The organism is uncultured Parabacteroides sp. (assembly GCF_947855115.1).
In the GTDB taxonomy this organism is placed as follows: domain Bacteria; phylum Bacteroidota; class Bacteroidia; order Bacteroidales; family Tannerellaceae; genus Parabacteroides.
Window position 1 is genome coordinate 1 of the sequence record NZ_CANTZW010000005.1, and the last position, 163,951, is coordinate 163,951.

Annotated in this window: 119 protein-coding genes and 2 pseudogenes; 34 read left to right on the plus strand and 87 right to left on the minus strand. The window is 46.8% G+C overall.

Annotated features, from left to right (window positions below):
* Positions 1 to 147: 147 nt before the first annotated feature.
* The gene (locus tag Q0110_RS05220; RefSeq protein ID WP_297903657.1) at positions 148 to 1,254 is read left to right on the plus strand and encodes a DUF5009 domain-containing protein; all 1,107 of its coding nucleotides are present in this window, start codon (positions 148 to 150) and stop codon (positions 1,252 to 1,254) included.
* A 144-nt stretch (positions 1,255 to 1,398) separates the two neighbouring features.
* On the opposite strand, the gene Q0110_RS05225 is transcribed toward Q0110_RS05220, so the two are convergent.
* The 4 genes from Q0110_RS05225 to Q0110_RS05240 are packed head-to-tail and all read right to left on the minus strand — an operon-like array spanning position 1,399 to position 8,751.
* Positions 1,399 to 5,013, minus strand: a complete 3,615-nt coding sequence (locus Q0110_RS05225) for a sugar-binding domain-containing protein (protein WP_297903660.1) — start codon at positions 5,011 to 5,013, stop codon at positions 1,399 to 1,401.
* Positions 5,014 to 5,045: 32 nt separating this feature from the next.
* Positions 5,046 to 5,825: a radical SAM protein gene (locus Q0110_RS05230; RefSeq protein ID WP_297903663.1), complete on the minus strand. Its 780-nt coding sequence runs from the start codon at positions 5,823 to 5,825 to the stop codon at positions 5,046 to 5,048.
* Positions 5,826 to 5,858: 33 nt separating this feature from the next.
* Positions 5,859 to 7,922 carry a helix-hairpin-helix domain-containing protein gene (locus tag Q0110_RS05235; protein WP_297903666.1) on the minus strand — a complete coding sequence of 688 codons (2,064 nt, stop codon included), beginning with the start codon at positions 7,920 to 7,922 and terminating at the stop codon, positions 5,859 to 5,861.
* Between the two features lie 19 nt (positions 7,923 to 7,941).
* Positions 7,942 to 8,751, minus strand: a complete 810-nt coding sequence (locus tag Q0110_RS05240; RefSeq protein ID WP_297903669.1) for a hypothetical protein — start codon at positions 8,749 to 8,751, stop codon at positions 7,942 to 7,944.
* Positions 8,752 to 9,129: 378 nt separating this feature from the next.
* On the opposite strand from Q0110_RS05240, the gene Q0110_RS05245 reads away from it, so the two are divergent.
* Positions 9,130 to 9,735: a DUF4294 domain-containing protein gene (locus tag Q0110_RS05245; protein WP_297903672.1), complete on the plus strand. Its 606-nt coding sequence runs from the start codon at positions 9,130 to 9,132 to the stop codon at positions 9,733 to 9,735.
* Here the strand turns inward: Q0110_RS05245 and Q0110_RS05250 are convergent.
* Positions 9,727 to 10,257 (minus strand): RNA methyltransferase, encoded by a 531-nt coding sequence (locus tag Q0110_RS05250; RefSeq protein ID WP_297903674.1) that lies wholly within the window; start codon positions 10,255 to 10,257, stop codon positions 9,727 to 9,729. The two genes, Q0110_RS05245 and Q0110_RS05250, sit on opposite strands and share 9 nt — an antisense overlap.
* A gap of 752 nt (positions 10,258 to 11,009) precedes the next feature.
* On the opposite strand from Q0110_RS05250, the gene nadA reads away from it, so the two are divergent.
* On the plus strand, positions 11,010 to 11,996 hold the full coding sequence (gene nadA, locus Q0110_RS05255; protein ID WP_297903677.1) for a quinolinate synthase NadA: 987 nt from the start codon (positions 11,010 to 11,012) through the stop codon (positions 11,994 to 11,996).
* A 223-nt stretch (positions 11,997 to 12,219) separates the two neighbouring features.
* On the plus strand, positions 12,220 to 14,640 hold the full coding sequence (locus Q0110_RS05260; RefSeq protein ID WP_297903679.1) for a TonB-dependent receptor: 2,421 nt from the start codon (positions 12,220 to 12,222) through the stop codon (positions 14,638 to 14,640).
* A 152-nt stretch (positions 14,641 to 14,792) separates the two neighbouring features.
* Here Q0110_RS05260 and Q0110_RS05265 read toward each other — a convergent pair whose 3' ends face one another.
* Both Q0110_RS05265 and Q0110_RS05270 read right to left on the minus strand, forming a co-directional pair.
* Complete coding sequence (locus Q0110_RS05265) at positions 14,793 to 17,117, minus strand: two-component regulator propeller domain-containing protein (RefSeq protein WP_297903682.1); 2,325 nt, start codon at positions 17,115 to 17,117, stop codon at positions 14,793 to 14,795.
* Between the two features lie 5 nt (positions 17,118 to 17,122).
* Positions 17,123 to 17,707 carry a non-canonical purine NTP diphosphatase gene (locus tag Q0110_RS05270; RefSeq protein WP_297903685.1) on the minus strand — a complete coding sequence of 195 codons (585 nt, stop codon included), beginning with the start codon at positions 17,705 to 17,707 and terminating at the stop codon, positions 17,123 to 17,125.
* 59 nt (positions 17,708 to 17,766) lie between these two features.
* On the opposite strand from Q0110_RS05270, the gene Q0110_RS05275 reads away from it, so the two are divergent.
* Both Q0110_RS05275 and Q0110_RS05280 read left to right on the plus strand, forming a co-directional pair.
* Positions 17,767 to 18,882, plus strand: coding sequence for a hypothetical protein (locus Q0110_RS05275; protein WP_297903688.1), 1,116 nt, complete (start codon positions 17,767 to 17,769; stop codon positions 18,880 to 18,882).
* Entirely contained in the window at positions 18,879 to 19,619 is a 741-nt protein-coding gene (locus Q0110_RS05280; protein ID WP_297903690.1) for a glycosyltransferase family 2 protein, read from the plus strand. The genes Q0110_RS05275 and Q0110_RS05280 overlap by 4 nt, the downstream gene beginning before the upstream one ends.
* A gap of 74 nt (positions 19,620 to 19,693) precedes the next feature.
* On the opposite strand, the gene Q0110_RS05285 is transcribed toward Q0110_RS05280, so the two are convergent.
* The 4 genes from Q0110_RS05285 to Q0110_RS05300 form a co-directional block, all read right to left on the minus strand.
* Complete coding sequence (locus Q0110_RS05285; RefSeq protein ID WP_297903693.1) at positions 19,694 to 20,572, minus strand: YitT family protein; 879 nt, start codon at positions 20,570 to 20,572, stop codon at positions 19,694 to 19,696.
* On the minus strand, positions 20,569 to 23,409 hold the full coding sequence (leuS, locus tag Q0110_RS05290) for a leucine--tRNA ligase (RefSeq protein ID WP_297903696.1): 2,841 nt from the start codon (positions 23,407 to 23,409) through the stop codon (positions 20,569 to 20,571). Before leuS ends, Q0110_RS05285 begins: the two co-directional genes overlap by 4 nt.
* A gap of 89 nt (positions 23,410 to 23,498) precedes the next feature.
* Positions 23,499 to 24,056, minus strand: a complete 558-nt coding sequence (locus Q0110_RS05295; protein WP_297903700.1) for an ORF6N domain-containing protein — start codon at positions 24,054 to 24,056, stop codon at positions 23,499 to 23,501.
* A gap of 24 nt (positions 24,057 to 24,080) precedes the next feature.
* The gene (locus tag Q0110_RS05300) at positions 24,081 to 24,644 is read right to left on the minus strand and encodes an ORF6N domain-containing protein (RefSeq protein ID WP_297903703.1); all 564 of its coding nucleotides are present in this window, start codon (positions 24,642 to 24,644) and stop codon (positions 24,081 to 24,083) included.
* Positions 24,645 to 25,345: 701 nt separating this feature from the next.
* On the opposite strand from Q0110_RS05300, the gene Q0110_RS05305 reads away from it, so the two are divergent.
* From Q0110_RS05305 to mutS, 8 genes are all read left to right on the plus strand, one after another.
* Positions 25,346 to 25,660 (plus strand): hypothetical protein, encoded by a 315-nt coding sequence (locus tag Q0110_RS05305; protein WP_297903706.1) that lies wholly within the window; start codon positions 25,346 to 25,348, stop codon positions 25,658 to 25,660.
* Positions 25,660 to 26,337, plus strand: coding sequence for a hypothetical protein (locus Q0110_RS05310; RefSeq protein ID WP_297903708.1), 678 nt, complete (start codon positions 25,660 to 25,662; stop codon positions 26,335 to 26,337). Before Q0110_RS05305 ends, Q0110_RS05310 begins: the two co-directional genes overlap by 1 nt.
* 546 nt (positions 26,338 to 26,883) lie before the next feature.
* Entirely contained in the window at positions 26,884 to 28,593 is a 1,710-nt protein-coding gene (locus Q0110_RS05315; RefSeq protein WP_297903711.1) for a hypothetical protein, read from the plus strand.
* Between the two features lie 182 nt (positions 28,594 to 28,775).
* Positions 28,776 to 29,402 (plus strand): hypothetical protein, encoded by a 627-nt coding sequence (locus tag Q0110_RS05320; protein WP_297903714.1) that lies wholly within the window; start codon positions 28,776 to 28,778, stop codon positions 29,400 to 29,402.
* Positions 29,403 to 29,580: 178 nt separating this feature from the next.
* On the plus strand, positions 29,581 to 30,594 hold the full coding sequence (locus tag Q0110_RS05325) for a PD-(D/E)XK nuclease family transposase (protein ID WP_297904042.1): 1,014 nt from the start codon (positions 29,581 to 29,583) through the stop codon (positions 30,592 to 30,594).
* A gap of 53 nt (positions 30,595 to 30,647) precedes the next feature.
* Positions 30,648 to 31,925 carry a DNA (cytosine-5-)-methyltransferase gene (gene dcm, locus Q0110_RS05330; protein WP_297903716.1) on the plus strand — a complete coding sequence of 426 codons (1,278 nt, stop codon included), beginning with the start codon at positions 30,648 to 30,650 and terminating at the stop codon, positions 31,923 to 31,925.
* A gap of 357 nt (positions 31,926 to 32,282) precedes the next feature.
* A complete protein-coding gene (locus Q0110_RS05335) occupies positions 32,283 to 32,456 on the plus strand; it encodes a hypothetical protein (RefSeq protein WP_297903718.1) in 174 nt (57 codons plus the stop codon).
* A gap of 108 nt (positions 32,457 to 32,564) precedes the next feature.
* A complete protein-coding gene (mutS, locus tag Q0110_RS05340; RefSeq protein WP_297903722.1) occupies positions 32,565 to 35,177 on the plus strand; it encodes a DNA mismatch repair protein MutS in 2,613 nt (870 codons plus the stop codon).
* A gap of 515 nt (positions 35,178 to 35,692) precedes the next feature.
* Here mutS and Q0110_RS05345 read toward each other — a convergent pair.
* Positions 35,693 to 36,637 carry a fimbrillin family protein gene (locus Q0110_RS05345; protein ID WP_297903724.1) on the minus strand — a complete coding sequence of 315 codons (945 nt, stop codon included), beginning with the start codon at positions 36,635 to 36,637 and terminating at the stop codon, positions 35,693 to 35,695.
* Positions 36,638 to 36,842: 205 nt separating this feature from the next.
* Between Q0110_RS05345 and Q0110_RS05350 the strand changes: the two genes are divergently transcribed.
* Complete coding sequence (locus Q0110_RS05350) at positions 36,843 to 37,988, plus strand: helix-turn-helix domain-containing protein (protein ID WP_297903727.1); 1,146 nt, start codon at positions 36,843 to 36,845, stop codon at positions 37,986 to 37,988.
* Here Q0110_RS05350 and Q0110_RS05355 read toward each other — a convergent pair.
* The 10 genes from Q0110_RS05355 to polA all read right to left on the minus strand — a co-directional run bounded on the left by Q0110_RS05355 (position 37,980) and on the right by polA (position 54,904).
* Positions 37,980 to 38,894, minus strand: coding sequence for a transporter (locus Q0110_RS05355; protein WP_297903732.1), 915 nt, complete (start codon positions 38,892 to 38,894; stop codon positions 37,980 to 37,982). The two genes, Q0110_RS05350 and Q0110_RS05355, sit on opposite strands and share 9 nt — an antisense overlap.
* 112 nt (positions 38,895 to 39,006) lie before the next feature.
* The gene (gene ychF / locus Q0110_RS05360; protein ID WP_297903742.1) at positions 39,007 to 40,110 is read right to left on the minus strand and encodes a redox-regulated ATPase YchF; all 1,104 of its coding nucleotides are present in this window, start codon (positions 40,108 to 40,110) and stop codon (positions 39,007 to 39,009) included.
* Positions 40,111 to 40,251: 141 nt separating this feature from the next.
* Positions 40,252 to 41,292: an acyltransferase gene (locus Q0110_RS05365; RefSeq protein WP_297903745.1), complete on the minus strand. Its 1,041-nt coding sequence runs from the start codon at positions 41,290 to 41,292 to the stop codon at positions 40,252 to 40,254.
* Positions 41,293 to 41,595: 303 nt separating this feature from the next.
* Positions 41,596 to 43,980, minus strand: a complete 2,385-nt coding sequence (locus Q0110_RS05370; RefSeq protein WP_297903749.1) for a hypothetical protein — start codon at positions 43,978 to 43,980, stop codon at positions 41,596 to 41,598.
* 40 nt (positions 43,981 to 44,020) lie between these two features.
* Positions 44,021 to 45,544, minus strand: coding sequence for a RagB/SusD family nutrient uptake outer membrane protein (locus Q0110_RS05375; RefSeq protein ID WP_297903752.1), 1,524 nt, complete (start codon positions 45,542 to 45,544; stop codon positions 44,021 to 44,023).
* Between the two features lie 21 nt (positions 45,545 to 45,565).
* Entirely contained in the window at positions 45,566 to 48,859 is a 3,294-nt protein-coding gene (locus Q0110_RS05380; RefSeq protein ID WP_297903755.1) for a TonB-dependent receptor, read from the minus strand.
* A 163-nt stretch (positions 48,860 to 49,022) separates the two neighbouring features.
* Entirely contained in the window at positions 49,023 to 50,003 is a 981-nt protein-coding gene (locus Q0110_RS05385) for a FecR domain-containing protein (protein WP_297903757.1), read from the minus strand.
* A 73-nt stretch (positions 50,004 to 50,076) separates the two neighbouring features.
* Complete coding sequence (locus tag Q0110_RS05390; RefSeq protein WP_297903760.1) at positions 50,077 to 50,625, minus strand: RNA polymerase sigma-70 factor; 549 nt, start codon at positions 50,623 to 50,625, stop codon at positions 50,077 to 50,079.
* Positions 50,626 to 50,779: 154 nt separating this feature from the next.
* Positions 50,780 to 51,928, minus strand: coding sequence for an MFS transporter AraJ (gene araJ, locus Q0110_RS05395; protein ID WP_297903763.1), 1,149 nt, complete (start codon positions 51,926 to 51,928; stop codon positions 50,780 to 50,782).
* 210 nt (positions 51,929 to 52,138) lie between these two features.
* The gene (gene polA / locus Q0110_RS05400) at positions 52,139 to 54,904 is read right to left on the minus strand and encodes a DNA polymerase I (RefSeq protein WP_297903766.1); all 2,766 of its coding nucleotides are present in this window, start codon (positions 54,902 to 54,904) and stop codon (positions 52,139 to 52,141) included.
* A gap of 101 nt (positions 54,905 to 55,005) precedes the next feature.
* Between polA and Q0110_RS05405 the strand changes: the two genes are divergently transcribed.
* The gene (locus Q0110_RS05405; RefSeq protein WP_297903770.1) at positions 55,006 to 55,980 is read left to right on the plus strand and encodes a polyprenyl synthetase family protein; all 975 of its coding nucleotides are present in this window, start codon (positions 55,006 to 55,008) and stop codon (positions 55,978 to 55,980) included.
* Between the two features lie 71 nt (positions 55,981 to 56,051).
* Here Q0110_RS05405 and deoC read toward each other — a convergent pair whose 3' ends face one another.
* The 6 genes from deoC to mnmG all read right to left on the minus strand — a co-directional run bounded on the left by deoC (position 56,052) and on the right by mnmG (position 63,235).
* Positions 56,052 to 56,990 carry a deoxyribose-phosphate aldolase gene (gene deoC, locus Q0110_RS05410; protein ID WP_297903773.1) on the minus strand — a complete coding sequence of 313 codons (939 nt, stop codon included), beginning with the start codon at positions 56,988 to 56,990 and terminating at the stop codon, positions 56,052 to 56,054.
* Between the two features lie 4 nt (positions 56,991 to 56,994).
* The gene (locus tag Q0110_RS05415; RefSeq protein WP_005860438.1) at positions 56,995 to 57,327 is read right to left on the minus strand and encodes a nucleotide pyrophosphohydrolase; all 333 of its coding nucleotides are present in this window, start codon (positions 57,325 to 57,327) and stop codon (positions 56,995 to 56,997) included.
* Between the two features lie 2 nt (positions 57,328 to 57,329).
* On the minus strand, positions 57,330 to 57,782 hold the full coding sequence (gene dtd, locus Q0110_RS05420; protein WP_297903784.1) for a D-aminoacyl-tRNA deacylase: 453 nt from the start codon (positions 57,780 to 57,782) through the stop codon (positions 57,330 to 57,332).
* A 67-nt stretch (positions 57,783 to 57,849) separates the two neighbouring features.
* Positions 57,850 to 59,679 (minus strand): excinuclease ABC subunit UvrC, encoded by a 1,830-nt coding sequence (gene uvrC / locus Q0110_RS05425; RefSeq protein WP_297903787.1) that lies wholly within the window; start codon positions 59,677 to 59,679, stop codon positions 57,850 to 57,852.
* The gene (gene ade, locus Q0110_RS05430) at positions 59,676 to 61,313 is read right to left on the minus strand and encodes an adenine deaminase (protein ID WP_297903790.1); all 1,638 of its coding nucleotides are present in this window, start codon (positions 61,311 to 61,313) and stop codon (positions 59,676 to 59,678) included. Before ade ends, uvrC begins: the two co-directional genes overlap by 4 nt.
* A gap of 44 nt (positions 61,314 to 61,357) precedes the next feature.
* Positions 61,358 to 63,235, minus strand: a complete 1,878-nt coding sequence (gene mnmG / locus Q0110_RS05435; RefSeq protein ID WP_297903792.1) for a tRNA uridine-5-carboxymethylaminomethyl(34) synthesis enzyme MnmG — start codon at positions 63,233 to 63,235, stop codon at positions 61,358 to 61,360.
* A gap of 87 nt (positions 63,236 to 63,322) precedes the next feature.
* Between mnmG and Q0110_RS05440 the strand changes: the two genes are divergently transcribed.
* Positions 63,323 to 64,594: a serpin family protein gene (locus Q0110_RS05440; protein WP_297903795.1), complete on the plus strand. Its 1,272-nt coding sequence runs from the start codon at positions 63,323 to 63,325 to the stop codon at positions 64,592 to 64,594.
* Between the two features lie 219 nt (positions 64,595 to 64,813).
* Complete coding sequence (locus tag Q0110_RS05445) at positions 64,814 to 66,022, plus strand: 6-bladed beta-propeller (protein WP_297903798.1); 1,209 nt, start codon at positions 64,814 to 64,816, stop codon at positions 66,020 to 66,022.
* Between the two features lie 44 nt (positions 66,023 to 66,066).
* Here Q0110_RS05445 and ybeY read toward each other — a convergent pair whose 3' ends face one another.
* From ybeY to Q0110_RS05460, 3 genes are all read right to left on the minus strand, one after another.
* On the minus strand, positions 66,067 to 66,495 hold the full coding sequence (gene ybeY / locus Q0110_RS05450; RefSeq protein WP_297903801.1) for an rRNA maturation RNase YbeY: 429 nt from the start codon (positions 66,493 to 66,495) through the stop codon (positions 66,067 to 66,069).
* A 123-nt stretch (positions 66,496 to 66,618) separates the two neighbouring features.
* Positions 66,619 to 67,848 carry a nucleoside recognition domain-containing protein gene (locus Q0110_RS05455; RefSeq protein WP_297903803.1) on the minus strand — a complete coding sequence of 410 codons (1,230 nt, stop codon included), beginning with the start codon at positions 67,846 to 67,848 and terminating at the stop codon, positions 66,619 to 66,621.
* A gap of 66 nt (positions 67,849 to 67,914) precedes the next feature.
* A complete protein-coding gene (locus Q0110_RS05460) occupies positions 67,915 to 68,382 on the minus strand; it encodes a nucleotidyltransferase substrate binding protein (protein WP_297903806.1) in 468 nt (155 codons plus the stop codon).
* 94 nt (positions 68,383 to 68,476) lie between these two features.
* Between Q0110_RS05460 and Q0110_RS05465 the strand changes: the two genes are divergently transcribed.
* Genes Q0110_RS05465 through Q0110_RS05480 form a run of 4 tightly spaced genes read left to right on the plus strand, consistent with a single transcriptional unit; the run spans position 68,477 to position 71,498 of the window.
* On the plus strand, positions 68,477 to 69,436 hold the full coding sequence (locus Q0110_RS05465) for a 2-hydroxyacid dehydrogenase family protein (protein WP_297903809.1): 960 nt from the start codon (positions 68,477 to 68,479) through the stop codon (positions 69,434 to 69,436).
* On the plus strand, positions 69,433 to 70,140 hold the full coding sequence (locus tag Q0110_RS05470; RefSeq protein ID WP_297903813.1) for a DNA alkylation repair protein: 708 nt from the start codon (positions 69,433 to 69,435) through the stop codon (positions 70,138 to 70,140). The genes Q0110_RS05465 and Q0110_RS05470 overlap by 4 nt, the downstream gene beginning before the upstream one ends.
* A gap of 2 nt (positions 70,141 to 70,142) precedes the next feature.
* Complete coding sequence (locus tag Q0110_RS05475; protein WP_297903815.1) at positions 70,143 to 70,889, plus strand: TIGR02757 family protein; 747 nt, start codon at positions 70,143 to 70,145, stop codon at positions 70,887 to 70,889.
* Between the two features lie 6 nt (positions 70,890 to 70,895).
* A complete protein-coding gene (locus Q0110_RS05480; RefSeq protein WP_297903818.1) occupies positions 70,896 to 71,498 on the plus strand; it encodes a TIGR00730 family Rossman fold protein in 603 nt (200 codons plus the stop codon).
* Between the two features lie 543 nt (positions 71,499 to 72,041).
* Here the strand turns inward: Q0110_RS05480 and Q0110_RS05485 are convergent.
* From Q0110_RS05485 to Q0110_RS05555, 15 genes are all read right to left on the minus strand, one after another.
* Positions 72,042 to 73,232, minus strand: coding sequence for a cyclically-permuted mutarotase family protein (locus Q0110_RS05485; RefSeq protein ID WP_297903821.1), 1,191 nt, complete (start codon positions 73,230 to 73,232; stop codon positions 72,042 to 72,044).
* Between the two features lie 3 nt (positions 73,233 to 73,235).
* Entirely contained in the window at positions 73,236 to 75,311 is a 2,076-nt protein-coding gene (locus Q0110_RS05490; RefSeq protein ID WP_297903824.1) for a GDSL-type esterase/lipase family protein, read from the minus strand.
* Positions 75,312 to 75,332: 21 nt separating this feature from the next.
* On the minus strand, positions 75,333 to 77,351 hold the full coding sequence (locus Q0110_RS05495; RefSeq protein ID WP_297903827.1) for a family 20 glycosylhydrolase: 2,019 nt from the start codon (positions 77,349 to 77,351) through the stop codon (positions 75,333 to 75,335).
* Positions 77,348 to 78,985 (minus strand): sialidase family protein, encoded by a 1,638-nt coding sequence (locus tag Q0110_RS05500; RefSeq protein ID WP_297903830.1) that lies wholly within the window; start codon positions 78,983 to 78,985, stop codon positions 77,348 to 77,350. The genes Q0110_RS05495 and Q0110_RS05500 overlap by 4 nt, the downstream gene beginning before the upstream one ends.
* Before the next feature lie 136 nt (positions 78,986 to 79,121).
* Positions 79,122 to 80,696: a SusD family outer membrane lipoprotein NanU gene (gene nanU, locus Q0110_RS05505; RefSeq protein ID WP_297903833.1), complete on the minus strand. Its 1,575-nt coding sequence runs from the start codon at positions 80,694 to 80,696 to the stop codon at positions 79,122 to 79,124.
* A gap of 25 nt (positions 80,697 to 80,721) precedes the next feature.
* Positions 80,722 to 84,003: a TonB-dependent receptor gene (locus tag Q0110_RS05510; RefSeq protein ID WP_297903836.1), complete on the minus strand. Its 3,282-nt coding sequence runs from the start codon at positions 84,001 to 84,003 to the stop codon at positions 80,722 to 80,724.
* Between the two features lie 40 nt (positions 84,004 to 84,043).
* Positions 84,044 to 85,291 carry an MFS transporter gene (locus Q0110_RS05515; RefSeq protein WP_297903838.1) on the minus strand — a complete coding sequence of 416 codons (1,248 nt, stop codon included), beginning with the start codon at positions 85,289 to 85,291 and terminating at the stop codon, positions 84,044 to 84,046.
* A 101-nt stretch (positions 85,292 to 85,392) separates the two neighbouring features.
* Positions 85,393 to 86,595, minus strand: coding sequence for an AGE family epimerase/isomerase (locus Q0110_RS05520; RefSeq protein ID WP_297903841.1), 1,203 nt, complete (start codon positions 86,593 to 86,595; stop codon positions 85,393 to 85,395).
* 3 nt (positions 86,596 to 86,598) lie between these two features.
* On the minus strand, positions 86,599 to 87,516 hold the full coding sequence (locus Q0110_RS05525) for a dihydrodipicolinate synthase family protein (protein WP_297903852.1): 918 nt from the start codon (positions 87,514 to 87,516) through the stop codon (positions 86,599 to 86,601).
* Between the two features lie 141 nt (positions 87,517 to 87,657).
* On the minus strand, positions 87,658 to 88,866 hold the full coding sequence (locus Q0110_RS05530; RefSeq protein WP_297903856.1) for an ROK family transcriptional regulator: 1,209 nt from the start codon (positions 88,864 to 88,866) through the stop codon (positions 87,658 to 87,660).
* Positions 88,867 to 89,349: 483 nt separating this feature from the next.
* Entirely contained in the window at positions 89,350 to 90,525 is a 1,176-nt protein-coding gene (locus tag Q0110_RS05535; protein ID WP_297903859.1) for a 6-bladed beta-propeller, read from the minus strand.
* 160 nt (positions 90,526 to 90,685) lie between these two features.
* A complete protein-coding gene (locus Q0110_RS05540) occupies positions 90,686 to 91,054 on the minus strand; it encodes a hypothetical protein (RefSeq protein ID WP_297903862.1) in 369 nt (122 codons plus the stop codon).
* Between the two features lie 104 nt (positions 91,055 to 91,158).
* On the minus strand, positions 91,159 to 92,334 hold the full coding sequence (locus tag Q0110_RS05545) for a 6-bladed beta-propeller (RefSeq protein WP_297903865.1): 1,176 nt from the start codon (positions 92,332 to 92,334) through the stop codon (positions 91,159 to 91,161).
* Between the two features lie 19 nt (positions 92,335 to 92,353).
* Positions 92,354 to 92,545 carry a DUF3244 domain-containing protein gene (locus Q0110_RS05550; protein WP_297903868.1) on the minus strand — a complete coding sequence of 64 codons (192 nt, stop codon included), beginning with the start codon at positions 92,543 to 92,545 and terminating at the stop codon, positions 92,354 to 92,356.
* A 163-nt stretch (positions 92,546 to 92,708) separates the two neighbouring features.
* Positions 92,709 to 94,277: an ATP-binding protein gene (locus Q0110_RS05555; protein ID WP_297903871.1), complete on the minus strand. Its 1,569-nt coding sequence runs from the start codon at positions 94,275 to 94,277 to the stop codon at positions 92,709 to 92,711.
* A gap of 353 nt (positions 94,278 to 94,630) precedes the next feature.
* On the opposite strand from Q0110_RS05555, the gene Q0110_RS05560 reads away from it, so the two are divergent.
* Positions 94,631 to 97,459: a TIM-barrel domain-containing protein gene (locus Q0110_RS05560; RefSeq protein WP_297903874.1), complete on the plus strand. Its 2,829-nt coding sequence runs from the start codon at positions 94,631 to 94,633 to the stop codon at positions 97,457 to 97,459.
* A 74-nt stretch (positions 97,460 to 97,533) separates the two neighbouring features.
* On the opposite strand, the gene Q0110_RS05565 is transcribed toward Q0110_RS05560, so the two are convergent.
* Together Q0110_RS05565 and Q0110_RS05570 are read right to left on the minus strand one after the other, a co-directional pair.
* A complete protein-coding gene (locus Q0110_RS05565; protein WP_297903876.1) occupies positions 97,534 to 99,213 on the minus strand; it encodes a hypothetical protein in 1,680 nt (559 codons plus the stop codon).
* Positions 99,214 to 99,302: 89 nt separating this feature from the next.
* Entirely contained in the window at positions 99,303 to 103,331 is a 4,029-nt protein-coding gene (locus Q0110_RS05570; protein WP_297903879.1) for a hybrid sensor histidine kinase/response regulator transcription factor, read from the minus strand.
* A gap of 429 nt (positions 103,332 to 103,760) precedes the next feature.
* Here Q0110_RS05570 and Q0110_RS05575 point away from each other — a divergent pair, with 429 nt between their 5' ends.
* The 6 genes from Q0110_RS05575 (at position 103,761) to Q0110_RS05600 (ending at position 113,361) form a co-directional block, all read left to right on the plus strand.
* Complete coding sequence (locus Q0110_RS05575; protein WP_297904045.1) at positions 103,761 to 106,883, plus strand: TonB-dependent receptor; 3,123 nt, start codon at positions 103,761 to 103,763, stop codon at positions 106,881 to 106,883.
* Positions 106,884 to 106,899: 16 nt separating this feature from the next.
* On the plus strand, positions 106,900 to 108,624 hold the full coding sequence (locus Q0110_RS05580; protein WP_297903882.1) for a RagB/SusD family nutrient uptake outer membrane protein: 1,725 nt from the start codon (positions 106,900 to 106,902) through the stop codon (positions 108,622 to 108,624).
* A gap of 33 nt (positions 108,625 to 108,657) precedes the next feature.
* Positions 108,658 to 109,509: a hypothetical protein gene (locus tag Q0110_RS05585; protein ID WP_297903885.1), complete on the plus strand. Its 852-nt coding sequence runs from the start codon at positions 108,658 to 108,660 to the stop codon at positions 109,507 to 109,509.
* Positions 109,510 to 109,522: 13 nt separating this feature from the next.
* Positions 109,523 to 110,695: a glycosyl hydrolase gene (locus tag Q0110_RS05590; RefSeq protein WP_297903888.1), complete on the plus strand. Its 1,173-nt coding sequence runs from the start codon at positions 109,523 to 109,525 to the stop codon at positions 110,693 to 110,695.
* Positions 110,696 to 110,827: 132 nt separating this feature from the next.
* Complete coding sequence (ruvB, locus tag Q0110_RS05595) at positions 110,828 to 111,853, plus strand: Holliday junction branch migration DNA helicase RuvB (protein ID WP_297903891.1); 1,026 nt, start codon at positions 110,828 to 110,830, stop codon at positions 111,851 to 111,853.
* A gap of 11 nt (positions 111,854 to 111,864) precedes the next feature.
* A complete protein-coding gene (locus tag Q0110_RS05600; protein ID WP_297903894.1) occupies positions 111,865 to 113,361 on the plus strand; it encodes a lipopolysaccharide biosynthesis protein in 1,497 nt (498 codons plus the stop codon).
* Here the strand turns inward: Q0110_RS05600 and Q0110_RS05605 are convergent.
* Positions 113,358 to 115,445, minus strand: a complete 2,088-nt coding sequence (locus tag Q0110_RS05605; RefSeq protein ID WP_297903906.1) for a HAMP domain-containing sensor histidine kinase — start codon at positions 115,443 to 115,445, stop codon at positions 113,358 to 113,360. The genes Q0110_RS05600 and Q0110_RS05605 overlap by 4 nt on opposite strands.
* 138 nt (positions 115,446 to 115,583) lie before the next feature.
* Here Q0110_RS05605 and Q0110_RS05610 point away from each other — a divergent pair, with 138 nt between their 5' ends.
* Positions 115,584 to 116,942 (plus strand): TIGR00341 family protein, encoded by a 1,359-nt coding sequence (locus Q0110_RS05610; protein ID WP_297903909.1) that lies wholly within the window; start codon positions 115,584 to 115,586, stop codon positions 116,940 to 116,942.
* A 29-nt stretch (positions 116,943 to 116,971) separates the two neighbouring features.
* Entirely contained in the window at positions 116,972 to 119,104 is a 2,133-nt protein-coding gene (locus Q0110_RS05615; protein WP_366139650.1) for a S46 family peptidase, read from the plus strand.
* A 181-nt stretch (positions 119,105 to 119,285) separates the two neighbouring features.
* On the opposite strand, the gene Q0110_RS05620 is transcribed toward Q0110_RS05615, so the two are convergent.
* From Q0110_RS05620 to Q0110_RS05690, 15 genes and pseudogenes are all read right to left on the minus strand, one after another.
* Entirely contained in the window at positions 119,286 to 120,455 is a 1,170-nt protein-coding gene (locus Q0110_RS05620) for a C1 family peptidase (protein WP_297903916.1), read from the minus strand.
* A gap of 138 nt (positions 120,456 to 120,593) precedes the next feature.
* Positions 120,594 to 122,204 carry a C69 family dipeptidase gene (locus Q0110_RS05625; protein WP_297903919.1) on the minus strand — a complete coding sequence of 537 codons (1,611 nt, stop codon included), beginning with the start codon at positions 122,202 to 122,204 and terminating at the stop codon, positions 120,594 to 120,596.
* Between the two features lie 27 nt (positions 122,205 to 122,231).
* A complete protein-coding gene (locus Q0110_RS05630) occupies positions 122,232 to 123,299 on the minus strand; it encodes a prolyl oligopeptidase family serine peptidase (RefSeq protein WP_297903922.1) in 1,068 nt (355 codons plus the stop codon).
* Between the two features lie 209 nt (positions 123,300 to 123,508).
* A complete protein-coding gene (locus tag Q0110_RS05635; protein ID WP_297903925.1) occupies positions 123,509 to 124,876 on the minus strand; it encodes an efflux transporter outer membrane subunit in 1,368 nt (455 codons plus the stop codon).
* A 35-nt stretch (positions 124,877 to 124,911) separates the two neighbouring features.
* Positions 124,912 to 128,094 (minus strand): efflux RND transporter permease subunit, encoded by a 3,183-nt coding sequence (locus Q0110_RS05640; RefSeq protein ID WP_297903929.1) that lies wholly within the window; start codon positions 128,092 to 128,094, stop codon positions 124,912 to 124,914.
* Positions 128,095 to 128,110: 16 nt separating this feature from the next.
* A complete protein-coding gene (locus Q0110_RS05645; RefSeq protein ID WP_297903932.1) occupies positions 128,111 to 129,211 on the minus strand; it encodes an efflux RND transporter periplasmic adaptor subunit in 1,101 nt (366 codons plus the stop codon).
* A gap of 137 nt (positions 129,212 to 129,348) precedes the next feature.
* Entirely contained in the window at positions 129,349 to 130,248 is a 900-nt protein-coding gene (locus Q0110_RS05650) for a helix-turn-helix domain-containing protein (RefSeq protein ID WP_297903935.1), read from the minus strand.
* 254 nt (positions 130,249 to 130,502) lie between these two features.
* Entirely contained in the window at positions 130,503 to 132,245 is a 1,743-nt protein-coding gene (locus Q0110_RS05655; protein ID WP_297904048.1) for a DEAD/DEAH box helicase, read from the minus strand.
* 296 nt (positions 132,246 to 132,541) lie between these two features.
* Positions 132,542 to 133,597 (minus strand): tyrosine-protein phosphatase, encoded by a 1,056-nt coding sequence (locus Q0110_RS05660; protein ID WP_297903944.1) that lies wholly within the window; start codon positions 133,595 to 133,597, stop codon positions 132,542 to 132,544.
* A gap of 73 nt (positions 133,598 to 133,670) precedes the next feature.
* On the minus strand, positions 133,671 to 134,600 hold the full coding sequence (locus Q0110_RS05665) for a carbohydrate kinase (protein ID WP_297903947.1): 930 nt from the start codon (positions 134,598 to 134,600) through the stop codon (positions 133,671 to 133,673).
* A gap of 23 nt (positions 134,601 to 134,623) precedes the next feature.
* A complete protein-coding gene (locus Q0110_RS05670; RefSeq protein ID WP_297903950.1) occupies positions 134,624 to 135,235 on the minus strand; it encodes an SIS domain-containing protein in 612 nt (203 codons plus the stop codon).
* A 201-nt stretch (positions 135,236 to 135,436) separates the two neighbouring features.
* A complete protein-coding gene (locus Q0110_RS05675; protein WP_297903953.1) occupies positions 135,437 to 137,074 on the minus strand; it encodes a M20/M25/M40 family metallo-hydrolase in 1,638 nt (545 codons plus the stop codon).
* 15 nt (positions 137,075 to 137,089) lie between these two features.
* Positions 137,090 to 138,655 carry an ATP-binding protein gene (locus Q0110_RS05680; RefSeq protein WP_297903957.1) on the minus strand — a complete coding sequence of 522 codons (1,566 nt, stop codon included), beginning with the start codon at positions 138,653 to 138,655 and terminating at the stop codon, positions 137,090 to 137,092.
* A 116-nt stretch (positions 138,656 to 138,771) separates the two neighbouring features.
* Positions 138,772 to 139,524, minus strand: coding sequence for a class I SAM-dependent methyltransferase (locus tag Q0110_RS05685; protein ID WP_297903960.1), 753 nt, complete (start codon positions 139,522 to 139,524; stop codon positions 138,772 to 138,774).
* Between the two features lie 179 nt (positions 139,525 to 139,703).
* A pseudogene (locus Q0110_RS05690) lies at positions 139,704 to 140,159 on the minus strand (AAA family ATPase); the annotation flags it as partial.
* Between the two features lie 173 nt (positions 140,160 to 140,332).
* Between Q0110_RS05690 and Q0110_RS05695 the strand changes: the two are divergent.
* The gene (locus tag Q0110_RS05695; RefSeq protein ID WP_297903963.1) at positions 140,333 to 141,553 is read left to right on the plus strand and encodes a pitrilysin family protein; all 1,221 of its coding nucleotides are present in this window, start codon (positions 140,333 to 140,335) and stop codon (positions 141,551 to 141,553) included.
* Positions 141,554 to 141,555: 2 nt separating this feature from the next.
* On the opposite strand, the gene Q0110_RS05700 is transcribed toward Q0110_RS05695, so the two are convergent.
* The 3 genes from Q0110_RS05700 to Q0110_RS05710 form a co-directional block, all read right to left on the minus strand.
* Complete coding sequence (locus Q0110_RS05700) at positions 141,556 to 142,695, minus strand: ATP-binding protein (protein ID WP_297903965.1); 1,140 nt, start codon at positions 142,693 to 142,695, stop codon at positions 141,556 to 141,558.
* 324 nt (positions 142,696 to 143,019) lie between these two features.
* On the minus strand, positions 143,020 to 144,231 hold the full coding sequence (locus Q0110_RS05705; protein WP_297903968.1) for an acyloxyacyl hydrolase: 1,212 nt from the start codon (positions 144,229 to 144,231) through the stop codon (positions 143,020 to 143,022).
* Positions 144,232 to 144,252: 21 nt separating this feature from the next.
* Positions 144,253 to 145,653, minus strand: coding sequence for an alanine/glycine:cation symporter family protein (locus Q0110_RS05710; RefSeq protein ID WP_297903971.1), 1,401 nt, complete (start codon positions 145,651 to 145,653; stop codon positions 144,253 to 144,255).
* Between the two features lie 174 nt (positions 145,654 to 145,827).
* Here Q0110_RS05710 and Q0110_RS05715 point away from each other — a divergent pair, with 174 nt between their 5' ends.
* Together Q0110_RS05715 and Q0110_RS05720 are read left to right on the plus strand one after the other, a co-directional pair.
* Positions 145,828 to 148,155, plus strand: coding sequence for a TonB-dependent receptor (locus tag Q0110_RS05715; RefSeq protein WP_297903975.1), 2,328 nt, complete (start codon positions 145,828 to 145,830; stop codon positions 148,153 to 148,155).
* Positions 148,156 to 148,194: 39 nt separating this feature from the next.
* Positions 148,195 to 148,701: a flavin reductase family protein gene (locus Q0110_RS05720; protein WP_297903978.1), complete on the plus strand. Its 507-nt coding sequence runs from the start codon at positions 148,195 to 148,197 to the stop codon at positions 148,699 to 148,701.
* A gap of 130 nt (positions 148,702 to 148,831) precedes the next feature.
* On the opposite strand, the gene Q0110_RS05725 is transcribed toward Q0110_RS05720, so the two are convergent.
* The 20 genes and pseudogenes from Q0110_RS05725 to Q0110_RS05820 all read right to left on the minus strand — a co-directional run bounded on the left by Q0110_RS05725 (position 148,832) and on the right by Q0110_RS05820 (position 163,664).
* Complete coding sequence (locus Q0110_RS05725; protein WP_297903983.1) at positions 148,832 to 149,560, minus strand: helix-hairpin-helix domain-containing protein; 729 nt, start codon at positions 149,558 to 149,560, stop codon at positions 148,832 to 148,834.
* 77 nt (positions 149,561 to 149,637) lie between these two features.
* Entirely contained in the window at positions 149,638 to 151,002 is a 1,365-nt protein-coding gene (locus Q0110_RS05730) for a sodium-dependent transporter (protein WP_297903986.1), read from the minus strand.
* A 45-nt stretch (positions 151,003 to 151,047) separates the two neighbouring features.
* The gene (locus tag Q0110_RS05735) at positions 151,048 to 151,701 is read right to left on the minus strand and encodes an ABC transporter ATP-binding protein (protein WP_297903990.1); all 654 of its coding nucleotides are present in this window, start codon (positions 151,699 to 151,701) and stop codon (positions 151,048 to 151,050) included.
* Entirely contained in the window at positions 151,698 to 152,414 is a 717-nt protein-coding gene (locus tag Q0110_RS05740) for a tRNA threonylcarbamoyladenosine dehydratase (protein ID WP_297903993.1), read from the minus strand. The genes Q0110_RS05735 and Q0110_RS05740 overlap by 4 nt, the downstream gene beginning before the upstream one ends.
* 58 nt (positions 152,415 to 152,472) lie before the next feature.
* Positions 152,473 to 152,673 carry a hypothetical protein gene (locus tag Q0110_RS05745; RefSeq protein ID WP_297903995.1) on the minus strand — a complete coding sequence of 67 codons (201 nt, stop codon included), beginning with the start codon at positions 152,671 to 152,673 and terminating at the stop codon, positions 152,473 to 152,475.
* A 59-nt stretch (positions 152,674 to 152,732) separates the two neighbouring features.
* Entirely contained in the window at positions 152,733 to 152,990 is a 258-nt protein-coding gene (locus tag Q0110_RS05750; RefSeq protein ID WP_297903998.1) for a hypothetical protein, read from the minus strand.
* A 46-nt stretch (positions 152,991 to 153,036) separates the two neighbouring features.
* On the minus strand, positions 153,037 to 153,267 hold the full coding sequence (locus Q0110_RS05755) for a hypothetical protein (RefSeq protein WP_297904001.1): 231 nt from the start codon (positions 153,265 to 153,267) through the stop codon (positions 153,037 to 153,039).
* A complete protein-coding gene (locus tag Q0110_RS05760; protein WP_297904007.1) occupies positions 153,248 to 153,718 on the minus strand; it encodes an N-acetylmuramoyl-L-alanine amidase in 471 nt (156 codons plus the stop codon). The genes Q0110_RS05755 and Q0110_RS05760 overlap by 20 nt, the downstream gene beginning before the upstream one ends.
* Positions 153,715 to 154,149 carry an HU family DNA-binding protein gene (locus Q0110_RS05765; RefSeq protein ID WP_297904009.1) on the minus strand — a complete coding sequence of 145 codons (435 nt, stop codon included), beginning with the start codon at positions 154,147 to 154,149 and terminating at the stop codon, positions 153,715 to 153,717. The genes Q0110_RS05760 and Q0110_RS05765 overlap by 4 nt, the downstream gene beginning before the upstream one ends.
* A gap of 116 nt (positions 154,150 to 154,265) precedes the next feature.
* Positions 154,266 to 154,466, minus strand: coding sequence for a hypothetical protein (locus Q0110_RS05770; protein WP_297904012.1), 201 nt, complete (start codon positions 154,464 to 154,466; stop codon positions 154,266 to 154,268).
* Positions 154,465 to 154,812: pseudogene (locus Q0110_RS05775) on the minus strand (cysteine peptidase family C39 domain-containing protein); the annotation flags it as partial. The pseudogene Q0110_RS05775 and the gene Q0110_RS05770, both read right to left, overlap by 2 nt.
* 17 nt (positions 154,813 to 154,829) lie before the next feature.
* Positions 154,830 to 155,993, minus strand: a complete 1,164-nt coding sequence (locus Q0110_RS05780) for a 6-bladed beta-propeller (RefSeq protein WP_297904015.1) — start codon at positions 155,991 to 155,993, stop codon at positions 154,830 to 154,832.
* 363 nt (positions 155,994 to 156,356) lie between these two features.
* Positions 156,357 to 156,740, minus strand: coding sequence for a hypothetical protein (locus Q0110_RS05785; protein ID WP_297904018.1), 384 nt, complete (start codon positions 156,738 to 156,740; stop codon positions 156,357 to 156,359).
* 183 nt (positions 156,741 to 156,923) lie between these two features.
* Positions 156,924 to 157,598, minus strand: coding sequence for a PepSY-associated TM helix domain-containing protein (locus tag Q0110_RS05790; protein ID WP_297904022.1), 675 nt, complete (start codon positions 157,596 to 157,598; stop codon positions 156,924 to 156,926).
* A complete protein-coding gene (locus tag Q0110_RS05795) occupies positions 157,598 to 159,025 on the minus strand; it encodes a DUF4374 domain-containing protein (protein WP_297904025.1) in 1,428 nt (475 codons plus the stop codon). The genes Q0110_RS05790 and Q0110_RS05795 overlap by 1 nt, the downstream gene beginning before the upstream one ends.
* Positions 159,026 to 159,054: 29 nt before the next feature.
* Positions 159,055 to 161,448, minus strand: coding sequence for a TonB-dependent receptor (locus Q0110_RS05800; RefSeq protein WP_297904028.1), 2,394 nt, complete (start codon positions 161,446 to 161,448; stop codon positions 159,055 to 159,057).
* Between the two features lie 103 nt (positions 161,449 to 161,551).
* Positions 161,552 to 162,034 carry a hypothetical protein gene (locus Q0110_RS05805; RefSeq protein WP_297904030.1) on the minus strand — a complete coding sequence of 161 codons (483 nt, stop codon included), beginning with the start codon at positions 162,032 to 162,034 and terminating at the stop codon, positions 161,552 to 161,554.
* Between the two features lie 275 nt (positions 162,035 to 162,309).
* A complete protein-coding gene (locus Q0110_RS05810; RefSeq protein ID WP_297904033.1) occupies positions 162,310 to 162,537 on the minus strand; it encodes a DUF4248 domain-containing protein in 228 nt (75 codons plus the stop codon).
* Positions 162,524 to 163,048 (minus strand): DUF6633 family protein, encoded by a 525-nt coding sequence (locus tag Q0110_RS05815; protein ID WP_297904036.1) that lies wholly within the window; start codon positions 163,046 to 163,048, stop codon positions 162,524 to 162,526. The genes Q0110_RS05810 and Q0110_RS05815 overlap by 14 nt, the downstream gene beginning before the upstream one ends.
* Positions 163,041 to 163,664 (minus strand): DUF4373 domain-containing protein, encoded by a 624-nt coding sequence (locus Q0110_RS05820; protein WP_297904039.1) that lies wholly within the window; start codon positions 163,662 to 163,664, stop codon positions 163,041 to 163,043. Before Q0110_RS05820 ends, Q0110_RS05815 begins: the two co-directional genes overlap by 8 nt.
* Between the last annotated feature and the right edge of the window lie 287 nt (positions 163,665 to 163,951).

The window sequence follows — 163,951 nt, forward strand, 5'->3', positions numbered from 1 at the left end:
GGTAATTCTCTCAAAGTCCTTTGTATAAGGAACTAACAAAGGTATTCCAAAGTTATATAAACAAATTGGATATACAAGTTTGTTTGTTAAACGTCTATTTCCATTATCTTTGAACTTTCGTTGGTAACTTTTTAATCTACTATCAATATGGCACAACAATCCGGAAGATTGCTATCCCTCGACGTGATGAGGGGAATTACGATCGCGGGGATGATTTTGGTAAACAACCCCGGGTCATGGAAGTACGTTTATACACCTTTAGAACACGCGCGTTGGAACGGCCTTACTCCCACCGATCTGGTATTTCCGTTCTTTATGTTCATCATGGGGGTCTCCATGTTTTTCTCGCTTCGGAAATATAACTTCAAGCTGTCGAAAGAAAGCGTGACGAAAGTATTGAGACGAACGGTATTGATATTCCTCGTGGGATTGGGGCTGAACCTGTTCGGACATGTTTGCTACAATGGATGTGCCGATTTCCAGAACTTGCGTATCCTCGGAGTCATGCAAAGGTTGGCGTTGGCATACGGTTTCGGGTCCTTGATAGGATTAGCGATCAATCATAAGCATATTTTGCAGGTTGCGGCGGGTATATTGATATTTTACTGGGCATTACTAGGTTTTACACATAGTATGGAAATGTCGGAAGATAATATTATAGCGGTCGTGGACAGGGCTTTATTCGGTACCTCGCATATGTATCACGATAATATGGAGGATGGCACACGGATCGCCTTCGATCCGGAAGGACTCTTGAGCTGCATCGGTAGCATAGCGCATGTATTACTCGGTTTCTATGTGGGAAAGGTGATACTGGATTGCAAGAAGAATAATGAGTCGATTATCCGTAATATCTTCATTTTCGGTACGATTATTCTTTTTGCCGGTTTCTTGTTGAGTTACGGCTGCCCGATCAATAAGAAGATATGGAGTAGTACGTTCGTATTGGTTACTTGCGGATTCGCCTCCTTATTCCTCGCTTTATTAATCTGGATCATCGATATAAACGGGAAGAAGAAATGGACGTTATTCTTTGAGTCGTTCGGTATCAACCCGTTGTATCTGTATGTACAAGGGGATCTGTTCGCCGTATTGCTGGGGATGAGCGGTATCTCCGCCTTTATGTACATGGATATATTCAAGCCGATATTCGGCGATTTCGGAGGATCGCTGGCTTGGGCTATCTTCTTCGTGGTGTTAAACTGGATACCGGGATATTTCTTGTATAAGAAGAAGATTTATATCAAGCTATAATTAAAATGCCCTGTATACGGGAACACGGTAATGCTACCGTAACCTTTTTAGTTATCCTGCATTCATAAATAAAATAAAAAGGCGATATGTCAATTTGCATCGTTAATTGACATATCGCCTTTTTGCAGGTATCAATCTAGCCTACTAGTTCACGTTATAGCCGGAGATAACCACCCTCGGGGTCTCGCCTCTCGTATCGACATCTTTCCAATGGATGTTGATCTCTTTCTTCTCGCCCGGAAGCAAGGAGAAATAGTTGTCGCTATAGAACATAGGAAGGAATTGCTCGCCATCCTTCTCGCCCACAACATTCACGCGGATCATCAAGGCCGGAGTGGATGAAGCGTTCTCCAAGGTAGCGGTAGCGGTCCAAGTACCGTCATTACCCTTGTCAGTCGTCACGTTGGATCGCAAGGTTACCTTTGGCATCTCACGCAAAGCTTGATAGTTGCCTTCCTCTACGCCACGCAGATAGAAGTTATCCGATACGATCTGGCCCTTCTCGGTCAACGTCAGTTTAATGAAATGAGCGCTAGATACACTAGCGGGGAAATCCAATTTCATACATTTATGGGTCGTATCTTCCTTGCTATCTACAGAAACCTCGTTCTCCCATGCGACAGAACCGTCCATATTGACAATTTGGGCTTTCGCCGTCAGGCCGTTACGTACGCCGGCGCTATAGTTCACTACCTCGACCTCGTCCGTAACCGGGTTCCATTGGATATGCAGAGGCTCGGAAGCCTTCTTGCAACCGAAATAAGCGGCGGTAGGCTCGAAATAATAATCATAGGTCTGCCATACCATGGAAGGCCAGGCAGGATGCGTCATCCATAGCAACAATCCCTTCCGGTGCAAGCTTCTCGACTCGAACAAGCCCCGGTAACCATCGTAGTTCACCCACTGGGCCAGATCAGCGAATTCCCTGGCATCAGCCGGCTTACCGAAACCTTTCTCTATGATCGCGTTGAAAGAAGCGCAAGACTGGGCGCCTTCCATCGTATAATCGTGCTGGCCCCATTGAGCGTTTTGCGGCCAAAGGGCGTCCGGAGAGAAGGTACGGACCAAACTCTCGTAATTCATCACGTTCGGCATGCCGCGCTCGCTATGGAACTTGTCGCTACCGTTCTTCAAGCTGAAATATTCCTTGACAGGAAGCGCACGATACGGGCCGTGGCCACTTACTACCTCATCTGCCGAGCTGGAGATATAATGCAAGCCCGGATGATCCTCTTTTACGATACGGCGCAGGGCCTTGTCGATCTGCTCAGGCGGGAAGCCCTCGTTACGCCCGCAATAAATACCGATAGACGGATGGTTGCGGAAACGCTTCACGTAATCCTCGGCGTTGGCGATGAACATCTCCGGATTATAAGGATCTGGTCCGTCGGAAGGGTTCGCCAACCAGAAATCTTGCCAGATCATGATGCCATGACGGTCGCAAGCCTCATACAGCTCCTTGTCGCCGATCTGCCCGACCCAGTTGCGCATCATCGTAAAGTTCATGTCGGCATGGTAAGCTACGGCGATATCGTATTCACGTCCGCGGTAATTCAAGTTAGACTCGCCGAATCCCCAGTTACCGCCGCGGCCTATAAAACGACGACCGTTGACAAAGAGACTCAACACGCTGTTATCCTCGTTGAAAGTCATCTGACGGATACCGACCTTGAAATCTTCCGAGTCGGATACCTTATCACCTACCTTAAACGTGAAATTAGCGTCGTATAAATAAGGAGAACCATATCCTTTAGGCCACCACAGGCGTGGATTCTGGACCTTTAATTGGCTAAAAGCATTCGGATCGAAAGTAACGGTCTTCTCCTCATTAGCGGCCAATTCCACCGATTGCTCAAAAGTGATATCACCGATCTTTCCTGTCAATATACCCTTTACAGGAGCGATGTCATGGTTCTTCACGATCACCTCCGGAGTCAAGGTAGCGGAGGTCGTATCCGGCAATGGCAATACGGCCTGTACGAACGGATCTTGAATCGTCACCTTGCCCGTAGAGGTCAAGTACACGTCGTTCCAGATACCGATATTACGCCCGCGGATCGTCGAGATCCAGTCCCACCCGATCGTAGCGTGGAAAGTCGGATTATCAGCGCCCAAGATACCACCGTTGAAATCCGTATTCTTCTCACATTTCTCCTTGACAGCGCCAATATGCTCATTCTTGATTATCTCTACCGCGACAACGTTCTTACCCGGTACGACAGCATCCGTCACATCGAACACGCCCCGGATAAACGCTCCCTCGATACGACCGATCTTATTACCGTTCAAATATACATTGGCTTTCCAGTTGATACCATCGAAATTCAAGAACAAACGATCTTGCTTGAATCCTTCGGGTACCTCGAACTCATCCCTATACCAGAAATTAGAGTTGAAGAACGACTCGGATATTTGCATCAGGTTATCTGCGTAATTCGGGTTCGGGATAGCGCCGATATTCTTATAACTACTCAGCACCGTACCCGGTACAGTGGCCACGATCCAATTATCCGCGGAGAAAGAAGGTTTCGATATCTCCTCTCCGGAAGCGGTTACCTCGGAAGCCCGTTGCACCCTCCAGTTTCCGCCCGACAAACGGATTTCATCCTTCGTGGAAACCGGCGAGGCTGCCGGTTGAGCAAGCAAACCACCTTTACCCATAACCTCCATCTCGCTTAAGATATAACGGCTGTCATTGGCCGGCCGCTCCATCCATACCCGCACGTAACGGCCTTTTCCTTTTACATCGATCTCGTCCAGATTGGCTTCTCCACCCGGAAGGCTCGCTATGTCGGTCCATTGTCTTGCGTCGTCGGAAACCTGGATCTTGCCTTCGATCGCTTTATTGATCCAGTGTAATTTCACCTTGTCGAACTCAGATTGGCAACCCAAATCTACATAGACCCACTCCTCTCCTGTCGCGGCGCTCATCCAAGCGCTATTGAAGAATTTGGAAGGAAGCAGATCTACCAATTTATCCTGGTTGTAGAAATTCATCTCGAAGAACGCCCAATAAGCGGCACCTTCCATCTTCAACCGCATCCGATAATAGGCGTATTCGCCGGGGCGATCGAACGTCAAGGTCTCATTTAACATGCGGGTAGGCAACGTACCCGGATCCCAACTATTCTTATTCGGGTCTGAGTGGGCTTTATACCTGCTAGCCTTACCCGGCATGCCTTTGCCTTTCAAGGCTGCCAATTCCGTCCAAGTATTGCCATCGTTCGATCCCTCGCAAATGATCTCGTACCCGTCTTTGACTTTATCCTCGTCGTAAGCTACGCTTCCGCGGAACTGTACCTTATCGGCTTTCTCTTTCCAATTATTCAACGTAAACAGGAAATAAGCGTCCTCGCCGGTAACAGCGTTGCGGGAATAAGGGCCTTGATCGATCATCCACTCGCGCTCACGGCGAGGTATATCGCCATTTTGCGTGGAAAGGCCGAGATACTGAGGCTGCTTGTCGCTCACGATACCATCCGTCAGCAATTGAGCTGTCAAATTGTAATCATAACTGGAGGAATTGTAAGCGCTACGCAAAAGAGCTATGTTCCGGTACGTAGAATGATCCGGACGTAGCGAAGGAGAGAAATCCTCTCCCGGATACGAACCGATACCCCTAGTGTAATAATCCGACCGGTCGAAAGATTCCGCCGGAACACCACTCTGCCCACATCCCCCTAATAAGGCGGAGACCGCTACCGCTCCACAGAGCGTCAATAGCCGAGGCAGTTTTTTCTTTTTACTGACTGTTCTCATAATATTTATCATATTTCTCTAAATTAATTCGTTTAATAAGATACCGTTACGTCAAAACCCTCTTTCCGGGCCCGTTCAGCGATTCCGTCTAACTCTTCTTTTGTCGCTTTTCTCAAGGCTTTAATCGGGGTCTCCCGGTCTATCGTATAAATCATGACTTGTTTCGGACGGATTTGCTTTAAAGCGGAAATCCAGCCCTCTATCTCCTCTTCTGTCATGTTATCGACCGATTCTCCGTTTAATTCCCCTTTCAAGAACATGGTCTGTATAATCAGGTTCCCGTTGAAACGGCATAATTGTCTCAATAAAGACTCGAAATTAAATGTCGGGGAATTGGGCTTGTCTATCTGTTGTATCCGGCTGTCCGACACAGAATCCAGCTTCAATATGTTATCCTCTATTTTATTCAAGGCTTGAAAGACCTCCTCTTTATGGAGCATCGTAGAATTAGAAAGCACGGCTATCTTGGCGTCGGGGAAAAAACGGTTCCGGGTAGCGATCGTATCATCGATGATACCGCCGAATTCCGGATGTATCGTAGGCTCTCCGTTCCCGGCGAACGTAATTACATCCGGGGCTATCCCCTCTCCTTTCATAGCGGTTAGTTTTTGTACCAGGGCTTCCCTCACTTCCGCACGAGTCGGGAGTTTACTATGGGTCCTGCGGTCTTCGTTCAATCCACACTCGCAATAAATACAATTGAAAGAACATAATTTTCCGTCTGTAGGAAGCAAATTCATCCCTAAAGAGATACCTAAGCGCCGACTGTGTATCGGGCCGAACACTATTTTATCAAAAAGAATCGTAGACATATCGCTGTTTGTTTTTACTCACGCAAATCTACTCTAAAATTTCCAGCGAAGCAAAGCATAAAGATCTGTTTTATCGGAACCGCTTATCTCCTCCGTATCAGTGCCTATCAAATCCCTATCCAGATAATGGGTATGGGCCAATTTAGCGGATAAGGATAAACTTTTCCATATATCCAGACGGAAAGTAAAGGCAAAACGCATTCCGTTACCATAGAAGGAAGGCATATTAAAAGCGTATAATATATTTTTCTCGTACGAACCGATCCGGCTGCCGTAATCGTCCGTGTGGAACCATGCCAAATAACCATCCATTTGAAGGGGCAGGGCAGTAGTAGACCTCCAACCTATGCTTTGGGATATCATAATTCCCTTGCTAAGTTCCTTTACAGGCTCATCGAATAGAATACCCTCCAAAGTAGTCTTGAAAACAAAAGGAGAAGAAAAGTTATAAACTTGTTGAAAACGAAGACGGTGTTGTTTATAGAAATTGATTTTCAACAAATTATCGTTTTCATAGGTTTCATTTTTTTCTTTTTGTCGATATTTATAACGAAGATAAGTCGAGAAGTTTTTACTAGGGGTATAGTCTATTTGAGCCATGTATTCTTGCCCTCCGGAAGGAGCGTCTGTTCCGTATTTCAACCAAGGAAAACGGAATAAGTCCGCGTAAACGGACAATTTCCAGCGGGCGACCGGAGTCAACTGAAATCCCATATAAACTCCTTGCTCATTCTGTACGGTAGAACCTTGTGAGAACGCGTTTCCAAACAAAGCTTGGTAACGGCGGTCATAATAACGATACAATACCAAAAAAGATATATAAGAAGCAGGTATTAACTGCAAGGCGTTCAAGGTAGAAACAGCCCCGTTTTTCGAAAGGGCGGTCTCACCGTAAAACTTGATCCGGTTACTTTTCAACATGTAATCAACACTCATGTTAAGATTATTGGAACCTCTGAAATAGAATAGGTTATAAGGTTTCGGATCGGGATCCATCTTGAATTTACCGAATGAATAGGAAAGGGCTGTCAAGCCTACATGAAAATGAGGAGTGGCATAGCGGATATTTCCTCCATATACCTGCGTAGTAATTGTCTTCCTCTTTTCCCAATCCCGTTGCAAACGATGAAGCCCATCCGTTTTCAATGCGGTGAATGTCAAGTTATCCACCGCCGCATCCATTTTCCGGTACGAATAGAAAACACTTATATCCAAGTTTTTAATAGCGATCGTACTAGCTACTCCTCGAAAGAAATCCTGTTCATTGGTTGAGAAATGCCTACGAAAGCCGTTCGTCCTTCGTTCTGCCTGAGCGACTACAGCCGTACGGCTAGGGGAGAAGTCGTTGCTAATTACCAAACCTTGCCCGAAAGACATTTTATAATCTCCTATAGCCAAGCTTTTTAACCAGTTGATATTTTTTAAGAACAGATGAGCGGAATAGAAATCGTATCCTTTATGATACTGATTCCAAAAAGGTTCTCCCGCATCTTTCTCCGCAACGAAGCCTGCTTGCAGACGATCATCGAAATTATAAGAATAGCGCAGTGAGTGATAGAATGGCTCTCCCCAGTACTTACGATTCGGATATCGCTGAAGTATACTGTCTGGTTGTTCACCATATCCCTTTTTCTGTTGAAAACATTGATCATATCTGATTTGTAAATCATTACGACCGTATTTCAACAGGTTCTTAACTGTAAATAATCGTTTTTCAACAATAACATCACTTATATAAATAAAAGGAAGGAGAAGAGATATCGTCTGAAAATCCATTTCCTCAATATTCTTCAATTCGTAGATACTAGTCATTTTCCCGTATCGCTTTTGATAGGAGAGAAGCTGTTCGATTTGTCGGTCGGATAAGAAAGGCAGGCGCTTCAATTGCTCTTCCGTTACGGAATTCAACTCAAAAGGATGTTCGGTAAGATAAGATAAATCGGCATACAGGCTTTCAATACGTTCCGTATCCTCGGTTTCCAACGCTAATTCCTCTACGTATTCCATCCATTTATCAACAGAATATTCTACTTGAGAATTAGCGTAATAACTATTTATCAACAAGATTATTGACAGAATTATAAACAATCGTCTCATAGTTAAGTATCGTTTATGTTTAAAAAGAAAATGATAAACCAAGGCCAGTACTTATCCCTAAAACAGGATGATAAACGGAAGCTACGTCTATCGTAAAACAGGAAAAGTTATAACCGATTCCTAAAGAGGGCAGGAGAGGGGTGGTTTGTATTCCGGCCCGGATAAAAAAGGAATCGAAAGCGGCATACTCGATACCGAGATTTCCAAGAAGCGTTTGTTTGTCTTCCGTTCCCAGACTTCCCGTAATCAACAGGTCGTTTATAATTTCCCATTGAAAACTTATTTGAATCAAATAATAATTAAAATCTTCTATTTCAAGATCTTTATTTCCTATAGAAACAGAAGGTAGATTCATAATCAACATTCCAATCAACAACTTATCAATAGGAAAGAAACTGATCCCGATATCTGTAGACAGCCTGGATCTTGTGTTCTCCAATAGCTCGGTTTGCAGGAAGCTATAATGAAACGCAAGCCCTAACGCCCATTTATCTCCCAAACGTTTTCCCCCTAAGATACGAACCATCATCTCTCGATATATATCGGAACCGAATACTGAGATATCAACACCTGTGGATAATAACCGGTTCGGATAATAAAAACTGCCGGACATCGTACTCAGCTCTTTCAGCATATACCGATTAAAATAGTCTAAATGAACGGATTTTTTCTCTTTACCGACAATAAGGGCGGGATTGAATAAAACAGATTGCGTACCGACGTTTCCTCCCATCCCTACGCTGCGAATGTCCGGCAAACGTAAGTTGTCAACACCGTATGCGCACAATGAAAATATTCCCGTAAACAGGAATAAAAATAGGTATTTCATAAGTCAAGATTTTGTATTGTTGGTTTTATATATATGAAGGTCTTTTTATAATCCTCATCGGGAATAACCGCGAATCTTTCATTATCAAGAATTCGCTTTTGTACTTTACCGTTTTCACCTTTATTTTATTGATAAAGTCATTCCATTTAATATATACCAAAAGTTGTAAATCTCTGGTATTCCGGCATTCAATACCTTTCGTCTTATACGAGATAGATTGGATTTTTCCGAATAGAGCGGTAATTTCTTCTTTTTTCATAGTTAATATATTCTTAAGTTGTTGTCAACTACGCAAATGTAATGTTTTATATTCATTTAGCAAGTTATTAACAGATAAATGACACTGAGAATCACGTAGTATTTATATTTTTGCGACATATGATACGAAAAGGGATATATTATGTTTTGGCTCTACTTGTTTTCTGTAGCTTTAAGGGATTGGCACAGGCGGTAAAGACAAATATTGTTCCGGAAGGTTATCAGAAAGCTCAACTGTATAAAGGTGATACAATGGCTGTCGTCAATCTCCGGGAAGTCTTCATATATCCTCAAGTTAAGTTTAAGAATAAGCGTGAGCAAGCGAAGTACAATAAATTGGTACGAGATGTAAAACGCACTCTTCCATATGCCAAAATGGTGTACGATACACTGATAGAGACCTACGAGTATATGGAAACCCTACCGGACGACAAAGCCCGCCAAGCCCATTTAAAACGAATGGAGAAAGAATTGTTCGCTCAATATAAACCGGAGTTGAAAAAACTGTCTTTCTCGCAAGGCAAGCTACTTATTAAGCTGATAGACAGGGAATGCAACCAATCTAGTTATAATTTACTGAAAGCCTATCTGGGAAGTTTCCGTGCGGGCTTTTGGAATTTCTTCGCCGGAATGTTCGGAGCTAGCTTAAAGTCGGAATACGACCCGAAAGGCAAGGATGCCATGACCGAACGGGTCGTCGTATTGGTTGAGAACGGCCTAATCTGATAATTGCTTGAAGAAATCCCAGATCACAATACCGGTAGTGACCGATACGTTCAGGGAATGTTTCGTCCCGTACTGAGGTATCTCAATACACATATCACAGTTATCAACAACATTTTGTTGAACGCCTTTTACCTCGTTTCCCATGACGATAGCATATTTTTTATCCTTGTCTAACTGTAGGTTATCCAACATGACACTACCTTCCGCTTGTTCTACGGCACATATCGTATATCCCTCCTGACGCAGTTTATCAACAGCCTCCGGGGTATCCTTGAAATATTCCCAATCCACGGTTTCTTCTGCCCCTAAAGCGGTCTTATGGATCTCGGCATTCGGAGGACAGGCCGTAATGCCACAAAGGTAAATAGCCTCTACCCGGAAAGCATCGGAAGTACGGAACACGGATCCAACATTGTTAAGACTTCTAATATGATCTAACACAACGATCAAAGGAATCTTCTTACTTTCCTTGAAAGCCTCTGGGGTCAGGCGGTTTAACTCGGTTACTTTTAATTTTCGCATAACAAAATCTCTTTGACCGCAAAAGTAGCGAATATCCATGGATATGCCGTTGAAAAGCTATTAATAAGTCGTGTACACAAAATGAAAAATATTTCTTGCATTATTCAAATACTTATCCATACACCCCTCTTTTTTAAATTAGCAAACAGATTCATTATTTATTTATTACACACTATCAACAGCCCTTATACACCAATCGACAGCTATTCGGGAGGATCTATTTTTTCACAATCAAGGTTGTCAACATAAATGACTAAATATTCATAAAGTCTATAACTCTAAGAATTACAGTCTGTAAATGCATATATATACTATTAATATCTTTTTGATAACCTGTTTACAGACCTTAATAAGTCAATAACCAAAGATCAAGGTAAAAATGTATTAACCATTTCAACAGCCTATCATATTCATCATATTTATTTTTAAAATTAAAGATTAATAAGAATATAATATAACAGCTGTGGATAACTTCCGATGATACCGGAAGGGGGATCAAGGATGGAGGAGGGCGATCTCGTTTTGGAGAATCCCGGAATGCCGGTAGCTCATTGACTGGTAGCAAAGATAAGAATCTTTCTTGTTATTTCCATTAATGAAGAAAGTTTATACCTTTGTGCTTCGTGAACAATAGGTTGATAAACTAGATAAGATAAAGATTATCAGTGGTACTTTCTGTGGATAATATTGTTTATATATAGTGAAAACCCTATTGGAGCAATGGAAATAGGAATCATATAATATATAAGGCTATGTTGACAAACCAATCAATCGGGTACATGGATGCGCCCGTTCCTAAGGATTTAAACCTAAAGGAAGCGATCGACAAGTTACGTAAAGAGAAGAATGCGGTCATTTTGGCCCACTACTATCAAACAGGCGATATACAAGATATAGCGGATTATGTAGGAGATAGTTTGGCCTTGGCGCAATGGGCGGCCAAGACAAAGGCAGATATCATCGTGCTCTGCGGGGTTCACTTCATGGGAGAGACAGCGAAGATACTTTGTCCGGACAAGAAGGTGCTGGTACCAGACTTGAACGCCGGCTGTTCCTTGGCGGATAGTTGTCCGGCTCCGGAGTTTGCCGAGTTTGTTCGGCAGCATCCCGGCCATACGGTAATCTCTTATGTGAATACGACCGCCGCCGTGAAAGCCGTGACAGACGTGGTGGTCACTTCCACGAACGCCCGCCAGATCGTGGAAAGTTTTCCGGAAGATACACCTATGATTTTCGGTCCGGATCGTAACTTGGGTAATTACATCAATAGCATCACAGGACGTAAGATGTTGCTTTGGGATGGCGCTTGCCATGTGCATGAGCAATTCTCTTTGGAAAAGATCTTATCTTTGAAGAAATTGTATCCCGATGCGGAGGTGATTACCCATCCGGAATGCAAACAACCGATTGTACAGGTCTCAGACTTCGTAGGATCTACCGCGGCCCTGTTGAAACATACCATTAAGTCTGATGCGAGACAATTCATCGTAGCGACAGAAAGTGGCGTTATTCACGAGATGCGCAAGCAAAGCCCGGACAAGGAGTTTATCCCGGCTCCTCCGAACGACAGTACTTGCGCTTGCAATGAATGTAATTTTATGCGCCTGAATACGATGGAGAAATTATATAATTGCTTGAAATTCGAGATGCCTGAGATATTCGTGGACGAGGAAGTACAGAAGAAGGCGATCAAGCCGATCAGGAAGATGCTGGAGATCTCGGAGAAACTAGGACTTTGATCTACACGCAGGCATACGACATACCCCATTCGATAATCCGGGCTTGGATGCTATAAAATCCGGGCCTGGATTATTCATATAAGAACAGACATTACTATGTTACCGCAATGCCACGAATTAGGAAAAGAACCTGTTCATAAGCGATAAAGTACGTGAAAAGCGATGATCGGATACAGATAAATCGTTATTTTTGCGTGGAAATCTAATTATAATTCTCAATATCATGAAAAAGATAGGACTGATGTTGGCCTTATTGTGGGTGATTTGCGTTCTCTCACTAGCCTCCTCTCCGGGTACTTACATTAAAGGGCAATTAATCGATGCCTCTACGAATCAAGTAATTAATTATGCGGATATCTTTCTGTTTGCTACGGGAAGCGAGAAGCCCTTGCAACAAACCTTTCCAGATGATCAAGGACGTTTCTCGTTTAATAAGATAGTTCCGGGCGATTATGTGGTCATGGTTCGCTTGATGGGATATGACGTGTTGACAAGAAATGATATTACTTTGAACGCCTCGGTTTCAGTGGATTTAGGGAAGTTGATGATGAGGCCTTTGGAGGTTGGCCTTGCCGAAGTAGAGGTAGTGGCCGAGAAACGCCAACTGGTTTATAAACTAGATAAGAAGATAGTAGAGGCTTCCTCCAACATAATGGGAGGGGGAGGTTCTGCCGTAGATATATTAGAGAACACGCCTTCCATACGGGTAGACGCTGAAGGTGATGTCACTTTTCGCGGTAGCAGTGGTTTCTTGGTTTATATAGACGGTAAGCCGAGTGTCTTCTCGGGTACGCAAGCTTTGGAGCAGGTCCCGGCGGGGCATATAGAGAATATAGAGATTATCACGACACCTTCTGCCAAGCACGATACGGAAGGGGATGTAGGTATCATCAATATCATCACGAAAAAACATTCCCAACGGGGATTGAGCGGGATGGTAAATCTTTCCGGGAGTACGTGGCTTTCCCGCCATGTCGATTTCTTGTTGGCCCAGCAACGTCAGCGCTCTCGTTGGTATATCGGCGGACAATGGACCGACCGTATGCGTAAGAGTGACTTCGACCAAGAGAAAATGACAATCGTAGGTGACCAAACAACCACATCCCATTCCATCGGGCCTCGTACGGGAGACAGTTATCATTATACGTTGAAAGGCGGTTGGAGCCTGAACCTTCCCAAGACAACGATCACATTGGATCTGGAAGGTGGTTACGGCGGGAATAAACGCAAGGGAGAGATGAGCTATAAAGAGACCCGTTCGATAGCAGGCGGCTCTCCAGTGACGGAAAATTACCGGAGCATAGACGATTATGATAACGATGAGAATATTGGTTTGGGAAGCCTGGCGGTGCAACATCGGTTCAACGATAAAGGACACGAGCTTTCCGGTAGCGCTTATTACAAATATGGCGGTCATGCCTTGGAATATTTCTTTAATGACTTGATGTCTTTGGAAGGGCAACGCCAACAAGGACACCGCGCTTACGAAGCAGAGCACCGCGAGACGATGCGTATCAATCTGGATTATGCCTTACCCTTCGGAAAAGGAAGTAAGCTAGAGGCCGGCTATCAATATTATTCTTATCTGGAAGACGGCGATTACAGCATGGAATGGTGGGACCCTGAAGGACAAACATTTTTTTGGCGTGATGATATCTACAATACGTTTTATTTCCAAGAAGGAGTAAATTCTATCTATACAATCCTTTCGCACACATGGAATCATTTAGAGGCACAGGCAGGCGTGAGGGGAGAACACACCCACACGGTCTTGAGAAGCTCCGTGAAGGGAGCGGATCGTACGAAGAACCGCTTTGAGTTTTTTCCGTCAGTACATCTAGGTTATACGTTTCCGGGCGAGCATCGCCTATTGGCTTCTTATTCCCGCCGTACCACACGTCCGCAACTTTTCTACATGGAGCCTTATATCACGTATCGCGACTTCTATACAGCCGAGATCGGTAACCCGGACATACGCCCGGAGTACATCAACTCCTTCGAGTTGAACTACCGGAAGAATTTCGGGGAGAACACGGTGTCCGCTACCGCTTTCCATCGCTACCGGAAAGACAAGATCGAGCGATTGCGCGTGCCATACTCGGCCGGTGTTACTTTGGATTCGATGGCGAACGTGGGGCACGATTACTCGACTGGTATCGAGCTAAGTGTCAGCTTACGTCCGGTACGTTGGTGGAATACTACGCTGAACGGAAACATTTATCATTATAAGGTGAAGAATGAACAAGCCGCCGGTGGAAATACGACCTCAAGCACCAATTATGATATTTTGTGGAACAACTTGTTTAATCTGGGAAAATATACCCGCGTCCAGTTGGATGGTAGTTTTGTAGGCCCTTCCGTGACAACACAGGGACGTACGGATGCTTACTGGTATGCGAACCTGGCCATCCGTCAGCAATTATGTAACCGGAAATTAACCGCTACATTAGCTTTCCGAGACATTTTCCGCTCCGCTAAATACATCAGTGATATCCAAACGGCCGACCTGCGTTCCTTAACACGTATCAAGCCTAAATATCCGCAGATCACGCTTACGTTGAGTTGGACATTTAATAGTTTCAAGGCTAAATCCACTCAGGCGAAAGAAGACCGTTCGGAAATGTTCGAAGGAATAAAGCATTGATTTCGATTTGAGGAGAAAGATATAGGATACTTATATTTACCGGATGCGAACTATGCGGGCGAATACGGATTTATCAATGATCCATATTCGCCCGCATAATTTGTATCGTCTGTACCCCGGTTTATCGGATACGATGCCTTTTATCCAATCTTTTACCTAATGACCATAATCTTAGTAACCACGCTTTCTTTCGCCTCCGGCGTGGAAGAGAGCACCAGATAAACGCCGCTGGCCACACGACCGCCATTTACGCTCCGGCAATTCCATGTAAGTTGTCCACCGGAAGACTTGGCTTGAAAGATAATATTACCGTTCAGGTCTGTTATTTTCACGTTAGAATCCGTCATTAATCCCGTGATCGTAACTTGGTCCGCATATTCCGGTCGTACAGGATTCGGATAGGCATACACCTCGGAATAATCTTCTTTGCCCTCGCTGGCATCCGACATATAGGATATGATCCCGTTTTCCGTCCCAAAGAAGACCTCACCGGTTTGATCATCGATAGCGATACTGTTTATTTTATCCGAAAGGAGAGGAGAGTTTTCTGTCGTAAAATTCTCGATGGTCTCGCTTCCATCCTCATTTACCAAAAACACTCCGTTCCCTTCCGTTCCTATCCATTTGCGATTTCCTCCGTCTACGGCTATCGCTGTCACTTTTGCGTTATCCAGGAAATATGCGGGGATATCATCTTGGATGGAACGGATGATCCGGGTACAATACACGTTTTCCGGATCGTTCACCGCTTTATCCGGTACCGGGCAGATAATAGGGCCCCTGTTGGTTCCTATCCATATATCGCCGTTCTTATCCTCGGCCATGCAGAAATAACCACTCACGGAGATCGCCTCTCCTGTCGGCTTATTAAGGTTGAAGCTCGCAAATTTGTTTACCACATCGTCGGAAGTATCGTCGATGGTACCTTTATCATCGAAAACGATTATTCCTACATTCTCGCGAGGAATATTTATCCATTTATGTCCTTTAGACGTGATCAGTATTTTATCGATCAAAGGAATATTATCAAGAACCGTGTATTTGCCGGATCGTAGCGCAGACCAGGTTCCATCGTTTTTTAAAACGCATATACGGCTGTTCACCGCCGTATTGGTCATCCACAGGTTATTGTCTTTATCATAACACAGCCCCTCCACACGGACATAACCTCTGGGTTGATTTTCCACGGCTGTCCCCAACGAACTGTTGGTCGTATTATAGAGTTTTACGAACTCGTTATCTTTAAACTCGAAGACGCCCTCTCCCCAAGTAGACGCGAAATAATGAGATTTGTCGGTGGGATCTACGGCTATAGTCGTAACATCCATGAATACGCTGTTACTCTCTTTTCGTATTTTATCCTCATCGAAGTTAGTCCATTTCTCGTCCTCACGAATCATCATCGTCCCGATAATACTATCTCTATTTGTCCACCGTCCACCTCCGGCTACCAACAGTTTACCTTGTTGAAAAGTCATGAAATCGCAATAATTACGTTTGGGGCTGTCTTCTAAAGAGAGCAACTTAGAGGCGAATACCTCCATCTGGCTCCCTTTCAACTTCATGCCCACTAAACCATCCGGCCCGGATGCCACCCAATAGGTATTAGATGTGTTCTGGGCAGATATATCGTTTGTCGTTCCTGTGGCCACTTGTGTTTTCTGCGACAAGGAAGAGCATATGTACGTACTCGTATTCGTATATGCGAGCAGTTTATCCCTCTGGATCGTTATATCGTTGATATTACTATCTATGCATAAGTTTTGAATCGCATTATCCGAGTCGAGGTAATAAACCCCTTGTTTCTTGATGAAAAGGCAAAGCGTATTTTGGAATAAACCGATATTTGAAATATTATTCTCCTCAAATTTATCCGTATTAAGCGAGAATTTCTTCCAGTTATTCACGTCTAATAAATTATCTTTGACGGAGGCATACGATAAACCTTCCGACGTAGCCGCATAGATGGAATTATTCTTTATACATACTGATTTCACGATTCTGTTAAGCCTATAAGTATCGGTAATCTCATTTTTACGCATATTGACGACCACAACGCCAAAGTTCATGGATAGATAAGCGTACTCCTTGTAAAAATAGATCGAATTAACTGTTTTATCTTGTATATTCGTGCTAGTTTGTATATAGGGTATATTGTAGATACCATTGTCGCTCAATAAGTCTATATTGCCGTTACTATAAACGATTAATAAAGTATTCGTCTCTTGATTATAGCCTATGTTAGCGATATCATTGTCGCTTAATCCGTTTTGCCTGGAGTAAAATTTTAGACTCTGGTCTTCTTTGCCATAACTATATAGGGAACCATTCGCTACGGCGAAAACGATATTGCCGGCTTCCGCCACGTCCGTCGTGTTGTAATAAGATAAATACGGGGTCCAGGTTCCGACGCCTTGTGCCTGGATTAGCTGCGTCAAGGCACACAGCAGTATGTATATGGATAAGATGCGTTTCATATTTATCAAGATAAGGTAGATAAGAATTCGGCCAGTTTACGCACGGCCAAGGCACGATGGCTGATCGTATTTTTTATATCATCGCCCAGTTCGGCGAATGTCCGCGTATAATTATCCGGCATGAAGATAGGATCGTATCCAAAGCCCGACTCGCCCTTCTTCTCGTTCGTGATAACCCCATTGATAATCCCATCGAATAAATATTCCTTACCATCCATGACCAGCGCTATCACGGTACGGAAACGAGCCTTGCGATTCTCCATCCCTTCCATCTCGCGGAGTAATTTCCGCATATTAGCCCGCGCGTCGTGTCCCGGTCCGGCATAGCGTGCGGAATATACACCCGGAGCGTTATTTAGCGCCTCTACCTCAAGTCCGGTATCATCGGCGAAGCAGTCGAATCCGTAATGCTCTTTTACGTACCGGGCCTTAAGCAAGGCGTTGCCTTCCAATGTATCGGCCGTTTCGGGGATATCCTCATGGCAGTCTATATCACGTAGGTTAACCAATTCAAGGTGATCTCCGATGATCTTCGAGACCTCTTGCAGTTTATGTAAGTTGTTTGTAGCGAAAACAAGTTTCTTTTTCATCTTCTGCTTATTTTGTTAAAAGTGAGTATCTTTGTGACATACAAAGTAAATAAAAATCTATGAACTCTCGTATTACTATCCAGCGGTTTGTAGCCGGTAGCCTATTTATAACGATAAATGCCCTGTTTTATTTTAAATACCTGTATCGAGTATCTTTACCTATGGGTTTAGTGGTAACGGGAGGATATATAGCGTTTATATATTTATTATTTTCCTTGTATAAGAGGCAGAAACTGGGTTTTCCGGTGTGGGTATGGGCCGGAGTTATGGGATTGCTCACCATCGGTAGCGGCCTTATCTTGCATTTTATCCCGAAAGAGAGCTTGAACGTGGATCGGTGGGAGATGATCCAATTGTTCTGGGATTCGGTTTCCGATGGGATTTATCCCTATGGAGTCCACAGCCCGGAAGGGAATTATCCGGGACCTATGCCTTTTTATTTTATAGTGGCCTATCCTTTTTATAAGGTGGGGGAGATCGGTTGGATGACCGTCGGTAGCTTATGGTTGACATTGTGGTATTTCCAGAAAAGGATTGATCGTAACAGCCTTGGATTCTTGATGCTATTACTTTTATCTTCCTTGGCTATCTATTGGGAGATATTCGCCCGCAGTACGATCTTTATCAACTCCTTGTTGTTTGCCTTGTATTTGTTTGGCCTGAAAGATTTGCCGAAGCGTTCCGGCTTAGGTTTTTACGGATGGGCATTTATAGGCGGGATATTGTTTTCCATGCGCACTGTGTTTGTGTTGCCCCTTATCATATGGGGGATGTATGTTTGCTTACGAAAAGAAATCCGTATGATACGCATATTCAAATGGGGGCTTTGCTTCATCGCGGCGTTCGCGTTGACGTTTCTTCCTTTTTATTGTATGTCTCCGCATACTTTTATGCGATTGAATCCGTTCGTGACACAGGGAGACGTATTATTGCCGTTCTCGTATGTAGTTTGCTTTTTAGGGTTGGCTTTTGTCGTACCCTTCTTCTGCAGAAAGTATGCGGACGTATGTTTTTACGGTGGCGTATTATTGTTCGCTACTATCTCGGGACATGTAGTATACGGATTATACGATAATGGAATAGAGTCTTTTTTGACAAACGGAGCTGATATATCTTATTATCTGTTTTGTTTTCCTTTTTTATTAGAAACTATTGTAAATAAAGACGAAGAATGATTAAGGATAAAGTGGTTACTGTCGTAATGCCTGCCTATAACGCCGAGAAGACGTTGGAACAGACCTATCAAGAAATCCCTTTTGATATCGTGGATCACGTGATTTTGGTGGATGATAAGAGCGGTGACAAGACAGTCGGGAAAGCGCGTGAACTAGGTATCAAGCACATTATTTCCCATGAGGTGAACAAGGGGTACGGAGGGAACCAGAAGACTTGCTATGATAAGGCGCTCGAGTTGAGATCGGACATTGTTATCATGCTTCACCCGGATTATCAATATACCCCCAAATTGATACACGCCATGGCCTACGTGATCGCGGACGATGTCTATCAAGTGGTCTTTGGCTCGCGTATTCTAGGGAAGGGCGCTTTAAAGGGGGGGATGCCCGTTTACAAGTATATAAGTAACCGTATACTTACGTTGATACAAAATATACTGATGAATAATAAGTTATCCGAGTACCATACGGGCTACAGGGCTTTTTCCGCCGAGGTTTTAAGATCCATCGATTATAAGAAATGTTCGGACAATTTCGTTTTCGACAATCAGGTAATCGCCCAGATATGCGACAAAGGCTATGAGATAGCCGAGGTTACCTGTCCTACCAAATATTTTCCGGAAGCCTCTTCCATTAAGTTATACAATAGCGTGGTGTATGGGCTGGGAGTGTTGGGAGTGGCTTTCCGGTACTTTTTGCACAAGGCGGGAATTAAAGAATACAAGATATTGAGATAGTGCCCGTGCGTGAAAAAAGGGCGGCCTTAATTAAAAGACCACCCTTTTTATGAAAAGTCAAAACTATGAAAATATTAAGTCTTTATTTGATCGAATCCCTCGCCATATACTCCCCGGACGATGCTTTGGGAGATAAACGCCTGATGGTCTATACGTTTCACGATCCTGAAGATAGAGACAGACTCGGACTTCTTGGCGAGTAATACGACTACCTTGACAGGCTTGCGGGAGTAGCCGCCCACTCCGTCCAGTATCGTGCAGCCGCGGCCTAGCTCGTGAATGATACGATCCGCTATCTCGTCGTACTTCTGGGAGAAGATGAGGAATTGAACGGATTGGCGGTTACCGTTCAATACCATGTCGAGGACATAGTTGCTTATGAACATCTCCACGAAACCGAAAACGATCTTATCTACGTTATGGAACAGGAAGAAAGAGGAGCTGATGATGAAGAAATCGCAAAACAAAAGAATACGTCCGATCGATATATTCTTATATTTATTGATTACCGCCCCGATAATATCCGTTCCTCCGGTACTACCGTTCGCCGAGAACACCAATCCCAAACCGGCACCACACAGGAATGCGCCGATTATGATTCCCATAAACGGCTGGTCATGCAGTATAGGCTGTCCTTTCAGCAACCATTCGAAGAAAGATAGGGAAGCGGAGAGCGAGAAAACCCCGAAAATGGTTTTTATCAAGAATTTCAGACCCAAGATCTTTAAGGCTACCACCAACAAGGCTACGTTGATGACAAAATAAGATACGGATACCGGGATCAATCCATTAGAGGCAAAGAATATCAACGCGCAGATACCGCTTACCCCACCGGTCACGATCTCGTTGGAGAGGATAAAGGCGTTGAACCCGAATCCGTACAATAAAGTTCCGCACAGGATCATCAAGTAATCCTGCACGGAGAAATAGATTTTTGTGAGTTTTAAGTTCATCCCACTACGATATTAACGATTTTGCCGGGCACGACAATTACCTTCTTAACGGTCTTGCCTTCCATCCACTTCGCTGAGTTCTCATGACTCAAGGCGACCTTTTCGGCGTCTTCGCGGGAGATATCAGCCGGAAGCTCAAGGTTGAAGCGGGCTTTACCGTTGAATGAGATGACGTAGGTAACTGATTTTTCTACCAGATACTCTTCGTTATGTTCCGGCCACCGGGCATCGCAAATGGTCGTTTCATGTCCTAGTTGATGCCACAGCTCTTCCGCCACGTGAGGAGCGAACGGGGCCAGTAAGATGATAAGCGGCTCCAAGATGGCTCGTTTGCCGCATTTTAGGCTCGTTAGCTCGTTTACGCAGATCATGAAAGCGCTAATAGAGGTGTTGTATGAGAAGTGCTCGATGTCGAACGTTACCTTCTTGATCAACTTATGCAAGGATTTCAACTCGTCGGCCGTAGGCTCGGCGTCAGTAACCCGCAAGGTATCCGTGTTGCCGAAAAACAAGCCCCAAAGCTTCTTTAAGAAACGATGCACGCCATCGATACCGTTCGTATCCCAAGGCTTGGATTGCTCCAACGGACCAAGGAACATCTCGTACAAGCGTAACGTATCGGCGCCGTATTTCTCGATGATCATATCCGGGTTCACTACGTTGAACATGGATTTAGACATCTTCTCGACAGCCCATCCGCAGATGTATTTGCCATCTTCCAATACAAACTCAGCGTCGTTGTACTCCGGGCGCCAGTTCTTGAAAGCCTCGATGTCCAATACATCGTTGGATACGATGTTTACGTCTACATGGATAGGAGTGACCTCGTATTGGTCTTTCAGGTTCAAGGAAACGAATTTGTTGGTCCCGTTGATACGGTATACGAAATTCGAGCGTCCTTGGATCATACCTTGGTTGATCAGTTTCTTGAATGGCTCTTCCTCGCAAACGATACCCAAGTCGAACAAGAATTTATTCCAGAAGCGGCTGTAGATCAAGTGGCCGGTAGCGTGTTCCGTACCGCCGATATATAAATCCACGTTTCTCCAATATTCGTCCACATCTTTGGCTACCAAGGCTTTATCATTACGCGGGTCCATATAGCGTAAATAGTAAGCGGAAGAACCGGCGAAGCCCGGCATCGTGCAAAGCTCCAGCGGGAAGATCGTCTGGTTGTCGATCTTTGATACCTCGGTGATTTTCTTGTTTACCGTGTCCCAAGCCCATTTAACGGCATGTCCCAATGGAGGCTCGCCCGTCTCGGTAGGCAAGAATTTATCTACTTCCGGCAGCAGCAGAGGCAGGCATTCTTCCGGCAACATCCGGGGCATGCCATCGGCATCGTAATATACCGGGAACGGCTCGCCCCAATAACGCTGGCGGCTGAAGATAGCGTCGCGTAAGCGGTAGTTTACCTTCACGCGTCCCAGATTGTGCTCTTTTACGTATTTCTTGGTAGCGGCTATCGCCTCCTTGATCGTCAGCCCGTTCAAGGAAAGATCGCAATAAGGGGTAACGCCGGCTCTCGGAGAGTTGCATACGATACCTTCCTTGGCATCGAAACTTTCCTCGCTTACGTCGCAACCCTCGACCAACGGACGGATTTCCAGCCCGAAATGTTTCGCGAAAGCGTAGTCGCGGCTATCGTGCGCCGGAACCGCCATGATCGCTCCCGTACCGTAGCCGGCCAATACATAATCGCTGATCCAGATAGGAACTGCCTCGCCCGTAAACGGGTTGATGGCATACGATCCGCTGAACACGCCGGTTACCTGGCGGTCGGCGATCCGCTCGCGCTCGGTACGTTTCTTGGTACGATCCAGATAAACGTCTACTTCCGCTTTCTGATCTGCGGTTGTTAATTGGGACACTAATTCGCTTTCCGGCGCTAATACCATGAAAGTAACGCCAAACATCGTATCGGCACGCGTGGTAAAGATCGTGAATTCCTTGTCGCTGTCTTTTACCTTGAAACGCACCTCGGCACCCTCGCTACGGCCGATCCAGTTCTTTTGGGTCTCTTTCAAGGAATCCGTCCAGTCGATCGTATCCAACCCGTCCAGCAGGCGTTGTGCGTAAGCGGATACACGTAAGCACCATTGGCGCATTATTTTTTGCTCTACCGGGTAACCGCCGCGCTCGGAAACTCCGTTCACTACCTCGTCGTTCGCCAACACGGTACCCAAGGCGGCGCACCAGTTTACCATGGTCTCGCCACGGTAAGCGATCCGGTAATTCAGTAATATCTCTTGTTTTTCTTTCTCGCTCTTGGCCTTCCATTCCTCGGCGGTGAAGGAGAGTTCCTTTCCGCAGGCAACGTTCAAGCCTTCCGTACCGTTTGTCTCGAAAGCCTGTACCAGCTCGCTGATCGGGCGGGCTTGCTTCTTGTCGTTACAATAGTAGCTATTGAACATCTGGATGAAAGCCCATTGTGTCCATTTATAATATTCGGGGTCGCAGGTACGGATCTCGCGGCTCCAATCGTAGCAGAAACCGATCTTTTCCAATTGCTCCCGATAACGGGCGATATTGTTTTTTGTCGTGATTTCCGGATGTTGTCCGGTCTGTATGGCGTATTGCTCGGCGGGCAGTCCGTAAGCGTCGTACCCCATCGGGTGCAATACGTTAAAACCTTGTAAACGTTTGAAACGCGAATAAATATCAGAAGCTATATAACCGAGCGGGTGGCCAACGTGTAATCCCGCACCGGAAGGATAAGGAAACATGTCCAATACGTAGTATTTAGGTTTATTCGTGTCCTTTTCGACTTTATAAACCTTTTCGGCAATCCAGTAGTCGTGCCACTTCTTCTCAATCTCTCTGAAATTGTACTCCATGATAGTTTATCGTTTTTGTATCGTTTTCTATTTAAGGCTACAAAGTTAGTGAATTTATTTATTTTATATGAGTTATTTACATTATCTGTTTATTTGATGTAACCCGTCCGGGGGCGAGATTGATTCCCGATTCTTTTCGCTTGTAGCTCAGCGAGTGACAGATTGATTAGCTCAAGCTGCGTGCGGGTATCTTCGTTGATATCGTTGTAATCGGCGAATGCTTCTTCTATATACTCTTTGAGTTCCTTTACTTCCTGTTGGAGTTTGTTGAATTCGTTTTGAGGTAGGTTTGTTGTTAATTGTCGTATGGCAACGAAAGCTCGCATAATACTAATATTGATTTGTATAGCTATTTTAGTGTTTAAGATACTGCTGAGCATCGCTACTCCTAATTCTGTAAACACATAAGGATTACGTCTTAGTCCCATTTTTATAGAATTGGAAATCACAATTTGTGATTTCCAATTATCTACTTCCTCATTTGTTAGTTGAAACATGAAATCATCGGGAAATCTTTCAATATTCCTTTTTATGGATTGATTTAATGTACGTGTTTCTACTCCATATATTTCCGCTAAATCTCTATCTAGCATAACCTTCATACCTCTGATCTCATAAATCTTGTTTTGTATCGCTTGTAATTCCATAGTATAAGAACTTATTAGTTTACTTTATTTGATATAACCAATTTTAGGCCTTTTAGCATTGTTCTTTTTCTTTGTAGCCAGTTCAGAAAGAGCTATGTAAATATCATCCAAAGACTTTTGGGTATCTTCACTGAGATCATTGATAGCGCAAAGCGTTTCCTCATTAGCCGTTTCAAGAGATTTGATACGTTCTTGTAGCTCTTTAATTTCGATAGAACTAGTGGTAGCTTGTAAGGCATAATTCCGGATAGCGACAAAGGCTCTCATAATGTTTCTGTTGATTTCGATCGCAATGTCTGAGTTCAACACACTACTTAGCATTGCGACTCCTAGTTCCGTGAAAGCGAATGGCATATATTTAAAGTTATTACCTCTACCTTTATTCAAGGTCACAAATTGTGATCTTGAAAGTTCCTCCTTGGTCAATTCGAACATAAAATCATTTCCCTCGAATCGTTTAGAATTACGCCTGACTGCTTGTTTAAGTACCCTTGTCTCAATTCCATACATTTCCGCCAGATCAAAATCCAGCATGACTTTTTGCCCTCTGATCTCGTGAATCTTATATTGTATCGTTTGTAACTCCATAGTAAAGATTTTGGTTTAAAATTATACGGTTACAAAGGTTTGTAAAATAATTGAGATAAGCAATAAGCTAGTTGGACATTTATGAGTTTGTAAGTTGTACAATGAATTATTGCTGATTCGGCTTATTGTCTATTTTTTATGTGTTCTTATTTTCCTTATAAAATTTCTGCCAAAACACGTACGTGATTTATGAAAAACACGTACGACTTTTTGGAAAAACATGTACGTGTTTTTCCGAAAACATAATGATGTTTTTATATGGTTGATTTTCATGTATTTATAAATATTATTTTTTTGATGGGCTTATTGTGTACTTCTTGTATTCTTATTCTTGGATACTTTATACTTACTTAATCATATAGTCTTTATCTATTGTAAAAGTTGTAATATTTTATGTATTTTGACTATGAAAAATAAAAATAAAATTATATGCATTATGTAGTGTAAAAATGAAAAATTATGTTTTCCTTTGCAAAGTTAAATATTGGCGTTGATGTTAATGGATATGTAGCAATTTAATATTATATATAATCCAAAACCATAAAATGGTATTTCCCATACATTAAATCCAGATTAGGCAGAATTGGTTTGTTGTATTATTTATTTAAATTAAAAAATCATGAAAAATTATTTTTTTGTGTCGGTAGTTGGCCTTATACTAGGCACAAGTTTGTCATCTTGCTCTGATAAAGATGTTGTATATGAGGAAATTAAAATGGGTATACCGAGTAAAAAAGCTATTTTTTCAATCTGTCTCAAGTTATGCTAGTATTTATACTAAATTTGGATATGGTATTGGAACTGAGATATCTAATGCTGGAATTTTATTTAATTCTGGATTAGGGTATAAAATTAATTTTCTAAAACATTTTGGGATTAATTTTATGTTAGGATATCATTTGCAGTCCATTCGATATGAAATAATAACTTTTTATGAACCAGAAATAATTTCTGATACAAAGATTGGTCATAATAACAGACATTCCTTATCTTTTGGAATAGGATTTATATTTTAATGAAAAATAGATATTTTAGAGGATTAATTGTAGCATTAACTTTTATACTACCTATAATATGTTATGCTCAACGAGAAAATAAAATTTTGAGGCATGAGCTTCAAATCACATTAGGTTTGAATTCTTATTTTGCATTTGAATTTGATCCTTCCTATTCTTATATGTTTCATAAAAATGTAGGGATTGTTTTAGGAATGAGATTTGTCAAAGAAGTAGTAGATAATCTTCATTATGATTTAGTTAGTAATACTAATTATCAATGGCATGTAAATGAAAGAAAGGAAGTATCCAATTTGCTTTTTCGTTCCGCTATACGATTTCAATTTTTTATATTAGATGGGATCTTATTTGTAACTGAACCAGGTGTTTTACTCAATATTATACCTAATGAAAAATTAGAATTTTCCTATGTTAATGTAAAAAACTTTGAACCTATTCCTAGCAAATATAAAATTGTAAAAAATAGAAATGGATCAATTCTGTTTTACAATTGTAAATCATATATATCAGTAAATATAGATAATATAGCGTTATTATTTGGTTATAATATTTCTACATTTGATATTTATAGTGGGAGGAGAAATATAATTATTGAAAGTGATGCTTTTAACAAACATCTTCCTTGTAAAAAGAGATTGTTACATACAGGATTTATTGGAGTAAGTTATTTTTTTTAATTTGGAACCTGTTTAAATTTTATTCAATAACATTTTAATGGATACCAGTTTTACCATTTCTTCTGTCAAATCGAATGTGAATTCATAGTTTCGGCAGGGTCTTCTATAGTTGTCAAACTATGAAAATGTCCTTTCTACAATCTATCTTATCTACTACTACATGACGTTTAACTCCTTTTATTTTCTTATTCCTATCAATACCGTTGAGAGTCCCCAAAACATACACTTCGACTATCCATAGTAGTAAACCAACTCCCCAGGAGCAAAATTCAAAAAAGCATACGCTACTGACATCCTGTTTTCTCTAGATAGAAGGTTGCGTTCCATATTTTGCGCAAATCATATTTTCGTCTTCTTTCTTGCAGGTTCAAAGTTTTCTTAATAACTTGCCACTGTATTTCTTCTAAATCCATACAATACAATTATTTGAAGCTTGTTAACTAAAAATAATCATTTTGGCAGCAAGAAGAAGTACTTTTTTCATTCCAAAATACAAAATTTAAATAGGCTCTTAAAAATATTAATTTTGCTTATTTATAATAAAGAATGAAGTTATTTATATATATACTATTAACTTCCTTGACTTTCCTTATGGTAGAATGCCAAAATGAATCTGAGGAAACCTGTTTGATCAATCGAGCGGAACACCTGTTTGATGCTTATCCGGATAGCGCAATCACCACATTGGATTCCATTCCGCTTCCGGAAGAGTTGAGTCCCCATCTGATAGCCCGTTGGTGTATGTTGTACGCACGTGCCGCCGATAAAATAGAGGATGAAATGCCTTATACGAACCAGCTTGAGATTGCCTTGAAATACTATCAAAAGAAAAAGATGCGGAAAGAAGAGGTTGAAATCGGCCTTTATCTGGGGCGTTCGTATGTGGAGGATAAGGAGTACGAGAAGGCAATGAAGGCTTACTCCGATGCGCTTGAGGTAGCGTTGGCGATTAAGGATTATAATCGTGCCGGGTATATTTGTAGTTATATGGGGGATTTGTATGAGGTGGATCTTCGTTATATATTAGCCGCGGAAAAATATAAGGAGAGCAGGAAGTATTTCCATTTAGCAAATAATATCGTGAGCTATGTACGTACGTTCGTGAATGAGGCCCATAGTTACTCAATAGCAGATTCGTCTTATCTAGCCCTTGCTTCATTGAAACAAGCCGAAATGATTATGGATTCATTAAATGTTGAAGAGGTAAGGTCTTATGTATATAACGGTTTAGGTAATATATATAATGATTTGGGAGATTATGATTTAGCGGAATATTATATTTTACGATGTATAGAACCAAATCTAAAAGAGGTAGCTTCAGATTATTTGGTGTTGGTTGATATCGAGGAAAAACGTGGTAACTTGAAGAAGGCTGAGCAGTATTTGAGAAAGGCCAGTGAGGTGTCTGCTGATAATGAGTTGGTTCCGATTACTATAACTTATTATAATTATGTAATAAATAAGAAACAAGATAATTTGAAAAATGCTTTAAACTTTTATGAAAAATATGTAGCAACAGAAGATTCCCTTATGAATGTAAGTAAATCCGTCGATATATATGATACTGAACAAAAGTATGAACATTTAAAATTGCATAATGAAAATATAAGATTACTATTAAAGGGGCAAAGGAATTATATTTTTATATTGATATTGTTATTTCTATGTGCTTTACTTATTATTATCTATTTAGCTACAATAAGAAGGAAAAATCGTTCACTTTTAAAACAACAAGAAAAAATTAATACTTTGAATCAAAGCATATATCAATTATATGCGGAACTTCGGGGAAAGAGTGATGAATTGATCCAACTACAAAATGCTCAGTATTCTTCGGTAAAAATGCAAGTGGAATATAAAAATGTGAAGAAAGAGGTAGATAGTTTGAGATCTCGATTATTCGAATTAAGAGAATCTAAAATTCTCAATAGTAATTTAGCTAAAAAAATAAAGAAAATATCCCAAACTGTACAGCCTAATAATTCTGAAGTACCCGTTTCCGAAAAAATGTGGATTGATATTGAGGTTTTGATGATGGAAGTTTATCCTAGTGTTATAAAGGTACTTAGGGATGCTAGCTTGTCAGCATCGGAAATGCATCTTTGTTTCCTTACATTATTTAAGCTTGATTCAACAGCTATATCTATCCTTTTAAATATTATTCCTACTTCCGTTGATCGTACACGCTTGCGAGTACGGAAGAAATTAAACTGGGAAGGCAAACAAGGACTGTATGAATCTCTTGTTAATATTTAGTATGTAATAAACCTTCATTTAAGGGGCTCTACGATTGTTTGTCTATGTATTTGTTTTTATAGTCCTTGATTATCATGTGTTTACGGTTTTACTTTGTCTATGTGGATTACATAATTTAATCCCTTTATGTCATATATAGTCTCTAGATTTGCAACCGTAAACATAACGAAAAAAGAGAGATTATGAAAAATGTTTTATTTTTACTGTTATTGGTTTCTACTTCTACTTTCGCCCAAATTGAGCATGGTGTATTAGTTGGTATCGGTGCCGGATTCCCTTTGCAAGATAGTTGGAAACAAACTACTTGGGGTGACGAGTCAAATTGGTCTTATCGGCACGATTATAAGCTGAATAGTATGATCGGTTATCGTTTCCGATTCCTTCCGGAACAGAAATTCTTCTATGACTTGGATATGACGATGGGATTTCAAAAGATGGAAACGACGAAGCATTTTCCTTATTATGAAAGTATAGAGGATGGCATATATTTTTCTAAGAAAACAGATGTTTTCGATGAGTTTGTGATGCCAATTTCCATAGCTGCCAGTTGGAATTGGCGTTTTACCAAGAAATTCCATTTGGGTGTAGGTATCGCTCCTACGCTTTATGTACAGTCACAGGCCGTGTTTGATTTGTCCGTGGTGGCGAAGGTAGGGTATCGTTTGAGCAAGCGTTGCGAGTTCGGCCTTTCTTATCAATATGGCTGTTTCGACACCTTGAAGCATTTCAATGACGGACCGGCTAATGGCCGTCGTGGACATCTTTCGGATTTGATGCTATCCGTATATATTCCTTTTGTCACCAAGTAGAGGAGTACATAAAAAAGCTATACGTAGAGACGGATTTCTATGTATGGCTTTTTTTCTTGAGTTTTTTATTAGTGGGGCCGTTTCTTTCGTGATTAAGACCTATCTTTGACAAGCTATCCAATAGTGGATACCGAATCAGGATCAATTGACTATGAAAACAAAAAAAGAACAGGAGTTTATGAAAGAGATGCAAGACAGATATATCCGTTTCGATTGGGCTATTAAACGTTTGCTTCGTCAGAAAGCAAATTTCGATGTGCTCGAGGGATTTCTCACCGTTTTCCTCGGGGAGAAAATCACGATCGTGGAGCTATTGGAGAGTGAGGGAAACCAATTGTCGGTTGATGATAAATTCAACCGGGTGGACATCAAGGCTTTGAATAGCAAAGGCGAGATTATTATCATAGAGATACAGAATACCCGCGAGCTTTATTACCTCGAACGTATCCTCTACGGCGTGGCGAAGGCGATCACCGAGCATATCCATTTGGGGGACGCTTACTACAAGGTGAAGAAAATTTATTCGATCAGTATCCTTTATTTCGATATCGGTATCGGTCAGGATTATCTGTATCATGGCCAAAACCAGTTCATAGGCGTACACTCGAAAGACCGGTTGCTGGTGAATACCAAGGAACGGGACGCTATCGTCTGTCGTTTGCCCTCCGAGATCTTCCCTGAATATATCCTGATCCGTGTGAACGAGTTCAATAAAGCGGCCGTTACACCCTTGGAGGAATGGATGGATTACCTCAAGGATGGTCGTATCCGTCCCGACAGCACGGCTCCCGGACTGGGTGAGGCACGCGAGAAATTGAAATACTATTCCATGCCCCCTTCCGAGCGCCACGCTTACGATGAGCACTTAAACGCTATCATGATCCAAAACGACGTGCTTGATTCCGCGAAACTTGAGGGACGTATTGAGGGATTGGCCGAAGGTAAGGAGGAAGGAAGGATAGAAGGTAGAATGGAAGGAAGAGTGGAAGGTAGAATGGAGGGGAAGATAGAAGGGAAAAAGGAAGGCTTGGAGGAGGGCCGTAAAGAAGGTAGAGCTAAAGGTAAAGAAGAGGGCCTGGAAAAGGGTCGGGAGGAGAATAATAAAGCGAATGCCCGAAAAATGAGAGCTTTAGGTATAGACTCCGAAATTATCCGGCAAGTCACTGGTCTTGAACCGGGAGGATATGACTGAATTTCTTCGTAAATTTGTGATTCTTTAAGCATATCTTATAGTAAGGATCGAATATGAAAATGACTGAAAAGGAGGTTGGTGCACCGAACGAACTACGGGTTTTGTCCCTGTTCTCCGGATGTGGGGGCATGGATTTAGGGTTTGAGGGGGATTTTATATGTCATCGTAAATCTATATCTCCTCAGAGTTCGTGGATTCAAGAGGTTATCGATGAGCGTTGGGTCCGTTTACGGAGGAATCGTTTTCGAACGGTCTTTGCGAATGATATATTGAAAGAGGCACAAACCGCTTGGCTTCAATATATGGATCGATTCGGATATGATAAAAACGTTTATAATACAAGGAGTATCGTAGACTTGGTGAAGGAACATCGAGCGGGGAAAAAAGTCTTTCCTCGAAATATAGATGTCGTCACGGGAGGTTTTCCTTGTCAGGATTTCAGTGTCTCCGGTAAGCGTTTGGGATTTGAGTCGAATAAGGATCATACCGGTAAATTGCGTGAGGACGATGAGGCCTCGGAAGAGACGAGGGGTAAACTTTACTATTGGATGAAGCAGGTGATAGACATTACGAGGCCCAAGATATTTATCGCCGAGAACGTGAAGGGACTGGTGAATCTGGGAGACGTGAAAAATATTATCCAGAGAGATTTCTCTCATGCGGCCGGGGATGGATATATTGTTTTAGATCCTCAAGTTTTACATGCGGGCAATTATGGGGTTCCAGAGTCTAGGGAACGTGTGATTTTTATCGGGATACGTAAGTCCGTTTTAAAAGTTAAGGCATTGAAGGCACTTCAAGAAGAGAAAGTTCCCGAAGCTTACAACCCATATCCAAGCCCGACACATGCCTGTACCATAGAAGATAAGAAACTGTTGCCGCCGGTCGTTTGCCGGGATGTGTTTGTCGGATTGGAGGAACCGGATACGACAGACGATCCATCCCAGAGATATTATTCGCAGGCGAAATATATGGGAGCTCATTGTCAAGGTCAAAAGGAGATCGCGTTGGATAATATTGGCCCGACGATTCGTTCCGAGCATCATGGAAACGTGGAATACCGTCGTTTATCCCAAGAACATGGGGGGATTATTGCGGAAGAATTAGAAGCGGGTTTACAAGAACGCCGCTTAACCCCTCGGGAATGTGCTTTGATACAGACGTTCCCGCCGGATTATACGTTTGTCTCCTTTAAAAAGAACAGCACACGTTTTGAGCTGAGTGCCTCAGGCGCTTATAAGGTGATCGGTAACGCGGTTCCTCCGGTATTAGCGTATCATATAGCGAACCGTATACAGGCTTTATGGCCGTTGTATTTTAAAAAAAGATAGTTTCTCAATAGTGATTATCTAGACTTGGGTATATCAGGGTTCTGCCCGGAACTTATGTTGCCCGACCGGTATGAGGTCTGGCTTAATGATATTTGAAAACGTGTTCATCAATTAAGACCTTATTTGTAAAATATCTTTTCTTCTCGATCGTCTCCCTAAATAGAAGGACATGTCTGACTCGAGAATGAAGTTTTATAATTAAAAGAGAAGAAAAGATGTTTTGGCATAAAAGGAAAGAGATACTCTCTTTGGAGATAGCCTCATACGATTGTAAGGGATGTGGGAGTTGCGTTGATAAATGCAGACGCAATGTGTTGAGGATGATTGATAACGGACACTGCCTACTGGTTTCCAGATATGTCCTATAAGCAAGGGGAAGATTCGGAAGGAAGGTTTATAAAGGAAATCTCCGAGGCGACGGATGTTCCCGTGAATACGCTTCTGTCTAGAAAAAGATACGCTGTACCGCATTTCCGCAAGCGGCTTAACGACTTGTATACCGAATTAGTGGGCGATAGAGGAGATGGTTGATTGTTCGTCTTTAAGTAAAGGCTTGGTGGGATTCTCCCGTTAACAGATCGAAAAAAAATAGTACCTTTGTGCGGATAATATTGTAAATGCATTTAAAAGAGTACTATCGTGGCAAAAGTTGTGGAAACCCCTTTGATGAAGCAGTATTTCGATATAAAAGCGAAGCATCCGGACGCTATCCTTTTATTCCGGGTGGGAGACTTTTACGAGATGTATGGAGAAGACGCCGTGGTTGGCGCGGAAATATTGGGTATCGTACAGACCAAACGTGCGAATGGCGTAGGTCAGCATGTCGAGATGGCGGGATTTCCACATCATGCGTTAGATTCTTATTTGCCGAAACTGGTGCGGGCCGGTAAGCGCGTGGCCATTTGCGACCAGTTGGAAGATCCCAAGCTGACCAAGAAGCTGGTGAAGCGGGGGATTACGGAATTAGTGACTCCCGGTGTTTCCATCAACGACAATATACTGAATCATAAGGAGAACAACTTCTTGGCGTCTATCCATTTCGCCAAGGAGGTATGCGGTATCTCTTTATTGGATATCTCTACCGGCGAGTTTATGACGGCAGAGGGTTCTATCGATTATATCGACAAATTGCTCAATAACTTTTCCCCGAAGGAGGTCTTGATCGAACGGGGGAACAAGAAGCGTTTCGAGGAAGCCTTCGGGCCTCGTTTCTTTATCTTTGAGTTGGATGACTGGATCTTTACGACCTCGGCTGCCGAGGATCGTCTGTTGAAGCATTTCGAGACGAAGAACCTGAAAGGTTTCGGTGTGCAACACCTGAAGTTGGGTATTATCGCCTCCGGGGCTATCTTGTATTATCTGGATCAAACCCAGCATACGCATATTTCCCATATCACCGCTTTATCCCGTATAGAGGAAGACCGGTACGTTCGCTTGGATAAGTTTACGGTACGTAGCCTGGAATTGGTCAATACGATGAACGAGGAGGGTACCAGCTTGCTGGATGTGATTGATAAGACGATCTCTCCGATGGGGTCCCGTATGCTTCGCCGGTGGGTATTGTTCCCGCTAAAGGATGTGAAACCGATCCAGGAACGCCAGGAAGCCGTGGATTACTTTTTCCGCGAGCCGGAGACGAAAGAGTTGCTGGATATGCACTTGGAGCAGATCGGTGACTTGGAGCGTATCATTTCCAAGGTAGCAGTCGGTCGCGTATCTCCTCGCGAGGTAGTTCAGCTAAAGGTTGCGCTTCGTGCGATCGAGCCGATCAAGGAGGCTTGTATGGCGAGCGAGGAGCCTAGCTTGTGCCGGATAGGGGAACAACTGAATACCTGTGCCTTGATCCGCGACCGGATCGAGAAGGAGATTAATAACGATCCTCCTTCTCTGGTGAATAAGGGAGGGATTATCGCGAAGGGTGTCAATGAGGAATTAGACGATTTGCGTGCCATTGCCTATTCCGGCAAGGATTATCTATTGAAGGTACAGCAACGTGAGATTGAGCAGACAGGTATCCCAAGCTTGAAGATCGCTTTCAACAATGTTTTCGGCTATTATATAGAGGTGCGTAATACCCATAAGGATAAGGTTCCGGCGAATTGGATCCGTAAGCAGACTTTGGTGAATGCCGAGCGTTATATTACCGAGGAGTTGAAGGAATACGAGGAGAAGATATTGGGGGCGGAAGAAAAGATCCTTGCCTTGGAGACTCGTCTTTTCAATGAGTTGGTATTGGCCTTGACGGAATATATCCCGCCTATCCAGATGAACGCGAACCTGATCGGGCGTATCGATTGCCTTTTGTCTTTCGCCAAGGCCGCGGAGGCGAATAAATACATCCGTCCGATAGTCAGCGATTCCGATGTGATCGATATAAAAGGAGGTCGCCATCCGGTGATCGAGAAGCAATTGCCCTTGGGCGAATCTTATATCGCCAACGATGTCTATCTGGATGACGAGAAGCAGCAGATCATCATTATCACAGGCCCGAATATGGCCGGTAAATCCGCTTTGTTGCGCCAGACGGCCTTGATTACGCTGATGGCGCAAATCGGTTGCTTCGTTCCGGCCGAGAGTGCTCATATCGGTATCGTGGATAAGATATTTACCCGCGTGGGTGCCTCGGATAATATCTCGGTGGGCGAGTCTACCTTCATGGTGGAGATGAACGAGGCTTCCGATATATTGAATAATATGACTTCACGGAGTTTGGTGCTTTTCGACGAGTTGGGCCGGGGTACCAGTACGTACGATGGCATATCTATCGCCTGGGCGATCGTGGAATATATCCATGAGCACCCTAACGCGAAGGCAAAGACGCTGTTTGCCACCCATTATCATGAGTTGAATGAGATGGAACGTTCTTTCAAGCGGATCAAGAATTATAACGTATCGGTCAAGGAGGTAGGGAATAAGGTGATATTCCTGAGAAAGCTGGTGCCGGGAGGGAGCGAGCATAGCTTTGGTATCCATGTGGCGAAAATGGCCGGTATGCCTAAGAGTATCGTGAAACGTTCGAACGAGATCTTGAAACAACTGGAATCCGAGAATCGTCAGGAAGGTATTACGGGTAAACCTGTAAAAACGATAGCCTCTGCCGCTGAGGGGTATCAACTGAGCTTTTTCCAGTTGGATGACCCGGTATTGAGCCAGGTGCGAGATGAGATCAAGAACTTGGACGTGAATAATCTTACCCCCTTGGAAGCTTTGAACAAACTGAGTGAGATCAAGCGGATTATTACTGGAAAATAGTGTGTGGTACAACGGATGGTGTCGTGTTTCTATGATACCTATTCTAAGTTCGCTATAATGCTCGTCGTAAGTATCTTATAATGCCTGTCATAAGGTGCTTACGATGGGCATTGTTATTATTCGTTGGTCTCGCTTGTGATTTCCTGTGTGCCGTGAGACCTGATCTCTTTGTATTTCCAAGGAATATAAGGTTGTAATTTAAACGGGTCTCGTCCTGGTGATAGTCAAATAGAAGAATGTTCTTGGCGTTAAGTCGGGAGGGAATGGCCATCCCGGACGTGAAAGATATTTGGACGAGACCCGTTGTTTCTCTTGTTGCAAGAGAATATATAGAGTCGGCTGAATGGTAGGCACATCATACGGGTAGTGGCGTATGATGGCCGGATTCGCCGGAATGATAAAAGTTATCGGTACTCTCGGTGTAGTGGCCGGTGGCAAGCGGGCTGAGGCTTGCCACGGCGTTACACCTTGATAGCCATGATGTGAGAACTTACATGGCTTTGCCAATCAATCCATTATCCGTTACCTGGCGACCAGTCTGTGACGGAGACTTCTCGCAATTGTAACGACCTTCCGTTAAAGCTTAGCTTATATAAATATTTCTTGCCTTTTTCCCATTGGATGTTGGCGGGGATGTTGAATTTATAGGTTTCTCCGTTGATCGTGAATAGAGCCTCTACTTCGCCGGTCTTGATCTTTCCGGAGGTAGGGATTACCATGAGTTGCATGGGATCACAGTATTTCTTGTTGATGAGGATGACCGGATTCGTCAAGGATAACGCCGTGAATGCAAAGGTACCGCGGGAGACAGTGCCGGTGATGTCGCCGGTCGTGATATCCAGTGTACCCTCGCTGGCTAAGGTTGTTCCTCCGGGCTTGTTTCCTACTTGAACAGCGCTTAATATAAAGGCTCCTGCCTTGTTTTTATCCAAGCTCAACTGGAAAGATATCAGTGATAGGGCATGATTCATGCGGAGTAATACGAGTGGCGAGGTGCTGTTGACCGCCCTTTGCCCGATCGCATGGGTTCCATACATATAATCATAGGTCTCCTGTGCGTTTGGCGCTAGCTTGACAGGTATCTGCCTGACGTTAAGATTCCTGTCTTCTTGATAAGGATAATATGCGTATATCGTAGCTTCCTCGGAGCCGAGCATCACTTCCGGGTTTTGTTGCCACTGGATTTTTCCGTTTACCTTATAGGCTTTTGCGCTTACGTTTCGGTAACCGGATACATCATTGTATAAATCGCCGGTCGTACCAGACGTGATTTGCAGTCCGAGCATAGAGCCTTCTTTGAATTCTTGTATAAAATTCGTGGATTTTGTAGTTAAGATACGAGTCGTTATTTGGAGTGGTTTCTCATTCCAACCGATATTCTCAAGACTTCCGAAGTCTTTGTCGCCGGAGCAACTCCAAAAGCTTAAAATCATACAGGTAAAGAGTACAGACTTTCTCATTATTTTATCTTATTTTTGTGTGAAACTTCTGGATGCAAATTTCAGGCGATTAAGGAGAAAAGGAGGAGCATACGGTCTAAAACATCGGTGAAATCGTACAAAATTAGATCGTTCAAATTATCTATGGTGTTCATATTGTTAACTGAGGAATCAAAAAGAACATTTGGGGGGGCGTATTGTTTAATAGATAGGAGGTAGTGTTATTATGTTGGATAAGATTCAGTTTTTGTTGAGCTTACAGATATTGGGCTTTTGTGTTTTTGGCGGTGTTACCCTGTTGCTACGTGCCCGTGAAAATAGGGCAAAACAAATTTTAGGATGGAGTATGCTATTATGGGCGTTTTTAGCGGCGGTGCGAGTATCGGTTAACCTGTATGTAGAGAATTCGAAAGAGATATTCCATCCGGATGTGTTGATCATGGGATGTATCGTAGTAGCGACATTGGCTTGTTACGTGATAGAAGTGTTGCGCCCCTGTTATATGACCGCCCGTCGTTTTTTTATCTTTACCAGTCCGATATGGGTATTGGGGTTTTCATTTTTGATTTACCGGTTATCGGGTGGGGATATTCATCGTTATAACTTTCTGGGCGAGGTATTCGCTAGCGTGAATCTGGATGTGGCTATACGGCTTTTAATCTTGTTTTCCACGCTTCTGTACATGGCCGTGCCTATTTATCTGGTATTGCGTTATAGCGAGGAGTTTAAGCTGTATTTAAGGGAGAATGTATCAGATCCGGAAGCTTATGATCTAGACTGGTTGAGAAAGATTATGATGATCCTTTCTTCCATGTATGTTTTTTATTTGGTATTGTTGTTTACGGATCGTGCTGTCTTGTACGTGATCGACAAGGCGTTCTTATTGGTCTTGTGGTACTTTTTCTTTTATAAGGCCTTGTTCCTGAAAGTAATCCATTTGGATCATACTTTCGAGAGCGGTTGGGAATTGCCCGATCTGGAGGAGGATGCGGACGATGACCAAGGTAGCGAGGAACAGAAAGGTATCATACGGCAAAGATACGTAGAGGAGGTACAAGCCTGGTTCGAACGCGAGAAGCCTTACCTACGGGAAGACTTACGCCTGACCGACTTACAGCGAATATTCCCGATGAGCCGCTCTTATCTTTCCCAATTGTTTAATAAAGAGCTAGGCTGTTCTTTCTCGGACTACGTAAATCGTTTCAGGGTAGAGGAGAGCAAACGTTTATTGGAAGCCGAACCCTTGGCCAGTATACAAGAGATAGCCGAACGCTCGGGCTTCCATTCTATCAGTACCTTCCGTCGGGCGTTTATTAAGCAAACGGGAATTATCCCTTCCGAGTATAGACGGGAAGGATATGGATCAATCTAGCCGATAACTGACGAAAGCAAATCGCTTGCTATCGGGTGCCCAAGAGTTTACGTTTATCGTTCCTTGCCCGCCGAATAGTTTGACTAAGGTCTTGGGCTCTCCGCCTGTGGCCGGCATAAGGCGTAATTCTACGTTTTTATTGGCGAGATGTTGCCCGGGTTCCAGGTCTCCTTTTGTATAGGTGATGAAAACTACCTGTTTTCCATCCGGGGAGATATGGGGGAACCAAGAGTTACGGGTCTCATCGAATGTCATTTGGGTTTGCTCGGAACCATCCGTTTTCATGCGCCAGATTTGCATAAGCCCGGTACGTACGGAGTTGAACCAAATATATTGTCCGCAAGGTGAATATTCAGGGCCATCATCTAGGCCATCGGCTGTCGTGAGGCGTTTTTCTTCTCCACCTAGGGCAGGAATGACATAGACATCGAAATTACCGTTTCTCTCGGCGCAGTAAGCGAGTTGTTTCCCGTCGGGGCTCCATCCGTGCAAATAGCTGGGACCGAGCGGGGTAATCAACCGAGGGATACCGCCTTCGAAAGGTAAGGTATAGATGCGCGATTTGCCATCCTCTTTCGTTCCGTTGCTAATCGCTATCTGTTTGCCGTCGGCAGAGATCACATGGTCGTTGTTGCAATGGGTCGCATAGTCGCTATTGATTAGTTGCGGCTCGCCTGGAGATTCCGGAGAGAGCTTATATAATTTTCCCCCGCTGTTATATACGAGCCAATTACCGTCGGGAGTCCAGTTTGGGGCTTCTATCAAAAAAGGAAACTCCTTGATCACGGAACGTTGTCCGGTCGTGATGTCCATTACCTCTAAGATACTAGTGACGTTCTTTTGCTGGGCGTGGGTACAAAAAACGGTGATACACATACAGAGTACAGAATTGAGAAAATGCTTCATACACATATAGATTTACATACATATATAGATTTAAAGGATACAAGAAACCGGATAAACTAACATAAAGTTAATGTTATCCGGTCTCAAAGATATGATTTATTTCGATTACTCCTTATACGTTAAAGCGGAAATGCATGATGTCTCCATCCTGTACGACATATTCCTTTCCTTCGACGCTCATCTTTCCGGCCTCTTTTACAGCCGCCTCGGAGCCGTAAGCGATATAGTCTTCATACTTGATTACCTCGGCACGGATAAATCCTTTTTCGAAATCCGTATGGATAACACCGGCGCATTGGGGAGCTTTCCAGCCTTTATGGAATGTCCACGCACGGCATTCGTCCGGTCCGGCGGTCAAGAAAGTTTGCAGATTCAGTAGTTTATAAGCCGATTTGATCAAACGGTTTACACCAGACTCTTCCAGCCCGATCTCTTGCAAGAACATCTGGCGTTCCTCATAGGTATCGAACTCGGCGATCTCGCTCTCGATCTTGGCGGCGACCACTAGTATCTGGGCATCCTCGTCTTTTACCGCCTCACGTACGGCATCCACGTATTTATTACCGTTTACGGCGCTAGCCTCATCCACGTTGCAAACATACATGACAGGCTTGTTTGTGAGCAAGAACAAGTCGTGCGCGATGCGTTCCTCATCTTTCGTGTCGAAGGAGACGGTACGTGCGCTTTTTCCCTGCTCCAAAGCCTCTTTGTATTTACAAAGCACCTCGTAGGCGACTTTTGCTTGCTTGTCTCCTCCGGTTTGCGCTTGCTTCTGTACTTTGGCGATACGGCTGTCTATCGTTTCCAGGTCCTTGATCTGGAGCTCGTAGTCAATGATCTCCTTATCACGGACCGGGTCTACACGTCCATCCACGTGCACGATATTATCATCGTCGAAGCAGCGTAATACGTGCAATATAGCGTCTGTCTCGCGGATATTGGCTAAGAACTTATTGCCTAATCCTTCCCCTTTGCTGGCTCCTTTCACCAATCCGGCGATATCCACGATCTCCACGGTGGTAGGGATCACCCGTTGCGGATGTTCGATTTCCGCCAGTTTATTCAATCGTTCGTCCGGTACGGTGATCACGCCTACATTCGGCTCGATCGTACAGAACGGGAAGTTCGCAGATTGTGCCTTTGCGTTCGATAAGCAATTGAAAAGGGTAGACTTTCCTACGTTCGGAAGTCCTACGATGCCACATTGTAATGCCATAATATTATAGTATTTTTTATTATCAATCAGTTATATACTTACTTCAAGTATCTTGTTTTGAGTTCGCAAAGATAATCAATTTTAGGCTGATACGGTTATTTTCTGCGCTTTCTCTTCGTGCTTAATCGGTCGATCCATCGATTATTTGTTTAATAATCTTTTGACGAGTTTGTTCATCGGTTTCTCGAAAGAATAATAAGAGAGCAGGCTCAACAAGGTTATGATACAAAATAGAAGTGGGATCGAGACGTACCAATCTATATGGAAATCGCTTTCTTTTTGCCATTTAGCGTAAGAAAGCAACACGAAAAGATGAATCAGGTAAAAACTGTAACTGATCTCTCCGCCAATCACTAAGAAACGGTTAGATAATAATCTCGAGACCATACCCTTTTGCAAGGAAAAACTAATCAGGATACATGCGATGGGAAGCCAGTAATAACAGGAGTACCGGTATACTTTGGGGATTTCAGCGGCATAGAGGTAAAGGCCCAAAAATAATGCCATCGATACGATCTCGATGATACTTCCTTGGCAGAAGGTAATGTTTTTGCTCTTCAGGCGGTCGTATAATTGAAATAATAGCATGCCGGCTATAAAATCCGGGAGGCGGGTGATCGGGTTAACATACCAATATCCTTTTATGCTTTCCACAGGAGTGAAATACATACCGGCGACACATACTATCGCGCAGATCAGGAAAACGAGCAGTAATCTCCTGTAGTCTTTCGTGAGCGGTATGAGGAACGGGAAGCAAATATAGAAAAGCTGTTCGCAGCATAAACTCCACGAAGGGCTGTTGAATGAGAAAAAATAATGGTCTTTAGGTATATAGGCGTTTGTCAAAGTGAGTGAGGCGAGGAAATGCTTACACCAGTCTATGGCTCCCGACGCTATTACGTAATTTCCTAAAGCGGCGGCTACCAGCAAGGTCAGCCAGTGCAAGGGATAAATGCGGGCGACGCGCGCTACCCAAAAGCTGCGTTTGCTTATCTTATTCTCGGTGAGTCTTTTCTGGTAATTGTACGCTATAATAAAACCACTCAACATGAAGAAGAAACTGACTCCGACAAACCCTTCTTTGAAGAAATGGATATCGAAGAAGTTATCTATAACATAACAGTGTGCCCCGAAGACCATCATGGCGAATATGAATCGCAAAGATGTTAAAGTGTTAATCATAATTTCGTTACATTAGGTCTGTAAATGTAGGAAATTAATATCGAAATATATACGAAAGTACCAGAAACAATCTTTGGCTATTGTTCTTTGTAATTGTGGGTGTACCAAAACAAAAATGATCTCTCCGAAAAGTTACGGATTATAATAACTACAAGACCTGAAAAGAGCCGTATCATTACTCAAAACAGAGTTTGATACGACTCTTCTTTTTGCCTTTAAGGATGTTCAAGTTTCAAATCAAAAGCCTATCCGGGCTAAAATTAAGTTTTGACACACCCGTAATTAACAACTACCTTGATCGAGCTACATGAGTTCGATCGTATTCTTGGTACCGGTTAAGTCGATAAACCCGGAAGAAGCGGATATCTCCTTTCCGTTCACCTTGACAGACTTGCTGTTGGACGGTACGGTAAAGCGAAGCTTCCATCCGTTTTCGGTACAAGAGATGACAAATGATTTTTGTTGTCCGGATTTTTGGTAATCGATGCTTAACCGGTTATCGCCTACCAATAAATTATCAAGTTTGGCATATCCCCAATCCTCCGGGATATCGGTCTTGATATTTATCTCTTTCTCATGAGCCATCGGGCTTACTCCGAATACGTAATGTATTAATGGGATATTATAGCCGCAGACGTTCCAGGCTTGCACGAACATGCCGTAATCCGGAGAAACCTCATAAGTTGTTCCGGGGGTAGCGAAACTGAAATTATTCAGGATTTGCCGGATGTATTTCCGGGCACTCTCAAACCCCCTGTATTGGCACTCCGCTATCGCCAGGTTGGATGTCGCCCCTTGCATGATCGCCTCGTTGTAGTTGAAATCACCGTTGAGGCGGTCGGCTACGGAGCATTCCTCCAAGGTGATATCATCCGGGCGTGCGATACCCGCCACGTAGATACCGAACTTATTCGTGAAGAAAGGTACCTCGTCCAGCATTTGGAGCGCCTTATCCCGGTCGGCTATGCCCTCCTTGACGGGGAGTAGGCAGGAGGCGTTATAGAATACCGTATAGCCTTTTTCCTTATGTTCTCCTTTCGATATCCGCTCTTTCAAGGCTGTTAGTTTCTTCCGTGCCCATTCATTCCGGTTGGCGATCACTCGTTCCTCAAGGGCCATGTCGATCAATTGGACGGCTTTTCGCTTATCCGAGATAAAATCGGCGAAACGTTTCTCGGAAGGGCTCCACCAATCCTCGTTGATCTGCTGTTTCAACCGATCCGCTTTAGAGGCGAAATCTTTCGATAAATCCGGTTCGTTTAACACCGCTGCCGCCCGCGACATGACATCCAGGAATATCTGGGTATGGACGGCAACGTCTAGCATCTCGTCGTTCAGCCCTTTGATCTCCACGCCTCCTGGACCTTCCACGTATAAGTTATGGTTGGTATCGTGCTCCTGCAAGAACTCCCATACCTTTTTCCCATGCTCGTAATAGGTTCTTAGGAAATCCATGTTCCCCGTCCATTTGAATATTTCCCAGGTGGCGATGATAAACTCTTGGGATTCTTCCATACGCCCTTTATCATAGACCGCCCCGTTGGTAGAGAACTCGTGGACGATACGCCCCGTATTATCATTGAACTTATCTGATACCTCCTTGATCATTCTCATGGAATTGTAGAATAAGCCCGGATCGCGGGTCCCGACCAAGGCCTTGAACGTGATGGACTGGTCGTTGCTGAAGAACCAAGGATAATCCGGAAGCCCTGCACTCATGGCGTTTCCCAAACCGGGGACATCGCGAACCAGCCAGTCGCTATTGTATTTACCCCATTGATAAGCGGTCATAAGCAACGTGTCCGGTATGGTTATAGCGGCGGTACGGTCGATCTCCTCATACCGTAGTTTCTTTTGGTTATACAGGTCTTTCAGGTTCTCTCGCGCTACCCGTAGGTTCTCTTGTATCTCGGTCTCGTTTTTCATGGAGCCGGAGATAAAGAAGCGGATATTCCTTACCTCGTTGGGCGCGAGATTTAAACGGGGTGTATTAAGCCTGACAGAAATCCCTTGGCCTTGTACCGGGCTATTTCCCAGGTGATCGGCAGATAAGCTATCTTGATCGGAGGTAATACCCACGAGCCAGTTATTTAAGCTGTCTTTCGCGAAGGCGGTATTATGGGCCAGACCGGTATATTGATCCCTGGTATCTGTCATTCCGCTACGTTCGCCCAGCCATACCGGAGACAGGTCGGTATCGGCGGTAAATGATAAGAGGATTTCTTTCGGCTTGTTCGTCTTGTTGCGGACTTGGTACTCTACGGCCAAGACCGGAAGGCTGTCTGGCACGAAATCCGTGCGTACGATATCCAAGCCGGCATCCCCTTCGTATTTGAACTGGGTGGCTAGCGGGTACGTGATGAAAGAATCGCATTTATCCAGCGTGATAGACTTCTCCCCGTCTTGTATGGATAGGGTAAAACCGTCCAGCAACTTGACCGGATGTTGCCATATGCCGCTCATCTCGCCGGGTACGTGGAAACCTGCCGGCGGGAAATTCCCGTACTGGTTGCCGATGGAATACAGGTTGTTTCCGGCGGTCACATACAAATAGTTCCCGTTCCCTTCTTTACCTTGGATATTCGGCAATTGACCGACCTCTTGCCCCAAGCTGAACGCTTGGGGGGCCTTAGGCGCGTTGCAACTAAGGAAAAGAGGTATACTCGCTAATAATATACATAATCTCATGATCGAAGAATTAGAGTTATTTAATTCGGTTCCCTGTGGTTTAATATCCCGGGTTCTGTTTCAACAGCGGGTTTAAAAGTAACGCGTTTGTCGGTATCGGTTGTAATATCCGGTCGTTATTATTTTTCCACGGCATATCTTTGCCGAAATAATAGCGATATTTCTCGTTTACTTTCTCCAATAACCTACCGTGTCTCACCAAATCCTCGCGGCGATAACCCTCGTGATACAATTCCCAGCCCCTCTCGTCGAGAATGGCGTCGCGCATGGATGCCATGTCTAGGTTCGCGGGGAGATTCTCCAGGCCCGCACGGTTACGGATTTTATCGACATAGGTTCTCGCTTCCTCCAGATGGCCTAATTCGTTCTCGGCTTCCGCGTAAGTTAGCATAACCTCGCCAAGGCGCAACGTAGGGACATTCAGGGAGGCATCCTCGCCCAATGGAATGTTCGTTTGTACCTCCCATTTGAACGTAAGCACACGGCTCAGTTGCTCCTCTACGCTTTTGGGCTCCTCGGGAGTACCGTAAACCGGCGTTCCATCGCTTTTATAAACGATTCCGGATACGGCTATACCTTTACCGGTAGCAGGATTATAAGGTGCGATACGTTTGTCGTCCGGATCGAAAGTACGGAAGAAAGGTACGGCCATGCCATATCCGTTGGAAGCGGATACGCCGGTAATGCCAAGAGCGTCGCGAATGGAGGCCTCCAATACCAAGGCCACGTATTTGTTTCCATGGTTCGCCTCCGCTATATGATTGATAGCCAATATGACCTCATCGTTCTGGTTCTTGGAGAATATATCTTGGTAATCAACCAGGCTGAAACCGCCCTTATCTATAATCTCTTTTGCGTAAGCGGAGGCTTTCTGCCAATCTTTCTTATTCAAGTAATAGCGGGCTAACGTGGCCTTGACCGCCCATGAGGTAGGGCGGCCATAGTCCGTAGAGGAGTAAGTTTCCGGTAATACCTTCTCTACGTCGGCCAGTTCCGTCTCGATGAAAGATTCCATTTCCTCTCGCGAAGCCCGTGCGATACCGTTCTTGATATCCTGGCTGCCGGTAACCAAGGGAACCGTACCGAATAAATGATACAATTTGTCGTACGAGAAAGCCCTCCAGAAACGAGCTTCCGCTACGTATCGGATTATTTCCGGTTCCGTGGATTCTCTATATTTGGTGATCACCTCGTTGCATTGCGTGATGAGGCTGTAGACGCTATTCCAGTTCGTTTCCGACATGGCGTGGCCGGCATCCATATTGAGGAAGTTCTGCGCGCCTCCCCATCCGGTCTCCGGCGTGCCGCCCCAGTTACAGAAAAACTCGTCGGAATAGGAGCTGACGTTCATCAGCCAGTTGTTTCCCCCGAAGTAACTGAAATATTGTACATATCCGTAAATCCCATTGGTCAATAAACGGGCGCCTTCGATATCGGAAAGGTTGCCGTCTCCGATCTGGCTGAACAGTTTTTCCTCTACCATGGTGTCGGAGCAGGAAGTAAAAGCGAGATTGCCGGCCAACAGGGCAAGCGCGATATATTTGATAGAATGTTTGCGTATCATATTGAATGTATGTTTTTGATGTTAGAAACTAAAGTTAAGACCTACCGTGAATGTCCGTGCCGGGGGATATGCGTTCATGTCTACGCTGCCGGGAAGGAACGCGGGAAGGTTCTCGGAAGAGGCCATATAAGCGTTGTTCGCTAGTTCCGGGTCCAGGCCGGAGTAGGGGGTGATCAGGAACAGGTTTTGCGCCTGCACATATATCTTGGCCGTCGGGAATATCTTGCGAAACGAGGGGATAGAGGCCAAGTTGTAAGACAAGGTCACGTTTTGCAGACGGATGAACCAGGCATCCTCGATCCAGCGGGAGTTATACAGGGCGTTACCGTTGCCGTTCGTGCGATTGGCCGCTATATCCGATCCCGGATTGGATTCGGACCAATAATTCATGGCATCTGTCATATAGTTGGAAGTCTCGAAAGTATTCGGTAGCGTAAAGTTCATTGCGGAGTAGTTATACATCTTATTGCCGAAGTTGGCGTTAAAGAAGATATCCAGCGCGAAGTTCTTGTACTTGAACGTGTTGCCGAAGCCTAGGATTACCCGGGGGTCCGGAGTCCCGAGGATCGCTTTGTCCTTTACCGTGATAGAGCCGTCTCCGTCCAGATCCTTGAAACGATACGAGCCGCTGGAAGGATCGATGCCATCGACGACATACGTATAATATGAGTTCGTACGTTCCCCCTTGATAACACCGATCGTGTTCAACGCCGCCACCGTGCTTTCGTCGGTTACGTTGTAATCCGTGATCTTGTTGTCTGTCCAGGAGAAACTCAACTGCGTGTCCCATTCGAAATCGCGGGTCTGTATGTTGGTCGAGCTCAAGCTATACTCAAGGCCCCATACCCGCATGGAGGCGGCGTTCTGCCATTGATATTTATGGCCGGTCATAGGAGATTGCGAGACCTGCACCAACATATCCTTCGTGTTCTTCACGAAGAAATCCAGATTACCCGATAAACGGCCGAAGAAACCGTAATCGATACCCAGGTTGACCTGCGAGGTAGTCTCCCATTTCAAGTCCGGGTTCTCCATATAATTCGTTAGCGTGGCTCCGGATACCTTGTTTTGTCCGAGGATGCCATTCGTTGTCATATCATACTTGGAAAGAGATTGATAAGGATCGATACCCGAGTTGCCGGATTGCCCGTAGCCTAGACGGAGTTTCAATATATCGACCTTATCCGCTGCCGCGGCCATAAAATCTTCCTTGTCTATTTTCCAGCCCACCGAGACACCCGGGAAATAGGCATATTTATTATTGCCGCCGAATACGGAAGAACCGTCGCGCCTTAGCGTTACCGTGGCGAGGTATTTATCGTCGAAAGAATAATCTATACGTCCGAAACCGGAGATATCCTTACGGCGGTCTTTGGAGGAATCCATCTTGGGAGCGTTGCCGCCGCCCAAATTGTTCTCGTGCGTGGCATCCGTACCGAAACCGGAGTTCTCGGCCCGGAAATAATTGTTATCCCGCTGGTAATACTCGTATCCTAACAATCCGGTTACGTGATGTTTCTTATTGAATACGGCATCATAATGCAGTAAGCCGTCGAAGGAGATACCGGTACTTCTCATGGAGCTTTGGCTGGCGGTTCCCCCGTGCGTGAAGTTACCGTTGTAAGCGGTTGTCGAGGGTACGTAAAAGCTGCGGTGGGCGTTTTGCACGTCGTAGGTAAGCTTGATCTCCGGTTTCAATCCGGGCAATATCTCGTAGGAAGCGCCTGCGCTGAAGTTGAGTTTATCCGTATAGATCTTGTCGTTTATATCCAATAGAGAAACCGGGTTGGCGATGAAATCGTTGTTCGGGTCTTTATTGTACGCCCCGTCTTGATCCCGTACGGTTACGTTGGGGGCGAAAGCGATGGAGGAGGAGATGACGGAATTGCGGGTACCACCTTCCGTAGGCTGGTTGGTATCCAGGATATGAGTGGCGAAAATATTGGAGCTGAAAGTGAATTTGTCTTTCTTATACTCGATGTTGCTTCTTCCGGTATAGCGATCCATGCCGGTATTTCTCACGATACCGTCCATTCCGTAATATCCGAGGGAGAAATAATATTTGAGAGACTCGGAACCTCCGGATAGATTTACGTTATGGCTCTGCAAGAAGCCGTTTCGGGTTACTTGGTCAAACCAATCCGTGGTTTGCGCCGCGTTGATCTCCTGCTCGGTGAAGCTGGTCAGGTTGAAGGCGTTGTTGTATCGCATATATTGTCGCGCGTCCATCACGTCGTACTTTTTAGCGGTGGTCTGCACGCCGGCGTATCCGTCATAAGAGACACGGATCTTGCCTTGTTTACCCCTTTTGGTCGTGATGATGAATACGCCGTTAGAACCTTGGGCGCCGTAGATGGCGGTAGCGGCGGCATCTTTCAGTACCGCTATGCTCTCGATATCGTTCGGGTTGATGGAGTTCAGCGGGTCGCGGTCCGGGGCGTTGAACGCCATTCCGCTACTGGGGGCGCTGGGCGTGTTCACGACGAAACCGTCTACTACATATAAAGGGTCCGTATTTAAGAAAAGAGAGTTACGCCCGCGGATGATCGTCTTGCCCCCGCCGCCGGGCTGAGAGGTATTTTGCTTGAACTGTACGCCGGATATACGGCCGGAGAGCATTTGATCCACGGAAGTAGAGGCTCCGCCGATATTCGTCTTGTCCGCGCGGATATTGGAAACGGCCCCGGTGATATCCTCCACCTTGCGGCTGGCGTAACCAACGACTACTACCTCGTCCAGATTCAAGGAGTTTTCTTTCAATACGATATTGAAATCATTCTTGTTCGCTACCGGGATAATTTGTTTTCCATAGCCGACATACGAGATCTCTATCGAGCTGTTTTCCGGCAATTCCAAGGAGAAACGCCCGTCCAGGTCCGTGATCGTCCCGTTCGTGGTATTGCGTTGAACGATGCTGACCCCGATGACCGGCTCGTTATTCTCGTCTCTTACCACGCCGGATATCTTCTTGGTCTTTTGCGGCACGCCGTTCTTTCCCTTGATGATAAGGGCGATCTGGCGGTTATCGATCTCGTAGGTGAGGTTCGTGGTTCTCAACATGGCGTCGAGTACTTCCTCTATGCTTTGGCCATTCGCGTCGGCAGATACTTTCTGGGAAAGATCCGTCCTCTTGTCGTCATAGAAAAAGGTATATTTACTAGCGGACTCGATTTTCTTCAAAGCCTCTTCCAGAGAGACATTGGAGAAAGAAATACGAAGCTTTTCTTGCGCGTGGATTACTCCCGCGTGAAGAAGCATCGCCATAAATAATGATAAAGTGCAAAATGAATGTTTAAGGATAGAATAATTTTTCATACTTTTGTATTAATAAAAGATTAAGAATCTGTGAGCTACGGAAAGCGCCAACTTTTGTCATAACTCACGTTTTTTTTCGTTTATGAGGGCATGCGACGCCCCCGAAAGGCATAATTTGATTATGCCTTTTGTCTTTTTGTCATATACTCATAGGCAAAATGATTTAAGGTTCTACACTACTTATCGTTACACGGTCGTTATCATCGAATGTATATTTTATCGGATTAATCTTGGACAAGGTCCGTAATATCGTTTCCAGGGAATCATCTTTCACCGTGAACGTATAGAATTGGCTCTCGGCTATCTTCGGATCGACATTGATTTTCACGTTGTACCATCTTTCCAGATATTTGCAGATATAGCCGAGCGATTTGCTCTTGAAGAATACCGATTCTTTTGCCCAGAATGTCTCTAGCTCCACGTCCGATCGCTCGATCTTCAATGTTTGCCCTTTCTTATCGATCCTCGCGATCTCTCCCGGGCTTAGAAAGGCTTCCTTTCCGTCTTTTAGCGATACGGATACCGATCCGCTGCGCAGGGCGATTTTCGCGTTGTTGTCGTTCGGGTAGGAATACACGTTGAACTTGGTTCCGTATACCTTTACCTTCAGGTCGCCGCTACGGACGACAAACGGATGCCTTTTGTCTTTCGTGACCTCGAAGGAGGCTTCTCCCTCCAGTATTAATTGCCGTTTGTGGATGAACGAGGAGGCATATTGCAGCGTAGAGCCGGTGTTCAGCCAGACAACCGAGCTGTCTGGCAGTATTATTCTGGATTTCCCGTTCAAGGCGGAATAATATTGAGTGGTGTTGTATTGCCGTACAAGCTGGTAGCTGTAACCGATGCCTAGCAGCAGTAAGATACTGGCCGCGATGGAGATGACCGAGTATTTGATCCGGCGTAGGCTCCTTTGCTTGTGTCGGCCCGCGTGGATACGGGTTCGCATCTTTTCCCAAGAGACAGCCAGATCCGGTCTCGCTCCCGATACCTCTTCCTGTATCTTGTTCCAGAGCAAGGTGATATCGGCGAATAACTCGGCGTTATCCGCTTCTTTTATCCATGCGTCGAACAGCGCGTCTTGTTCCGGGGTGGATTCGTGTCTTAATCGGGCTATAAGCAGCCCCCATGGTATGATCTTTTCCATTACATCGAGATTATCCTTTTATAATAGAGACACGGTTTCGGAGAGGAACCCTAACACCTCGAACGAAATTTTCTCAGAAAAGATAATGATAGCTTTCCCCCAGATGGGCTTTGATGTGTTTGAGCGCTTTGGTTATCTGGGCTTCTACGGTCTTTACCGTGATATTCATGTCTGTGGCGATTTCTTTGTTAGAGCGGTTCTCCATACGGCTTTTAACAAATACTTCCCTGCATTTGTCCGGCAGGGCATAGATGGCCTCGTTGATCAGTTGCTCCAGTTCTTTCATCTCAAGGGGATATTCCTCGATAGCGGATTCGAAAAGGGATATGTTTTCCGTGCGGAGTTCTTGCTCGTGGTCTCGTAGATAGTTTAAGGTCCGGTTACGGGCAGAGGTAAGGAGATAAGCTTTTATGGATAATTTGATCTTTACACTCTTTCGTTTCTCCCAAAGAGCCGTGAATACGTCTAACGCTATCTCCTCCGATACCGTATCTTTCTTTATATAGAAAAAGGAAAGCCGATACACGGCGGTGAAATAGGTATCGAAGAGATACTTGAATGCCGCCTCGTCATCTTCTTTGATTCGTTGTAAAAGAAAGATATCGTCGATATTTTTCATCATACCATTAGATTTACTGATCCTTATCTACGCGAAAATAAGAGAATATGATGAAATATGTACGCATATGGCCGATTTGTGGTAACTTTTAATTGCGCCGATACATAGGATGCCTTAAAAGGCTTCCGGCGGTTTAAGGCATCCTATCGTTTTTTGCTTAAGCTGTTTTCTCGTATTTCCGGTAAAAGCGAGTCAGTAGCAAGAACCCGGTGAAAGCGAATCCTGAACCGATCAGGGCGGGGTATTTATAACCGAGGCCGGCCTCCAGCGGCAGGCCGCCGCAATACGCCCCGATAGCGTTTCCTAAGTTGAACGCGACTTGTACGCTGGCGGCTCCCAGCATCTCTCCACCTTTGGAATAGCGGATTAATAATACTTGCTGGGGGCTTGATACCGCGAATAACCCCGCCGTGCACAGGCACATCAGCAATACATTCAACCAAGATATTTGTGCCAGGAAAAAGATGAGCGACAAGACTACGCAAATCATACCTTGCGCCACAGCCGCTACCCGCCCCGGCATGTATTTATCGGATAGGCGGCCACTGGCCAGGTTACCCACCACCATGCCGAAACCCGCCAATACCATCAAGACGGTAAGGCTTTCGGTGGAGAAACCCGATACCTGCGTCAATAACGGGCTGATATAGCTATACCAGCAAAATACGCCTCCGTTACCCAACATCGTGGCCCCGAGGATCAACCAAGGCGCTTGGGCCTTGAGGAAACGGAATTGCCCTTTAAATCCGGTATCCGGAAGATTCTCTACCATAGGCACCCATCTCCAGATATAATATAGGATGGCTATGCCCCAGCAACCAACCAGCAAGAAAGTCAGCCGCCAGGAAAGCATGGTGCTGAGGGCCGTTCCCAGCGGTACGCCAAACAGGTTGGCGATCGTCATCCCCGCTATCATGATAGAGACAGCCTCGGAACCTCTTCCTTTATCGGCGAGCTTCTCCGCTACGATGGAACCGACCCCGAAATAAGCCCCGTGGGGTAGTCCGGAGATGAAACGGGCTACCATTAATACCCAGTAATTGGGCGCTGCCGAGGCGCATAAATTACCGATCATCATAATCCCTACCAGAACGAGCAGAATGTGCTTCAACGGATATTTGCGGGCGATAATCAGCAGGGGAGCGCCTACGCAAACTCCTAGCGCGTAGGCCGAGATGAGGTGTCCGGCAGTAGCGATGCTGATGTGTAAGTCTTTTGCGACATCGGGCAGGATACCCATCATCACGAACTCGGCGATACCCAGCCCAAGGGTACCGAAAGCTAAAGCGATCAAACTTTTTTTCATAACCTAAAATACAGAACAATCTTTTGTGGCGCGAAGATAGTGTATGGCGTACATTTTTCTTCTGCCTTCCGGGGTGTTTTTACGGGAGGATTTCGTGTTTCGGGCGGGTTATTATGGTTTGGATAAAACACGTACGTGTTTACAAAAAAACATGTACGACTTTTTGAAAAAGCACGTACATGTTTTTTTAAGGGGGATTCCGGTATTATCTCAATGCGCTTCCAGCCAGTTCGCTCCCTCGCCGCAATCGGCGATCAAGGGGACTTGCAGCTTCATGACGTTTTCCATTTCCTCGAGAACGATTTTCTTTACCTCCTCGGCTTCCTCTTTGTATACGTTGAAGTTTAACTCATCGTGTACTTGAAGGATCATCTTGCTTTTCAATCGCTCTTTCTCGAAACGCTCGTAAATGCGTACCATCGCTAGCTTGATGATATCGGCGGCGCTTCCTTGGATGGGGGCGTTGATCGCGTTTCGTTCGGCGTAACCTCGTACTACGGCGTTGTGCGAGTTGATATCCGCCAAGAAACGCTTGCGCTTGAAAATGGTTTCCACGTACCCTTTCTCCTTGGCGATCTTGATGCTCTCCTCCATATACTCCTTGATACGGGGATAGGTGTTGAAATAACCGTCTATCAATTCCTTGGACTCGGAGCGGGGGATACCCAGGCGCTCGGCGAGCCCGAAGACGGAGATGCCGTAGATGATACCGAAATTGGCGGTCTTCGCCTTCCGGCGCATATCGCCGGTTACTTCCTCTACCGGGATTCCGTAGATCTTGGCGGCTGTCGCGGCATGGATGTCCGCTCCGCTTTGGAAAGCCTCGATCATATGCGGGTCGCCACTCAGGTGGGCCATGATGCGAAGCTCTATCTGGGAGTAGTCGGCGGAGAAGAAGAGGCAATCCGTGTTGTCCGGGATAAACGCCTTACGGATCTCGCGGCCTAGCTCGTCTCGCACCGGGATGTTTTGCAGGTTCGGATTGGTGGAGCTGAGGCGGCCGGTAGATGTCACCGCTTGGTTGAAAGAGGTATGTATCTTTCCGGTCTGCGGATTGATCAATTCTGGGAGAGCGTCGATATAGGTGCTTAATAGTTTCTTCAGCCCCCGGTATTCGAGGAGCTTGCCGATAATGGGATGTTTGCTGCGAAGTTTCTCCAGTATGTCCTCGCTGGTACTGTAACCGCCTGTTTTGGTCTTCTTCGCTTTCTCGTCTAGTTTCAAGCGATCGAAAAGGATCTCGCCTACCTGTTTCGTGGAGTTGATGTTGAACTCCGTGCCGGCTAGCTCGTAAACCTCTTGCTCCAGCTTGTTCATGGAGGCGGTAAGTGCTCCGGAGGATTGCTTAAGCGCTACCGTATCCAGCGTGACGCCGGTAGCTTCCATTTCCACTAATACATATATTAATGGCATCTCGATCGTGGTGAAGAGGGATTCTAGTCCTTCCTTCTTCAACTCGGGTGCGAAATGGTTCTTTAGCTTGAGCGTGACGTCCGCGTCCTCGGCGGCGTATTCGGCGATCTGCTCTATGGGTACGTCTCGCATCGATAACTGGTTCTTTCCTTTCGGGCCGATCAGTTCCTCGATATGGACGGTCTGGTACTTGAGGTAGGTTTCCGCCAGGTAATCCATTCCGTGCCGCAACTCCGGGTTCAGCAGGTAATGGGCGATCATCGTATCGAACAGGGGGCCGGCTACCTTCACGTTGTATTTGCGAAGCACCAGGATGTCGAATTTGATGTTTTGCCCGATCTTCAGTGATTTCGGATTTTGCAGGGCAGGGGAGAAGCGTTCCACTACTTTCGCCGCCTCTACCGAGTTGGCGGGGACGGGAACGTACCAGGCCTCGTTTTCCTTCACGGCGAACGACATTCCGACCAATCCGGCCTTCAAGGGATCGATGCCGTCGGTTTCCGTGTCAAAAGCGAAAAATTCCTGACCCAATAAAAAGTGGGCTAAATCAGCCTGTTTTTCCTCTGTATCAGCTAGATAATAGTTGTGGGGGGTAGACTTTAAGTCCGTGAGAATCGATTTTTTCGGCTCTTCCGTACTCTCGGGCGTAAAAATTGCGAACAAATCGCCTTGAACGGGGCCTTTCGGGGCGGCTTTGAGCGGCTCGGAATTCATTTTGTTAATAAATGTTCGGAATTCTAATTCCGTGTAAATCTCTGTCAGACGCTCCTCGTTCGGCTTCTCGCGGACGCAACGGGCGGCATCGAACTCGATAGGGACGTCCGTCTTGATTGTCGCCAGGAATTTGGAGAAACGGATTTGCTCGGCGTTCTCCTCCACCTTCTTCTTTTGAGCCCCTTTCAACTTATCGGTGTTCGCTAATAGATTCTCGATGCTTCCGAATTCGGCCAACAGCTTTTGGGCGGTCTTCTCGCCAACTCCCGGACAACCGGGAATATTATCGGAAGCGTCGCCCATCAGTCCCAGCAGGTCGATCACCTGATCCGTGCTTGTAAGGCCGTATTTGTTTAATACCTCGGCTACGCCCATGATCTCGTAATCTCCACCGAATTTAGGACGGTACATGAATATATGCTCAGATACCAACTGTCCGTAATCCTTGTCCGGCGTCATCATGAAAACATCGAAGCCCTCCTTCTCCGCTAGCTTTGCCACGGTCCCGATTACGTCGTCTGCCTCATAGCGGGGTACTTCCAGGATCGGGATGTTGTAAGCCTCTATGATCTCCTTGATGATCGGTACGGATTGACGGATCACTTCCGGTGTCTCTTCCCGTTGCGCCTTGTACTGCTCGAAGGCCTCATGCCGGAAGGTAGGTCCCTTCGGGTCGAAGGCTACCGCTATGTGAGTAGGGTTCTCACGTTTTAATACGTCTTCCAGACTGTTGATAAAACCGAAGATGGCAGAGGTATTCACGCCTTTAGAGTTGATACGGGGATTCTTGATGAAGGCGTAGTAGGAGCGATAAATTAACGCATACGCATCTATAAGGAATAACTTCATTACTTTTAACACGTTTTAGTGGGACAAAATCTGGGTAAATGTACGAAAAAACTCGCTTACTCGATAGTTTTTGTTACTTTTGCGAATCTTTGCATGGAATTATGGATGAGAGAAGGAAAATAGAAGAACCGGTTTCCGCTGAATTTGAACGTTTCAATAAGGATTTCGAGGCATCTCTACGCAGCGAGACGACCCGGTTACAATCGGCTATTGATGTTATATTGAATTCTACCGGGAAGCACGTGCGTCCGTTGTTGGTGCTCCTTACCGCCAAGGTCTGCGGACAGGTTACGGATAACACGATCAATTCCGCTGTTTTGCTGGAGCTTTTGCATACCGCCACATTGATTCACGATGACGTGATCGATGAGACGAAGCAGCGTCGTGGCGTTCCCTCTTTGAATGCTATCTTCGATAACCGTATTTCCGTGTTGGTAGGCGATTACGTGCTTTCCACCGCTTTGATCCGCTCCATACAAACCGGCGATTTGCGGATTGTAGGGATTATCTCCAACCTGGGCCGGGATCTGTCCGAAGGAGAGATCAAGCAATTGGAGACCGCCGAGGAGAGTATCCTGGACGAGAATTGCTACCTGCAAGTGATCAAGAAAAAGACGGCCACCTTGCTTTCCGCTTGCACGGAGATCGGGGCCATCTCATCGGGCGCCTCCGCGGAGGTGATCGCCCTTTGCCGCGAGTTTGGCGAGTATCTGGGCTATTGCTTCCAGATCAAGGATGATATCTTTGATTATTTCAAGGAGGCGAATATCGGTAAGCCGACGGGTAATGATATCCGCGAGGGTAAGGTTACGCTTCCGTTATTATATGCCTTGCGGCAGGGTAGGGAAGAGGATGCCGCCCGTTATCTGGACATGATCTTACGGAAAGATTTCGTGGCGGAGAATGTCGATTCCCTGATCGAGTTCGCCAAGGCAAACGGTGGAATCGAATATGCCGAGGCCCGCATGAAAGAATACCATGATAAAGCGGTCGATGTCCTTCTGAGATTGCCTGAGTCCGAAGCCCGGGCCTCCTTAATCCAACTGGCGGATTATATCATGACTCGTTCCAAATAGGATTGATCGGGGTGTTTATGTTTACCGGACGCGAGATTCTAAATCGTCCGCGCCCGGTTTATTGGGACGGGTTATTTCCCGAGTCGTTTTTCTATGTCGCCGACTAAGCTGCTCGCTCCGATGCGGAACAAGTCTTTGTTGAGCCATTCATTACCTAATATTTCTTTTACGATCGTATAATACCGGGCTGCGTCTTCCGCTGTGCGTACGCCTCCGGAGATCTTGATGCCGACCTTGTTCCCCGTGATGGAATGGTAGGTTTTGATAGCCTTACACATGGTATAGACTGCCTCCGCTGTAGCTCCGGGATACCCTTTGCCGGTAGAGGTCTTGATGAAGTCCGCGCCGGAATACATGGCTAGGATGGATGCCTTTTGGATGTTCTCCGTCGTGGCTAAAGCCCCGGTTTCCAGAATTACCTTTAAATGGGCGTGGCGGCAGCTCTCTTTGATCTCTTGTAGCTCCTCCGTTAATTCCTCGAAATTGTCTTCCATGAAGTAACCAAGGTTCATGACAACGTCGATTTCATCGGCCCCTTGCATGACGGCCATAGCCGTTTCCGCGATCTTGACCTCCATAAATGTCTGTGAGGAAGGGAAGCTTCCGGCAACGGACGCGATCTTGACTCCCTGCGCGGTAAGCGCCTGTTTGACGGTTTCCACGAATAGGGGATAGGTGCAGATAGCAGCCACGTTCGGGACATCCGGACGGGTTCCCTCGAAATCGTTTACCGTATCTACCATCTTCCAGATACTTTCTTTGGTATCTAGGCTGGTTAATGAGGTCAGGTCGATACAGCCATGAATGGTCTTCAGTACTTCCGGCGTAAAGTTCTCCTGGAAATGTTTCTCTAGAAGGGCGTTTACCACCTCGGTAGTCCGGTTGTCCGGTAAAGCCGGCTCAAACTTATTGAAAGCTTCATGGTAGCGATCTATCTGTACGGGATTTGACTCGTGCTCGTGATGATGCTCATGGTCATGCCCACATTCGCAATCGTGATGATGTGCCATATTCTTATAATTTTTGATTGTTTATATGTCGTTCTTTATCTCGGTCTGTTTTCTTTTGGAGATTCTTCTCGAAGGCGGCGGTGAGGTCTACTCCGGTCTGGTTGGCAAGGCAGAGCAATACCCATAAGACATCTGCCATTTCATCGCCTAAGTCCCGGTGCTTGTCGCTTTCCTTGAAAGACTGCTCGCCATAGGTGCGTGCCATGATCCGGGCGAGTTCGCCTACTTCCTCGGTGAGGATTGTCATATTGGTAAGCTCGTTGAAATAACGTACCCCATAGGTCTTGATCCAGGAGTCTACCATTTGCTGGGCTTGTTGTAAAGTTATATCTGCCATACTTATTCTTTATTTTGGGAGTCGATGATAATAGTAACCGGCCCGTCGTTTAAAAGTTCGATTTTCATATCGGCTCCGAACGTACCGGTTTGCACAGGTTTTCCGAGTCGGAGCCCTACCTCTTCGCAGAAAGCCTCATACATCGGGATGGCTATATCCGGTTTGGACGCTTTTAAATAGGAAGGACGGTTCCCTTTCTTCGTGGAGGCGTGCAAGGTAAATTGGCTGACGACCATGATCTCGCCTCCCGCTTCGATAACCGAACGGTTCATGACTCCGTTTTCATCGTCGAATATGCGTAGGTTGGTGATCTTTTTTGCCAACCATTCAATATCTTCTTGCGTATCCTTGTCCTCGATACCGACTAATACCAATAGCCCCTTTCCGATCTTGGACTTAAGCTGTCCGTCTATCGTAACGGAGGCATATTGTACGCGTTGTGTAACTGTTCTCATTTTGTTCGCTTTTATTTTGCTTTGTTCGTTTTTTGTTCGCTGCTGTTCGTTTTTTGTTTAGTGTTGTTCAGTTTTTGTTCGCTGCTTTTTTGTTCAATCCTTCTTGTAGCGCTTTCGCTTTCGCCTCTCCGATAATCGATTTGAGATCCTCGAAGCTTGCTTCCTTGATTCGTTTCACACTCTTATAATGATGTAAAAGTAATACTTTTGTCTTTTCACCGATTCCCTTTATGGTATCTAATTCGGATTTTGTCTGGTTTTTACTTCGCTTATCTCTGTGGAAAGTGATAGCGAAACGGTGTACCTCATCTTGAATCCGGGTAAGCAAATGGAATAGCGGGCTATCTAAACGCATACCTACGGTGACGGGTGGAAATCCGAATAATAATTCCGAGGTCCGATGCCTGCCGTCTTTCGCTAGCCCGGCGATTGGAATGGATAGGCCAAGTTCATCTTCTACCACCGAGCGAACCACCTCCATTTGCCCCTTTCCACCATCTGTTATGATTAGGTCGGGTAGGGGAGATTTCTCCTCGATCGCCCGCTGATAACGTCTGCGGACCACTTCCTTCATGGAGGCGTAATCATCCGGGCCGACTACGGTCTTTATGTTGTATTTGCGATAATCTTGTTTGGAAGGTTTGCCCATCTTGAATACCACGCAAGCCGCGACCGCATCGCTACCCTGTATGTTTGAGTTGTCGAAGCATTCGATATGAGCTGGTAGTTTTTCCAGACGCAAAGCCTCCTGGATCTCTTTCAAGACGCGCGTGTTCCGTTGTTCGGGATTCAGTTTTTCCGCTTGTTTCAAACGGTCTACTTTAAACTGCTTTACGTTCATCTCGGATAAATCGAGCAGTTTCTTTTTATCGCCTCTTTGAGGAATCGTGAAGGTGGTGTTCTCTAACTGCATATCCAGCTTGAACGGTACGATAATCTCCCGGGCGGTACTTTTAAAACGGTTCCGCATCTCGATGATGCCTAGGCTTAGCAGTTCTTCCTTGGTCTCCTCCAGGCGTTTTTTATACTCGAATGTATAGGCCTGTACGATCGCTCCGTTTCCGATATGCATAAAGTTTACATAGGCGGAATTGCCGTTCTCTATGATCGTAAATACATCTATATTATGCAACATCGGGGTTACTACCGTAGATTTAGAGCGGTAGTTCTCGATAACCTCATATTTCTCCTTGATCTTTTGCGCTTCCTCGAACTTAAGCTCGGCCGCGAGCGATTGCATCTCCTCGTAAAGATGTTTGCTGATTTGCGAGATATTTCCTCTCAAGATCTCTTTGATCTCGGATATGTTTCGTTGGTATTCCTCCAATGATTGCAAACCCTCGCAAGGGCCTTTGCAACGTTTGATATGGTATTCCAGGCAAACCTTATAACGCCCTTGAGCGATAGATTCGGGGGTGAGAGGATATTTACAAGTACGTAGAGGATAAAGCTCCTTCAGCATTTGCAGCATCACTTTCGCCGTGAACAGGGAGGGGTAGGGGCCGTAATATTGAGATCCGTCCCGGACGATATTCCGGGTCTGGAAAACCCGGGGGAAATACTCGTTCTTCACGACGATGGAAGGATAGGTCTTATCGTCTTTCAGCAATACGTTGTAGCGGGGGCGATACTGTTTGATCAGGTTATTCTCCAGCAATAACGCGTCTTCCTCCGTATCGACAACTATATATTTGATGTCCCGGATTTGCTTGACTAGTACACGGGTCTTGTTGCTGTCGTGTACCTTGTTGAAATAAGAGGATACCCGCCGTTTCAGGTTCTTCGCCTTACCGACGTATATGATCGTTCCGTTTTCATCGAAATATTGATAGCATCCCGGTTTTTCCGGGATGATCGATAGAATTGTTTTGATATGTTCGTCTTTATCGGCTATCATACAAATAAGGAAGTTGGTTGGAACGTCTCGCTATCAAACAATCCTTTATCACTAAGTTTCAGGGAAGGGATCACTAGCAAGCCCATAAAGGATAGCGTCATTTGCAATGAATCCATAGGAGTCTTTAATCGCTTGATCTTTTTCTCTATCTCTTCGTAAAGGCGGCTTGTCTCTTCCAGGGATTTGTCGCTCATCAACCCCGCTATCGGTAAAGGCAGGAGAGCGACCTCGTCCATACAGCTCACGGCGATTCCGCCTTTCGCTTTTATTACCGCGTTGATCGCTTGCATAAGCTCGAAATCGGTCGCGCCTATGGCGATGATGTTATGGCTGTCGTGGGAGATGCTTTGTGCGATGGCTCCGAGCTTAAGCCCCGTCCCTTTGATAAAGGCGATGGCAGGCGGCGCCGTTTGATAACGATTGATGATGACAAGCTTCAGGATATCCCGCTCCGTGTCTGATTCCACAAATCCGTCGAATGTATGTACGGGGTATAGTTCCTCTTTCGTGATCAATTCGCGGTCTTCGCAAACGATCACACGCATTTGTTTTCCTCTCGCTTTTACCGCTAGTTTTTCCAGCGTGACCGGTTTCGTGTGGAAGTTATTACAGTGCGTAGACTTGTGGAAAGGGAGCGTGCATTTCTCTCCATCATATACACAGGTTCCTTGTATATAGGTAGCCTGTATCGTTAGATCTTTTAAGTTGTCTACTTGGATGAAATCCGCGGAATCTCCCTCCCGCAAGAAACCTGCGGGGATTTTATAATGCTTGGCCGGGTTATAAGAAGCGGCTCGTAAGACATCGTATAGATCGTATCCTAAGTCTAGCGACTTTTTTACCATTCTATTAATATGACCTTTGTTCAGGAAAGAAGGATGGGCGTCATCCGTGCAGAACATGATTTGTTCCGGATACTCTTTCAGTAGGGGATGAAGTGCGTCGAAATTCTTTGCGGCGCTTCCTTCCCGGATAAGGACATACATTCCTAGATCACATTTCTCACGGCCTTTTTCCAGGGAGATCGTTTCGTGGTCGGTAGAAATACCTGCTTCGATGTATGCTTTTAACTTGGGGCCTGTCGCTAGGGGATAATGCCCGTCAATAGGTTTCCCGGTTCTTTGGGCGGCTTCTATTTTACGCAAGACCTCCGGGTCGTTGTTTAAGACTCCGGGGTAATTCATCATTTCTGCCAAGAAGTGTAAATCCTCTCGTTCCAGTAGACGGGCGGTTTCATCTGCGTCTATGATCGCTCCGGCGGTTTCCATGGTTGTGGCCGGCACACAGGATGGAACTCCTAGCCAAGTGTAGAATGGGATTCCCCGGGCGTTATCAAGCATGTATTCGATACCCTCTGTGCCCATTACATTCGCTATCTCATGAGGATCTGCCACAGCGCCGACACTACCGTGGCGTACGGCTGCTTGAATAAATGCCGCGGGAGTCGTCATACTACTCTCTATGTGTACATGTGCGTCGATAAAGCCGGGGAGGAGATAGGAGCCTTCATCTTCTCCGGTGGGCGTTACCTTCTTTATATACCCGTTTTGGATCGAAACCTCCGCTCCGAAAGTTCGCCTATTGATTATATCAACCAGATTCCCTCGTATAACCAGTGTTTTAGCTTCGTTCATTTGAATATCTCCTTTAATATGTTTCACGTGGAACATTCCGTGTTTCACCTTCCAAGCAATACCAGAAGGATGTTGATGTCGCTAGGGGAAATGCCCGGGATACGGCTGGCCTGGGCGATCGTATCAGGGTCTATCCGGGTCAGTTTTTGGCGGGCTTCCGTAGAGAGAGACTGGATGGAATTATAATCGAATTTGCCCTTGATGCGGATGTTCTCTAAGCGGTTTATCTTGTCCGCGATGATTCGCTCGCGCTTGATGTATCCGCTATACTTAATCAGTATCTCGGCGGCCTCGATGATCTCTTCCTTGCGAGAGGCGGGAACTTTGTCTAGCTCGGCACGAAGGGCGGGGACTAAGTCTGCCAGATTCTCTAAGCTAGTCTGCGGACGGAGTACGACATCGAATAATTTACAACCGTGGGATAGGGGAGCCGTACCTAGTCTCTCCAAGCCGCTATTGATATATTGAGGCTTCACGGAATAGTTCTCCACGAAGCGGATAATGGCGTCGCGGCTTTCTTTCTTCTCGCGTAGTAAGTCGTAGCGCTCTTGCTTTGCCAATCCCATTTGATAGGATTTCTCGGTTAGTCGCATGTCTGCGTCATCTTGGCGAAGCAAGATACGGTACTCCGCACGGGAGGTAAACATGCGGTAAGGTTCGTCCACGCCTTTCGTCACCAAGTCGTCGATAAGGACACCGATATAAGCCTCGTCTCTTCCAAGGATGAAAGGTTGCCCACCGTGGCAATTGATATGGGCGTTGATACCTGCGACCAAGCCCTGCCCGCCGGCTTCCTCGTATCCGGTAGTCCCGTTGATCTGTCCGGCAAAGAAAAGATTGCGGATTTGTTTGGTCTCCAAATTATGCTTTAGCTGGGTCGGGTCGAAGAAGTCATATTCTATTGCGTATCCGGGGCGGTAGATTTGTACATCCCGGAAAGCGGGGATCGCTTGAAGCGCTCGAAGTTGGATCTCCAAGGGTAGGGAAGAGGAGAAGCCGTTCAGGTAGTATTCCTGTGTCGTCTCGCCTTCCGGCTCTAGGAATAGTTGATGTTGCGTCTTGTCGGCAAACGTTACGATCTTTGTCTCGATACTCGGACAATAACGCGGGCCGATACTTTTGATCTGCCCGTTGTAAAGAGGAGAGTCGGGGAGACCTTCCCGTAATATATCATGGCAAGCCTCGTTCGTAAAAGTAGTCCAGCAGCTCAATTGTTTTAGCCTGCGATGGCTGGTATCCATGTAAGAGAACTTATGGAAATCGTTCTCGCCCGGTTGTTCTTCCATCTCGTCGAAGTGAACGCTACGGCCATCGATACGAACCGGCGTTCCGGTTTTCATACGATCCGCTTGGATACCCAGAGAGATAAGTTGCTCGGTAAGCCCGGTCGCCGCAGGCTCGGCGATACGCCCGCCCCGTATCTGGGTTCGCCCGATATGAAGCAGGCCGTTTAAGAAAGTACCGTTCGTAAGTACTACCGCTCCGGCACGGAATACGACGTTCATTCCCGTGCGAACGCCACAGACCTGTCCTTTCTCGATGATCAGTTCATGAACCATGTCCTGCCAGATCGAAAGGTTCGGCATATTCTCCAGTATGCCCCGCCAGCAATCAATGAAACGGGCCCGGTCGCTCTGGGCACGCGGGCTCCACATGGCCGGTCCTTTGCTACGGTTTAACATACGGAATTGGATAGCGGTCTGGTCGGTCACGATCCCCATGTATCCCCCCATCGCGTCGATCTCTCGTACGATCTGTCCTTTGGCGATCCCTCCGACAGCCGGGTTACAACTCATCTGGGCGATCTTGTTCATATCCATCGTGATCAAAAGAGTCTTTGATCCTAGATTCGCCGCGGCAGCTGCGGCTTCACAGCCGGCGTGCCCTGCGCCTACTACTATTACGTCGTAATTGAAAGTCATTTTTATTCCCTTTTATTTTACGCGAAGATAGTGAGTGTTCGTGAAAGAATTCGTTTATATTTGTATAATAAATACATACATTGTTTTATGAGAAAGGTATTCCCTATAGTCTTACTTGTCGTATGGTTGGGTATCCTGTCGCTGGCTTGCCAAGACCGGAAGGACGAGCAGCCGTCGGAAACGCGGATGTGGAAAGATATAGAGTTATCCCCGGAAAGCCGGCAAATTGCGGAGAGAAATACGAGATTTGCGTTCCGTTTTTTCCATAAGATGGTAGAGTCGGGCGATGCCTCAAATACGCCGTTGGTTGTATCTCCTTTAAGTGCCTCTTGTGTGTTATCGATGGTGATGAATGGAGCCGGAAGCGATTGCTTGGATGAGATGCGGGAGGCGCTTTGCCTTGACTCCATCCCGTTGGATTCAATAAATGATTATTATAAACAGCTAACCGGTTGTTTTCAGTATAAAGATTCTCAAACGGAGCTGGGGCTTAATAATTCCATTTGGATACACAAAGGTTTTGAGGTCAAGCCGGCTTTCAAAGAGATAAACCGTAAAGTATACGACGCGGAGATTCGCAATATAGACTTTTTCTCTCCCGGTGCGGTCGATGCCGTCAATCGTTGGTGTGCCGAGAAGACAAAGAACCGTATACCTAAGATCATGGAGGCTTTCGCTGCGCAAGATCGCATGGTCTTGCTAAATGCCCTCTACTTCCAGGGTAAATGGGAACTCGAGTTCCAAGAAGATTATACCCATCCGGAACCATTCACGGCCATGGACGGGAGTATCTGTAAAGTCAAGACGATGTGCCAGACCGAATCTTTCCGTTTAGTGAGGAATGAGTTTTTCGATATAGCCGAGCTTCCCTATGGGAACGATTCCTTTTCAATGGTGATATTTTTACCCTCTCCGGAGAAAAGCTGGGATACCTGTTGGGACTCGTTTACGGAAGGGAATTGGCAGAGATGGGATAAGGAATGGGAATTACGGCGGCTCGATTTGAGGCTTCCCCGCTTTAAGATAGAAGGTCGTCAAAATCTCGTCGAGACCTTACGGGCGATGGGTATGATTCAGCCTTTCGATTGGCATGAGGATAATTTTCCCCATATAGCGCAAGGAAGATTGCAGATCGGAGACGTATTTCAAAACACCTTTATCTCGGTTGATGAAGGAGGAACGGAGGCTGCGGCTGTCACGGTCGCCACCATCATTGCAGAGGAAGAATTACCTCCTTCCTTACTCCCTTATCCTTTCCACGTAAACCGCCCTTTCCTTTTTCTGATTAGGGAAAGAAACATGGGTACGATCTTGTTCATGGGAAAGGTTCCGGCGATAACCTCCTCTGATGTGGAGTGATCTTTTATGGGATTAGTCATCTTCGCCAATTATAATTTAGAATGTATTCATTTCTTTGAAAAAACAGACCTTCATACCTCTCTGCGATAGAATCTTTTCTATAGTTCATGCAGTAAGTGATGAGAAACTTAATACACTTACGAAAATATCGTAGGAATAGTTTCTTACTGTATCGAAATGAACGTATATTTATGACCTAAACCTATAAAGGATACTTGTATGAAAGAAATAATCACGATCTCAATGTTGTTACCATTCCTATTGATTGGATGTGGAGATAGAAATAAACAATCATCGGATGATCTTATCACGGTTGATGTTACGGAAAATTACCCTAAGAAAGAGCTGATTCTTCAGGATTTTATGGATGTGGAGTATATCCCTTTAGAAACTACGGATGAATTTGTATGTCAAGGTTTCGTGCAAAATGTAGGTAAGGACATAATAGTAGTGAGAAACTATAGCAGGGATGGAGATATTTTTATCTTTGACAGAAAAGGAAAAGCTTTGAGAAAGATAAACCATTTAGGTCAAGGTGGCGAAGAATATACTTTTGTCCTAGGAATTACGCTTGATGAAAACAAGAATGAGATGTTTATCAATGATAATCTTAGCAAAAAAATACTGGTATATGATTTAGATGGAAATTTCAAACGAAGTTTTAAGCATAGAGAAGGTACTATGTATGATAGGATATACAATTTTGACCAAGAGAGTCTGCTATGTCATGATGGCTATTCTAGTAACAGCGGTGAGGCTAATGAGCTATCATTTATGCTTGTGTCGAAATCGGACGGGAATATGATTAAGGAAATAGAAATTCCTTTCAAGAAAAAAATATTGACTGCGGTACTTTTACAGGATACGGAAAAAGATATGACATATGGAGCTACCCCCTCTACCGATTATCCTATAATTCCTGATGGCGACAACTGGGTACTTGTCGAACCTTCATCAGATACCTTGTTCACATTTCTTCCGGATCTAGGGCTAAGACCTTTTATTATAAGAAGACCACCTATAGAGTCTATGAACCCAGAAATATTTCTCTTCTTAAGTATTATCACAGACCGTTATTGCTTTATGGAGGCAGTAGAGAAAAAGTATGATTTCGGATTACAGAAAGGATTCCCTCGTACTAATCTGGTATATGATAAGAAAGAAGAATCTTTATTCAAATGTATCGTGTATAATAAAGATTTCTCGAATAAAAAGCAAGTATACATGAATTCAATTCCCGTAAATCGTGAGGTCGTAACCTGGCAGTCTTTAAATGCGGACGTGTTAATTGAAGCTTATAATAAAGGGCAGTTGAAGGGTGAATTAAAAGATATCGCCGCGAACCTGGATGAAGAATCCAATCCGGTGATTATGTTGATGAAGTATAAAAAGCCGCCTTGCAGTATTAATGCGACCCACGTGCGGTAAAATGCTGCAAGGCGAATGTGTTTTTTATGGTTGGTCAATGTCTCTTACCGGCATTCCTCCGGTAAGATTGCCAATGCCTTGTTCTCGTTTTCCTCCATGATCTCCCGTTCTCCGGGACCTTTGTCGTTGATGCCGCAAAGGTGGAGGATTCCGTGGATGATGGTGCGGTGAAGCTCCTCGTTATAATCCGTGTGGAAAGTCTCGGCGTTTGTCTTGACCGTATCGAGGCTGATAAACAAGTCGCCCGAGATCTTGTTGCCCTCCGTATAATCGAAAGTGATGATATCCGTGTAATAATCATGTTGGAGATATTGGCGGTTTACTTCCAATATCTTCTCGTCCGAGCAGAAGATATAACTGATATCGCCCGTTTTCTTGCCATAGGTCTCGGCAACCGCCTTGATCCATCCGCTGACCGCCCTTTTCTTGATTGCCGGGAGCTGGATGTCCTCGGCGTAATATGCTATTGCCATAAGATGTTATTCTTTATGATTTGAAAATAGTTAATGTTATGGCGACAAATGTACGATAAAAACAAATGCCGGGTTAATATTTATTCATATTATGAATATGTTTTAATAGGTTGGGCCAGGTTATCAAAAGAACAAATAAGCCATCGCTATCGCCGCTATCGCTCCGGCCAGATCCGCTAATAAGGCGCATTGTACCGTATAACGGGTGTTGCGGATGCCTACGCTGCCGTAATAAAGAGCGACCACATAGAAGGTCGTATCGCAAGAGCCTTGTACGATAGATGACAGGCGGCCTACGAAAGAATCCGCCCCGTAGGTATTCATCGCGTCCAGCATCATGCCCCTGGCCCCGCTCCCGCTCAGCGGTTTCATGAGTATGGTTGGCAACGCCCCCACGAATTCCGTATCCAGCCCGATCGCCGCTACTCCCATGCGAACCCCCTCGATAATGAAATCCATCGCTCCCGAGGCCCGGAAAATCCCGATGCCGACCAAGATCGCCACGAGATAAGGAATGATCGTTATAGCGGTTTGGAAACCCTCTTTCGCCCCTTCGATAAAAGCGTCGTATACGTTGATCTTTTTCCGCATGCCACTGATGATAAACCCGCAGATAATGGTGAAAAGAAGCGTATTGGCGAACAAGGTCGAGTACAGGGAAACCTGCTCCTGCTCCATGGAATTGAACAACCAGACCAATCCTCCGATAAATAACCCCAGCCCGCCGAAAAACAACACCAGGTTCCGTTGCAAGATATTGATCTTTTGCCGTACGCAAACCGCCAGGATCGCTACCAAGGTAGACGTAAACGTGGCTAGCATGATCGGCAGGAATACATCCGACGGATTCGCCGCCCCCATCTGTGCCCGGTACATCATGATGGTGATCGGGATCAAGGTCAGCCCCGAGGCGTTGATGCAAAGGAACATGACCATCGAGTTACTCGCGGACTCCTTTTGGGGATTCAGCTCCTGCAATTGTTGCATCGCCTTTAATCCCATCGGAGTGGCGGCGTTGTCCAGCCCCAGCAAATTCGCCGACAGGTTCATGAAGATCGATCCCGTCACCGGATGGTCTTTCGGGATATCCGGGAATAGCTTGCCGAATACCGGAGCGGCCAACCGTGCGAACGCTTGTATCACTCCTCCTTTCTCCCCGATCTTCATAATTCCCAGCCAGAGCGACAAGATACCGGTAAGCCCCAGGGAAATCTCGAAACCCGTCTTGGCCGAGGCGAAGGAAGCGTTGATAATCTCGGTAAAAACGGCGGTATCCCCACCGATAACCAGTTTACCTACGGCCACGACGAAAGCGATCAGGAAGAAAGCGATCCAAATGTAATTTAGTACCATTTTAGTTGAAGAGTTTAGTGATTTAACGTTGATAGATCGAGATGCCCACCCGGTCTATATGTGCTTTCAAATCCGGATTACGGATTGACTCGTAAGATATGACATCGACGAAGAACGGTAAGAGTGATTCTGTTGCGTTCTCAGCCATTCGTGTAAGTCTTTTAGCAAATAGAAATAATGTCCTTGTATATCTCTGATGACTTCCATGGCGATGACATCATCATACGTATGTGAGGTGAGATTCCGGTCATTGAGAGCCTTCAGCCATAGATCCCCGTCTTGGATATAACCGCTTTGAAAAGCTTGCCGCAGCGTAGCCTTGGGCGATGGAGTCGTGAAGCCTTCCGCGTCTAGGTAATCTTTCAGGGTCTTCCACGCTAGCTCGAAAGTAGACTCGTAGATTTGGATGATGCCCGCTTGCAGCAAGAAATTGTCCGGGTCGAGGGAAAGAATCCGCATGGCCTCGTCCAGTCGGTGGAATACCTTGTCGAAATTCTGGAAGCGTTGTTTCCAGCGTATATCCTGTTGTTCCATATATTGCTTATATTTCGAATATGATTTGACAAATTTAGGAATTAATTACCAATTGATTTGTATTTTTGCTTTTTGAATTACAAATAGATCCAAGATGAAGATACTAGTGACATACGACATGTTCCGCGAGGGATTTACCGAGTTGGAAAGCAAGTACGAGGTTACTTTTCCCGAGGGAAGAGATTTTACGTATGAGGAGGTTTTCGAGATGATACCGGAGTACGACGTGCTCTGCTCCATGTTCGACTTCCCGGTAAATAAAGAGTTGATCGACCATGCGCCGAAGTTGCGGCTGATCGCTAATTACGCCGTCGGCTATAATAATATCGATGTGGCCTACGCCCTGGAGAAAGGCTTGACGGTGGCGAATACGCCAGATCCCGTCACGGCCCCTACCGCCAATATCGCTTTGGGCTTGATGCTGGATGCCGCCCGGCGTATCACGGAATGCGATCGTAAGTTGCGTACGCTTGGCAAGGATATGAAGGTAGGCGTGCTGGAGAACCTCGGTGTGCCGGTAACCGGACAGACTTTGGGCATTATCGGTATGGGGCGTATCGGAAAGGCCTTGGCGAAGCGGGCGAACGCCCTGGGCATGGAGGTGATCTACCACAATCGCCGCCAGCTTTGCATCGAGGACGAGACAAAATTAAACGTCACCTACGTCTCCAAGGAAGAGCTTCTGGCGAAAGCCGATTTCGTATCCCTGAACGCCCCTTATACCCCCGATACCTATCACATCATCGGCGAGGAAGAGTTGAAGCGGATGAAGCCTTCCGCTATCTTGATCAATACGGCCCGCGGCCCGTTGGTAGACGAGCATGCCTTGGTGAAAGCCTTGCGGGAAGGTACGATTCATGGCGCCGGCCTGGATGTATTCGAGTTTGGAGACTATCCGCTTCCTGAGTTGTTGGAAATGGACAACGTGGTATTAACTCCCCATATCGGTACCCAGACGATGGAGACCCGTATCATTATGGCCCGTGCGGTATGTAATAACGTGATCGGTTTCTTGGAGGGCGACCGCCCCGTGTCACGGGTACTCCGGCCATGACAGCGGCGTTTATCCTATCCGAGCTACAGTCGGTCGGTTCGCCTGAGAAGGCGGTTCATTTGAGCCGCTTCTTCAAGACGGGGCCCGGGCAATACGGTGAAGGGGATCAATTCTTCGGGGTGACCGTTCCGCAAACCCGTAGTATAGCGAAGGCGAATAAGGCGAGTCCTTTCGATGAGTTGCAACTGTTGCTGGACAGCCCGTGGCATGAGGCACGTCTATGTGCCTTGCTGATCTTGGTCTATCGTTTCCAAGACCGGAAGGCTACGCCGGAAGAACGGGAAGCCATCTTCCGGTTCTACCTGAAGAATATGCGGCGTTGCAATAACTGGGATCTGGTAGACCTGACCTGTCGGGATATCGTGGGCGAGTATCTAGTGGACAAGGATCGTTCCCTCCTCTACCGTTTGGCGGAAAGCGAGAATTTATGGGAACAACGGATCTCGATCGTATCTACGTGGGCATTTATCCGTCGGAATGATTTTGGGGATACCTTGGAGCTGTCCGAACGTTTGATCGGTCATAAACACGACTTGATGCATAAGGCGGTTGGGTGGATGTTACGTGAGGTCGGCAAAAAGGATCGGCAGACGCTTACCGGTTTCTTGGAGCGCAACGCTACCCGCCTTCCCCGCACGGCGCTCCGTTACGCCATCGAGCATTATCCGGAACCCGAGCGGCAGTATTATCTAAAGAAGAAATAAATATGGATAAGAAGACAATCTCGTTACTTCGCGAATGGGCGAAAACGTATAATACGGAATCGTTTATCAAGGATGATCCCGTACAGTTCCCCCATCGGTTTACGGAGAAACGGGATATCGAGATATCGGCTTTCCTGACGGCATGGATCTCCTACGGTCGCAGGGCGCATATTCTCCAAAAAGCGGAGGAGTTACACCGCATGATGGGTGAAAGCCCCTATGAGTTTATCCGTACCGGGGAGACTTCTTTCGCTCCCCTACGGAACCGCCCGGTTTGTAGGCGGGATACCTTTTACCGTTTTTATACCTATCGGGATCTGCATCTCCTTTGTTGCCGGCTAAAGGATATATACGACACCTACGATAGTATGGAAGACGCTATGGCCGCCGCCGGTCCTTGCGAGGATCCGATCTTGCGGTTGCGACAACTTTTCGCCGGTCTCAATGGCATTCCGGTTTTGGGTGGCACTTCCGCTTGTAAGCGTCTGGCGATGTTCTTGCGCTGGATGGTACGTACGGATGGTATCGTCGATCTAGGCATCTGGAGAACGGCGGTGCATCCCCGGCAGTTAATCATCCCGTTGGATACGCATGTGCACCAGATCTCCTTGCGGCTGGGCTTGACAAGTCAGAAAACCGCTACCCTTCGTACGGCCCGTGAGATAACGGACGCGTTGGCGAAAGTCTTCCCCGATGATCCTTGTCTGGGGGATTTCGCCTTATTTGGTTACGATATAAATCAAGAATAAAAAGATATGGAAGAGAAAAAGATGAATAACATCTCGTCGGTTTGCGTGTATTGTGCGTCCAGCACGAAAATTCCCCCGGTTTATTTTGATGCCGCCAAGGAATTGGGCCGTCTTTTGGGAGAGCGGAAACTGCGGGTAGTCAACGGTGCCGGGAATATCGGCTTGATGTGTACCGTCTCCGACGCCGTATTAGCGGCCGGTGGAACGGTAACGGGCGTTATCCCCCATTTTATGGTAGAGCAAGACTGGTATCATAAAGGCTTGACCGAATTGATCGAGGTGGAGACAATGCACGAGCGCAAACAGCTCATGGCAAACCTCTCGGATGCGGTAATCGCCCTTCCGGGTGGATGTGGTACCTTGGAGGAACTCCTGGAGATCATTACATGGAAACAGCTCGGCCTCTACCTGAACCCGATCGTGATCCTCAATATCAACCATTACTATGATCCCCTATTAGAACTTTTGAGGAACGCCATGAACGAGAATTTCATGCGTCCCCAGCACGCCAAGCTATGGGCGGTAGCCGACACGCCGGAAGAAGCCGTCCTCCTCATCCACACCGAGCCAAAATGGGACGCAAGCCTCCGGAAGATCGCGGCGATTTAAATCTTTTTTGTAGAGACGCAGCGTGCTGCGTCTCATCCCCTCAAAATGGTAACTTTAAGATACTATCAGATGGTGGGAGACGCAGCACGCTGCGTCTCTACAATTAAAGATGAATATTTCGAAATATATTTTCATATACAAAATTATATTATACAAAGGTATGCAATTAATGGCTGTTATGTACCTTTATGCAATTCAGATCTGATGATAAGGTAGGCTTATTGTATATTTCCGTATATGCTCTTGTTGCCTGTCGTATGATTCTGTAAAAACATGTACGTGTATCCCGAAAAACATGTACGACTTTTTCATGAAACACGTGCATGTTTTGCGGAAAATATAATCGTCTTTTTAAGATGCTTATGTTCAATGGTTTATACAGCATGCGTCATATGCGTGCTTATTGTCTGGGATCTGTCTTGGGATACGATCTCGGTACGATATGTTCTATTTTGACTCCGGATGCTGAGGATCGGATGGAAAAAGTAAACCGGGATCGTTGGAGCACTTACCAACGATCCCATCAAGTTCCTATTATAACTCCTATAACTCCGCTTGATTCACCTGCGGCGTGCGGATACCCGGTTTCAATTCTCCGTTGATGATGGTTAATCGGTTATCTTGGATAACCGCTCCCGCTCCGGCACGGGCTAACTGCTCATATTCGCCCAGATCGCTCCATTCTCTCGTGGAGAGGTCGTATTGAAGTAAGGTGGTATTGAATCGGTACCATTCTACCGGGTGATGCATATAGGCCTTGGCTTCCGCTTGCAGTCGGGTAATGGATGCCGAGTCTTGAGCCGCCTCCGCTCTCGCTAAATGGAGCGGGCGGGCGATGGCGGCTAGGAAACAATCGTAGTTCACGCCTCCCATAAATAAGATTTTATCCGTTTGGAAAGTCACGGCGCAACCACCTGTCAGGGTACGGTTCGCTCCATTCTTCAGCGGTGGAAGAACGGTTTCCTGTCGCCAGGTAGAAGTTGCCGGGTCGAATGCCAAGACATCGGTCGGGACGATCGGTTCCTCTCCGTTTAAGATAGGCTGGAAGCCTCCGGCTAGATAGACGCGTGTACCTTGGGGGCTTTCACCGGCCGCTAATACCGGTTGTACACGGGCCGCTCCCGGAAAATCCGGTAGTTGTTCCCATCCCTTTTCGATATGCGCCAGGTCGAGGCGTAAGAAGGTGTGACAGGGTTGCCCGTTCTTATTTCCCCCTGCCACGTAAACCTCCTGTCCGGCAAAAGCAGCCGAGAGATTATCCATTGGCGCCGGCAAGGAAGGTAAGGCGCAAATCGCCACCTCCCCTTTCGCGGGGTTGTAGGAGATGCGGGAGACCTCGACCAAGGAAGAATCGCTGTTGTTTCCTCCGATACAAACGATACCTTCCGGGGTGGAAACCGTAGCGCCGTACGCGACGGGATAAGGCAATCGGGCGATCTCTTTCCAGCCTTCGGGAAGAAGGACGAATATCTCGCTATAATATCGCTTGGCCCCTCCCTCAGTAACAGGTTTGTCCGGGAAGTTGCAACCGCCGGCAACGATCAACACGTCGTTATGGATACCGGCGAATGGAGCGGAAACGCCAAGGGATACCGTATCGGCGGCTCCCGGCAGATCCGGTAATTTTGTCCAGTTTATCATGGTGTTCTCTTTTTTAGATACCGGTTGGCCGCATCCCGCTACGCAGAGTAGCAGGAGGAATAGCCAGCCGGTGATTTGTTGTTTATTATACATAGCTTATTCTTTTATAGCCCGGAATGTAGAGGCCGGCATACCCGTCTCGTTTACGAGATTCGCTCTCGTGAAGGGCTGCCAGCCGTAGCGTACCAGTTTGGGGTGAGTTACTTGATCGCTCCACACCTTTACTTTCCCGTTCTCTACCACGGCTTGCGCCGGATAGTAAAGTCCTTCCTGCTCGGCGATCTCGAACGTGCGGATGGGAACCCCGTCGGAGGTTTTTAATCCATTCGCGTAATCGAAAGTGATATAGGCGGCGCTGTCGGTAAACATCGCGCCGCGGAATAAGGGGCCGGATGGAATCACGTTATGCCCGTAGGTCTTGTTCAAGGCCCAATACGCCAGCCGTTCGCCAATCTCTTTCTTTCGGGTCGGGTGAACGTTTAAGGAATCCCCGCGATCGCTACTTACGGCCATACCCGTGTTCGATACGGTTTGCGTCAGGCGGCGTTGGCTGTCTCTGAACCAAGTCCAGCTCGGGCGGTCCATGCCGGATAGCTGGACGTAGTAGAAAGGCAGGTCGGCGTTCCAATTCCGGCGCCAACTGTTTACCAATAGCGGGAATAACCGTTCGTGCGCTTCCATGTTATGGGCGTTCGATTCCCCTTGATACCAGATAATCCCTTTGATGGGATATCGGTGAAGAGGTTGGATGCCCGCCTCGAACAGATAGCAAGGCTCATACGGATGACGTTGGAGCGGGTTGGATGCTTGCTTGATGTTTAGGGCCGCCCGCTCACGTACCCAATCTTGGATGAAGTCGTTCTTCGTCCAATCCTGTAGGATGTCCGGAAACTCGAATTCCAGTGTTTCCCGATCGATCCATGCCTCCGTAGGCGAGCCGCCAACAGCGTTCAATATCAATCCCACGGGCACTTGCAAGCTATCGGCCAGCATACGCCCGAAGGCAAATCCGATGGCCGAGAAACATGCGACATTCCGTGCGTCGCATGCTTCCCATTGGGTGTCGCGGTAATATTGCAGGCGGTTCAATGAATCCAGTACGGAAGCGTCCCATTCCACGGCGTGGGTATCCCAGCGGGGCTTTAGGTCGAATAAGCGGATGTGCGGGCGTTGTCTCGCGTAATCCAATTGTTGCTGTCGCTCTTCCTTTACGCTCTCGTTTACCCGGAAAGCCATGTTGGATTGTCCGGAGCATAGCCAGACTTCCCCGGCTACTACATCCCGGTAGTTCAGCGTGCGGCTGGGGGCAGAGACCGTTAAGGTGTAGGAGTTCCCGCTTACCCGCAAGGGATCGAGCGTGACGGTCCATTTCCCGTCCGTACCGGCTACGGTCTCCTTCTTTTGCCCGGCGATGGTAACGGTTACCTTCTCCCCTTGGTTGGCGGTGCCGGATATAGGAAGCGGTCGATCCCGTTGCAAGACCATCCGGTCCGAATAGATGGCGGGAAGCCGTAATCCTCCGTAATCTCCGGTTAGCGCGCCGTAAACGATGCGGGCCAAGATACCGGCCCCCTCGGTGTTTGGATGCAACGCGTCGGGCAATAGATCCGGGCGATCGTATAATCCTTCCCGCAAATCGATCAAGGTCGCCCCGGCTATCCGGGCGATTTGTTCGATAAGCGCTTGCTCCATCCGATACCAGTCTCTTGTGCCGGATTTAAAACGAGGATGGCGGTGAGATATCGGAGTCATACGGCAGACCCATACCTTGCATTTCGGATTGGCTTTCCGGAAAGAATCGATCAAGGAAAGATAATCCCGCACGAAATCGTCCCGATAATTCGGCCATGCGCGAGGATCCGTATCGTTTAATCCCAGATGGATGATCACGTAATCCCCGGTGAACCTCAAAGCTTTTTGATAAGCCTCTTGCTGGGTATAGGGGCGATATCCCTTGTTCAATAAGGTAGCCCCGCTATGCCCGAAGTTCTCCACCTCGTAGGCGTCGCCAAGCATCCGTTGCAATTGGGCCGGATAGCAATTCGTCTCCCGGTTCTCGATCCCGTGGCCGTAGGTCACGCTATTGCCCACGCAAGCCACCTTGATCTTTTGGGCTTGCCCCATGAGCGCGAAAGCGAGGAGGAGCGATAAGATTCCTGTTATTTTTCTCATTTCATTCAATCGAGTTAGAGGTTATTTGAGTTGTTTGTCCGGAGAGTAGACCAATCCTTCCACCGCTTTCTCTCCATCGGGCGTGACGCAAACGAACGTGAACATCCATTTCACCAAGCGGATCTCAGGGATTTTGAACGCGCCGACCGGAAGTTTCATCAACACCTTGTTCCATCCTTTTTCCAGATGGATCGGAGTCGGTTCGCGGCTTACGCAATTCTCGTTCCCCAGCAGGATCTCATTCGACTTCTCCCGGTGGGTAGCGGTCCATACGGGAGGCGCTATCTCTTGGTCATTTACCCAGATACGGCTTCCTTTATAATCCCATTTCCCTTGCGGAGGAGGAAGATCCATCTCCGAGCGCCCGTAATTCTGGAACTCGATCCACGCCCCTACGTCTTGCGCCTTGGGCGAATGGATCCAGGTCCATGCGTAAGCGGTATGATTCGGTCGCGGATCTTTGTAGAAACCGGGAACTTGCGGCCCCCAGACGTGGCGCAGGTAAATACCGGCACCGATAGCGTCGTGCGTGCCGTAGCTTTTCCCTTCGTAGGTATATTGCTTCTGAAGTACCTTTTCCGGAGGGAAAGAGCGGGTCAGTTCCCCTTCGTTCGGGAAAGCGTCGGTGATACGCCATCTCACGTTGGTTTGCTTCACATAGGCGAACGGGTATCCTTGGAAATGATGTTCTTTATGCCATAACAACCGCCGCTCGAAATCGGCGAAGGCTTTGTACTCCTCGTTCTCCGGATCTATAGGCAGCATCGTTCCGTTCTTGTCGAAATACTGGTAGCCGCCTCCCAGCCAGGAACGTTCGGCGATCGCTAGCAAGTTCGGGTACAGGTTGTTCTCACGGATCAATTTATCCTCCGGCTGTACAAGCCGGTCGTGCCATACGGCGAGGATCGTGCCCGCCAGGTCGTGACTTCCCCGCGGCTCGTTGTAAATACGGCTGGTGTACAAGGCGATCAGATCGGCGAACGTATCGAAATGGTTGATGTAATGGAAACGGGAGTCGATAGCGGGAATCCCCGGCCGCGCTTTTCCCCGGTAGCTCCACATTTGCTCCATATCGATCTCGCCCGGCTTGTATTTCCAGCCCGGGTTCCACGAGACCGCTTGTTTTCCTTTCGAACGGATGTAAGCGACCATCTCGGGCACGAACTCCGGATTGGTAAACTTTACCTCGTCCGTACCGATATGCAGGTAAGGAACCTCCTCGAATACCTCGCAGACCTCGTCCATCAATAGTTTCAAGATCGCCATACCTTCTTTGCTCTGCATGTCATGACGGAACGCCCGGACGAAAGCGGCGCTATGTCCCGGCATATCGATCTCCGGGATCAATAATACGTTATGCTCCTTGCAGAAGCGAACCAGTTCCTTGGCCTCCTCGATGGTATACCGTTTCCCCGGCATACGGCTCATATTGCTGCTGTCGTTCAGCATCGGGAAGATCTTGCTCTCCAGCCGCCAAGCCTGGTTCTCCGTGAGATGCCAATGAAATACGTTCATCTTGTAGCGGGAAAGCACCTCGATCTCCCGTTTCAGCTCTTCCATGGAGATATAGCTCCGTCCGACGTCTTGCATGAATCCGCGGATACGGAAAGCGGGCCAGTCGGTGATCTCGCAGCCTTGGATGGAATATCGCTTCCCTTGCCGCTCGGTCAGTTGGCGCAAGGTTTGTATCGCCCAGTAAACCCCTTTCCCGGATATTGCCCGGATGGTTATTTTCCGGGAAGAGACACTTAGCTGGTAGGCCTCCTCGGGGTTGAGGGGGATTCCGTCTAACTTCTCTACCAAGGAAACCTCTATCTTGTATCTACTGTCCGGTTGTACGCTTACCGGTAGTTCCTCCAGGAATTCCATTAGGAGGGAACGGATGTGCTCTTCGGAGGAAACCGCGATTTCCTTCGGATGGAACGAGGCGTTTGTCCGGACGTATTTTTGAGGCAGGGGCAATAAAATAGGATTCCGGGCCTGTAAAGACCCGGAAATACCTAAGCATATGACAAGAATGAAATTTAGTATCCGTTTCATGGATGGTTCCTTTGAGGGATAAGGTCTGTTAATTTGACGGCCTGGAAAGTCATATGTGCCACGCTAGACTCGTAGAGGATTCCTACCGTCTCCTTGTCGATCATGGAAAGGCAGGAGTATCCCCAGCCTTCTGCCTCGTCTAATAAGACTTGATGTTCCGCGGGCCAAGTAAGCCCACCGTCTAGGCTCGCCTTGATCGTGATGTGATTACGCCCTTTTGTCGTGTTCGGGTTGGAGAAGAGCAAGAGATCCTTGCCGGTGATGTTATCCTTGGCGTTTACCTTGATCAAGCTGGCCATGCAAACGGGTTCTTGTAGGGCGCTGCGGCTGGAAGGATGTTCCGTCCACGTCTTGCCCAGATCCTTCGTGATGGCTACGGCACGGCTGCCGCCTCGGTTATCTCGCATGTTTAGCATCAATACGCCAGGCTCTACCTCGGCTACTTGCGCCTCCGTGGTATTCGTGCGGGCCAGATTATGCAGATGCCATGTTTCCCCGCGGTCTTTGCTATACATGATGCCGGCGTTGGGCACGCGGGTAGCGTCGATAAACTGGATCGGGAAGACCAAGGTCCCGTCTTGCATCGTGATACCTCGTCCCGGGCCTTGCAATAAGAAATACCAGGACGGGTCTTTTACTTGAGACGTGATGTTGATCGGCTCACTCCACGTCTTGCCGTCGTCCTCGCTCTTCACGAGCATGAGTTGGGCGGTCTCGTCCGGTGTCATTCCCGGCATGGAGTTCCACCAAGCCCGCTCGTTGCCCATGCCATGGGTCCACGCGGCGACGATCCAGATCGTATTGGTCTTTTCGTCTACCAGGATCGATGGGTCTCCCACGCCGTTTTGCCCGTGAGGTAGGCCATCCGCTTGCTTGAAGGTCATGGCTACTCGCATCGGTTCCCAGGTTTGTCCCTTGTCGGTACTGCGGCTTACGCCGATATCGATTTTCTCTTGCAGGTCTACGCTGCTGTTATAGCGGATATCGTAGACTCCGAGCAGTGTCCCGTTATTCGTCGTTACTAATCCCGGGATGCGGAAAGCCGCCGATCCGTCATCTCCGGCTTGGCGCACGCCGATCCCTACATGACGTTCGTCCACTTTTCCTTTCCAAGTGATGTCGATCGGTTTGTTGTTGATCGAGGCGTTGGATATCGTGGTCGCTACTTTAGCCAATAAAGAAGTCTCGGGCTTCATCTGGATACTTACCCAGAAATAGTTGATACCTTTGAGCATCGGTTGCTTGGAGGTCAGTTTTACCGTGCGCGACAAGGGGGCGGCAACCTCATCTTGCTGTACGGAATAGGCCTCAAGAGCCTTACGGGTATTTCCCGGTATATGGCTGGATATGTACGTTACGGGGCTGAAATGCTCTCCTTTGCGGGAAGGAGCTTCCACTCCGCTATAGAATAGACGTATCGCTTGAATGTCCGACAGGTTGACACCGTCTCCGATCTGTATCGTGATCTCGCTTAATACATCCCCTTTTTGGGCCGGTATCCGCATCTCGTAAAGTACGTTATCGATCCGGTCTGTCAAGATCGGGATTTGTTGTTCCCGTACAAAAAGACTGTCTGCCGCGAAAGCCGCTTGTACGATGAGAAGGAGGCAGAAATACAAGAAAGTTTTTTTCATGATGTTTTTTTGTTTGTAGGTTGATTTGTGAATATGTGAATTCCAAAGGTAACGATGTTCATCCATATGAACAAAGCCCCTTTGGAATTCACGCTAAAACCTAGTTATATCCAAATCGCCTTGAACCTATGTACAATTAGTATCCGGGGGTCTGTTTCAAAGCCGAGTTGTTTGTTAACACGGTCTCATTGATCGGCCATAGCAGACGTTCCTTTTGGGCTTTCGTATATTTCAGAACATAGTCCGTACCAGCCAAACGCAGGTCGTACCAGCGTCTGCCCTCGAAGACGAATTCGCGAAGACGCTCTTTCAATACGGTTTCTATAGCCCCCTTGTCATCACCGGCCATATACTTATTATCATCGTAGAAAGTTCCTTTATCGTTCGGGTAGGCGAGTTCGCTTTTGTGTGCGTTGAAATACTCGGAACCGTAGGCGCGTTCGCGGATCGTATTGATCTCCGTGGAGATATCTTCTCCCAAGAACGCTTTAGCTTGAGCCAATAATAAGAGGCAATCCGCGTAACGGTATACAGGATAATCATCGTACCATTGACGCTCGTCGCCACCGGAAAGGGTCGTTCCTTGGAATTTATTGGCGATAGGAGCGATGTATTTAAGCGTTCCGTCTTCTTGTTTTTGGTAGACCGGGGTCAGCGTACTCTGCCAACGGCTGTCTCCCTTGCGGTATACGTTCCAGTAGAAGTCGTAGTTCACCTGGAAACGGATCAAGCCATTTAGGTTGAATCCCGGCACTTCCAAGAACGGTGTTCCTTCCTCGTTGCAATAATTGGCCATGTATTCTTTCTGAGGCACCATATTGTTTCGCCAGTTATAACTTTCCCACATGAAGAAATCATCGTCTTGTCCGCTGTGATACGCGAAGATGATCTCCTTGTTTTCCTTATTGTTATAAGCGAATACATTCGAGAATTCACTTTCCAGCGAGGCTCCACTGTTGCTTTGTACGTCTTGTAGAGCGGCTTTCGCCGTATTGAAGTCGCCGCTGCCACCTTCCATTTGGCTTCCGCTCCATAAGTAGACCTCGCCTTTTAGCATCATGGTAGCCGATTTAGACCAATAAGTCTTTCCGAATTTATAGCTGTAATCGCTGCCGAACGCTTTTTCCGAAGCCTCGATATCTTGTTTGATGTGTTTCATTACATCGGCGGCTGGAGTAACGGCCTTAGCCAAGTTGGAGACATCCAATTCGGAACCTAAGGTCGGCTCTGTCGTAAGGATCACGTCGCCCCAAGAACGGAGTAAGTGGAAATATAAGAACGCGCGCATACCATAGGCTTCTCCCAGATAGTAGTTGCGATCGGCTTCCGCGAGGAGATCCGAATCTTTTGTCTTGTAAATCATTAAGTTGATCTGGTTGATCACTTTATAAAGCTGCGCGTAATCACTAACGCCTGTGAATTCAGCGTTGATGGTGTTGTAAGGAAGACGTTCCACTCCCTGGGTCGCCTCGCCTCCGAACGGGATATCGCCATAAATATCTCCACGGGGCTCACCCAGCAGGAACATGTTATAGGAATACTTGCGCATCAAGGAATGCAAGCCCGTATTGAAAGCTTTGATTTGGTCGGCCGATTTCCAGTAGCCGGCATCGGTAATCGTACTTACCGACTCTACATCCAGCGAGTCGCAACCGGTGAACGCGGCTACAGACGCCGCTGCGGTGAAAAGTGTTACTAATATCTTTTTCATGATCTTGTTTGCTTTTAATGAGTTATTAGAATGTGACGGATACTCCCAATAATACGGTACGCGGTGTCGGGTAACGACCATCGTCCACACCTAGGTTGGCGGTACCGTTCGAAGAATCTTCGTAACGAACCAAAGCCGGTTCCGGAGAACTTCCGGTATAACCTGTGACGTAGAACAGGTTTTGCCCGGTTACATATAATGAGGCATTTGACATAAATGCTTTGTTGATCCAACGCTTTGGCAAGTTCCAGGTCAGCGTGATCTCGCGACAAGCCAGATAGTCGGCTTTCTCGTAGAAGCGTGAGCTGTTATTATCCGTGTTTGCGACCGCGTTATTAGAGCGTGTGATATTTTTCTTGCTCAATTGATCCGCATAGTAAAATTTAGGCAAGTCGGCATCCGGGTTTTCCTCGGACCAAGTTTGCTTTACCATATCGATGATATTGAACGATCCTTGATATTGCCCGATGGAACGTGCGGCCAAGTCATTATAAAGGGTATGTCCTAGCGCATAGTCGAAACGTGCGTATAACGACAGGTCTTTCCATGTGATCGTGGTAGAGAAACCGCCGGTTATGTTCGGGAATATATTACCGATCTTTACACGGTCTAACGTGTTGATTACACCGTCACCGTTCAAGTCGGCCCAGCATACATCACCCGGTTCGATCTGTTGTTTGCCGGTCTTATCTGCCAAGGCTGCGTAAGCCGCCGGTCCGTATAACTCGCCAATAGCGTCGTAGCGATTGTTTGCGTGCGCTTTTACGTCGTCCCAATCCCTAAAGATATGGTCTTGCTTGTAGGCAACGATCTCGCCTAGCTTACCGCCTTCCTGCAAGCCGCCTACCCATACTTCCTTGCCTTGCTTAGGGTCCCAAACCAAAGAACCACCTTGACGGTTGTTCTCATTACCGTTTGCCGGTAATTTGATGACTTTGTTCGCTACGGTAGATAAGTTCGCTGAAACCTCCCAGCTCCATCCCTTTACGTTTGACAGGATGTTACCTCTGACCTCCATCTCAAAACCTTGGTTGCGCAAGGTTCCGGAGTTGGTCTTGATTTTATCGTAACCTGTATAGATCGGTAACTCCAGGTCGGTCAGCAAATTCTTGGTCGTACGGTTGTAATAATCCAAGATAAAGCTTAAACGGTTGTTGAAGAAACCTAGGTCGAGACCTACCTCGAACGACTGGCTCTGTTCCCATCGCAGGCCGCTATTGATCAGGTTGTTGTTATAAAAACCTACGGAACTATCATAGTTCTTGTCCGTTTGCGCGTAAGTTCCGTATACATCGTAATAACCTAATCCGTTTACGTTACCGTTTACACCCCAACTGACACGCGGCTTCAGGTTTGTCATGAAATCCGCTAATTTAGATTCTTTGAAGAACGCTTCCTCGTGCATATTCCAACCGGCAGATACACCCGGGAAGAATCCCCAGCGGTTATCGCTTAATTTGGAGATACCGTCGTAACGTGCGACCACAGAAAGTAAATATCTGTAAGCGTAATTATAGTTCACGCGGGCGAATCCGGAAAGGATACGATAACCTTCTTTCTTGGAACTTGTTTTCGTACGATTGCTACCGGCGTTTAGCGTCGGGATATCATCCGACGGAGAGTTCTGCGTAGTGGCATCGAATGCGAAGTAGTGGTAGTTGAAATACTCGCCTCCGACCATAGCTTCCAGATTATGCTTCTCATTGAACGTATCCGTATAGGTTAAAGTAGCGTTTAACTGCTGCTGATTGGATTTGGTAACCTTAGCGTAAGCCTCTCGTACCGTGTTTGGGCTTGCGGCTGTCTGGAACTGATAAGCCTTGTCGAATGTCTCTTTCTGGTAGTCAACATGGTATAAGGAAGCGTTTCCGTTTAGCACCAGTTTATCCGGAAGGATATCAGCCTTGAATCCCATCGTGTATGTGTTGCGGCGTGTACCGTTCGTCTGTGTCATTTTGTCGAGGTAATATTGTGGATTACCATCGGCCGATCCGATACCGCTGGCCGGGCTTCCGTCTTCCAGCCACGGATTCCACGTCGGGCGCTGGCTGAGCGTACGATAGAATACTTGGGAGTTGGATAGGTTGTCCCATAATTCCGGGGAACGAGACCAGGTATAAGATACCCCTCCGTTTACGGTCAAGAAAGGCAATACCTTATAAGAACCGTTCAGCGTACCGGAGAAGCGTTCGTAGTTAGTACCTTGTACCATACCGTCTTCTTTGTAATAACCCAAGCTGGCGGCGAAAGTGGATTTATCGTTACCCCCCGTGAAGCTGATATAATGATCTTGCGTGAAGGTAGGGTTATTGAATGTCGCCTCTTTTGCCTCGCCCGAATGATCTTTGAAAAGGATCTGCTTGTCGCTGGCCGGATCATCCATTTGCTGCCATCCCTCGTTCAGGAGGTGTTTCGTGTCGTTGTCTAGGTAGCGGATATCGTATAAGTCGTTGCCGATACCGTATCCGGCTTGGTTATCGATACCGGAGCGTCCGGTTCTCAGGTAACCCAGGCGGTTGTAATAGATATAGTCTCGTGCGTCAAGGAAATCATATCCGTAGCGGGCGAAGTTTGCGCCGGCCTTGAATTTGTAGGTGACGGAGGAAGCGCCTTCCTTCCCTTTTTTCGTGGTAACCAATACAACACCTCCATTCGCGCGGGCACCGTAGATAGCGGTCGAGGCAGCATCTTTCAATACCTGGATAGACTCGATATCGGCCGGGTTGATATCAGCCAGAGAGTTACGTACGATACCATCTACTACCACTAAAGCCCCGTTGTCTTTCCCGGTCATGGTCGCTCCTCCGCGAAGTACGATGTTCGGGTCTGCTCCCGGCTTACCGGTCGTGTTTACTACACGCAAGCCGGATACGGTACCTTGTAGGGATTGTCCGGCATTTGCCATAGCCGCGTTTTCCAATACCGTGTTATCCAGTTTAGATATAGAGGTTGTCAAGGTCGCTCTCTTCTGGGAACCACCGTAACCGGTTACTACCACCTCGTCTAGTTGTTCGGCGTTTTCTTGCAATATTACATCGACCTTTACTCTCCCGGCGACAGGGATTTCTTGTGTCTTATATCCGATAAAAGAGAATACCAACGTGGCATCTTTTTTCGTGAGATTCAACGTGTAATTACCGTCGAAATCGGTAACCGTACCATTTGTCGTGCCTTTTTCTACGATAGCTGCGCCGGGAACACCCATTTTATAGGTATCCAGCACTGTTCCGGAGACTGTCAATTCCTGCCCATACATAAAAGCGGGAAGCAAGAATGTAAGCATTAAGAGCAGTAGATTCTTTTTCATGATAAATTGCTTTTTTGTTATTTATAGATGACATTGATTTTTATTCGTCAGTTTTGTTCGCGACTTTAGGGCGTAAGCAGATTACTTGAATTAAGAGCGCGATAAGTACCAATCCGGCTAGCATGGCGAAGTCGTGGCCCAGATTACCGGCGTCGGTGGATTTCCCTAATATGTCCGTGATAGCTGCTCCAGCGAATACGCCGGTCATGTTCATGATCCCATAAGCGGTAGCCCGGTAACGAGGGGAGATGAACTGGCAAAGGATAGGCATATTATTGGCATCGAATATTCCGAAACCGATACCGAAGCAAAGACCGCCGCCGATGATCATCGGGAAACTATGGCCGAATCCCAGTAATAGGAGGGAGGGTATCGTCAATGCCAGGCCGATAGCGCCGGTATAAACACGTCCTCGCACGTTTGTCTGGATCCATTTATCGGATAAGATACCTCCGGCTATTACCCCGATAAAGGAAGAGATGGCGATCGTGAATGTCGATAACGGACCGGCCTCGGACATATCCAGCGAGAGGTTCTCGGCGAATAGGGTGGGGAGCCAGTTCTTTGTAGCCCACCCCGGTAGGCTCGGCGTGGCGAAATAGAGAAGGATGATCCAGAAGGCGATGTTCGTGAACAACATCCCCAGTCCTTTGAGTGCTCCGGAAACCGGGTTCTCTCTTGGATGGTTTTCCAGTTTTACGGCCTGTACCGTATGCTCTTTCTTGTCGTGTAAGAAGATGATCAAAACCGCGCTGTAAACGATACCGGCAATACCAAACCAATGGAATGTGGTTTCCCAGGTATAAGCGCTGGCCACCGTAGCCCCGAATCCACCTAAGGCCTGGCCTACGTAGAGGCCTGTCATATGGATACCTACGGCTAACGACCGTGTTTTCTCCTGATGATAATCCGTGATAAGTGATAATCCGGCTGGTATGTACAGGGCTTCACTGACCCCCATCAAGGCACGCAGGTAATAGATCTGGTCGAAATCCGTGCAATACCCCATCATCAGGGTGACGAAAGACCAGACAAACAAACTGCCCACGATTAACCATTTCCTGTTTACCCTGTCTGCTACCATACCGGCCACAGGGCTCATGAATCCGTAGATCCAGAGAAAAACTGCCATCAGACGCCCGAAGTTCGCCGCAGACTCTAGTTCTACGATATCTACCATCATGGCGGATTTCATGGTTGATAGCATCTGGCGATCCATATAGTTTAGCAAGGCAACAATCCATAATAACCCAACTACGACCCAAGGGTATAATTTCTTATTTTTCATTTGATTGAGGAAAATAAAAAGAAAACGAAGCCTTAGAACATCAGGAGCCACGGGGGTGGCCCCTGATATCAATCAGCCGATTTTCAGTATTTTAGATAAAGTTATTTAGAAAGAATTTCGTCGCAGAGTAAGCTACATTTGAGAAGCATTCTTGGAATGTGGAACGGGCCTTTGAACAAATTGCCTTTAGCAGATTGAGAGAGGCTACCATCGAAATGTAAGTAGCCATACCATTCCCCATATTCTTTGTCGGGGAAATGATTAAATGTGTAATCGTTTATTAGTTTGTGCATTTCGAGATATTTGGCGTCGCCAGTCGCCTGGTAAGCGTAAAGGGTCGCGATGACCGCCTCGCATTGTGGCCACCAGAACTTCATGTCGTGCCAATACTCTTGGGGAGGGAGGTTTTTACAATCCTTGAAATAATTGATTCCGCCATACGTCTTATCCCAGCCCCATTCCCAAGACCAGTCGAAGATTTGCAGGCCCATCTCTTTCAGTTTGGGGTCCCATCCTCGGTATTTGGCCTCTTCTAAGATAAACCACGCGGTCTCGATGGAGTGGCCGGGGTTAATGGTACGTCCGGCGATGGAATTGATGAATTCTCCATTGGGCCCTACTGTCTCCAAGATAGCCTTGAATTCGGGGTGCATGAAATCGCTACGTAGCTCGGCGATGGAGGCATCGATTTGTTGCGTAAGTACGGGATCGTCTATAGCCTCGCGGATACGTGCCGCTGTATCGATCAGTATCATGCAGAAAGAGTGGCCTTTCGCCACGAGACCTTCGCGAAACTTAGGTTCCAGCAATCCCGGGGTATTTTTATAGTGCAATACTTGCTTGAATAGACTCACGGCCTTCTCGGCATAGCTTTTATCGCCCGATGCCAATGAATAATGAGCCATGGCGATCGCCGCGAAAGTCTCGGAGAATACGTAACGGCGTTTACGTACCGGGATACCTGTCGCCGTCACCTCGAAAAACATGCGTCCGTCCGTATCAAAACAATGTTTCTCGATGAAATCGATACCGTTTTTACAGGCTCTCAACCATTCTTCATTCTTCTCGATATGATTATAGGCATACGCCAGGATAAAGGCGAACCGTCCTTGGAACCAAACGGATTTAGTGGAATCCATTAAAGTGCCGTCCCGGTCTACGCAAGTAAAATAACCGCCATTCTCTTTGTCCAGCCCATATTTCATCCAAAATGGAAGAATATTGGCAAGAAGCTCGTTCCGATAAGTCTTACCCCAGTAAGCCAGGTATTCCGATGGATTAGATAAGTTGTCGAACGCTGCCATACCCTAGAATTTATTACATCTTTCGAAGAAATTGATAGCCTCTAATTCCGCTTTCATGGCGCTCTCCTCTTCATCCGTCATATTCCGGAACGGGGTGCGGTTCTTGCCAAGATCCAATCCGATCAGTTTCATGATACGTTTCCCGCCGACGATATTTCCCCGGTAATTGCAGATAACGTTGATAACCTCCTGAGAGAAGTTTTGTTTCTCGCGGGCAGTCTCCAAGTCTCCGGCGGCCCAGGCCTCCAGTATACCGGTCAATTCTTTTCCGTTATAGTTCGTGGTACCGCCGATACCGCCTTGCGCCCCACCCATCGCGAGGCAAGGAAGAATCGTTTCATCCTGTCCGTGCAACATATCGAACTTACCGTCCTTGTACAAACGGCATTGATTATATTCGTACAAACTCTCGTACGTATATTTGATACCTGCGAAATTCGGGATACGTCCGTCCACCGCCTTCAAGAAATCCAGCATAGGGAGGAAAGCATTGTTAAACGCTGGGATATGATAATAGTAAAATGGTAAGTTCGGGGCGCCGCAAGCGATCTCCTCGCAATACTTTACCAATTCCTCGATCCGGCCGATACGAGGGAACGGGGTAGCCATGGCGCCGATACCCCAAGCGCCGATCCTTTGGGCATGTTCCGCCAGCTTACGGCTAGACTTAACGCATGTGCTGCCTACGTGCACGATTACCTTAAAACCTTCCGGAGCCACCTCTATCCATTTCTCGGCCAGTCTCATCCGTTCTTCCTCTGTCAGCATATAGCCTTCCCCCGAGGAACCGTTGATGAATACACCTTTCAGCCCATTTTTCACAAGGAGTTTCGCGTAGGCTTCAATAGGCTCGTAATTAACTTCCCCGTTTTCATAGAACGGAGTAAAGGGAGCGTCAATCAGTCCTTTGATTTTATCCATATCTGCGTTGTTTTTATAAGTTTTAACCTCTAATTTTAATTACATCGCAAATGTAAATAAAATATTTTAATAACAAAGCAATATTATATCAAGAAAATGAAATAATTATTCTATTTTTATTTAATTCCTTTGAAATGTTTATTAAAGCATGCCAAGAATTTTAGATCGGGATAGAAGGCAAGCTCCCAATATTCCTGCTCTTTCACCCAATTTAGATACTTTGATTTGGGTATCGCGGGTCACCAAGTTTAGAGAGTACTTCCTGACGGCGCTTTTAATAGGTAAGCTTAGATATTCCCCCGTTTGCGACAAAGGTCCGCCCAGCACGACCAGTTCCGGATTGAAAATATTCATCAACCCGGCTATTCCCTTACCCAGGTTAAAACCTATCTCCTCCAAGATCTCGATGGAGAGCATATCCTCTTTGTGAATAGCGTCGATCAAGTCGGAAAGCCCGATATATTCCCCGGCATCGATTTTACCGGCCAGTATGGTGTTGCTACCCTCTTTATACCGCTCGAGGAGGATACGGTAAAGGGCTGATCCGGAAGCTCCGGTCTCAAGGCATCCTTTTTTACCGCAATGGCAAAGGATCTCGTTCTCGAAGAAGCTGAAATGCCCGAACTCCCCGGAGAAGCCCGATTTCCCGAAATAAACCTTACCATCGATGATGATGCCGATACCTAGCCCCCAGGAGATATTGACGAACAGGATGTTTTTCTCTCCTTTTACGACCCCTTGGAGGTATTCGCCGTAAGCCATGGAGCGGGTATCATTCTCTATATATATCTTTATATGTAGTTTCTCTTCAAGGATTTGAGACAAGGGTTTCTCCTCAAAATAAAAGATGCTATAGCTATACCCGGCGAAAGGATTTACTCGTCCGGATATATTGATACCAATGCTTAATATCTTTTCTCTTGGGATTGGTAGCGCGTTTATGAACTCATTGATACATTCGCAAAGATGATCTAAAGCGGCCGGCGTGTTTTTGAGGGTATAGGGAATGTTTTCCTCAATGCAGATCTTATCCCCTTTAAAATCCAGTATGGCTAAGTTTAGCCGGTCTTTCTGGATATCTACGCCCACGAAATAGCCGGACGCCGGATTGAGCCCGTAAATACTGGGCTTGCGTCCTCCGCTGGTCTTTTGTTTTCCGAAGTCGAGAATATAGCCGTCTTCTTGCAATTCTCCGATTAGTTTTGTGACCGTGGGGATACTGAGATTCATTTCTTTACATACTTCCGCTATAGTAGCGTCTCCATTAGCCATATAATAGTGTATGATCTTCTTTTTCAGAAGGCCGCTACGAGTATTGTCATCAGACGAGAGCAAAAACTTAGTTGTCATGGTATACTTTTATTGAGTGATTAGGGCAAAGGTACAATAAGTTTTTTCAAAAACTAAGTGCGATAAAATAAAATTCTTTCATAAAGGCCTCTCTTTATTATAAGAATTTGTAATAGAAGTTGAGTACCATAGTCTGCGGCGAACTCTGTCACTCAATTTTCTGATTGTTATTGCTCACATCCGGCTATCAAAAACAGGATCATGATTGAGGTTGTGATTATTGCTTTCATGTTAGTATATTTTTTAGGTAGCCTTGTAGCAAACATACATATCTTCTTTTATTAAAACAAAATGTTCTGTACGATATATTCGTAAACATGTCGCTAAATATTTGTTTGCGATTATTTCGTAAGAAAGAAAGGATAATATTACACTAAAATCCTTCTTTTGGGAGATAATCAATGGAATCCCGGATATTCGCTATCCTCACGGCATGGAGCAGGCGTTTTTTTGTCCACTACCTCTTCGCTGGCGGCTATATTGTCATTTTTTGCATTTTGCGAGCATAATCACCGGATTGGACTCTTCATCCAATTTGGCCGCTATCTCTTTCAGTTTGTCTTTCAGTTGTCCTTTTCCGTAAGCCTCGACAAGTTCGTGAGCTTGCAAGGGCTGTCCAATTACGAATTCCTGATCTAAAGGTCTCGACGTCATATCCACTTCTCTTTTACTGGTATAATCTCCATTGTATATTTTAGGTATGAATAAAGAATTTTCCAGTCTGTCGTACATCAATCCGGAAGTTGGAAACCCTCTCCCTGTTTCAAAATTAAATTCCGCCTTGAACAGGCTCATGAAATAATAACGGTCGGTAAAAACGGTCGGTATAAGAAATACTTCAGGAGGATCCATGGCGTGTATGGAGGGAGTTCTTACGATAAGGGGGATTGTCGTATTGGCATCCGGCAAATAGTGGTATATGGTATCGGACGATGTCTCCATAAGTACCCAATTGGCATGATCCGGGATTATTTGGTACACGGTGGTTGGTGCCGGAACAGCCCAAGCCTCCCCATCTCTTGCGACCGGGCTTTTAATTTCATCAAAAGGAACTGATATTTTCCGGGTGATGCTTCCATCCTGCTTGGAAAAGATCAAATAATATGGATGTATGGCGTTTGACGGGTTTTCCAGACTATTATCCGGTACATAAGAAATCAAGTTTTCCCGGTCGTAATTATACGTATTTATATGGGAATCCGTATTTGCGGCCTTGAAACTCCTTTTAAAATTTCCGTCCAGATCATATACCGAGATTTTACTTCCGGTGTAGGCTATAACGAATATCTCCTTGTTTGCCTCATCCATAACAACCTCGGTAATACCTACATATTCCTCGCCACCTTGTCCTTGCCTGTTTATCTTCTTCAAGGCTTTGCCTGTTTTTCTGTCGAAAACAAACAAATTCCCATCGTTGGCCCAGTTTGTTATTAATATAACTTCTTCGCCAATGGCCATTACTTTACCTTGGGTAACAAACTCATCATTTGTTTCCAACGGGATGTATTCCACATTCATGAAATCCTGTAATATCAATTCCTTTTCAGGATAATTATTTGTAACATCAACTGTGATGAGTTCATTTGTTGATTGTTTATCTTTTCCACATCCCGCTAACGCAAAGAGAAGGATCGCTGAAATTGTGATTATCCATTTCATTATTTTTACGATTTAAGGTTAAACACTTAGGGTGATACGTTCGCTCAATCATGCCTAATTACAAAAATAGGTTATTTTTTCTCGACATCTCTTCTTTTTGCTCAAAACTTATAACGGTGAATGGAATTCTATCCGTTATTTACATAATTTAGGCAAAGGCTTAGCAATGGATGTTGTTTCCTCTCGCTATCTTGCTATCTTGTGGGTCACTTATCAAAAGGTCGAATAGTTCGTTTATTTCCGGGTCGTTGATTCCCGGATCATCCTTTCCGGACTCCAGATGCCAGCTGACCCATGTTTGTCCTTCCAGTTTATCCAGATTATTCTCTAGCTCATAATGTAATGTGGGAAGGTGAAAAACGACTATAGTCGCTTGTTGGAAATATTTCCTGTCGGTGGTTATCACCCAATCAACGGGTATATCCTCTATTTTCAACTGTAGATCTTCCCCATTTATCGTGTTGAATACGAGCATCACTTTTTTACCAGCCTTTATTTGGCAATCTACGCCTATTACCCAATCAGACACACGTTTTGACTAATTCTATGAAATCCTGGGCATTTTGTTAATGTTCCATTTAAAAGAAGCCAATCTGCAATTTTTGTTAGTTCCATAATAATTACTCTAGGCAGTTACTTTCTTTGTTTATATTTTGCAATCATAAGAACTGGATTGGATTCCTCATCTAAGCTGGCTGCAATCTCTTTTAATTTGCCTTTCAAATTTCCATTTTTATAGGCATCAACTAGATCAGGTGTTTCTAATGTCTTAACAAAGGCTATTTCTTTATTTATAAAGGCTATTCCTCCATAACCTAAACTTACAAATTCTTTATGCACATAATCAGTATTATAAAGAGAGTATTCATAGATAATATTTTCTTTCATATCATACATTAAATCTGTTCTTGGAAGTCCTACCCGACTTGAAAAATCATATACTTTCTTTACTGTCTGCATAAAATAGTAGCGATCAGTAAGAACTGATGGATATAGAAATATCTCGGTTTCCATTGATTGTATGGAAGGAGTTCTTGCTATAAAAGGAACAACTCTTTTATCAGTAAAAACCCGATATATCGTATCTGATGAGTGATCCATTAAAATCCATGAATCATGAAATGGAACAAATTCTTCATTTCGAGGTCTTGCAGATTTAGTCTGTTCCTTATTAATAATTAAACTGGTTTTTTTCTTGTCATATGGAATATGAATTTCTTTGATAAGTCTTCCGTCCTGTTTTGAGATAATATAAAATATATTTTTGATTTCATCGGTAAATAAATTGTCTCCATCATTACAGATCAAATAGTCACTTCCTAAATTGAAAACCCGATCATAGGATGCCCCTTCTATATTTTTAAAACTTCGTTTAAAATTCCCTTGTAGATCATATATATATACTTTTTTAGATCGATTATCAACTACAAATAATTCTTCATGTTCTTCATCTAGGGTAACTCGCAAAAGAAAACTATATTCTTCGGAACCAGCACCTTGCCTATTTATTTTTCTAATACCTTTTCCTTTTCGATCAAAAATGAATATATCACCATCTGAAGATAATTTCAGATTTCTGACAATAATCATATCCTTACTGATATCTTGCATATACCCCATAGTCGTAAACGTACGACTGGTATCTAGCGGGATATAATCTATATCAAATATATCTTGGAGAGCAAATTCTTTTTGAGGGTAATCTTTTGTGACATCTATTGTGAGCAAATCTTTACTTTGTTGCATATTTACACAGCTTCCACTCAAAATAGAAAGGAGGATAGATAATGCTATAATTTTATTTTTCATTACTTTTTATATTTTAGGATTAAAGATTTTCACAATTTATAAAATGTATGCTCAATAGATTTCCGTCGATTGATAATGTTGGAGGAGCAGGAGTGACAGAGCGATAATAATCGTCATGCCATTCGCCTTTGGTCGGTACATTATCTCCATAAACAGACAGTGGCGAAAAGAGACCAAATAGCATCAATAAGGTTAATAATTTTGTTTTCATAATATTTTGTTTTTCTTTTTGTAAAAGAAAAGCTTTATTCTCTGATAACAATGCTTTTCCCGGAGAAGGTATACTTCGATACCATTTGAAGTATATCTTCTCCGGAGATGGGATATATATTTCATCGGCAAGGTAAGCGTATCCGGACGCAAATAGGCCTTTTTCACCTTACCAGCCACTTCTCTATATTACGGGTCTCGGAAGAGAAATTCACGCCGATCTTGAATACCTCCCGATCGTCTCCGGCGAAGGGTAGGGCGTAGCCTTTTTCCTCGATCTGCCGTAGGGCTTCCTCGGCGGTTCCGTTCAGCTTGAACTCCATGATATATACATAGTGATCGGTTTGCAAGATGAGGTCGATACGCCCGTTCGAGGTATGGTACTCCACTTGCGTGTACAGGCCGACCAGCTTGAATACGATGAAAAGGACGTTCTGGTAATGCAGCTCCGTGTCCCGTTCCGGCTTTTGCCCGGCGATCATCTCGTAGGGGGTGTCGGCGAAGAAACTTTGGAGGCGGTGGAAGAAGGCGTCGTAATTGCCATTTCTTACTTCCCGGACGAATTGCCCGATCTCGAAAGGTGTTTTGGATGTACTTACATTCGTATAGAAGGGAAGTAAGTATTTGATAAAACCTTCCTCTACCTCTAGGTTTGGGAAACCTAATTTGTAGATTCCGAACTCGGGCTCATATCCCTTTATCGTAAGGTATCCGCTTTGGTAGATAACAGGTATGGGGTTGCTAGAGGCAGAGTCGATGCTGTTGAGCACATCAGCGTCGGTCTCGGTGTTCGCCATCTCGTATAGGTCATAATGAGTATGCTTGAGCAACTCCACGAGATAGGAGGGAGTCCCGGTCTCGAACCAATAGTCTCCGAATTTCCTTCTGGCGAAGGTATTCAATAGGCTGAAAGGGTTGTACATGCCGATGGAGTCCTCCACGAAATGGTATCCGTCGTACCGCTCTTTTAGTTTCTGGCAGGTTTCCTCATATGTCATTTTTTGCGTGTTGCTCAGTTCCTTCACTTCGTTTTCCAGATAGGCATGTATCTCTTTCTCCGTGATGCCACATATCTCGACGTACCGATTATCCATCGATATGTCCATGAGGTTATTGAGGTCGCTGAACACGCTCACTTTGCCGAACTTGGTCACGCCTGTAAGTAGGGCGAAGCGGATGGCCCTATCCATGGTCTTCAATACGCCGTAGAAGGGTTTGAGCATGTTGCGGAGCCGGTTTTGCATCTCCTCGTCGTGCAAGTTTTGTATCAAGGGCTTGTCGTACTCGTCTATGAGGATCACGGCCCGCTGCCCGGTTTTGCGGTAGGCACGGTCGATGATTCCGGCGAAACGGAGGGGCAGTGTCACTTCCGATGGACGTGTTCCATATTCGTCTTCGTACCGGGACAGGATGTCGTTTAATATCTTATATAAACTATCCGGAGAGTCATATTGGGAGATATTCAGGTCAAAATGGAGGATTGGGTATTCTTTCCAGTCCTTTTCCAGTTTCTCCATCGCCAGTCCTTCGAACAGCTCCTTTTTTCCTTGGAAATAGGCCTCCAGTGTAGACAGCAACAGGCTTTTCCCGAAGCGCCGGGGGCGGCTGAGGAAATAGTAGCTTCCGGTTGTCGCCAATTGATAGACCAAGGCTGTCTTATCGATATAGAGATAGCCGTCCTTGCGAATCTTTTCGAAGTTTTGTATGCCGATGGGATAAATTGTCTGGTTCATATCGTCCTGTGTTTTATGCGATTTATAAACAAAGTTACATAAAAGATGGGAGAGGGACCGTACTTTTTGAAGTAAATTTTCAACAATAACTTTTTGGTATGAAGTTGATTTGTAAATTGCTGATAGTTAGGTGAATGTGTAAGCTTGTCGGAATCCCGTGAAAACACGTACATGTTTTCATGGATTCACGTACGTGTTTTCGGGAATTCATGTACGTGTTTTCCGGAAAGCATTTGGAATAATTATGTAACAAAAGTTTATGGTTATGTTTCAACTTACATAGTTGCGTGATCTTATGAATTTCTTTCATTTATATTTGCTATCCGGAATTCAATATGAAATGTAGAGAGACCATGAAAAAAAATCTGTTAGCTTCGTTGCTTTTCTTGTTTGTTGTCGGTTCATCGGAATGTTTAGGGATTAATTATGTTACGGTGGAAGACGGTATTATTGTGAATGTTCCGGAAGGGAAAATGCGGTTGCGTGTGTATTCAGACCGGATCGTGCGAGTGACGGTATCGCCGGTTGATACCTTTTCTACACGCCCCAGCTTAATCCTTTCGGATAAGGTTGAGCCATCATCTGCGTTCAAGGTGTCTGAGGCGGGTGATACAATAGAGGTTAAGACAAATGAGTTGATCGCTCAAGTATGCCCGGTAAGCGGTTCCGTGAGGTTCCTGGACAAGAACCGGGAACTTGTTTTGTGCGAGCGTTCCCGGAATGGCCGTAAGATGACAGAAGCCGTAGTCGGGGGAGAGAAAACATGGAATGTACGCCAGCAATGGGAATCGCCGCGAGATGAGGTGATACTTGGTTTGGGGCATCATCAAAATGACCGGTTTAATTTAAGGGGGGTAGATATTGACTTATGGCAGGAGAATTGGGAGATTGTCGTTCCTTTTTTTACTTCCAGCAGGGGATATGGTATTCTATGGGATAATTATTCACATTCCCGTTTCGGATTCCCGGTGACACAAGATTTTATCCCTTGTGATAGATTGTATGATAAAGAAGGGGTACAAGGGGCGTTGACCGGTTCTTATTATGACGGTCCCGATTTTGACGCGTTGAAGGTCGTACGCCGCGATTCTGTCGTTAATTTTGATTTCAAGACCTTCGGGCCCCAACAAGATAATTCGTTCACTACAGATCCGGACTGGGTATCCAAGCCTTTATCCCGGGAGATCAATCCGGAAAATTATACGGTTCGCTGGGAAGGAGAGGTGAAAACCTTGCATGCCGGCAAATATACGTTCAATACGTTCACGACGCATAACGTGCGTTTGTGGGTAGACGATACGTTGATAGTGGATGGCTATGGGTCTTCAAACTTATATCTGAAAGGCGACATAGAATTAAAAGCGGACACTCGTTATAAAATCAAGTATGAATGGCAAAGATCGGTCGACGATCCTATCCATGAGAAAGGTAACGGAGCGGTACAGCTACGTTGGTCGCCTCCGGCCCAGGAGCGATATGACGGTATTAACATGTGGTCGGAAGTAGGAGACGGCATCGATTATTATTTTATCTACGGGCCCCATTTAGACAAGGTGATCGATGGCTACCGTACCCTTACGGGGGTAACGCCTTTATTGCCCCAATGGGCGTATGGATATTGGCACTCACATATCAATATACAAAGCCAGAAGGAATACCTGGATTTGATCGGGGAGTTCCGTAGCAGGAAGATCCCTCTGGACGTGTTGGTGCAAGACCTGAATTATTGGGTTCCTTATCCGTGGGGATCTCATAAATTTGACGAGAACCGTTATCCAGATCCTGCGGCTATGATCGAGCAGGCGCACGAGGCCCATATCCGTTATATAATCTCTGTATGGGGCATGTTTCAGAAGGGTAGCGATAACTGGAAAGAGCTTTTGGATAAAGGACTGTTGTTCAGGTATAATAACTGTAGTTTCTGGACGGATAAAGGAACATGGTACTATAACCCGTTTGACCCCAAGGGACGTGAGGTATATTGGAGCCAGATGAATCGGGACTTGTTCCGGAAAGGGGTCGATGGCTGGTGGCTGGATGCGTCTGAGCCGGAGATATCCACGCCTGCCGATCCATTTTTGTATAAGGAGGTGATGAACAATAATCTGGGGACAGGGGCACGTTACTTAAACACCTTCTCCCTGATGCAGACGAAAGGAATCTATGAGGGGCAACGGGAGGCCGCTCCGGACAAACGTGTCGTGATCTTGGCACGTTCCGCTTTTGCCGGGCAGCAGTCGTATGCCACCGTGATGTGGACCGGCGATATAGCGGGAACATGGGACGTATTTCGCAGGCAGATCAAATGCGGGCTGAATTTCGCGATGTCTGGCTTGCCTTATTGGACGACAGATATCGGCGGGTTCTTTATAAACTCCACGGACTGGCCGTTGTTGAACCAAGATCCGGGGTATCGGGAGCTATATACCCGTTGGTTCCAATGGGGTACTTTTTGTCCGGTCATGCGGACACATGGTTGTGGGCCTCGTCGTGAAATGTGGATTATGGGAGATGAGTCTTATCGGATACAGAAGCGTTATGATGAATTGCGGTATACCTTGAGCCCGTATATTTATTCTTTGGCGGGAAAGGTGACTCTGGACAATTACACCCTTATGCGTCCGTTGTTGATGGATTTTCGGGGAGATCGAAGGGTACATGAGATCTATGATCAATACATGTTTGGCCCGGCGTTGATGGTATGCCCCGTATTGGAGGCGGGCATCACGTCTCGCGAGGTATATCTTCCGGCCGGAAACGATTGGTACGATTATTGGACGAACGAGCGTTTTGTAGGCGGGCAGTCAATCAACCGCGACACGCCGATAGATAATATCCCTGTCTTGGTGAGATCCGGTTCTATTATACCTTCCGGGGAGGTGATGCAATATACGGGTGAGAAAAAGCCGGAGCATTTATTGATCACTGTCTATGTTGGCGCTGACGGGGATTTTACGCTTTACGAGGATGAGGGAGACAATTACAACTACGAGTCCGGTGCTTTCTCGCTGATCCCGATCAACTGGGACCAGGCCTCGCGGACGTTGACTATAGCGAGCCGTAAAGGGGAGTTTCCGGGAATGTTGAAGCAACGGCGGTTTACGATTCGGTTCGTCGACGGTGAAAAGCTCTCGTCTCATGAGGTCGAGTATACCGGCGATACGATCCGGATACGGCAATAAGAGAAAAGACAAGGGGGATGTCGAAACCAATAAAACCGAGTTTTGACATCCCCCCTTTCTATCTTATTACCGGATTATTGCCAGCGGAAACTTTTTTCCTCTCCCCTTAAAAGCCATCGGCTGGGAGTCTGGTTTTGCATCCAATCCAATGGTTCCCCGACAGGTAGAGGCGTTGACGCGATATCGAAGCAATGCCTGATCCATTCTTTCTGTTCCTTGCCTACAGCCTCGGGCTGAGCGGAAATAAACAGGGGAGTTCCGCTTTCTGCCAATAATTGCATCCATTGCTTATTCAAGTTCCAGTCGATTTGAGTGGTAAGCCCTACGCAATCACCGTCCGACGCGTAGAAGCAATTATGTTGAGTTCCCCGGAAGGCTACCGTATTAACACCCATCTTCAATGTACGTTCCCATTCGTGTCCGCTGGTATCATCTCCGGTACGTTGTAGCTCAAACAGGCCGGCGGCTAAGTGAGATACCGTATTACAGCCTATTAGGTATATATCGCCGGCAGATTCCCGGATTGTCTGGTATAAAGACAAAATGACCTCAGCGTTCGTTTGTTTTGAGTCATAGAAGCGCCAGCCGTCTTCTGTGATCGATCTTTTTTGTACCATCTCGAATCCCCAGCGGCCCAAGATATCGACCGTAGAGAAATCATGCTTGACCATCTCGTACCCCCACTCGTTATATTGCTTGAAGCATTTCTCGATATAGGCGAGATTCTCGGGAATGGTTGGGTCTAATAACGGACGTCCCATGGAATCGCTTCGCCGGATGGATGGCAATAAGCGGTTGGGTGGGGTATCATGGCTGGCGCATAGCGGTCGCATCCACAAGCCCGGTCGCATCCCTTTCTCCCGGATTGTCTCCGCGAGCGCTCCCATGTCTTTGAAATTGGGGTTAGGGGTATAAAAATTATCGCTCCAACATCCCGCGTGAGTGTCTCCGGGCGCGCATACGGCCCAGCCGGCGTCTATTAGGCAGAACGGACGATTGTCTGTGTTTCTCGCGAGATCAATCATCAAATCTACGGTCTGTAGAATGAGTTTGTCGGAATTGTTCCCGTAGGCGAAATACCAATCATTGATACCGTAGATAGGGGACTTGGGCAATCGGGGCGTGTCGCACATTGTCTTGCAGAAACGACGGATGAAGGCAAAAGGCCGTTCTCCTTCCTCGCCCTTTAAAGAGACGATAGTGGCTAATCGCAAGGTGCGTGCCCCTAGCCGGACCCCGCAGCCTCCGGAACGGGTATCCATGGCCAATGTTAAGCCATCCTTTGACGCTTGCCAGTGGCAGAAAGCGGAAGGGGCTGTCTTCACTCCGAATCCGTGGCAAACCGAGCCGTCGTATTCTACCATGTACCAAGGCAGGATACGTTGGCTGTCTACTGTTTTCCATTGTAAGTCTCCATATCCTCTCTCCCAGTGATCTCCGATGATCCGGGTCGATAATTGGCGCGGGATATGCCAATTTATGATTACGGAGCGGATCGCCTCTTCCGATGACGCTAGCGTTACGGCTAGCCCGTCGTGTACTTGTTGGCATTTTACGTGGATATTTCCTGAAGAGTAGGTTCCTTCCGAGCCGTTAAGAACTATAGACTGCCGGTCTGTCACTACTTGTACTTGGTCCGGGTAGCGCATGATCGGCTGGGCGGTCGCGAAGAGCCCCGATCCGCATATCCGGTTCGCGGTTAACAGGCTTCCTAATGTGATTCCGGAGGCCTTGATAAAATTTCTTCTGTTCATATTCTTAATAGTTATAGGAACAAAAGTAGCAATGGCATATTCATTGCGTTATTTTGACGTAACAGGAAACCATCCTATATGTAACATGCCTATTTTTCAGTACTTATTGGGGGAGGAACCGTATCCTTATGCTTATCGGCGTAGGCGATTGGAGACATCCCGAAAAAGTCTTTGAAGCAATTCGTGAAATACTGGTGCGAATTGAATCCTACCGCATAAGCCACTTCCGCTATTGTTATCCGTTTTGTTCTCAATAAATACGCGGCATGTTCCAACCGCATATTCCGTAGATAAATACTAGGGGTAAGCTGGCAAAGTTCCTTGAGTTTACGATGTAGGTGTACGCGGCTGATGCCAAGCTCGGAGCTTAACGACTCGATGCTTAGCGAGGGATCGTCTAGGTGTTTCTTTATGATAGTATTGAGCCTCTCGATCAGCTTATCGTCCGCGCTTTGTACCTCGAACCCGCTTTGTACGACCTCTTCGCCCGTATCATATTTCACCTTGGAGAGAGCTTGTTTATGAAGAAGGTTGATGATGTTCACCATCAAGAAACGCAGGTCAAACGGTTTGGTGATATAGACATCCGCTCCGGCCTGTACGCCCTCGATACTGTCTGCGGAAGTTGTTTTAGCGGTTAGCATGATGATCGGGATTTGACGGGTATTTTTATTGTTCCTCAACCGGCGTGTCATATCTAGTCCGCTCATTACAGGCATCATGATATCAGTGATGATCAGGTCTGGCTGGTGGGCTACCGCTAGCTCATACCCCTCTTTGCCGTTCTCGGATTCCATGATCTTGAAATGTTGTTGCAACTCTTGCTTGAGCATGTCGCGGATATCGGCGTTGTCTTCTACTATCAATATCGAGGATTTATGGGATTTGGTGTTGTTGCGGTCTGTATTCCCTTCTTTATTTTTCTCCAGGTCATCAAGTAATATGTTGATCGATTCCATGGAATAGGAACTGGTATATTCGGTAGGGATATGGCTTTGCTCGTTTTCCGGATAGCTTTGCCGCAGATAAGGTATCTCTATGGCGAATAAGCTTCCCTCGCCTTCCTTGCTTTTTACCCAGATATTGCCATGGTGTAGCTCTACTAGCATTTTCGTCAGGTTCAACCCGATACCGGAGCCAAGAGTTTCTCTTAATTTTTTATCTTTCGTGTCCGAGACTTGGTAAAAACGGTCGAAGATATTGCCTATCAATGATTGGGGGATGCCACAGCCGGTATCCTCTACGCTCAGTCTCAACCGGTCGTTTTCTGAAAGCTGGAGATTTACTTTTATTTTTCCTCCTCTGGGCGTGAATTTAAAAGCGTTGGATAATAAGTTGTAAATGATTTTGTCCATAAAATCTACGTCCAGCCAGACCATGTCGGGGATTCGCCCAGACGATATGAACTCTATGGATATCCCCTTGCTTTCGGAAAGGGGAAGGAACGATTCGATAATGTCGGATACAAAAGAGATGACATCGGTTTCTTGTACCCGAAGTTTCATTTGTTTCCGGTCGATCTTCCGGATATCTAGCAACTGGTTGATCAGCCGGAGTATACGGTTGGCGTTTTTGTACATGAGCTGATAGATATAAGATCGGGAAGTATCGTTATCTTCTTGGATCAGCTTGAGTAACGGGGAGATAACAAGGGTCAGCGGAGTCCGTATCTCGTGAGATATATCCGTGAAGAAACGTAGTTTCGCTTGGGCGAGTTCCTCGTCGTGTATCCGTTTCAGCATTTCTTGTTTCTCGCGTATCCTTGCCTGTATGATCCTGTATAAGCTGTATAGCAGAATAACTGCCAATAATGTGTAAGCGCTTTTGGCCCATAGGGTCAGCCACCACGGAGGGGTTATTTTTACGATGATTTCCGCTTGTCGCGTATTATCGGGAGACGTGAACGCTTTTACTTGGAATAGGTAATCGCCGGGAGGTACATTGGTATAGGTGGCCATACGGTTGGTTGTCCTTAAATGTTGCCACTCCTTGTCGAGCCCTTGTAAGCGGTAGGCGTATTTTATCATGTTGGGACTGATGTAATCGAATGCGTCGAAACTGAACGAGAAGTTATTTTGGTCGTAATTTAAGACGATCTTGTCCATCTTAGGTAGAGCTTTATCCAGGATAATCCGGTCGTGGTATTTTTTCCCGACCTCCAATGGCTCGTTGAAGAGATAGAAATTGGATAATGTGAGCCCTAAGAAAGAATTGTCAGTCCCGAGATGATTCGGGTTAAACCAGATAATGCCGTTGGTACCTCCCCAATACAGTTCTCCGTGCGTGTTGGCGGTTACGGCTCTCAGCTTGAACTCCTGGTTGATGGTTCCTTCCCGGAAGTCATAACTCTCGAAGGTGTCTTTCTCGGGCAGGTAACAAGCCAGGCCGCTGTTCGTGCTTATCCAGAGCCTGCCGGATAGATCTTTCTGGAGGCCCGTGATTACATTGTCGGGCAATCCCTCTGCCTGTTCATATATCCGTATGCGCCCGGAGCTCCGGTCTATCTTGTTCAGTCCCCAGTTCGTGGCGACCCAGATATTCCCATCTTTGTCTTCCGTTATGTCAACCACGGCGTTGTTGCTTATGCCGCTATTCGCGACTGTGTAATCGGATGTCTTTTGGGTGGTTAGGTTTATGGAGCTTAAACCGGCATAGGTTCCTGTCCATAATGTGTTTTGGCTGTCGATAAACAAGCAATTACACCAGTCGCTGAGTAAGAAACTTGTCGCGGTGGAATCAGCTTGTCGGAGATAGGTAAATTCTCCGGTCGTGGCATCCATTAGGTTGATGCCGCCCCCATTGGTGGATATATAGATGTTCCCGGCTTTATCTTCCGAGAATCCGGTGACGTGGTTACAGTTGATAGAGTTGGTGTTATAGGGGGAATATTCAAAGTTCTCCATGATTCCCTTTTTCCTGTCGTACCGGTAAAAGCCATGCAAATAGGTACCTATGTATACATGTCCCCGCGAGTCTTGGAATAAGCTCGTGATAACGTTTTCCTTTATATTGACTTTGCTTTCTAGCTGGAATGAGTTGTCTACGCTTCTTAACCGGAATAATCCGCCTCCGTTTGTTCCCAGCCATAAGATTTGTTCCTGGTCGATTAATAAGGCGGTTACGCTTTGGTCGGAGAAATCCAATCCATTGAATGGGTTAGACTGGATGACCTGGAACGCATTGTTGGTATCGGGTATCACCATCGCCCCCTTTTCTACGTAGGCCACCCAAATGTTTCCGTGTTTATCCTCGTATAAAGCTTGTACCTTCCCTTTCATGGGATCGAAACCGAAGTTGGGGGAATCGTAGGGTAATAATTTGTTGTTGTTTTCATCCAATAGCCAGAGACCGTTGCCATCGGTCCCTACCCAAATCCGGTTTTTATGGTCTTTGATCATACAAATGGCCATTTGGGTGGCAAGGGTATTCACCGACGCGTTTAATTCATGAGTGTCGAATGTTTGGCTGTCAATAGAGTACAGGCCCTTACCTAAGACGGTGGCGAGTATGTTTCCCCGGTTATCTTCGCACAGGGAAAAAACGGGGTTACTGGCCAGTTTCCGGCATGAGCTATTCAATGTGGCCAGGTTTTCCAGTATTCTTGTGTCCGGGTGGAATATCGCTATGCCATTGTGTTTTCCTGCCAGCCATATATCTCCGTTCTTGTCTGGCATGATTGTGGTTACGTCCATCTCGTTGATGGCTGGGATGTCGAAGGAGGTTAGATGCCCGCTTCCTAAGTGGATGCGTAATAGCCCCCTGCCGGACAAGACGATCCATACATTCTCCTGATGGTCTTCTACGATACGGGAGATTTTGGTATTGGCGATAAATGGATATTTATCCGTGAAGCAGGATGAGAATGTCTCGGTTACCGGATCGTACTTGAACAAGCCGTTTAACGTACCTACCCAATAATTGCCCTGTGAGTCTTCATAGAAATCGATCAGGTAATTGTTGGGTAAGGCGTTTGATTGATCGAATATCTTGATATCTTTCCCAGACAGGCGGTTCAGCCCATAGTCTGTTAATATCCATACGTAGTTCTGGGAGTCTTGAAAGAATCCGTGGATACTTGTATTGGACAGTCCGTTTCCCAGCGATATAAATCGCGGCATGGCGGTCAGGTTTCCCGATAAGAATAAAACCCCCAGTAAAATGTACGCTAACTTTCGGAGGTTAAGAGAGAAAATATATTTTCGTGGGCTCATAATCCGTATTCCTATTTTACTATCTCCTTTTTAAAGTAACGTCAAATATAAAAAATAATGATTAGGCAAACCATTTTGTATGGTAAAAAAAGAAATTTTAATGCCGTATAAGGCCGATGATACATATTTGCAAATATCGGTAACATAATCTTTAATATGTAACATCTTTTTATAGCCTGTATTACATGTAAATACCTCTCTCGTGATAAGATGTAGTATGTTTGCGATACATTTTAATAACTTTAAAAATAATCTTTTATGAAAAGGAAACGTAAAACATTTTTACTGAAAAACCTTGCGAAAGAAAGCGTGCGAGGGTGTTTTCTCTTAGCTTTTATGTTCTTGTCCGTTTCTTCTTTGTTCGCGCAAGGTTTACCTATTAAGGGTACTGTGATATCCGCTACGGATAACCAGCCTTTGATCGGGGTAAATATCGTGGAGAAAGGTACGGCGAATGGTTCCGTGACAGACCTGGATGGAAATTTCCAGTTGTCTGTTTCGGAAAATGCTGTTTTAATCGTATCTTATATTGGTTACTTGGAGCAGGAGGTCAAGGTCAGCGCAGGGAAATCGGTTTATAACATAACGCTTAAAGAGGATTCCCAAGCCTTGGACGAAGTCGTGGTCGTAGGTTATGGCGTACAGAAAAAGAAATTGGTGACGGGCGCTACCGTACAGGTCAAAGGAGACGATATCCAGAAATTGAATACCGTTTCCCCCTTGTCTGCTTTGCAAAGCCAGACCCCGGGTGTGAATATCATGAAGAAATCCGGACAACCGGGTGAGGGATTCAAGGTAAATATCCGCGGTATCGGAACGATCGGTAATTCGCAGCCTTTATACATCGTAGATGGCGTGGCTCGCGACAATATTGATTATTTGAACCCGTCTGACATCGAGTCTTTAGACGTGTTGAAAGATGCGGCGTCTGCCGCTATTTATGGTGCCCGTGCCGCGAATGGCGTTATTTTGGTAACGACCAAGCAGGGTAAGGTGGGCAAGGCCCAAATATCTTATGACGGTTACTATGGCGTACAGAACGTATATAAACGAGCTCCATTGCTGAATGCGCAGGAGTATGCGATGATCATGAATGAGGCACAGGTGAATTCCGGCTTGCAACCGTATGATTTCGCCTCTTTCCTCGGCCAGTCGGAATGGGATAAGATCGCGAACGGCTCTTGGCAGGGTACGAATTGGCTGAAGGAGATGGAAAATGAGAACGCTCCTATCCAAAGCCATTCGCTGAATGTGACCGGAGGTACGGAGCAGTCTGTTTACTCGCTTGGTTTGTCTTACACTTCGCAAGAGGGTATTTACGGAAAGCCGGTTGAGCCTGTTTATAATCGTTATACGGTTCGTGTAAATACGGACAATACGATCTATAAAGTGAACGATTTGGATATCATCAAGGTCGGTGAGAATCTATCGTACTCTTATGCCGAGAAGAGTGGTATCGCTATCGGCAATAGTTATTGGAATGATATCAACGCGGCGTTGCGGGCTAATCCATTTCTGCCTTTGTGGGCGAAAGACACGGAAGGCAACGATATCGTAGGCCAGTATCATTATGCGTCTCCGTGGTATTCCTTGCAGCCGAACCCGATCGCTATCATGGTGAACGAGAGAGGGCAGAACTTATCCAAGAACCATAATTTAAACGGAAATATCTACGCGATCATCCAGCCGATCAAGAATTTGAAATTCCGTACGAGTTTCGGATTGAATATGAGCGGGTCTAACTATCGGGGCTATAAACCCGTATACGATTTCGGACCGAATCATTTCAATACGCAAGATGAGGTGACCCAGAATGGTAGCTTGGGCTTTAGCTGGACTTTCGAGAATACGTTGTCTTACTCATGGAAGATAAAGGAGGATCATCATTTTGATGCCATGTTGGGTATGTCTGCTGAGCGCTGGGGACTGGGAGACTCATGGGGTGCCGTGGGTACGAACTCTATTTTTGATGATTTTGACCATGCTTATATCGATAACGCGAATGTGATCGATGTAAACAAGACGAAAGTTAGCGGTTCTCCTTGGGGAAAAGGTGGAATATTGTCTTATTTCGGTAGGATCAATTATAATTATAAAGAAAAATATATGGCCACGGTTGTGTTACGTGCGGACGGTTCCTCTAATTTCGCTAAAGGGCATCGGTATGGCTATTTCCCGTCTGTATCTGCCGGTTGGGTAATCTCGAACGAGGATTTTATGGAGTCTACTAAGAACTGGATGGATTTCTTGAAAATCCGTGCGAGCTGGGGGCAGAATGGAAACCAGTCTATTTCCGCTTTCCAGTATTTGGCGACAATCTCTTTCTCTGATGCCTATTATTTCTTGGGAACTGATAAAAGTCAGATATTTCAAGGAGCCTATCCGGACATACTTCCGAATGAGGATGTAACATGGGAGACATCGGAGCAGTTCGACGTAGGTTTGGATGCCCGTTTCTTGAACAGCCGTTTGAGCTTGGTTTTTGATTGGTACAACAAGCATACGAAGGATTGGTTGGTTCAAGCGCCTATTTTGGCATCTTATGGTACGGGAGCTCCTTATATCAATGGAGGCGATATCTCGAATAAGGGCGTGGAACTGGCGTTGAGCTGGAATGATCAGGTCAGTGATTTTTCTTACGGTATAACCGCTAATGTCTCTTATAATAAGAATGAGGTCACGAGGATCGCGAACGGTAGTGGCGTGATTCGCTCTAGCGCGAGTCTGGCATCCGGAAAACCGAGTTTCGCGGTGGCTGAGGTTGGGTATCCTGTCGGTTATTTCTGGGGATACAAGACGGATGGGTTGTTCCAAAACGAGCAGGAAGTCCTGGATTATAAGGATGCGGAAGGCAACTTGATCATGCCGACAGCTCAGCCCGGAGATGTTCGTTTCTGCGACTTGAATGGTGATGGCGTGATCGATGATAATGATAAGACGATGATCGGCGACCCGAACCCGGACGTGATTTTAGGCTTGAACCTGAATTTTGCTTACAAAGGCTTTGATTTGTCTATATCTACGAACGGTACCTTTGGCAACCAGATATTTAAGACCTATAGGGAGCTAGGGGATAATGGACAAGAGAACTATACGACCGAGATCTTAAATAGATGGCACGGAGAGGGTACATCCAATAAAATCCCCCGTGTGACGAGCGGTTCGCATATTAATAGGCAATATATCTCCGATTTATATATAGAGAACGGAGATTATTGGCGCATAAATAACGTGACTTTCGGATATGATTTTAAGAAGTTGTTCCCTAAAGTTCCATTCGAGCAATTAAGATTGTATGTGACGGCCCAGAATTTGTTCACGATTACTGGTTATTCCGGAATGGACCCGGAGATCGGTACAAGCTCGGATGATACGAACGCCGGATGGGTGAGTGGCGTTGATGTCGGTTTTTACCCATTACCTAGGACTTATATGTTTGGAGCGAATATTAAATTTTAATTAAAGCAGATTGGTTATGAAACGAATATTTATATATCTATCAATCTCTGCCGCTATGTTATGTACTAGTTGCAGTGACTTTCTGGACTCAGAGAATTTAGTGAAGAAAGATAATACTAATTTCCCTACGTCTCCTAGCGATGCGTTGCAATCCTTGTATGGGGCGTACTCGAAACTGATCACTTTTGACGCGAATAACCATCCTTTCTTGGTAGGCGAGATGATGTCGGATGATCGTTTGGGCGGTGGCGGACAGAATGACCGGAAGCCTCAAGCCTTGAACGTGTTTAGGGCAACGACACAGGATGAGCTGACCGACTCGTGGTCTAATTATTACAGGGGCATATTCCGTTGTAATATGTTGTTGTCTACTTTAGACCAAGTTACGGATTGGGAGAGTGATGAGCAGAAAAATCGAATCAAGGGTGAGGCTCATTTCTTGCGGGGGTATTTCTATTTTAATATGGCTCGCACGTGGGGGACGGTTCCGCTGGTGATCACGACCGACCCCCAGAATAATCCGAAGGCGACCCCGGAAGAGTTGTATGGGCAGATTTTCTTCGATTTTAAATCCGCGATAGATTATTTGCCTTCCTCTGCCTTGGCCGTGTCGGAATTAGGTAGGGCCACTAAATGGGCGGCAGAGAGCATGATAGCACGCGCGTATTTGTTTTATGACGGGTATTATAACGAGAATACCCGCCAAGCCGTGACTTTGGCTGATGGAAGTAGCTTGACGGAGGCAGATATCATCGGTTATTTAGAGGATTGTATCCATAATAGCGGGCATAAGCTAGCAGATGATTTCAGGAATTTGTGGCCTTATTCGATCGATATACCGGAGGCTGATTATGAGTACGCAAAGAAGAACAACCTGAGCTGGCTGGGGGAAGAAGGTGATAATAAAGAGACAATCTTCGCGCTGAAACATTCGACGCTGGGGGGATGGTCTACTTCCAACTCGGATAAATATAGCAACCAGGTCGATATTTATATGGGGATTAGAAATCAATCGTTGGTTCCATTCGGTAAAGGCTGGGGATTCGGACCTGTGTCGCCTAAGTTATGGAATGAGTGGCCAGACAATGACTTACGGAAGAAGGGCTCTATCTGTAATGTGAATGACCCGGAGGAAGGTTTAGACGACTATCAATGGGGAGGTGATATGCAATGGCAAGAAACGGGTTTCTGGAACAAGAAATATATTCCTATTAATGTTGTCCGTACGAAGGATGATGGTTCGACCGAGATTTGTAATTATAGCTGCGTCTTGTACGGACGGACTCCGGATTTCTCTCAAGATAACACACAAGATATCGTGATTATGCGTTTCGCGGATGTCTTGTTGATGCACTCGGAGCTGACGAAGACGGTGGATGGGATTAACCAAGTTCGCGCTCGTGTTAATTTAGAGCCGATTTCGGCTTATAGTGATGAGGCCTTGCGCCAAGAACGGCGTTACGAGCTGGCGTTCGAGTCTTGCCGTTATTATGATTTGTTACGTTGGTACGGGAAAGAAGCCGGTGTTATTATCAAGAAGAACCTGGATGGGGTTAAGATCTATAATATGGGGCAACCTACGACGATTAACGAGGACCGTGGAAATGGATATTTTGATAAAATAGACCAACGGGTGAGAGATACGGGAGGATTCTTGCAGATCCCTAATGAGGAAATTAAAAAATCGGAAGGTGTCTTGACTCAAAATCCGGGATGGGAAGGCTCGGATGCGATATTCTAGTATTTTAGTCGGTTCATTTAAAATTGATATATCATGAAAAAAGGATTTATATATTTCTTCGCTATATTTTGGACGTTGCTCGTCTCTTGTGATCCTATAGAAAACCGGGATCAGCTAGGTCCGGTCTTGGACGAGAGTGAGCTGGCTTTTGATATTGTTCAAGAGCCGGCTGGTTCCAATACCGTAAAGTTTGTAAGTAAGACGTCAGGTATTATTCCTTATTTTGATTGGGGTTCCGGTTTTTCTAATGAGGAGACGGCCGAGGCTTATCTGCCTTTTGCCGGGACTTATACGGTAACTTATACGGCGTATTGCGCGGGAGGTTCGGTGAGTATTTCCAAGGAATTTACGGTTAGCGATAATGACGAGGAATATTTCAAGGACCCCGAGTGGAACTTGCTGACCAATGGTACGGAAGGGAAAACATGGGTATTCGCTACGGATGTACCCACTTACGATGGCAAGATCTGGGGGAATGGAGGATATCTGAATTCCCCGGCAGGTCCCGGCTGGTGGGGACGTACGGCCGCGGATGCTAAAGATGATAATATAGACGTGAATTCTGAGCTGTATTTTGATTTGAATGGAGGCGCTAACGTGAAGATGTCGGAAAATGGTAAAAACTCGGAAGGTACGTTCGACCTGACGCTGGAAGATATCATGGATGGGGATGGAAATGTATGGGCGATCGGTAATATAGAACTGGCCGGTACGACGATTCCGCATGGTATCAGCCAAAATGAGGATAAGAAAACGGTCTATAAATTTAATATTTGTACGTTGAACGAGAATGAGTTGGTGCTGAGTTATAACACCGGTAACCTGACAAGCTCCGGAACGGAAGCATGGTTTTGGATGTTCAAGCGGAAAGGTTATAATTATTAATCGACAGTTTTAGATGATGAGGAGGAGATTGTTTCTTTTTTTATGTGTGTTGGTGATTGGTCTGGCGGGGCAAGCTCAAACCCAATCTGTCCGGAACGAAGACACGGATAATTTGTATAAGATGCTGAAACAAATAGTTCGTGACCGGAAAATCATGTTTGGCATGGCGAACCCTACTACGATCGGTTATGCCTCTGGGCCTTTGAACACTGATTATCACTCCTCGGACTGCAAAGATATCACGGGCGACCATCCGGGTTTTCATGAGAGTGATTTTATGTGGTACGAGGAGAATCCGGATTTCCGGCATACGGATGTCAAGGCGATGAGGGCCGCTTGGGATCGGGGAGCGGTCATCGGGTATTGCTGGCATTTGGCGGGGCCTCGTTCGAAGGGGTTTTACGTTGAGAGTGAGGGAAGACGGAGTGAAGACTACAATCTGGCATCAGAGATTGTCTCGAATCCGGACCGGACGGAAAATCGGTTCCTGGATTGGTATTTAACTCGTTTTGATGAATTGGCGATCCCTGTTTTTAAAGAATTGGGTTGCCCGGTGGTATTCCGCCCGTTTCACGAAATGACCGGCGATTGGTTCTGGTGGGGCAAACAAGTCGGAGCGGAGGTTTACGTCAAGTTGTATCGTTTGACCGTGGATTATCTGCGCTCCCAAGGGGTTGATAACCTTTTGTATTGTTGGGCTCCGGACAAGTTTGTCGATTTCTCGTTTTATCCGGGAGATGAGTATGTGGATATTCTGGGACTGGATATTTATGAACCGGGACTTACCGAGTTTTATCCGAAAGAGAAGTTGATCGAGAACCTCACGATCATCTGTGATTATGCCGCTGAACATGATAAAGTAGCGGTCTGGTCGGAGGTTGGATGCCGGCCGACGGACGATGGTGTATCCCGCTATCCGGAGCAATATCCCGATTTTTGGACTACTTATGTTTTCGATATTTTGCGGGATCACCCGGAGGCAGGGCGTGTCGCTTGGGTAGAGAGTTGGTATAACGCGGATTGGAAAAACGATTTCTCATCATCACCTTATATTCCGTATAAAGGTATGAAAAAGAAAAGGAAAAACGGTAGAAAGGCTACCCGGGATTTTATCAAGATGTATAAATATCCTTATACGTTGTTTGAAAGTAACATTAAATCATATAAGCGAAAATTTAATCTATAACCTTGGCTGAAGCCGCTTTAGTTTAATCTAAGGCGGCTTTTTTCTTTCTAGGGGAAACCCCGGTTGGTATTTACGTATTTGGTTTCCGTTTTCGGTATAAGTCATTATCTTTGCAAGTCAATGAACGTGAATATGGAAGATGATTTTGATATAAGGGATACCCGGGTGCCGGAAAACGAGCGGGAGTACGAGAACGTGCTCCGGCCGCTATCGCTCCGCGATTTCAGCGGGCAGGCGAAGGTGGTGGAGAACCTGAAGGTGTTCGTTATGGCTGCCCGCATGCGTAAGGAGGCGCTGGATCATGTGCTTTTGCACGGGCCTCCCGGATTGGGAAAGACGACGTTGTCGAATATTATAGCGAACGAGTTGGGGGTTGGTTTCAAGGTCACGTCGGGGCCGGTGCTGGATAAGCCGGGAGATCTGGCCGGGGTATTGACCTCGCTGGAGAAGAACGACGTGCTTTTTATCGATGAGATTCACCGGTTGAGCCCGATCGTGGAGGAATACTTGTATTCCGCTATGGAGGATTACCGGATCGATATCGTGATCGATAAGGGGCCGAGCGCGCGCTCGATACAGATCGATTTGGCTCCGTTTACCTTGATTGGGGCTACAACCCGTAGCGGCTTGCTGACCAGCCCGCTACGTGCCCGTTTCGGTATTAATATGCACTTGGAGTATTATGATATGGAGACGCTGACGAAGATCGTGCTCCGTAGTGCTAATATCTTGAACGTAAAATGCGAGTTGAACGCCGCTAGGGAGATCGCTTCCCGTAGCCGGGGTACGCCTCGTATCGCCAACGCCTTGTTGCGCCGTGTACGTGATTTCGCCCAGGTAAAAGGAAACGGGGATATCGATAAGGCGATCGCTTGCTTCTCTCTGGAGGCGCTGAATATAGACCGGTATGGCTTAGACCAGATCGATAATAAGTTGCTGACGACGATCATTGATAAATTCAAGGGAGGCCCGGTAGGACTGACGACTATCGCCACGGCTTTGGGCGAGGACCCCGGAACGCTAGAGGAGGTGTACGAGCCTTTCTTGATCAAGGAAGGCTTTATCAAACGCACACCCCGCGGTCGGGAGGTCACCGATTTGGCCTATACCCATCTGGGACGTAGCCGGGTGGGAGAGCAAGGTTTTTTATTTGATTAGACGGATACGATATGGCAGGAGGAATGAAGCGGCTCGCTAAAGAGACGGCTGTTTATGGATTGAGTAGTATAGTGGGGCGTTTCCTGAATTGGATGTTGGTGCCGATGTACACGCGTGTGTTGGCCGGGACAGGGGATTATGGGATCGTGACGAATTTATATGGTTGGACAGCCTTGTTGCTGGTCTTGCTTACCTATGGCATGGAGACGGGGTTCTTCCGTTTCATCAATAAGAAAGAGGAGCAAGAGCCGATGCGGGTGTATGCTTCCGTGCTGTATTGCTTGCTGGGAAGTTCGGCGCTGTTTAGCGTAGCGGTTTTCGCCTTGTTGCCATCTATCAGTGCCGGTTTGGGATACGGCGACCATCCGGAGTATATCGGGATGATGGCGGGTATCGTGGCGGTAGACGCTTTTTGTTGCATTCCGTTCGCTTATCTTCGGTATAAGGGGAAAGCATGGCGTTTCGCCGGGATTAAGCTGCTGAGTATTTTCTTGAATATTATCTTGAATATATTCTTCTTGATCGCTTGTCCGTGGTTGCATACGCATTATCCGGAGGTGATAAGCTGGTTCTATCGTCCGGATTATGGGGTAGGCTATGTATTCGTGGCGAACGTGTTTACGACACTGGTGACCTTATTGTTTTTGATCCCGGATATCCTACCGGGTATGCGGGCGAAAGCAGACGGAACGGTCTTGAGACAAATCTTGCGTTATTCCTTCCCGATCCTGATTCTGGGTATTGCCGGTATCTTTAACCAAACGGCGGATAAGATCCTGTTTCCATTCTTGTTTGATGACAAGGAGTACGCGAACGAGCAATTGGGTATATACGGCGCGTGCTTCAAGATCGCCGTGGTGATGGTGATGTTCACGCAGGCTTTCCGGTATGCCTATGAACCGTTTATTTTCGCTAAAAACAAGAGTGATGATAATAAGAAAGCCTACTCGGAAGCGATGAAATATTTCATCATATTCGCTTTGCTCATCTTCCTCGGGGTGATGTTTTATATCGATATCTTGAAGTACTTTGTCGGGCCGGCCTATTATCCCGGATTACGGGTAGTGCCGATCGTGATGCTGGGCGAGTTGTTCTTCGGTATTTATTTCAACCTCTCTTTATGGTATAAATTGATCGACCAGACGCGGTGGGGCGCTTACTTCTCTACGATCGGATGTGTGGCGACGGTCTCTATCATCTTGCTGCTGGGGCCTTCGTATGGTTATATGGCTTGCGCGTGGGCGTCGTTCTCCTGCAATTTATTGATGATGCTTTTATCCTATTTCGTGGGACAAAAGAAATTCCCGATCGAGTACGACCTGAAATCCGCTTTTCTTTATTTCGGGGTGGCGGCGGTGTTATACGTGGCAGGCACGGCGTTGCCGATACGGTCTGAATGGCTCCGGCTGGGATACCGCACGATCTTGTTATGCGTATACGTAGCGTTTATGGTCAAAAGAGATTTACCTTTGCGGGAACTTCCATACGTAGGGCGTTTCTTCCGTTAATCGGAAGATCCGGAAGGCTTGGACGGTGTGGTGATCGGCATCGTGATCACGAAACGAGAACCTTCTGTATAAGATGGGTCTGTTTTTATTTGACCGTTTAGCCGGTTAACGATCAGGCGGCACAGATAAAGTCCTAGGCCCGATCCGGGTATGAAGTCGTTGGTTTTCGTGAAACGCTCGAATATCCATTCCTGTTTATCTTGAGGGATGCCACATCCCGTATCTGTCACCGACAGAGTCATTTGATTGGCTCCGTTATCCAAGTGGTACGCGAGCGTGATGCTTCCTTTCTCCGTGAATTTATTTGCGTTTGCCAGCAGGTGCGAGATGATCAGGCTGAAATAAGTGCGGTTGGTCAAGATCATATCATTCTCCTTGTCTCCTTCCACCACATAGCTGATCTCCGGCTTCTCTTGGTATTTTTTTACCTGCTGCATCTCATGTAGGCAAAGCTCATGGATATGCGTGGGGACAAGCGGGAGGGAATCATCGCCGCTATCGAGCTGGGCGATCTCAAGGAGGTTGTTCAGCATGGAGGTTAAATGGTAACAGTTCTCATAGATAATACGGCTGAAGGCCTGTTTCTCGCTCATGGGGATATCCTCGTTGGTGATTAACTCCGAGAAACCGTTGATGGCGTTTAAAGGAGTCCGTATCTCGTGTGACATGTTCCGGATGAACGCGGTTTTCATTTCCTCGCTTTCTTGTGCTTTCCGGTTCGCGACCAAGACTTGCTCGTTCGATTTTTGTAATGCCTGATAAAGGGATCTCATTTTGCCTAACCGGAAAAAGATGTAGAACACGGCGCATAAAGCCATAAGCAATAAGGAGATATATAGGTAATTCTCTTTCTTGCTTTCCTGTAGTTTCAATTCCAATGTTCTCTTCTCGATCACCAATTCGTTCGCCCCTTTCTCGATCTCCAGGTTCTCCATTTTTTTCCTGAGCTCTTCCGTACGCAAGGTATCTAGCAAGACCGCGTACTCCTTGGAGGTCTCGTATGCCTCCTTGTACATCCGGAGGCTGTCGTAGGCGGCGGCTTTCGCGGATACATAAGCGATTACATGTTCCTTGTAAAGTGGTATTTGTTTGGAGAAATTGATCAAAGAGTCACTGAACTCGATGAATTTCTTATAGTCTTTTATGCCGAGGTAATAATTCGCCGAGGTATAGTAATGCTCATATTCCGGGGCGGCGCTGGCCGATTCCGGATAAGCCTTCAGCAGGTTCAGGAACTCATGGTAATAAGAGGAAGCCAAATCCTTTCCGATAGCCTCGGCGCTGATGGCGAGGCTTGAATAAGCGCTTAATAAGTGGCGTTTGTTGATCGCGTGAGGACGTGTGCTCATCTCCGAGGTATTGGAGTAAGCCAGGATCGTATTTAAATAACGGGTAGCGTATTGTGCTCGTTCCCGGGAATCTTTGGCATAGGCGCACAACATGAAATAGGTATTGGGTAAGAAGTTGTATGCGTACCGTAGGGGAAGTTTCTCTGCCGTGGCCAAGACATTATCGAAATATTCTTTTCCTTGCTTGAAATCCTCTTTCAGCATATTTTCTTCCATGACGCTGTTGCTGACGGCCATGCCGAGTATGTAGTTGCAGGCTATCCTTTCATAGGGCGATAATTTGTCCGGTTCTTCCAGCTTGAACAGGCAGTTCGTGAGAATTTTCCTTCTTGGCTCTCCGGACATGTAGAATATGACACGGGTGTCTTGGATCATTCTCATGAATGATATCAGGCTGGTTCTCGCCTCACCCTTGAGTTCCTGCTCGGCCTTGGCGAGGTAGATATTCGCGCTATCGGTCTGGTCCGTGTTGATGTAACGCCGGAGGATCTCGGTCAGCGCGGCTTCTTTGTAGTAATTGTCATTTGCTTTTAAGGCCTCCTCGTAGAGCTGTTTGGCGTTTACTAATATGTCGTCGTTTCGCGAGAGATCCATTAAATTGGTAAGGATTTCCAACCTTGAGCGTTCGGTGGTCGCTTTTCGCGAAGCGTTCCGGAGTGAGTCGGGAATGATCGTTTGTGATGAAACGACAAGGGACATGAACAATAAGCATACGGGTATAAGATATCGTTTCATACAAATGGAACCTCTTTTTGTCTTTGTTATGTTGTAAATGCAAATATACGTAATATCGCTATAAAAAAGCCCTTAAATAGCTAGAAAAACAAACAATTGGAATATCTTTGCACAAATATGGAACAAGATTAATACCGCATGGAAAAAGGATTGCTACATAAACAGGTTATGGATTTTTTTGTCCGTAATTTTGATGTCCGGCAAGAGAAAGAGGACGAACTGGACACGATAGAATCTATCAAGAAAGGAATCGAATTTAAGGGGACAAATTTATGGGTACTTATTTTCGCTACGTTCGTGGCCTCTCTCGGATTGAATACGAACTCTACAGCCGTGATTATCGGCGCTATGTTAATCTCTCCGTTGATGGGCCCGATCATGGGATTCGGGTTGGGATTGGGGATTTCCGATTTCGAGTTGATCAAGCGCTCGTTTCGAAATTTCGCTACCGCCACTGTTTTTAGTGTAATCACTTCGACCCTGTATTTCTTGATTTCTCCGATCAGCGAGGCGCAAAGCGAGTTGCTCGCCCGTACGCAGCCTACGGTATATGACGTGTTGATCGCCTTCTTCGGCGGTTTGGCGGGTATCGTGGCTAGCTCGACGAAGAGCAAGGGTAACGTGATTCCGGGCGTGGCTATCGCTACGGCTTTGATGCCACCGCTTTGTACGGCCGGATTCGGGCTGGCGAGTGGTAATTTGTATTACTTTTTCGGCGCGTTTTATTTGTATTTTATCAATACGGTTTTTATCAGTCTGGCTACTTTTCTGGTCGTTCGCTTGTTGAAATATCCGAAAAAGGTTTTCTTGGATAAGCAAAGGGAAAAAATCGTGACCCGCTATGTCGGTATCATTGTTTTTTTCACGATCGTACCAAGTCTTTTCTTGAGTTATAACTTGATTCGGAGCAGTTATTTCAATGAACGGGTGCGCAATTTCGTATCGGAGGAGCTGACTTTCCCGAATACGCAAATCCTGAACAAGGTCGTTACGGATACGAGCGAGAAAAAGGAAGTGAAAGTAGTCTTGATCGGCCAGATGGTACCCGATGAGATGATCGCTAACGCCCGGGCCAAACTGCCTAGGTATGGGCTGGAAGATGTGCATCTGATCGTACAACAAGGTTTCGGACAGGAGGCCACGGATATCAACGAGCTGAAAAGCCTGTTGATGCAAGATTTGTATAAGAATAGCGAAGAGGTGCTGCGTGCGCAGACTATCCAGATCGACTCTCTGAAACGGCAGGTCGACAAATATCAGAGTTATCGGCGTTTGACATCCGAGCTGATCCCGGAGATGAAAGTCCTTTTCCCTTATGTGGTTGAGGCTTCTTGCTCGAATACGTATATCGTGAATACGGAGACGGCGAAACCGGATACGGTTATGCTGGTTTACCTGAAAAGTAAGATGGTCATAAAGGAGGTGGAGCGCAAGAAGATCAAGGAATGGCTATCGGCTCGCGTGGAAATGGAAAATATTAAATTACTAATCGAATAATTTAGACTAATAAGAGTAGAATGAAGTTGATGAAAAGAGTGTGGGCGGCTTTGTTGCTTTTAGCCGCTTCCGGCCAGTTATATGCCGATGAGGGCATGTGGGTGCTGAAGGAGTTAAATAAGCAGAATTTGGCGAGAATGGCCGAGTTGGGTTTTACTCCATCCTATGATCAGTTGTATAGTGAGACAAATCCTTGCGTGGCGAACGCCGTGGTAATCTTCGGAGGGGGATGTACCGGTATTACGGTCTCTAACGAGGGGTTGATCTTCACGAATCATCATTGTGGTTTCGGGGCTATCCAGCAGTTGAGTAGCGTGGAGCATGATTACCTGAAAGATGGTTTCGTCTCCCAAAGTAAGCAAGAAGAACTTCCGGTTCCGGGCCTGACGGTACGTTACCTGAGAGAGACTGTAGACGTGAGTGATCGTATTAACAGCCAGATCTCCGGCATTGAGGATGAGTTCCAGCGTTTGTCGGCGGCTGATTCTATCGGCCGTGTGATTTGTGATTCCGTGGGGAATAATGAGTTCCTGGCGGCCGATGTCGTTCCTTTCTATAGTAATAACAAATATTTCTTGGTGGTGTACGATGTTTATCGCGACGTGCGTATGGTTTTCGCCCCGCCTAGTTCTATCGGTAAGTTTGGCGGCGATACGGATAACTGGATGTGGCCCCGCCATACCGGTGATTTTTCCGTGTTCCGTGTGTACGCCAACGCAGATAATAAACCTGCGGAATACAATGCGAATAATAAACCTTATACCCCGAGATATGTGGCCGAGGTGTCTATGCAAGGGTATCAAGATAAGGATTATGCCATGACAATCGGCTTTCCGGGAAGCACGGATCGTTATTTGTGCTCTTGGGGCGTGCGACAGCGTATCGAGAATAGCAATAAGCCCCGTATCGAGGTACGCGGCATCAAACAGGGCATCTGGAAAGAGGCGATGTCGGCTAGCGATGAGGTTCGTATCAAATATGCTTCCAAGTATGCGGGCAGCTCCAATTATTGGAAGAACTCGATCGGCATGAATAAAGGATTGGCGAATCTAAACGTGATCGAACGTAAGCGTGCGGAAGAGACGGCTTTTGCGGATTGGGTAGCGAAAGACCAGGCCCGGGTCGCTAAATATGGCGAGGTCTTGAACCTGCTGGAGAAAGGGTATACCTCGACCGATAAGTACAGGGAGGCTTTGACCTATTTGAACGAGGCGTTCTCTAGCGGTGCGGAGATTATCCGTTTGGCCCGTATGGTACAAGCCGTGGATATAAACGGGGCGACTCCGGAAGAGATCGATATCTTCCTGGAAGATCGTATCCAGCCGTTCTTCAAGGATTACGAGCCGTCATTAGACCGGAAAGTATTGGCCGCTATGATGAAGATCGTAAAAGAGCGTGTGTCTCCGGAGTTCTTGCCGGATATCTATACGAGTGTAGACAAGAAATACAAGGGAAATTATGAGAAATATGCGGCAGATGTATTTAAGAAAACTACCTTGTTGTCGTACGACAAGATTGTCGGGATGTTGAGAAACCCGAAGCAATATGAGAAATTGAGGAAAGATCCGGCGGCAGAGCTGAGCCTGTCCGTATTGGTATCTATCTTCCAGCTACAGCAATTGATGGGAGACGCGGAGTATGATATCGCCAAGGGAGAGCGTTTGTACTTCGCTGGCTTGAAGGAGATGTATCCGGAGAAGGCCTTGTCTTCCGACGCCAATTTCACGATGCGCCTGAGCTATGGTTCTATCGGAGGATATCGCCCTTATGATGCCGCGTGGTACAATTATTATTCCACGGATAAAGGTATCTTGGAGAAAGAAGACCCGACGAGCGATGAGTTCTGGGTACAACCGGAAATATTGGATCTGGTTCGTAGCCGCGATTTCGGCCCTTACGCGAATGAGAAAGGGGAGTTGCAGCTATGTTTCCTTTCGAACAATGATATTACCGGCGGTAATTCCGGTAGCCCGGTGTTCGATAAAAATGCCCGTTTGATCGGACTCGCTTTCGATGGTAACTGGGAGGCGATGAGTGGCGATATCGCTTTTGAGCCGGATTTGCAACGTTGCATCGGAGTGGATATCCGTTATGTCCTTTTCATGATCGATAAATGGGGTAAATGCCCGAGGTTGATTGAGGAATTGAAATTGGTGAAGTAAAAACGACTGCTATCCCAACTTTGTAATATTACATAGCCAGCTTCATGGATTAAGTGAGATAACTTACTTTGGTATTTTAGTTAACTCACTTGGTCGATGAAGCTGGCTTATTTTTGTATCGCTTTTATTACCGGTTATTTCCGGTGAATAAGGGTGAATCAAATATGATTCTTCAAGATATTTAAATACCTAATTTGGCCCGGATCGCTTTCGGGATAGCGTCTTTATGCACCATGATATAAATAGTCTTGGCGCGAACGAAGCTATCAGACATGTTCAGGTAACCGCCGAAAGCGTTACGTTCGGTTCCCCAAGAGTTTTTCGTGATGTAATATTTCGTGCCGTTTTGATCCTTGGCGATACCGGTAAGGTGCATCAAGTGATCGTCGGTCGTGACAAATCCCTCGAAACCTTCTTGACGGATTCCCGGGGTGACGTTTACTTCCGGGAAAGGTTTCTCGAATTTGTAGACTTCCTCCAGACGTTCCTTCTCGTCCATTTTCTCGAAGCGGGCACGGTCGGTAGTCGAGTAATCTTCCACTTTCTTTACTTCCGGGTTGATAGCCACGCCATTCTTGAAAGAAAAACCTTTCTCGCTCACGTCGCCATCCCAGCATACCGTGTAACCATTGTTTAAGGCATAATCCGCTACTTCCATCATCTCGTCTAACGGGAGGTTATACATTTGCGCGTGCTCCCAGTTGTCGGGAACCTCTACCTCGAACTTCTGGTAATACGGATGGTGCGTGAAACTTGTCAGCTCGATATAATCATCCATGTTCAATCCGAGAGAGGCGGCGAATGTTTTCGGGGTATATTCCTTCCCTTGATAGGTGAATTTCTCCGGAAGTTTCCCCAGATAAGTGTCGAATAGATTATCGATTAGCTTGTAATATTCCGGGCTTCGTTTTTTCATGTCCACGGCGGTCGTGGCGATCGCCTTGATATATTTTACCATCTCGGCGTGATTGTGCCGATCGGAATCATAATTGATACCCGTATACACCTCTTCCGGAACGATACCCACTTGGTTGAATGCGTTCATGAAAGTATGCGAAAGGCTTCCTTGGCCGATATTTCCCCGGCCTTTGCGAATATAATTGTCTTGCAACTGGTTCATGTATTTCTGACGGACGATAAACATCTCGGAGAGATCGTACGTCCCTTTTCCCATACGGAGTAATTCCGACTCCATGAAAGAGGTCGTGGCGAAACACCAACAAGTTCCCGTAGACGCTTGATTTTTAACCGGGGTGGCGGGTACCCTTACCACATTCGTAAATTGGTAACCTTGGGCGAATGTGCTCAAAGAACCTAACGCTAAGGCACATGACAGAATGAATGTTCTCATCGTAATATCTATTTATAATTTAATTATTTGTTGTTGTAGAGACGGGGCGTGCCCCGTCTCATCCCCTCAAAATGGTAACTTAAAATACTATCAGACGGTGGGAGACGGGGCACGCCCCGTCTCTACAACCAGATATGGTTAGAAGCCTCTTTCGAATTGGGTCCAGAATGAGTCTCCCATTTCTCTCCAGTGTAGCATAGTGGCTCCGGCGAAGTCGGCGGTATAACCGGTCAGGTATTCCTTTGCGGCCTCCTCGCCTTGACGGGCAAGGATCTCCTTGTAACGGCTCTCCACGAAAGGCAGCTCTGTCTGCCCTTTCTCGGTAAAATGAGCGATGGATGCCTTCATTCGTTCTTTGGTCGCTCCCCAACGTACGGTAGCTAGCTTATTGGCACGACGGAAAACCCATACGGCGGCATCTTCCCGGTAACGATGTTGACCGCAGACCTTGAAACAGGCCGGGAGATCTTTCGTCCCGCAGAAAATCGGGATACGGGGGCTTTGTCCGGGATTGTCATAAGCCATCCAAACCACGCCACCTACTGCGTCGGGCAACCAGTCGCGTAACTGTATCACGGTAGAATAGGAACATTGTGGCACGGCAACCAAGCGGTAGCTTTTCACGGCATCCGGTTTTAATCCGTTCAACATGTTTACCATATCCCGGGTCATCCACGGGTTGGCTACCGGGCTGATAACCGTATCGATCTCATTAGTACCTTTTTTCTTTACGGCTATTTTCAAGTTTTGGGTCATGTCGTATTCCGTACCCTCATACGTCTCGGAGAGAAGAGCCATCACGTCGGTCACGGATACCGGTTTTTCCGGTTTTACGCTGATTGGAAGTTCTTCTGCGTCATACGATAGATGTAAAGAAGGAGCTAGTTTGTTCAAGATAAAGAATTCGCGGATACTGAATGATTTCAGCTCACCGGAGTAATTCCCTCCACCATACGCTTCCCAGAAGCGGAACGGCTTTTTCCCGTCCCAGAACCCCATGCGTTTAGCTACTTCGAATACATTGGCGGAAGCCATGCAATTGTCCGTATCTTTCGGGTCTACCTTAGAGATACGCGGGATATTCGCCGATACGCCTACATGATCATCGGGAATGCGGATCGCGGCCCATACGCCTCCGATCTTGCCCGGTCCTTCGCCGAATACCTCAAAATGCCATACCTCTCGCGGGTCTGCAATCGTGAGGCACTCACCCCAATCGCCATATCCGTATTTCTCGATCAAGTCACCCATCAGGCGAATGGCGTCGCGGGCGGTAGCGCAACGTTGCAAGACGATTCGCTGAAGCTCCTCGATCATGAACATACCTTTCTTGTTGACAAGGGCTTTCCGGCCGGTGATCGTAGTTTCCCCGATTCCCAGTTGCTTCTCATTCAGGCAGGGGTAGGAGGTATTGAGAAACTGATACGTAGACCGGGCCTCTGGAATGGTGCCTTTCGCGATCATGCCCCGGGTTCCTTCGGCATACTCGGTGTGCATGCGTCCGGTATAGACCGTGGTTGTTGTATCGTGATCGTACGAGGCGGAAGGTACGATATCCATCCAAGTACGGTAATTACTGTCGCAGGTATGGCTGGTCATTACGGAACCGTCTGCCGAGGCTTTTTTCCCGACCATGATACTCGTGCAACTCTCCGGGTTCAAGACCGGCTCCGGATACTGGATCTGCTGCGCCATGGCAACGGATAGACTGGCGCAAAGCATAAGAACATAGGTAAAAAGTTTCTTCATATTTCTCGTGTTATTTAGATGTTTACATCAATTGAATTTGTAAGCCGCCTTTCGTACGTCTTTTACGGACTTAAAGGGTTTATTGGGCTTTAGATACTTGGCGAGGAACCGGTATATGCCGAGTCGTATCTCGGAGGCTTGCTTCGTATCGGTACGGTCGAAACTATGAGCGCCGGGAGTGCGGTCGAATATCTTGTAATCGAATTTCTTGCCTTCGGCTTTGAGGGCACGGATCATATGCTCTACTTCCACCACGTTCACGTCGTCATCGCTGGTATTGGTATGGATAAGCAGGGGATCTTGTAGTTTTTCCGCGTGCCAGACCGGTGAGCGGCGTTTATATTCTGCCATGTCCTCCCGGGGAGTCTTCCCGATATGCCCTTCATCGGAAAAGATTTTCCGATAATCATCGGTAGAATACCCCATGCGCATGATCACGTCGCTTACCGGTACTCCGGCGAAACCGCATTTATATTTACCGGGATAGGTGAAAAGGTTCATCAACGTGATCATTCCTCCATGACTCCATCCCATGATACCGATACGATCGGCATCTACGATATCGAAATTCTCTACCATGTAATTACGGCTGACGTAGACATCCTCGTTCTCCAATCCTCCGTAATCGATATTGTCGTAGGTTGCCTGCCCATATCCGGTGCTACCCCGGTATTCGGCGGAAACGATGATATATTCTTGGGCGATCAATTCCCGGACGATATGAGCGTAATACGTATTGAAATCCGCGTGTACGCCACTATGCGGGAGGACGATCAAAGGATATTTCTTGCCGGGGTCTACGCTTTTGGGGATGAAGATATAAGTCCAGAACTTCAATTCGTTTCCTGCGCTCATCCCGGTAGGATTGGTCTCTTTCCAGCGGGCGGGACCACAAAGATAAACCTTGTCTATATGGGCTATATCGCCCACTTTCTCGTACCATAAGAGGTCATCTATCTTCTTTACTACTTGGTCAAAATCATGTTGGTAGTTTTGTGCCGCCGTGTAGCTGAATCCGGTGGTAAGGAGGAAACAAGGAAGCAGGAGACGCTTGAAGAATGTTTTCATATTGAATTTAGATATTAGGTTAATCATGAATCCTGATTTTTCAACCGTAAATATACGATTTATTTATTAATTCTCGAATATAATAGAGAGAGTAGGAGAGGGTACGGCGCTGGCTATACGTCTTTGCGGGATATAATAGAGGAAAAAAGATGAGAGTACCAGATAAAAAGCGGATTGCCCTAAAATCACTTTCCGGGCAATCCTTTTGTTATTTTAAATATGAATAAACAAATGGCCTAGTCACGTCCTCCACCTAAAGCTTGATAGAGGTTGATAACCCCTTGGATTTCCGTGAAGCGATTAGCCACTTGGGTTAGTTGGGCGTTTAATAATCCTTGTTGCGCTGTGAGTACTTCCAGATAGGTTGTCGTACCGTGCTGCATGAGTAGCGACGTACTCTTGTAGGCCCTTTCGAGAGACTCTATCTGTTTCTCGAAGTATGTGGCTTTGGCGCGTGCGGTATGGTACTGCGTCAAAGCGTCGTTTACCTCGGTTCCTGCGTTTAGTAAAGCTTGCTCAAAACTCAGCCGGGCCTCCTCCTGTTGCGCCTTGCTGATTTTCAACTGTCCGAGAAGTTGCCCCCTGGCGAATAACGGCTGGGTGAGCGAACCTACCGCCGAGGCCAGGAACTTACCCGGATTGACGATAACCGATCCTGCCGAGTTGGTCCAGCCCGCCGAACCACTTAGGGTAATGGAGGGATAAAAAGCGGAACGGGCTTGGTTGGTAGCGTAAAACGCGCTTTCCAGAGTACGCTCCGCAACCCTTACATCAGGACGGTTTGATAATAAGTGGAGAGGTATGCCTACGGAGAAATCCTCCGGTAGCTGCTGTCCTTCCAATTTACCTCTCTGTATGGTATGCGGAGTCTCGGCCAGTAACAGCGCGAGGCTGTTCTCTACCTGATTGATCTGTTCTTTCAGGTCGAGCACGGACGTACAGATACTGTAATACGTCGCTTCCATTTGAGAAACGGCAGCCTCGTCTGCCATGCCCGCGTTCATCAGGGCACGGGTGGATTTGACCGTCTCCTTCCAGGAAGAAGCGGTTCGTTCCGAGATCTCCAACTGAGCGTCCAGCATAAGCAATGTATAATAGGTATTGGCTATCCCGGCGATCAGTTGTGTACGTACCGCCTGCTTATAATCCTGGCTTTGCGCGTAAAGGGCCTGAGCCTGTTTCTTGGCGTTACGCATTTTGCCGAATATATCTAGCTCCCAACTGGCGGTTATCGGCACCGAATAGGTCTGTGTGGCCTTATGGGAATCGAAACTGCTCACCGTTCCCTGCGGGGAAAAAGCGAAAGAGGGGAGAAATGCCAGCTTAGCGGACAATAGAGTAGCCTCGGCTTCCTCGACCCGGAGTTGAGCGGATAGATAGTCCGTATTGTTTTGCAACCCTTGGTCGATAAGCGTCTGGAGTTGAGGATCGGTGAATACCTCCCGCCAGTTCATGTTGCCCAAGGCGACGGTATCTTCCGTCACGGCGGTTTCCTGCCCGAATAAATCCTCGGGCACCTCGGTCGCCGGTTTATATTTACTGTATATACCACAACTGCTCAACATGATGCTGGATACAGCCAGTGTTATTATATGTTGTTTCATCCTTTACTGTAATTTAGAATGGGTATTGACTCAATTTATTCTTGGTTGTCGCGTTCAATCGCGCTTTTCTCTTGCTCTTGTTGTACCTGCAAATCGGCCTCTACCTCCATCGGCTTGCGGATCTTTTCCTGCAAGTACTCGAAAGCGATATAGAATACCGGTACCACAAAAAGCAACGCCAGTGTACCGACAGCCATACCACCTACGACACCCGTACCCAACGACGAGTTACCGTTGGCGCCGGCTCCGGTCGCGAACATCAACGGAAGCATACCGAAGATCATCGTTAATACAGTCATCAAGATAGGACGCAAACGAACTTGGGCGGCAGAATAAGCGGATTCTATGATACCCATACCCTTGCGTCGGCGCTCAATGGCGTACTCCGTGATCAGGATGGCCGTCTTTGCCAATAAACCGATCAGCATGATCACACCTGTTTGCAGGTAAATGTTGTTTTCCAGCCCGAACACCTTGGCGAAAAGGAACGAACCCATCAAGCCGAACGGGACGGAAAGTATGACAGCGAACGGAACCAGGAAGCTCTCGTACAAGCAAGAAAGGATCAAGAAGATAAGCAGGATACAAACCGCGTAGATGAATATCGTCTGGGCGCCGCCGGAAGCGGATTCCTCACGTGACATACCTCCGTATTCATATCCGTATCCGGAAGGTAGGCTCTGCTCTACCACTTCCTCGATGACTTTCTGGACCTCACCGGTCGAATAACCCGGAGCCGGGTTCACATTCACGGTAATGGAACTGAACAGATTGAAGCGGTTTTCCACCTCAGACCCCATGATCTTCTTCAACGTGACGAACTGGCTGATGGGGGCCATTTCCGTTCCGTTGCGCACGAACATATTGTCTAGCGCTTGCTCGTCTAGTCGATACTCGGGCGAGGCTTGCAGCATCACGCGGTATACTTTCCCGAACTGATTGTAGTTGGAGATATACGCTCCACCGCAATAGGTTCCCAATACATCAAGCACGGAAGAGGGTGAGATGCCGGCACGCTTGCATTTCGCGGCATCCACGTCTACGGATATCTGCGGGAAGTTCATGGCGTAAGACGTATAGGCCATAGCCACTTCCGGCCGCTGGTTCAGCGCTCCGAGGAATTGCATGATGGAGTTATAGAAAGTCGTCATGTCGCCACCCGTCTTATCCTGCATGTTCAACTCGATGGAGTTACCCATACCGTAACCGGGGATCATGGCCGGTTGGAAACTGAATATCTGGGCTTCTTTGATCTGGTAGAACTGTGCGTTGAGTCGTTCTACTATCGCGTCGGAGGTATGCTCGCTACCCTTTCGCTCGCTCCAGTCTTTCAGGCGGATGATAACGGTGCCGTAGGAAGTACCCTGTCCCGAGATCAACCCGTATCCGGCTACACGCACGTAGTGTTCGATCTCCGGTGTATTCTCTAGTATTTTCTCTACTTTAGCCATCGTGACTTTATTCTCTTCCAGCGTGCTACCCGGGGCGATGGAGACGTTGACCATGATCGTACCTTGGTCTTCCTGCGGAACAAGTCCCGTCTTCGTGGTTGCCATCAGCCAGACAAGCAATAGGAGGGTAGCCACAAGCGCGGTCCATACCATCCAGCGATGATGGATAAAGAACATGACCCCTTTCTTGTATTTCCCCAGCACGGCGTTGAATGAGGCATTGTAAGCCGCGCGTACACGGCCGTTGATACTCTTGGCGCTCTTTTTACCGTCTGAAGGACGCATCATAATGGCGCAGAGTGCCGGACACAACGTCAGGGCCGAGATCATGGAGATACCCACGGAAGTTGCCATCGTGATACCGAACTGGGTGTAAAATACGCCCGACGTACCTCCCATAAAAGTCACGGGAATAAACACCGCCATAAACACGCAGGTACAGGAGATAATCGCCATTGTTACATCGCCCATGGCATCTTTGGTAGCCAGGTAAGACGATTTATAACCGGAATCGAACTTAGCCTGTACCGCCTCGACCACGACTATGGCATCGTCCACCACCGTACCGATAGCCAGCACGAGCGCGAACAAGGTTAGGATGTTGATACTGAATCCCGCCGCTACCAGGCAAGCGAAGGTTCCGATTAGGGAAACGATAATGGAGATAGACGGGATCAACGTACTCTTGAAATCCTGAAGGAAGAAATAAACCACCAGGATAACGAGGATGATCGCGATGATCAACGTCTCGACCACGTTATGGATAGAGGCGAAAAGGAAGTCGTTGGAACTCATCATAGTCATGAACTCGATGCCTTTCGGCAAATCCTTTTCCAATTTTTCCAATAAGTTGGAGATTTCCTCGTTTACGGCTGTCGCGTTCGAGCCTGCCGTCTGGAAGATAAGGAATGAGACGGCCGCCTTACCGTCCATCTTACTGTCGAAACCATAGCTCAGCGTACCCAGCTCCACGTCGGCGATGTCTTTCAATCGTAAGACAGAGCCGTCTTCCTGCGCACGGACCACTATATTCTTGAACTCGTCCACGCTTTTTAGCCGGCCATGATATTTCATGGTATATTGGAAGACATTCCTCGAATTCTCACCCAACTGGCCGGTAGGAGCCTCAAGGTTTTGCTCTCCTAACACGGAGGTCACGTCCGAGGGGATCAATCCGTATTGTGCCATTTGCTCCGGTTTCAGCCAGATACGCATACTGTAAGAATCGCCCAGCATCATCACGTCGCCCACGCCTTCTATACGTTTGATCTGTGGAATGATGTTAATATCCAGATAATTGGCTAGGAATGTCTGGTCGTAACGTCCATCGTTACAAACTAATGCGTCGATCTGTAAGAAACTGGTCTGGCGTTTCTGCGTGGAGACACCGATCTTGGTTACCTCGGCAGGCAGCAGGCCTTGGGCCTTGGACACGCGGTTCTGCACGTTGACCGCCGCCATATCGGGATCTGTTCCCTGTTTGAAATAGATCTGGATGGTAGCCGTACCCGCGTTGGTCGCGGTAGAAGTGATATACATCATGTTCTCCACGCCATTGATGCTCTCTTCCAGCGGCATGATAACACTGTTCATCACGGCGTTGGCATCTGCTCCGGTGTAAGTCGCCGATACATATACCGTAGGAGGAGCTATATCCGGATATTGCTCCACGGGTAGCGTGAAGAGTGAAATCAGTCCGATCACCAATATAAGGATGGAGATAGACATGGCCATGACAGGCCGTTTGATAAATATGTTTCCTTTCATACGATCTTCTCCTTATTTATTTAACCTGTGTACCTTCACGTATCAATCCGGCGCCTTCCGAGATGATCTCGTCGCCGGCTTGCAAGCCGCTCAGGACAACATATTCGCGCCCGTCGCTCAGGTCGGCTACCGTGATCAGGGTAGATGTAGCCTTGCCATCCACGACTTTATAAACCACTATTTTATCTTGCAGACGTACGGTCGCTCCTTGCGGGATGACGATACAATCCTTATAGGTGCTGGGTATGACAACCGTTCCTGATGCCCCGCTATGCAACAAGCGAGTCTCGTTAGGGAATACGGAGCGTACCACTACCGTACCGGTCTGCCGGTCGATCACGCCGCTGATAGATTCGATTTTTCCTTTCTGGTCGTATACGGAGTTGTCATTTAGCTTAAGCTCCACTTCCGGCATGTTCTTTAGCGCGTCGTCCATAGAGCCGTATTCGCGGGTCAAGGAAAGAAGCTGGTTCTCGTTCATGGAGAAATACACATACATTTCCGAGTTGTCGGATACCGTTGTCAACGGCTGTGGTATACTGGCGCTGACCAAAGCCCCGACACGATAGGGCAACGCTCCGACCACTCCGTCGCTCGGGCTTTTTACCTCGGTATAGGAAAGGTTGTTGCGGGCGTTTATCTCTTGCGCCTCGGCTTGGGCTAAAGTGGCTTGCGCGGAGAGGTAGTTGTTCTCGGAGGTTTTCAGGCTGAATTCCGACACTACCTTCTGGGCATATAGCTCTTTATTGCTGTTGTAAGTCAGTTCGGCCGTAGCTAAACCCGCCTTCGCCGATTTGACATTGGCTATGGCCGTGTTCAAGGCTGCCTTGTAGGGTACTTGGTCTATGACAAAAAGAATCTGTCCTTTCCGGACTTTCTCGCCTTCCGTTACGCAAAGGCGCTCGATCGTTCCGGATACCTGCGGATAGATGTCGATATCTTGCCGTCCGCGGATCGTCGCCGAGTAAGAAGTAGAGAAATTCTTGTCGCTTACTGTTACTTTCATTGTTGCGTAATTCACGTTCATTGGCGCCTGGGGTGTTTGCTTGCAAGACACCAATGCTACCGTAAAACCGACTAATCCTATTAGTCTCATCCATTTTAAACTCATAACCATTTGTATATCCTTTTAAAATTCCGAGGCAAAGTTAGAAGGAGATGGTCTATCTTTATATATCAAATGTGCTAATGAAGTGTTCTTATTGTAATATGTGGTATGGTTTTCCGGGAGTCCGGAAAAAGGGGGGATGACTTTTATATCTTGTTTACGAGATGTTTCCTGTATTCAGTGGGCGACATTCCCGTATGTGCCTTTACGTATTTCCCGAAAAATGAGAGGTTGGGAAACTCTAGATAATCAGCTATTTCCTTAATGGATTTCTCGGAGTATTTGAGCAGTTCGGTGATATCTTCTACGACGAACTCGTTAATTATGTCGAAGGCTGTCTTCCCGCACACCTGTTTACATACCGCCGAGAGATATTTGGTGGTCACAAAGAGTTTATCCGCGTAAAAGGAAACGGTGCGTGCCTTTACCTTTGATTTGGAAAGTAATTCCAGGAATCTCTTGAATAAGAGGTCGCCCTGTTTGAACATCGTGTTATTCTTGGGTGTACAATATTTATCCAGATTCGCCAACAACTCGTAAAATATAGCGGCGGTAAGGGCAGACATGATCCCTTTCCGGTAGGGGTTGCCTGTCGCTTTTATCCTGGAACCGATCAGCTCGTAGTATAATTCGAAGACTTGTGCCCCTTCTTGTCCCATCTGCAATACCGGGTTCTGCTCAAGGTAAAAGATTTTGTCCCGTATGCCACCTCCCTGGCTGACGAACCTCCTGACGATACTCGTGGAAAGGGCGATCCCCTTACATTCCAGGTCATCGCTACCGATAGCGTTACGAAGTACGGTTTGGGGCAGACAACATAAGATCTCGTTGGCCCGGATGATCCGTGTCTTGGAATTTACGTCTACCTGCAAGGAACCTTTTGTGCATACCAACAATTTAAACGCGTCTATCTTGATCAGCTCGGGATGGGGCGCATGGGGAAGGCGGATATTATTGGCGAACGCGATATCGCCATCTACATAGTCAAGCTCCGCGTTTTGTGATAAGTCTTCTAGAGTTAGCTGACGTACTTGTTCTGTTTCCATGTTTCCAGGTCCTTTTTCAGTTTCTCACAAAAATAAAGAATTAACCCACAATCTTCGGGTTTACGCATAATTTAAGACATTTATAACCTTAATTAAAAAATAACCTGCGCTGGAAGCCTTTTCCAAGCTTTTGGATGTGCCGGATATCTTTAAGGACATATCGTATGGAAAACCAATGGCCTGATAATAAAAAGTGTCTCAAAAAGAGTTTTATCCACCTTTTTTGAGACACCACCTTATGTATATTCCCTGTTTTACTTACGTTTCTTCCCGCGAGGAGCGTCCTCATAGAATTTACGTTTCGACCTGTCATCATTTCGACCGGGCCGTCTGCCGCCACGTTCGTCACGCCTGCCGTTCTTGCGGCCACTGTCGCGCCGCCCGCCGTTGAAACTACCCGTGCTACGTCTGCCTCCGCGACTGCCTTTGCCGCTATCGCCTTTCGCCTGAGCCGGTTCCACGGAGATACGTCGTCCGTCTACCTCGAAACCGTTCATCGAATCCATGACACGCCGAGCCTCTCCCTCTTCTACCTCGAAGAACGAGAAATTATCGCGTAAGTCGATACGACCGATACGGACCTTTCCCGGCACGCATTTATTTACCAACTCGATAAGTTGGGGAGGAGTAAGCTCGTCGACTTTCCCGAAATTGATGAAGAAGCGGGTGTAACCTTCCTCGGATTCCCCTTTACCGCGTCGGCCTCTCTCTCTCGGGGTGTTCTCGTCTACAACCTCGATATCGTCGTTATCTTTATAGTAGTCGATCATCCTGTTGAACTCCAGGGATACGACACGCTTGATGATATCCTCCTTATCCAACCACTCCAGTTTCCGGTAGATGGAAGGCATCAGGCTGGCGATTTCCTCCTCGTTCACTTTTACTTTCTCGATCTGGTCTACCAGGTTGAACAATTGCTTCTCGCAGATCTGCTCGCCGGTAGGCATCTCGCCCTTATCGAATTTCTTGTTGATGACCCGTTCGATCTCGCGGATCTTCCCTTTTTCCTTTACATGGCAGATAGAGATCGCGATACCTGTTTTCCCCGCACGGCCCGTACGTCCGCGGCGGTGGGTATAAGATTCTACCTCGTCCGGTAAGCCATAATTGATCACGTGAGTCAGGTCATCTACGTCCAATCCACGCGCGGCCACGTCCGTGGCGACCAGCAATTGCAGGTTCTTGATACGGAATTTTTGCATCACGTAGTCTCGTTGCGCCTGGCTCAGCTCCCCGTGCAAGGAATCGGCGTTATAGCCGTCTTGAATCAATTTATCGGCGATCTCCTGTGTCTCCTTCCGGGTACGGCAGAAAATGATACCGTAGATGTTCGGGTAATAATCGGCGATACGTTTCAACGCGAGGTACTTGTCTTGCGCGCGCACCATGTAGTAGATGTCGCGGATATTCTTGTTACCTTCGTTTTTCTTTCCGATGACGATCTCTTTCGGATCTTTCATATACCTCTTGGTGATAGAGGCGATCTCCTTCGGCATGGTAGCGGAGAAGAGCAACATGTTGCGGTTTTCCGGTATGGCCGCCAGGATCTCATTGATACTGTCGGTGAACCCCATGTTCAACATCTCGTCTGCCTCGTCGAGGATGACGTTCTTTACGTTGCTTAAATCTACCGTCCTACGGTTCATTAAGTCGATCAAGCGTCCGGGGGTAGCTACCACCACGTGTACGCCTCTCTTCAGTGTCTTGATCTGGCTCTCTATGCTGGAACCTCCGTATACAGGGAGAACCTTCAGGTTGTCGATGTATTTAGAATAATCGTTTAAATCGTCCGCTATCTGTAGGCAAAGCTCGCGTGTCGGACAAAGGATAAGCGCTTGAGGCTGATATTGAGAGACATTGATCTTTTGCAAGATCGGCAAGCCGTAAGCGGCTGTCTTGCCGGTTCCTGTTTGTGCTAATGCGATTACGTCGTTATCTTCTCCCAGTAAGAAAGGAATCACTTCTTCCTGTACGGGCATGGGCGATTCGTAGCCCATCTCTTGAATTGCCTTTAATATCGGTGCGGCAACTCCTAATTCTTCAAATGTTTTCAAAATGCGATTGTGTATATATGATAATATTTAGAGACGCGAAGGTACGCAAATAATTCGGATTCTATAGGATTGTTATGCTAAATTCGCTAAAAATCAGCTAACCACAGCTATTTTGTACTGTTTTTAGTGAACGACGAGAAGCTTACCCGGCGATTAATCATCCAATAAGATAGTATAAACGTGTAGAATTACCGGGAGCTATCGGCGAAATGAATCATTTTTCCGGATGGTTCTTTATCTTAATAAAGTAAGATATCCTTAAGCCTTTCACGTTTCTTATCCGTAAGATGTAATCCTTTGGATAAATATTTTTCGGTGGAACCGTACTCTTTCTTAATTTTATGGAGAGCCAGGTCCATGAGTCCCTCGTTGGCCGTAAGGAAGACCGTGATGCTTTCTTGGGCGTCCGTGGAGAGATGTTTCACGATGTCAGCCAGGTGGCTCGTGTCGATGTATTGATTGGAAGCCAGATAGTCTTCCATGATGGCATCCCGGGGAATGTCTAGGGCGGCGAGCAGCATGGCGGCGAGAAACCCGGAACGATCCTTTCCATAGGAGCAACATACGAGAATGGGGTAGTTGTCCTCGTTCTGGAACTGTTCCAGTACCTTGGCAAACTGCTCGGTGTTGTCTGTCACGAATTGCAGGTACTCATCTTCCATATATACCCCGGCATCCCCTTTCCTCATTCGCCCCTCGATGACACGTTGGGGAGCGTCGGTAATCTTACCGATCGCGACGGGGATTCGCAGGATGTTCGCTTTTGTATATTTGATGGGGGCGGTTTGGGCTTCTTGGTTCGTGCGGAGGTCGATGATCGTCTTGATTCCTAGGTTATCCAATCGGATGGAGTCCCACTCGCTCAGGCTACTTAACTCGCCTGAGCGAAATACCTTGCCCCATTTCACGGTCTTCCCGTTCGCGGTGGAATAGCCTCCTAGGTCTCGGAGGTTCTGTACGCTGTCCATAGCCGCCGCCCGCGCGCCGATGATTCTCGAGTACTTGTCGTTGAAAGAGAGGCGGAAATATTTACGCGAGATATTATCGTTCGTGATATAGGTAGCTACCCCGTCCTTGATGTTGGCGTAAATGATCGGAGACTCGTTAGCGAAAAGATCCGGATCGTCGGATACGGCCACCTTGACGGTTCCTTCCATCACGGGGTCTGTTTCCCATTTTACCACGTAATTCCCGATGTCGTCACGTAGGCAAATAGCTCGTATGTCGGGCGTGTTAGAGGAACAGCCCGCTAACATGGTCACACTGGCGAATAGAGAGAGAATCTTTCCTAACATTGTCTTCTATTATAATAAGCTTTCCTTACAAAGATAGTAAAACAACTTTTTCCCGCTCCCTCATTAATGATATTTAAGACTGGCTAACATACTTCGCGGCGAACTCCTTGGAGATGTAATTATCATAGCTTTGGCACACCTCGGAGGCGAGATCCATTCCGCAGCGGATGATTTTTCCCCACGTTTCCTGGTCTAGCGACGGGAGGTCGGCGTGGCGTACATCATATTTTAGGAGCCCGTAGATGATACCTGCGTTAAAGTTGTCGCCGGCGCCGATGGTACTGAGCGGCTGGATTTGCGGGGAATCGAAATGCCGGGTGAAATTACGGGTATAGAGATTGACCCCGTTCGCCCCGTGGGTTGTTAGGAAACGATCGCAATAAAACTGGATATGCTCTTTGTAAATCTCTTGGGTGTCGGTCTTGCCATAAAGGTTCTGGAAATCCTCGTCCGAGCCCCGGACGATATCGGCGAATTCCAGGTTCTCCAATACGGTAGGCATCAAACGGATCGCTTCATGGGCGTGTGCCTTGCGGAAATTGGGATCGTAATAGATGATCGCCTTCCGCTCTTGGGCGTATTGCAGGAATTCCACCATACGGGCCCGCAAGACGGGGTTCAGGGAGTAATAAGAGCCGAACACGAAGATATCGTCTTTCTCTATCTTGGGCAGGGGCACTTCCAGCCGTTGTGCCGGATAATCCTTGTAGAAGATATAGTTCGCGTTCTTGTCATCGTCCAGAAAAGCGAGTGATATAGGGCTTTTCCCATCGGGGAAACGGTCTACGAACTCGGTCGTGATGTGGTTGTCCTCCATGAAATCCCGGATCATGTCGCCAACCCGGTCGTTGCCCAGCTCGCTGATAAAGGACACGGGGACATTCAATCGGCCCAATGATATCAATCCGTTGAATACGGAACCGCCCGGAACCGCTTTCTGCGGCTGGTCGTTCCTGAAAATGATATCGAGGATGGTTTCTCCTATACCAAAGACTTTTCTCATGCGATTATTACGATTTAGGTTTGTCATTCATTCTTGCTTTGCTCGCGGCTTTTAGAACCTAAGTAGCCCCCGTGATGGCGCTTGGCGTAATCCTTGTTGGTGAAATGGATACGTTTCATGGTTCCTACCACGAGGATGTCTCCTATTACCGTCATGACGGTCGTGGAGGTAGTAGGCGTAAGGCCCAGTGGACAAACTTCCTTGGGGGCGCCGGTCAACAGGCATACGTTCGCTTCGGCGGCCAATGGGCTGTCCGGGTTTCCGGTGATGACGATGAATTTCATGTCTGGCACCAATCCCCGTGTGAGATCCACCAATTCCAGCAACTCGCGTGTCTTCCCTGAATTAGAGATCAATAACATGATATCGTTCTCGCGTACGATTCCCAGGTCTCCGTGTTGCGCTTCACTGGGATGTAAGAAGAAGGCCGGCGTACCGGTCGAACTGAAGGTGGTAGCGATATTCAAGGCGATTTGCCCGGCTTTTCCCATTCCGCTCATAATCAATTTCCCACCTAGCTCATGTACATGTTTCACTATAAGCGATACCGCTTCCTCATATCCGGGCGTGACGGGGATATTGCGAACCGCTTCCGCTTCCTGCTCCAATAAAGAGGTGATATTTTCGTTTACCATATTGTTGATTGATTGTTTTACGGCATTCCTACCTGAATAACGATCACAAAAGTATTTATATTTACTGATATTGGCATCATTTTACTCAGGCTTTCTCACCGAGAGCCCATGCTTTTTTCGGATAGCCTGTCTGCTCGACATCTTGCCGTTCATGTACGCCGACCCCCAGTAGCGAGCAACGGAATTGCCATTTCAGGTGTCTTATCTTTTTAAGACGTTAGCGAATTCGGACTTCGGCTTCCATTTCGGGTATCCGGTATCTTGCGCCAGTTTATAACCGAGGTCGAAGAATAAATGTACCTCTTGTAACAGGCCGCTGTAATCATCCGTGTCGGGGTGGGCCTGGTCTGTCGGTTTATGATAGGTTTCCGCCCAATAACGGGCTATCTGCTCTTTGGACCATTCCTTGCCGTGCTTACGGTTGTCGTTCCAACCTTTGGCGAACATGGCCGGGATCCCTTTTTGTACGAAAGGGAAATGATCGGAGCGATAGAACATCCCGTTGTAAGCGTCGGGATCGGGCATGATGTAACGGTTGTATTTCTTTGCCAACTCGGCCACGGTCTCATCCAAGTCGGAATAGCCGTATCCGGTGATCGTGACATCGTTGTTCTCGCCCCATAGCGGGAAGACATCCAGATTGATTACGGCGGCTATCTTATCGATCGGGAACAACGGGTGCTCTACGTAGTATTTCGTGCCGAGGAATCCGGTCTCCTCGCAAGTGGGAGAGAGGAAGACGATATTCCGGCGGGGTTTCTCTTTCAAGGCGTTGAAACAACGTGCCATCTCAAGCATCCATGCGATGGCTACGGCGTTATCGGTAGCGCCGTTTATGATACTGTCGCCGTTGATCGGCGCTCCATAGCCTAGATGATCCCAATGGCCTAGATAAACGACACTCTCATCCGTGTTCCCGCTACCGGGGATATAGCCGATCACGTTGGGGCTCTGCTGGCGGTCGAAGGTATTCCTCATAGAGACCGTTACCGTGGATCTCAAAGGGAAAGGCTTGAAATCCGGCGATTTGGATCGCTCGATCAGTTGGTCGATGTCGTAGCCGTTGTCGGCTAGCAATTGCTTGGCGGCATTGAACTGAATCCAGCCGTTTAACGGGCAATGGTAGGCATCGCTATCGCTGTCTACATACATTTTTGACTGAGCGGAAGCCCGTACGACCGACCAAGGGTAACCCGCTCCCCGGTCTTCATGGATGATCAAGACTCCTTTCAATCCTTGCCGGGCCCCTTCCTCGAATTTATACATCCAACGTCCGTAATAAGTCATGATATCGCCGTTGAAATAATCCGTGTTGTCGCTTCCGAGCCCCGGGTCGTTTACGATAACGACCGCTACTTTATCCTGCGGGTCCTCAATTCCCTCGAAATCATTTTTTCCATACTCGGGGGCTACGATCCCATATCCGGCGAATACCAATTCTGCGTTGTCTATATCGATCTCCGGCTCGATCCGTGCGGAGAAAGCGGTGTAGCCCTCCAGCCAATCCAAAGGGATTTTCCCTTTCGGAGTCTTTAGGATCATCGGTTCCGGGCATTGCGTGCGCGAGGATATGATGTTAACCTGCTGGAAATAAGAATCGCCGTTGAAGGGTTTCAATCCAACCTCTTTCATTTGGCGGGCGATATAGTTCACCGCACGGCCGGCCCCTTCCGAGAAGGGCTTACGGCCTTGGCAGGAGTCGTGCGAGATGGCCTCGGTATATTGCTTTAGACGTTCCGCGGTCGCTACGCTTTTCGCCTTCTCTATATCGTTGCCACCTCCTCCGCAAGCGGTAAGAACCAAGGAGACGATCGCTAGTAAACAGGTTACAGTTTTCATGTTTTTATAGAATTATTATGTGTTTTCAATCAGCCATTCACCTAGATTGCGAGTGGTAGCGTCGAAAGCGACGCCCACTTTGACCACTTCCCGTTCATCGGCCGCATAGGGGATCAGATAGCCTCGCTCGTCGATTTGCCGGATCGCTTCCTCGGCTGTTCCTTTCAATTTAAACTCGAATACATAGATGTAGCGGGGCGTTTTTACGACGGCGTCGGCACGTCCTTGGGCCGAACGTACCTCGGCCTCGGTGAATTGGCCGAGTAGCTTGAATACGATGTAGAAGATCACTTGGTAATGACGCTCGGTCCGGTCGTTCAACTCGTAAGGGATGTCGGCGAAGAAAGCTTTTAGGCGGGTGAGGAAGGCCTCCGTGTTTCCACCCCTAAGCTCTTTTATGAACCGGCCGATGTAAAAAGGAGTCTCTGTCTCCGGTAGATGGGCGTATGTGGAGGCGACAAAGTTCAAGAAGCCATATTTGACTTCTTCATTCGGGTATCCCAGTGTATACAGCCTGAATTCTTCATCGTACCCCTTGATCGTCAGGTACCCGCTTTGATAGATCATGGGCACGGGATTGTCGATGTTCGCCCGGTCGTCGGAGAGCGATATCTCGGAAACTTCGATCCCGTCTAACTGCCGTATGTCGTAGTTTGTCTTTTTGAGCATCTCCGCCAAGAAAGTCGGGGTTCCGGAAGCGAACCAGTAGTCGTAAAAGACCTGTTTGCTCAACACGTTCAATACGCTAAACGGGTTATATAGGGCGATGCCGCTGCGGAAGTCAAAGTGGTAGCCGTCGTACCTGCGTGTAATTTCCCGGATGGTATCTTCGTACGAGAGCTTGTTGGCCTCTGCCAAGGCATGAAGCTCCGGCTGGAATGTCGCCTCGATCTCGGTCAACGTCATGCCGCAGAGGTCCGCGTATCGCGGGGCCAGGCTGATGTCGTTCAAATGATTCAGGTTACTGAAAATACCGACTTGTGCGAACTTCGTGACACCGGTTATGAACACGAAACGCAGCCATGGATCGGCATCTTTGAGGACCGTATAGAAGGCGGTCAATAGTTCCCGGAACTCGTTCTGCAACTCCTCATTATGCAGGTTCCTTAATAAGGGCTTGTCGTACTCGTCGATCAGCACGACCACCTTCCTTCCGGTGATCTCTGCCGCCCTTCGTATGATGGTCATGAACCGTCCGGAATAGGTGATGCCCTCCCCTCCGGTATCGTATGTTTTTTCCCATTCCCTCAATTGCCGTTCCAGCATATTCTCCAACGCCTTGCGGCTGTCGTACAACTCGGCGTTGAGGCTGAAATGAAGTACCGGATGCTCTTTCCACTCGGTCTCAAGCCTCTCTATGGCCAGTCCCTTGAATAACTCTTTCTTCCCCTCGAAATAAGCCTTGAAGGTGGAAAGCAACAAGCTTTTTCCGAATCGCCGGGGACGGCTTAGGAAATAGGGTTTTCCCATGGTTACGAGTTGGTAAACAAATGAGGTTTTATCCACGTATAAATAACCCTCTGTACGTAAATCCTCAAAACTCTGTATGCCTATCGGTAATTTCCGGATGCTATTTCCCATCGCCTTATCTATTTAATTTACACAAATGTAGGTATTTTTTCCAAGGAGGCAAATGGATTGTCGGATTTCCGACAGTGTAAAAGTCTATTAGCATTTTGACTTTATGATTCAGATTGCTAAACAACACATTCAAATAAGAACATTTCGCATTGATCGTTGATGGCTATTTCCTTGTCAAAAGAAGAAAAAGTTTTGACTTGGGTAAACCCGATCTCTTTTAAATACTGTTCCATCTCACCATATTTATAAAGGTGTGTCTGGAAATCCATAAATTCGCTTTGAATCAATACCGTATCCCTATACATTTCGTAAATACCGGGAGAGAATTGGGTCTGACTTTGCTTGTCGTAATAATTCTTCGACTTTAGTACCAGTTCGCAATTTTCTTTTGTCATCACCGAAACCGCGGTCGCATAGTTATTATCATCCGCGCATCTATTGGCGATTGTATCGACAGCGAACACGAACTTGCCCGTTGGAGATAACCACTCTTTTATTCTACACAAAATTTGTTTGCACAAATCAATATCGGTAAATAATGACACAGAGCCCGAACTGATAAAAATATAATCAAATTTCTCTTTGGGGGAATATTCTATAATATCAGCCTGAGCGACTTTTGCCTCAGGCAATTTCTGCTTTAGCTTTTGTAACATTTCATTGGACAGGTCTATGCCGCTTATGTCGAACCCTCTTTCTGCGAATGGGATAAGAAAACGGCCGCTGCCACATAAAGGTTCTAAAATCTTTTTCCCTTTTTCTGCATAAGAAAGGTAGAAGTCCAATTCATCTTGAGGAGCTTTCTCATGTAGTATTTCATACATCTCAGTACAGAGACTGCCGTAGTAATTTCTTTCTGCTTTATTCATTGTTGTTATATGATATGTATATTCTGGTTTCTAAAAACAAAGCTTATTCTCCTGTTTTTATGGAATTATAATGTGTTTTCAATCAGCCATTCGCCTAAATTGCGAGTGGTAGCGTCGAAAGCGACGCCCACTTTGACCACTTCCCGTTCGTCGGCCGCATAGGGGATCAGATAGCCTCGCTCGTCGATCAGCACGACCACCTTCCTTCCGGTGATCTCTGCCGCCCTTCGTATGATGGTCATGAACCGTCCGGAATAGGTGATGCCCTCCCCTCCGGTATCGTATGTTTTTTCCCATTCCCTCAATTGCCGTTCCAGCATATTCTCCAACGCCTTGCGGCTGTCGTACAACTCGGCGTTGAGGCTGAAATGAAGTACCGGATGCTCTTTCCACTCGGTCTCAAGCCTCTCTATGGCCAGTCCCTTGAATAACTCTTTCTTCCCCTCGAAATAAGCCTTGAAGGTGGAAAGCAACAAGCTTTTCCCGAATCGCCAGGGACGGCTTAGGAAATAGGGTACACCTTGATAAGCCATCTGATAGACGAATTCTGTCTTATCGACATACAAGAAATTCTCTGTACGCAGTTTGTCGAAACTTTGTATGCCTATCGGTAATTTCCGGATGCTATTTCCCATCGCCTTATCTATTTAGTTTACACAAATGTAGGTATTTTTTACAAGGAGGCAAATAGCGGGAAAAAACATGTACGTCTTTTTCCGGAGACACGTACATGTTTTTTGGAAAATACGTACATGTTTTTCACGAAAGTCTTTTGTACCTTTGCGGGCTGATACAAACAAGAAGGAAAATGGATTATATCGCTCATACATTGCCGAACGGCCTTCGCATGGTACACCTCCCGGTCGATTCCCCGGTCTCTTATTGCGGTTTCGCCGTAAACGCCGGTACGCGGGATGAGAACGAGGATGAGTTTGGCTTGGCGCATTTCGTCGAGCACATGATCTTCAAAGGTACGGAGAAACGGAAGGCATGGCATATCCTGAACCGTATGGAGAATGTAGGGGGAGAGTTGAACGCCTATACTACGAAGGAGGAGACTTTTGTTTATTCCGTCTTTATGGAAGAGGATTTCGGCAGGGCGTTCGAGCTGTTGACAGATCTGGTTTTCCATTCCCAATTCCCCAAGCAGGAGATCGAGAAAGAGGTAGATGTCATCTTAGACGAGATCAACTCGTATGAGGATAGCCCCTCGGAACTTATATTCGATGAGTTCGAGAACCTGCTATATAAGGGCCATGCCCTCGGACACAATATCTTAGGGGATGAGGAATCCCTTCTTCGCTTCGATTCCGAGTCTGGCCGCTCTTTCATGCGCCGTTTTTACGCCCCGGAAAATATGGTATTTTTCTCGATGGGCCGGAAAGACTTCAAGAAGATACTGAGGCTTGCGGAAGCCGCTCTGGGCGATATCTCTTTCCCTATGGCCGATCGGGTCCGGAAAGCCCCCGACCCGATCGAGGCTTGCTTGCGGCAGGTCCATAAAGATACCCATCAGGCCCACGTATTGATCGGAGGCCGGGCCTTTAGCATGCACGATAAAAAACGGGTCCCTCTATTCTTGTTGAACAATATACTGGGCGGGCCGGGCATGAACAACCGCCTGAATGTCTCCCTGCGGGAAAAGCACGGCTTGGTCTATAACGTAGAATCCAACATAACCTCTTATACCGATACCGGGCTCGCCAGTATCTATTTCGGGACGGACCCGAAGAACCGTGAGAAAGCGATACGTCTGGTACATAAGGAACTGTCCCGTTTGCGCGACGTGAAACTTTCTGCCACTCAATTAGCCGCCGCCAAGAAGCAGGTAATCGGCCAACTGGGTGTGTCGGGCGATAACCGTGAGGGCCTTTTCCTTGGCTTAGGAAAAAGCTACCTCCATTATGACCGTTACGACACCCTTCCCGAGGTGTTCGCCCAGATCGAGAAACTGACTGCCGAGCAAATCCTTGAGGTGGCGAATGAGGTGTTCGCCCCGGAACGGTTGTTTTGCTTGATTTATGAGTGAGGCTAAAAAGTCCGTTCCAGCCAGCGGGAGAGGAATACGTCATATACTTGATAGCGGGAAGATTCCAAATCATCCTCTTGATAGATCATCTCTTTGGTAAGCAAGGCATCTAAGGCCCGCTTGGAGTTGGAGGGGGTACCGATGTTGTATTTCTCCAGGAAATACTTGGATTGAGGTTGCGATACGCTTCCTTCCTTGGCGATGGCGATCAGCAATTGCCATTGAACCGGGCTTAACAGCCTCCGGTACTGGATATACATGGCTTGTTGAGAGGCTAGAAAGGAATCGCAAATGTTTTTCACGTCCTCTTCCTTGATCCTTTTCAAGGGAGAAGCGTAGACTAGGTTACAGATGGTTTGGGTATAGTAAGTATGCGATCGGGTCCAGTCCAAAATGAATTGAACGGCCTCCGGTTGGATTTCCCGGCCGCCATCCTTGAATTTATCATGGATGAATGAACTGTATATATCTTTGTCGATCACGGGGAGCGACAACATCCGGGTACTGGAGAAGAAAGGGCGTTTCGCGCTATTGAATAGCTCTACCATCATATGCTTATTACTGCCGCTGAAAATGAAATGGACATTCTTGAGGCGTTGGATATGGGAACGAAGAATGGATTCGGTGTTTGTTTCCGGATAGTTCGCTATTTGCTGAAACTCATCGATAGCGATCAGGATAGGTTTGTTTTGGGAATCGAGGAAATGGAAAATACTGGCAAGTGTTTTCTCTACCGCTTTATTTTCTGTAAATTCAAGGCTGATTTCCGGCTGTCCGCTCAGTGGGTCATAGGAAATCACCGGATGAAAGGCTTTTAATAAATCGAGAAACCGGTTACCAATGCTTTTTTGTTCCGGGATTTGCCGGAGAATCATTTGCGACAAACATTCCGTGAAATCTTTGACCGATTGAGTGGCATAAATATCCGTATAAATGCAATAGAAGGACTTTGTGGTTTCCAATTCCTCAAATAAACGGTGGATCAGGGCGGATTTCCCCAGTCTTCGAGGTGAGATAAGCGTTGTATTTACGCCGTTTTTTACCAGACTCTTGAGAGTGGTTAACTCCGTTTCCCGGTCACAAAAATATTCTTTCCCTATATAACCTGTTGTAGGAAATGGGTTTATCTTGTTCACTGCCATGATGAGATGATTTTATCTTAATCGCGAAGATAGTGATTTTATCACACATTTTGTATCATACATTTTGTGTTATACAAAATGTGTGATGCTATTAGCCCGGGAACCTATATTCAAATTCCGGGCTTATGTTTTGCTGTTGTTCCGTATGACGTTATCTATATGCATCCTGTCGGCCGGCAGGGTGAAACCTTCCGGCAATTGGTTTATGATAGCTTATTTCCTTTTGCTTCATTGTCCGATCCTATAGGACAAACCCAAAGCCGGTTGAGCTATTCGGAGAAAATCCATTGTCCGGACTATGGAGATTTCTTAATAAGCTGGATATTATCTGTTATGAAACCTATACCCGACTCCCAGCATCAAGTTATTCGGGTTGTGGAACTTGTGCAGTTGGTATCCGACATGCAGGAATAAGTTCCGCGTGACCGATACCTTGAGCGCTAGGATTTGGTATAATCCTTTTAGGTTGCCCTTGTTGTAAAACAGATTGTGCCCGACTCCCAGGTTGATCGAGAAGAAAGGCATGGTGAATTCGCCGCGGGCAGAGAGGCCGATGCCGATCTGCTCGTGTAGGGGCGGGCGGTAGAAACGGGGTTCTTCGCCGACTTGGGTGAGCTCGTCGGGGTAGATGTTCGCGCTTTCGTCGTATTGGCCGTCTAGGGAGATACCCGCTTTCAGGAATCGGTTGAATTTATACATCGGGTTGAAGTTGAATCCGAGGATGCCGAAATGACCGGGGAAGATATAGGCCTCGTTGCTTAGCATGACCCCCTTGGCCCGGGTAGCGCCGTATAAGACGACATCGTAGCTGACGCGCTGCCAAAAACTGGAGAGATACAACTGATTTTCCGGTAGGGAACGTGCGGAGCCTAGCTCGCGATGGCTTTCCTCGATCGGGTTGAGCGTGTAGACAAGCCCGATCCGGCCCCCGATCGTGTTCAATCCCGAGTTCGGGAGGTGAGTATTCCCGTTTGAGAAATGCGTTAGATCCGCTCCGACAAGCAGGTTGCAATAACGGGATAGCTTTGCGTTGAGGAAGAATCCCAGGTTGATGTAGGCGTTGATCTTGGAACCGATGATCTTGTTGCGGTAATTCTTGTCCTCGTCGTACGGATGCCAGCCGAAAGACGCTCCGAAATTCCATTCGTAATCGAAGGATAGCCGGGAAGAAATACTGGCGATACGGGAGCTTTGGAAAACATACGCGGTCCAAGGATTACCGACCTCCCGCCGATTTCCGAAGGTATTGTAAGAGACACCTATGCCTTGGTAGGTATGCGGGTAAAGCCGTCCTTCCTTGGATTCAGGGTTCAGTTGGAACCCGTATTTCAAGTGGAACGAGGCCGCCTTATGCAAGGTAAGCCCGTTTCCGTAGCCATCATCTTTCAGGAATTTGCTCGTAGGGGCGACATACGAGGGACGTGCGTCGAACCCTATTTTATGGATAAGGGATTTATCATCATCTTGGGCTTTTGCCGCGCAAGCCAATAACATCATGACCGCTATGCAAAGGCCTATCATCTTATTTTCTATCATACTTTAAATTCGTTTGTGAAATCACCAACACTGCGCTTTGTCTCTCAACCCGGGTATCTTGTCTTTATCGAATACCGGGCTTTTGATCCCCGCCTTCTTTTGGGCTACATAATCTTGTAACAACAGGAATGCTTGGCGGCTCAACAGTGAGATCGCGATCAAATTACAGATTGTCATAAATCCCATGGCTACATCGGCCAGGCTCCAGGCCAGGTCTAAACTAGCCAACGCCCCGAACATGACCATTCCACCGACTAATATACGATAAATAAATAAAATACTTCTCTTCGGGGTGATAAAACGGATATTCGCTTCCCCGTAATAATAATTACCGATGATGCTGCTGAAGGCGAACAGGAGGATCGCCAAGGCGACAAAGGTGCTTCCGAGGCTACCCACCTCGTTGCTCAAGGCTTGCTGCGTAAGTTGGACTCCATTTACGGAACCGTCTAACGGCGCTCCGCTAAACAAGATGATGAACGCCGTACAGGTACAGATAACCAACGTATCGGTAAATACACCCAGTGCTTGGATCAGCCCTTGCTTGACCGGGTGGGAAACATGGGCGGTAGCCGCTACGTTCGGGGCCGATCCCATACCGGCCTCGTTGCTGAATAAACCCCGCTTGATCCCTTGCATCAGCGCCGCCCCGACGCTGCCGCCTATCGCCTGTTCCCAGCCGAAAGCGTTTGCCAGGATGGTTTCTATAACGGCGGGCAGGCGGGTGATATTGAACAATACGATTCCCAAGGCCAACGCGATATAACCTAACGCCATGACAGGAACGACGATGCTGCTTACCTTCGCGATACGGTGGATACCACCGAATATGACGATTAATGTCAGCGCCGTGAGGATCGCCCCGATCAAGGCATGATCGATGCCGAAAGCCCCTTCCCACGCAGCGCAGATCGTGTTGCTCTGTACGGAATTGAAGGCAAAGCCAAAGGTGATGGAGATCAATATGGCGAACAAAACCCCCATCCATCGTAATCCCAGACCGTGTAGCATATAATAGGCGGGGCCACCGATGAACGAGTCGTTCCCTTTTATCTTGTATAATTGCGCCAACGTAGATTCCACGAACGCGCTGGAGGAACCCAGCAAAGCGATCAGCCACATCCAAAATACGGCTCCCGGGCCACCGACCGCCACGGCTGTCGCTACACCCGCCAGGTTGCCGGTCCCCACACGGCTTGCTAAAGATACGGCGAAGGCTTGGAAGGAGGAGATATGTTTTTTCCCTTTTTCCCCTTTCCCGGCGGAATCGCCTAATAACCGGATCATCTCGCCGATCATGCGGAATTGCACGAACCTGCTTTTTATCGTAAACCATACGGCGCATCCTAATAACATGATAATTAGGATATACGACCATAGTATATCGTTGATTCCACTGATCCAATTATTCAATAGCTCCATGATTTATAATATATTGTTTGGTTACAAAGATACGTATCCGCGAAGCTAAATCATCGGAATATTATTTTTTTTTGTTTTTCTTGTAACGTTTCCCAGAGTGATGTCGTCTTATTGTTAGAAACAAGCGATAGGCGGGAAAGGCCACCCTGCTGTACTCGGAAAAAATATGATAAAATGAAACAATTAATGATTTGGATCATACTGCTAGGCGGTATGGTACAGGGAGCTTTCGCTCAAAATTTGGAGATAGAGGGGTGTGTGCGGGGAGCTGGCGATAAGGAGATCCTGGAGTTCGCGAATGTGGTATTGCAAACGATGGATTCTTCCTTCGTGGCGGGTACGACTACGGATGCGAGAGGTGCTTTCTCTTTCACCAAGGTTAAAAAGGGGGATTACCTGTTGGCTGTCTCTAGCTTGGGCTTTAAGCCTGAGTATATTTCCTTGGTAGGCTTTTCTAAAAATACTTCTTTGGGAGAAATATTCTTGAGCGATGACGCGGTTTCCCTGGAAGGGGTGACCGTCAGCGCCTCTGCCCAAATCGGCCACGCCGATAAAAAGGTCGTTTTCCCGTCGGATCGCCAAATGAAGGCTTCCGGCAATGGCATGGACTTGTTGCAGCAGATGATGCTCCCGAGAATACAGGTGGATTTGCTGAACAGCGAGATCAAGGTGTCTGGAAACGGGGTCGTTCAGGTGCGTATCAACGGCGTGAAGGTGGAGCAGGATGAGATCAAGGCCCTGAATCCCGCGGATATCATCCGTATAGAATATCACGATAATCCGGGGTTGCGCTATGGCAATGCCGATGTCGTGTTGGATTATATCGTTCGCAGGCCTGATACGGGAGGTAGCTTCGGGCTGGATATGGCGCAAGGTATCAATTCCATGTGGGGCGAGCATAATGTCCGGGGGAAGATCAACCATAAGAACTCGGAATGGGGCGCTTCCTATCGTATCGGCCCGCGCGACTTTTACGGCATGAAACGGGATAACGAGGAAGAGTTTCTTCTAGCGGACGGGACGACCTTGAACCGTATAGAGATAGGCGAACCTTCGCACGCCCGCTTGTTCATGCATAACCTGAATGTGAACTATAGTTATCAGAAACCGGAAAAGTATATGTTTAACGCCACGTTCCGCTACCAGAATAATCACCAGCCGCATTGGGATTACCAAGGGGTATTGATGAACCGGGCGAATCCGGAGGATAAGGTGGATATGATAGACCTCTCGGGGTCGGATTATCAGGTTCCCGCGTTGGATTTATATTACCAACGAGACTTGAAGCACGACCAGACCTTGGTGTTTAACGTGGTAGGAACTTACAACCAAACGAAATCTACCCGTGTCTACCAGGAAAGCAGGCGGGAGCAGTTACTTACAGACGTGAATAACGTAGTAGACGGCGATAAGTACTCGATCATCGGCGAGGCTATCTATGAGAAAAAGTTGTCCAATGGCAATCGATTGAGCGGGGGCTTGCGCCATAACCAGTCTTTCTCGGACAATAGCTATATCAACGGGCATAATTATAAGACACATATGGAGCAGATGGAGAGTTCCGTATACGGAGAGTTCAAGGGAAAAATAAAGAAACTGGATTACTCGTTGGGCGTGGCCGTGAATCGCTCTTCTTATAGCCAAAGGGGGGAAGACGCGGATTACGAGCGTTATACGGTGAATCCCCGCTTGACCTTGTTCTATGCGTTGCCCGGGGAGTCTTCCATCCGCTTGAGATCGAAGATCGGGAGTGTGGCCCCTTCCCTGGGCGAGTTGAGCGCGATCGACCAGGTGATCGATTCCTTGCAGATACAGCGCGGCAATCCTAACCTGACATCTTATATGAGCTATTATACGGAATTGAATTACGAGTTTCGCAAAGGCTTGTTTTACGTGAATGCCTTGGGCGCTTACGAGTACCAGCCAGACGCTATCATGGACGAGAAATACCAGGAGGGAGACAAGATCATCCAGACTTGGGATAACCAAAGGAATTGGCAGCGTATCATCGCCTCCGCGGATTTGCGGGTCGGCCCGATCAAGGATATCTTGCAGTTTTCCGTCAATGGCGGCGTGAACCATTATATAAGTAGCGGTAATACGTATACGCACCGGTATACGAATTGGTGGTGTGAGGCGAATGTCTCCGTTACGTGGAAAAAGTGGTCGCTCTGGTATATGGTAATGACGAACTGGAACTGGTTTAAGGGCGAGACGATGAGCGGTGGCGAGAATCTTCAGGCAGCCCAGTTGAGCTACCGGCATAAAGACTTGATGATCGGTTTGCGTGTCATCAACCCGTTTACGGATAATTATAAGCAGGAGACCGAGAACTGGAACCAGTATGCCTCTTTCCGTCGCTCGAATTATATCAAGGAAAGTTCTCGCTTATTCATTGCGACGATTTCCTACAACTTCTCCTTCGGACGTAAGTTTAATGCCAGCCAGAAGAAAGTGAATAATGCCGACAACGACTCCGGCGTGATGAGTACCGGTAAATAAAGGAATATTTTCTATCTTTGAGGGAAAATAGAATGAGATATGAAAGCGATTAATCCGAATGAGATCAAAGACAACTTTATCGAGTTGATTGGTAAGGAGTGGATGCTGGTGAGCGCCGGCGACAAGGAGAAGTTTAATATGATGACTGCCAGTTGGGGCGGAGCGGGAGTGTTGTGGAACCGTCCGGTGGTGTTTGCCTTTGTCCGTCCGGAGCGTTATACCCGCGAATTCATCGACGCGAGGAATGAGTTTACGCTTACTTTCCTGAAACCGGAATACCGGAAAGCCCATAGCGTTTGCGGCTCTAAATCCGGCCGGGAGATCGACAAGGTGGCCGCTACGGGGCTGACCCCGTTTTTCACGGAGGCCGGTAACCCGGCGTTCGAGGAGGCTCGCCTTACGCTGGAGTGCAGGGTGGTATATCGGTCCGAGATCGAGGAAGCCAAGTTTTTAGATCCCGGCGTTTTCCCTCGTTGGTATGATGAGAAGAATGGCAACGCGCATATCGTTTATGTTGGCGAGATCGTAAATGCTTGGGTGGAGTGATATCACCCAAGTAACTTTTGGGGCATTTTCTCACCTCCGTTCTCTTCGGTGGCCAGGTCGGGGGTGAGTAATTTTATTTGCTTCAGACAGAAGCTACAGGATATGTTTTGCTACAAACGTGGTGAAAATATCAACGGAATGAAAGATAATGGCGCAGTCGTCGCTGTTCGTGTTCCGGGAATTCTTCCAATAGGGATAAGTCATCCCAACCTCGTAATTTCCCTTTTCTACGGATCGTTTTCTCGATGATCTTGGCCTGTTTATAGCTGACATAAGGGTGACAGGCTAGTTCTTTAGCTGACAATTGGTTGACAAATAACTGACTGATGGCTGACAGGTCTGCGGAAAACCACGATTTCATCGCAGTATAACGTTCCTCGTCGATACCATATACTTCTCCCAACTGCTCTACGCTATAAAAGCCTCCTAGCAAGTCTCTGTATTTGATGATCCGCTTGGCGAATACGCTACCGATCCCCGGAACTTTCTTGAGAGCGGTGGTATCGGCCGAGTTTAATTCTACAATCGTTCCTTGCGGCCATTTTTCTGTCTTAGGATAAATGGGGAGACCGGGCTTTGATTCCTTTCGGATGCGTCTGGATTTTCGGACGGAAGGGATTGGAGTTTTATTCGGAAAGGATTCGTCTTCTTTACGGATGGGATCTGGAGATGTCTTATCCGAATGGATGCCTGGGAGATCTTGTTCGGTCCCGGTGATTGCCGGTGAAATCGCTTGAGGCCGGGAACGGTAAGTATCCGTAAAGATAACCATGATCCATGCCATCGCTATTAAAGAAAGAAACAGGATGAGAGCTTGTCTTTCCCCCTTGGAGAAATAAAATAAATCGCGCCATTTCATAGTCGTATGTTTTGATTCGTGGAACTTCCACCGGCAAAGGTAGAAGTTCCGTTTCTATTTACGGGAAATCATCGGCATTATTTGCCGGTAATCCATTTCAAGATCCCCAACTCGTTCAGGAATACGATACCGATGGCGACAGGGGCCACATATCTCATAAAGAATACATAGGCGCCGAAAAGACGGAATTTAAGAGTTCCCTCGTTGGTCAGCTCGGCTTTCAACACTTTTTTATCAATACGTGTACCAATGAAAATACAGGTAAGCATACCTCCGAGCGGTAACATGATCTTGGCGGTCAGATAATCCAGCGCGTCGAAGAAGGCCAACCCTCCAATCGTGAACCCTTTCATCACACCGAACGAGAGAGAGCTGAAGATACCTAGGGTAAATACGCCTAAGGAAACAAGCCAGGCCGCTTTCTTACGCGTCATGTGAAATTCCTCAAGGACATAGGCCGTCACTACCTCATGCAAGGAGATCGTGGAGGTCAATGCGGCCATCGCCAGCAAGATATAGAAAATGAACGACCACAAGTTACTCAGCGGTAATTGCCCGAATACGTTCGGCAACGTGATAAATACGAGTTCCGCGCCTGCGGAAGGAGCGATGCCGAAGCTGAATACCGCCGGGAAAATCATGATACCGGCTAATACGGCGACGAGCGTGTTGATGATCGTCACCTGCCAGGCGGTGGCTTGCATATTGGTGTCTTTCCCGAAGTAGGAGGAGTAGGTGATAAGGCAGCCCATACCCAGGCTCAAGGAGAAGAAAGCTTGTCCGAGCGCGCTCAAGACCACCGAGGAGGTCAACTTGCTAAAGTCCGGCTTGAAAAGGAAAACCAATCCGGCCTCGGCGTTCGGCAAGGTCACGGAGCGTACGCACATCACCAGCAAGATCAGGAACAAGAGTGGCATCATGATCTTGGAGGCCCGCTCGATACCTTTCTCTACCCCCGAGACAATCACGAAATGAGTCAGCCCGATAAAAACGCCCATCCAGAAGATCGGGCGAAAGATATTGGAAGCGAAATCGTGGAAATCGGCCGTATAATCTACGTCCGGCTGTCCGTACAAACGGCCATTTAATGTTTGCCAGACGTATTCGAGCGTCCATCCGGAGACGACCGAGTAATAACTTAAGATCAAAAACGCGGCCAGGATACCGTTATATCCGATCCAGCACCATTTTGTGCCGGGGGCCATTTTCTTGAAAGAACCTACCGTGTTGCTGCGGGAATGCCGTCCGATGAAAAACTCGGTTATCATTACCGGGATGCCTAGGAATATCATGAAAAGTATGTAAATCAGTAGGAATGCGGCGCCTCCGTTCGCTCCCAGCATATAGGGAAAGCGCCAGACGCTTCCCAGCCCGACGGCGCATCCTACGGTAGCGAGTACTACGCCCAATTTACTACCGAATGTGACTCTGTTGTCTGCCATTTTATGGATTTATAAGTTATAATTTTAATTCTCAACTGTCTGCTGTCAACTCTCAACCCGTCCGTCCTTGATATGGATCACCCGGTCTGTGTTCGTAGCCAATTGCTCATCGTGCGTCACGATTACGAACGTCTGGTTCATCTGGTCTCGCAATTCGAAAAAGAGCGCGTGCAACTCTTCCTTATTCTTGGTATCGAGGCTACCTGAAGGCTCGTCGGCTAAGATAACCGCCGGGTTATTGATAAGCGCGCGGGCTACCGCCACCCGTTGCTTCTCCCCGCCGGATAGCTCGGCAGGCTTATGCGTCATGCGGTCGGAAAGCTTTAGGAAATCCAGCATCTCTTTCGCTCTCTTCTCGGCTACGGCAGATTTCTCCTTGGCGATCAATGCCGGGATCATTACGTTCTCCAATGCGGTGAACTCCGGTAATAATTGATGGAATTGAAAAACAAAACCGATGTTTTTATTGCGGAAGGCCGCCAGTTCCTTGTCTCCCAACCGCCTGGTATCCGTGCCGTTGATAACCAGCCGCCCGCTATCCGGAGCGTCGAGTGTGCCGATGATTTGCAGTAAGGTTGTCTTACCTGCTCCACTGGGTCCGACGATAGCGACCACTTCGCCTTTATTGATCGTGAGATCAATGCCTTTCAATACCTGTAAAGTACCGAAACTCTTTGTTATTCCTTCGGTTTGTATCATATTAAGCTTCTTATGACGTGCGATGCAAGGAAGCAGCCAAACGTGGCCGGCATATAAGACACCGTTCCTGTGGTCGTACGTTTACATTGTTCGTTCTCTACTTCGATCACAGCGTCCGGATCGGCGAATTCCGTGGAAAACACGACCGGAATCCCTTTATTCACCCCCATCGCCCGCAACCGTTTGCGTACGGCCTTGGCCAAGGCGCAATTCAATGTCTTGGAGAGATCCGCTATCCGTACTAAAGACGGATCGACCTTAGCGCCCGCCCCCATAGAGGAGACGATAGGGATCTTATGGGTATAAGCTTGGTATATCAGGAATACCTTGGGGCTGAGGGAGTCGATGGCATCTACCACATAATCGAAAGGCGCGGATAAGAGGACTTCCTCGGTACGTTCGTCTCTCAGGAACTCGTTCAGCACGGTCAGTTGTAGTTGGGGATTGATATCGAGCAATCGTTTCGCCACGACCTCTACCTTCGGCATGCCCAAGGTGGAATGAAGCGCGGGCAGTTGCCGGTTGATGTTACTCTCGTTTACCATATCAGCGTCTACAAGGGTCATTTTACCGACCCCGGCCCTGCAGATTTGCTCGGCGGCATATGCGCCCACACCTCCTAGGCCGACTACCAATACATGGCTGCGGGATAAGCGTTCCATACGTTCCGCTCCAAACAAAAGTTCCGTCCGTGTATTCCAATTGTAACTCATTTATATATTTTTGAGCACAAAAGTAATAAATCGTTCCGGTTCCTCCAATACTTGCTTTTTATTCGAAAGATTTGTGGGGTGCTGCATTTGCGTTGCGGTGGGTGAACTTTCCCGAACGCCCCGCCGAAAGCGATAATCCCCAGGAAATAGAAACCTGTTTCTGCCTCAGCAATTCCTTGTAATTTTGTACCGTTCCCACCTTCTCGTCTTCCTTTAACTCTACTTTCGGGAATTTGACATAAAAGATCACCAATAGCATGGTGACAAAAACAATCGTGAAGATAAAATAGAGCGAGCTCTAAGGCAAACTCTCCGGCATTATCCCTTTGAGGAAGCGGGAGAGGAAGTCGTTTGCCGGCTCTGCTCCTCGATTTTCTTTCTCAAGTTATCGAGAGATATGTTGGGCTGTAAAGAATGGCTGAACGAGACTTCTGCGTCCCAATAACTTTTTAGCAACCTGAATTCTTTCTTGTTTTTCTCGTCTGCGTTCAGCCATTCGCTCAGCGAAAGAAAATCATCCGAAGAGCTGTTACCGCTTAATATCCTTGTGATAATATGATCTATGTTATTCTCCATTTTAAGTTGTTTCTATAATAATAGTCGCAACGAAATCCGAAATCCCTTAGTGAGGATATGTATTTTTTTTGTATTTATATTTATAATCCACCCCGAACAAGGCCCCGGCGAAAGTCGAGACCTCGCCAAAGCCGATTAATACGGAATTATGGATCTCGCCGGTAGGGTTACACCAGAATCCCATGAACAATAGCGTGATTCCTGCCAAACATAATACCGTGGCCATCATTAGCTGTATATTCATTACCTTTTGATGCTTATCTCTTTCGTTGTCCATACGCGAGCTCTTTGTATTCGGGTATCGCGTCGAACGATGGACATTGCTTGCTCCATTCATCCGGCGAGATAACCCCGTCTCCATTCAAATCCTCCGATAAATCCCTGTGGCCGCATACCCGTGAGTCGGGAAAGCGCGTTAAGAGATGTTGGATTAAGCGTATCAGCGAGGTCTTCTGCGCTTCGGTACGGGTATCCTGCGCCTGTCCGGAGGCATCCAGCCCACCCTCGTAGCAAATCCCGATGCTATGCTTGTTGTATCCTCTCACATGAGCGGGAATTTGCTCCAGCGGGCGCAAGTCCACTATTTCTCCCGATTTGCGGATGTAGAAGTTGTAACCGGCACGGAGGAATCCCCGTGCCTTATGGTCACTCTCCAATCGCTCCGGGCTATAATCCGTGTTCTCACGGGTCGCCGAGCAATGAATCACGATCAGGTTGATCATTCTCATACCTCGTCCGGGCTTTCGCTGCTAGAGCCCTCATCTTTTTTCGCTACCTCCAGAGGCTCAAAACTCACCTCTTTGCGAGTAGTCCTCAAGGCCGAGCCTGGAAAGAAGATAATGCGTGCCCCCTTTATCTTGGTAGCGTCGAAGTCCTCGGGCGTATCCGTCCCCGCAGAGTTGATAGACATGCGGAAGTTGCCAAGTTCCCCCAATTGCACCACGTTGCCGGAAGAAAGTTCCAAGTCCATCGCCCAATTCAATGAGTCGAGCACCGCTTTCACGTCTGCCGATGAAAGCGTGGAGCGAGAGCAAATAAGTTTACACAACTTGTTGAGGTCCGAGGTGCCCGACGTTTTCGCAATCGCGTAATTCTTTACTGAGTCTTTCTCTGCGCCGTTCAATACCTTACGCTTTACTACTTTAAATTTCACTGCCATAATTTTAATTTTTAAAAGGTTTATTACTAATGACAATGCAAAGATAGACCCTCTGAAAAACGGGAATCGGCGAGTGTCGGTGAGTGTCGGTTTGTGTATGTTGTTGTCGGTTAGTTTTAAAATCCTTCCTTTACGATCCGTTTGACCGGGAGGAAGAACCGTTCGATCAGGTGTAATTCCTCTGTTACGATCCCCGCTACCGGAGCGATGAGGCAATAACGCAACCTCCACTCGTTCATGTTGTTCAGCGATTGTTCACGGACGATCTCGTTGTAGTAAACCTTATGCAATGCGATCTGCCCCCGTATGGAAGCCATTTATATATCGGAAAAAGAATCCGAGGTTACGTTTCCTGTCTCTCTCCTCGTCCTCCATTCCGTAGAACTCCGGCCTCGGTTCCAGCAAGAGCGCCGTCCCGGTATCCTGTCCGTCCACCTTGGTACTGACCCAGCACCGCTTGAACTCCTCCGGAGTGTAGGTGATGAGTCCCGCCGCCGGATCGCTGATACCGAGCATGGAGACTCCTTCCCGGGTGATGAAGGCTTTCTCCCGTAGGTTCTGCACGGAATAAGTGTGCCCGTAATGCTTGGCGATCATGCGGAGGTAAGTGGGGCCGCAGTCCATTGCGTCTAGTTGGCGATATGTAGGGAAGTTTTTTTTCACGACATTGCGATATTTTTTTACTTTTTAGATTTCACCAACATTACCACCCGATTGTCATCCTCTTCCAATGTCGCGGCCACTTCTTTTAGTTTGCCTTTCAACTTTCCCTTTTGATAGTCCCGGCAAAGATCGAAAGCGTTCAGGGTAGCCCATGATTCACCTTGGGCATTGATAGGGGTCAGCATAACCATATAGAATTCATTTTTATAAGTATAATCGCCATTGTATATGATATATCTGGAAAACTCCTTTTCTTGGGTATCATACACAAAGTAGGTTTTTGGGAATCCTTCTTCTTTCCTGAAATCATATACGTTTTTTATACCTTCCATGAAATAATAGCGATTGGATATCAACTTCGGGATCAAGAACACTTCCGGATCCATGGTATGGATAGGTGGTGTTCGCGCGATAAACGGTCGTAAACTGCAATCGGGCATCAATGTGTAGATCGTATCCGACGAGGGTTCTAATAGAATCCAATTACCATTAAACGGAGTGATTCTGCTGTAAGATCCCGGTCCGGCACATCTTGTACTATTTTCCATCCGTAAGACTTGAAAAAAGTACTTCTTCTCTTTAAAGGAAGGTCTTATTTCCTTGGTTATGCTTCCGTCTTGCTTCGATACGAGCAGGAAGGGTATCTCGGCATTGATTTCATCGTAACAAATCAAGTTTTCTTTGTCATAATTAAATATTTGTCCATAATACTGGGAATCTCCTTCTGTTTTCTGTTTAAAACTGCGTTTAAAATTTCCCTCTAAATCATAAACCTTTATTTTTTTTGCATAGTGATCATTTATAAATATTTCATTGTTTTCTTCATCCAATGTAATACTTAGAATAAAAGTATATTCTTCTCCTCCTTGTCCTTTACGGTTTATCTTACGGATGGCCTTTCCGCTCCGGTCATATACGAATATATTTCCATCATTATTATAATTTGCCACTATTATGTATTTTTTACCAACCGCTTGTACATATCCCTGATTAATAAACTCATCGTTTGTTTCCAGCGGAATATACTCCACATCCATGAAGTCTTGCAGGACCAGTTCTTTTTTGCTTGAATAACTTTCATTTACATCCACGGTTATAAACTCATCAGTCGATGAATGACCGCCTCTGCACCCTGTCATTGCAAACAGGGTGGTTATTCCTATAAAAATGAATGTTTTCATAACGCTGTTTTTATTCGTATTGAAGCTTTGATTTTGTGCAGATAAAGATATGGAAAAAACAATAGGAAAATGAACAAATATTGAACAGTGCTTAATCGATGTAAGAAGATTTGTTCATTTTTTGTTCATTTTCATGGCTGATTATATGTATTGTGCTATAATTCAGATATATGTTTATCTAGACTTTTGGCATTTCCTTCTTGGCCGGTTAACTTCTTATATAATCTTTTTCGATACACGGAGGCATTTTCCAGATTGAGTAGGATTGCGATCGCACCGGGCTTTACTCCTATTTTGATCAGGTAGCAGATCTTTTTCTCGGATTCGTTTAAGGACGCAGACTTTTGTAAACCTATTGTGAAGTTAGGGAAACACGCTTCTACCGCAACGAAAAGCTTGTTCCAATCGTCGTTTGTTGGAGTCCAAGACCAGCAAGGCATGATCCTCTATATCTTCTTCCTCCCTTAAAGCCTTCAGGTAATATTCCTGCGCTTGCAAAGGCTTGTCCAAGTCCTGATTGATCCTCCCCCGGTAATACCAAGCTTTCGCCTTGCGTGCCGGATCGTCCGTCTTCTCGTAATAATCCGTGGCGATGGCGATCAGGGAGTCGGTAGTATGCGTGGCGTATGTCTTGTCTTTCGCTTCCGTCAGCAGCAAATAATAATGTGCTTTCTCTTTCCGGGACAAGGACTCAGGGTTCTTTATCTGTTCCAGGAATGCCAAGGCGCTATCCGGATGCTGGGGCATTAATCGCTCTACCTTCCGGAAGATTGAAGGGGGATGGTTGGGCCTATCACAGGAAATAAGCCTCCAGCGTGGATAGCGGTAAGCTTTTCCCGAGGCGGCGCGGGCAAATAAAAAAGTGCCCCGATCGTACTTCTTCCGGAGAAAAAGTAAGATCGGGGTACTTTTAGAAATATCTAGGTTCTGTTATTTCTTCTTCCACCAGAGATAATAACCGCTCAATGGTAGGATCGCTCCGATCAAGGAAACGATGAAATAAAGAATTTGCGTCCATACGCCACCCCACGTGCCGACGTGCAAGGAATAAAGGAAAGGTTTGATCTCCTTTTGCGGCATATAGTCGAAAATAGAATATAAGATATTATGCATCCAACGGAACGACTGATTCAAGCCCGTAATGGCAATGATCAGGAAAAGGATCGTGCAATACAACCCCAGCGCTACGTGACTGTCGTACCAGAAACGTCGCCAACCTTTCGTACAATTGATAGACAGACGATTCTTGAGAGCTTTTCTCGTACGGGGCCACCAAAGCACCACGCCGCTTATCGTGATCGCGACCATGACAAGGGTGAGCGATCCTACCGCCATTTTCCCGGCGGTCATCTGCCCTTTCTTGGGAGGCGGGTCCAGGAACCAGCGATGCAAAGCCCGTGTTGTCTGGAAAAATTGCATGCCCGTCAGTTCCCGCCGTGCCGGATCGTTCTTACGAAGAGAAGCGACCTCTACTTGAGGATTAAGCCATTGTAATACATCTTTTTCAAATACAAGAATAGCCCCGCTTAAGCAGATAACCGTGATGAAGATCCCGGTTGGTATAGAGAGCCACAGATGAATTTGATGAAAGAACTTTCTCTTCATTATTCTTGCTTCAAATAACTGATACCTTGGATAGCTTCCGTGTTAACCTCCAATCCGCGAGTAGCGGTTCCATCTGTCGTAATCGTGTAGATAGCCGGTTTGGAGCCATCAACGGATTGTACCTCGAAGGAAATCGTGTGATTGTCCGTATCTACGGCATAAGCCAATGCTATGTCGCTGATGTTGGCGGGTTCCGGCATGCCTTTTACTTCCGTGTAGCTCTGGGTAGCGACATCAAAGATACCGAATTTCTTATGAGAGCCTTCCGTTACGCCGGCGGCCCCTGCCTCGGTAAACAATTGCAAGCAGAACTTATTGTCGCCTAGGTAGAAAGACTTCCACATATAATGGCCTGTCACCTCGGTCAGGTTCACGTAATAATCCTCGTCGATACCGACCGGCATTCCATTCTGGATGTTAGAGCCGCTGATACGTAATACAGCCGATGGAACTTCCGGGGCATCCTTGCCGTAGTTCTTCACGGCACTCTGGCAGAAGAGGTAAATCTTGTCGTCTACTACCTCGATGCCTGATTCCGTACGCGAGCGCAAGTTACCTTTTATCTGTCCGGCTTCCTTGCCCGGGAAATCGGCGCTCTTGCGTACGATCGTACTCTGGTACTTCAAGTATTCCTTGTCCGCGTCCGCCGGGTCGAATTTGTAAACGCCTAAATAAAAGTTGTTGGCCAGATGCGTGCTATAAGTAGCCTTGGCCTTCGTTTTAGCGTCTGCCTCCAAATGCTTCGTGCTGTAAGAGAGCAATACATAATCCCCGTATTGGGCGATATCGCCAACGCCCCAAGTCTCGCCTTCCATCAAGCTGGTAGGCTCTGCGTTCATGTCGTCGCTACATTCGATGATACCATCCACCGTAGCGCCGGTAAAGTCTTCCACGTTGATGAACTTTACACGCTCATAGTGGCGTGTACCATTGTCTGTGGCTTCTGTCTGGTCGGACATGCCGATCAGGTAGTTGTCATAGAAACCGCGGGCTTTCACGTCGCCGTCCAGGGCAACGCCGCTACCATGCTGGGTCAACTTTCCGTCTACCAATTTCCAGGCTAACGTAACATAGTCGGAAGAGGAACCTCCTTGGGAGGGATAGTTCATGCCAACTAATATCTCGTTGTTGTAGTTGATGAAGTCCGGGTTGTTTCCGCTAAAGAAGATGCGGTTGTTGCTGTCGCTCGTGGCATCCAGCGTACCGGCCGATACGCTATCCACTTGTTGCAAGTAAGCGCCGTTGTTCTCTCCTGAGCCACTCATTACGATATAGGCGGAGGTTACCTTCTGCTCCGTATCTGTACCGCCGCCGCCCTCACCGTCTGGAGTAGGGTCCGGATCGTCGCTACATGAGGTTAATACACCACCCGACACACACATAGCAGTGGCTAAAGCCCATGCGTAAAAGTTTGTTTTTTTCTTCATTGTTTTGATTATTGATGATTATTAATGGTTTATTTACTGAAATAATAAGCTATTTTCAACGCGAACGCCCTTCCCGGTTTTTGCATCTTGAAATTATCGTACAACCGCTCGTTAAAGATGTTCGTACATTCGGCCGATACCGTGAACTCCTGCTTTTGCCCGAAATTGTAACTTATGAAGAGGTCGTGAGATAACTGGGAAGGGATCTCCAGTTCCTTGTTGTTGTACGTATTCCACTCGTAGTTGAAACTGTGGATATAAGTAAACATATAATGAATATCCAGCACGGCTTTCCTCATAAAGACATTCTTCAGCGTGATACCCGCCTCTCCGTTTCCGTACATATAAGGGATGGCCGGCATGCGCTCTTTGTAATTCAAGCTCTCTGTTTGAGTACCCGCCTTGTATCGGCTCATGCTTCTCATGTCGATGTAGCTGAAATTACCTCCTACGAAGAGTAGATCCTTGAATGTATAACGGATACCGAAGTCGCCGCCTAGGTTACGTACGCCGCCTTCGTTGCTGGAAGTCGCCCTACCGTTGTCGCTATTGGTCGTGCGGCGGATGTAATCCTTGATCTCGCGGTATTGGAACGCCGCGTCGATCGTCAGCCGGTGATCCAGCATGTCGATCGGGTTCGCCGTTACGCTCAGGTTGATGTTATTACTTTTCTCCGGTTTCAACTCCTCGTTGCCTCGCTCTATGTCGTCGCCCGAACCGAATAGCTCGCGGCTAGTCGGCAACCGAAGCGCGTATTCGTACGAGGCGCGTAGCTGGGCATGGTCTCCGCAGAAATAAGTGGAGGCGAAGCCGCCGCCCCAATAAGATTCCGTGCTGCTGAAATGCTGGTAGTTGCTTCCTCCTTCCGGGTCTAGGTATGCCTCCAGGTGGTTGATATAGTTCTTCACGAAGGCCGATGTATTCCAGATACCGTTGTAATCGTATTTATAGCTCAATCCGGATACGGCCTTTATGCTTTTCTGCGGGTAATCGTAATCCGCCTGGTATTCTGTCTCGTCCTTGCCCGAGCGGGAGAAGGAGGTAAACGTGGAGCTTAACGATACCTGATGGTTTGTCGCTGGGAATAAGGCCGCGCGGAAGTTGGCCGCCGCGTTATTGTCGCGGTAGCGGTACTTTGTGTAAGACAGCTCGCCCTTGCTGTTCTTCGGCTTGCCGCGTTCACCCAGCCAGTTGTAGTTGCAGCTCGCCGTATCGGACGAGTAAGACTTACCGAAGTTGTAATTACCGTTCAGGCGAATGTTCAATCCTTTCAACACGTCAAAGTTCTTCTCATACGTAAACTGCGGCATCAAGGTGTTCGCCGTGGTATAACGCGCGCCGTAAACCCAGTTCATGTTCGAGGCGTTCTGGGTTTGCTTGTACTCGTAGCCTCCGGTGAAACCGAACAATAACCGGTCTGCCCAAGGCTTGTCTACGACGCCTATTTTCAGGATAGCGGCTTCATTATGGTACTGGGCATGGAAGCGGCGCACTGTCGTGTCCTTGTAGATCACGGTGTTGGTGTTGAAATCCGTATAGTGGTCTATGTTTACTTTATAGTCGTTGTCCGAATAATTCTGGTAAGCGTTCAAGGAGACATAGAAACCCTTCTTGGAGGTCCATTCCGCGTAGATGTTTGTCTTGTGGGTATTAAACGAGCCGAACGAGTAGGACGCGTTCACACGCGTACGGCGGCTGTCGTCTGTCACGATATTGATGGCCCCACCCAAGGCGTCTCCTCCCAACTCGATAGGGACGACGCCTTTGTAAACTTCCACGCGTTTAGCCAATCCTGCCGGGATATTGTTCAGCCCGAAAGCGGAACTCATGCCGTCCATCGGGACTCCGTCTATAAACACCTTTACGTGCCGGCCGGAAAAACCGTTTAGCGTTACGTTCGCCTCCGAGCCTACTCCTCCCGTGGAGCGTATCTTCACGCCGCTGATCTTGTCGATAACGTTCGCCAGGTCCATCGTGGTGGTCTTCAGCTTATCCGTTTCCAGCGCTTGTACATTATATGCCAAGCGGACAACCCGCTCTTTTTCCGTATATCCCCGTACCACTATGTCATTTAGCGACACGGAGCTTTCCTCTAGCTCGAACTTTAAGAATTCTTTCCCGTCCCGGATGGAGATGACCTTGCTGACCGGGGTGTATCCCAGGAAGTTCACTACCGCCAGGAATTTCCCCCGTTGCTTCAATTTCAACTGGAACTCACCTTCGTTATCTGTCACGCTACCCGTCACCAGCGCGCTATCCTTCAAGGTACGGATCTCGATGGAGGCGAACTCTAATCCTTCGCCTGTTGTTTTATCCGATACTTTTCCTTTGATGAATTCTGTCTGCTGGGCATATACAAAAGATAAAGGGGTGAAAATATAGATTATAAGAATAAATATAAAGTATATTCTAAATGTATTCATCTTTTGGTTTTTTTAATTTTTTTTGATTTTACGCCGCGAAATTATAAGCCGTAGTGAAGAATGGCAATCACTGAATGTAGGTATTCGTGATGTCCGTTATCGCTTAAAATAGCTTTTTGTAGGTATTGCGGGAAAATGGATATTTGATAACCGCTATAATGGCGAGAATGAGCGCCGTCCATAACCACCAAGGGGTTGGATACCTTTTTAGTTCTATGCTTTGCCGTGTGGCGTATGTGGCTTCGCCGGTTTGCGTGGATTGCCGGTCGCTGGATATCAGGATGGTATCCGCGGTCGATCGCAGGGATTGTTCTCGCAGGGTGGTGGTGGTCACGGATAGGGGGTATTGCCGTCCGAGGCTGTCGGGGGTGGAGAAGGTTACTTGGCGCAGGGTGGCCGAGAGTTGGCCCCGGTCGCTGGACCCGGCCTTGCGGAAGATATGGTCGGTACGGATTGCCGAGACGGAATCCTTCTCGTGTTTCGATACCTCTTGCTTGCGATTCCGTGAGATCGAGCAAGACGGCAGGGATAAGACGTGTATCGCCAACCCGATGCATACAAATTTGTTTACGCTTCTTTTTTTCATGTCGTTTCATTTAAAGTGATTGATAATTAATGCCGAGACAAAGGTAGGCCGCCGGGAAATAGGGCAGTCGGCCAGTGTCGGTCAGTGTCGGGATATGTACCCGAAAAAAAGGTGTACGTGTTTTTCCGGATTCACGTACATGTTTTGGGAAATTTACGTACGTGTTTTTTTGAGAACGTTTACGGCCGGAGATTCGCTCGGAAAAAAGAGTTGGATTACGGGAGAATCACCGTCGTGCCGTTAATACTTGAAAATTACTGATCGAGAATTAGGAATTAGAGGTTCCAATTCTCCGGGTCGCCCATATGGTCGACGATGGTTCGTACTTGCAAGGGCGTGTAAAGGCGAAGGCCTTTCCGGTAGCCGTTCGCTTCGAGAGCGGAGAGCAGTTCCGGGTCTCGACGGATGAAACGGGCCAGTTGCGTGGAGGCCGAGGCCGGGAGTACGTTCGGGAAATATAAAAGGGCCAGCTCTTGGTGGCCGTAAACTCTATTCGTGTTCATGCTGTTGTTGTTTTTGTTCTTTTAATTTTAGATACTCTTCATACGTGATACCGCTCGAAGGCGGGGTGGCATCGACCGGGGGAACCGGGTCGGGGCGCTGGTAACGGACGGTCTCCTTCCGGCGCTCGTCCATGAATAGGAGGAGCGAGGAGGTGATCGTAAGGGCATCCACCGATCCGTAGAAGCGGCCATATCGCCCGCATTTCAGGCGGTGGAAGAATAGGAGTACCTCGGAAGCTTTCAGGAACGGGTATTCCGTGAGGATCAGGGTAGACAGCTCTTTCTGGCGGCAGACGGGCATTTTCTCTTTTACCCCGGCAAATAGGTTCACGTTCTCCAGCAAGATGCAGATCCATACGATAGCTACCGGCTCGCCGTAGCCTGCGGATATCGCGGCTAGCGTGGGGGCCGTGCCTGTGTAGGTACGCTCCGGGTGACGGGCGGCGGCGATCTGTAGGTCGGGGGTGAATATCGATAGGAAACCCTGCGCGTCGCCGTAGCGCTTACGCATGTCGGCTAGTGCTTGTGGCGTTGGCTGCCATTTGGAGTAGCTCGGCTCTGCGGCCTGCTTCTCCGTTATCATTTGAGGTCGAATGTTCATTGTTCGCTTGAATTTTTGTTACGATGTTTGTTTTACTTTCTTTTTCTTTTCTTTTTCCTTTTCCTTTTGGGGTGGTTTTTGTCGCGGAAACCGGGGTTTTTGTCGCGGAAACTCCCGTTTCCTTGGCAGAAACCGGGTGTGTTTCGTCTCGTAGCTCCCATTCGGGGGAGATGCGGGATACGTTCCGCTTGCTGATTTCCCGGTAACGGGACTGGATTCCGAGGGAAGTGAGGATTTTTTGTCGATCGAACAGCTCTTGGTTGAATAAGCGGATCTCAACGCAAAATCCGATGATCTTGCGAACCTGCTCTTCTTTCAGGTTTAGCGTAAACCCGATATCGAAACAGAGATCGTCTGTGTACCGGACGTAATATCCCGTGGTTCCATACACTTCGCATAGAATCGCCGTATAAGCGGCGAAACCTTCGCATCCTTGACTTTGGAATAGGCGGCGTATTTTCCGGTTGGACAACATATCGGTGTCTAGCGGGAAATAGCTCAATCCCTTTTTGATTGGTCTTGACATATTTTTGAGGTTTGATAGGGCATTTAGGTTAACTCTCCCATACGAGGGATGAAGAAGTAGGTTTAAGGTTCGGTTAAAAAAACAAACTCGAAAACGAAATTCGACACTCTCTTCCAACTCTATTTGGGCGCGAACTTAATTATTTTAGCCGGATTAAGGCTCCGGGGAAAATATTTTGTAAATTATAATGTACCCGATCCCCCATCGAGAAAAAAAGTTCGAAAAAAGTCGTCGTAATATTTGGATGGTAAAAAAAAAGCCCCTACTTTTGCACCCGCTTTCGAGAG

What these genes read in the sequence shown, in the direction of transcription:
- Q0110_RS05220 (WP_297903657.1), top strand. Translation starts at nt 148, where the DNA reads ATGGCACAACAATCCGGAAGATTGCTATCCCTCGACGTGATGAGGGGA.
- Q0110_RS05225 (WP_297903660.1), bottom strand. Translation starts at nt 5,013, where the DNA reads ATGAGAACAGTCAGTAAAAAGAAAAAACTGCCTCGGCTATTGACGCTC.
- Q0110_RS05230 (WP_297903663.1), bottom strand. Translation starts at nt 5,825, where the DNA reads ATGTCTACGATTCTTTTTGATAAAATAGTGTTCGGCCCGATACACAGT.
- Q0110_RS05235 (WP_297903666.1), bottom strand. Translation starts at nt 7,922, where the DNA reads ATGAGACGATTGTTTATAATTCTGTCAATAATCTTGTTGATAAATAGT.
- Q0110_RS05240 (WP_297903669.1), bottom strand. Translation starts at nt 8,751, where the DNA reads ATGAAATACCTATTTTTATTCCTGTTTACGGGAATATTTTCATTGTGC.
- Q0110_RS05245 (WP_297903672.1), top strand. Translation starts at nt 9,130, where the DNA reads ATGATACGAAAAGGGATATATTATGTTTTGGCTCTACTTGTTTTCTGT.
- Q0110_RS05250 (WP_297903674.1), bottom strand. Translation starts at nt 10,257, where the DNA reads ATGCGAAAATTAAAAGTAACCGAGTTAAACCGCCTGACCCCAGAGGCT.
- nadA (WP_297903677.1), top strand. Translation starts at nt 11,010, where the DNA reads ATGTTGACAAACCAATCAATCGGGTACATGGATGCGCCCGTTCCTAAG.
- Q0110_RS05260 (WP_297903679.1), top strand. Translation starts at nt 12,220, where the DNA reads ATGAAAAAGATAGGACTGATGTTGGCCTTATTGTGGGTGATTTGCGTT.
- Q0110_RS05265 (WP_297903682.1), bottom strand. Translation starts at nt 17,117, where the DNA reads ATGAAACGCATCTTATCCATATACATACTGCTGTGTGCCTTGACGCAG.
- Q0110_RS05270 (WP_297903685.1), bottom strand. Translation starts at nt 17,707, where the DNA reads ATGAAAAAGAAACTTGTTTTCGCTACAAACAACTTACATAAACTGCAA.
- Q0110_RS05275 (WP_297903688.1), top strand. Translation starts at nt 17,767, where the DNA reads ATGAACTCTCGTATTACTATCCAGCGGTTTGTAGCCGGTAGCCTATTT.
- Q0110_RS05280 (WP_297903690.1), top strand. Translation starts at nt 18,879, where the DNA reads ATGATTAAGGATAAAGTGGTTACTGTCGTAATGCCTGCCTATAACGCC.
- Q0110_RS05285 (WP_297903693.1), bottom strand. Translation starts at nt 20,572, where the DNA reads ATGAACTTAAAACTCACAAAAATCTATTTCTCCGTGCAGGATTACTTG.
- leuS (WP_297903696.1), bottom strand. Translation starts at nt 23,409, where the DNA reads ATGGAGTACAATTTCAGAGAGATTGAGAAGAAGTGGCACGACTACTGG.
- Q0110_RS05295 (WP_297903700.1), bottom strand. Translation starts at nt 24,056, where the DNA reads ATGGAATTACAAGCGATACAAAACAAGATTTATGAGATCAGAGGTATG.
- Q0110_RS05300 (WP_297903703.1), bottom strand. Translation starts at nt 24,644, where the DNA reads ATGGAGTTACAAACGATACAATATAAGATTCACGAGATCAGAGGGCAA.
- Q0110_RS05305 (WP_297903706.1), top strand. Translation starts at nt 25,346, where the DNA reads ATGAGGAAATTAAAATGGGTATACCGAGTAAAAAAGCTATTTTTTCAA.
- Q0110_RS05310 (WP_297903708.1), top strand. Translation starts at nt 25,660, where the DNA reads ATGAAAAATAGATATTTTAGAGGATTAATTGTAGCATTAACTTTTATA.
- Q0110_RS05315 (WP_297903711.1), top strand. Translation starts at nt 26,884, where the DNA reads ATGAAGTTATTTATATATATACTATTAACTTCCTTGACTTTCCTTATG.
- Q0110_RS05320 (WP_297903714.1), top strand. Translation starts at nt 28,776, where the DNA reads ATGAAAAATGTTTTATTTTTACTGTTATTGGTTTCTACTTCTACTTTC.
- Q0110_RS05325 (WP_297904042.1), top strand. Translation starts at nt 29,581, where the DNA reads ATGAAAGAGATGCAAGACAGATATATCCGTTTCGATTGGGCTATTAAA.
- dcm (WP_297903716.1), top strand. Translation starts at nt 30,648, where the DNA reads ATGAAAATGACTGAAAAGGAGGTTGGTGCACCGAACGAACTACGGGTT.
- Q0110_RS05335 (WP_297903718.1), top strand. Translation starts at nt 32,283, where the DNA reads ATGTCCTATAAGCAAGGGGAAGATTCGGAAGGAAGGTTTATAAAGGAA.
- Q0110_RS05345 (WP_297903724.1), bottom strand. Translation starts at nt 36,637, where the DNA reads ATGAGAAAGTCTGTACTCTTTACCTGTATGATTTTAAGCTTTTGGAGT.
- Q0110_RS05350 (WP_297903727.1), top strand. Translation starts at nt 36,843, where the DNA reads ATGTTGGATAAGATTCAGTTTTTGTTGAGCTTACAGATATTGGGCTTT.
- Q0110_RS05355 (WP_297903732.1), bottom strand. Translation starts at nt 38,894, where the DNA reads ATGAAGCATTTTCTCAATTCTGTACTCTGTATGTGTATCACCGTTTTT.
- ychF (WP_297903742.1), bottom strand. Translation starts at nt 40,110, where the DNA reads ATGGCATTACAATGTGGCATCGTAGGACTTCCGAACGTAGGAAAGTCT.
- Q0110_RS05365 (WP_297903745.1), bottom strand. Translation starts at nt 41,292, where the DNA reads ATGATTAACACTTTAACATCTTTGCGATTCATATTCGCCATGATGGTC.
- Q0110_RS05370 (WP_297903749.1), bottom strand. Translation starts at nt 43,980, where the DNA reads ATGAGATTATGTATATTATTAGCGAGTATACCTCTTTTCCTTAGTTGC.
- Q0110_RS05375 (WP_297903752.1), bottom strand. Translation starts at nt 45,544, where the DNA reads ATGATACGCAAACATTCTATCAAATATATCGCGCTTGCCCTGTTGGCC.
- Q0110_RS05380 (WP_297903755.1), bottom strand. Translation starts at nt 48,859, where the DNA reads ATGAAAAATTATTCTATCCTTAAACATTCATTTTGCACTTTATCATTA.
- Q0110_RS05385 (WP_297903757.1), bottom strand. Translation starts at nt 50,003, where the DNA reads ATGGAAAAGATCATACCATGGGGGCTGCTTATAGCCCGATTAAGACAC.
- Q0110_RS05390 (WP_297903760.1), bottom strand. Translation starts at nt 50,625, where the DNA reads ATGATGAAAAATATCGACGATATCTTTCTTTTACAACGAATCAAAGAA.
- araJ (WP_297903763.1), bottom strand. Translation starts at nt 51,928, where the DNA reads ATGAAAAAAAGTTTGATCGCTTTAGCTTTCGGTACCCTTGGGCTGGGT.
- polA (WP_297903766.1), bottom strand. Translation starts at nt 54,904, where the DNA reads ATGAAGTTATTCCTTATAGATGCGTATGCGTTAATTTATCGCTCCTAC.
- Q0110_RS05405 (WP_297903770.1), top strand. Translation starts at nt 55,006, where the DNA reads ATGGATGAGAGAAGGAAAATAGAAGAACCGGTTTCCGCTGAATTTGAA.
- deoC (WP_297903773.1), bottom strand. Translation starts at nt 56,990, where the DNA reads ATGGCACATCATCACGATTGCGAATGTGGGCATGACCATGAGCATCAT.
- Q0110_RS05415 (WP_005860438.1), bottom strand. Translation starts at nt 57,327, where the DNA reads ATGGCAGATATAACTTTACAACAAGCCCAGCAAATGGTAGACTCCTGG.
- dtd (WP_297903784.1), bottom strand. Translation starts at nt 57,782, where the DNA reads ATGAGAACAGTTACACAACGCGTACAATATGCCTCCGTTACGATAGAC.
- uvrC (WP_297903787.1), bottom strand. Translation starts at nt 59,679, where the DNA reads ATGATAGCCGATAAAGACGAACATATCAAAACAATTCTATCGATCATC.
- ade (WP_297903790.1), bottom strand. Translation starts at nt 61,313, where the DNA reads ATGAACGAAGCTAAAACACTGGTTATACGAGGGAATCTGGTTGATATA.
- mnmG (WP_297903792.1), bottom strand. Translation starts at nt 63,235, where the DNA reads ATGACTTTCAATTACGACGTAATAGTAGTAGGCGCAGGGCACGCCGGC.
- Q0110_RS05440 (WP_297903795.1), top strand. Translation starts at nt 63,323, where the DNA reads ATGAGAAAGGTATTCCCTATAGTCTTACTTGTCGTATGGTTGGGTATC.
- Q0110_RS05445 (WP_297903798.1), top strand. Translation starts at nt 64,814, where the DNA reads ATGAAAGAAATAATCACGATCTCAATGTTGTTACCATTCCTATTGATT.
- ybeY (WP_297903801.1), bottom strand. Translation starts at nt 66,495, where the DNA reads ATGGCAATAGCATATTACGCCGAGGACATCCAGCTCCCGGCAATCAAG.
- Q0110_RS05455 (WP_297903803.1), bottom strand. Translation starts at nt 67,848, where the DNA reads ATGGTACTAAATTACATTTGGATCGCTTTCTTCCTGATCGCTTTCGTC.
- Q0110_RS05460 (WP_297903806.1), bottom strand. Translation starts at nt 68,382, where the DNA reads ATGGAACAACAGGATATACGCTGGAAACAACGCTTCCAGAATTTCGAC.
- Q0110_RS05465 (WP_297903809.1), top strand. Translation starts at nt 68,477, where the DNA reads ATGAAGATACTAGTGACATACGACATGTTCCGCGAGGGATTTACCGAG.
- Q0110_RS05470 (WP_297903813.1), top strand. Translation starts at nt 69,433, where the DNA reads ATGACAGCGGCGTTTATCCTATCCGAGCTACAGTCGGTCGGTTCGCCT.
- Q0110_RS05475 (WP_297903815.1), top strand. Translation starts at nt 70,143, where the DNA reads ATGGATAAGAAGACAATCTCGTTACTTCGCGAATGGGCGAAAACGTAT.
- Q0110_RS05480 (WP_297903818.1), top strand. Translation starts at nt 70,896, where the DNA reads ATGGAAGAGAAAAAGATGAATAACATCTCGTCGGTTTGCGTGTATTGT.
- Q0110_RS05485 (WP_297903821.1), bottom strand. Translation starts at nt 73,232, where the DNA reads ATGTATAATAAACAACAAATCACCGGCTGGCTATTCCTCCTGCTACTC.
- Q0110_RS05490 (WP_297903824.1), bottom strand. Translation starts at nt 75,311, where the DNA reads ATGAGAAAAATAACAGGAATCTTATCGCTCCTCCTCGCTTTCGCGCTC.
- Q0110_RS05495 (WP_297903827.1), bottom strand. Translation starts at nt 77,351, where the DNA reads ATGAAACGGATACTAAATTTCATTCTTGTCATATGCTTAGGTATTTCC.
- Q0110_RS05500 (WP_297903830.1), bottom strand. Translation starts at nt 78,985, where the DNA reads ATGAAAAAAACTTTCTTGTATTTCTGCCTCCTTCTCATCGTACAAGCG.
- nanU (WP_297903833.1), bottom strand. Translation starts at nt 80,696, where the DNA reads ATGAAAAAGATATTAGTAACACTTTTCACCGCAGCGGCGTCTGTAGCC.
- Q0110_RS05510 (WP_297903836.1), bottom strand. Translation starts at nt 84,003, where the DNA reads ATGAAAAAGAATCTACTGCTCTTAATGCTTACATTCTTGCTTCCCGCT.
- Q0110_RS05515 (WP_297903838.1), bottom strand. Translation starts at nt 85,291, where the DNA reads ATGAAAAATAAGAAATTATACCCTTGGGTCGTAGTTGGGTTATTATGG.
- Q0110_RS05520 (WP_297903841.1), bottom strand. Translation starts at nt 86,595, where the DNA reads ATGGCAGCGTTCGACAACTTATCTAATCCATCGGAATACCTGGCTTAC.
- Q0110_RS05525 (WP_297903852.1), bottom strand. Translation starts at nt 87,516, where the DNA reads ATGGATAAAATCAAAGGACTGATTGACGCTCCCTTTACTCCGTTCTAT.
- Q0110_RS05530 (WP_297903856.1), bottom strand. Translation starts at nt 88,866, where the DNA reads ATGACAACTAAGTTTTTGCTCTCGTCTGATGACAATACTCGTAGCGGC.
- Q0110_RS05535 (WP_297903859.1), bottom strand. Translation starts at nt 90,525, where the DNA reads ATGAAATGGATAATCACAATTTCAGCGATCCTTCTCTTTGCGTTAGCG.
- Q0110_RS05545 (WP_297903865.1), bottom strand. Translation starts at nt 92,334, where the DNA reads ATGAAAAATAAAATTATAGCATTATCTATCCTCCTTTCTATTTTGAGT.
- Q0110_RS05550 (WP_297903868.1), bottom strand. Translation starts at nt 92,545, where the DNA reads ATGAAAACAAAATTATTAACCTTATTGATGCTATTTGGTCTCTTTTCG.
- Q0110_RS05555 (WP_297903871.1), bottom strand. Translation starts at nt 94,277, where the DNA reads ATGAACCAGACAATTTATCCCATCGGCATACAAAACTTCGAAAAGATT.
- Q0110_RS05560 (WP_297903874.1), top strand. Translation starts at nt 94,631, where the DNA reads ATGAAAAAAAATCTGTTAGCTTCGTTGCTTTTCTTGTTTGTTGTCGGT.
- Q0110_RS05565 (WP_297903876.1), bottom strand. Translation starts at nt 99,213, where the DNA reads ATGAACAGAAGAAATTTTATCAAGGCCTCCGGAATCACATTAGGAAGC.
- Q0110_RS05570 (WP_297903879.1), bottom strand. Translation starts at nt 103,331, where the DNA reads ATGCCGCGATTTATATCGCTGGGAAACGGACTGTCCAATACAAGTATC.
- Q0110_RS05575 (WP_297904045.1), top strand. Translation starts at nt 103,761, where the DNA reads ATGTTCTTGTCCGTTTCTTCTTTGTTCGCGCAAGGTTTACCTATTAAG.
- Q0110_RS05580 (WP_297903882.1), top strand. Translation starts at nt 106,900, where the DNA reads ATGAAACGAATATTTATATATCTATCAATCTCTGCCGCTATGTTATGT.
- Q0110_RS05585 (WP_297903885.1), top strand. Translation starts at nt 108,658, where the DNA reads ATGAAAAAAGGATTTATATATTTCTTCGCTATATTTTGGACGTTGCTC.
- Q0110_RS05590 (WP_297903888.1), top strand. Translation starts at nt 109,523, where the DNA reads ATGATGAGGAGGAGATTGTTTCTTTTTTTATGTGTGTTGGTGATTGGT.
- ruvB (WP_297903891.1), top strand. Translation starts at nt 110,828, where the DNA reads ATGGAAGATGATTTTGATATAAGGGATACCCGGGTGCCGGAAAACGAG.
- Q0110_RS05600 (WP_297903894.1), top strand. Translation starts at nt 111,865, where the DNA reads ATGGCAGGAGGAATGAAGCGGCTCGCTAAAGAGACGGCTGTTTATGGA.
- Q0110_RS05605 (WP_297903906.1), bottom strand. Translation starts at nt 115,445, where the DNA reads ATGAAACGATATCTTATACCCGTATGCTTATTGTTCATGTCCCTTGTC.
- Q0110_RS05610 (WP_297903909.1), top strand. Translation starts at nt 115,584, where the DNA reads ATGGAAAAAGGATTGCTACATAAACAGGTTATGGATTTTTTTGTCCGT.
- Q0110_RS05615 (WP_366139650.1), top strand. Translation starts at nt 116,972, where the DNA reads ATGAAAAGAGTGTGGGCGGCTTTGTTGCTTTTAGCCGCTTCCGGCCAG.
- Q0110_RS05620 (WP_297903916.1), bottom strand. Translation starts at nt 120,455, where the DNA reads ATGAGAACATTCATTCTGTCATGTGCCTTAGCGTTAGGTTCTTTGAGC.
- Q0110_RS05625 (WP_297903919.1), bottom strand. Translation starts at nt 122,204, where the DNA reads ATGAAGAAACTTTTTACCTATGTTCTTATGCTTTGCGCCAGTCTATCC.
- Q0110_RS05630 (WP_297903922.1), bottom strand. Translation starts at nt 123,299, where the DNA reads ATGATTAACCTAATATCTAAATTCAATATGAAAACATTCTTCAAGCGT.
- Q0110_RS05635 (WP_297903925.1), bottom strand. Translation starts at nt 124,876, where the DNA reads ATGAAACAACATATAATAACACTGGCTGTATCCAGCATCATGTTGAGC.
- Q0110_RS05640 (WP_297903929.1), bottom strand. Translation starts at nt 128,094, where the DNA reads ATGAAAGGAAACATATTTATCAAACGGCCTGTCATGGCCATGTCTATC.
- Q0110_RS05645 (WP_297903932.1), bottom strand. Translation starts at nt 129,211, where the DNA reads ATGGTTATGAGTTTAAAATGGATGAGACTAATAGGATTAGTCGGTTTT.
- Q0110_RS05650 (WP_297903935.1), bottom strand. Translation starts at nt 130,248, where the DNA reads ATGGAAACAGAACAAGTACGTCAGCTAACTCTAGAAGACTTATCACAA.
- Q0110_RS05655 (WP_297904048.1), bottom strand. Translation starts at nt 132,245, where the DNA reads ATGGGCTACGAATCGCCCATGCCCGTACAGGAAGAAGTGATTCCTTTC.
- Q0110_RS05660 (WP_297903944.1), bottom strand. Translation starts at nt 133,597, where the DNA reads ATGTTAGGAAAGATTCTCTCTCTATTCGCCAGTGTGACCATGTTAGCG.
- Q0110_RS05665 (WP_297903947.1), bottom strand. Translation starts at nt 134,600, where the DNA reads ATGAGAAAAGTCTTTGGTATAGGAGAAACCATCCTCGATATCATTTTC.
- Q0110_RS05670 (WP_297903950.1), bottom strand. Translation starts at nt 135,235, where the DNA reads ATGGTAAACGAAAATATCACCTCTTTATTGGAGCAGGAAGCGGAAGCG.
- Q0110_RS05675 (WP_297903953.1), bottom strand. Translation starts at nt 137,074, where the DNA reads ATGAAAACTGTAACCTGTTTACTAGCGATCGTCTCCTTGGTTCTTACC.
- Q0110_RS05680 (WP_297903957.1), bottom strand. Translation starts at nt 138,655, where the DNA reads ATGGGAAATAGCATCCGGAAATTACCGATAGGCATACAGAGTTTTGAG.
- Q0110_RS05685 (WP_297903960.1), bottom strand. Translation starts at nt 139,524, where the DNA reads ATGAATAAAGCAGAAAGAAATTACTACGGCAGTCTCTGTACTGAGATG.
- Q0110_RS05695 (WP_297903963.1), top strand. Translation starts at nt 140,333, where the DNA reads ATGGATTATATCGCTCATACATTGCCGAACGGCCTTCGCATGGTACAC.
- Q0110_RS05700 (WP_297903965.1), bottom strand. Translation starts at nt 142,695, where the DNA reads ATGGCAGTGAACAAGATAAACCCATTTCCTACAACAGGTTATATAGGG.
- Q0110_RS05705 (WP_297903968.1), bottom strand. Translation starts at nt 144,231, where the DNA reads ATGATAGAAAATAAGATGATAGGCCTTTGCATAGCGGTCATGATGTTA.
- Q0110_RS05710 (WP_297903971.1), bottom strand. Translation starts at nt 145,653, where the DNA reads ATGGAGCTATTGAATAATTGGATCAGTGGAATCAACGATATACTATGG.
- Q0110_RS05715 (WP_297903975.1), top strand. Translation starts at nt 145,828, where the DNA reads ATGAAACAATTAATGATTTGGATCATACTGCTAGGCGGTATGGTACAG.
- Q0110_RS05720 (WP_297903978.1), top strand. Translation starts at nt 148,195, where the DNA reads ATGAAAGCGATTAATCCGAATGAGATCAAAGACAACTTTATCGAGTTG.
- Q0110_RS05725 (WP_297903983.1), bottom strand. Translation starts at nt 149,560, where the DNA reads ATGAAATGGCGCGATTTATTTTATTTCTCCAAGGGGGAAAGACAAGCT.
- Q0110_RS05730 (WP_297903986.1), bottom strand. Translation starts at nt 151,002, where the DNA reads ATGGCAGACAACAGAGTCACATTCGGTAGTAAATTGGGCGTAGTACTC.
- Q0110_RS05735 (WP_297903990.1), bottom strand. Translation starts at nt 151,701, where the DNA reads ATGATACAAACCGAAGGAATAACAAAGAGTTTCGGTACTTTACAGGTA.
- Q0110_RS05740 (WP_297903993.1), bottom strand. Translation starts at nt 152,414, where the DNA reads ATGAGTTACAATTGGAATACACGGACGGAACTTTTGTTTGGAGCGGAA.
- Q0110_RS05745 (WP_297903995.1), bottom strand. Translation starts at nt 152,673, where the DNA reads ATGCTATTGGTGATCTTTTATGTCAAATTCCCGAAAGTAGAGTTAAAG.
- Q0110_RS05750 (WP_297903998.1), bottom strand. Translation starts at nt 152,990, where the DNA reads ATGGAGAATAACATAGATCATATTATCACAAGGATATTAAGCGGTAAC.
- Q0110_RS05755 (WP_297904001.1), bottom strand. Translation starts at nt 153,267, where the DNA reads ATGGACAACGAAAGAGATAAGCATCAAAAGGTAATGAATATACAGCTA.
- Q0110_RS05760 (WP_297904007.1), bottom strand. Translation starts at nt 153,718, where the DNA reads ATGAGAATGATCAACCTGATCGTGATTCATTGCTCGGCGACCCGTGAG.
- Q0110_RS05765 (WP_297904009.1), bottom strand. Translation starts at nt 154,149, where the DNA reads ATGGCAGTGAAATTTAAAGTAGTAAAGCGTAAGGTATTGAACGGCGCA.
- Q0110_RS05770 (WP_297904012.1), bottom strand. Translation starts at nt 154,466, where the DNA reads ATGGCTTCCATACGGGGGCAGATCGCATTGCATAAGGTTTACTACAAC.
- Q0110_RS05780 (WP_297904015.1), bottom strand. Translation starts at nt 155,993, where the DNA reads ATGAAAACATTCATTTTTATAGGAATAACCACCCTGTTTGCAATGACA.
- Q0110_RS05785 (WP_297904018.1), bottom strand. Translation starts at nt 156,740, where the DNA reads ATGCCCCAGCATCCGGATAGCGCCTTGGCATTCCTGGAACAGATAAAG.
- Q0110_RS05790 (WP_297904022.1), bottom strand. Translation starts at nt 157,598, where the DNA reads ATGAAGAGAAAGTTCTTTCATCAAATTCATCTGTGGCTCTCTATACCA.
- Q0110_RS05795 (WP_297904025.1), bottom strand. Translation starts at nt 159,025, where the DNA reads ATGAAGAAAAAAACAAACTTTTACGCATGGGCTTTAGCCACTGCTATG.
- Q0110_RS05800 (WP_297904028.1), bottom strand. Translation starts at nt 161,448, where the DNA reads ATGAATACATTTAGAATATACTTTATATTTATTCTTATAATCTATATT.
- Q0110_RS05805 (WP_297904030.1), bottom strand. Translation starts at nt 162,034, where the DNA reads ATGAAAAAAAGAAGCGTAAACAAATTTGTATGCATCGGGTTGGCGATA.
- Q0110_RS05810 (WP_297904033.1), bottom strand. Translation starts at nt 162,537, where the DNA reads ATGAACACGAATAGAGTTTACGGCCACCAAGAGCTGGCCCTTTTATAT.
- Q0110_RS05815 (WP_297904036.1), bottom strand. Translation starts at nt 163,048, where the DNA reads ATGCGTAAGCGCTACGGCGACGCGCAGGGTTTCCTATCGATATTCACC.
- Q0110_RS05820 (WP_297904039.1), bottom strand. Translation starts at nt 163,664, where the DNA reads ATGTCAAGACCAATCAAAAAGGGATTGAGCTATTTCCCGCTAGACACC.